The sequence below is a fragment of the Butyrivibrio hungatei DSM 14810 genome, assembly GCF_900143205.1.
Lineage (GTDB): Bacteria > Bacillota > Clostridia > Lachnospirales > Lachnospiraceae > Butyrivibrio > Butyrivibrio hungatei.
Map to the genome: position 1 here is coordinate 173,015 of NZ_FRDH01000003.1, position 230,686 is coordinate 403,700.

Annotated in this window: 205 protein-coding genes, 2 tRNA genes and 1 pseudogene (2 of these 208 cut by a window edge); 33 read left to right on the forward strand and 175 right to left on the reverse strand. The window is 39.5% G+C overall.

Going from position 1 to position 230,686, the window contains the following annotated elements; all coding sequences use genetic code 11:
• From BUA02_RS00845 to lepA, 8 genes are all read right to left on the reverse strand, one after another.
• Nucleotides 1-215, reverse strand: the 5' end (the start) of a protein-coding gene (locus tag BUA02_RS00845; RefSeq protein ID WP_072700215.1) for an extracellular solute-binding protein. Its footprint begins 1,117 nt before the window's first position; 215 of the gene's 1,332 nt are visible here — the first part of the coding sequence; its start codon is at nucleotides 213-215; its stop codon lies beyond the left edge, outside the window.
• A gap of 259 nt (nucleotides 216-474) precedes the next feature.
• On the reverse strand, nucleotides 475-1,632 hold the full coding sequence (dprA, locus tag BUA02_RS00850; RefSeq protein ID WP_072700217.1) for a DNA-processing protein DprA: 1,158 nt from the start codon (nucleotides 1,630-1,632) through the stop codon (nucleotides 475-477).
• Nucleotides 1,622-3,202, reverse strand: a complete 1,581-nt coding sequence (locus BUA02_RS00855; RefSeq protein ID WP_083572590.1) for a YifB family Mg chelatase-like AAA ATPase — start codon at nucleotides 3,200-3,202, stop codon at nucleotides 1,622-1,624. The genes dprA and BUA02_RS00855 overlap by 11 nt, the downstream gene beginning before the upstream one ends.
• A 164-nt stretch (nucleotides 3,203-3,366) precedes the next feature.
• Nucleotides 3,367-4,428: a type IV pilus twitching motility protein PilT gene (locus tag BUA02_RS00860; RefSeq protein ID WP_072700220.1), complete on the reverse strand. Its 1,062-nt coding sequence runs from the start codon at nucleotides 4,426-4,428 to the stop codon at nucleotides 3,367-3,369.
• An 18-nt stretch (nucleotides 4,429-4,446) separates the two neighbouring features.
• Nucleotides 4,447-5,568 carry an HD-GYP domain-containing protein gene (locus BUA02_RS00865; RefSeq protein WP_072700222.1) on the reverse strand — a complete coding sequence of 374 codons (1,122 nt, stop codon included), beginning with the start codon at nucleotides 5,566-5,568 and terminating at the stop codon, nucleotides 4,447-4,449.
• A 72-nt stretch (nucleotides 5,569-5,640) separates the two neighbouring features.
• Nucleotides 5,641-6,237: a 5'-deoxynucleotidase gene (yfbR, locus tag BUA02_RS00870; RefSeq protein WP_072700224.1), complete on the reverse strand. Its 597-nt coding sequence runs from the start codon at nucleotides 6,235-6,237 to the stop codon at nucleotides 5,641-5,643.
• 30 nt (nucleotides 6,238-6,267) lie between these two features.
• Nucleotides 6,268-7,446 carry a radical SAM family heme chaperone HemW gene (gene hemW, locus BUA02_RS00875; RefSeq protein WP_072700226.1) on the reverse strand — a complete coding sequence of 393 codons (1,179 nt, stop codon included), beginning with the start codon at nucleotides 7,444-7,446 and terminating at the stop codon, nucleotides 6,268-6,270.
• On the reverse strand, nucleotides 7,446-9,260 hold the full coding sequence (gene lepA / locus BUA02_RS00880; protein WP_072700228.1) for a translation elongation factor 4: 1,815 nt from the start codon (nucleotides 9,258-9,260) through the stop codon (nucleotides 7,446-7,448). Before lepA ends, hemW begins: the two co-directional genes overlap by 1 nt.
• 205 nt (nucleotides 9,261-9,465) lie before the next feature.
• Here lepA and rpsT point away from each other — a divergent pair, with 205 nt between their 5' ends.
• A complete protein-coding gene (gene rpsT / locus BUA02_RS00885; RefSeq protein WP_071176522.1) occupies nucleotides 9,466-9,729 on the forward strand; it encodes a 30S ribosomal protein S20 in 264 nt (87 codons plus the stop codon).
• A gap of 72 nt (nucleotides 9,730-9,801) precedes the next feature.
• Here rpsT and BUA02_RS00890 read toward each other — a convergent pair whose 3' ends face one another.
• The 14 genes from BUA02_RS00890 to BUA02_RS00955 all read right to left on the reverse strand — a co-directional run bounded on the left by BUA02_RS00890 (nucleotide 9,802) and on the right by BUA02_RS00955 (nucleotide 23,410).
• The gene (locus BUA02_RS00890) at nucleotides 9,802-10,815 is read right to left on the reverse strand and encodes a putative ABC transporter permease (RefSeq protein ID WP_072700230.1); all 1,014 of its coding nucleotides are present in this window, start codon (nucleotides 10,813-10,815) and stop codon (nucleotides 9,802-9,804) included.
• A gap of 29 nt (nucleotides 10,816-10,844) precedes the next feature.
• Nucleotides 10,845-11,804 carry a TIGR03943 family putative permease subunit gene (locus tag BUA02_RS00895; RefSeq protein ID WP_071176524.1) on the reverse strand — a complete coding sequence of 320 codons (960 nt, stop codon included), beginning with the start codon at nucleotides 11,802-11,804 and terminating at the stop codon, nucleotides 10,845-10,847.
• A gap of 6 nt (nucleotides 11,805-11,810) precedes the next feature.
• Nucleotides 11,811-13,025, reverse strand: a complete 1,215-nt coding sequence (locus BUA02_RS16215) for a GTP-binding protein (protein WP_072700232.1) — start codon at nucleotides 13,023-13,025, stop codon at nucleotides 11,811-11,813.
• An 85-nt stretch (nucleotides 13,026-13,110) separates the two neighbouring features.
• The gene (locus BUA02_RS00905; protein ID WP_072700233.1) at nucleotides 13,111-14,985 is read right to left on the reverse strand and encodes a coiled-coil domain-containing protein; all 1,875 of its coding nucleotides are present in this window, start codon (nucleotides 14,983-14,985) and stop codon (nucleotides 13,111-13,113) included.
• A 186-nt stretch (nucleotides 14,986-15,171) separates the two neighbouring features.
• Nucleotides 15,172-15,720 carry a Gx transporter family protein gene (locus BUA02_RS00910; RefSeq protein WP_072700235.1) on the reverse strand — a complete coding sequence of 183 codons (549 nt, stop codon included), beginning with the start codon at nucleotides 15,718-15,720 and terminating at the stop codon, nucleotides 15,172-15,174.
• Between the two features lie 19 nt (nucleotides 15,721-15,739).
• Nucleotides 15,740-16,132 carry a NusG domain II-containing protein gene (locus tag BUA02_RS00915; protein ID WP_178297586.1) on the reverse strand — a complete coding sequence of 131 codons (393 nt, stop codon included), beginning with the start codon at nucleotides 16,130-16,132 and terminating at the stop codon, nucleotides 15,740-15,742.
• Nucleotides 16,133-16,222: 90 nt separating this feature from the next.
• Nucleotides 16,223-17,008: a CheR family methyltransferase gene (locus tag BUA02_RS00920; protein ID WP_072700237.1), complete on the reverse strand. Its 786-nt coding sequence runs from the start codon at nucleotides 17,006-17,008 to the stop codon at nucleotides 16,223-16,225.
• Between the two features lie 153 nt (nucleotides 17,009-17,161).
• Complete coding sequence (gene rpsA / locus BUA02_RS00925; protein WP_071176528.1) at nucleotides 17,162-18,304, reverse strand: 30S ribosomal protein S1; 1,143 nt, start codon at nucleotides 18,302-18,304, stop codon at nucleotides 17,162-17,164.
• On the reverse strand, nucleotides 18,285-19,139 hold the full coding sequence (gene ispH / locus BUA02_RS00930) for a 4-hydroxy-3-methylbut-2-enyl diphosphate reductase (protein ID WP_072700239.1): 855 nt from the start codon (nucleotides 19,137-19,139) through the stop codon (nucleotides 18,285-18,287). Before ispH ends, rpsA begins: the two co-directional genes overlap by 20 nt.
• 8 nt (nucleotides 19,140-19,147) lie before the next feature.
• Nucleotides 19,148-19,807: a (d)CMP kinase gene (cmk, locus tag BUA02_RS00935; protein WP_072700241.1), complete on the reverse strand. Its 660-nt coding sequence runs from the start codon at nucleotides 19,805-19,807 to the stop codon at nucleotides 19,148-19,150.
• A 19-nt stretch (nucleotides 19,808-19,826) separates the two neighbouring features.
• Complete coding sequence (locus BUA02_RS00940; RefSeq protein WP_072700243.1) at nucleotides 19,827-21,092, reverse strand: BaiN/RdsA family NAD(P)/FAD-dependent oxidoreductase; 1,266 nt, start codon at nucleotides 21,090-21,092, stop codon at nucleotides 19,827-19,829.
• Nucleotides 21,093-21,103: 11 nt separating this feature from the next.
• On the reverse strand, nucleotides 21,104-22,045 hold the full coding sequence (locus tag BUA02_RS00945; RefSeq protein ID WP_071176532.1) for a MurR/RpiR family transcriptional regulator: 942 nt from the start codon (nucleotides 22,043-22,045) through the stop codon (nucleotides 21,104-21,106).
• Entirely contained in the window at nucleotides 22,042-22,593 is a 552-nt protein-coding gene (locus BUA02_RS00950; RefSeq protein ID WP_072700245.1) for a TetR/AcrR family transcriptional regulator, read from the reverse strand. Before BUA02_RS00950 ends, BUA02_RS00945 begins: the two co-directional genes overlap by 4 nt.
• 118 nt (nucleotides 22,594-22,711) lie before the next feature.
• Nucleotides 22,712-23,410 (reverse strand): MgtC/SapB family protein, encoded by a 699-nt coding sequence (locus BUA02_RS00955; RefSeq protein ID WP_072700247.1) that lies wholly within the window; start codon nucleotides 23,408-23,410, stop codon nucleotides 22,712-22,714.
• Nucleotides 23,411-23,726: 316 nt separating this feature from the next.
• Here BUA02_RS00955 and BUA02_RS00960 point away from each other — a divergent pair, with 316 nt between their 5' ends.
• Nucleotides 23,727-26,285, forward strand: coding sequence for a bifunctional diguanylate cyclase/phosphodiesterase (locus tag BUA02_RS00960; protein ID WP_072700249.1), 2,559 nt, complete (start codon nucleotides 23,727-23,729; stop codon nucleotides 26,283-26,285).
• On the opposite strand, the gene BUA02_RS00965 is transcribed toward BUA02_RS00960, so the two are convergent.
• From BUA02_RS00965 to gap, 8 genes are all read right to left on the reverse strand, one after another.
• Nucleotides 26,271-26,801, reverse strand: a complete 531-nt coding sequence (locus tag BUA02_RS00965) for a M48 family metallopeptidase (RefSeq protein ID WP_072700251.1) — start codon at nucleotides 26,799-26,801, stop codon at nucleotides 26,271-26,273. The genes BUA02_RS00960 and BUA02_RS00965 overlap by 15 nt on opposite strands.
• Nucleotide 26,802: 1 nt before the next feature.
• Nucleotides 26,803-29,883, reverse strand: coding sequence for a DEAD/DEAH box helicase (locus BUA02_RS00970; protein WP_072700254.1), 3,081 nt, complete (start codon nucleotides 29,881-29,883; stop codon nucleotides 26,803-26,805).
• Between the two features lie 59 nt (nucleotides 29,884-29,942).
• Complete coding sequence (locus tag BUA02_RS00975; RefSeq protein ID WP_072700256.1) at nucleotides 29,943-30,443, reverse strand: shikimate kinase; 501 nt, start codon at nucleotides 30,441-30,443, stop codon at nucleotides 29,943-29,945.
• 133 nt (nucleotides 30,444-30,576) lie between these two features.
• Nucleotides 30,577-33,117, reverse strand: a complete 2,541-nt coding sequence (locus BUA02_RS00980) for a carbohydrate-binding protein (RefSeq protein WP_072700258.1) — start codon at nucleotides 33,115-33,117, stop codon at nucleotides 30,577-30,579.
• A 461-nt stretch (nucleotides 33,118-33,578) separates the two neighbouring features.
• Complete coding sequence (locus BUA02_RS00985) at nucleotides 33,579-35,909, reverse strand: glycoside hydrolase family 2 TIM barrel-domain containing protein (RefSeq protein WP_072700261.1); 2,331 nt, start codon at nucleotides 35,907-35,909, stop codon at nucleotides 33,579-33,581.
• A gap of 235 nt (nucleotides 35,910-36,144) precedes the next feature.
• Nucleotides 36,145-36,891 carry a triose-phosphate isomerase gene (tpiA, locus tag BUA02_RS00990; protein ID WP_071176541.1) on the reverse strand — a complete coding sequence of 249 codons (747 nt, stop codon included), beginning with the start codon at nucleotides 36,889-36,891 and terminating at the stop codon, nucleotides 36,145-36,147.
• Between the two features lie 103 nt (nucleotides 36,892-36,994).
• Complete coding sequence (locus BUA02_RS00995; protein ID WP_072700263.1) at nucleotides 36,995-38,233, reverse strand: phosphoglycerate kinase; 1,239 nt, start codon at nucleotides 38,231-38,233, stop codon at nucleotides 36,995-36,997.
• A gap of 164 nt (nucleotides 38,234-38,397) precedes the next feature.
• Nucleotides 38,398-39,423, reverse strand: coding sequence for a type I glyceraldehyde-3-phosphate dehydrogenase (gap, locus tag BUA02_RS01000; RefSeq protein ID WP_026652051.1), 1,026 nt, complete (start codon nucleotides 39,421-39,423; stop codon nucleotides 38,398-38,400).
• Between the two features lie 224 nt (nucleotides 39,424-39,647).
• Here gap and BUA02_RS01005 point away from each other — a divergent pair, with 224 nt between their 5' ends.
• From BUA02_RS01005 to BUA02_RS01045, 9 genes are all read left to right on the forward strand, one after another.
• Nucleotides 39,648-40,466, forward strand: a complete 819-nt coding sequence (locus tag BUA02_RS01005; protein WP_072700265.1) for a histidinol-phosphatase HisJ family protein — start codon at nucleotides 39,648-39,650, stop codon at nucleotides 40,464-40,466.
• A gap of 80 nt (nucleotides 40,467-40,546) precedes the next feature.
• A complete protein-coding gene (locus BUA02_RS01010) occupies nucleotides 40,547-41,284 on the forward strand; it encodes a GGDEF domain-containing protein (protein ID WP_072700267.1) in 738 nt (245 codons plus the stop codon).
• A complete protein-coding gene (locus tag BUA02_RS01015; RefSeq protein WP_072700269.1) occupies nucleotides 41,259-42,245 on the forward strand; it encodes a transglutaminase-like domain-containing protein in 987 nt (328 codons plus the stop codon). The genes BUA02_RS01010 and BUA02_RS01015 overlap by 26 nt, the downstream gene beginning before the upstream one ends.
• An 18-nt stretch (nucleotides 42,246-42,263) precedes the next feature.
• Nucleotides 42,264-43,316, forward strand: coding sequence for a type II secretion system F family protein (locus BUA02_RS01020; RefSeq protein WP_072700271.1), 1,053 nt, complete (start codon nucleotides 42,264-42,266; stop codon nucleotides 43,314-43,316).
• 9 nt (nucleotides 43,317-43,325) lie between these two features.
• Nucleotides 43,326-43,670 carry a hypothetical protein gene (locus BUA02_RS01025; RefSeq protein ID WP_071176547.1) on the forward strand — a complete coding sequence of 115 codons (345 nt, stop codon included), beginning with the start codon at nucleotides 43,326-43,328 and terminating at the stop codon, nucleotides 43,668-43,670.
• Nucleotides 43,671-43,679: 9 nt separating this feature from the next.
• Nucleotides 43,680-44,168: a DUF4860 domain-containing protein gene (locus BUA02_RS01030; RefSeq protein WP_072700273.1), complete on the forward strand. Its 489-nt coding sequence runs from the start codon at nucleotides 43,680-43,682 to the stop codon at nucleotides 44,166-44,168.
• A complete protein-coding gene (locus BUA02_RS01035) occupies nucleotides 44,168-44,707 on the forward strand; it encodes a hypothetical protein (protein ID WP_072700275.1) in 540 nt (179 codons plus the stop codon). The genes BUA02_RS01030 and BUA02_RS01035 overlap by 1 nt, the downstream gene beginning before the upstream one ends.
• Complete coding sequence (locus BUA02_RS01040; RefSeq protein ID WP_072700277.1) at nucleotides 44,700-45,083, forward strand: hypothetical protein; 384 nt, start codon at nucleotides 44,700-44,702, stop codon at nucleotides 45,081-45,083. The genes BUA02_RS01035 and BUA02_RS01040 overlap by 8 nt, the downstream gene beginning before the upstream one ends.
• Nucleotides 45,084-45,241: 158 nt before the next feature.
• A complete protein-coding gene (locus tag BUA02_RS01045) occupies nucleotides 45,242-45,604 on the forward strand; it encodes a response regulator (protein WP_022764589.1) in 363 nt (120 codons plus the stop codon).
• Between the two features lie 71 nt (nucleotides 45,605-45,675).
• On the opposite strand, the gene BUA02_RS01050 is transcribed toward BUA02_RS01045, so the two are convergent.
• From BUA02_RS01050 to trpD, 35 genes are all read right to left on the reverse strand, one after another.
• Nucleotides 45,676-46,365: a hypothetical protein gene (locus tag BUA02_RS01050; protein WP_143147356.1), complete on the reverse strand. Its 690-nt coding sequence runs from the start codon at nucleotides 46,363-46,365 to the stop codon at nucleotides 45,676-45,678.
• Between the two features lie 57 nt (nucleotides 46,366-46,422).
• On the reverse strand, nucleotides 46,423-46,770 hold the full coding sequence (locus BUA02_RS01055; RefSeq protein WP_083572592.1) for a hypothetical protein: 348 nt from the start codon (nucleotides 46,768-46,770) through the stop codon (nucleotides 46,423-46,425).
• Nucleotides 46,771-46,788: 18 nt separating this feature from the next.
• Nucleotides 46,789-49,425, reverse strand: coding sequence for an EndoU domain-containing protein (locus tag BUA02_RS15985; protein WP_072700280.1), 2,637 nt, complete (start codon nucleotides 49,423-49,425; stop codon nucleotides 46,789-46,791).
• A gap of 18 nt (nucleotides 49,426-49,443) precedes the next feature.
• Entirely contained in the window at nucleotides 49,444-50,442 is a 999-nt protein-coding gene (locus BUA02_RS01065) for an AAA family ATPase (protein ID WP_072700281.1), read from the reverse strand.
• A gap of 17 nt (nucleotides 50,443-50,459) precedes the next feature.
• Nucleotides 50,460-51,269: an FHA domain-containing protein gene (locus tag BUA02_RS01070; RefSeq protein WP_072700282.1), complete on the reverse strand. Its 810-nt coding sequence runs from the start codon at nucleotides 51,267-51,269 to the stop codon at nucleotides 50,460-50,462.
• A complete protein-coding gene (gene essC / locus BUA02_RS01075; protein WP_072700283.1) occupies nucleotides 51,259-55,809 on the reverse strand; it encodes a type VII secretion protein EssC in 4,551 nt (1,516 codons plus the stop codon). The genes BUA02_RS01070 and essC overlap by 11 nt, the downstream gene beginning before the upstream one ends.
• 13 nt (nucleotides 55,810-55,822) lie before the next feature.
• The gene (locus tag BUA02_RS01080; RefSeq protein WP_072700285.1) at nucleotides 55,823-56,149 is read right to left on the reverse strand and encodes a hypothetical protein; all 327 of its coding nucleotides are present in this window, start codon (nucleotides 56,147-56,149) and stop codon (nucleotides 55,823-55,825) included.
• A 12-nt stretch (nucleotides 56,150-56,161) separates the two neighbouring features.
• Nucleotides 56,162-56,452 carry a hypothetical protein gene (locus tag BUA02_RS01085; RefSeq protein ID WP_072700286.1) on the reverse strand — a complete coding sequence of 97 codons (291 nt, stop codon included), beginning with the start codon at nucleotides 56,450-56,452 and terminating at the stop codon, nucleotides 56,162-56,164.
• 14 nt (nucleotides 56,453-56,466) lie between these two features.
• A complete protein-coding gene (locus tag BUA02_RS01090; protein WP_072700287.1) occupies nucleotides 56,467-56,850 on the reverse strand; it encodes a hypothetical protein in 384 nt (127 codons plus the stop codon).
• Nucleotides 56,851-56,896: 46 nt separating this feature from the next.
• Nucleotides 56,897-57,241, reverse strand: a complete 345-nt coding sequence (locus BUA02_RS01095) for a hypothetical protein (RefSeq protein ID WP_072700288.1) — start codon at nucleotides 57,239-57,241, stop codon at nucleotides 56,897-56,899.
• A gap of 2 nt (nucleotides 57,242-57,243) precedes the next feature.
• Nucleotides 57,244-57,543: a hypothetical protein gene (locus tag BUA02_RS01100; RefSeq protein ID WP_072700290.1), complete on the reverse strand. Its 300-nt coding sequence runs from the start codon at nucleotides 57,541-57,543 to the stop codon at nucleotides 57,244-57,246.
• Nucleotides 57,544-57,606: 63 nt separating this feature from the next.
• Nucleotides 57,607-59,103, reverse strand: coding sequence for a trypsin-like peptidase domain-containing protein (locus BUA02_RS01105; protein WP_072700292.1), 1,497 nt, complete (start codon nucleotides 59,101-59,103; stop codon nucleotides 57,607-57,609).
• A 14-nt stretch (nucleotides 59,104-59,117) separates the two neighbouring features.
• The gene (locus BUA02_RS01110) at nucleotides 59,118-59,369 is read right to left on the reverse strand and encodes an EsaB/YukD family protein (protein WP_242946452.1); all 252 of its coding nucleotides are present in this window, start codon (nucleotides 59,367-59,369) and stop codon (nucleotides 59,118-59,120) included.
• Between the two features lie 307 nt (nucleotides 59,370-59,676).
• The gene (locus BUA02_RS01115; protein ID WP_072700294.1) at nucleotides 59,677-60,174 is read right to left on the reverse strand and encodes a hypothetical protein; all 498 of its coding nucleotides are present in this window, start codon (nucleotides 60,172-60,174) and stop codon (nucleotides 59,677-59,679) included.
• A 57-nt stretch (nucleotides 60,175-60,231) separates the two neighbouring features.
• The gene (locus BUA02_RS01120; protein ID WP_083572593.1) at nucleotides 60,232-60,684 is read right to left on the reverse strand and encodes a DUF4274 domain-containing protein; all 453 of its coding nucleotides are present in this window, start codon (nucleotides 60,682-60,684) and stop codon (nucleotides 60,232-60,234) included.
• 47 nt (nucleotides 60,685-60,731) lie between these two features.
• Nucleotides 60,732-60,986 carry a hypothetical protein gene (locus BUA02_RS01125; RefSeq protein ID WP_072700295.1) on the reverse strand — a complete coding sequence of 85 codons (255 nt, stop codon included), beginning with the start codon at nucleotides 60,984-60,986 and terminating at the stop codon, nucleotides 60,732-60,734.
• A 3-nt stretch (nucleotides 60,987-60,989) separates the two neighbouring features.
• A complete protein-coding gene (locus BUA02_RS01130; RefSeq protein WP_072700297.1) occupies nucleotides 60,990-61,427 on the reverse strand; it encodes an SMI1/KNR4 family protein in 438 nt (145 codons plus the stop codon).
• Nucleotides 61,428-61,489: 62 nt separating this feature from the next.
• A complete protein-coding gene (locus BUA02_RS01135; protein ID WP_072700299.1) occupies nucleotides 61,490-62,056 on the reverse strand; it encodes an imm11 family protein in 567 nt (188 codons plus the stop codon).
• Nucleotides 62,057-62,091: 35 nt separating this feature from the next.
• Complete coding sequence (locus tag BUA02_RS01140; RefSeq protein ID WP_083572594.1) at nucleotides 62,092-62,517, reverse strand: hypothetical protein; 426 nt, start codon at nucleotides 62,515-62,517, stop codon at nucleotides 62,092-62,094.
• On the reverse strand, nucleotides 62,514-62,927 hold the full coding sequence (locus tag BUA02_RS01145; RefSeq protein WP_072700301.1) for a tetratricopeptide repeat protein: 414 nt from the start codon (nucleotides 62,925-62,927) through the stop codon (nucleotides 62,514-62,516). The genes BUA02_RS01140 and BUA02_RS01145 overlap by 4 nt, the downstream gene beginning before the upstream one ends.
• A 108-nt stretch (nucleotides 62,928-63,035) precedes the next feature.
• Complete coding sequence (locus BUA02_RS01150) at nucleotides 63,036-63,506, reverse strand: SMI1/KNR4 family protein (protein ID WP_072700303.1); 471 nt, start codon at nucleotides 63,504-63,506, stop codon at nucleotides 63,036-63,038.
• Between the two features lie 18 nt (nucleotides 63,507-63,524).
• Nucleotides 63,525-64,079 carry an SMI1/KNR4 family protein gene (locus BUA02_RS01155; protein WP_072700305.1) on the reverse strand — a complete coding sequence of 185 codons (555 nt, stop codon included), beginning with the start codon at nucleotides 64,077-64,079 and terminating at the stop codon, nucleotides 63,525-63,527.
• 22 nt (nucleotides 64,080-64,101) lie between these two features.
• A complete protein-coding gene (locus BUA02_RS01160) occupies nucleotides 64,102-64,716 on the reverse strand; it encodes an imm11 family protein (RefSeq protein ID WP_072700307.1) in 615 nt (204 codons plus the stop codon).
• Between the two features lie 136 nt (nucleotides 64,717-64,852).
• The gene (locus BUA02_RS01165) at nucleotides 64,853-65,419 is read right to left on the reverse strand and encodes an imm11 family protein (RefSeq protein WP_072700309.1); all 567 of its coding nucleotides are present in this window, start codon (nucleotides 65,417-65,419) and stop codon (nucleotides 64,853-64,855) included.
• Nucleotides 65,419-69,027 (reverse strand): AHH domain-containing protein, encoded by a 3,609-nt coding sequence (locus BUA02_RS15990; RefSeq protein ID WP_207647699.1) that lies wholly within the window; start codon nucleotides 69,025-69,027, stop codon nucleotides 65,419-65,421. The genes BUA02_RS01165 and BUA02_RS15990 overlap by 1 nt, the downstream gene beginning before the upstream one ends.
• Nucleotides 69,028-69,511: 484 nt before the next feature.
• Complete coding sequence (gene ifs / locus BUA02_RS01175) at nucleotides 69,512-70,513, reverse strand: NAD glycohydrolase toxin immunity factor (protein WP_072700311.1); 1,002 nt, start codon at nucleotides 70,511-70,513, stop codon at nucleotides 69,512-69,514.
• Nucleotides 70,514-70,529: 16 nt separating this feature from the next.
• A complete protein-coding gene (locus BUA02_RS01180) occupies nucleotides 70,530-73,745 on the reverse strand; it encodes a hypothetical protein (RefSeq protein WP_072700313.1) in 3,216 nt (1,071 codons plus the stop codon).
• A gap of 289 nt (nucleotides 73,746-74,034) precedes the next feature.
• Nucleotides 74,035-76,056 carry an ABC transporter ATP-binding protein gene (locus BUA02_RS01185; protein WP_072700315.1) on the reverse strand — a complete coding sequence of 674 codons (2,022 nt, stop codon included), beginning with the start codon at nucleotides 76,054-76,056 and terminating at the stop codon, nucleotides 74,035-74,037.
• A gap of 10 nt (nucleotides 76,057-76,066) precedes the next feature.
• Entirely contained in the window at nucleotides 76,067-77,815 is a 1,749-nt protein-coding gene (locus tag BUA02_RS01190) for an ABC transporter ATP-binding protein (protein ID WP_072700317.1), read from the reverse strand.
• An 18-nt stretch (nucleotides 77,816-77,833) separates the two neighbouring features.
• A complete protein-coding gene (locus BUA02_RS01195) occupies nucleotides 77,834-78,304 on the reverse strand; it encodes a MarR family winged helix-turn-helix transcriptional regulator (RefSeq protein WP_072700319.1) in 471 nt (156 codons plus the stop codon).
• Nucleotides 78,305-78,470: 166 nt separating this feature from the next.
• A complete protein-coding gene (gene trpA / locus BUA02_RS01200; protein WP_071176587.1) occupies nucleotides 78,471-79,238 on the reverse strand; it encodes a tryptophan synthase subunit alpha in 768 nt (255 codons plus the stop codon).
• Nucleotides 79,231-80,421: a tryptophan synthase subunit beta gene (gene trpB / locus BUA02_RS01205; protein ID WP_072700322.1), complete on the reverse strand. Its 1,191-nt coding sequence runs from the start codon at nucleotides 80,419-80,421 to the stop codon at nucleotides 79,231-79,233. Before trpB ends, trpA begins: the two co-directional genes overlap by 8 nt.
• A gap of 40 nt (nucleotides 80,422-80,461) precedes the next feature.
• Nucleotides 80,462-81,094: a phosphoribosylanthranilate isomerase gene (locus tag BUA02_RS01210; RefSeq protein WP_072700324.1), complete on the reverse strand. Its 633-nt coding sequence runs from the start codon at nucleotides 81,092-81,094 to the stop codon at nucleotides 80,462-80,464.
• Between the two features lie 3 nt (nucleotides 81,095-81,097).
• Nucleotides 81,098-81,883, reverse strand: coding sequence for an indole-3-glycerol phosphate synthase TrpC (trpC, locus tag BUA02_RS01215; protein ID WP_072700326.1), 786 nt, complete (start codon nucleotides 81,881-81,883; stop codon nucleotides 81,098-81,100).
• Nucleotides 81,880-82,920 carry an anthranilate phosphoribosyltransferase gene (trpD, locus tag BUA02_RS01220; RefSeq protein ID WP_072700328.1) on the reverse strand — a complete coding sequence of 347 codons (1,041 nt, stop codon included), beginning with the start codon at nucleotides 82,918-82,920 and terminating at the stop codon, nucleotides 81,880-81,882. The genes trpC and trpD overlap by 4 nt, the downstream gene beginning before the upstream one ends.
• 547 nt (nucleotides 82,921-83,467) lie before the next feature.
• Between trpD and BUA02_RS01225 the strand changes: the two genes are divergently transcribed.
• Complete coding sequence (locus tag BUA02_RS01225) at nucleotides 83,468-86,245, forward strand: FAD-dependent oxidoreductase (protein WP_072701181.1); 2,778 nt, start codon at nucleotides 83,468-83,470, stop codon at nucleotides 86,243-86,245.
• Between the two features lie 70 nt (nucleotides 86,246-86,315).
• On the opposite strand, the gene BUA02_RS01230 is transcribed toward BUA02_RS01225, so the two are convergent.
• Nucleotides 86,316-87,452, reverse strand: a complete 1,137-nt coding sequence (locus BUA02_RS01230) for a DUF4317 domain-containing protein (protein WP_072700330.1) — start codon at nucleotides 87,450-87,452, stop codon at nucleotides 86,316-86,318.
• A 9-nt stretch (nucleotides 87,453-87,461) separates the two neighbouring features.
• Complete coding sequence (gene fliY / locus BUA02_RS01235) at nucleotides 87,462-88,067, reverse strand: flagellar motor switch phosphatase FliY (protein ID WP_072700332.1); 606 nt, start codon at nucleotides 88,065-88,067, stop codon at nucleotides 87,462-87,464.
• Between the two features lie 293 nt (nucleotides 88,068-88,360).
• Here fliY and BUA02_RS01240 point away from each other — a divergent pair, with 293 nt between their 5' ends.
• Genes BUA02_RS01240 through ptsP form a run of 5 tightly spaced genes read left to right on the forward strand, consistent with a single transcriptional unit; the run spans nucleotide 88,361 to nucleotide 94,176 of the window.
• Nucleotides 88,361-89,107, forward strand: a complete 747-nt coding sequence (locus BUA02_RS01240; RefSeq protein WP_072700334.1) for a DeoR/GlpR family DNA-binding transcription regulator — start codon at nucleotides 88,361-88,363, stop codon at nucleotides 89,105-89,107.
• A 14-nt stretch (nucleotides 89,108-89,121) separates the two neighbouring features.
• On the forward strand, nucleotides 89,122-90,027 hold the full coding sequence (pfkB, locus tag BUA02_RS01245) for a 1-phosphofructokinase (RefSeq protein ID WP_072700336.1): 906 nt from the start codon (nucleotides 89,122-89,124) through the stop codon (nucleotides 90,025-90,027).
• A gap of 15 nt (nucleotides 90,028-90,042) precedes the next feature.
• A complete protein-coding gene (locus BUA02_RS01250) occupies nucleotides 90,043-92,133 on the forward strand; it encodes a PTS fructose transporter subunit IIABC (RefSeq protein WP_072700338.1) in 2,091 nt (696 codons plus the stop codon).
• 60 nt (nucleotides 92,134-92,193) lie between these two features.
• Nucleotides 92,194-92,457: an HPr family phosphocarrier protein gene (locus BUA02_RS01255; RefSeq protein WP_071176598.1), complete on the forward strand. Its 264-nt coding sequence runs from the start codon at nucleotides 92,194-92,196 to the stop codon at nucleotides 92,455-92,457.
• Between the two features lie 12 nt (nucleotides 92,458-92,469).
• Nucleotides 92,470-94,176 carry a phosphoenolpyruvate--protein phosphotransferase gene (gene ptsP / locus BUA02_RS01260; protein WP_072700340.1) on the forward strand — a complete coding sequence of 569 codons (1,707 nt, stop codon included), beginning with the start codon at nucleotides 92,470-92,472 and terminating at the stop codon, nucleotides 94,174-94,176.
• Nucleotides 94,177-94,241: 65 nt separating this feature from the next.
• On the opposite strand, the gene BUA02_RS15755 is transcribed toward ptsP, so the two are convergent.
• The 6 genes from BUA02_RS15755 to BUA02_RS01285 all read right to left on the reverse strand — a co-directional run bounded on the left by BUA02_RS15755 (nucleotide 94,242) and on the right by BUA02_RS01285 (nucleotide 100,975).
• On the reverse strand, nucleotides 94,242-94,400 hold the full coding sequence (locus BUA02_RS15755) for a hypothetical protein (RefSeq protein WP_176764367.1): 159 nt from the start codon (nucleotides 94,398-94,400) through the stop codon (nucleotides 94,242-94,244).
• A 150-nt stretch (nucleotides 94,401-94,550) separates the two neighbouring features.
• Entirely contained in the window at nucleotides 94,551-95,462 is a 912-nt protein-coding gene (locus BUA02_RS01265) for a hypothetical protein (RefSeq protein WP_072700342.1), read from the reverse strand.
• 152 nt (nucleotides 95,463-95,614) lie between these two features.
• Nucleotides 95,615-96,949, reverse strand: coding sequence for an NADP-specific glutamate dehydrogenase (gene gdhA / locus BUA02_RS01270; protein WP_071176601.1), 1,335 nt, complete (start codon nucleotides 96,947-96,949; stop codon nucleotides 95,615-95,617).
• Between the two features lie 194 nt (nucleotides 96,950-97,143).
• A complete protein-coding gene (locus tag BUA02_RS01275) occupies nucleotides 97,144-98,562 on the reverse strand; it encodes a cell wall hydrolase (RefSeq protein ID WP_072700344.1) in 1,419 nt (472 codons plus the stop codon).
• Entirely contained in the window at nucleotides 98,547-99,662 is a 1,116-nt protein-coding gene (locus BUA02_RS01280; RefSeq protein ID WP_072700346.1) for a Gfo/Idh/MocA family protein, read from the reverse strand. The genes BUA02_RS01275 and BUA02_RS01280 overlap by 16 nt, the downstream gene beginning before the upstream one ends.
• A gap of 26 nt (nucleotides 99,663-99,688) precedes the next feature.
• Nucleotides 99,689-100,975 carry an SH3 domain-containing protein gene (locus BUA02_RS01285; RefSeq protein WP_072700348.1) on the reverse strand — a complete coding sequence of 429 codons (1,287 nt, stop codon included), beginning with the start codon at nucleotides 100,973-100,975 and terminating at the stop codon, nucleotides 99,689-99,691.
• Between the two features lie 176 nt (nucleotides 100,976-101,151).
• Between BUA02_RS01285 and BUA02_RS01290 the strand changes: the two genes are divergently transcribed.
• Nucleotides 101,152-101,223, forward strand: a tRNA-Arg gene (locus BUA02_RS01290).
• A gap of 135 nt (nucleotides 101,224-101,358) precedes the next feature.
• On the opposite strand, the gene BUA02_RS01295 is transcribed toward BUA02_RS01290, so the two are convergent.
• The 28 genes from BUA02_RS01295 to BUA02_RS01430 all read right to left on the reverse strand — a co-directional run bounded on the left by BUA02_RS01295 (nucleotide 101,359) and on the right by BUA02_RS01430 (nucleotide 141,739).
• Nucleotides 101,359-102,243, reverse strand: coding sequence for a DUF5688 family protein (locus BUA02_RS01295; RefSeq protein WP_072700350.1), 885 nt, complete (start codon nucleotides 102,241-102,243; stop codon nucleotides 101,359-101,361).
• Nucleotides 102,244-102,368: 125 nt separating this feature from the next.
• Entirely contained in the window at nucleotides 102,369-102,926 is a 558-nt protein-coding gene (gene efp, locus BUA02_RS01300) for an elongation factor P (RefSeq protein ID WP_072700352.1), read from the reverse strand.
• Nucleotides 102,927-103,050: 124 nt separating this feature from the next.
• On the reverse strand, nucleotides 103,051-103,293 hold the full coding sequence (locus BUA02_RS01305) for a hypothetical protein (RefSeq protein WP_071176607.1): 243 nt from the start codon (nucleotides 103,291-103,293) through the stop codon (nucleotides 103,051-103,053).
• A 219-nt stretch (nucleotides 103,294-103,512) separates the two neighbouring features.
• Nucleotides 103,513-105,753, reverse strand: coding sequence for a rhamnogalacturonan lyase (locus BUA02_RS01310; RefSeq protein WP_072700354.1), 2,241 nt, complete (start codon nucleotides 105,751-105,753; stop codon nucleotides 103,513-103,515).
• An 18-nt stretch (nucleotides 105,754-105,771) separates the two neighbouring features.
• Nucleotides 105,772-106,500 carry a rhamnogalacturonan acetylesterase gene (locus BUA02_RS01315; RefSeq protein ID WP_072700356.1) on the reverse strand — a complete coding sequence of 243 codons (729 nt, stop codon included), beginning with the start codon at nucleotides 106,498-106,500 and terminating at the stop codon, nucleotides 105,772-105,774.
• A 10-nt stretch (nucleotides 106,501-106,510) separates the two neighbouring features.
• Nucleotides 106,511-109,096, reverse strand: coding sequence for an exo-rhamnogalacturonan lyase family protein (locus BUA02_RS01320; RefSeq protein ID WP_072700358.1), 2,586 nt, complete (start codon nucleotides 109,094-109,096; stop codon nucleotides 106,511-106,513).
• A 72-nt stretch (nucleotides 109,097-109,168) separates the two neighbouring features.
• A complete protein-coding gene (locus BUA02_RS01325) occupies nucleotides 109,169-110,749 on the reverse strand; it encodes an extracellular solute-binding protein (protein WP_071176612.1) in 1,581 nt (526 codons plus the stop codon).
• A 65-nt stretch (nucleotides 110,750-110,814) separates the two neighbouring features.
• On the reverse strand, nucleotides 110,815-111,729 hold the full coding sequence (locus BUA02_RS01330; protein WP_242946453.1) for a carbohydrate ABC transporter permease: 915 nt from the start codon (nucleotides 111,727-111,729) through the stop codon (nucleotides 110,815-110,817).
• Between the two features lie 17 nt (nucleotides 111,730-111,746).
• Nucleotides 111,747-112,667, reverse strand: coding sequence for an ABC transporter permease (locus tag BUA02_RS01335; RefSeq protein WP_072700360.1), 921 nt, complete (start codon nucleotides 112,665-112,667; stop codon nucleotides 111,747-111,749).
• A gap of 165 nt (nucleotides 112,668-112,832) precedes the next feature.
• The gene (locus BUA02_RS01340; protein ID WP_178297588.1) at nucleotides 112,833-115,106 is read right to left on the reverse strand and encodes a helix-turn-helix transcriptional regulator; all 2,274 of its coding nucleotides are present in this window, start codon (nucleotides 115,104-115,106) and stop codon (nucleotides 112,833-112,835) included.
• Nucleotides 115,107-115,282: 176 nt separating this feature from the next.
• Nucleotides 115,283-115,717, reverse strand: a complete 435-nt coding sequence (locus BUA02_RS01345; RefSeq protein WP_072700364.1) for a type II 3-dehydroquinate dehydratase — start codon at nucleotides 115,715-115,717, stop codon at nucleotides 115,283-115,285.
• A gap of 15 nt (nucleotides 115,718-115,732) precedes the next feature.
• Complete coding sequence (locus tag BUA02_RS01350; RefSeq protein WP_072700366.1) at nucleotides 115,733-116,395, reverse strand: DUF1961 family protein; 663 nt, start codon at nucleotides 116,393-116,395, stop codon at nucleotides 115,733-115,735.
• Between the two features lie 22 nt (nucleotides 116,396-116,417).
• Nucleotides 116,418-119,684: a carbamoyl-phosphate synthase large subunit gene (gene carB, locus BUA02_RS01355; protein WP_072700368.1), complete on the reverse strand. Its 3,267-nt coding sequence runs from the start codon at nucleotides 119,682-119,684 to the stop codon at nucleotides 116,418-116,420.
• A 117-nt stretch (nucleotides 119,685-119,801) separates the two neighbouring features.
• Nucleotides 119,802-121,028, reverse strand: coding sequence for a carbamoyl phosphate synthase small subunit (locus BUA02_RS01360; protein WP_072700370.1), 1,227 nt, complete (start codon nucleotides 121,026-121,028; stop codon nucleotides 119,802-119,804).
• 26 nt (nucleotides 121,029-121,054) lie between these two features.
• Nucleotides 121,055-124,861 carry a phosphoribosylformylglycinamidine synthase gene (locus BUA02_RS01365; RefSeq protein WP_072700372.1) on the reverse strand — a complete coding sequence of 1,269 codons (3,807 nt, stop codon included), beginning with the start codon at nucleotides 124,859-124,861 and terminating at the stop codon, nucleotides 121,055-121,057.
• Nucleotides 124,862-124,939: 78 nt separating this feature from the next.
• Nucleotides 124,940-125,536: a TetR/AcrR family transcriptional regulator gene (locus BUA02_RS01370; RefSeq protein ID WP_072700374.1), complete on the reverse strand. Its 597-nt coding sequence runs from the start codon at nucleotides 125,534-125,536 to the stop codon at nucleotides 124,940-124,942.
• Between the two features lie 91 nt (nucleotides 125,537-125,627).
• A complete protein-coding gene (locus BUA02_RS01375; protein WP_083385907.1) occupies nucleotides 125,628-126,095 on the reverse strand; it encodes a hypothetical protein in 468 nt (155 codons plus the stop codon).
• A 919-nt stretch (nucleotides 126,096-127,014) separates the two neighbouring features.
• Complete coding sequence (locus tag BUA02_RS01380) at nucleotides 127,015-129,312, reverse strand: GH1 family beta-glucosidase (protein ID WP_072700376.1); 2,298 nt, start codon at nucleotides 129,310-129,312, stop codon at nucleotides 127,015-127,017.
• Between the two features lie 22 nt (nucleotides 129,313-129,334).
• On the reverse strand, nucleotides 129,335-130,480 hold the full coding sequence (locus BUA02_RS01385; RefSeq protein ID WP_072700379.1) for an SGNH/GDSL hydrolase family protein: 1,146 nt from the start codon (nucleotides 130,478-130,480) through the stop codon (nucleotides 129,335-129,337).
• A 9-nt stretch (nucleotides 130,481-130,489) separates the two neighbouring features.
• Nucleotides 130,490-131,512, reverse strand: a complete 1,023-nt coding sequence (locus BUA02_RS01390; RefSeq protein ID WP_071176623.1) for a glycoside hydrolase family 130 protein — start codon at nucleotides 131,510-131,512, stop codon at nucleotides 130,490-130,492.
• A 16-nt stretch (nucleotides 131,513-131,528) separates the two neighbouring features.
• Nucleotides 131,529-132,698 carry a glycoside hydrolase family 130 protein gene (locus BUA02_RS01395; protein WP_072700381.1) on the reverse strand — a complete coding sequence of 390 codons (1,170 nt, stop codon included), beginning with the start codon at nucleotides 132,696-132,698 and terminating at the stop codon, nucleotides 131,529-131,531.
• Between the two features lie 5 nt (nucleotides 132,699-132,703).
• Nucleotides 132,704-133,903, reverse strand: a complete 1,200-nt coding sequence (locus BUA02_RS01400) for an AGE family epimerase/isomerase (RefSeq protein ID WP_072700384.1) — start codon at nucleotides 133,901-133,903, stop codon at nucleotides 132,704-132,706.
• Nucleotides 133,900-134,748: a carbohydrate ABC transporter permease gene (locus BUA02_RS01405; protein WP_072700386.1), complete on the reverse strand. Its 849-nt coding sequence runs from the start codon at nucleotides 134,746-134,748 to the stop codon at nucleotides 133,900-133,902. The genes BUA02_RS01400 and BUA02_RS01405 overlap by 4 nt, the downstream gene beginning before the upstream one ends.
• Before the next feature lies 1 nt (nucleotide 134,749).
• Nucleotides 134,750-135,748 (reverse strand): carbohydrate ABC transporter permease, encoded by a 999-nt coding sequence (locus BUA02_RS01410; protein ID WP_072700388.1) that lies wholly within the window; start codon nucleotides 135,746-135,748, stop codon nucleotides 134,750-134,752.
• A gap of 99 nt (nucleotides 135,749-135,847) precedes the next feature.
• The gene (locus BUA02_RS01415) at nucleotides 135,848-137,290 is read right to left on the reverse strand and encodes an ABC transporter substrate-binding protein (RefSeq protein ID WP_072700390.1); all 1,443 of its coding nucleotides are present in this window, start codon (nucleotides 137,288-137,290) and stop codon (nucleotides 135,848-135,850) included.
• Between the two features lie 211 nt (nucleotides 137,291-137,501).
• Nucleotides 137,502-138,515 (reverse strand): LacI family DNA-binding transcriptional regulator, encoded by a 1,014-nt coding sequence (locus tag BUA02_RS01420; protein WP_072700393.1) that lies wholly within the window; start codon nucleotides 138,513-138,515, stop codon nucleotides 137,502-137,504.
• 31 nt (nucleotides 138,516-138,546) lie between these two features.
• Complete coding sequence (locus tag BUA02_RS01425) at nucleotides 138,547-140,739, reverse strand: alpha-galactosidase (RefSeq protein ID WP_072700395.1); 2,193 nt, start codon at nucleotides 140,737-140,739, stop codon at nucleotides 138,547-138,549.
• A 97-nt stretch (nucleotides 140,740-140,836) separates the two neighbouring features.
• On the reverse strand, nucleotides 140,837-141,739 hold the full coding sequence (locus BUA02_RS01430; protein WP_072700397.1) for a hypothetical protein: 903 nt from the start codon (nucleotides 141,737-141,739) through the stop codon (nucleotides 140,837-140,839).
• Nucleotides 141,740-141,853: 114 nt separating this feature from the next.
• Here BUA02_RS01430 and BUA02_RS01435 point away from each other — a divergent pair, with 114 nt between their 5' ends.
• Complete coding sequence (locus tag BUA02_RS01435; protein WP_072700399.1) at nucleotides 141,854-142,747, forward strand: LysR family transcriptional regulator; 894 nt, start codon at nucleotides 141,854-141,856, stop codon at nucleotides 142,745-142,747.
• A 56-nt stretch (nucleotides 142,748-142,803) separates the two neighbouring features.
• On the opposite strand, the gene BUA02_RS01440 is transcribed toward BUA02_RS01435, so the two are convergent.
• Nucleotides 142,804-144,519 carry a methyl-accepting chemotaxis protein gene (locus tag BUA02_RS01440; RefSeq protein ID WP_072700402.1) on the reverse strand — a complete coding sequence of 572 codons (1,716 nt, stop codon included), beginning with the start codon at nucleotides 144,517-144,519 and terminating at the stop codon, nucleotides 142,804-142,806.
• Between the two features lie 241 nt (nucleotides 144,520-144,760).
• Here BUA02_RS01440 and BUA02_RS01445 point away from each other — a divergent pair, with 241 nt between their 5' ends.
• Nucleotides 144,761-146,056 carry an adenylosuccinate synthase gene (locus tag BUA02_RS01445; RefSeq protein WP_072700405.1) on the forward strand — a complete coding sequence of 432 codons (1,296 nt, stop codon included), beginning with the start codon at nucleotides 144,761-144,763 and terminating at the stop codon, nucleotides 146,054-146,056.
• 494 nt (nucleotides 146,057-146,550) lie between these two features.
• On the opposite strand, the gene BUA02_RS01450 is transcribed toward BUA02_RS01445, so the two are convergent.
• The 3 genes from BUA02_RS01450 to BUA02_RS01460 form a co-directional block, all read right to left on the reverse strand.
• A complete protein-coding gene (locus tag BUA02_RS01450) occupies nucleotides 146,551-147,480 on the reverse strand; it encodes a DNA/RNA non-specific endonuclease (protein WP_072700407.1) in 930 nt (309 codons plus the stop codon).
• Nucleotides 147,481-147,607: 127 nt separating this feature from the next.
• Nucleotides 147,608-149,203: a glycoside hydrolase family 28 protein gene (locus BUA02_RS01455; protein WP_072700410.1), complete on the reverse strand. Its 1,596-nt coding sequence runs from the start codon at nucleotides 149,201-149,203 to the stop codon at nucleotides 147,608-147,610.
• A gap of 31 nt (nucleotides 149,204-149,234) precedes the next feature.
• Nucleotides 149,235-150,125 (reverse strand): HAD-IA family hydrolase, encoded by an 891-nt coding sequence (locus BUA02_RS01460; protein WP_083572597.1) that lies wholly within the window; start codon nucleotides 150,123-150,125, stop codon nucleotides 149,235-149,237.
• Nucleotides 150,126-150,337: 212 nt separating this feature from the next.
• On the opposite strand from BUA02_RS01460, the gene BUA02_RS01465 reads away from it, so the two are divergent.
• The 3 genes from BUA02_RS01465 (at nucleotide 150,338) to BUA02_RS01475 (ending at nucleotide 155,909) form a co-directional block, all read left to right on the forward strand.
• Nucleotides 150,338-151,255, forward strand: a complete 918-nt coding sequence (locus tag BUA02_RS01465; protein ID WP_072700412.1) for an ArsR/SmtB family transcription factor — start codon at nucleotides 150,338-150,340, stop codon at nucleotides 151,253-151,255.
• 90 nt (nucleotides 151,256-151,345) lie between these two features.
• Nucleotides 151,346-154,045, forward strand: a complete 2,700-nt coding sequence (locus tag BUA02_RS01470) for a translation factor GTPase family protein (protein WP_072700414.1) — start codon at nucleotides 151,346-151,348, stop codon at nucleotides 154,043-154,045.
• Nucleotides 154,046-154,136: 91 nt separating this feature from the next.
• A complete protein-coding gene (locus BUA02_RS01475) occupies nucleotides 154,137-155,909 on the forward strand; it encodes a methyl-accepting chemotaxis protein (protein WP_072700416.1) in 1,773 nt (590 codons plus the stop codon).
• Here BUA02_RS01475 and BUA02_RS01480 read toward each other — a convergent pair.
• From BUA02_RS01480 to BUA02_RS01500, 5 genes are all read right to left on the reverse strand, one after another.
• Nucleotides 155,904-157,148 (reverse strand): 6-phosphofructokinase, encoded by a 1,245-nt coding sequence (locus BUA02_RS01480; RefSeq protein WP_072700418.1) that lies wholly within the window; start codon nucleotides 157,146-157,148, stop codon nucleotides 155,904-155,906. The two genes, BUA02_RS01475 and BUA02_RS01480, sit on opposite strands and share 6 nt — an antisense overlap.
• Before the next feature lie 110 nt (nucleotides 157,149-157,258).
• A complete protein-coding gene (locus BUA02_RS01485; RefSeq protein ID WP_083385912.1) occupies nucleotides 157,259-158,185 on the reverse strand; it encodes an SGNH/GDSL hydrolase family protein in 927 nt (308 codons plus the stop codon).
• A 37-nt stretch (nucleotides 158,186-158,222) separates the two neighbouring features.
• A complete protein-coding gene (locus BUA02_RS01490) occupies nucleotides 158,223-159,548 on the reverse strand; it encodes a sensor histidine kinase (RefSeq protein WP_072700420.1) in 1,326 nt (441 codons plus the stop codon).
• 158 nt (nucleotides 159,549-159,706) lie between these two features.
• Nucleotides 159,707-161,494, reverse strand: coding sequence for an ABC transporter ATP-binding protein (locus tag BUA02_RS01495; protein WP_072700422.1), 1,788 nt, complete (start codon nucleotides 161,492-161,494; stop codon nucleotides 159,707-159,709).
• Between the two features lie 16 nt (nucleotides 161,495-161,510).
• Entirely contained in the window at nucleotides 161,511-163,292 is a 1,782-nt protein-coding gene (locus BUA02_RS01500) for an ABC transporter ATP-binding protein (RefSeq protein WP_072700424.1), read from the reverse strand.
• A gap of 200 nt (nucleotides 163,293-163,492) precedes the next feature.
• Here BUA02_RS01500 and BUA02_RS01505 point away from each other — a divergent pair, with 200 nt between their 5' ends.
• From BUA02_RS01505 to BUA02_RS01515, 3 genes are all read left to right on the forward strand, one after another.
• A complete protein-coding gene (locus BUA02_RS01505; protein ID WP_072700426.1) occupies nucleotides 163,493-165,175 on the forward strand; it encodes a GGDEF domain-containing protein in 1,683 nt (560 codons plus the stop codon).
• Nucleotides 165,176-165,242: 67 nt separating this feature from the next.
• Nucleotides 165,243-165,315 (forward strand) — tRNA-Thr (locus tag BUA02_RS01510).
• 214 nt (nucleotides 165,316-165,529) lie between these two features.
• On the forward strand, nucleotides 165,530-165,799 hold the full coding sequence (locus tag BUA02_RS01515; RefSeq protein WP_072700428.1) for a hypothetical protein: 270 nt from the start codon (nucleotides 165,530-165,532) through the stop codon (nucleotides 165,797-165,799).
• A gap of 94 nt (nucleotides 165,800-165,893) precedes the next feature.
• On the opposite strand, the gene BUA02_RS01520 is transcribed toward BUA02_RS01515, so the two are convergent.
• The 14 genes from BUA02_RS01520 to sfsA all read right to left on the reverse strand — a co-directional run bounded on the left by BUA02_RS01520 (nucleotide 165,894) and on the right by sfsA (nucleotide 180,286).
• A complete protein-coding gene (locus BUA02_RS01520) occupies nucleotides 165,894-166,835 on the reverse strand; it encodes a hypothetical protein (protein ID WP_072700430.1) in 942 nt (313 codons plus the stop codon).
• 581 nt (nucleotides 166,836-167,416) lie between these two features.
• Nucleotides 167,417-167,833 carry a hypothetical protein gene (locus BUA02_RS01530; protein ID WP_072700434.1) on the reverse strand — a complete coding sequence of 139 codons (417 nt, stop codon included), beginning with the start codon at nucleotides 167,831-167,833 and terminating at the stop codon, nucleotides 167,417-167,419.
• Between the two features lie 4 nt (nucleotides 167,834-167,837).
• Nucleotides 167,838-168,167, reverse strand: coding sequence for a hypothetical protein (locus tag BUA02_RS01535; RefSeq protein WP_072700436.1), 330 nt, complete (start codon nucleotides 168,165-168,167; stop codon nucleotides 167,838-167,840).
• Nucleotides 168,164-169,285, reverse strand: coding sequence for an ankyrin repeat domain-containing protein (locus tag BUA02_RS01540; protein WP_083572600.1), 1,122 nt, complete (start codon nucleotides 169,283-169,285; stop codon nucleotides 168,164-168,166). Before BUA02_RS01540 ends, BUA02_RS01535 begins: the two co-directional genes overlap by 4 nt.
• Nucleotides 169,286-169,359: 74 nt before the next feature.
• Nucleotides 169,360-169,995: a hypothetical protein gene (locus BUA02_RS01545; RefSeq protein ID WP_072700438.1), complete on the reverse strand. Its 636-nt coding sequence runs from the start codon at nucleotides 169,993-169,995 to the stop codon at nucleotides 169,360-169,362.
• Between the two features lie 17 nt (nucleotides 169,996-170,012).
• On the reverse strand, nucleotides 170,013-170,534 hold the full coding sequence (locus BUA02_RS01550; protein WP_071176649.1) for a DUF4364 family protein: 522 nt from the start codon (nucleotides 170,532-170,534) through the stop codon (nucleotides 170,013-170,015).
• Between the two features lie 25 nt (nucleotides 170,535-170,559).
• Nucleotides 170,560-171,708: an NAD(P)-dependent malic enzyme gene (locus tag BUA02_RS01555; RefSeq protein WP_072700440.1), complete on the reverse strand. Its 1,149-nt coding sequence runs from the start codon at nucleotides 171,706-171,708 to the stop codon at nucleotides 170,560-170,562.
• A gap of 33 nt (nucleotides 171,709-171,741) precedes the next feature.
• Nucleotides 171,742-173,541, reverse strand: coding sequence for a DUF5722 domain-containing protein (locus tag BUA02_RS01560; RefSeq protein ID WP_072700442.1), 1,800 nt, complete (start codon nucleotides 173,539-173,541; stop codon nucleotides 171,742-171,744).
• 19 nt (nucleotides 173,542-173,560) lie between these two features.
• A complete protein-coding gene (locus tag BUA02_RS01565; protein ID WP_071176652.1) occupies nucleotides 173,561-174,892 on the reverse strand; it encodes a replication-associated recombination protein A in 1,332 nt (443 codons plus the stop codon).
• A gap of 81 nt (nucleotides 174,893-174,973) precedes the next feature.
• Nucleotides 174,974-175,939, reverse strand: coding sequence for a tRNA modification radical SAM protein MnmL/YtqA (mnmL, locus tag BUA02_RS01570; RefSeq protein WP_072701189.1), 966 nt, complete (start codon nucleotides 175,937-175,939; stop codon nucleotides 174,974-174,976).
• 23 nt (nucleotides 175,940-175,962) lie between these two features.
• On the reverse strand, nucleotides 175,963-177,405 hold the full coding sequence (locus BUA02_RS01575; RefSeq protein ID WP_072700444.1) for an MATE family efflux transporter: 1,443 nt from the start codon (nucleotides 177,403-177,405) through the stop codon (nucleotides 175,963-175,965).
• Nucleotides 177,402-178,352 (reverse strand): DMT family transporter, encoded by a 951-nt coding sequence (locus BUA02_RS01580; RefSeq protein ID WP_071176654.1) that lies wholly within the window; start codon nucleotides 178,350-178,352, stop codon nucleotides 177,402-177,404. The genes BUA02_RS01575 and BUA02_RS01580 overlap by 4 nt, the downstream gene beginning before the upstream one ends.
• Before the next feature lie 24 nt (nucleotides 178,353-178,376).
• Nucleotides 178,377-179,495 (reverse strand): tocopherol cyclase family protein, encoded by a 1,119-nt coding sequence (locus BUA02_RS01585; protein ID WP_072700446.1) that lies wholly within the window; start codon nucleotides 179,493-179,495, stop codon nucleotides 178,377-178,379.
• A gap of 86 nt (nucleotides 179,496-179,581) precedes the next feature.
• Nucleotides 179,582-180,286 (reverse strand): DNA/RNA nuclease SfsA, encoded by a 705-nt coding sequence (gene sfsA / locus BUA02_RS01590; protein WP_072700448.1) that lies wholly within the window; start codon nucleotides 180,284-180,286, stop codon nucleotides 179,582-179,584.
• A gap of 583 nt (nucleotides 180,287-180,869) precedes the next feature.
• On the opposite strand from sfsA, the gene BUA02_RS01595 reads away from it, so the two are divergent.
• Both BUA02_RS01595 and BUA02_RS01600 read left to right on the forward strand, forming a co-directional pair.
• Nucleotides 180,870-181,679, forward strand: a complete 810-nt coding sequence (locus BUA02_RS01595; RefSeq protein ID WP_072700450.1) for a hypothetical protein — start codon at nucleotides 180,870-180,872, stop codon at nucleotides 181,677-181,679.
• Nucleotides 181,666-182,463, forward strand: coding sequence for a hypothetical protein (locus BUA02_RS01600; RefSeq protein WP_072700452.1), 798 nt, complete (start codon nucleotides 181,666-181,668; stop codon nucleotides 182,461-182,463). Before BUA02_RS01595 ends, BUA02_RS01600 begins: the two co-directional genes overlap by 14 nt.
• 37 nt (nucleotides 182,464-182,500) lie before the next feature.
• Here the strand turns inward: BUA02_RS01600 and BUA02_RS01605 are convergent, their stop codons facing one another.
• From BUA02_RS01605 to BUA02_RS01650, 10 genes are all read right to left on the reverse strand, one after another.
• On the reverse strand, nucleotides 182,501-182,836 hold the full coding sequence (locus BUA02_RS01605) for a rhodanese-like domain-containing protein (protein ID WP_072700454.1): 336 nt from the start codon (nucleotides 182,834-182,836) through the stop codon (nucleotides 182,501-182,503).
• Entirely contained in the window at nucleotides 182,829-184,280 is a 1,452-nt protein-coding gene (locus tag BUA02_RS01610) for a flippase (protein WP_083572601.1), read from the reverse strand. Before BUA02_RS01610 ends, BUA02_RS01605 begins: the two co-directional genes overlap by 8 nt.
• Entirely contained in the window at nucleotides 184,256-185,143 is an 888-nt protein-coding gene (locus BUA02_RS01615; protein ID WP_083572602.1) for an ATP-grasp fold amidoligase family protein, read from the reverse strand. Before BUA02_RS01615 ends, BUA02_RS01610 begins: the two co-directional genes overlap by 25 nt.
• Nucleotides 185,144-185,263: 120 nt before the next feature.
• On the reverse strand, nucleotides 185,264-186,448 hold the full coding sequence (locus BUA02_RS01620; RefSeq protein WP_072700456.1) for a hypothetical protein: 1,185 nt from the start codon (nucleotides 186,446-186,448) through the stop codon (nucleotides 185,264-185,266).
• Nucleotides 186,438-187,592 (reverse strand): glycosyltransferase family 4 protein, encoded by a 1,155-nt coding sequence (locus tag BUA02_RS01625; RefSeq protein ID WP_072700458.1) that lies wholly within the window; start codon nucleotides 187,590-187,592, stop codon nucleotides 186,438-186,440. The genes BUA02_RS01620 and BUA02_RS01625 overlap by 11 nt, the downstream gene beginning before the upstream one ends.
• Nucleotides 187,593-187,619: 27 nt before the next feature.
• Nucleotides 187,620-188,537 (reverse strand): glycosyltransferase family 2 protein, encoded by a 918-nt coding sequence (locus BUA02_RS01630; RefSeq protein WP_072700460.1) that lies wholly within the window; start codon nucleotides 188,535-188,537, stop codon nucleotides 187,620-187,622.
• A gap of 4 nt (nucleotides 188,538-188,541) precedes the next feature.
• Nucleotides 188,542-189,720, reverse strand: coding sequence for a glycosyltransferase WbsX family protein (locus BUA02_RS01635; RefSeq protein WP_072701195.1), 1,179 nt, complete (start codon nucleotides 189,718-189,720; stop codon nucleotides 188,542-188,544).
• A gap of 14 nt (nucleotides 189,721-189,734) precedes the next feature.
• Nucleotides 189,735-190,577 (reverse strand): LicD family protein, encoded by an 843-nt coding sequence (locus BUA02_RS01640; RefSeq protein ID WP_072700462.1) that lies wholly within the window; start codon nucleotides 190,575-190,577, stop codon nucleotides 189,735-189,737.
• Between the two features lie 18 nt (nucleotides 190,578-190,595).
• A complete protein-coding gene (locus BUA02_RS01645) occupies nucleotides 190,596-191,495 on the reverse strand; it encodes a radical SAM protein (protein ID WP_072700465.1) in 900 nt (299 codons plus the stop codon).
• A gap of 967 nt (nucleotides 191,496-192,462) precedes the next feature.
• On the reverse strand, nucleotides 192,463-193,251 hold the full coding sequence (locus tag BUA02_RS01650; protein ID WP_072700467.1) for an HD domain-containing protein: 789 nt from the start codon (nucleotides 193,249-193,251) through the stop codon (nucleotides 192,463-192,465).
• Nucleotides 193,252-193,619: 368 nt separating this feature from the next.
• Between BUA02_RS01650 and BUA02_RS01655 the strand changes: the two genes are divergently transcribed.
• Entirely contained in the window at nucleotides 193,620-193,964 is a 345-nt protein-coding gene (locus BUA02_RS01655) for a hypothetical protein (protein ID WP_071176669.1), read from the forward strand.
• 36 nt (nucleotides 193,965-194,000) lie between these two features.
• Here BUA02_RS01655 and BUA02_RS01660 read toward each other — a convergent pair whose 3' ends face one another.
• The 4 genes from BUA02_RS01660 to uxuA form a co-directional block, all read right to left on the reverse strand.
• Entirely contained in the window at nucleotides 194,001-194,654 is a 654-nt protein-coding gene (locus BUA02_RS01660; RefSeq protein ID WP_242946454.1) for a 3'-5' exonuclease family protein, read from the reverse strand.
• A 7-nt stretch (nucleotides 194,655-194,661) separates the two neighbouring features.
• Entirely contained in the window at nucleotides 194,662-195,195 is a 534-nt protein-coding gene (locus tag BUA02_RS01665; RefSeq protein WP_072700469.1) for a DUF4870 domain-containing protein, read from the reverse strand.
• An 80-nt stretch (nucleotides 195,196-195,275) separates the two neighbouring features.
• Entirely contained in the window at nucleotides 195,276-196,895 is a 1,620-nt protein-coding gene (locus BUA02_RS01670) for a mannitol dehydrogenase family protein (RefSeq protein ID WP_072700471.1), read from the reverse strand.
• Between the two features lie 39 nt (nucleotides 196,896-196,934).
• Nucleotides 196,935-198,011: a mannonate dehydratase gene (uxuA, locus tag BUA02_RS01675; RefSeq protein ID WP_072700473.1), complete on the reverse strand. Its 1,077-nt coding sequence runs from the start codon at nucleotides 198,009-198,011 to the stop codon at nucleotides 196,935-196,937.
• Between the two features lie 146 nt (nucleotides 198,012-198,157).
• Between uxuA and BUA02_RS01680 the strand changes: the two genes are divergently transcribed.
• Entirely contained in the window at nucleotides 198,158-199,084 is a 927-nt protein-coding gene (locus BUA02_RS01680) for a helix-turn-helix domain-containing protein (RefSeq protein WP_072700475.1), read from the forward strand.
• 35 nt (nucleotides 199,085-199,119) lie between these two features.
• Complete coding sequence (locus tag BUA02_RS01685; protein WP_071176674.1) at nucleotides 199,120-199,596, forward strand: methylglyoxal synthase; 477 nt, start codon at nucleotides 199,120-199,122, stop codon at nucleotides 199,594-199,596.
• A 59-nt stretch (nucleotides 199,597-199,655) separates the two neighbouring features.
• On the opposite strand, the gene BUA02_RS01690 is transcribed toward BUA02_RS01685, so the two are convergent.
• The 12 genes from BUA02_RS01690 to BUA02_RS01745 form a co-directional block, all read right to left on the reverse strand.
• The gene (locus BUA02_RS01690) at nucleotides 199,656-200,375 is read right to left on the reverse strand and encodes a DUF4097 family beta strand repeat-containing protein (protein WP_072700477.1); all 720 of its coding nucleotides are present in this window, start codon (nucleotides 200,373-200,375) and stop codon (nucleotides 199,656-199,658) included.
• A 12-nt stretch (nucleotides 200,376-200,387) separates the two neighbouring features.
• The gene (locus BUA02_RS01695) at nucleotides 200,388-201,386 is read right to left on the reverse strand and encodes a permease prefix domain 1-containing protein (RefSeq protein WP_072700479.1); all 999 of its coding nucleotides are present in this window, start codon (nucleotides 201,384-201,386) and stop codon (nucleotides 200,388-200,390) included.
• Nucleotides 201,387-201,388: 2 nt separating this feature from the next.
• Nucleotides 201,389-201,724 (reverse strand): PadR family transcriptional regulator, encoded by a 336-nt coding sequence (locus BUA02_RS01700; protein ID WP_071176677.1) that lies wholly within the window; start codon nucleotides 201,722-201,724, stop codon nucleotides 201,389-201,391.
• A 264-nt stretch (nucleotides 201,725-201,988) separates the two neighbouring features.
• Nucleotides 201,989-202,618 (reverse strand): lactate utilization protein, encoded by a 630-nt coding sequence (locus tag BUA02_RS01705; protein WP_072700481.1) that lies wholly within the window; start codon nucleotides 202,616-202,618, stop codon nucleotides 201,989-201,991.
• Nucleotides 202,619-202,691: 73 nt separating this feature from the next.
• Complete coding sequence (locus BUA02_RS01710; protein ID WP_072700483.1) at nucleotides 202,692-203,561, reverse strand: DUF6688 domain-containing protein; 870 nt, start codon at nucleotides 203,559-203,561, stop codon at nucleotides 202,692-202,694.
• A 123-nt stretch (nucleotides 203,562-203,684) separates the two neighbouring features.
• Nucleotides 203,685-204,974: an erythromycin esterase family protein gene (locus tag BUA02_RS01715; RefSeq protein WP_072700484.1), complete on the reverse strand. Its 1,290-nt coding sequence runs from the start codon at nucleotides 204,972-204,974 to the stop codon at nucleotides 203,685-203,687.
• Entirely contained in the window at nucleotides 204,971-206,974 is a 2,004-nt protein-coding gene (locus BUA02_RS01720; RefSeq protein ID WP_072700485.1) for an FtsX-like permease family protein, read from the reverse strand. The genes BUA02_RS01715 and BUA02_RS01720 overlap by 4 nt, the downstream gene beginning before the upstream one ends.
• A complete protein-coding gene (locus tag BUA02_RS01725; RefSeq protein WP_072700487.1) occupies nucleotides 206,964-207,734 on the reverse strand; it encodes an ABC transporter ATP-binding protein in 771 nt (256 codons plus the stop codon). Before BUA02_RS01725 ends, BUA02_RS01720 begins: the two co-directional genes overlap by 11 nt.
• A 134-nt stretch (nucleotides 207,735-207,868) precedes the next feature.
• Nucleotides 207,869-208,738, reverse strand: coding sequence for a sensor histidine kinase (locus BUA02_RS01730; protein ID WP_083572635.1), 870 nt, complete (start codon nucleotides 208,736-208,738; stop codon nucleotides 207,869-207,871).
• A 49-nt stretch (nucleotides 208,739-208,787) separates the two neighbouring features.
• The gene (locus BUA02_RS01735) at nucleotides 208,788-209,462 is read right to left on the reverse strand and encodes a response regulator transcription factor (RefSeq protein WP_072700492.1); all 675 of its coding nucleotides are present in this window, start codon (nucleotides 209,460-209,462) and stop codon (nucleotides 208,788-208,790) included.
• A gap of 68 nt (nucleotides 209,463-209,530) precedes the next feature.
• Nucleotides 209,531-210,322, reverse strand: a complete 792-nt coding sequence (locus BUA02_RS01740) for a GNAT family N-acetyltransferase (protein ID WP_072700494.1) — start codon at nucleotides 210,320-210,322, stop codon at nucleotides 209,531-209,533.
• A 13-nt stretch (nucleotides 210,323-210,335) separates the two neighbouring features.
• Nucleotides 210,336-210,830 (reverse strand): GNAT family N-acetyltransferase, encoded by a 495-nt coding sequence (locus BUA02_RS01745; protein ID WP_072700496.1) that lies wholly within the window; start codon nucleotides 210,828-210,830, stop codon nucleotides 210,336-210,338.
• 375 nt (nucleotides 210,831-211,205) lie between these two features.
• Here BUA02_RS01745 and BUA02_RS01750 point away from each other — a divergent pair, with 375 nt between their 5' ends.
• On the forward strand, nucleotides 211,206-212,144 hold the full coding sequence (locus BUA02_RS01750; RefSeq protein WP_072700498.1) for an AEC family transporter: 939 nt from the start codon (nucleotides 211,206-211,208) through the stop codon (nucleotides 212,142-212,144).
• Between the two features lie 53 nt (nucleotides 212,145-212,197).
• Here BUA02_RS01750 and BUA02_RS01755 read toward each other — a convergent pair whose 3' ends face one another.
• From BUA02_RS01755 to BUA02_RS01870, 24 genes and pseudogenes are all read right to left on the reverse strand, one after another.
• Nucleotides 212,198-213,520 (reverse strand): MATE family efflux transporter, encoded by a 1,323-nt coding sequence (locus BUA02_RS01755; RefSeq protein ID WP_072701197.1) that lies wholly within the window; start codon nucleotides 213,518-213,520, stop codon nucleotides 212,198-212,200.
• 146 nt (nucleotides 213,521-213,666) lie between these two features.
• The gene (locus BUA02_RS15760) at nucleotides 213,667-215,118 is read right to left on the reverse strand and encodes a Type 1 glutamine amidotransferase-like domain-containing protein (protein ID WP_178297589.1); all 1,452 of its coding nucleotides are present in this window, start codon (nucleotides 215,116-215,118) and stop codon (nucleotides 213,667-213,669) included.
• Between the two features lie 127 nt (nucleotides 215,119-215,245).
• Nucleotides 215,246-216,052, reverse strand: coding sequence for a Cof-type HAD-IIB family hydrolase (locus tag BUA02_RS01770; RefSeq protein WP_072700500.1), 807 nt, complete (start codon nucleotides 216,050-216,052; stop codon nucleotides 215,246-215,248).
• A gap of 9 nt (nucleotides 216,053-216,061) precedes the next feature.
• Complete coding sequence (locus BUA02_RS01775; RefSeq protein WP_083572604.1) at nucleotides 216,062-216,442, reverse strand: alpha-galactosidase; 381 nt, start codon at nucleotides 216,440-216,442, stop codon at nucleotides 216,062-216,064.
• 108 nt (nucleotides 216,443-216,550) lie between these two features.
• Nucleotides 216,551-217,324 (reverse strand): N-acetyltransferase, encoded by a 774-nt coding sequence (locus BUA02_RS01780; protein WP_072700504.1) that lies wholly within the window; start codon nucleotides 217,322-217,324, stop codon nucleotides 216,551-216,553.
• A 32-nt stretch (nucleotides 217,325-217,356) separates the two neighbouring features.
• Nucleotides 217,357-217,428, reverse strand: a pseudogene (locus tag BUA02_RS16220) (GyrI-like domain-containing protein); the annotation flags it as partial.
• Nucleotides 217,429-217,432: 4 nt separating this feature from the next.
• Nucleotides 217,433-218,344 carry a helix-turn-helix transcriptional regulator gene (locus BUA02_RS01785; RefSeq protein WP_072700506.1) on the reverse strand — a complete coding sequence of 304 codons (912 nt, stop codon included), beginning with the start codon at nucleotides 218,342-218,344 and terminating at the stop codon, nucleotides 217,433-217,435.
• A 266-nt stretch (nucleotides 218,345-218,610) separates the two neighbouring features.
• On the reverse strand, nucleotides 218,611-219,168 hold the full coding sequence (locus tag BUA02_RS01790) for an ATPase (protein WP_072700508.1): 558 nt from the start codon (nucleotides 219,166-219,168) through the stop codon (nucleotides 218,611-218,613).
• Between the two features lie 4 nt (nucleotides 219,169-219,172).
• Nucleotides 219,173-219,352 carry a hypothetical protein gene (locus tag BUA02_RS01795; RefSeq protein WP_022754341.1) on the reverse strand — a complete coding sequence of 60 codons (180 nt, stop codon included), beginning with the start codon at nucleotides 219,350-219,352 and terminating at the stop codon, nucleotides 219,173-219,175.
• A 593-nt stretch (nucleotides 219,353-219,945) separates the two neighbouring features.
• Nucleotides 219,946-220,368 carry a C-GCAxxG-C-C family protein gene (locus BUA02_RS01800; protein ID WP_072700510.1) on the reverse strand — a complete coding sequence of 141 codons (423 nt, stop codon included), beginning with the start codon at nucleotides 220,366-220,368 and terminating at the stop codon, nucleotides 219,946-219,948.
• 18 nt (nucleotides 220,369-220,386) lie between these two features.
• Entirely contained in the window at nucleotides 220,387-220,905 is a 519-nt protein-coding gene (locus BUA02_RS01805) for a GNAT family N-acetyltransferase (protein WP_083572605.1), read from the reverse strand.
• Nucleotides 220,906-220,929: 24 nt separating this feature from the next.
• Nucleotides 220,930-221,406, reverse strand: a complete 477-nt coding sequence (locus tag BUA02_RS01810) for a GNAT family N-acetyltransferase (protein WP_083572606.1) — start codon at nucleotides 221,404-221,406, stop codon at nucleotides 220,930-220,932.
• Nucleotides 221,407-221,420: 14 nt separating this feature from the next.
• A complete protein-coding gene (locus BUA02_RS01815) occupies nucleotides 221,421-221,648 on the reverse strand; it encodes a thioredoxin family protein (RefSeq protein ID WP_072700514.1) in 228 nt (75 codons plus the stop codon).
• A gap of 14 nt (nucleotides 221,649-221,662) precedes the next feature.
• On the reverse strand, nucleotides 221,663-222,661 hold the full coding sequence (locus tag BUA02_RS01820; RefSeq protein WP_072700516.1) for a permease: 999 nt from the start codon (nucleotides 222,659-222,661) through the stop codon (nucleotides 221,663-221,665).
• Entirely contained in the window at nucleotides 222,661-222,963 is a 303-nt protein-coding gene (locus tag BUA02_RS01825) for an ArsR/SmtB family transcription factor (RefSeq protein WP_072700518.1), read from the reverse strand. Before BUA02_RS01825 ends, BUA02_RS01820 begins: the two co-directional genes overlap by 1 nt.
• Nucleotides 222,964-223,095: 132 nt before the next feature.
• The gene (locus tag BUA02_RS01830) at nucleotides 223,096-223,416 is read right to left on the reverse strand and encodes a DUF5714 domain-containing protein (protein WP_278299854.1); all 321 of its coding nucleotides are present in this window, start codon (nucleotides 223,414-223,416) and stop codon (nucleotides 223,096-223,098) included.
• Between the two features lie 7 nt (nucleotides 223,417-223,423).
• Nucleotides 223,424-223,900 (reverse strand): GNAT family N-acetyltransferase, encoded by a 477-nt coding sequence (locus BUA02_RS01835; protein ID WP_242872216.1) that lies wholly within the window; start codon nucleotides 223,898-223,900, stop codon nucleotides 223,424-223,426.
• Nucleotides 223,893-224,336: a MarR family winged helix-turn-helix transcriptional regulator gene (locus BUA02_RS01840; RefSeq protein WP_072700521.1), complete on the reverse strand. Its 444-nt coding sequence runs from the start codon at nucleotides 224,334-224,336 to the stop codon at nucleotides 223,893-223,895. Before BUA02_RS01840 ends, BUA02_RS01835 begins: the two co-directional genes overlap by 8 nt.
• Nucleotides 224,337-224,559: 223 nt before the next feature.
• Complete coding sequence (gene rpsI / locus BUA02_RS01845; protein WP_072700523.1) at nucleotides 224,560-224,958, reverse strand: 30S ribosomal protein S9; 399 nt, start codon at nucleotides 224,956-224,958, stop codon at nucleotides 224,560-224,562.
• A 26-nt stretch (nucleotides 224,959-224,984) separates the two neighbouring features.
• Nucleotides 224,985-225,413, reverse strand: a complete 429-nt coding sequence (rplM, locus tag BUA02_RS01850; RefSeq protein WP_022772976.1) for a 50S ribosomal protein L13 — start codon at nucleotides 225,411-225,413, stop codon at nucleotides 224,985-224,987.
• A gap of 243 nt (nucleotides 225,414-225,656) precedes the next feature.
• Nucleotides 225,657-226,412: a tRNA pseudouridine(38-40) synthase TruA gene (gene truA, locus BUA02_RS01855; protein ID WP_072700525.1), complete on the reverse strand. Its 756-nt coding sequence runs from the start codon at nucleotides 226,410-226,412 to the stop codon at nucleotides 225,657-225,659.
• Between the two features lie 42 nt (nucleotides 226,413-226,454).
• The gene (locus tag BUA02_RS01860) at nucleotides 226,455-227,258 is read right to left on the reverse strand and encodes an energy-coupling factor transporter transmembrane component T family protein (RefSeq protein WP_072700527.1); all 804 of its coding nucleotides are present in this window, start codon (nucleotides 227,256-227,258) and stop codon (nucleotides 226,455-226,457) included.
• Nucleotides 227,259-227,274: 16 nt separating this feature from the next.
• Nucleotides 227,275-228,123: an energy-coupling factor transporter ATPase gene (locus BUA02_RS01865; RefSeq protein WP_071176697.1), complete on the reverse strand. Its 849-nt coding sequence runs from the start codon at nucleotides 228,121-228,123 to the stop codon at nucleotides 227,275-227,277.
• Between the two features lie 17 nt (nucleotides 228,124-228,140).
• On the reverse strand, nucleotides 228,141-228,989 hold the full coding sequence (locus BUA02_RS01870) for an energy-coupling factor transporter ATPase (RefSeq protein ID WP_071176698.1): 849 nt from the start codon (nucleotides 228,987-228,989) through the stop codon (nucleotides 228,141-228,143).
• A gap of 122 nt (nucleotides 228,990-229,111) precedes the next feature.
• On the opposite strand from BUA02_RS01870, the gene BUA02_RS01875 reads away from it, so the two are divergent.
• On the forward strand, nucleotides 229,112-230,026 hold the full coding sequence (locus BUA02_RS01875; RefSeq protein WP_072700529.1) for a M15 family metallopeptidase: 915 nt from the start codon (nucleotides 229,112-229,114) through the stop codon (nucleotides 230,024-230,026).
• A gap of 552 nt (nucleotides 230,027-230,578) precedes the next feature.
• Here the strand turns inward: BUA02_RS01875 and BUA02_RS01880 are convergent.
• Nucleotides 230,579-230,686, reverse strand: partial view of a bL17 family ribosomal protein gene (locus BUA02_RS01880; RefSeq protein WP_071177509.1) — the end only. The gene runs 429 nt beyond the window's last position; 108 of the gene's 537 nt are visible here — the last part of the coding sequence; the start codon falls outside the window, past its right edge; the stop codon is at nucleotides 230,579-230,581.

A 230,686-nucleotide genomic window follows, 5' to 3' on the forward strand; every position in this document is an offset into this window, starting at 1 on the left:
ACTTTAACTTCTTTTCCATCGTAAGCAGCTGGATCAACTGCCTCTTCCTCTTCCTTTTCCTCTTCAGCTTCTGCCTGATCAGCAGTTGTGTCAGCAGCTTCTGTCTGCTCATTTGTGTCAGTTGTTGTTTCCTGTGCAGCCTTCTCACCACAACCAGCAAGAAGAGTTGCTCCACAAGCAACAGTTAATAAAACAGATACTAATTTCTTTTTCATTTTTTTCCCTCCGTTTTCACGTATCCTTTGATTGCGTAGACTACGCGCAATCGGTTGCTCTATAAAAAAGTGTATTTCTTGTGCACTTTTTTGTCAATAAAGCACTTTACATGATAAACCATTGATAGTTTTATACAAAATGCATATTGACTTTTTGAATCGGAAACGTTTTCGGTATCGTTGCCGGTAACGTTTTGCGCAATCGGTGGCGCTTCCGTATCAGTAAAAATTACCAAAAGCGCCAATTTGAGTTAGAATCTTATAGAAAACGTTTCCGGTAATACACTCCATCCTGAATGATCTCTCCCTTAAAAGTAAGTTCCATAAGATTACTCATTAGCATCGGGATAGATATATCTATTTCTTTTTGATGGAGTTTTTCCATTATCTGAGAAGTTGAGATAGGGATAATATCGATCATATCTGCAATTTCTTCCTCAAGGCTCCTCTTTGGTTCCTCTTCAAAATCATCAGGATACTCCTCCTTAGTATCTTGATATTCTTCGTTATTTTTTCTTTCCTCTCCTTTTTCTTTGGTCAATGTTCCATGGTGTCCCCACAATCTGTCTAAGACATCCTGAGTGCTAAGAGCAACACCAGCTCCCTGACTAATTAAATAGTTACAGCCATCACTTAACCTGTCTGTTGTTCTTCCTGGAATCGCAAGGACTTCTTTTCCCTGCTCAAGAGCCTGATCTACAGTTATCTGAGTTCCTGACTTCTGTCTTGCCTCTACCACCAGCACTATGTCAGCCAGACCGCTGATTATCCTGTTTCTCTGCGGGAAAAGACCTGACATAGGAAGCATATCAGGATAATACTCAGAAATAAGGCCGCCTTCATTGCAGATAACATCAAACACATCCCTGTTTTCGTCCGGATAACAGATATTTACGCCGCATCCAAGGATTCCAAAAGAGCTTCCTCCTGCATCTATGGCTGCTTTCTGACTAATACCGTCTATTCCTCTTGCCATTCCGCTTATGATCTGAACTCCAGCAAGAGATAAGTTTCTTCCAAATTCTCTTGCCATGAACCTGCCATAATCAGAGCACATCCTTGCTCCAATTATTGCAACAGATGGTTTATTCTCATCTGGAAGCTTCCCCTTTACGTACAATCCAAATGGCGGATCAGGGATATCTTTTAATTTCTTTGGATAGTCCGGGTCAAAGAAAGATACAAATCTTATTTTCTTTTCTTCAAGCTTTTTTCTCTCAAGTTCGAAATTCCAATTCTGCCTATGCCTTATAAGGGCATTCGCCTTCTTAGCAGTAAGAAGCGTTCTAAGCTCTTTATCAGGGCATTTGTAAATTTCTTCACAGCTATAGCCTTTATCAAGAAGCCCAAATACTCCTTTACTTCCAAGTCCCGGTGTGTTAAAAAGCCATTTAGCATAATCATTTTCAGTTAGCATAGGTTTCCTCCTTCTGATGCCAGTACTTGCCATCGGTCATGCGATAGCTTACAGCTTCCATGATATGGAGCTGATCTATATTCTGCTCACCCTCAATATCTGCTATAGTTCTGGCAATCCTTAATATCTTGTGATAGGCTCTGGCACTTAGCTCCATCTTGCAAAAGACATTTTCTAAATATGCCTGTTCCTTAAGTCCAAGCGGGCAGTATTTCTCAATATCTGATGGAGACATCTCTGAATTAAACCTAAGTTTTGTGCCTTTAAATCTTTCTTCCTGCATTTTTCTGGCTGCAAGAACTCTTTTCCTAATGATCTCAGATGACTCGTTCTTGCTCCGGATCTTACTGGAGAGGTCGGAAATATCTACTCTTGGAGCTTCTACGCATATGTCGATCCTATCTAGAATAGGACCTGAAATATGGCCGAGATATCTTCTGATCTCATTACTGGTACATTTACACTTATTTCTATCGGGATAGTAGCCGCATGGACAAGGATTCAAAGCGCCTACAAGCTGGAAATCAGCTGGATATGAGAATGTTCCTCTGCTTCTGGCAATGTGGATATACTTATCTTCCATTGGTTGCCTTAGCATATCAAGTTTGGCCCTTGGAAATTCAGGCATCTCATCAAGGAAAAGAACTCCTCTGTGAGCAAGGGATATAACTCCCGGTCTTGGAATTGTGCCTCCACCTGTAAGAGCCGTCTCTGTGATCAGATGATGCGGACTCATAAAAGGTCTTTTGGTAATAAGGGCCTGATCTTCTTTTAGCATTCCTGCTACAGAATAGATTGTTGATACCTCAAGACTCTCATCCAGAGAAAGCTCCGGAAGTATTGATGGAATGCGCTTGGCCACCATGCTCTTTCCTGAACCTGGCGGGCCCACAAGAAGTATATGATGAAAACCTGCTGCCGCTATCTCCACAGCTCTTTTGACTGCTGCCTGACCGTTTATATCCGCAAAGTCTAACGTTTCCTCATATTGTGCGGCGTTCCTGAATATAGCTTCGATGTCCACTTTAGTAGGTTTTATCAGCATGTCTCTTTCATGCAAAGGAGCTGTAAGATAACAAACAGCCTCTTGAAGTGATCCAACTCCAACTACCTTGACGCCTTCTACTACTGCCCCTTCACAGGCATTAGCCTTTGGAAGGATAACTGTCTTTATTCCCATCTCCTTTGCCTTATTGACTATTGGCAGGATTCCTTTGACGGCCTTTATCTCGCCATCAAGCCCAAGCTCCCCAAGGACTACTGTATCTTTTACGTTTTCCTCAGAAATCTCGCCCATGGCTATCATTATTCCTAGGGCAACTGGCAAGTCCACAACTATGCCTTCTTTCTTGATATCTGCCGGAGAAAGATTCACTGTTATCTTGGATGCAGGGATCTTTACTCCAATATTTTTAAGGGCGACCTTTACTCTTGCGCCGGCTTCTTTGACATCTCCGCTCATAAAGCCCACCATATTAAAACCAGGAAGCCCACTGGAAACATCAACCTCTACATCAATAAGATAAGAGATTATGCCCCTGACAGCTCCTGAAGTAACTGAACTGAACATAATAATTCCTTTCTTGTTCTAAGTTTCTTATGTAATTTTTCTTGGAAAAAAACTGTAGAAGAATTCCACAGCTATTATTTGAGCATTAACAATTTGAGATTATACATCAAAAGACAAAAAAAATCATCCTATTTCAAAAAGAATTTGAAGTAGGATGAAAGTTATTATCTAAGCATCTTATTTTGCATAGTTTCTGGATCCTGAGCAAACTGAAGTGCAGCCTCTCTAGTGATCTTTTGCTGCCTGTAGAGCTCAAGGATCGCATCATCCATAGTGATCATACCCTGTTTCCTATAAGTCTGCATATAAGTAATGAGCTGATGTGACTTGCCTTCTCTGATAAGATTTCTGACCGCGCTGTTAACGTGGAGAACCTCGAAGGCTGCGATCCTGGATACGCCATCACTTGCAGGGATCAGCTGCTGAGAAATAACAGCCTCTAATACTCCAGCCAGCTGAATCCTTATCTGTTGCTGCTGATGAGATGGGAATACATCGATAAGTCTATCTACAGTATTTGATGCTCCAATAGTGTGAACAGTTGAAAGAACCAGATGTCCTGTCTCAGCGGCTGTAATAGCTGTACTGATAGTCTCAAGGTCTCTCATTTCTCCTACAAGTATAACATCAGGATCCTCACGAAGTGCCGCTCTTAAGGCGTTGGCATAGGAGTTTGAGTCTGTCCCGATCTCTCTTTGGTTAACAATAGACATTCTGTGCTGATATGTGAACTCAATAGGATCCTCAAGGGTTATAACATGAGCTTCTCTATTGTTGTTGATCATATCGATAATAGAAGCCAGTGTAGTTGACTTACCACTTCCCGTTGGTCCAGTAACCAAAACAAGGCCGCGTTTCTTTTGATAAAGATCTATTACAGTCTCAGGTATTCCAAGACTCTCCGCTGTCGGGATCTCTGTTGCTACAACTCTAAAGGCCATAGCGATAGAGCCTCTTTGCTTGAATACATTAAGTCTGTATCTGCCTATTCCTGGAATAGAAAAAGACATATCATGCTGACCATTTTCATCAAGTTTCTCGCGCTGCTTGTCATTCATGACCTCATTTGCAATAGTCTCCGTATCAGCAGGCATCATCTTGTCATAATGATCCATAGCGATGAGATTACCATTAAGCCTCATCTTTGGTGGAAGTCCGACAGTAATATGTACGTCTGAGGCTCCCCTATCTTTTGCTTCTTTGAGAATATCTTCGATCTTTGACATAATCACCAATCCTTGTTTTTAAACATATTCTGGTTCCTCGACAGATATGCCAAGTGCTTTAACTTTGGCCGTATCCATCACATAACGATTATCCATGGTCTTCATGATATCCATGATCTCCAGTTCACCATAAGCTGATCTGTTAGAAAGGTCTATTATAGAATTATCCCTGAAGCTTAACACTGTAGGCCTTAGGAAATCTTCCTCATTGGTTCTGATAACAAGTGCCTTCTCTCCAGTATTAAGTTCAACGCTGGATCCTGGCGACAAAATGTTGATAGAATCAACAAGTCCCTTAACTACTCTTTGATCAAACACATCGCTTCGCTGCATCATTCTGCGGATTACCAGCACTTCAGATACTGGTGCATCCTCTGACCTTACCGCTGTCTCTTTATCAAAGATTCCTGCAACTACAAGTATCCTTGCAGTTAAAAGAGACTTTTGAATCTGTACATCTTCATTCTGCCAGTAATCAAGCAGGATCTTTCTGGCCTGATTACAAGCTCTTTTTATATTTGGTAAAAAAGAAAAAGCTTCATCAATGATAGGATATCCCGCCATCTCATGAGCATCTATCATAAGCAGTTCCTCATTGGTACACCTTGGCTTTGCCTGAAGGCCCGGATCAAGTGAAAGCTTGCCGATATCGTGGATAACTGCTGCCATTACCGCTTCATTTTGATCAGCAAGTGAAAGGTTCATGCTGTGAGCTATCATAGCTGCAAGTATTGCCACATTAAGGCTGTGCTTGTAAATATAATCCTCGTTACTTCTAAGTCCCTGCTGGAAATTTATCTTTTTCCTGAGATTACCGTAATTCTTGATGATCTGAGCACAGATATTAGGAAATCTGTCCTGCTTATGCGTCTTTTGTATATATGCGAGCTCATCCATGATCTCGTTATACATAACAGTCTGAAATCTCTCAAACTCTATATCTTCCTTGGTCATTGGCGGAACAGGCTCTGCTGGTTCTAGAATAAATACTCCTATAAGTCCAAAGCTCTTAATATTTTCGATGCTTTGCCTATCTTTGAGCACAGTTGCCCTGTCATACAAAAGGACACCCTTTTTATTGTAAATAGGCTTAGCAAGTCTCATCCCCGGCCTTAGCTCATCACACTTTATAAATAACATTTATAGTCTCCCGTCAACTAGTTTTCCACATTCCCCTGAATATATTATGGACGTAATGGGGGTAAAAATCAATTAAGTAAGCTCATCCAAAGTGCTTCCATAAGAAGAAAGAAATTCATTTACAAAATCTAAGACCTCAGGATAATCCTGGTACATAGTCCTTACAGTTTTCTCTGTACTCTCCTTGGCTGTTCTAAACTCATTATTTCCAGCATTTAATTCGCTTATGCACTTAATAAGAGCTGAGAGCTTATCTGCTGCCTTAACAAGCTTTCTCATGTATTTCTCGTTTTCGTCATCTGCCTTTGGATTAAAAACATCTTCATAAACAGGCCTAAGATCATCAGGAAGCTTTTCGAGGAGTTTTTCATCTGCAACCTTCTCAACCTCTTTGTAAGCGCTCTTAAGCTCAGCGTTAAAGTATTTAACAGGAGTTGGCATATCTCCAGTAATGATCTCAGATGCATCATGATAAAGACCGATCAGTGCTGCTTTGTTTGCATCAAGATTCTTGCCATACCTCACATTTCCTATAGTGCAAAGCGCATGTGCGATCATGGCTACTTCCATTGAGTGCTCGCAGAGATTCTCCGCTCTGGTATTTCTCATAAGAGCCCAACGGTCTATGTACTTCATTCTGGAAATAAGTGCAAAAAAATTATAATTCATACTATGATCCCCCAATTCCCTAGATAAATATTATTCTATCAAAAAATCAGCCATAACAGTATTGCTTACATCAAGACCTTTTTCCGTAAGGCAAAGATATTCGTGGCCAGACTTTTTTTCCACATATCTATGCAAAAGCCCCATCTCTACATACTTATATATTACTTCTGCGTAAACTTCTTCGGCAGTTCTTTTAAAAAGAGTCTCGAATTCATTAAGGTCTACGCCTCGCACAAGACGAAGCCCCAGGAACATGAACTCTTCCATCCTGCCCTCTATTGATAGATTTTCAACATTTTCTCTTATTTTGTCAAAAGAGCTATCATCTGCCATAAAGGCTATATAATCCTTTATGTCTTTTATGTTACTCCACCTTACATCCTCGATCATTGAAGCTGCTCCAAGCCCGAGTCCAAGGTAGTTACTCCTTATCCAGTAGGCCTTATTATGAAAACACTCATAGGTGTCATCAGACTGCCCTCCAAGGGCATAATTAGAGATTTCATACCTGTGGTAGCCATTTTGGGCCAGATACTTCTTGGTTTCATGGTACATGAGCCTGTCTTCTTCCTCATCAGGAAGCTCCAGGTCCATATCATAAAATGGTGTACCCTCTTCAATAATCAGACTATAGGCTGAAATATGCTCAGGCCTTAACTCTATTACTTTCCTGACCGTATCCATATAGGATTCAAGGCTCTGTCCTGGAAGGGCGCTCATAACATCTATATTGATATTGTCAAAGCCGGCTTTTCTGGCATTTTCGTAGGTTTCAAAAAACTGTCTGGAATCATGAATTCTTCCAAGTCTTTTTAATTCCTCGTCATTTAATGACTGGGCTCCTATGCTAAGTCTGTTAAATCCGGCATTTCTGTATGCCTGAAGTTTATCATATATGGCTGATGCAGGATTTGCTTCTATGCTGATCTCACAATCATCATCCATGGTAAAAGACTCTTTTATCTGATCCAAAGTGTCGCAGATCTTCCCATGATCTGGAAAAGAAGGTGTTCCTCCTCCAAAGAAAACAGATCTGACAATGTAGTCTTTATAGACCTTTCCGCTTAGCTGTATCTCTTTTGACAAAGTCTTAAAGTAGCTGCCCATGAGTTCTTTTTCGGCATTAAAAGAAAGGAAGTCGCAATATAAGCACTTCCTTTCGCAAAACGGTATATGAATATACAGTGATAGCTCTTTTCCCATATTCATCAATCAGCGCTGTCAAGCTTAAGAACACTAAGGAATGCTGCCTGTGGAACTTCAACATTTCCAATCTGGCGCATCTTCTTTTTACCTTCCTTCTGCTTCTCAAGAAGTTTCTTTTTACGTGATATGTCACCACCGTAGCACTTGGCCAATACGTCTTTTCTATAGGCCTTAACAGTTTCTCTGGCAATTATCTTGCCGCCAACTGCCGCCTGAATAGGAATTTCAAAAAGATGTCTTGGTATCTCATCCTTGAGCTTCTCGCACATCTTACGGCCTCTCTCATATGCTCCATCCTTGTGGACGATAAATGAAAGGGCATCAACCTCTTCTCTGTTAATGAGAATATCAAGTTTAACAAGCTCTGACCTCTCATAACCCTTAAGTTCATAATCAAAGGAAGCATAGCCTCTTGACCTTGACTTAAGTGCATCAAAGAAATCGTAGATGATCTCATTAAGTGGAAGCTCATATTTGAGGATTGCTCTGGTCTGCTCAATATAGTCAGTACTGATATACTTGCCGCGTCTTTCCTGGCAAAGCTGCATGATAGCCCCAACATAATCAGTGGTAACCATAATCTCACCGTTAACTACAGGCTCTTCCATGTATTCGATCTCAGAAGGATCTGGAAGGTTTGAAGGATTAGTAAGGTCAAATACTGTGCCATCTGTCTTGTGCACCTTGTAAACAACGCCAGGCGCTGTAGTTACAAGATTAAGGTCATATTCTCTCTCAAGTCTCTCCTGGATAACTTCAAGGTGAAGAAGTCCAAGGAAACCTGCTCTAAATCCAAAGCCAAGGGCCTGTGATGTCTCTGGCTCATAGAAAAGTGAAGCATCGTTAAGCTGGAGCTTTTCAAGGGCATCTCTAAGGTCTGAATAATGAGCTGAATCTGCTGGATATAATCCGCAGTAAACCATTGGCATAACCTTCTTGTATCCAGGGAGTGCCTCTGCACATGGTCTTGCAGAATCTGTAACTGTATCACCAACTCGTGTATCCTGAATATTCTTGATAGAAGCTGTAAAATATCCAACATCTCCTGCTGAAAGCTCATCACTGGCTATAAATCTGCCAGGTCCAAAGTATCCAACCTCTACAACATCAGCCTCAGCACCAGTTGCCATGAACTTAACCTTCATATTCTTTTTGATGACACCGTCTCTGACTCTTACAAATACGATAACGCCTCTGTAGGAATCATAGATACTATCAAAGATAAGTGCTGTTAAAGGCTTATCTGAATCTCCAGTTGGAGCTGGAATCTTGTGAACTACAGCCTCAAGAACATCCTCGATTCCTATGCCGTTCTTGGCTGAGATCAAAGGAGCGTCCTGAGCTTCTAATCCAATAACATCCTCGATCTCATCCTTAACTTCCTGTGGCTGCGCACTTGGAAGGTCGATCTTGTTGATAACCGGGAATACATCAAGGTCATGATCAAGCGCCATATATACATTAGCAAGCGTCTGTGCCTCTACACCCTGTGTTGCATCTACAACAAGAATTGCTCCATCACATGCAGCAAGGCTTCGTGATACCTCATATCCAAAGTCTACATGACCAGGGGTATCTATCATGTTAAAGGTATACTCCTCTCCGTCCTTAGCCTTATAGATCATTCTAACGGCCTGTGACTTGATGGTAATACCTCTTTCACGCTCTATATCCATGTTGTCCAAAACCTGGTTCTGCATCTCTCTGCTTGTAAGAACACCAGTCTTTTCGATCATTCTGTCAGCAAGAGTTGACTTGCCATGGTCGATATGAGCAACAATACAAAAATTTCTAATCTTACTCTGATCCACGTTTATTTCCTCAATCCATTAATAATGTATCAGAGCCTAGTATAACATATTTTTACTGTGTGTTGAAAGTAGAGAAAATCAAAAAACTATTGACAGTTTGCGGAATTTCATCTAAGATATTTAACGTATGTGACATTGACTGTCCGTGTCCGGCTCGATGATCACACTAACATGATAAATACTAATAAGTTTAATTATTTCGGAGGTAATTATGGCAAATATTAAATCCGCCAAGAAGAGAATTTTAGTTAATAAGAAAAAGGCTGAGAGAAATCAGATTATCAAGTCAGCTGTAAAGACAGAGATCAAGAAGGTTAGAGCTGCTATCGAGGCAGGCAACAAGGAAGAGGCTGCAAAGGCACTCCTTAGCGCAACATCTGTAATCGATAAGGCTGAGTCAAAGGGCGTATTCAAGAAGAACACAGCTTCTAGAAAAGTTTCTCGTCTTGCTCAGGCTGTTAACAAGATGGCTTAATCGTTTTTATAAATTTATAAAAAAAAAAACCTCATGTCTTCTCACCGACATGAGGTATTTTTTTACTCTTTTTTATTTCTTATTGCGAAGGCTGGCTGCCTTCTCTTTTACTTCTTCCATACTGGTCTTGAACTTATTTGATACCATATTAGGGTTGCCCAAGATGGTACGGTTTCTATACCAATCAAAGAAGCTCTTTACTGGTGATGGTGTAAGTCTGTCCATCATGATCCTGTACTTAGCGTAGAGCTCTCCTACCTCATCTTTGACACTTTGCATGTAAGAAGATGGATCGATAGTGATCTTTTCCTTGATGCTTGCAAAGGACTTTTCAAGAGAATCACTAAGATTATCTACACGATTTCCAAGTCCGTTACTGATGCTATCTACTCTGCTACCAATTCCATTACTGATACTATCAACTCTATTGCCGATACCAGTACTTATATCATCAACCTTCTGACCGATCGTTTCGCGAACTTCCTCACCCTTAAAGGCAACGATGACATCTAGACGCTTTTGCATCTTGCTCATTTCTTCCTTAGCCTTTTCCATGTATACAAGGACATCTCTAAGATCAAGGGCTGTCTTGAAAGCCACCATAAAGTCGCAGCTAATATAAACAGTAAGGATAATTGTAACAATAGATAAGATGTTATAAGGAATTGAAAGCAGCATCTTCTCTATAGGAATCTGCAAAAAGTGAGTAAAGATAACTGTCAGAAGTCCCCAGACGAGGGTTGATTCCAAACAGATCTGGCCCTGAAAGTTCAAGAACTTATCAGAATAATCCCAGTATCTGACTTTGAACAAAGCCTCCATAACAACGCCAGTTACATACTCAAGAAGCGTAGCTCCTATGCATCCAGCAATATATACCAGAATGATATTGTCATAAAACGGGCTTGATACCAGCAGCATCATTATTCCGCCACTACCATATAACGGTAAAAAGGGGCCTCTCATAAAGCCCCTATTTACTGGTTTCTTTTGTAAAAAAGATACATAAGTTGATTCAAAGCACCAACCAAAAAAGCTATAAAAATAAAACAAGAACAGCCACTGAAGCGGCAAATAATTAAACATAATAAATCCCCCTATTAGTATCCAATCATTTACTGTTCTGGATTAGAAAAATCAATTACAGGGTTATTTGGTTCAGTAGTCTTCTCAACTGAGATTGCCTGAAGAACAGGGCCTTCGCCCTGATATTCTTCTACGTACTGCTTGGTAACCTTAGCAGTTACTAATACCCATTCTTTTTCTTCTAGCTCCGATGTCTTGTCATATTCACATGCAAAGCCAAGGAACTGCATATCCTCTGCGCAGCATGTCATAGCAAGTCTACCTGGAACAAATCTGTTGTCAGGAAATTCTGTTGGCTTAAGAACCATTCCCTTAAAGCGAACTGTCTTTCCTTCATACCTGTCAGCATGATCAAGTGCATCCAGATAAAACATTCCATAGCCATAGTTATTAAGATCAATAGGATTCGCATTAAGATCAAATGGAAGATCCTCATCAAGAGTTACATCCACTTCACCATTTTGATCTTCAAAGATAATGTCAGCCTTCTGATTAATGGCTTTAACATTTCTCTTAAATGATGCAAGATCCTCGATTCCGTCACATCTGTTAAAGAGAATAAGATCAGAATTTCGGATCTGCTCAGCAAGAAGTGACTTCATATTGCTGAAATAAAGCTCAAAATTAGAAGCATCAATAACTGTGATCTGCTGTTCAAGCTTCCACATCACTGGAAGGCGCATATTTCTATAATTCCACATGCCATTGTACTCAACAAGAATTCTCTCAGGATTGTACTTGGCATCAAGAGCGATGAGATTATCAGGATTAAAATCCTCCTCATCCTCAATCTTTTCGAGGATTGTGTTAGTAGATTTAAGGAGCTTCTCCTCGTAATCATTCTCACCCTCTTCGCAAACTATAAGAAGAGTTTTTCCTTTTGTTCTAAAGTATGGCTGACCTATAGTATATCTAAAAAAGTCAGTCTTACCACTATCAAGGAATCCATTGATAATATATACCGGTTTCAATTTAGTTCTCCTTATCATAACAACTTACGCAAGCCTTCTGAAAAGCTTCTCGAGATTTTCTTCAACAAGTCCTGAACCAATTACACAGAACTTACCTGTAACATCTGCGCTTCCAGTTCTGACATCAGCTTCTCCTGGAACATAGTCAAATTCGATCCATGAACCATCAGTAGAAGGAACAACACCCTTTGTACGAAGAACGATACCATACTTTTCTTCATCTTCAAGCTTAGAAAGCATGCTCTCGATCTCTTCCTTAGTGTACTTGAGAGGTGTTTCCATACCCCAGCTAACAAATACATCAGCTGCGTCGTGGTGATGGTGATGATGCTCATGTTCATGTTCATGTTCATGCTCATCCTCATCATCGTCATGGTGATGATGGTGCTCGTGCTCATGCTCATCCTCATCATCGTGGTGGTGATGATGGTGCTCGTGCTCATGCTCATCCTCATCATCGTCATGGTGATGATGGTGGCAGCTGCACTCTTCATCGTCGCACTCTTCATCATCGTGATGTGCACTATATACTACAGAACCATCTTCTGCTACAGTCTTGTGGCTGCCATGGTGATGATGATGGTGATGATGTTCACTCTTCTCTTCCATGATCATCTTAAGAAGCTCTGCTTCAATATCGTTATTTCCTTCGAAGGTATCAAGGATCTCTTTTCCAGAGATCTCATCAAGAGGTGTTGTGATGATAGTAGCCTTTGCATTGTGCTCACGAATAAGAGCTACTGCCTCTTCGATCTTCTTCTGATCAGCTTTATCAGTTCTTGTAAGAATGATAGTTCCGGCATTCTCGATCTGGTTAAGGAAGAACTCACCAAAGTTCTTGATATAAACCTTAGCCTTAGATACATCTACAACAGTAACTGCACTGTTAAGCTCCATGTTCTCAGAACCTTCTGCAATGTTCTGGATGGCCTTCATAACATCTGAAAGCTTTCCAACACCTGATGGCTCAATAAGAATGCGCTCTGGTGCATACTGATCCATAACCTGCTTGAGAGATGTCTCGAAGTCACCTACAAGTGAACAGCAGATGCAACCTGAGTTCATCTCTGTGATCTCAATGCCTGATTCCTTAAGGAATCCACCATCGATACCAATCTCACCAAATTCGTTCTCGATAAGAACAACTTTTGTACCATTTAATGCTTCTTTTAAAAGCTTTTTAATAAGAGTTGTTTTACCAGCTCCTAAGAAACCTGAAATAATATCTATCTTTGTCATTATGTCTCCAATCTGCATAGTTACCTATGCTATAACCACTACAACAAACTATATTCTATGCAGACATAAATAAAAAGTCAAGAAATCACATAGAGGCTGAATTTGCGGCGCCCTGCGGATTTTCAGCGCCATTTTCTTCCATAGACTCGCTGTTTTCTTCTTCACAAGCACCAGCTTCTTCTTTAGAATTTTCACTTGCCGAAGATTCATTTGTCACAGCTTCATTTGTAGGGGCTGTTTCTTCATTTTTATCCTCGTCGATCTGGTCTTTATCTATCTGATCTGTTTTTTCTGTTTCAGAGGTTATACCTCCTTCTTCAGTTATATCGCTTGAATCTGCCTCTTTTTCCATATCAAAGTCTCCAAGAAGGGCACCAATATCGATCTGTCCGGGATTTTCTACAGCCATATGAGATGTCTCTACATTAGTAACTGGAAGGTTATGATCATATGATGAATAGTCAGGGCCAAAGGTAATATGCGCTGTAACAACCTGTCCATGAACATATCCACATGAAGCTCTATAGCCCATTAGCTGTCCTTCTCTTTTTCCGCACCTAAGATCTCTTTTGGTCTCAACATCCAAAAGATGTCCATTTCTCTGGCGCACAACATCTGCGCTACCTGCATATTCAAAATGGTCCGGACTATGTCCTATCTTGTCATATCCGCAGTAATCACAATGCCACCTAAAGAAAGCTTCCCCATCTACATCATAGAGGTAACCTGCATTATTTGTACTCTCAGAGGTCCAGTATTTGTAAACAAATCTTGTACTATAGCAATCGCTTGTATGCTTGTGATAGTAGCTTTCTGTGTAGCATCCACCTTTCCTATCCTCACTCACATACTGATCATTGCATTCGTTTCCAGTGCCATCAGTGTGAAAGTGGTATTCATACTCAACCTTTCCAGCAATATCTCCATTATCAAGCACTATCTGCTGTGGAATATTTCTGATAGCTTCGCTAAACTGCGCGAATGTGGCATCCTCATTTATAGTCACGCCTTTTGTGAGCAATGCGGATGCCAATAGCTTTTTGCCATCACTCACACGCTGAAAAACCTGATCAAGCTTTCCATTGATACCGTTTATCTCACCGGTTAGGTAATCCATGATCCCCGAAAAACTATCGTTTGATACGTCCGATATTTTCTCAAAGTTCTCAGCAATACTGATATTTAGCTCATTGAACTTATTATTTGTATTGTTGTTGACCTCGGTAAATCCTTTATCCGTAATACTAAGCATCTCTTCCAGCTTACTATTGGTCTCATTTATAAGCTGATCGATATTTGTAGAAAAGGCATTATCAAGCTCTGTAAGTTTTTTATCAAGGCTATCAAACTTATCAGAAAGAGTTTTATTCATGTCAGTATTATTCTTATCAATAAGCTCTTTTATCTCCCCAAGAAGAGCCTTATTATCGCCTTGTGCCTTGTCAAAGCTTGTTTGGATATCCTTGATGCTTTGAGTTACGCTGTTAAACTCCTTTGTGATCTTCTCGCTGTTTTCACCATTGTTTGACTCTATCAGCTCTTTTAACTCCTGAAGCTGAGTCTGGGTACTTGTTACCGAAGTCTGTATCTCTTTTAAGTTCCCACCGATAGTTGCTACTTTTTCAGTTATGGTCTCGTTTGACTTATCCTCTTTTGTCAGCTCATAAAAAGAGTCAAGACCTTCCTGGCTGTCTGAAATCGACTTGTCGAGCTGAGATAGATACTCGTGAAGCTCGTCTAATTTGTCGTTTGTCTGCTGCTTACTTTCTTTTTCACTTTCTGCAAACTCCTCCTTTGCACTTGCCGCAACTACAGGAGTGCTAAGATAAATTAGCCCTCCGCACAGGACAAGAGCAATGACTACAGCCACTGCCACGACCATAGTGTCATGTCTTTTAAGCTTTTTCAAAAGAAGCTTAACCGAATTGTTTTGTTTTTCCCATTTTTCCCTTAATTTCATATAGGATCCTTTCTGTTTTTACCCGCAGAAAAGCCCAAAACACTCTTACTGCGAGCGTATTATAAAATAAAAGTGGAAAATCATCGGAAGAACATCCGTGATTATCTGTCAGCTGAATGCCGACAAATGAAAATTATACAGAAAAGAAACTAAAAATCAATACAAGTCAAAAAAAATAAATAAAATTCATTCTTTGATCACAATTCGACTGCACACTAGTGCCCCCACTATTCCTATAACAGCACCACTGATAATTCCAGAAATCCACAAAACTGGCAGGTACCAAATTATTGCCCTTGTGTTTAATAAGATCATAGCTACGATTATCTGACCAACATTATGAGTAATACCGCCAGCAACGCTAACTCCAGTCACACTAAAGCATGAAGTCTTCTTTAACAGGATCATTACTAATGTACTGAGCATTCCTCCAGCTATGGAAAAAGCAAAGCCCATGATATTCCCAAAAAGTATTGAGACAACTACTATCCTGACTACATTTATGAAAAACGCATTCTTTTCCCCAAGAACATAGAGAGCAACCAGAACAACAATGTTAGTAAGTCCAAGCTTAACTCCAGGAACATAGAGAGCAACCAGAACAACAATGTTAGTAAGTCCAAGCTTAACTCCAGGAACAGCAAAAAAAGCCGGGATCTGCATCTCGACATAGCTTAAGATCATGGCAAGAGCTGCCAATGCACCATTTAATGCCACCTTCTGTGTATTACTCATTTTTGTCTCCAATTATTATTCAGCCAACTACAGTATCGTAGTCATGTTCACTCTTTATCTTGCCAGCGCTTCTTATTTCCACCACCACTCTATTTGGCAGGCATATTATGGACTGTCCATCTTTGTTTATCTTTCCCATGTGAACACACAGTTTGTCAGGACATGAAGCCTCTTTTAAATAGGCATATCTATCCTGAATGACGAGAATATTAGTTCCTCCGTTGTAGCCTGATATCTCAAACTCAAGATCTTCATCAATAGGAAAAGAGTATGCTTCTACACCATCAATACTGACCACAACCTCTGTGCCACCTTTTTGAGTGAGTTTTACTCCACCTAGAATAAACAAAAAAATAATAAGGAGTATTCCTATCAGGTATATGTCATTTTTCCTCAAAAGTGTTTTTTTCAAAGCAATGCTCCCTAAAAAAATCCTTGTACTGTTTAGATTATACTCTAATCAGCACAAGGATTGATATTTTTATTTACTTATTTTCTCAGATCATGCCTTTGGTTTCTCGTAATAGAATGAATTCTTACGGATAAATCCAATATCTTTGTAGTTTACGATCTGCTCAGTACTTCCAATAAAGAGGATTCCGCCAGGAGCAAGGTGCTCATAATATTTTCTAAATACTTCATCCTTAGCTTCTTCTGTGAAGTAAATGAGAACATTTCTACATACGATAAGATGGCAATCCTTTGGATATGGGTCTCTTAAAAGATCTGCCTGCTTAAAGGTAACTCTCGATGTGATCTCGCTAGAAACCTTCATTCTGCCATCTTCTGTCTCTGTAAAGTATTTCTTTTTAAACTCATCAGGAACATTAGATATCTCTTTCTTGTCATAAATAGCAGCTTTAGCCTTAGCAAGAACCACTGCGTCAAGATCTGTTGCATAAACGTTTATCTGATTAAGTGGAATGTGCTTGGAAAGAAGCATAACAATAGTATATGGCTCATCACCTGTTGAGCAGGCAGCACTCCATATCTTAAGGTTCTTACCAAACTTGCCCATAAGCTCAGGAACCATTTCCTTATCCATTAAATTCCACTGGTCCATATTTCTAAAGAACTCAGAAACATTGATAGTAAGATATGTAACAAAAGAATCAAGAGCTTCTCTGTCTTTCTTGATAAGACCAAGGAATCCATCATATCCCTTAACTTCATACTTACCAATAAGAGTATCGATTCTTCTCTTCATCTGTTTTTCTTTATATGCATTGAGATCAATCTTAGTTAAATCATATACGCCTTTTTTAAACCACTCGTAATCGTATTCCATAAGTGTTCCTTCCTCCTGGTAAATGATTATTTGTTACGTTCTTATTTAATTTTATAGTGGATAGAATATTCTGACAAATTAAATTATTATAAAGCATTGAGAAACAAAAAAGAGCGGTGGTCCATAGACCACCGCTCTAAGTAATAGTCTTTATCAATTCTCTTCGTTCTGCTCTGCGATAACCTTATCGATATCTACTGAAACAACATCTGAATCATCAGCAGCTGCCTCTTCGCTAGGCTCTGGAGCAAACATAGCCTTGATTGAAAGGCTGATCTTCTTCTCATCCTCGTTGAAGTCTACGATCTTAGCTTCAACTTCCTGACCTACCTTAAGTACGTCTGCTGGCTTCTCAACATGCTCTTTAGCGATCTGAGAAACATGAAGTAAAGCGTCAATACCTGGCTCAAGCTCTACAAATGCACCGAAATCTGTCATTCTAGCAACTTTACCCTTTACTACATTTCCTACAGCATACTTGTCTGTAGCATCCTTCCAAGGATTCTCGTTGTCAAACTTTCTTGAAAGAGCAATCTTGCTACCATCAATTGACTTAACAAGAACCTTAACTGTATCTCCAACCTTGAAGACTTTCTTAGGGCTCTCAACACGTCCCCAGCTCATCTCTGAAATATGGAGAAGTCCGTCTGCACCACCAAGATCGATGAATGCACCGAAATCTGTAACATTCTTAACAACACCGTCAACTACATCGCCAGCTTTGATTGTATCAAAGAGCTTCTTAGCCTGCTCAGCCTTCTCAGCTGTAACAAGCATTCTTCTGTTTCCGATGTATCTTCTTCTCTTAGGATTGTACTCAGTTACTACGAACTGGATCTCCTGATCCTGATACTTTGAAAGATCTTTTTCATAGCTGTCTGATACAAGGCTAGCTGGAATAAAGATTCTAACCTCATCAACTACTACTGTGAGTCCACCCTCAAGTACCTGAACAACCTTAGCTGTAAGTACTTCTTTGTTGTTGAAGGCTTCTTCGATTCTCTTGTTGCCTCTGTCGATGGCAAGTCTCTTGTATGAAAGAATAACCTGTCCGTCAGCATCGTTGGTCTTAAGGACCTTAACGTCCATTGTGTCACCAACTTTAACGGCGGTTGTAAGGTCAATGCTGTTGTCGTTGCTATATTCGTTCTTGGTTAAAATACCGTCGGACTTGTAACCAATGTTAAGGATTATCTCGTCAGGCTTAACGTCAATAACAGTTCCCTCAACAACCTCCCCTGTGTGAATTGTTTTGAACGATTCGTTAAGCATCTGTTCAAAAGTTTGTTCTGACATAATTCTGAACCTCCTCGATAATGTTCTTTGGGGTTGATGCCCCGGCGGTAATACCCACTAATGATACATCCTCTCCTAATTTAAGATGCAGATCATCAAGGGTTTGAATAAAATATGTTCTGGCACATTTCTGACTGCATATTTCATACAGTTTTCTTGAATTAGAACTGTGCGCTCCTCCAATCACAATCATGACATCAGCTTCAGATGCAATCTTCTCTGCTTCTGACTGACGTTCATCCGTTGCATTGCATATAGTATTCACAATATTAATATTGTAACCGTTATTTTTAAAGATTTCAACGGTTTCTTGAAATTTCTTCTTGTTGAATGTAGTCTGTGACACAACTGTGTATTCCAGTTCCCTGTTTTCGCTGAATTTTGCTGCATTTTCAGGACTGTCTACAACATACACTCTATCTCCGGCATAACTGACAATTCCTTCAACTTCAGGATGGTTAGCACTGCCTACCACTATAATGCCCTTACCGTTTCCACTCTCTTCCTGAACGATCTTGTGAATTCTTTTTACAAAAGGACATGTGGCATCGATCACCTCAAGGCCAGTCCTCGAAAGCTTCTCATGTACCTCTTTGGTAACGCCATGAGATCTGATGACAATGATCCCATTTTCAAGACCTTCGATCTCTTCCGGGCTCTCTATGACCTTCACGCCTTTTTTCTCAAGATCTCCAACAACGATCTCATTGTGGATTATGGGACCATATGTATAAATATTCAAGTCGGTCTTTTTTTCGATCTGTTCATAAACAGTATCAACTGCTTTTGTTACACCAAAGCAAAAACCTGCATGTTCAGCTACTACTACATTCATATAATAACTCACTTTCTGAATAACTGAATTATCTTTTCTGCCACTTCATTTATTGACATATCTGATGAATCTACAAGAACAGCATCGTCTGCCTGCTTTAAAGGAGATATATCTCTGTGCATATCTCTGTAGTCACGATCTATAATATCCTTCTCGATAGTATCGATGTCACATTCAACGCCCTTTGCAGTTAGCTCCTTATATCTTCTGTCAGCTCTTACCTTAGAGCTTGCTGTAAGGTAAACCTTAAGCTCAGCATTAGGAAGTACCACTGTTCCAATGTCTCTTCCATCCATAACAACATCTGTTTCGCTGGCAAGCTTTTGCTGAAGTTCAACAAGCTTCTTTCTAACATCACCATTTACGCTACTAGCAGATGCCATATTTCCAACTTCCTCAGTTCTGATGAGGCCGTTTACATTTTCTCCATTTAGATAAACTACCTGTTCACCATTTTCATGTTTGATGGTGATATCAGCTTCTACGCAGGTCTTACTGATCTTGTCTGATTCTTCCGCTTTGATACCCTTTTTTATCATGAAAAGAGCCATTGCTCTATACATTGCACCTGTGTCAACGTATATAAATCCAAGTTCCTTAGCTACCATCTTAGCTATTGTGCTCTTTCCTGCTCCTGCAGGTCCATCAATTGCGATTGCTTTTCCCATATCATATCTCCTAAAAAAATTAAATAACAGCAGATTTACCTGCCAAATGTCCAGTAGACCAGGCTACCTGAAGGTTATAACCTCCAGTCTCAGTATCCACATCAATAACTTCTCCAGCAAAGAAAAGTCCGGAAACAAGCTTTGATTCCATAGTGGATGGATTTATTTCCTTGACGTTTACTCCGCCTTTTGTGATGATGGCTTCATTAAAGCTTCTGGTTCCAGTAATGGTCATAGGAAGGTTCTTGATAAGCTTCACAAATCCAAGCCTTTCTTCCTTGGTGATCTCATTTACTTTTTTGTCTGGATCGATTCCTGATAATCTTATCATTACAGGAATTAGTTTGGAAGGGAACAATCCTCCCACAACATTTTTAAAACTCTTATTGAGGTTATCTTCAAAATCTCTTAAAACTCTTTTATCAAGCTGTTCATCTGTAAGAGCTGGCTTAAGATCAAGAACAAGCTTGTAGTTCTTCGTCTTTTGATAATAACAACTGCTTGTGAGAACTAAAGGTCCGCTTACTCCAAAATGAGTAAAAAGCATCTCTCCAAAGCCGTCGTAAACTGGTTTTACTTTCTTCTTTTTTGCTTCGCTGTTCTGATCGTCAAGAAGCATCTTAAGTCCAACATTTTTCAGCGACAATCCCTGAAGCTCTCTGCACCATGGCTCTTTTATCTCAAATGGAACAAGGGATGGCTCAGGATCAACAATGGTGTGCCCCATGCTCTTTGCGAATTTGTATCCATCACCGGTTGATCCTGTTGAAGGATAGGACATTCCGCCAGTGCAAACGATAACACTGTCAAACTCTTCCCTTGTAATAGGCTCATCATCTCTGCCATAGGTGACAGCACTTACAGCCCCTGCACTGCTCTCTATCGAAAGGATTTCTGTTCCAAACTCAACTTTTACACCTGCTTTTTTAACAGCATCAAACAAAGTTCTGATGATATCGGATGAGTGATCGCTGACAGGAAATACCCTCTCTCCACGCTCTGTTTTAAGGTGACATCCGTTATTTTCAAAAAAATCCATAACTGCATTATTGTCAAAATCATATACCGCGCTGTACAAAAATCTTGGATTTCTCCTGACATAATTAAAATAGTCAGCTACATCGCAGGCGTTTGTTACATTACATCTTCCTTTTCCTGTGATATAGATCTTTTTGCCAGGTTTTTCATTTTTCTCAAAAATAGTGACGCTTCCGCTGCCCTGTGCAGCAGCAAGCGCCGCCATCATACCAGCTGCTCCGCAGCCAATAACTGCAATTTTTTTCATTAAAAATCCTCTTACGCTTCCTCTTTATCTTTATTTTTACCAAGAGGATAGCCGATCATTGGTGCATCTGATGCAAAATCTATCTCATCATTTAGATACACCTGATAATTATTCCATGTCTCTTCCAGCATCTTAAGGTCAGCCGCAACTTCATTTGGTCTCTTCATACAAAGAGCTACAACGAGCGCATTTATAACACTAAGCGGCGCAACTAATGAATCAACAATAGACGCCATCTCGCTCTTAGCCAAAAGATTGCAGGATGAATACAGGTTCATAGGTGAATGAACAGAATCTGTTATGGTAATAACCTTGGCATTTCTGTCATTTGCAAATTCCATGCACTTAAGTGTCCTCATAGAATAGCGTGGAAAGCTAATTCCTATGATACAGTCTCTGTCATTTATCCTGATCATCTGCTCAAACATCTCAGAAACACTAGTTGTCCTGATAAGAATGTTATTGCCTCTGATGATATTAAGATAAAAATGTAAAAAGTCAGCTAATGGTTCACAGCTGCGAAGGCCCACAATGTATACTGTTCTAGCCTTAAGTATTATATCAACTGCTGTTTTAAAAGCTGCCACATCAATATTATTGATGGTATGCTCTATATTCGCCATATCTGACTGCAGGATAGTTGAAAGTATCTCGCCTTCATTACTCTTTCCAAATTTTCTTCCGACCTTCTCAACAGAACCAAATTTGTCACTTACCCATACAGAAAGAGATTTCTGAAACTCAGGGTATCCTTCATAACCAAGACTCATTGCAAATCTTACAACTGTTGATTCGCTCATTCCAACCATCTTGCCCACTTCTGCAGCAGTCATAAATACAGCCTGCTCATAGTGGTCACATATATATTGAGCAATAGATTTCTTTCCTTTGCTCATTCTGGAGTAGCACTCGTTAATTCTGGTGATTACATCAACATCTTTTTCGAACTTCATAGACTAAATGCCTTATATGCTGACTCAAGCATAGCTACTGATGTCTCTTTGTCGAGATCATAATCTCCTGTTGCAGCCATACATCCAGCACCATGAATGAATATCCACATCTGCATAAAAAGCTGCTGCGCATTGGTAACCCCCTTAGCAGCTGCCTTATTTATCTCTTTAACAACATTCTCACTAGAACCATTTACAAGATCGTACATGCTCTTGCTCTCAGGTCCCTGCTCTGAAATAAAAAGAAGTCTGAAAAGATGAGGATATTTCTGAGCAAAGCCAATATAAGCAAGTCCAAGGTCAACAAATGGAACTTCATGAGACTTTTCATAATCGTTATAATAACTCTCGTAATATTCTGCCGCTTTATCATAAACGTCCTTTTTGAGCGCATCCATATTCTCGTAAATACGGAATATAGGCTGAGTCGAACAACCTGCTGCAGCTGCGAGCTTTCTAGAAGTAATCTGCTCAAAGCCTTCTTTTCTTGTGATCTTAAATGCCGCATTTACAATTTCTTTCTGCGTAATCGTAGCTTTTCTGGACATTGGTATCCCTCCCAAACAAAATTTGCGCATGCCTCAAAAATAAAAAGCACGCGTTATTATTTTACAAAAATAGCGGGACTGTGTCAACACAGACCCGCCACAAAAAGCTCAAGTTTTCTTAGATTTCTTCTACATAGCTGACATATTCAAGTTCATTTAACATAGCCATTATTTCCTGGTGTGAACGCTTTTTATCAAAATCAATATCAATGATTATTGCCGCGTCTGATGACTGAAGAGTTTTCTCTTTACTCTTTGTCATACTATTTACAGAAAAGCCCTGAGTAGTTATCCACTTTGTAAGCTTTCTGACTCCGCCATCTTTATTAACCTCAATATACAAGCTGATATATTTGCTATACTCTTCAACCTTCTTACTAAGCTGCATAAGTACAATGTTAGCAAGCATGATCAATAAGAAGCAGATGATACCAACCACAAGATATCCACCACCTATCGCCATTCCCATGCAGGATGTAACCCAAAGTGAAGCAGCTGTTGTAAGTCCTTTGATCTGTTTCTTTCCTGTTACAAGAATTGTACCTGCACCAAGAAAACCTATACCACTTACAACACCAGCAGGTATTCTGCTGACATCAGCAGAAAGGCCAGGAAGCATTGCCAGATAGACATTAAGTGAAGTTGCTACTGCTGATCCAAGGCTCACAAGTGCAAAGGTCTTGATTCCAGCGCTGTGTCTTTTGACAACTCTTTCCCATCCAATAAGACTTCCAAAGAATGTAGCCAACAATAATCTGATCCCTACAGCAATATCATTAGCACTTTCCAAGTAGTCTAGTATCATTCCAATACTCATCCCTTATCTCCAATCACATATATATTTCCCTATGCTAGGATTATACTCCACTACCAGCAAAAATGAATCATCCATTTACTTGCAAATCTTGTATTATCTACGAAAAAAACGCGTTTTTATTCATAAACTTTTGATTATAAAGGATAAATATTTAATAAATAATACATTAACAAATTAGCAAATGCATACTGTGTCTGCATTTGATTGATATCACTTGATTTTCTTAAGTTTTCATAAACACGGTTATTTTTATGTTTTTATGTTAAAATATTTACAATAAATTAAATTTTCTGACTTTTCCGACGGAGGACACAACTTGTTAAGCGCAGCTGAAGACAAAAAAAGACTTGAACAATACTTCATCGATAATATCGACAAAGCAATTGCTAATGAATGGATAAAGGCTTATCACCAGCCTTTAATTCGTGCTGCCAGCGGTCTTGTTTCCGACGAAGAAGCCTTTGCAAGATGGGAAGACCCTGACGGCAACTATTATACTGCTTCTGAATTTGTTCCTGCATTAGAAAAAGAAAAGATCACTTACAAACTCGACCTTTATATGGTAGAGCGCGTGCTCAAAAAGATGAAAGGCCAGTCAAAGCATGGCCTATTCATAGTGCCTGAATCAGTGAATCTTTCCAGCTCAAGTTTTCATAACTGCGACATGGTAAAAGAGATCTTAAAAAGGATTGACGCTTCTGGTATTCCAAGATCAAAGCTGTCAGTTGAGTTGTCAGAAAAAGCCATCGCATCTGATCCTGATTTCATGAAAGAGCAAGTAGACAATTTAAGGCAAGAAGGAGTAAAAGTATGGCTTGATGCCTATGGTAATGGATATTCTTCGTTATTGTTGCTCCTAAAAATACAATTTGATCTTCTAAAAATTGATAAAAAATTTGTTGACCAAATAGGCAAAAACGAAAATGGACAGATCATCCTTACTGAGCTTATCAGAACTGCAATGGCAATTGGACTTGATACTGTGGCTGAGGGTGTCGAAACTAAGATGCAGGCTGATTTTCTCATGGAAATAGGCTGTACCAAGCTCCAGGGATACTATTTCATAGAGCCTATTTCACTGGCCCAGATCATCGAGAGAAATAAAAACGGTATACAAATCGGATTTGAGAATCCTAATGAGGTTGAATATTTTGATATTGTTGGAAAAGTAAATCTCTATGATCTCTCTTTCCCTAAAGACAAAGATTCTACTTTGAATAAATACTTTGACACTATGCCTATGGCTATTTTTGAAATGGATAGCACTAAGGCAACTTTAGTCAGAAGTAATAAGAGCTATAGAGAATTTATGGCAACAAATTTCCCAGCATTTAAACCAGTCAAGGAATATATGTATGATGCTTTCAAGTCAAGACCAGGCCTGTATTCTTTTAACGCAGTAAGACAATGTGCTTTGGATGGTAAAAGAGTCATATTAGACGACAGATTAAAGGACGGAAGAATACTTCATCTTTTGATCAACCGAATAGCTGTAAATCCAGTAACTGGCGCAGCCGCAGTTTCTATAGTTGTACTTTCGATCGACGATTCAGTTGTAAAAGCAGGCCTAAACTATAACTATATTGCACGCGCCCTTTCTGAAGACTACATCAATCTGTATATGGTCAACATGGATGACGACACCTTTACTGAATATAAAGCAGATGGAATTAACCGCGATATTTCCTTTAACAAATATGGCGATAATTTCTTCGACATTTATAGAGATGAATTTGAATATGAGATGACGCCTGAAGATAAGGAACAGCTAAATAAAGTCTTCACAAAAGAAAACGTCATAGATAATCTGAAAAAAGAAGGCGTATACTCCATATTCACGAAGGTCGTGATCGATAAAGTTCCGACATATGTAAATATTAAGATTGTACAGATACGAGGCGATGGAAACTTCATCCTTGTGGGAATAAATAACGTAGATAAGCAGATAAAGACCAGAGAAGCTCTTGAGAAAGCCAAAGAAGAAAAGATCATATATTCAAGACTTGGCGCTCTTTCTGAAGACTACATCTACATTTTTACTGTAGATCCATTAACATCAAGTTACAAGAAGTATAATCCTTCAGACACAGTTTCGGACCTCGGTCTTCCTGAAGAAGGCGATGATTTCTTTGGCGAAGTAATCAAACGAGCAAGTAAAGGAATCTACGAAGATGATGTGGATTTTTTCCTTACTTCTTTTACAAAAGAAAATGTCTTCAAGCAAATTGAGACCAAGGGACTATACGAAAATCATCATAGGCTAAAAATATCAGGTGTTCCGATTTATGTAGTAATGCGTGCTAATCTAGTCAATGAAGATGGACATGATAAGCTTATCGTTGGTATCTTCAATATTGATAACAAAGTCAAAAAAGACAGAGAATATGCTGAAAATCTCTATGCTGCCGAAAGCAAAGCCAACATTGACGAGCTTACAGGAGTCAAGAACAAGAACGCTTATTCCGAAACTGTGGCGACACTTAATGAGCTTATCGAAAGAGGCAGCATGACTCCATTTGCTATTGCCGTCTTTGATATCAACGGCCTTAAAGAAGTTAATGATACACAAGGACACCAGGCTGGTGATGAATTCATCAAAAAAGGCCGTGACATGATCTGTAGATTTTTTAAACACAGTCCGGTTTATAGAATTGGTGGCGATGAGTTTGTAGTCATCGTGCAAGGATATGATTTCCTGAACATCGATTCTATCATGACAAAAATACATAAGCACAATGTCAAAAACAGACTCAAAGGAGATATTGTCGTTGCTGCCGGTTGTTCCAAATACGCAGGCGATCCAAGCGTAGCAACTGTTTTTGAAAGAGCAGATAAAGAGATGTATGATAATAAGAGAGAATTAAAAAAGATGTGAGTTGGTTTTAAGCCAGCTCCTTCTTTTTTTGTAATCAGGAATGATTTTTTCAACCTCCGCCCAGAATCTTGGTGAGTGATTCATCTCTTTTCTATGGCAAAGTTCATGTACGACCACATAATCAATAACTTCATCAGGAGTCTTCATAAGAAGGCAGTTAAAATTAAGATTGCCCTTTGCACTACAGCTCCCCCATCTGCTTTTTTGCATGCGAATAGTTATAGTGCCATAATCTACACCTATTAGCTTGGCATAGTATTCCACCTTAGGCGGAATCACTCTCTTTGCCTTAGTCACAAGATACTTTACTTCCTGCTTAGAAATTGGCTCTGCTTTTTCTAAATGCTTAACCGCTTCTAAGTGTTTATCTATCCAATCAGCCTTTTCACCAATAAACCGGTTGATCTCTGATACAGGGTACCTGATAGGTGCTCTGACAACCACTCTTCCATCACTTGTCACCTGTATTGCAAGAGTTCTTCTTTTGCTTCGTATAAGTTCTATCTTTCTATCCATGTTATCCCAATAATTCCAGCAATTCTTCCTTTGATAGTTTTGGAGTACTAAGAGAATCAGAATTAAGAAGCTGATCTGCCAGTTCCTTTTTCTTATTCTGAAGAAGTATTATCCTCTCCTCTATGGTATCTTTCATAATAAGTCTGTATACAGTCACAACATTCTTTTGCCCGATTCTATGAGCTCTGTCCGTTGCCTGATTCTGTACAGCTATATTCCACCAATGGTCATAGTGGATCACTATATCAGCAGCAGTAAGGTTAAGTCCTGTTCCTCCAGCCTTTAAGGAAATGCAAAATACCGGGGTATCATCCTCCTGAAATGCGTCCACCATCTTGATCCTATCTTCTTTTTTGGTAGCTCCCGTCAGCAGATAATGGCTAATACCCTCTTTAGCTAAGAGTTTTGATATCCTGTCAAGCATGGATGTGAACTGTGAGAACAGCAACACCTTGTGGCCACTTTCCGCAGCACTTTTGACCATTTCCAGCAAAAGATCCGCTTTGGCACTGCCCCCATTATAGTTTTCATATATAAGTCCAGGATCACAGCATAGTTGGCGAAGCCTTGTGAGCTCAGAAAGTATCGCGATCCTATCCCTTTTTATTTCCTCATCGTCTTTGGAATGAACCAGCATCTTTACTCTCTGAAGATGGGCTTTATACAGCTGTTCCTGTTCCTTGGTCATCTGAGAAACAATGTTTTCCTCTAGTTTATCAGGAAGATCCTTAAGAACATCCTTTTTGAGTCTTCTAAGCACGAAAGGAGCTATCATTCTCCTTAAGTGCTGCATCTCATCGCCGTCTCCATCAGACACAACCGGAATCTCTATCTTTTCCTTGAAATTCTTGTAATTAAAAAGGTATCCCGGCATGCAAAAGTCAAAAATACTCCAAAGTTCACTCAGTCTATTCTCAATAGGAGTTCCTGTAAGAGCAGCTTTAAATCCAGCTTTAACTGACTTAACAGCTTTAGCAACCTGTGTTGAAGGATTCTTGATGAACTGAGCCTCATCTATTATCACGCACTCAAAGGAAAGATATCTGTACAGATCGATATCTCTTCTAAGAAGATCATAAGATGTTATGATAACATCTGTTTTCTCTTCATCAATCTCTGATGTAACCCTTTCTCTATCTGGCTTGATACCCACCGCCAGTTCACAATTAAGTTCAGGTGTAAAGCGTTGTATCTCATGTTGCCAGTTGTATACCAAAGATGCAGGACAAACAATAAGAGAACACCTATTATTTATCCCCTGCCTTTTAGCTTCCTCTTTCATTGATAAAAGAAGTGATAACACCTGCAACGTTTTACCAAGTCCCATATCATCAGCAAGAATTCCACCAAAGCCATTTGCCTTAAGTGTTCTAAGCCAGTAATAACCCGCTTTTTGATAATCTCTAAGAACATCCTGCAAAGAATCAGGAATATCATATTCTTTCTCATAACTTCCCGCAAAGGTATTTACAAGCTTTTTAAATTCTCTACTTAGACTTATATGTGAGAATTCATAGTCTTTGCTCTTATCTGCAAGCTCATCCAGGAAAAGAGCTCTGAACTTAGGTATAGAAACGTGGCCTTCAGCAAGATCGTTTTTGGACAGTAAAAGTCCATCTCTAAGAGAGTAGAGAATATCCATCTCCTTACTTGAAAGGTCTAATACTTCCCCACTCTTTAGTCTGTAGTACTTTTTCCTTCTGTCATATCTGTTCAAAATATCATCAAGCTCTTTTACTGAAATATCTTCTGGAACAATAGACAGTTCCAAAAGGTCGGAAACCACTGATACTCCAAGATTTATCCTTGGAGCAGCTTTGATATTTATGGAATGGATAGCCTCCGAAAGATACACATCTCCCAGACCATACAAGATCTTAATATCCTGCGTTAAGAATGAATATATCTTATCTTCGCTACTTTCATCTGCTTCAATATATAAAACGCCTTTTTTATTATCCATGTTATCAAAGAAAGGACTTATGGTCTTAGCAATCTTACTTTCTTTAAACAAATCTCTTTTTATGAATCCTCTGGCATCATTTCCGCCACTATTTATTCCATCATCGAAGTTTCTTCCAAAAATGTGGAATATCTGCTCATCATATCTGTCTGCATTGTAAACAGCCTGAACATCACAAGTGATAGTATATGTATCAGGCATATCAAGGTATATTCTAAATTTTGGTACATCCGGTGAGTATTTTGCGACATCAAATCCATCAATGCTCACATTCATATACTCATTTAATACAGGCAAAAGACCTGACGAAAACAGTGGAAGATCCTTTTCCGCAATAAAAAGTTCATTTTCTGTTCTTCTAGAAGAAAGAAAAGTCAAAAATGGAAGTATCGATGCACAGTCTTTTCTAGGTATAACATGGATCTTTCTCTTTTTTTCAAAATAAATATTTGAATAACCCTCAAACATGGTAAAAGGAGCCGCTTCAAAGGTAACTCCATTTGCAGTTTTTTCTATTGAAAGATCTATCGGCGGAAAAGTTTCGTCTTTTTCAAGAAGTCTCTCGTCAATGTGCCTTGCCCTGAAATCTTTGTTCACAAAATAGAGACTGTTAACAGAAGCAAAAAACTCATCAATCTCATGACCTTTTAGTTCTATTTCCTTGTTATGTCCCTTTCCATAAGGGTAAGAGACTGTTCTTTTTTCTCTGAAATAATCATTTAAAAAACTTATGATATTAAGAGTCTCTTCTGTGAATGCTTTTTTATCATGGGTAAAAGAAAGATGTTTGCCGTAGCTTACTGTTTCGCATTCCTCTACAGCAGTCAAGAAATCAGAGATGTCTTTTAGCACGTAGCAAGCACCAGACATTCTGTCACAGATATTAAAGCTAAGCGTCATCTTATCTCTATAGTAAGCCACATGGGGCTCAAGCTCTATAAGAGAAGCTTTTTTATACAATAAAGGGGCATTACTCTCTGGAGAGTATGCCCTTAATAATTTTTTGGTCTCAAAAGAAGTATAATGGAAGTCACTTCGAGCATCAGAAACAAACCTCCTACCTGAGGCCGTAATGAACTCACTTTTTGCGCTTTCATTCTGATTATGATCTGATATCATGGTACCCCTTTAACAATACAAAATCTTCATCAATGTATCATTAAATTATACCATATTCCTTATTTGAGTACACTCAGAAGCTCCGCTACAACCTCTTCCATAGTACTATTTTTCTCATCTACAGTGATATCTGCATATTTTTCATATAAACCGCTTCGTTCATTGTACAAGGAAATAAGAGATTGTCCTTCTTTCATGACTACTCCGCGCTGCTTGACATCCTTAAGACGCTTTGTAAGTTCATCCATTGAAACCTTAAGATAAACAACGGTTCCAAGATTCTTGTAATGCTCCATGGCTTCGCTTCCATAGACCACACTTCCACCTGTAGCAATTACGCTCTTTTCAACTTCAATTCCTGTATTTATCTTATTTTCAATATCAATAAAGCCATCTATTCCTTCTTGTGCGATTATCTCAGAAAGCTTGCGGCCATCTTTTTCCTGAATAACAATATCGGCGTCCACAAAATTATAACCAAGTATCTTGGCTAAAATTACGCCTACTGTACTTTTCCCCGAAGCAGGCATTCCAATCAGGATTATGTTGTTTTTTTTCATAATGTACCTCCCAAAAGAGCTAAGCCCTTTTGCAACTGTCTAAGTATAACAGAAAAAGGATATAACTGCCATATGACAGTTATATCCTTTTGTTTACTCATCCATCTAGAGATCAGACAAATTTAGCATATCATCACTCAAGGATGTACTCGATTGAATCACCGATTGAACCTGAACCAATGATACCAAACTGAGCTGAGCTGTTTGGATAGATTCTGTAGTTCCAATCAAGAGGAGTAATTACATAGTAATCGCCTTCTTCTGCTACGTTTACGCACCAGCTTGAATCGATCTTAACATCCTTCTTGCTGATCTTAACCTTCCATCCATCGACGTTCTCGCCCGTCTTGTTAACTACTGCAAAGTTTACAACATAACCTGTTCCCCAGCTGTTGATTGCATACTCGAAAGTAGCACCTGAAGCTGATGGCTGCTCTGGCTGCTCTGGCTGTTCTGGCTGCTCCGGCTGCTCTGGCTGCTCTGGCTGTTCTGGCTGTTCTGGCTGTTCTGGCTGTTCTGGCTTAGTTACCTTCCAAGAATCAAGATCAACTTCACCAACTCTACCTGTGATAGTGATATCCTTAGCGCCCTTAAGGTCAGCTACAGTAAACTCCTTAGTTACAAACTGTCCGTTTGTGCCTGTAAGCCTAAGTGTTGCAACAGTATTACCGTCTACTCCACCTTCTTTAACCTCAAGCCATGCAGCAGCACTTGATCTGTATGTGATAACGAATTTATCTGCACCGTCAAACTGTACATTGCTGAAGGTTACGTGATTGCCTGACTTAATACCTGCAACATATGTTACATTGCCTTCTGTCTTAGTCTCTACATTTGAAAGTGCACCTGTCTCAGCCTCTACTGCATCATATGGATTATATGATGAAGGAATTTCTGGCTGTGTTGGCTGTTCTGGTTGCTCTGGCTGTTCTGGCTGCTCTGGAGTTGTAGCCTTGTTAACCTTCCAAGAATCAAGATCTACTTCACCAACCTGAGCCTGGAATGTGATATCCTTAGCGCCTGTGATCTCAGTAGTTACCTTGAAGTCTTTTGTTACGAACTGACCATTTGTGTTTGAAAGTCTAAGTGTTGTAAGTGTCTTACCAGCTACTCCACCTTCCTTAACATCAAGCCATGCAGGACCATTAGTTCTGTATGTTACTGTGATTGTATCAACACCATCGAACTGAACATTCTTGAATCCAACAAGGTTGCCCTTCTTGATACCTGCAACGTATGTTACATTGCCTTCTGTCTTAGCTTCTACATTTGCAAGTGTACCTGTCTCAGCCTCTACTGTCTCATATGGATTGTATGAAGCAGGTGTTTCTGGCTGTGTTGGCTGTTCTGGCTGCTCTGGCTGCTCTGAAGCCTTGTTTGCCTTCCAGGAATCGATATCTACTTCGCCCTTCTCGCCAAAGAATACGATTGTCTTTGCACCAGAAACGCTCTCTTTTACCTTGAAGTCCTTAGTTACAAACTGGCCCTTTGTATCTGCAAGTTTGAAGGATGCGATAACCTTACCAGCTACGCCATTCTCCTTAACTTCTACAACTGACATACCATTTGCTTTGTATGTAAGTGTGAATGTATCAACACCATCAAACTCAACGTTCTTGTATGTTATTGAGCTTCCCTTCTTGATACCTGCAACGTATGTTACATCGCCTTCTGTCTTAGCTTCTGCATTTGCAACAGCTCCGTTCTCAGCCTGTACTGTCTCATATGGATTATATGATGAAGGAAGTTCTGGCTGTGTTGGCTGTTCTGGCTGCTCTCCCTGTTTCTTGCTAAAGCTAAAGGAATCAAGATCGAATGTACCCTTCTTAGAGAAGATGTAAAGGTTCTTAGTACCTTTAACTTCATTCTTAACTGTAAATTCCTTTGTTACAAACTGTCCATCTGTACCATTAAGCATAACAGTTGCAACAGTTGGACCATTCAATTTGCCATCTCTGATTTCTAATGCAGCTGGTCCATTTGATCTATATGTTACTGTGATTTTATCTACACCATCAAATTCAACATTATTGAACTGAACGACCTTGCCAGGAGCGATGCCTGCAACATATGTTGTATCACCTTCCTTAGCTGTCTCAGCATTTGTTAGAATACCATTCTCAGCCTGTAATGTCTCATATGGATTATATGAAGCTGGCTGTTCAGGCTGTACTGGCTGTTCAGGAGTCTCTGTTGACTCTAAAGGAGTTGCTCTCCAATAATCAAAATCAATGTTACCAAGCTTACCAACAAAGTAAAGGTCATGTTTTCCTGAAACTTCCTTAATATTTCCTGAATTAAACTCCTTGAAAGCCCCCTTTGTGTTTCCTAATCTAACAAGACCAAGTGACTCACCGTCAACTGAATCAATTCGTACATCAACAAGGGCTGCTCCACCTGTTCTTCCGTTAATATAGAACTTATCTACTCCCTTTGAAAAATCAACATCTTTAATTAAAATATAATCATCCTGCTCGAAGCTTGAAAGATACTGCACGTCTCCTTCTGTTTTAGCTTCTACTCCGGACATTCCAAAGTTTATTTCAGCCTGTGCAATTCCGTAAGGATTCTTCTTTGGAGCTGCAAAAGTAGTTACAGCCGTTGAATCAAACCCAATGATGACAGCACTAGAAAGCAGAACTCCGCTTAACAAAGCAGCTAATCTTCTTTTCATACAAACCTCCTTGTGAATTTAGTGTTTAGTTTCTTTTCTGATACTTAAACGTTTAAGATTACTCAAGCAAGTACATACTAGCATTACCTCCCAAAACGTACTTCTCAAAAAATGCTCCATATTTATCAAAAAGTGCTATTATCAGAAAATTTGGTGATATTCTGTATTTTAACCAATTTTTTCTGAATATATTTGTAAACTTTTACTTAACATTTTAAGCATCCTATTTTTATTTGCGGCTATGTTCTAAATCCTCAGTATTCATGCGCTCTTTTAGCTTTGCAAGTATTGTAAAATACTTTATATCATTAATTTTATCATCTTCAAAACTAATTTATAACATTATTTTGAACTTATATATTTTTAATTAATTTCCTTTTTGTAACATCCAATGTAACATATTATGGTATTCTCATAACAAAAACCCTTGAATTGTCTGACAATTCAAGGGCTTGATTTTTTTATTTTCTCGTTATCACCTGAGCTAATCCATGGAAGGTATTAACATATCCCGCTTTGCCAGGCGTATGATCAGAAGGGTTACCATTCGACGCTCCAAGAAGTTCTCCCCATTCCTTAGGAATATCGAATCTAACATCTGCATTTGGCACTGGATTTCTATTTTTATCTAAAAGAGCTATCTTACGGATCACAATATTTCCTTCTCTGTAATCCTCTGTTACTTCAAGCCTTGCAGACTTTTTATCCGCCGTTTCATTAACCTCTCTAGATACCTCTTTTCCATTCCTATAGCCAACCACTTCCATCTTCCCATGCTCAGAAAGGATATTTTCCCAAATAAGATAATCTCCATCTTTCATAGCTTTTTTTCCGTAGCTCTTTCCATTTAGGATAAGCTCAACTTCTTCCGCATTGGAAAAAACATAATAGTCAGTAGGAACTCCGGTCTCCCCATTCATATCAGGATAAGCATGGATCACTTCATCTTTACTCCACCATGACTTATAGAAATAATAAAAGTCCTTTGGATTTCCACAAAGATCCATAGCCCCAAACTGGCTACTGATAGCTGGCCAGGCAAATGGAGTCGGTTCTCCATAATAATCAAATCCTGTCCATATAAAGAGTCCACTTATCCATTCAGGTTTGCAATGGCGCCACCTTTCTGCTCCAAACATGTACCAGTCTCTTTTCTCGTTGATAGCAAGATGACACTTTTGTGCATCAGTTTTATAGCAACCTCTTGTCGACTTAAATGTGCCCTGCTCTGTACATATAAATGGTATATCCGGATATTCCCTATGAAATTTCTCATAGAGGTCACTGTGATAATTAAAACCTGCCACATCAAGTTCTTTAAATATTCCTTCAAGCAGCTTATAATCCTCTATCTGAGTATTAGTCTTCATGTCCAGCATCAAAAGAGCCATGGTAACAGGTGTATATGGATCAAGATGTTTTATGAATTTCTTCATTATCCTGGCAATCCTTGCTCCCTGACTTGTTGTCTGGGTCTGAGCTTCTTCGTTTCCGATAGAATACATGATAACGCTTGGGTGATTACGGGCTATCTTCACCATTCTTTCAAGCTCCGAGAGGTCTTTTGATGCGCTTGATAAAACTCTTGTCTCAAGCATTACAACCATCCCCTCTTCATCGCATATAGAAAGAAAATCCTCTGTCAAAGGATAATGTGCTCCTCTATAACCATTGGCTCCCATTTCTTTGAGTTTCTTGATGCGATAACGCATAACCTCTTTTGGAACAGCACTTCCAAGTCCGCCATGATTCTGATGACAGCAAACTCCCTTTATCTTGACCTGCTCACCATTTAAAAGAAATCCTTTATTATTATCAAATTCAATATTCCTGATACCAAAGGTCTTCTTATCAACATTGCAGATCTCGTCTCCGTCAATAAGAGTAATGATAAGCTCATATAGATTAGTATCATCAAGCGACCACATTTTTACTTCATCTTCTTCAAATTCAAAAGACGTTACTAATCTCAAGTCACCATCTCCAAGCTCAAAGATCAGCTTTTCATCAGTCTCTTCATACTTATCTATTGGTTCTGATATTATTTCCTCAAGATCATAATCGATCTTCTTAACAACCTTACCAGTTCTCTTTTCGCAAATCTCAAGATTAAGATATTTCTGATCATATCCCTCAAGGTTACATAATCTGCAAGAAAAATTCATGTGTACTCCGTCATTTTCCACCGGAGTTCCATGAATAAACGCATCCTCTATATGTTTTTCTTCTACAACCTTTAGATACGCATCTCTATAGATTCCGCCACCTTCATAAAACCATCCTTCAGCCTCTCTTGCATCGCACTTAATAGATATAACATTCTCCTCACCATAGGCAGCTACATCAGTAATATCAAGAGTAATCCTTGAATAACCGCTTGGCTCATGCTCAACAAAAAATTCATTTAAATATATCCAGGAATCTCTATAGATGCCATCAAAGATAAGGTATATCTTCTTTCCCTCATATTCCTCAGGGATAAAGAAATGCTTTCTATACCATCCAACATTTTTATCAAAAGATCCCGCTGTAGTATGGGCATTATTTACATCCTCCATAGCAGGTATCGTATTATCTTTTCCAAATTCTTTTTCAGAATAATCATAGACCTTTGTTTCAAACACAAAGTCGTGAGGAAGTGTAACATCCTTCCAGCCTGAATCATCATATGCTTTACTCTCAGGTCCCTGGTTAAAAGATCCTGATTTAGCCCATCCCCATCTATTTCTGATAGTATCTATATCTCCAAAGTGAAACTTCCAACCATCGTTAAAACTCTTAAGTTCCTGCATGCCTTCTCTCCTAGTCTTTTAAAATAGCTGATAACTCACTTTGATTCTAGCAAAATGCCCAATTCAATTCCTTTTACTTTCTTCACTTTTTCTTGCATTTTCAACTTTATTTTCATATGTGATAGGAAATTCAGGTTAACATCCAATGTTTCAGATCATGAACATAAAAAACCCGGAAAGTTTTAGGATTGAACTTAAAACTTCCCGGGTCAAAAAATATCAATAATTGAAAATATTATGCATTAACAATCTTACCGAAGTCAGGCTTAAGGCTTGCTCCACCAATAAGTCCACCATCGATGTTAGGCTTTGAAAGAAGCTCTGCAGCATTACCAGCGTTCATTGATCCGCCGTACTGGATACGAACTTCATCAGCTGTTGCCTGATCATAAAGCTTAGCGATAAGTGCACGGATAAGTCCGCAAACTTCCTCAGCCTGATCAGCTGTAGCTGTCTCACCTGTTCCGATAGCCCAGATTGGCTCGTAAGCGATAACAAGCTTCTTAACCTGATCTGCTGTTACGCCATCAAGATCCCAAGTGATCTGTCTCTCAATCCACTCCTTGTATGTGTCAGCCTTACGAAGCGCAAGTGACTCACCACAGCAAAGGATTGGTGTAAGACCTGAAGCGAATGCCTTCTTAACCTTCTGGTTGATAAGGATATCGTTCTCGCCGAAGATATCTCTTCTCTCAGAATGTCCAATGATAACATACTCTACTCCAGCATCCTTGAGCATAGGAGCTGAAATCTCACCTGTGAATGCACCATTGTCTACGATGTAGAAGTTCTCAGCACCAACATGTACGTTTGTGCCCTTAACAGCCTCTACTACAGGTACGATATCGATTGCTGGTACGCAGTAAACTACGTCTACAGCATCATTCTTTACTAAATCTTTAAGCTCTGCGCATAATGCAACTGCCTCGCTAGGAGTCTTGTTCATTTTCCAGTTGCCCGCAATAATACGTCTTCTAGACATATATAAAGTTCCTCCAAATTGTAATAATGAGGTTCTGCTCTCGCACCTTCGGTGCTCGCCAGAACAAGTTTCACACTAAGCTCGATAAAACCTCGCTAAGTGTTCAGTCTTTATTGTCTGCAGCATATACACCAGGAAGCTTCTTGCCCTCAAGGAACTCAAGAGATGCTCCACCACCTGTTGAGATGTGGCTCATCTTGTCAGCATAGCCAAGCTGGTTAACAGCTGCAGCACTATCACCACCACCGATAATTGTTGTAGCAGATGTCTCTGAAAGTGCCTTAGCAACTTCCTTTGTACCTGTTGCAAGAACTGGGTTCTCGAATACGCCCATAGGTCCGTTCCATACTACTGTCTTAGCAGACTTAACTGCCTCTGAGTAAAGAGCGATTGTCTTAGGTCCGATATCAGCACCCTCTTTGTCAGCAGGAATCTTATCAGCATCAACAACTGTTGTGTTGATTGAAGGATTGTCGATAGGGTTAGGGAACTCATCGATACATACAGCATCAACAGGAAGAAGAAGCTTCTTGCCGAGCTTGTCAGCCTTCTCCATCATTTCCTTACAATAATCAACCTTTGTCTCATCAAGGAGTGACTTACCAACTTCGTATCCCTTAGCCTTAAGGAATGTGTAAGCCATACCACCACCGATGATAAGAGTATCGCACTTCTCAAGAAGAGTATTGATAACGTTGAGCTTATCAGCAACCTTAGCACCACCAAGGATAGCTACGAAAGGTCTAACTGGATTCTCAACAGCGTTTCCAAGGAAGTCGATCTCCTTCTGCATAAGGTAACCAACTACATTGCTTCCGCCCTTTTCTGTGATGAACTTTGTAACACCAGCTACAGAAGCGTGTGCTCTGTGAGCTGAACCAAAAGCGTCGCATACATAATCATCAGCAAGATCAGCAAGCTCCTTTGCAAAAGCCTCACCAGCCTCTTCAGGCTTAGTCTCTTCCTTGCCTCTGAAACGTGTATTCTGAAGAAGAACTACATCTCCCTCTTTCATAGCTGCAACAGCAGCTGTAGCATCAGCACCAGTTACGTTGTAGTCAGCTACGAACTTAACTTCCTTGCCAAGCTTCTCTGAAAGTCTCTTTGCTACTGGAGCAAGTGACTCGCCCTCGTTAGGGCCATTCTTTACCTTACCAAGGTGTGAGCAAAGGATAACCTTTCCACCATCTTTGATAAGCTTATTGATTGTAGGAAGAGCTGCAACAATTCTAGTCTCGTCTGTGATCTCACCATTCTTAAGAGGTACATTGAAATCGCAACGAACAAGAACACGACGGCCCTTTACGTTAATATCATCTACTGATTTTTTGTTTAATGACATAATTTTTCTCCTTATCTGTTTAAAAAAGGTCCGGCCCACTTGGACCGGACCTCTTAAATAAGATCTCTTTAAGTTGGATTCACAAGGTAGTTCTGCTCTCGCATCTTACGATGCTCGACAGAACCAAGTTCGAATCATCGCTTCGAAAGAACCTCAGCGGATTCTTACTTAACGAACTTCTCGAAGTACTTGATTGTACGAACCATCTGTGATGTGTATGAGTTCTCGTTGTCATACCATGAAACAACCTGAACTTCGTAAAGGTCATCACCGATCTTTGTAACCATTGTCTGTGTAGCATCGAAGAGTGAACCATATGTCATTCCAACGATATCTGAAGATACGATCTCATCCTCGTTGTAACCGAATGTCTCAGGATCTGAAGCCTTCTTCATAGCTGCGTTGATAGAATCCTTTGTTACTTCTGTAGCTGACTTAACAACTGCGAAGAGAAGTGTTGTTGAACCTGTAGGTACAGGAACTCTCTGAGCAGCTCCGATGAGCTTGCCGTTAAGTTCTGGGATAACAAGACCGATAGCCTTTGCAGCACCTGTTGAGTTAGGAACGATGTTAACAGCGCCTGCACGTGCTCTTCTAAGGTCGCCCTTTCTCTGTGGTCCGTCAAGGATCATCTGATCACCTGTGTAAGCATGGATTGTTGCCATGATACCAGACTGGATTGGAGCGTAGTCGTTAAGAGCCTTTGCCATAGGTGCAAGGCAGTTTGTTGTGCAAGATGCAGCTGAGATGATGTTGTCATCTGCTGTAAGTGTCTCGTGGTTAACGTTATATACGATAGTAGGAAGATCATTTCCTGCAGGAGCAGAAATAACAACCTTCTTTGCACCAGCGTTGATGTGTGCCTGAGCCTTATCCTTTGATGTGTAGAAACCTGTACACTCAAGAACTACGTCTACACCGATCTTACCCCAAGGAAGGTTATTAGCATCAGCCTCCTTGTAGATCTCGATCTCTTTACCATTTACTGTGATTGAGTGATCGCTGAATGAAACCTTATCAGCGTACTTGTACTTGCCCTGTGATGAATCATACTTAAGAAGGTGAGCAAGCATCTTAGGATCTGTAAGATCGTTGATTGCTACGATCTCTGTTCCCTCGTGCTCAAACATCTGTCTGAATGCAAGACGACCAATACGGCCAAAACCATTGATTGCTACTTTTACTGCCATTTTAAGTTCCTCCTAAAATGAATTATATATATTTTTTGTTGCTGTTACTTATCATTTCAAATTGATAATTTTTTATCAGCACTTACAATTCTAATAAACTTTACAGCATAAATCAAGTAAGATTGTGAAAAATCTTTTTAACTATCCAAGTTCATTAATATAAATAAAAAAGCTATAATATTAAATGTTACTTGCTGACTGCTTTATAAAGAAAGGCTTAGACTATGTTACCAGCAGATTATCACATGCACACACACAATTCAGGAGACTCTGATGCTCCTATGAAAGATATGATAGAAAGCTCAATTCAAAGAGGATTAAAAGAAATATGTTTCACAGAGCATCTCGACTACGATTACCCAGAATTCGAAGATCTTCCACTTGGAACCTTCGACCTTGATTACAAAGCTTATCACGATGAATACCTTTTATATAAAGAAAAATATAAGGATCAGATAAAGATAAACTTTGGAGTTGAAGTTGGAATGCAGCCACATATTGCCCAAAAGAACTTGGATTTTGTCAAAGATGGAGACTTTGATTTTGTAATAGCCTCTGTTCACCTAATAGACAAAAGAGATCCATTTTACGGCGGTTTCTGGGATACTGACTCTGTAGAAAATAATTTCAAAAGATATTTTGAACTCACATTAGAAAATATAAAGTTCTTCAATGATTTTGATGTTCTTGGTCACCTTGATTATCTATCAAGATATGTTCCAGAAGGCGACACCACATACAGTTATCAAAGGTTCAAAGAACAGATCGACGAGATACTCCTTTATCTTATCGAACATGATAAAGGCCTAGATTTTAATTCCAAAGCCCTTAGCTACGGAGATAACTTCAGTACCAACCCATGTCCTGATGCACTCAAGCGCTACCATGAGCTGGGCGGCCGCATCATTACTTTTGGCGCAGATGCTCACAATCCAGAAAAGGTTGGCGTCAAATTCGAAGAAGCAGTAGAGATTGCAAAGGCCTGCGGATTCACTGAGTATTACACTTTCGATAAAAGAAAACCTATTGCTCACAAACTCTGATACCATTTTTATTTGGTCAAACTTTATACAAAATAAAAATTATAGTAGAATATTGATATATATGTATTGGAGGATATCGGATGAAGTCTGAATTCTATGATAAAAAGAAAAGAGCTCATATATATAAAGCCATCTTCACTTACAAAATATTAACTTTATTCCTTATACTTTTTCTGAATTTTGTTTTGGCATTTTTTTTCTTTAAAAACATAGATACCTATAACGCCAATCGTGAATTCCTGGCGCCTTACTATACAGTCGTAGGACTTCGCATTCTTATTGTCATCGCCAGCATTTTTCTTGATATCTATATTCTCAAAAGAACTGCATCAATAGAAAAAAGGCTCTCAACCCTGGCATTTTTGGACAAGCTCACAGGTCTTCCAAACAGATATAGCTGTGACCTTCTGATCCAGGAATATTCTGAATCAGACAAACTTCCAAGCCTAGGTTTTATTCTGATGCAGCTCAATAATTTAAAAGATATAAATTCTGGCAGTAGTCACAAAGAAGGCAATAATCTGATAGCTGAATTTAGCAGCATACTAGAAGATGTCGGTAACGAATATGGTTATATCGGCCGAAATGGCGGAAATGAGTTCATAGTTCTTTTGGAAGACTGCGACAATACAAAGATAGATATGTTTCTTATGGATCTGACCAAGAGAATCCATGGTTACAATGAACTAAATGTAGGAGCTCCTATAGAAGTCTCCTATTCAAAAGTCCTTAATAGTCTTGAGCACATGGACAAGATCACAGACGTCATATCTCTTGGCTACAGGAGAATACATGAAATTCCACAGATTCTTTCTTAATAAAAAAATCTTAATACCTGTCATTGGAAGCCTTATCATATCTTCCATACTAGCGGGATGTTCCGAAGAAGCTGAAACTCCAAGGTCATCTTCCACTGCAAGCACTCTTCCATCAGAAGAAGCAGAGCCTGTCAAAGGAACAAGAGACAATACGCCAGTATGTCTTGTTCCAAAGGCTTCAGGAACTGTCATTTATGAAAACGAATTTGCAGTACTTGACGCATCCAATTCAGCTGAAGGTTATGTAATGGTAAGATATATCGGATCCAGCCCTAAGGTTAAGCTCCAGATCACAGGTCCAAATGAAACCACCTATACCTATAATCTTTCGACATCAGAGCCAAAAGACGAAGTTTTTCCGCTTCAGTCAGGTGACGGCGAATATATCATAAATGTTTTTGAAAACATAAGTGGCACACAGTATTCCATGGTGTTTACAAAGCCCCTAGATGTTACATTAAGAGATGCCAACCTTCCGTTCCTTTACCCAAATCAGTATGTTGATTTTAGTAAAGATGATCAGGCCATCGCTAAAGGTGCTGAACTAAGCTACAGCTGTAACAACGATCTTGAGGTGGTGTCTTCGATATATAATTACCTCATTGAAAATATCAACTATGACTACGAAGAAGCTGAAACAGTTCAAAGTGGCTATATTCCTGACATAGATGAAGTTCTATCCACCAAAAAAGGCATCTGCCTTGATTACGCTGTACTTATGAGCAGTATGCTAAGAAGCCAGCAGATTCCTACCAGAATGGAGGTCGGTTATGCAGGAACCGCGTATCACGCGTGGATCAGTACTTATATCAAGGATATTGGCTGGGTCAATGGTATGATAGAATTTGATGGTGCCAAATGGTCACTTATGGATCCAACTTTTGCATCCAATACAGGAGAAAAAGAGCTTCGTTCCTTCATTGGCGACGGCTCAAATTACTCCGTAAAATATATCTATTAATTTTCTTAGAGGGACGATATGAAGAAAGAAATTGCAAAAAAACTAAACAACTATGAGATTGCAAGTTTTTGCAGACAGATGGCTCTTTTGATGAAAGCAGGAATAACTCCAAGTGATGGCATAGACATCCTTATGGAAGAGCAAAATGACCCTGCAGCCCGCAAAATACTTTCTTCTATCAGTCAGGTTCTCACAAGCGGTGAAAAATTCCATGTTGCTCTCAACATGAGCGGCGTATTCCCTGATTATGTCATTCACATGGTGACTATAGGTGAAGAGTCCGGAAACATAGATGTAGTCATGGATTCTCTTGCCGACTACTACGAGCGAGAAGACAGCATACAGGCCAACATCAAAAACGCCGTAAGCTACCCGCTTATCATGGTATTCATGATGCTCATCGTCATTCTGGTACTTGTTATCAAGGTACTTCCCATATTTGAACAGGTATTTGCTCAGCTTGGCACCAACATGAGCGGTTTTTCACAGTCTCTTTTAAATGCCGGCAATATCCTGAGCAAGTACTCCATCGTATTCGTTGGCATTTTGGTTCTTCTAGCCCTTCTATTCTTCTATTATTCATACACAACAGGTGGTAAAAAAGCCTTTGGCAGGCTTATGGATAAATTCCGACCAACAAAAAAACTCTTGGAAGAGCTTGAAAGTGAACGTTTTGCAAGTGGCATGGTCCTTACTCTTTCAAGTGGCATGGATACTTACGAGAGCTTATCGCTGGTAAAACGACTTGTTGAGACAGATGCTATGAAAAAAAAGATTGAGACCTGTTCTACTCTCCTTTTAGATGGAGACAGTTTTCCAGAAGCTCTTGAAAAATCAAAGATCTTCACTTCCTTCTATTCACAGATGGTAGCTGTAGGCTTTAAATCAGGTTCTATGGATAAAGCAATGAAACAGATTGCTGAAAGATTTGAACATGAGACAGAACGCAAGATTTTTTCTCTGATATCAGTTCTTGAGCCAACTCTCGTGATCATCATGTCCATAATCGTTGGTATGATCCTATTATCGGTTATCCTGCCTCTCATGGGCATAATGTCAACTATCGGATAAGGAAAAGCTATGACTAACAGATTCGAGTCAAAAGAAAATAGAATACTTGGCATTTCAGATCAGGTCTACAGAATCTTTTCAGTTGTGATCTTTATAGCTATCGCCGTGCTTTTTTATCTGGCAGTTGATGCCTCTGGCAGAAGCACCATAGAAAAGCAAAAAGAGTCACTGGAAAATGCCCTTTCAAGGGATATTGTCCAGTGCTATTCCATTGAAGGCCAGTACCCTCCTGATCTTCAGTATCTCGAAGATCATTACGGTCTTACTTATGACAAGACTACATTTTTTGTGGATTACCAGCCTATAGCATCCAATCTGTATCCGGATGTAACAGTGATCCAGATTTCCAAATAAGAGGATAGTATGAAGCTTAGCAAAAAAAGTCATGTGATAGACGCAGTATTTATCCTGTGTCTCATGTTCCTGTTTGTGCTGTCAGCTCTTGCTGTCATCACTATAGGAGCCAATATTTATAAAAAGAATGTATCTGCCATGTCAGATAACTACTCTCGTCGTATCGCCTGTGCCTATGTAACAGAAAAGGTAAGACAGGCTGATGATCAGGGAAGGATCTATGTGGAAGACATCTTTGATCAGCACGCGTTAGTGTTGCAAGACGAGATAGATGGTGCTCTCTATAACACCTATATCTACAGCTACGACGGATATCTGATGGAATTGTACGCAAGAGCAGATCTTAAAGATATTTATCCACAATCAGGTCAAAAAATCCTTGAGATAACCTCCTTTAATGTGGATTACGTGTCAGATTCTCTTTTATCTGTAAATCTGATCCTAAAAGACGGCGTGGATGAATCAATGTTCATCGCCAGAAAAAGTGAAGGCATTTAATGTTAAACAAGCAGACTAATTCGAAAACGAGCTTATTTCTCATGGAGCTCATCATAGCGATATTCTTCTTTTCCCTTGCATCTGCAGTATGTGTAAGGCTCTTCTTTTCTGCTCATATCCTGGCTGAAAAGACCGTTAACCTAAACAGCGCTGTTACCTGGTCTCAAAATATGTCCGAGGCCTTTTACGGCCAAAATGGAGACATCAAAAAGATCGCAGAGCTCTATCCTACAGCATTTGTTTCTAACAACACTCTCATGCTGTTCTTTGACAAGAACTGGGAAATAGTATCCGATGATGTTACACAGGCTTCTTATGAAGTTCTTTTGACCACTCAAAAAAATAGTGCTAGGCTTGTCTACGCTGATGTTTCTGAGTACAAAGGAAAAATCTCAGGAAATGCAATGACTGGACATATTGCAGTAATAGATATCAGAAACACTGAAGAAGTGATCTCAGAAATACCTGATGATCCAGATATCATCATCATCGATAACAAAGTGGATGTATATCTTAGAAAGGAGGCAGCAAATGAGTAAGAAAAGAAGTACAGGCGCTCATGTTGGTAGTGCCTCAATCATGCTGATATTTGCCGTTCTCAGCCTCATATCATTTGCAACCCTTACTCTGGTCAATTCTAAAGCAGATTACAATTTAAGTAATAATCTTGCAGAAAGACAAAAAATATACTACAATGCCTGTCATGAGGGCAACGCTTTTGTTGCCTCTGTTTATTCCGGCTATGACAATGAAGAAGAACATGGTATAATAAAGAAAAGTATACCAATTAGCGACAATCAATCACTCAATATTACGTTAACAAAAAAAGACTCAGATTATATTATTACTCAGTGGCAAATTGTCAACGACGGGGACTTCGAGTACGATTACTCACTTCCTGTTCAACAAAAGTAATCAAAACTTTATCAAATTTTTATGATTTGCATAACGTTTTAACGCCCACAGCATAAATGTTGTGGTACAATAGATTATGTACTGAACTATATATATAATTTTGAAAACAAAGAAAACTTCATTTTCTTAGCAACTAAAATACTTATTGGAGGTTCAATATGGGAAAAAGAATACTCATTACTGATGACGCCGCTTTCATGCGCATGATGCTTAAGGACATTCTTTCAAAGAATGGCTATGAAATTGCAGGCGAAGCAGAGAACGGCAAAGTTGCAATCGAGAAATATAATGAGTTGAAACCCGACCTTGTAACTCTTGATATCACAATGCCTGAGCTTGATGGTATCGGCGCACTGAAAGGAATCAAAGCAGCAGATCCTAACGCTGTTTGCATCATGTGTTCTGCTATGGGTCAGCAGGCCATGGTTATTGAGTCTATTCAGGCTGGCGCAAAGGATTTCATCGTTAAGCCATTCCAGGCTGATCGTGTTCTCGAAGCTGTTAAGAAAGCTATTGGCTAATCTTCTCTTCGCAGAGCTTTAATGAGATTACAAACCCCGTTTCCTATTGGAAACGGGGTATTTTTCGTGTATTAGCTTACTGTGGATTTATCATCTATTGCTTCCATTTTCTTCACATTCAAAGTCGATACAATTGTATATCTATATAAGAAATACAGTATCATGATCAAGTAAAACATCATTAAGCTTGCAGTAGTTTTCTTAACGTCACCTTGGAAAGCTATCACAACTGTTACCACTGAATAAACGGCCTGTAATAATATCAAGAGAATCCAAATGATTCCTACCCTGAAATAAAAAGATTCATTTTCATTCACAAACATTGCTATCATAGTCATTCCAATAATATCCAAAGCCTGTTGCAAAACCATAACTCCAAAACTCACCTGCAATACCGCATCTGGATTAGCAAGAGCACAAATCACCGATGACACAGCATCAGCTGTGCAAAGCCAAGCCAGATATCTAAAAGCTCTGTGTGCCTTAGGCAGGTATGCTTCTGCATCAATTCTGGACACGATCAGCTCAGAGTTTTCCTTTATTCCCACATATTTGTCATTAACATAATCAGCACTTTTCTTTGCAAATATAGCTCTAACTACTGCCAAAAACGCAAATAACAAAGTAAGATTAGCAGGCACAAACAAATTGATAATTCTAAGAATCAATACAGTCGCTGCAACTAACATATAAGCAAGTAATGGTCTATCTTTTTCCTTGTTCATTATTAAAACAAAAGTCCCTTCTTTTCTTTCTGCCAAAAATCTAACTTCCCGTAACGCTGCATTTACACTCCCAATGTAATTCATTGCAACGTCTTATGGATTTTCATCTAAAAATTCTTTTACTTTTTCACACCATTCAACAATTATTTCATACAATTCTTTTGTATCAACAATGCACGACGCCCCTTCCCCATCATATGCTAAATTGTCGCTAATCTTTGTTGTTTGAGAATTAATTTCGGCTCCACATACATTTCCATTCACTTCTTCATATTGGCTCTCCCCACTTAAAACCTTAGAAAACCTTTCTTTTACCCACTCCTCAAAAGGTATAACATCTGATTCCAAAAAAATAGAAAGAATTTCATATTTCTCATCTTCAAAATCTATGAGCAGTCTTTTTTTACTACCCACACTTATTATTCTATATTTTCTTAACATTTTTCCTCCATCTCTCATCTAATATACCGGAAACGCAGATATAATTTTACCATTTTTATCTAAATACATTTCAATTTCTAAACCGCTACCAGTTAATCCAGAATAGGTATTCCCCCTAATCTGTACACGATTACTATATGCTTCATTAATCGCATCTACCACATCCTGTGGACTCCACCTTTGTGAAAACAAGGAAGAATATCCTCCATTAGCAGATTTCCTCATTCCATTAATCTCCACTTGTGCCTTGTACACCCCATATTGATTAGCAGCTGATTCTGTACCCTCAATAATTTTACCAGCTGTTCCTTCAATGTTGTCATAGTGATATCCTACCGCTTTCCCTTTTGGATTGGTCTGTCCTTCAAATATGTGTTCAATCGATGATTCCGTAAAATTGTCTACTCTATCTAACATTTTTAAAGATGATTTGTCATATTTTTTAAAATCATCCTCTACAACATGCGCCACAGTATCATCAACTACATCTTTTGCAACCTTAGCTCCCTTATAGAGCTTACACAGATCACCTAGGCCGAAAACTCCGTTCATAACTCCGTTTATTCCAACATTCCACTTTAGCACTGTCTTGTCGGCATCGGATAGTTCTCCATCTGCAATAAGATCATTGTATACATTTCTTGTGTCAAGAACCAAGTCCTGCACATTCTGGGCTGCCTGGTTTGCAAAGAATAATCCAAGACCGCTTTTTACACCAATAGCAGTTGCCATCCCCTTAAATATTGGAGACGTTGCTGTGTAAAGGAGCATATTTCCTACGAATTTGCCTCTATTATAAGCCTTTGGATTCTGAGTTTCGGCATTCATCTCAACACTTTTCACAGAGGCTTTGAACTTATCGCTTAGCTCAGCATAGCCTTTCCTCACCTTGAGAACTTCAGACAAAGTATCAGTTCCAGCTATCTTGTCAAAAGTTCCTGCCACCGTCTCAGCTTTAGAACCAACGATTTCTTCCGTAACGTCAGCTGTAAAATCAGAAATGCTTGCAAATGGCTTCAAGATACCTGTTGCATTACATGCGAACTTAGAGCACTTGTTCATGAGGCTTAGATACTTGGCATATCTCTCTTGTTCTTCACTAGTTTCCAGACTTGGATTATGGGCTGTTCCATACTCGAAATTATCAAGCTCGTCCCTTGCTATTATTTTAGCTCTTTCAAGTTCAGCCTCAGTCATCTTGTATCCAGGCGTCACCCAGAGATCTACCAGTTCTTCCTGAGTCATATGCGCTTTAACCAGATCAAAATACCTGCTAAAGTAGCCTTGTGAGTAGATGTTATCAGAATCGCCATAAAAAGAATCTATGGCTGACATCTCTCTTTCATAGGCAAAAGAGCCTGTTTCTCTGTATCCATTCTGAATCGCAATAACATAATCCAAGATCTTATCATTTGCTGAGTCAGATAAATAGTCTGCATTCTTATTGAAAACAGAGTAATAGTCACCGGTATTTCTTGAGAGTTTCTCAAGAATTTCCATATCTGTCTGATTCTCAGCAGCAGTCAGTATATCTGCCACTCCATAAAGGCTCAATCCAAGCTCTTTTTGATGAGCATATAGCCCGGGATCTTTCTCTGCTTCATGGAATACATACGCTATACTTCTCACATTACTTACGCAATAAGAAAGGGTATCATCAAGGCTAAGGCAAAATGCATAGGATGTTCCGTAAGTGTTCACTGCTTTTCCATCCCCAGTCATTCTAAATACAGTAGCCGCACCCTCATGAGAAACTTCTATATTAAAGTCTCCTGTTATGAGCTTCTTTGAATTAAGATCATCTATAAACTTCTTACCTCTGCTATTCTCTCTTAGGTAACTGCTCATACCTTTTCCTGCAGCAGAAACTTCCACGTACTTATCACTAGCATATGGCGAATATGGTCCATAATCCTTATGCTCAATGAACTTATTAGCCATCCTCTGGACTATGTCATGCTTTTCCTTGGCTCCATAGGAGTTCTCATCCACGACCATCTCATACTGTCTGTATGAATACTCATAGCAGTGAGCAAGAATCCCCTGTCTATACGGATTCAAATTGTCCCAGTTTTCAAGAGCTCCTTCAAATCCATAAGTTCCAGTTCTCATGTCGTAAGTCATGTACTCACGGATGATTGCATCTTTTTTCTCATCGCCTGTATAGAGGATGTCATCAATATCTGTATTTGTGACTGATGACATCATCCAGGTAAATATGTTCTCTGGAGTTGAATATTCAAAAGGGATCTCTATTGTATTGCCCATATATGTTACAGGCATTGTCCTATGTTCCTGCGTGGATCTCATAAGCTCATATATCCTTACGTGGAACGGATCTTCTATGAGCTCATCAGCGTCATCATAAACTCCACCAGAAAAGTCACTTAAGTTCTCTCTTTTTTCTTCTAGGGCTTTCGTATCCGAGTAATCAAAAGCAAGATTTATCTTGCTGATTCCTTCTATTCCGGAACTTTCAATGGCTTCGTTTGCTTCTTCCATGGCTGATACAACATTTGCAAAGTATGTAGATACTTTCTGCATTTCATCAGAGTTGTATGCGTTAAACCTATCAAGCCAGTTGGTCTTGTTTGTCTTAAATGTCTGCGGGGCATACCCGCCACCTGATGCTTCTAAAATATTTTCCTGTGACACGTCTCTTACACGCTGTTTTTATAAAACAGCTTCTGCGGCCTTTCTGTAATGTCCTTTTTCAAGTATTTCACCCATATCGCAATCAAGGTCTAATGAAATCCTTTCGGCAAGCGGCATGGTAATGTACTGCAAATCATCATCTAAAACAGCTTCTGTCTGCACTATTACGGTATATCCACCATATCCTTCAAACAGATCCAAATACTTTTTTAGTCTGCTATCGTTTAATGGCCTGTTTGTTACAACTACATGACGAGTATCATCCATGATATCCTGCAAAAGTTCTGGAGTAACAACGCACTCCTGCTCGACTATCACATAGTCATACTCTCCCTTTGCTGCAAAAGTGTGGGCAAGGCTATTGAGCATTGCCGGAGTAAGATGATAATGAAAAAGATATTTCTCAAAGGCTGGAAGGTAGTCAAATTCACCATGAACTATGTTCTTCTTGATCTTCTCATAGGAATCACTGGTCAGGTTAATGACTGCTGCCGCAAGATCCTTACTTGCGTAATCTAGCATAAACTTACCCGCATCAAGCTTCTCGTAATAGTTCTGCATATTTTCTGCATCAATATAGAGTACTTTTCTGTTCATCTGAGAAAGTCTGGCGGCAATAGAAAGTGCTGTTATAGTTTTGCCAGCTCCACCATATGGTGAAGACACAGCAACAATCTGACACTTTCTTTTATTATCAGCATCCTTAAGAACTTCGTTTCCCAAAATCCTGAGTATCGCTTCAGAGCCTTCCATCTTGTTGACAGTAAGCCCGGTATTTATATGCTCTCCAATCATAAAGGTGACGTCAGCCACATTTTTTCCAGAAGTTTTATTTATGAAAGCTTCATCAACGAACTCTACATTTACCCTGTGCAAAGCTTTTCTTGAAGCTTCAAACGCCTTTTCATCTGTTATGAATTCCAAAGCTATATCACGTCTCATTTTAGAAACGAGTTTTCCAACTATCTTGTCGATATATTCTTTATCCGGACTGGAGATCCTAACCTTCATTCCCATTTCTTTTCCTCTGCTTATTACCTTATCTCTACTGCAAACTCCATATCGGAGAGCTTTATAGTGTCACCATTTTTCAGACGGATCTTTTCCCCATTCTGAAGGCGTTTCCCATACATATAAGTCCCATTGCGGCTGTGATCGTCCTCAATAAAATACTCTCCATTTTCTCTCACGATCACACAATGAAGCCTGCTGATAGATGGGTTGATGGTTATTGTGCCTTCCACGTCAACAGAATTTCCGATCCTGAAAATATCAGTGCTGTCATAAAGTGCAAAATGTCCATAATCACCCTGATATCTAAGAACAAGCTCTGAGGAATCCAGGTGAATGGGGGCTCTTTGCATGTCACAGCTTTTTTCAGCTTGCATCGCGCCAAAAAAGTCATCTATGCTTTCAAAAGCATCCTTTCCCGTCATCTTATCAACTATCTCTTTACACTGATTTTCCCAGGCAGCATTTTCAAGCTCCTTGTCTTTTGCATCATCTCTTACCACAGGAACCACCATAAACCTTGTTGAGTTTTCTTTCGCGTCACTGAATAGGTACTCCCCACTGATCTGTAAATAGCTTCTTTCCAGGAATTCACTTTCATCAATGGCAGCCACAACTTCTGCCATATCTTTGGCAAAAGAGCTGCTTACATTTAGCCCAGTAAGTCCATCGATAGGATAAATGATCTGCGATTCTCCATTCATATAGATCTTGGCTGGTAAAATAACCTTATCCGTATTTAGAGACGTAACCGCCTTTAGGCCAAGCCCGGACCATCTCTCATTTTCCTCTAAAAGAGCTAAAATATAGGATTCGTGTTTTTCAAATTTCATCTTCTCTCCATACAGGTGTCTTTGCTTTGAACAGATCACCTTCCTTAAGCATAAACATTTCTCCAGGTTTTAAGCGCTTGCTATTAGCTGTCTTGAAGCTGTTAGTTGGCTCGATAACCTTAAGATTTCCAACATTTTCATACATGAGAACCTGCTTAAATCCTGTAACAATACGAATAAGTTCATTGGCGCCATAAGAAATTGATGCATTAGGCACATCCGTCAAAATGATAGCCACCTTCATACTCTTATATTTGTTAACGATATCTCTGTACCTTCCCATACTCATAGCCGATGATGAAGCTAATGTATAGTATTCTGATGAGCCCAGAACGATCACAATAAGTGGCTCTTTATCAAGAGCATCCATATTTCCGGCAATAATGCTCTCTTTTCTCTTTGAAAGAACTTTGACTACACCATCAATCTGCTTATCAATATCTTCAGGATTAAGAGTATATGTCTTTACTGACTCAAGCTCTGCACAATCTTTCATCAGGCGGTCATATGAATCCAGAATATGGAATTCAACTGGAGCCTGCTCCCTTCTGGCATCAAGAGATCTGATGATATAGTTGATATAGCTCTTTCTACCTGTATGTCTCTGCTGTCCAGCAATAGCCAGCATGTTTTTGACAGCCAGATTAATGAGTACCGGAGCTGTATCTGAATAATTGATACCAAGAAGCAGCTGATAAGGCTCCCACTTTACTGCTCCATAATTCTTGTAAACAAATTCTTCAGTGTAAACTGCAGGCACAACAGGAATAGCGTTTTTGACATAACCGCTATATCTGGCATTGACACTAGCGATGTACTCTCTTATCTGGTCAATCTTGTCAATCTCTCGTTCTGCATCAAATGCCTGATAAATCTGTATCTCATAAATATTTCGATCGATCTGCGTAATTCCACGTCCCGGCACATCATCAGGCCTTAGCTTACATTTTCTAAAGAGCAGGTCATAATCCATCTTGTCATTACTATTAAGCACCAATCTCTTAGGGCTTGATGTAATGATCTTGTTACTGATCCCATTTACCTGAGGTGCTGTTACTATAGTCGTAATTCCCATTGAATTACCTTCTCTGCACACTTCGACCAGAGAATCTATGAGACCAGGATAAGCTTCTTTAAAAGCAAGATAGTTTTCAAGCATGAACACTATCTGAGGAAGGTCCTTTTTACCGGATTGTCTGTAAGCGCTGTATGAACTGATACCATACTCAGATAAAAGAGTTTTTCTCCTATTGATCTCTTTGCCCAGCATCTTTAGCAGGTTTTTGACCTTTTCAGTTTCATCCTCAGTCGCCACATCGGCAACGTGGGCAAGCGGAGCAAAATTGCACATAATAGTAGAGGCAAAGTCCATTATGTAAAAAGATACTTCCTGAGGTGAATAATTATCTGCAACTCTTTTGATGATGGTCTGCAAGGTATTGGTCTTACCAGATTGAGATGTACCGATTATCAGCATATTCTCCTGTGTAAGATCAAGGTAGTCTGCTCCTTGATACTGCTTGGCAGGATCATCATAAATTCCCATGTCTATCACCACATCATCAGTCTTTGTAAGCGCCTTACTGGGGATGATAACCTTATTAGGAAGTGGTGGAAGACATATTGGAGGAAGCTTTTCTATCTTCATCAGCTCACAGTATTCACCTATCCTGTCTATGATGGCATCAAGCTGAGTTTCGTCACCCTCTTCTTTTTCACTTCCCTGTTCATAGATCTTATGCCTTGAGCCATCGAGCTCAACTACATTGATCTCATACTTACTCTTTTCATCAAGACCCTCAACATGGGTTGTCGCTCCACTATATCCTGACTGGAACAGTTCAAAGAGCTCGTTATTGCCCACCTGGAGATAAGCTCTACCTGGTTCTTTTATCTCAGCAGCAAGAGGAGACTTTAAAACCTCATTACTATCCCTGCTATCCTGAACCTTCAGACAGAGTTTGAATCTTGAATTACTCCAGATCTGATCATTTACGACACCTGCAGGCTTCTGCGTTGCAAGGATCAGATGAACGCCCAGGCTTCGTCCGATACGCGCAGTACTTATGAGTTCTTTCATGAACTCCGGATGCTCATTTTTGAGCTCTGCAAACTCATCAACGATCAGAACCAAATGCGGAAGTGGTGTCGGTGTAACCTTATCCTTGAATAACTTTATATAGTCATCAATGTGGTTAACTTCATACTTTGCAAAAAGCTCCTGTCTTTTTAAGAGCTCTGCTTTGATAGAACTAAGTGACCTGTCAATCTGCTTGCCATCTATATTGGTTATGGAACCATTCATGTGAGGAAGGTCCTTAAACTGGTTTGCCATTCCACCACCCTTAAAGTCGATGATGATAAAGCCAACTTCGTAAGGATGGAACAAACTTGCAAGAGATAAGACAAAGGACTGGATTATCTCTGACTTACCAGAGCCTGTAGTTCCTGCCACAAGCCCATGAGGGCCATGCGCTTTCTCATGTATATCAAGTGAAATGGTGGCTCCATCTGCTCTAACTCCAAGAGGAGCAGCCATACTCTCGTAGATCCTGGATTCTTTCCACCTTTTACCAAGGTCAAGATCATAGGCATTTAAGATTCCTAGAATGTCATAGAGACTTACATTTTTAGGAAGACCATTTTCAATGCTCATCTCATCAATAAAGATTCCTGCCATCTTCTCTGCTGCTCTTGACACCCTCTCATCAGATAGCTCTTTATAATCAAATTCGTGCCTGATGGTTCCATCAGCCACATTCTGCACATAACCCTTGTTCTGATTTACATCCAAAAATACTCTCTCATCGCAGTCATGATTTATCAGTTCCTCATGCTCTTCAAAGAACACAAATGTAAATCCAAGCTTTCTTGCATCCTCAACGAACCTGTTGATAGGATGTCCGCTTATCATCTCCGATCTGTAAACCAGAACAACATAGTCTTTAAAATTCTCTTTCTTACCTGCATTTTCTCTCTGAGACAGCAGATTAAACAAATACTCTTTTCCCGTCTTAGCGCTTTCTTCATCATAGATAAAGAGTCTTTTTCCGTTATCATCAGTTGTGTGTTTGATCCAGCGCACCCAGGAGAGCTCTTTTAGATCGCACTCATCCATGATCAGAAAGATCTTGAGATCATTATAAAAATGCTGTGCAGAAAGAGATATGATCACATTCTTAAGGAAAGTCAAAAGCTTGTCTCTCCTGCCGATAACACCTACAGCGTTATTGTCATGGAGATTCAACATAACAGGCACATCGTCTATATACTCATAGCAGTCATGTATCTGCTCTGGATAATTGACATACTCATCTTCAACTTCCAGTATTTCCCTTGCTCCATATTCAATCTGATTGTTTGACAATTCCGTGCCCTGGCCTACACTTATGCACATATAATCGGAATGGTCCTTTTCTTTTTCAAAAAGATGAGCATCAAAATTTTCTATTTCATCAAGAGAAGTATCTGCAGAAATTTCCATCTTATTCAGAACAAGCTTCTCTTCTGCTCTTGCCTCCTCTATAGCCTTTACCTTGCCATCTATATAGCTTTGATACTTCTCAACTCTTTCTACCAGTTTCTTTTTATAGTTCTTGCGAACCTGAACCATTCGCATAATGGATACAATAATGCTGGATACCATAAAAAAAGCAAAATAAAAAACATAGATTCCGCTTCTGCCCATGGCTATCCTAAGAGCCATCATTCCGCCCATGGTAATGATCATAGGAAGAAGAGATAGTAAATAACTCTTAGTCGGCTCTGCCGGCTTATTTGGCGGTGCTATGACCTTGAGCTTTTTATCCGGAACTGTATATCTTTGTCTTACGCTTCTGATAAATCTTGGATACTTAAGAGCGTTATTGGATTCCTCCATTTTTTTGCAGGACAGTTTTGTTGAAATGCTGGCAATGCTTGATGTCCTAAGCTGATCGCCTTCTATGAAGAATATATGCCCGCTTAGAGAAAAGAACTGCTTATTGCTAAGGGTCACTTTCTTTTCATTAAAAAATACCCCATTAACAGTTATTCCAAACTTGGAATTGGACAGATCGATCTCGTACATTCCTTGTCCCAAATGTGAATAGACGATGTAATCATTCCCAAGCCTGTCATCATCCACGAATATGTCTGCATTATCAACTCGTCCTATGACATAATTGCCGCCAACCGGCGTGTCTATGACAAACAGGTAGTTGTCCTGAATATTTCCAAAATCAAAAGAAAAATCCAAATATAAAAAAGTAGTATTAGATTCCTGATATCTGATCTCAACTCTTTCACCAGGAATTAATACTGTCAGCTCTTCTTTAATATTTGGATTTTGTCTTGATACAAAATAAACATCACCATCACAAGTAGCTGTGAACCTGTCATCCTGCCGTGATATCTCTATTTTGTAATCGCAAAAGAAATTATTTTTTTTAAAATTTATCTGACATTCCTTGTACGTTCCCAAGGATAAACCTTCCATATCCTCAGTTATAACGACGTCTTTGTTTATCTTATTTCCATATACCGATAATTTGTAATCCATCTTAATATCCTACTCAGTATGCACTCTGTTGTGCAGTGGCAACGTTATTTTCAATGTCGTCACCGCCGTCTTTATCAACCGTTTTAAAATCCTCCAAGGTTGCTTCTACATATAGTCTCAAACTTTCATACACACAGAAAAGCTCAACAGCCTGATCATACATGTTTTCCAACGAGCATCTAAGGCATGTAGTCGTAAGTCCTGAATACACCTCATCTACCAGATTTGTCTTTATGTTTGATAGACTGATAGCCATTTCACGGGCTTTTTCCCTGCATGTAGTAAATTCTTCAGACAATGTATTCATATCTGATTCAGATAGTTTTACACTCTTTCCCATATTAAGCCTTCTTTATACCAATTTTTGAACTGATGGCGAGTCAGATACAAAACTGTCCACATGTGAACACAGCTCTGATACTGCCGAAGCAAGTTCTGTATAGTCATTGTTAAAATTATCAAGGTAATCACTAACAGCAGTTAATACAGACTGACACATTTCATAAGATGCGCCTTCCCAGTTGCCGTTATTTACAATGTTTCTGATAGTCTCCCTGTGTTCGTCAAGGGCTGAAAATGCATCAAGCATAGTCTGATGTTCATCTTCATAAGTCCCGATCTTTAATTCATCGACTTGGATCATGTCCCTTATCTCCTCTAGTCATCGTATATCCAGTGAACAACTTCTACTTCCTCATAAAGGTCTTTTTCCAACTCGGATATCATATTTTCAAGAAATTCTATTATCTCATCGATTTCGCCGAACATAGTGCTGCAGCCTTCATCCAGCGTTCCAATATCCTCAAAAAAGCCGTCTCTGTAAGGAATATAAATATCATCGTGGTATATGCCTGAAAGATATTCGCACTCTTCATAAACAACTGTATTGCAGCTTTCAGCCGCACTATCTGCAGAAGATTGATACCCTTCAGCAGATTCCTTGCACTCGGTAAGTGTATCTATGAGAGACTGACAGTTATCAATCTTTGCCCTTATTTCAGGTCTTTCACGTGTTTCCTTGGTTACTATCTGATGTCCCATACTTTTCCTTAGTCAATTGCCCCGATCACTCGGGGCAATTTGTTAATTATCCATTATTTTCTACCTGAATAACCTCATCAAGCTCTTCTGCCTTGCCATTATCAACAGCTTTCAAGTTAGCGAGATAATCATAGATCTTGAGCGAAGAATTTCTAAGCTCTGTTACGTAAGTCTTCATTGCTCCTTCGAGTCCTTCGTCATAACCACTTACATTTGTTGTCCAAAGCTCTAAAAGCTTGGTAACAGACTCATCTCCCTCAATTCCTTTGTTAGCAACTCCTTCAATGGCGCTTCCAAAGTTTACGATCTCTGTGTCAAGGTTGTTTGCAAGAGTATCATACTCATCTGCTATAGCTTTAAGTCCAACTTCATCTACATTTACGCCTGCCATACTCAATAACCTCCATTTCCCTGCCATTTTTCTGATTCAAGCTGATCTACCCCATCATAGCCAGCCTTGAGACCTTCAGTCCAATTTCTAACTGCGTTTACACAATTTGACAGTGCTGATGCATTATTAGCATAATTATCAAGATTTGCTCTGAAATCCACGTATGAATCTGCTTCCCATACACCAACTGCCTGTGATGTAGTATCACCGATCTGTGTCACAAGTGACATGAAGTTGCTTGCTGTGGTTTCAAAATCACCGATTGCAGACATCAATTCACCATCGTTGTATCCATATGCCATTTTCTCTTTTCTCCTTTTTAAGTTTATTTACTAAAAGTGCTGTGCACTAATTAGCCGCTGTCATTAAATTCTGTATTCAAATTCCTCATCAGCCAGTTTTATTATTGCGCCATCTGACAGTTTAACTGGCTGGCCTGCTATAGCTCTTTTATCATCTACAAAAGTTCCATTTGTTGAGCCGCAGTCTTCTATGTAAACTCCATCCTGCATCACTCTTATTACTGCATGAGTTCTGCTGATAGCTGAGTTGTCATTTATGCAAAAGTCCGTATGAAGAGAATCCTTGCCTATAGTGAAGTTTTCTTTATCAATAAGCTCCTGCTTCTTGTCCCTCTTCCTTATAAGAGTTCCAGATACAACCTTCTTTGGCAGTGGAGCTGCTCCAAGGACTGTCGTACCACTATCCTTATTGCTATCTAATAGACTTGTTCCTTGATCCTGTGCCTTACCCATATTTCCAGTGGTCTTTTGAATATTTTCCGGGTTAAAAGGTTTTATCTCAGGCTCAAGCCCTTTCTTTTTGCGTTCCTTTTTCTTGGGCTCATCCTTTTTCATTGATACGAAAAGATATATGACAACCCCAAGTAATAGAACGCAGATCACAGTTACTACTATGATGAGCGGCATTGGAGATTTTTCTTTTACAGGAACCACGACTTCCTCTCCTGTGCTGGAAGCCTCTGTTGAAGCAAGTGCCACAACCTCTTCTTCATAAAAAGACTTGGTATATTCAACTCCAATGGCATCCAGAACATCTATGATCTCTGTAGAATCAAGAGCACAGAAATAATCTCCATCTTTTCTGATGACATTCATTCCTATGACTTTGCCGTCTTCATTGATAAGAGGTCCGCCACAGTTATTTTTACCAACTGTTGCATCATGCTGGATCAAAAGAACATCATCTATTGTTGCGATATTGGCAATGCTGCCAGTTGTCATAGCTATCCGGTCATTTGAGTAATACTTCTCATTTGTTTCAAATATGACTTCATCCGGAAAACCTAAAGCATATACCTTATCTGCTATCTCATATGGGAGGTCTTTTACCGAACCATCTTCAGATGTATAGATAGAAAGAGGTGCTCTTGTATGGATGGGCTGTGACAGTTCTAGCACTGCCAGATCAAGCTCACTACTGGTTGCTATCACTCTAGCTTCTACTGTGACGTCACTTGCTGCAACGACCTGAACTTCAAGCTTCACATCCTTATAGTCACCATTCTTTTCCTTGGGAATGCCAAGATATTTGAATGCTTCCTTTTTGGTGTCACCATCGACTGTTATATTGCTCTCACATGTAAGGACGTATTCGGTCTTTTCAGCATCTCCAATGATGAAACCCGTGCCGCCTTTTACTATATGTGTCTTGTCGTCATCATCGATATAAACGTAATTGACCTGCACCACACCATTTCTGGCACTATTTATATCCTCAATAACTACCGAATCCAGTGATGTTTCTTCTGTTGCAGGTTCCTGTGCATATGCCACGTTAGAAAACATGATTGACATGCATACTGCGAATAAGGCAGCCAACCTCTTTACTACTTTATTCATCCTCTTTTCCTTCTTTATCTGCCTGTATATATTGATGTACCATTTCTGATACCATGCTCCTTGAGAGTCTTTTCCCCCTTTAAAAGAGTTATTGGATTAGAGGCTCTCAAAAAGCATTCTCTAGGATCATCCATGTTTATCCCCAATTTAAAACTCATGTTTAATCCATAAATCAGCTCATTTGCTGAAATATTAAGCGGTATTTCTATATCCACTCCAGGATCATTTTCATCTTTTTTGAGCATTACTATTACTTTTTCATCCATGGTTCACCTGATTATTCTTGTTTCAATACTTTCAAAAACTTTTTCTTCTTGATTTCCCAATAATTCTTCTTTGTAGAAAAGTCCCAGTTTTTGTCAAAATATTGCAAATTTATTTATAAAATCGTCTATCACATATCGCGTAAACACGTATATCATATCGTATTGTTACATTAAATGCAATATTTAATAACATTATTTTAATTTTTTATTTCACAATTATGACTATGTAATTAAAAACTGGCGTGATTTCGTTTTGAAATCACGCCAGTTGTAGAATCCACGCTATTTTATTTTTTACAGTACTATTTCAAACTCTATGTTCTACAATTTTTCTAACAAGTTCTTCTTTTGAAACTTCCTGTTTGTCTACCTGTTCCGGACTACACATTACACCATCTTTCTTGGTGTATTTGTATTCAACAAAATACTTACTACAGTCTGATAATCTAATGATCTTGCTGCTTTCATCTCTTCCGTTTGTAGTCCATCCATTGCCGCTTACTGCTCCAAATCCGGAAATGCAAACCTCTCCCTCTTCAATTCGATATGGTCTGTCAGAAGAAACGCCATCCCCAATAGCCCAAGTATCCTGCTCCGGATAAGCCTCATCTTTGTACATTACATAAAAGTGCACGTTATAAATATCGCTGATATCTGATGAATTAGTATCAACTTCCTTCTTAAATATTCCTTCTCCAGAAGATACAAAGCTATCATCTACAGGTTGTCCATTTCTGGCTATTATTATGTTTTTTCCTCTAAATCTTTGATACCAATATAATTTTTCATTTATTACTGCGTACATATTTTTGCCTTTCTTATAATCCGATATTCCTAACAATTTGCTTGGTTATGCCGCAAATTAAATACAAATATCCATTTCTTCACCATCTATATCAGTTATAAACACAGTTTCTTTAGGAGATACTACCTTATCTAGCTTATATTTTTGCACTTTTGTCAGTGGAACTGTAAATGCTATGCCATTGGACAAGAACTTACCATTAACAATGTCATTATACAATCCAGTCACAAATTCATTCCATTTTGACATATTTGCATTCTCTTCTCTTCCACTTAGATATGTATATCCATCTGCCCCATAAAATATCATAAGCGCCGTTGATAAGCCACATTTAGGATTATCGATAATAGCCTTAGGAATATCAAATCCATCACCCCAATTATAGTTCGAAGCATACACATGCAACATTTCTGGATTGTCCAATTCAGACACATATTTGATTACAGTGTCTTTGTCCAACTCATAAACAGCCCGTCTTACTTCTTTGATTTCTTCAGCATTAATGCTCATTACTCAGCCCTTTGCTTATTTTTGATTTATAGAACAATATCAGCGCATTATATAACCACTTCTTCTTGAACTAGTTTTGAATATTTATCAATTTCCTCCTGCCAACCCCTTAACATATTTTCCGATAATTTATCGCCATGACCATTTGCTATCAATCTAGCTTTTCTCTCCTCTATAGTACTAATATGTCCGATTTTTTTACTCTTACACCCGTTAATAAATTTTTCAAAATCATCAGCTATAGCAACCATTTTTGATGAATCATGGTAAGCAATCCATACTGTTTCATCCTCAAGTTTCATAATTCACATTTCCAGCAAATCCACATAGTACATGTCATTTGCTTTTATCTTTTCAAAAAAATCATCTAAATTTGCTGCTACTTGCGTATCATAATAATATATTTTGCCGCTATTCTCTTCAGATATCCCAATTGATATATAAGCACTTTCATTGCTTTCAAAAAAAATCAATTTATCATTTTGAAATTCTTTATATATTTCTATATCAGGAAGGTACTCAAAATCCCCTTGCCCAAATCGGAAATCTATTACTGACAGAGGATCCATTATTCTATTTACATTATTATTCTCTGATATCAAGAAGCCGTAGCCAATTTTGTTCCATAATTCAACTAAATCTGCTGGTATCTCGCTTTTTATTTTTTCTCTTAATAAAGCTATCTCGTTTTCATCAACTTTATAAAACCCACTTGATGAATTATTAAGTAACCTTATATTCATTTTGTCACCTTTAATTAAACAATTTGCTGGCAGGAGAATTTACTGCATCGGGATTGCACAAACTATTCTACTGCAATTTCTCGAAATGACATTCCAGTACACTCATTTTGCTCAATTGCATCCTTAAAATTTTCGGATACAAAAATCGGAACCTGTTGCCAATTACCAAGTTTAAATATATCTGCACCTTCTGTTTTATTCTCATATATTCCATATTTACTTACAGTATATATAGTTCCTTTACCTTCAATATATGTTTCGAAGTAATTTGATTTATTAAGGCATAAGGCATCTACTACTTTAATTATATTTGCAATGTAGTATTTTTCTTCAAGAGCAACCCCTTCACTATCAGATATCATAATATTTATAAATTGTATTTCAGAGTTTAAGCTCTGTAAGATTAGTCTTAGTTTCTCAGAAACTATAAACCAACCTTTATCATTTGCCAGATAGTCTGTCCAGACATCACCTTCTTTTTCATCAAAAAATAATTTGATTCTTTCATTTTCGTTATGATAATATTCTCCATCTTTGAAACTATATGATTCAAACCTTTCACGGTTTTTGCAATGAAGAATTATATCCTTTTCTCTTTCCATATCCATAGATAATTTGTAGTATCTCATAAGTATTCTGAGCTCTTTCCACCAAATCTACATCATCATTTTAACTTGAGATAAAAATTCCTATATTCTTTGTCTGAAGGCCAAAAACATCTTCCTCTGGATTTTTTATCAGCTTTTTCAAAGTACTGATATGCTTCTTCCTTTTTCCCTAATTCATAAAACACTCTTCCAGCCCACATTTCACGCTCTCCACTGTCAACTCTTTCAGGATCTGCAAGAAAAGCCTTATCAACCCAGCTCATCAATGTACTGCTGTCATTTAATAATATTGCTACATCTAATACTCCTTCAACAATTGTGTAGCTCTCGTCCCACTTATACTTAGGCTCAGGAAGCAATTCCCATGCCTCAAATAATAATGATAACGCCTCATTATAAGCACTTGAATTGTACGCATTGTTAATATCATCAAATAACTGATTTTCTTTTTCAGATAATGCAGCCTCTAGTTTTGCCATCATTGCTCTACCTCTAAAGAATTAAAATATTTATCATCTTCCTCTTCAAAAACGTCTTTTCCATCCAGTAAATAAGCTCGCATTAGATACTCTTTGGCCTTTTCGATGTCTGACAGTTCGTAATAACATTCTCCCAGTCTCAGCCATATGAATGCATTCGATATCGCATCAGGACATGACATTGCATTACTCAATGCATTTATCGCCATTTCGTATTTTTCCAAAAAGAAATATGCATCTCCAATAGATGTATAAATCCATGTACTCGCCTCCCAATCAGTTTTAGGAGTAGGCACTAACTCAAGTGCCTTTTCATAATACTCAATTGCTTGGTCCAAATCCTCTTCAAAAACGTCATTTCCCATATCAGTTAATTGGGTTATCTTATCGTATAATCCCTCATTGATTTCCATGTTTCTTCTTTCTTTTAATAACACAATCATATTTGCTTAACTAATTTAGAACATCTATGAATTTACAAAAGTCTTTCTCTCTTATCTCCATTTTATATTCCCCCAAAATTACTGAAGCATCATGGCAAATTCATCAAATGATCCTGCAACCTGATAAGTCACTGGGTTCAATTCGCCTGATTCTTCATGACTCCACACACATACCGAAGGAGTATTTTTGTCTGCTCTATAATCCAAGCATAAATAGTCCCCAGCAAATAGCTCTGCTATCGGAAGTAACTCACATCCCACCAAGTCTTCATTATCTGTCAATCTATCTTCGATTTGTGTAAGGACTACGTCAATATCATAACAACCATTTGTACTATACTCTGTATCCTCCAAAACACACAAAAAGGTTGTTATCATACGCATTCTCCCTTTTACGATAAACTCCTTCTTTACAGGGCTTCCACCATTGGTTTTTATCAACATATCTTTATATGGTGCTGGCAGATTGATCCCCCACATTTTTTCTTCTTTTTCTATTAGCTCTCTGCTTGGTGTTGGTATTATTTCTTTCTCAATCTGTACTTCCATTTTCTAACCTTAGCAACTTCAAAAAGCTACTTCTTCCTGAGTCATATTTGAATATCTATCAATTTCTTTTTGCCAATCCTCGACCATATCCTCAGAAAACAAATGCCATACTCCAGCGTCGATCATTCCCTGTTTTCTTTCCTCTATTGTTCTTATATGGCCTATGCTCCCACTTTTACATTTAGCTATAAATTCAGCAAATCCATCAGCAATTTTAATCCTCTTATCATTATCGTGGTAAGCAAACCAAATCTCTCCATCATCAACATTGATGCAAAATAAATCACCAAATGAATTCTTAGCTATAGGCAGAAAGCTATTTCTAAATAAATCATTGCTCTTTTCATGTTTTATTTCTTCTTCAAGATTCCAATAATCATCGCTGATTCCTATTCCCAAAAAGCCTCTTATGTCACTTTTATTCTTTCCGGTCCACTTTGTTTTTGGAGTAAATCCTCCATTATATTTTTCTAAAAATCTAGCATATTCCGATGGGAGCGCGCATCCAATCTTGTTTTCAAGTTCACCTAAACTGACATTAAAATTCTCTTTACAAAATTTTGAAATAAGCATATTCTCTGTCCGTCGTCATGATTCACTGTTGAGGATAAAAGTAAAATCCTCGCCAATTATTACTTTGTACCATACTCTTAATCTTGTCAGAAACATATAAAGCCGCTAAACTTTTGTCGCATCTAAATATGTCATATTTTCTGCAAACGTCCACATTTAAATATGTTTCCTCTGGAATGAAAGTATAGAAATCATATTTAGCATTATACTTAAATTTACTTTTCTCCATATCAAAAGCATCTATAACATTCATGATTTGCATAACAAAATAGTCATTGTTCTCTTTTTGAGTTTCAATATCTATCAGCTTGATAGGGTACCAGCGTATTCCGTTAATTTCAGCTTTTTTAAACGCGGTCATAACCTTACTGTGTACAATGGGCCATCTTTTCACATTTAGTAAATATTCGCTCTCGTTATCCGAAATATGGGAACTATAATAAAAACATATCTCTGGCCATCTTTTAATTTCTTTTTTAGAAAAAATAGTGTTTTCAAAAAAACCTTTTTTCACTTCCTCGTCTTCATATTCATCCATATTTGTAGTCTCTGCATATATAGTTTGCTCTCCAGTTTTATTAGTTTCATCAATCCTATCCATATCAAATGACATTTTGTAGAATTCAATTTTTTTCATCACTTTATTTCTTTCCAATACTTTGAATACAACATATCTGGATTTTCACGAATAACCTTCTATATATTGCTTTCAAATAGTTCTAAAGGCACTTCCTTATTACCACATCCTGCCTACATGTTCGGGATTGCACAAACTATTCTGCTGCAATTTCTCGAAATGACATTCCAGTACACTCATTTTGCTCAATTGCATCCTTAAAGTTTTCGGATACAAAAATCGGAACCTGTTGCCAATTACCAAGTTTAAATATATCTGCACCTTCTGTTTTATTCTCATATATTCCATATTTACTTACAGTATATATAGTTCCTTTACCTTCAATATATGTTTCGAAATAATTTGATTTATTAAGGCATAAGGCATCTACTACTTTAATTATATTCGCAATATAGTATTTTTCTTCAAAAGTAATCCCTTCACTATCAGATATTATAATATCTATAAATTGTATTTCAGAGTTTAAGCTCTGTAAGATTAGTCTTAGCTTCTCAGAAACTATAAACCAACCTTTATCATTTGCCAGATAGTCTGTCCAGACATCACCTTCTTTTTCATCAAAAAATAATTCGATTCTTTCATTTTCGTTATGATAATATTCTCCATCTTTGAAACTATATGATTCAAACCTTTCACGGTTTTTGCAATGAAGAATTATATCCTTTTCTCTTTCCATATCCATAGATAATTTGTAGTATCTCATCAGTGTTCTCCATTTTTCCAATAATCCTTATACAGCATATCCGGATTATCTGTTATATGCATTTTCATTTTTTCATATAGATTTATAAATATGTTTTTGTCTCCTTGGGCTATTTTGTCAAACTCAATCATATTATCCAAAACATATTCGTGATATTCATTAGGATGACGTCCCTGATGCGGCATGTACTCCTTATTCCAAGCATCATCTAAATCCAATCCATATTTATTTGCTATATCTTCAAACTGTGGTGTATATGTCTTATTCTTATTTGTTGCAAAATGATGCATCTGATAAGGCTTACCATTTTCGGCGCTAAGCATTCTCTGCTTTCCAATATCCCAATAACAAACCAACTGCTCTGATCCATCAGGATTAAGCTTATATATCGCGCCATCAGTAATCTTAGCTGGATTAATGTGGGTATATTCTGGAATAAGAACTTCAGGACTTCCAAGGAATCCACTCTCTGTACAAGGTGGTCCATAATTTGGATCAAGCTTTGGATAATCCAAATTCGTAGGAACATCATCTGTAGTATATCGCAAAATATATACTTCATCACCATTCTCTACTATAGCTTTATATGGATTTCCTGCATAGTCCATACGAAGATTTTTGTAAATCTGCCCTGGAGTACCTGTAAATGGAGCCGCATCTGATGCCTTAGCTGTACATCCTCTAACTGTATTCCATTCACCACTAAGAAGCTTTTCCACTGTGTCTTTAGGAATAACCTTCTGAAGTACAGTATCCCCAGTAACTTCTGGAACAGTACTTCTAAGATCCTCCAGTTCTTTTACCGCAGAAGGTTCAACTATATCAGGATTGGATTTCAGCGCTCCATCAAGGTTACCATCCACAGGGCATGTTAGCTTAGTATTATTGTCAACCAGTTCTGCTCTCTTAGCAGCATCTATAGAGTTATTAAAACTGTCCGCTGCTTTGAAATTATCTCCCCTAAATACATTGTTTGCTTCAAGGGCATCACCAGTAAGCTTAGCACCATTTGCACTGGTTTCAGTGTTCTTGATCACATCTGCGACTACTTCTGAAGCTTGAGTCTTCATGGCAGCTGCTGCCGCGTCTCCAGATTTCGTTCCTTTCATGATATCTTTCACTGCTTTACCAGCATCATCAGGTAAGGTTTTGAGCACAGAATCGACTGTTTCTCCACTAAATCTTGAAAGAACCTTTGCCGCTTCTTCTGGCTCCAAATTTCGAACCAGTATACTTAACTGACTATTATCCAAACCTTTTAAGAAATCTGCCGAATTCTCAGTTAATTTATATGTTGTCAGTAATTCATCTGCCACCTTTATAGATTTGCTATCACTAAAAGCTTTTACTGCAGCATCTGCTGAACCAAAAAACAGGTTGACTCCAGCATTTAAAGCCATATTTTGTTCTAGTTCTTTAACATCGTCTGCAGATAACTCTCCATCTGCTGTTAATCTAGCATATAAATTACTTGTATCCAGGACCAGATCCTGAACGTTCTGGCACGCCTGATTGGCCACAAACAGGCCAAGTCCACTCTCTACCCCCACTGCACCTGCCATTCCTTCAAATATAGGACCTGTTGCATAATAGAGAAGTGCATTTCCAAAGAAATAACCTGCTCCACTGGCTATAGGATGTTGTACCATAGAATTAGTGAAAGTATGATTTAATGCATCTCTTCTTTTATCAAATTCATCAAATTTCTCATACTCCCAGTTACGTACTTGAATGCCATAATCTGTACCAAATATATCATCTATAGCATCTCCACCTATTTCTCCAAGCGTTCCCCTTATCTCCACATCAAGATCATCACCAAGTATTTTTAGATGTTCATAAGGCATACAAAATGATGATGCAAATGATTGCACTGCAGATGCCTTTATTTCTAATTCTTTAAGCTTAGACGCATATTCGCTCACTTCACCAGTAGCAATGTCTACATATCCATTCTTCGACGCGTCGTACATATATTTCTTTAACTCTTTAGAAGCATAATCATACGCCTCTTTCGCCTCTTCTTCTGACATCACATAGTCAGTTGATATGTACAGATCAACTTTTTCTTCTTGAGTCATATTGGCTTTCACAAGATCAAAATATCTATCCCAATATCCCTGAGCAATTCCATTCTCTGTGTCGCCATAGAAGGAATTGATCGCAGTTAGCTCTCTTTCATATGTGTAAGACTTTGTCTGATTATACATAGACTGCATTGTCACAACATATTCCAGGATCTTATCATTTGCAGAATCAGAAAGCACCCCAGCACTCTTCGTAAATACATCATAATAATTTCCTGTATTTCTGGAGAGATTTTCAAGCACCTCCATATCTGTTGGATTTTCTGCAGCTGTTAAGATAGAAGCAACACCATAGAGATTAATCCCCAGTTCTTTTTGATGTGCATACATACCAGGGTTTTTCTCAGCCTGATAAAAAACATATGCCTGGCTTCTTTGATCACTTGTGCAATAAGAGATTGTAATATCCGTTCCAGTCAAAAGTGAAGCAGGAGACATATTGTAATTCACTGATGACACGCCGTCTTTTGGAGACATTTTAAATACAGTTGCCGCACCTTCATGACTGACGGTTATGGTTTGATTCCCCATCATAGTGCCTTTAGAATTTAAATCTTCTACAAACTTTCTACCTCTGCTATCTTCTCCAAGGTAATCAAGCATTCCCTTTCCTGCAGCAGAAACTGTCATGTATCCATTGTATACAGATGACGTATTCGAACCAGAAACTGGACTAGTATAGCCTGTAGAAGGTACAGATGTCTGAATAAGATCGGCTGGTGAAGACATCTTTATTGGATTTTTGGCAGGTGTTAAATAATCAGTTCCAAAAGTAGGTTCTTGATGCTCAACGAAGCTATTTGCCATACGCTGAACAATCTCATGTTTTTCTTTGGCACCATAAGAATTCTCATCTACTACCATCTCATACTGCCTGTATGAGTATTCGTAGCAGTGAGCAAGAGTTGCCTGCTCCTTTTCACTTAGATTATCCCAATCAGCAAGGGCAGCTTCAAAACCATATGTGCCTGTTCGAACATCATAGGACATGTAAGTTTTGATAAGCTCATTTGTCTCTTCATCATCAGTATAAAGAACATCGTCAGCGCTCATGTTATCAACTGACGTCATCATCCATGTAAGGATATTTTCCGGTGTGGAATAGTCATATGGAATCTCGATAGAATTTCCATTGTAAGTTACAGAAAACGTCCTATGCTCTTCTGTAGCTCTCATGAGATTATAGATTCTTTGATAAAAAGGATCTTCTATCTTTTCATCTGCATCGTCATAGGCTCCAGCAGTAAAATCAACGAGATTTCCTCTTTTATCTTCCAGATTTGATGTATCTGTATAACCAAAAGCAAGATTTACTTTGCTGATGCCTTCTATACCAGAATTATCAATAGCTTCATTGGCTTCTTCCATCTTCTCAAGGACATCATCAAAGTATTGCTGAAGTTTTTGCATCTCTTCCGAATCATAAGCGTCATGTCGATATGACAACATTGTTCCATTAATTTTAAAAGTTTGTGGAGTACATTCTCCGTTTGTACCATCTAGCTTTTCATCGTATGCCATATTGTTACCCCAATCAAAATATTAAGTCGCTGTTTCTAGTAGTGCAATATTTTGTAACAAGTCCTTAATATCTTATCATGTGCCTACTCTATAATCAATATTCTATTAATTCTCACCCCCCTCAAAGGTCAAGTCTCCTCTAGTTCCTCAACTAGACTATGTATGGGCTGTATAAAAAAGACCTCTGCCTTTTCAGACAGAGATCTTTACTGATTCTTTTTCATGCTGGAGCCCATGTACCCCCATGCAGTTGCTCCATTAGTTTTCTGAGTTCATCCTTCATAGAATTGCAAGCTGAAGCCTCATCAACAAAATTCATTACCCCATTTTTCCTTTTTGCCCTGGAAGAAAACAGATCAGCCATTTCCAGTTTTGGCAAGACATATTCTTATGGGCGCCCCAAATCTTGTAAAGTTTAGATGGTACAAGATATTCTTTGAAGTATTTCTGAAGTTCCTTTGCGTTCCATCGCCTATATAATATGTTATTGTTCCATATACTCCTTGAAAAATGCGTCTGTATCGCTGAAAACTCGCATTTTTTCACGTTGTTCTGCCCTCTCCCACACTGTCTTATTATCTACAACTGTATATTTTAATATTTCCCCCATATCAATTCTTTTCCTCTTTATTCTACTTATCAATTCTTTATCCAGAATTGAAAACGGATAATTGCAACAATTTTCAATAACAAATACTTCTTTGGAAATGTAATCGTATACTTGAAACAAAGCAATTGGATTTCCTGAATCTACCATCGTTTCGATTGCATTCCTTGTCATTTTTTTTATTTCATGCATTCCACTCAGATATAATGGATATAACCCATTATTAATTAAATCATACATGTCGGTATAAGAAGTCTGTGAATCACTTGAACGAACCCTATATTCTTCTTTTTCTCCAATCATAAGATCTACAAAATGTCCATTATTTATTGCTTCCATAATCCTATTCATAACATCTTTTTCGTCATCGTATGGTACATGGACATAACCGTGTCTTCCTCCATTAAGGTATTCCTCAGAAAAATAAGCGTCAGGGTCTACTAATGGATTCCAATCTTTTCCCATATCGCTATTATCTTTCTTTAACCTGTCCTTTAGCTTGTACATAAGTTCCTTATCAACTATAGAAAACGGAAGATTGCTATAGTCTTCTCTATTACTGAGTTCCGACATTATATAATCAAAAGCTTGTGAAACCTCCCTTTCACTCCCATTTTCTATCATTTCCTCAATAGCTTTTCTTGTTAGCTCATCAATATTCAGACCATATTTAAGATATACAGGATACAATCCGTAACGTATCAAATCCTCTGTATCTGTAAGATCTTGATAATAAGAATACCTATTATTGATTCTGTAATCAGGAACTGCTCCATAAATAACCAATTTGAGGCATCCACACTTAACTGCATTAAGAACTCTCTGCTCTGCCCATTCTTGTGACTCAAAATTGTTTATATCGTAGGTTTTCTTTTTCATATTATCCAAACTCCATTCATCTCATTTTTCTTATAGTAAATGTTCCCTTTACTACAGTCGTACTCCCATCTGGAAGATATATTGTCGGATTCATTATACTAAAACAATGATTTTCTTCATTTAAAGCTGTAATTACCTTATCATATTTTATTCCACTTAAATCAATAGCAGGACATATCATCTCCGTTTGAGACAAACTAATATCACTTCCAGCATATGTCCTTGCTCCCGCAATGTTAAGCACATTCGCTCCTCCATTCGTTCCTTGTGGAGGGTTAAAAAGCCCCAACTCATCACAGCTCTTAATAAATTCAGGATCATACTCATACCTGTACAGTCCATCCTTCAACGCATCAGAACTAATCCCCTTCATTGTGGCTATTTCTCCGCTTTCACGTAATGCATTGGTTGAATCAAATAGCAGAGCATTATCTTCGGTCATAGAGGTTACAAAATTTCCATCTACTGGCTTTCTTCCAATACTTTTAAATTTACTTAACGCTGCTTCAACAGGAACTTTACCAACAATTGCAGATGCCCCAGAATTCTTGTATTCCACTTTTAATTGCTCAATAAACTCTGACGGATATTTATATTCTCTACGAATATACATCATATAAAAATCCTGCTCAGTCTCTACTGCTCCTGATTCCACTGCTTTCTTGGCATATATATCTACATTTTCCAAAAATCCTTTATTTCCTGCCCAAAAATCCCATGACAACCTTTTTCTATACTCAGACTCAAACCATTTCTTTACAATTGTATCACTTTCTTCTTTTGTTAAGTTTTCTAAAGTAGAATCTACAACTTCGTCACTAAATCTGGATAGTAAATGTACAGCTTCTTCTGGCTCAAGACTTCTAGCCAAAAGACTCAACTGTCCATTATCAAGACCCTTTAAATAATCTGCAGAATTCTCAGCTGCTCTGTATGTAGAAACCAATTCATCTGACAGCTTTGCCACGTTGGAGTCACCAACTAACTTTAATGCCTCTGGAGTTCCAAAGAAAAGATTCACACCGGCATTCAAAGCCATGTTCTTTTCTAGTTCTTTTTTATCAGCGTCAGAGATTTCACCGTCAGCAGCAAGATCATTATATAGATTACGTGTATCAAGAACCAGATCCTGCACATTTTGGCATGCTTGATTGGTAACAAATAATCCCAATCCGCTCTTTACGCCTGCCATTCCAGCCATTCCCTCAAAAAATGGCGAGGTGGCAGTATATAGGAGCATATTTCCGACAAATTCTCCTCCTATATAGTATCCAGGATTTTGTACAGCTGCATTCTGTTCTTCCTTTTTCATAGTAGTCATGAGTTCATCGCTGATTTGCGCATAGTCTTCTCTCATGTCAAGCACACTAGATAAGGTGTCTGTTCCAAACATCGTATCTATAGATGTTGCTCCAATTTCAGCTGCAGTACCTAAAATATCTTCTGTGCCATCGCATACAAAATCCGTAAGGCTATAAATTGGCTTCATTACACCAGCACAGAAACTAGCACCTTTTGAGCACTTATTGCTAAGACTCACATACTTGGCATATCTTTCACGGTCTTCCTGAGTTTTTAGTACTGGCACATGTCCAGGTCTATAATCGAACTTATCAAGTTCTTCATTAGCTATTTTCCTTGCTCTTCCAACCTCTTCTTCAGTCATCTGGTAGTTTGTAGATGTCCAGAGATCAACCAATTCGTCCTGAGTCATATTAGCTTTCACAAGATCAAAATACCTGTTCCAATATGAATCAGAATATGCATTATCAGCATCGTCATAAAAAGAATTGATTGCAGTAAGTTCTCTCTCATATGTATAAGAGCTCGTTGCACTATATTTATACTGGAGAGTGACTACATACTGCAAGATCATATCGTTAGCTGAGTCTGAAAGAGAATCTGCACTCTTCGTAAATACATCATAGTAATTTCCTGTATTTCTGGAGAGATTTTCAAGCACCTCCATATCTGTTGGATTTTCTGCAGCTGTTAAAATATTAGCAACTCCATATAAGCTGATTCCCAACTCTTTTTGATGAGCATATGCACCAGGATTGATTTCTGCTTCATGAAAAACGTAAGCCAGACTCCTTTGTTCACTTGTACAATATGAGATAGTATTATCAAGTCCCCCCAATGTGTAAGGCGTAATCATTTGGCTAGATGCATAAGTTGGAGTTCCTCCAAGTCTAAATACTGTCGCTGCTCCTTCATGAGTTACTGTAATCGTTGAATTGCCGGGCATTAGAGTCTTGGTATTTAAATCTTCTACAAATTTTCTCCCCCTACTATCTTCTCCGAGATAATCCAACATGCCTTTACCTGCAGCAGAAACAACCATAAAACCTTCTGCATTACTTGAGTTGGACGTAGTAGATGGCATCACAGGAGAACCATCAATAGAAATTGATGGCTGATATTTGTAACTATTTTGATTAGAGGTAATAGGCGTCTGTGACACCACTTGATAAGAAGATGCTATGCTATCCTGATGTTCAACGAATTTATTTGCCATACGCTGAACTATGTCATGTTTTTCTTTTGCACCATAAGAATTCTCATCTACTACCATCTCATACTGTCTGTATGAGTATTCGTAGCAGTGAGCAAGAGTTGCCTGCTCCTTTTCACTTAGATTATCCCAGTCATCAAGAGCAGCTTCAAAACCATATGTCCCTGTTTGAAGGTCATATGTCATATATTCCTTTATGAGCTCATTTGTCTCTTCATCATCGGTATATAAAATATCGTCAGCGTCCATATTCTCTACTGAATTCATCATCCATGCGAGAATATTTTCTGGCGTAGAATAGTCAAACGGAATCTCAATTGTGCTTTCATTGTAAGTCACAGACATTGTCTTATGCTCTTCTGTTGCTCTCATGAGATTATAGATTCTTTGATAAAATGGGTCTTCTATCTTTTCATCTGCATCATCATAGGCCCCAGCAGTAAAATCAACGAGATTCCCACGTTTTTCTTCAACATTTGATACATCAACTCGGCTGAAGGCAAGGCCAATCTTGTTGATGCCCTCTATACCTGAATTCTCAATAGCCTCATTGGCCTCATCCATTTTATCAAGAACACTATCAAAGTATTCTTGAATCTTCTGCATTTCTTCCGAATCATAAGCGTCATGTCTATATGACAACATTGTTCCATTAATTTTAAAAGTCTGCGGAGTGTAGCCGCCACCTGGCGCATCAAAATATTGGTCGTGAGACATTTTGTTTCCTTTGAATGTAATATTTGTAATAGCCCTTAATAATTTATTACTTAAAATGTCTTTAATCAATTTGTTTTTGGAGATTTAGCTGCCATTCTGAAGGCAATATGTTATTATTCTCGAACATTCTTTACCCTTATAGTGCATTTTCAGCTCTTTTTTCAAGCTCAATTTTCAATATTGAAAGCAAAATAAAAAATCTTTACCCATAATTCAAAATCTATGGGTAAAGATTCTTTAGAAAAGTGCTATATTGCCTTCAAATCGCAAAACACATTCCATTATTTTTTCAAGCTGTCTCAGCCTTCATTCCTGTATAAAGCTGATAATATCTCTGTTTCTTGGCAATAAGCTCGTCGTGAGTGCCCTGCTCTACGATGCGGCCCTGCTCAAGAACAATGATGCAGTCACTGTTACGAACAGTTGAAAGTCTGTGAGCAATTACGAAGGTTGTTCTGCCCTTCATAAGTTTATCCATACCATCCTGAACAATCTTCTCAGTACGTGTATCAATTGAGGATGTAGCCTCATCAAGGATCAGTACTGGTGGATCAGCGATGGCTGCTCTTGCAATAGCAAGGAGCTGTCTCTGTCCCTGTGAAAGGTTTGCTCCATCTCCTGTGAGCATTGTGTCGTATCCATCAGGAAGACGCTTGATAAAACTGTGTGCATTTGCAAGCTTTGCTGCTGCAATTACTTCTTCATCTGTGGCATCAAGCTTACCGTATCTGATATTCTCTTTTACCGTACCAGTAAAGAGATGTGTATCCTGAAGTACTATACCAAGTGAGCGACGAAGATCTGCCTTCTTGATCTTATTGATATTGATGTTATCGTATCTGATCTTACCATCCTGAATATCATAGAATCTGTTGATAAGATTAGTAATGGTAGTCTTGCCTGCACCTGTAGAACCTACAAAAGCGATTTTCTGACCAGGCTTTGCATGAAGCACGATATCATGAAGTACCATCTTTTCATCTGTATAACCAAAGTCTACGCCGTTAAATGTAACATCACCTTCCATTGGCTGGTATGTTGTGGTGCCTGTAGCCTTGTGATAATGCTTCCAAGCCCAGTGTCCTGTATGATGATCTGCTTCTACTATCTGGCCATCTTTTTCCTCTGCATCTACTAAGAGCACATAGCCTTCATCTGTCTCAGGCTTTTCATCAAGGAGTCTAAAGATTCTCTCTGCACCAGCAAGAGCCATGATGATAGAGTTAAACTGCATGCTGACCTGGTTGATAGGCATACTGAAGTTCTTGTTAAAAGTAAGGAAACTTGCAAGAGCTCCGACTGTTAAGCCTTTTTCTATATCATGAACCTGGTTTACTTCCCTATTAAGCTCATGATTAAGTATCAGGAAGGTCGCAAGTGCACCTACGGATACGCCAAGTGCTGAACTGTCAAAGATAGCAATGGCGCCGCCAATCATAGCGCAAAGTACGTAGCTTGTATTACCGAGCTGAGCATTGATAGGTCCAAGGGCTCCTGAAAATCCATTAGCTTTAAATGCGCTCTCGTAGAGCTGCTGATTAAGTTCATCGAACCTTTCGATAGCCTCCTGCTCGTGGTTAAATACTTTGATGACCTTCTGTCCAGACATCATCTCTTCGATATAACCATTGAGGGATCCAAGGTTCTTTTGCTGTGCTACGAAGTTCTTACCAGAAGCTGATGTAGCCTTGGCTGAGCAAAAGAGCATAACAGCTACCATGATAAGAGTTACGATAGTAAGCGGAATACTAAGGACAAACATTGAGATCAGCACGCTGACTATGGTAATTGCACTACTTAAAAGCTGAGGAATACTCTGGCTGATCATCTGCCTCAAGGTATCGATATCATTGGTATAAACTGACATAATGTCGCCGTGGGCGTTTGTATCAAAATACTTGATAGGAAGGCTCTCCATGTGTTCAAAGAGCTCTTCACGAAGTCTTCTCAAGGTACCCTGGTTAATATACACCATGACCTTAGCCTGTACATATGCGGCAATTACGCCAAGCGCATAGAAACACGCAACTCTTTTGATTGCTCCAAAGAGTGGTCCAAAATCTTTGCTGCCGCTATCGATCATTGGCTGAATGTATGAATCAATAAGCTCTCTTGTAAAAAGAGTTCCCTGCACACTTGAAAATACTGAAACAATAATGCATACAAGAATAGTTATCATATGAACAGGATAAAACTTAAACACATATCCCATTATTCTTTTGAAAAGCGCACCAGGATTATTGATCTTTGGTCTTGGCATGCCTCGACCTGGCCTTGCACCTGGTCCTTTGATCTGTTTATTATCTGCCATATTCTTCACCTCATCCTACTGAATCAAAGTCTGCGTCGCCACTTACACCTGTCTGTGACTCATAAACTTCTCTGTAAATATCATTAGTCTTAAGGAGTTCATCATGAGATCCAAATCCATTGACCTGACCATCATCCATGACGATTATCCTGTCACAGCCCTGAACTGAACTGATTCTCTGAGCAATGATAAGCTTTGTGGTTCCAGGAATTTCCTCTGCAAAGGCCTTTCTGATCTTGGCATCTGTTGCTGTATCTACAGCACTTGTAGAATCATCAAGGATCAGGATCTTTGGCTTTTTCAAAAGAGCTCTGGCAATACAAAGTCTCTGTCTCTGTCCACCAGATACATTTGCTCCGCCCTGCTCTATTTCTGTGTTATATCCAAGAGGCATCCTATCAATGAATTCATCAGCACATGCCATCTGGCAGGCTTTCTTGCACTCTTCCTCAGTAGCATCCTTGTTGCCCCATCTGAGATTATCAAGGATAGTTCCGGAGAAAAGAACATTCTTTTGAAGAACAACTGAAACCTGATCTCTCAAAGTCTCAAGATCATAATCTCGTACATCTATTCCGCCAACCTTTACGCTTCCTTCTGTGACATCATAAAGTCTGCTGATGAGGTTCACCAGAGATGACTTGGCAGAACCAGTACCACCAATGATACCTATGGTCTCGCCAGCATGTATATCAAGATTTATGTCTTTTAACACAGGTTCCTCAGAAGTCTTGTTATAAGCGAAGCTTACATGATCAAAAGAAATGCTTCCGTCTGGAACCTTTGTGATAGCATCTTCCTTATTGGTAATATCTGCCTTTTCCTCAATGACTTCTGCAATACGCTTAGCACTGGCAGATGCCATCGTGATCATTACAAAGATCATACCAAGCATCATAAGATTCATAAGGATCGTCATGCAATAAGTAAGAAGTCCCATGAGATTACCGGTTGTAAGTGTATTCTGAACTATCATCTTGGCACCAAGATAACTGATAAGAAGAATACAGATATAAATTGTTCCTGACATTACAGGACTTATATATACAAGGTTCATTTCTGCCTTCACAAACATGTTGTAAATATTTAAAGCAGCTTTTTTGAACTTGTCATTCTCATAATCTTCACGAACATAGGCCTTAACTACTCTGATGGCTGATACGTTCTCCTGAACGCTCTCATTAAGAGCATCATATTTCTCAAATACCTGCTTAAAGAACTTGGTAGCCTTGTTCATGATATACATCATAAACATAAAAAGAATAATAACTGCCACAAGGTATATAGAAGCAAGCCTTGCATTGATGATAAACGCTGCGATCATGGCAATTATAAGTGAAGATGGTGCTCTCATAGCCATTCTCAGGATCATCATGTATGCATTCTGAATATTCGTAACATCAGTTGTAAGTCTTGTTACAAGACCTGATGTTGAAAATTTATCTATATTTGAAAATGAGAAAGTCTGAATGTTATCAAACATAGCCTTTCTTAAATTTCTTGCTAATCCCGTAGAAGCCTTGGAACCAAAATATGCTCCACCAAGTCCTGCTAAAAGACCTAAGATAGCAATTCCAAGCATCAAAAGACCGTTCTGTACAATAACAGCCATATTTCCTTTATTGATACCAAGATCCACTATTCTGGCCATAAGGATAGGAATTATCATTTCGCAGATAACCTCTCCTACCATGCACAGTGGAGTCAATATCGAAGGAAGCTTAAATTCCTTTAATTCTTTTAGTATTGTTTTAACCATAAAACACTCAACTCCTGTTTATTTATTTAAAGCATCCATATTATCAATGACTTTATCTAGTAGCTCGCGAAGCTTTTTTACCTCTTCTTCTGTCATACCGTTTACCAGGTAGGAATCCGTATTTTTCCTTCTTTCCTTACTCATTGCGATATAGTCAGCCCCCTTCTTGGTAAGGGTGATATTGCGGTATTTCCTGTTGTCAGGATCCACCACGACTTTGATCATTTCCTTTTCTTCAAGTCTTTTTATAAGACCAATTGTCGTAGGATGCTTGATATGAAGAGCCTCAGAAATATCCTTCTGAGTTACCCTTTTTTCTGTATTTTCTTCAAGATAGGTCACAACCATAAGCTGTGAGAATGTCATGTCATCTTCTTTTAGCTGCCTGTTAAAAAGAGCTACGAAAGATTCATGAATAAGCTTGAATTTAAAGCCAACAGGCTCATGATCTCTATCTCTGAAAAAATGCTTGTTATCTTCTGTACACATTTGCCAGCCTCACCTTCTTTCTCTGCCTTAGCAATCAAAAGATATAAAAAACATGTAGCAAGCTACCTATAAATGATAAGTAGCTTGCTACATGTTGTCAATAAGAAAATTAAATTTTTTACAATCTTTTTACAAAATGCTGGTCAAAATCCTAAAAGCCCTGATTTCACATGGCTTTCTTCATGGAACTTACATATTCTCCAATGTATTTTGGAGCGTCTTTGCCATGCTTTTCAAGTATCTTGATGATGGCTGATCCCACAATAGCTCCGTCTGAAATTGAAGACATTTTGGCAGCCTGCTCTGGAGTTGATATACCAAATCCAATAGCGCATGGAACATCTGTATTCTCACGGATTACTTTTACAATACTGGAAAGATCAGTCGTGATCTCTGATCTTGTTCCTGTTACACCAAGACTAGAAACGAGGTAAATAAAGCCCTTTGCCTCTTTTGCTATCATTGCGATCCTACCTGCTGATGTAGGTGCAATGAGAGAAATGAGGTCTACTCCGTACTCATCACAGATTCCGTCAAACTCTTCTTTTTCCTCAAAAGGAAGGTCCGGTAAGATTATGCCATCAATACCTGCTTCTTTGCAGTTTGTCATAAAACGCTCGGCGCCATATGAAAACACCACGTTTGCATATGTCATAAATACTAACGGAATAGTAACTTCTTTTCTCAGTTCTTTTACCATATCAAAGACCTTGTCAGTGGTAACACCGCCCTTGAGGGCACGTAGATTTGCTCCCTGAATGACAGGACCCTCTGCAGTTGGATCAGAAAAAGGAATACCAAGCTCCACAAGGTCTGCACCATTATCAGCTGCTGCCTTGACTGCCTTTACTGTAGTCTCAAGGTCAGGATCTCCACAAGTTATAAAAGCAACAAATGCCTTACCGTTTTCAAAAGCCTTAGAAATATTACTCATTGATATCCTCCCCTCTGTAACGCGCTATTGCAGCGCAGTCCTTATCTCCTCTTCCGGAAACAGTCACTACTATTATCTTGTCTTTGCCCATGGTCTTAGCCATCTTCATAGCGTATGCAATTGCATGGGATGATTCGATTGCAGGGATGATTCCCTCTGTTCTTGATAAGTATTCAAAAGCATCTACTGCTTCATCATCAGTTACAGGCACGTACTCTGCTCTTCCGATATCATGAAGAAAAGCATGTTCCGGTCCTACTCCCGGATAATCAAGGCCTGCAGAAATTGAATAAACAGGTGCTATCTGTCCATATTCATCCTGACAGAAATATGACTTCATACCGTGGAAGATACCGATCTTACCAGTGTTAACTGTAGCTGCTGTCTCAAAGGTATCGATTCCTCTTCCTGCTGCCTCGCATCCAATAAGCTTAACATCTTTGTCATCAATGAAATGATAGAAGGTCCCGATAGCATTTGAACCACCTCCAACACAGGCAAGTACTGCATCTGGAAGTCTTCCTTCCTTTTCAAGTATCTGCTCTTTGATCTCCTTGGAGATAACAGCCTGAAAATCTCTAACAATTGTAGGGAAAGGATGTGGTCCCATTACTGAACCAAGGCAGTAATGAGTATCATCAATCCTTGAAGTCCACTCTCTCATAGCCTCAGAAACGGCATCCTTAAGTGTTGCTGTTCCGCTTGTTACAGGAACTACCTCTGCTCCAAGGAGTTTCATCTTGTAAACGTTAAGCGCCTGTCTCTTGGTGTCCTCTTCTCCCATAAAGACTACGCACTCCATACCCATAAGAGCTGCTGCCGTGGCTGTTGCAACGCCGTGCTGTCCTGCTCCTGTCTCGGCAATGAGTCTAGTCTTGCCCATTTTCTTTGCAAGAAGCGCCTGTCCAAGTACGTTATTTATCTTATGAGCTCCTGTGTGATTAAGGTCTTCTCTTTTAAGATAGATCTTGGCGCCACCAAGGTCCTTTGTCATCTTCTCCGCATAGTAAAGGCGTGAAGGTCTTCCTGCATACTCATTAAGCAAAAACTCAAGTTCCATGTTGAAGTCTGGATCATTTTTGTAATGATCATAAGCTTTCTCAAGTTCAATAACTGCATTCATCAGTGTCTCAGGTATATACTGTCCACCATGAACACCAAATCTTCCTTTAGCATTAGTCATAATCTTCACTCCTCATTATTTCATTGTCTCATTACAAATCTCAGTATTCCGGTCCCTGGCTTGCGATCTGCGCATCTATAAGTCTTACGTTTGCCACAAAGCTCCCCATCTTGGAAGCATCCTTGTGACCATCTGTCTCGATTCCTGAGCTTACATCTACTGCAAAGGGCTTTACTCCTGCAATGGCGTCTTTTACATTCTCTGGCGTCAGACCTCCTGCCAAAAAGAATGGTCTTGTCATACCTTCTAAAAGATCCCAGTTAAAGCCTTCTCCCTCACCCATTCCTGCATCAAGTAAGATATGATCTGCAGGACTTAAGTTTGCTTCGTCGATATCCTCCTGATCTTTGACTATAAAAGCCTTCATAATAGGCTTATCTGTCATTTCTCTAAGATGAGAGATATATTTATCATTTTCACTTCCGTGGAGCTGAGCTATATCGATAATGCCTTCATTCAAAAGCTCAGCCACGAAATCAATATCTGCATCTACAAACACTCCCACTGTCTGAATATCCGTTGATAGTTCTGACCGGAGCCTCATGGCAGTGTCCTTTCCTACGTAGCGACTGCTTTTTTTCCAAAAAACAAATCCCACATAGTCTGGCTTAAAAATGTTTGCTGCGGCCACATCTCCTGATGTAGACAAGCCGCAAAGTTTAATCTTTGTCATAACTTAAATCTTAATTCCTTTTAATTCCTTTAATTTTTGCTCCTTGTCCCTGGCTCTCATAAGGGTCTCTCCAACCAGCACTGCGTTTACTCCAGCTTCTCTAAGACTCTGAACATCAGATGCATCTTTGATACCACTCTCCGAAACATAGATCACATTCTCAGGGATAAGGCTTCTTAATTTTTTGCTATTGTCAGTATCCACAGAAAAGTCCTTGAGGTTTCTGTTATTGACACCTATTATCCTTGCTCCGCTCTCTAAGGCCATTTGAACCTCTTTTTCATCATGAGCTTCTACAAGGGCTGATAAGCCAAGTCCATCGCAGATACTTATATATCTTTTTATCTCCTCTTTTGTCAATATGGAACAGATCAAAAGAACTGCCGATGCCCCGAGAATACTGGCTTCGTAGATCATGTACTCATCCACCACGAAATCTTTTCTAAGGCAGGGGATATTAACAAGAGAAGCTATCTCAGAGAGGTACTCGTCTTTTCCAAGAAACCACTTTGGTTCTGTAAGAACCGAGATAGCATCCGCACCAGCCTTCTCATAATCAAGGGCTATATCAAGCCACGGGAAGTCTTCTGCGATGATGCCCTTTGAGGGAGAGGCCTTCTTGCATTCGCAGATAAAAGAGATATCTTCTCCCTTAAGTGCTTCTTCAAAAGGAAAGCCTTCTTTTTGAAACATTGCAGCTTCGAATCTAAGGGCGTCGATGCTCTTTATCTCTTTGTTCCTTTGTACTCTTATTCTTGCGTAATCTGCTATTTCATCAAGAATCGTCATACTGCCATCTCCCCTTGTATGCCGCGGTTACTTACTTCGATGACTTTATTTAAAGTCTCAAGAGCCTTGCCTGAATCAATGAGCTCAGCTGCAAGCTTAACACCATCTGAAAAAGTATCAGCCTTGCCGCCGATATAAAGAGATGCACCTGCATTAAGAAGAACTGCCTCTCTCTTTGGTCCTTTTTCACCCTTAAGGATTGAAAGAGTAATCTGAGCGTTCTCCTCTGGAGTTCCACCCTTGAGCTCGTCTTTTGAACATGTCTTAAAGCCGAAGTCCTCAGGAGTGATCTCGTAGGTTTTGTACCATCCGTCTCTGATCTCACAAATAGTAGTCGGGCAACTCATAGAGATCTCATCAAGCTTGTCCTGACCATATACAACCATGCCTCTCTGGACCCCAAGGTTTACGAGAACCTGCGCAAGAGGTTCAACAAGATAACCGTCATATACTCCCAGAAGTTGCATCTTTGGCGAACCAGGATTTGTAAGTGGTCCCAGGATATTGAACACTGTTCTAAATCCAAGCTCTCTTCTGATAGCTCCAACATACTTCATTGAAGTGTGGTACTTCTGAGCAAAGAAGAAGCACATTCCAGCCTCTTTTAACAGTTCAATACACTTTTCAGGCTCCTGGTCAATGTTAACCCCAAGAGCTTCAAGACAGTCGGCTGTTCCGCATTTGGATGAAGCTGCTCTGTTTCCGTGCTTGGCAACCTTCATACCACCTGCTGCGGCAACAAGAGCAGATGTTGTTGAGATATTGAAGCTTCCTGCGTTATCTCCGCCTGTTCCTACAATCTCAAAAATATCCATCCCTGTATCTACCTTAGTTGCATGATCTCTCATAGCTGCAGCACAGCCGGCAATTTCTTCAGTAGTCTCTGCTCTCGCGCTCTTAGTAGAAAGAGCTGACAAAAACGCAGCGTTCTGAGTAGGAGTTGTCTCCCCGCTCATGATCTCATTCATTACTGTGTAGGCCTCATCATATGTAAGGTCTTCTTTGTTTACGATTTTTACGATTGCTTCTTTGATCATTGTTCCATTCTCCTTTTCCCAAAATTAAGTTGGTAAAAAAATAAAGCATCTCGACAATTCTCTGTCTGGATGCTTCACATAAAAAGTCCTCGACAGATATTGTCTCTGTCAAGGACGAATGAGTTTTAAACTTAATCCGCGGTGCCACCTTGAATTCACGTAGTACGTGCGCTTTACAGGATACCAACATATCCCTGACTACTAACGAGAGCCCATCGTCGTGAAATACTAAGCTTGTGATAATGTGCTGTTCCTCACGCCCTCCGCGGTCCATTTGATAGTTTGTTTCACATCTGGTTCTCAGCATCCCAGACTCTCTGTGGTGGCATTGCTACCGTTATCTCCGCTTCATCGGTTTAAACTATTAACTTGTTAGGTTGAATTCTACGCCTCCACTAAAATATTGTCAATAAAAAAATATTTTTTCACTTCAAGTTTCCATAGGCCATATGATAAAATTTAGATAGTAAAAAAACTATATCTTATTGGGAAAAAAGGGGATTTTTTTATGGCAACAAATGTCAAAGAGTGGAAACTCGGTGATCCTATGATCAACGAGAACGACTACTGGCAGGATCCTGATTATGTGGCAGAGGATCCTGAAAAAGAAAAGCTGGTCCTTAAGTTGGCAACTATGATAACGGACCGCTACGTCAAAAAACTTACTGGTAAGATCAACAACAGAGATCCTGAATATTGGATGCTTGATATGATCCTTACCAAAGAGCAGGTCAAATTCTTGATAAACTTCAAGAAGACCCGTGTTCCTTATTCTATTCCAGAACTTGCACAAATGAATAACATGTCCGAAGAAGAGACCACCAAGATGGTTGAGCGTCTTCGCTGGATCGGTATTATCGAGCAGAACAGAGCAAAGACCTCCGATAAGCACCTTCAATATGAGCTTCCTATCTTCGTTCCAGGTTCAGCAGAGTTTATGATGATGCAGGAAAAACTAACTGATGAATTTCCTCAGCTTGCTACTTTCTTTAACCTCATGACTCAGCTGCCACTTGCAGGTATCACTCAGATGGTTCCTCCCGGAGGTGCTGGTATCGGAATGCACGTTATTCCAGTAGAAAAAGCTATCGAACTGGAAAATCAATCTGTTCCTGTGGAGCATCTCTCCAGATGGATCGACATGTATGATAAATTCGGTATCTCAGAATGTTCTTGCCGTAAACAGCAGGCAATGCGCGGTGAAGGAAGCGGTGAGATCCGCGGTGAGTACTGTATCGGTATGGGTGATATGGCTGAATACATGGATGATCGTGGAATCGGTCACTATGTATCCAAAGAAGAAGTCTATGAGATATTAAAAAGAGCTGAACGTCACGGCTACGTTCACCAGATCACAAATATTGACGGCGAAGGCAAGATCGTTGCCATCTGTAACTGTGCTCCTGGCGTATGTAATGCCCTCCGCACATCACAGCTTTATAACACTCCTAATCTCTCTGCATCAGCATATCGCGCTCATGTAGAAAAAGATAAGTGCGTTGCCTGTGGTAAATGTGTTGAGGTCTGTCCTGTTGGCGCAGCTAAGCTTGGTCAGAAGCTCTGTAAAAAAGATGGAAGCGAAGTTAAATATCCTAAGACTCAGCTTCCTGACAACAAAAAGTGGGGACCTGATAAATGGAACTACAACTACAGAGATGACGCCAAGATCAACTGCTATGAGACAGGTACTGCCCCATGTAAGACAGCCTGCCCGGTACATCTTTCAGTTCAGGGTTACATCAAGATGGCTGCAGAAGGCAGATATGAAGATGCATTAAAGCTCATAAAGCAGGATAATCCGTTCCCAATGATCTGCGGCGCAGTATGTAACAGGCGTTGTGAAGATGCCTGCACAAGAGGAACTATCGACGAGCCTCTTGCTATCGATGAGATCAAGAAATTCATCGCATCTTTGGACCTTAAGAAGGATGAAAGGTATATTCCTCTTTGTGAAAAGCACGACGGCGGTTTTTGGAGCGATGACTACAAGGTAGCTGTCATTGGCGGAGGTCCAGCAGGTCTTTCTGCTGCTTTCTTCCTTAGAGAGAACGGCTATCCTGTAACTGTTTTTGAAAAAGAAAGAAGACCTGGCGGAATGCTGATGAATGGAATTCCAAGCTATCGTCTTGAAAAAGATATAATCGAAGCTGAGATTGAAGTCATCAGGCAGATGGGTGTAGAGATCAAATGCGGCGTGGAAGTTGGAAAAGACCTTACTATCGAGCAGCTCAGAAGTGAAGGCTACAAGGCTTTCTTCGTAGCTATCGGTATGCAGGGTGGACGCCTTGCTGGTGTCCCTGGCGAAGATGCTGCCGGCGTTCAGACAGGTGTAGACTTCCTTCGTACAATCAATCAGGATCACTCAGTAAAACTGCATGGCGGCACTGTTGTAGTAGGCGGCGGTAACGTTGCTATCGACGTAGCTAGAACTGCAGTTAGAGCCGGCGCTTCCAAGGTCACAATGCTGTGTCTTGAAAGTGAAAAAGAAATGCCTGCTGCCAAAGATGAAGTCGAAGAAGCCCTTGAAGAAGGCATTGAAGTAAAGAATGGCTGGGGACCAAAGGAAGTCGTTACAGAAAATGGTCACGTAAAGAGCGTTATCTTTAAGAGATGCACAAACGTATTTGACAGTGAGCACAGATTTGCTCCAGTTTATGACGAAAACGATACTATAGAGATCCCTTGTGAGAATCTCCTTCTCTCAATCGGTCAGTCAGTTCAGTGGGGAGACCTGTTAAAAGGAACAAAAGTTGAGCTTAATAGAAACGGCACTGCCAAAGCTGATCCTCTAACAAGACAGACCGCAGAGCCTGATATCTTTGTAGGCGGCGATGTATTTACCGGTGCAAAATTTGCAATCGACGCCATCGCTGGTGGCCGAGAAGGCTTCGTTTCTATCAACCGCTTCGTGCACAAAGGAAACAGACTAGATCTCGCCAGAGACAGACGTGAATTTATTGAGCTTGATAAGGATGACATCCAGGTTGAGAGCTTTGATAATGCCAAGAGACAGATTCCTGGCAAAAAAGCCGGTATTGCCAAAGATACCTTTGAAGACCTTAGACTTACCCTTACAGAAGAACAGGTTAAAGCAGAAGCTTCAAGATGTCTTGGATGCGGCGCTACAACTGTTGATGAAAACAGATGTATCGGATGTGGTCTTTGCACCACCAAGTGCGAATTTGACGCCATCCACTTATCTCGTGACATTCCAAAAGCAAGCACCATGTACAGATCTGAAGATAAGCTAAAAGCAGTTGGTCCTTATGCTGCAAAACGTGCCGGAAAGATACTTATCAACAAGATTACTGGCGACAAAAAATAATATTTTTTAAGATACTAAAAAGGCTTGATCCCTTAATAATCAGGATCAAGCCTTTATCTTTTAAAATTGATCACTTATTCATAAATGTTCTTACATTGATTCCATTAACTTCGATGTGATCATCAACTTCAATCACAAGGCACTGTCTACCATCGATGATCTTGGATTCAACAAGGTCTGTTCTGTCAGGCTTAACCTTGATCACAACGTCAGGAGTCTCGATGTCGAACTTCTTGGTATTGGCAATGTTACTGGCAAGAAGAGGGAAATCCTCATCTCCTGCGCATTTTGTATAGTTCTCATCAAAGTAGCCAAGTCTTTCTTCTGATACACCACTATCCTGAAGGAGCTGCTTAACGTCATTTTTGTTAAGCTCAAGTGGCTCTGAATCACCCTCGTGATTTTCGATCATCTCATTAAGATTGTCATGAATATTTCTCATGATATCGTAGTCAGCATCCTCACCAATAGTATTCTGAACTACAGCATCAAAGAGATCTCTTTGCTCTGGAGCAGAGATAGGTGCTCTTCCACCAAACATAGCCTCCACAAACTCAGGCTGAAGATCATCAGGCTTCTTGGTAAAGTAGAGCATGTTGTGGATATCTGTATCTCTTTCTATAAATGCTGGGAAAAGAAATCCCTTAGTAGGTCCATCTACTACCCAGTCACGATATCTGTCTTCAATGACATTCTTGCTTTCATTGTAACCAAGACCTGCCTTGGAGAGCTTAACAGGACATATGCTGCAAAGGATATAGTCGTATATCTTATCTGAAGCATCTTCCATCTCAATACCATCACTGGTAACGCCAGGGATATCATAAACAGCGTGAACCAGGATAATATAGTAGTTCTCGCCATTTACATAATTGGCTATGATCTTGTCATAGCACTCATCCACAAGCTCATCATCTTCAAGCTTGGAATTACGCAATGTCAAAAGAAAGTCCTGAGTTCCTCCTGGCTGTTCCTGTTCAAGAGGAAACTCAAGACTGATCAGATTCTTGCCAAATGTTCCGGCTAAAGTATGCTGGAATATATCCAGATATTTGTACATCTCCTCATCAGGGAGCTGTCCGAAAGCCTTTCTGAATGTTAGTTTCTTGTTCTTTTCATGATCCACATAGCAACCACATATGTGATCGATAGTGCATCTGTCTGGTGTAAACTGTTTCTTGATCTCTAATGTTTCTGCCTTATTCATAATCTAGTATTATTTTCCTTTTTCAATAAATTTTTGGCACATGTCCTCAGCAAACTGCACTGGATAGAGCTGTACCATTACGGAATCAATAAGATCTCCTATTGTCATCCTAAATGCTATTTTAACAAATTTATCGTAAGTAGTATCAAACATTTTTTCAAAAACTTTAATACTCTCAACATCAATCTGATTAACTATAGGCGTACTGATATCTGTAGCTATTCCAAGCATTGAAGAAAGAGATGTGGCACTTGTTCCCATCATCTGATTCATGGCTTCAGAAGCAGCAGAAAGATGAAGATCTGTAATCTCTCCTGCAGTGTTTGTTCCATCTCCGCCCATCATCAGATCTGTCATAACCTTTACATCATGTTCCTTGAGCACAAGCACGTTATTGCCCTCAAGTCCTTTTACATAATGTATCTGTACGAAAATGCATGTCTTTTCATAATCATCGAGAGCTTCACTTCTCTTGATTATCTTGACATTAGGAGTTGTTATATCAACCTTACGATTAACCATCATGCTAAGGGTGGTCGCGGAATTACCCATACTGATGTTAGCTATTTCACCAAGGATATCAATCTGATCATTTGTTAAGATAATCTCTTCCAAGTTACGCACCTCCACCAAATTTAATGATAAACCATACATATATTTTAAATTATTATAGTTTACATTGTAAAGATGATTTACGTTATTACCGCAAGGTTTATTCTTTTTTAAGAATATTATGATGTCATTTATCGTCATACCTAGTATAATAAAAGAGAGCATTTTTGAACGCTTATGAATTTCTATGATTATTATTCTTTTTGCATTTTGATTATTTTTGATTTTTTGTGATTGCCTTTGATTGAGTTTGATGTTATTATCAAATTATCTAAATTATTATATAAGAGGCAAGTATGCTTACAAAAGAACGACGTGATCTGATAGTTTCATATATTAATGAAAATAATGCAGTTACTGTTGCGCAGCTTATGGAGCAATTTGATGCTTCCGCTGCCACTATCCGCAGGGATCTTTCAGTCCTCCACGATGAAAAGCGAATTCTTAAGGTTTTTGGCGGCGCAACTTCATTAAGTTCTACTGATGTCAACACTATTGAGCCCACAGTATCAGCCAAGGCTTCACTTAATATTGCTGAGAAAGAAGCAATCAGCAAATATGCTGCTTCTCTCATAAACGATGACGACTTTGTATATATTGACTCTGGTACAACAACTTTGGAGATGATCAAATTCATTGACAATACCAAGGCTAAATACATTACTAACGGTATCGTTCATGCCAAGAAGCTTCTTGAAAAGAACTTAAGCACAATGATAATTGGTGGCAGATGTAAGTTTGCTACAGAGGCCATAATTGGTCCTGATTGTATTGAGGGAATCAGCAAGTATCATTTCACCAAAGCTTTTATGGGAACTAACGGCATCTCTTTAACCGCAGGCTTTACTACTCCTGATGTAGACGAGGCCCTTGTTAAAGCGGAAGCCGTTAAGCATGCTTACATCTCTTATATTCTTGCAGACCACAGCAAATTCGGACTGGTAAGTTCCGTTACTTTTGCTGATATTACCAAATGTTGCATCATAACTGACAAGGAACCCAAGGCTAGTTATGGCAGCAAGACAATAATAAAGGTCGTATAAAAAGGAGGAAAGCAATGATTTACACCGTTACCTTTAATCCTGCAATTGATTATGTGGTACGAATGAGCGATGAGCTGCTCCCAGGAATGACCAACCGCTCCGATTCCGAAGAATGCTACTTTGGTGGCAAAGGAATAAATGTTTCTACTATCTTAAAAAATCTTGGACTTGATAATACAGCCCTTGGATTTGTTGCAGGCTTTACAGGCGATGCCATTGAGAAAAGCGTAAATGAAAGAGGCATCAAAGCTGATTTCATCAAGTTAAAAGATGGCATTTCAAGAATCAATGTCAAGATCAAAGGCCAGGCAGAAACTGAGATAAACGCTCAGGGTCCTATGATTCCAGAAGAGGATCAGAAAAAGCTCTTTGACAAGTTAAACACATTAAAAGATGGCGACATCCTTATCCTCGCTGGAAGTATTCCTAATTCTCTTCCAAGCGATGTATATGAAAAGATCATCGCCCTTGTAAATGACAGAAAGATCGAGGTTGTTGTGGATGCTACAAAGGATCTTTTGAAAAACGTCCTTAAATATCATCCATTCTTAATAAAACCAAACAATCATGAACTTGGTGAGATGTTTGGAACCGTCTTAAAGACAGACGAAGAGATTGAGGCTCATGCCAAGAAGCTTCAGGAACTTGGTGCCAGAAACGTCCTCATCTCAATGGCTGGAGACGGCGCAATGCTCATTACTGAAGCAGGCGAAAAATACAGAGTAGGTGTACCAAAGGGTAAGGTTAAAAACTCCGTAGGCGCAGGCGATTCAATGGTTGCCGGATTTGTAGCCGGATACCTCAAGACAGGTAGCTACAAAGAGGCACTCAAGATGGGTACTGCCGCAGGAAGCGCAACAGCTTTCTCAGACGACCTGGCAACAGGTGAAGCGATCAACGAACTGTACAATAACCTATAAGGTAAAGGAGGGTCTATGAAAATCACAGATTTACTTAAAAAAGAAGGCATTAGCCTTAACTGCAACGCAAATGATCAGATTTCAGCTATTGATGCTCTCGTAGAGCTTCATTCAAAGGTAGGCAATCTTTCAGACGCAAAAGAATTCAAAAACGCTATCCTTGAACGTGAAGGAAAGGGTTCAACAGCTATAGGAATGGGAATTGCAGTTCCTCATGCCAAGTCAGCTTCAGTTGCTAAGGCTGGTCTTACTGCTATCACTATTCCTGGTGGTATTGATTACAAGTCACTTGATGGCAACCCAAGTAATCTCTTCTTCATGATCGCAGCTCCTGATACAGCAGCTGACACACATCTTGAAGTTTTATCAAAACTCATGACTCTTCTTATGGATGCTACTTTTGCCAAGAAGCTTGTAGAAGCTAAGACAGCAGATGAATTCCTTAAGATCATCGATGACAAAGAAGCCGAAAAAGATAAAGAAAACGAAGCAAAGAATGCTACTTCTGCTCCAGCAAAGACAAGTTCAGCTAAAAAGCTTGTTGGTGTTACTGCCTGCCCTACAGGTATCGCACACACATTTATGGCTGCTGAAGCTCTTGAGCTTAAGGCAAAAGAACTTGGTATAGATATCAAGGTTGAAAAAGATGGATCAGGCGGAGCAAAGGATGTTCTGACAGCTTCTGAAATTGCAGAGGCCGATGCAGTTATCGTAGCTTGCGACAAAAATATCGAAATGGGCAGATTTGATGGAAAGCCTGTTATCATAACTTCTACAAAAGAAGCTATACACACTCCAGAAAAGCTCCTTGAAAAAGCTGCATCTGGTAATGTATCAATCTATCATCATACAGGCACAGTAACAAAGCGTGATGAAAGTACCGGAAACGAAAGTTTGGGAAGAAAGTTCTACAAGCACCTTATGAACGGTGTTTCACATATGCTTCCATTCGTAATCGGTGGTGGTATCATGATTGCTCTTGCATTCCTTATTGATACTATCTGCGGATACGGTGCAGATGGTGGTTATGACTTTGGTAACATGCTTCCACTTTCATCCTTCCTTAAATATGTAGGTGGTCTTGCAATGGGCCTTATGGTTCCTGTCCTTGCAGGATATATTGCTGAGTCAATCGCAGACAGACCTGGTCTCGCAGTTGGTTTCACAGGTGGTCTCCTTGCAGCCAATGGTAATGCTGCCCTTTTTGTAAATGACAAGCCAGCCTTCCCATGGGTTACAAGATTCTTTGGTGAGGGTGCTCCTCTCGATGGTTTCAACCATTTCATCGGATCATTTGCTTTCACAAATGAAGGTGCAACTGTTTCCGGATTCCTTGGAGGTATTGCAGCTGGTTTCCTTGCTGGTGCTATCGTACTCCTGCTCAAGAAACTTACAGCTAATTTCCCAAAGAGCTTAGAAGGAATCAAGCCTACACTCATTTATCCATTATGCGGTGTATTTATCATGGGTGTAGCAATGTGCTTTATCCTTAACCCAATTATTGGACTTATCAACACAGGTCTTTCAATCATGCTTACAGCCCTTAGTAATGCTGGTCTTCTTGCTCTTCTTGGTCTTCTCCTTGGAGCTATGATGGCTATCGATATGGGAGGCCCTATCAACAAGGCAGCTTACGTATTTGGTACTGGTATGCTGGATACAGCAGCTACTCTTATGGCTGCAGGTGCTCTGGCAACAGATCCTGAGGTACAGGCATGTTATATAGCAATGGCTTCTATCATGGTTGGTGGTATGGTTCCTCCTGTTGGTATCGCTATTGCATGTAAGTTGTTCCCTAATAAGTTCACAAAGTCAGAACGTGATTCTTGGCTTTCAAATATCGTAATGGGAAGTTCATTCATCACAGAAGGTGCTATTCCATTTGCTGCTGCAGATCCACTTCACGTAATACCATGTACCCTCGTAGGTGCTGGTGTTGCCGGTCTTCTCTCAGCAATCTTCAAATGCACACTTATGGCTCCACACGGTGGAATATTCGTATTCGCAACAGTTGGTCATCCACTTCTTTACATCGTGGCTTGGCTTGTTGGTTCCATCATTACAGCAGTTATGCTCGGCTTGATCAAAAAGCCTGCAAATAAATAATTAACATAATCTACCCGAGGGACTTGTTCCCTCGGGCATTGAAAAGAAAGAGGTATTAAAATGGTTTCACAGGTAGTAAAAGTAACAAATGAACAGGGAATGCACATGCGCCCAGCAAGTCTTTTTTCACAGACAGTAACACCATTCACAAGTGACGTTAAGATTGTATTTAACGGAACTTCTTATGATGCAAAAAGCGTTATGATGCTTATGAGCGCTTGCATCAAGTGTGGTGCTGAGATTGAGATCCAGTGTGATGGTCCTGATGAGCAGGAAGCTCTTAAAAAGGCTGTTGAGCTTGTAGAAAGTGGACTTGGAGATTAATTGGAGGTACACATGTTTAAAGGCATTGCTGCTTCACGCGGAATCGGTATCGGAAGCGTATGTGTCATAAAAGAGCACGATCTCAATTATGAGGCAAAAAAGGTTGAAGATACTGCCGCCGAAAAAGATCGCTTTAATAATGCAATTGAAAAGTTCAAAAAAGAAACTTCAGAAATGGCTGAAGATATCAGAAAGAGAATTGGTCCCAAGGAAGCTGAAATCCTTGAGGGCCACCTTGTTATGATATCAGACCCTTCAATGTCCGGTGAGATGGCAAAAATGATCGACTCAGGTCAATGTGCGGAATCAGCTGTAGAAGCTGTATGCGACATGTTCATCAATATGTTTTCCAAGATGGATGATGACATGATGCGTCAAAGAGCCTCTGACATAAGCGATGTTAAGGTAAGTATCCTTAAGATCCTTCTCGGAATCGAGGACGTTAACATCAGTCAGGTTGCGCCTGGTACTGTGCTTGTTGCCAAGGATCTCACTCCTTCTATGACTTCTCAGATCAACAAAGAAAACGTAGTTGGAATCATCACAGAGGTTGGTGGAAAAACTTCCCACTCTGCTATTCTTGCCAGAGCACTGGAAATACCAGCTGTTCTCTCTGTTCCTGATGCAACAGAGCTCGTAAAAGATAAAGAAACAGCAATCGTGGATGGAACAGAAGGCGTCGTGTTTGTAAATCCAGATGGTGATGTTCTTTCACAGTACATCAGAAAACGCGAAGATTATATACGCAAGCAGTCTGAACTTAAAGGATTCTACGGCAAGGAAACAAAGACCAAGGACGGAACAAGCCTTGAGCTCTTCTGCAATATCGGAACTCCTAAGGATGCCAAGAAAGCCATTGAATGCGATGGTGAAGGTATTGGTCTTTTCCGTTCAGAATTTCTTTTCATGGATAACAATCATATGCCAACTGAGGATGAGCAGTTTGCAGCTTACAAAGAAGTAGCTGAGACAATGGGCGGTAAGCCAGTCATCATCAGAACATTGGATATTGGTGGTGACAAGGATATTCCTTATCTCAACATGAAAAAGGAAGAGAATCCATTCCTTGGATATAGAGCTGTCAGATACTGCCTTGGTAACAAGGACAGTTATATGATACAGCTTCGTGCTATTGTTAGAGCAAGTGCTTTTGGAAAGATCAAGATCATGATCCCTCTTGTGACCTGTGTTGATGAACTTAGGGAAGTCAAAGCTCTTGTAGAAGAGATCAAAAAAGATTTCGATGCTAACAATATCGCCTATGATAAGGACATCGAAGTTGGATGTATGATAGAGACTCCTGCAGCATCTCTTATCGCTGATATTCTGGCGAAAGAGGCCGATTTCTTCTCAATTGGTACAAATGACCTCACACAGTATACAATGAGTGTAGATAGAGGAAATTCTGACGTTGCTTACCTATATTCTACTTTCCAGCCTTCAGTTCTTAGATCAATTAAGAACATAATTGAATGTGGTAATAAAGCAGGAATACCTGTAGGAATGTGCGGAGAGGCAGCTGCGGATCCACTTATGATCCCACTTCTCATCTCCTTTGGTCTTACAGAATTTAGTGTTAACCCTGTTCTTGTTCTTACAGCAAGATGCATAATCTCAAAGTGGAGCAAAGAAGAAGCTGATGAGCTTACAAATAAGATCATGGCTCTTGATAACGAAAAGGACATCGTAAAGGCTTTAAAAGAAGCTTCAAAGGACTGATAAATATAGATATTAAAATGACCCCGGTATGATGATCATACCGGGGTCATTTGTTGTATGTGAAATTAGTGCATATTCTGAAGTAATTCTATTGCTGTCTTGGGACGTTCCTGAGCTGTGTAGCCGTAGCTATTATATTTATCAAGAAGTCTTGCACGCATTTCTTCAGGATGGTTATATAATTGATCCATTATCCTATCAAAGGCTTGTTTCCACTCGCCCATATGGCCACCTCCATACTAACTCAACTACAGTAGCGGGATTAATCTTATCGTTTATTTCCTATTATTTCAACAACAAATTGCACAAAAAACTGTGAAAAAATTGTGTCTTTGAAAGTAAAAATCAAACCTTTGAAGGTATCATGAATTAAATTACTGGATCTTTTTTGCAGTAGCTCTGATAACACCAAATACGCCTACAGCAGTGAAAACATAAAGAAGAACCAGTGATCCGATGAACTGTCCTGTAGCATCACTGTATCTGATAACTTCTGGTGTATAAAGGAATGCTTCAATAAATGAAATGTGTTCATCAGAATATACCTTGAACACTTCTATAGCCCACTCAATTCTCTCTGCAACATATACCATGAGTATCATGATAATAGATGAAATAATAATTCCTTTGTTACTCATATTCTTGGCAAGAAGCTCATATCCCTTAAGTGTTGCAAATCCCATTACAAGTCCTCCTGCAACAGCAACATAGCCAAGCTGACCAATAAGAACGATCACAAGAACACCAACAAGTGAACCAAGAAGTGCACCTACAATACCAAGTCCAACATTCTCGTTTGCCTTACGCTGCTCAATCTGAGTGTTAACTGTTGCTGTAGCTGCCTGAAGACAATCAGGACATGTCTGGTAAATCTTGCCTCCGATATTGTAAGGAGCGATATCCTGTCTTACTGCTCCGCAATACTCACAAACATCTACATAGCCGTACTGCTTGAGCTTCTCTGTAACTGAATTTATAGCATCTACAACGTTCTTGGTCAATGCATTCTTCATAGCGCCCTTAACTGACACTACAAGTCTATTTCCTTCCATTACAGCGTTCTTAACTGCATCTGAACCGTCTTTAAGCTCCTTTAACACTTCTGGTGTAGGAAGCATTCCATTTGCGCGAACAGAAAAACTAAGCTGATATGTAATAGTGTTGATAGCAAGTGTAACGTGATAACCGTTTGCTACTCCTGTAAGTGACTCTGCCTCTTCGCTATAAAATAATCCCGTTACTTCTGAAAGTTCACGGAAATAAGCTATTGTGTTAGCATCCATCATAATAAATCTCTCCTTTTTACTTCTCTTTTGAAAACTCCTATGGAAGAATATCGTAATACAGTTTTTTAGTCAATACTATATTCTTACAAAAAAGCGCAAAAAAAGGTCCGGTAATTTTCCATTACCGAACCTTAGATATTAAAGCCTATGTATTAGACAATACCCTGAGCCTTCATAGCTTCTGCAACCTTAAGGAAGCCTGCGATGTTAGCACCAGCAACATAGTTGCCTTCGCAACCATACTTCTTGGCAGCATCATCAATGTTGTGATAGATATTAACCATGATCTGCTTGAGCTTAGCGTCAACTTCTTCGAATGTCCATGAAAGTCTCTCACTGTTCTGGCTCATCTCAAGAGCTGATGTAGCAACACCACCTGCGTTAGAAGCCTTACCACATACGAAGAGAACACCATTCTTCTGAAGGTATTCTGTAGCTTCAATTGTTGTAGGCATGTTAGCGCCTTCACATACGGCTGTTACGCCGTTTGCAACAAGCTGCTTAGCGTCATCAATAAGAAGCTCATTCTGTGTAGCACAAGGAAGTGCAACATCACACTTGATTGACCAAACGCCTCTTCCTTCGTGGTACTCAGCTGACTTTCTAGCTGCTGCATATTCTGTAAGACGAGCTCTCTTAACTTCCTTTACTTCCTTAAGAAGTGCTACATCGATTCCTTCTGGATCATAGATCCATCCTGTAGAATCTGAACATGTAACAACCTTAGCACCAAGCTGCTGAGCCTTTTCGATAGCATAGATAGCTACGTTACCAGCACCTGATACAACTACTGTCATGCCCTTCATATCCTTGCCATGGCACTTAAGAAGCTCTTCTGTAAGGTATAAAAGTCCATATCCTGTAGCCTGTGTACGAGCAAGTGAACCACCGTATGTAAGACCCTTACCTGTAAGTACGCCTTCATATACGTCTTTGATTCTCTTGTACTGTCCGTACAAATATCCGATCTCACGTCCGCCAACACCGATATCACCAGCAGGAACGTCTGTGTCTGCACCAATGTGTCTGTAAAGCTCTGTCATGAAGCTCTGGCAGAATGCCATTACTTCTCTGTCTGACTTGCCCTTAGGATCGAAGTCAGAACCACCCTTACCACCACCAATAGGAAGGCTTGTAAGTGAGTTCTTGAAGATCTGCTCGAAACCAAGGAACTTAATGATACCAAGGTTTACTGAAGGATGGAAACGAAGTCCTCCCTTGTAAGGTCCGATAGCTGAGTTGAACTGTACACGGAAACCATTGTTAACCTGTACCTGTCCCTTGTCATCTACCCAAGGTACTCTGAAAAGAATCTGTCTTTCAGGAGTTACAAGTCTCTCTAAAAGAGCATCCTTACGATACTCTTCTTCATTTGCCTCAATAACAACACGAAGTGACTCAAGCACCTCTTTTACTGCCTGATGGAACTCAGGCTGAGCTGGGTTTTTCTCTACAACGTAGTTGTAGATCTCATCAACGTATGACATTTTTCATTCTCCTTCCTGTGCATAGCACATAGCAAATATATGTATTTGCATAATAAACATCTTGATATACAAAAAGAGCGTAGAAAACCAAAGGTCTCCACGCCCCATTGCGCAAACACTGTCTGAAAAGCATTATACACTTTACTATTTTAAAGTGCAAGAGTATTTTTAAAAATTGTTACCACCATCATGCATCAATCAGAATTTTCTTCCGACTCATCATTATTTTCTTCATTATCACCATTATCAGTGTTTTCTTCCTGATTATTCTCTTCAGGAGGAGCCTCCTGTGGCTGTTCACTTTCATTGTTTTCCTCAGGTGCAGGCTGCTGTTCCTGTGGTGCTTCCTCCTTTGGCTTAGTAACCCACCTATAGAAAAATGCATGATGACCTATCATGTAATACTCACTGATTCCATAATAATCTGCCCAGTACTGCGTCATAAAGAATAGATAATCACCTACTCTGGCTCCGCCAAGAACTTCCTGAGCGGCCCTTATACAGGTTGAATTAGGACCATTAGAAATGATCAGTTCAACCTTACCTGAACGATAAGAAGCAAACTGCATATTTTGCGTAATAACACCAATAATGGTATTAGGGAAAGCTGAACTCTTCACTCTGTTCATAATAACAGAGCCAACACCAAGTTTACCTGTATATGACTCTCCGTCAGCCTCTGCCTGTATAGTAGCAGCAAGCCATGTAAGTTCATCTGCAGATGCTGAATATGATCCAGAAGTATCTTCCTTGGTAAGAGCAAGTCTGTCAGCAATCTGTTGAGCGAGAGCAGCATTCGCTGCAGCTGTCTGAGATTCCAATGATTTCATCTTGGCATCTAACTGCTGAAGCTGCTGATCATAGTTTGCAAGCTTATTCTTTTCAGAAGAAAGACTACTATTAGTAGTATTAAGCTGTCCCTTGACCTGATCTGTAAGACCCGCAAGCTCATCGTGCTTTTCATCGAGCGCTTCCTGATATTTATCAAGTTCTGCTTCTTTTTCTTCTACAACTGCCTTCTTAGCCTCAATCTCATCTTGAAGAGCCTGATACTCCCCAATCTTCTTTTGATCGTAATCAACAACAGCATTCAAATATTCAAATATGGTTAGGAATTCCTGGATGGATCCTGACTCCAGGAGAATACGGATAAGCCCCTGAGTACCACCCTTTTCATAGGTGGTCTGGATACGCTTTTTTAACGCTTCGTATCTCTCCCTCTCTTGTTTTTGGGCTTCCTGAAGTTCATTATTGAGCTTGACAATCTCTGATGAGACTTCAGCCATAGCAGCTTCTGCTTCTGAAATCTCACCATTGAGTGTATTTAATTTGCTATTATATCCATTGATAGTGCTCTGAAGAGCATTACTTTGACTTTGAAGATTAGTAACATTACTCTGAGTCTGCGCCTTCTCACCTTCTAAGGCCTTTATAGCCTCCTGAGTTTCTTTGGTCTGTTTCTCAAGATTTGATATTGTTTCCTGAGTCTCTTCTTCCTTTTGCCTCATGGAAGCAATGGTCTCATCAAGTTCGTCAGCGTAGCTGTCAAAAGAAAAAATATTCACAAATAAAAGAGAAAATAATAAAATCCCCGCGATTACTTTTCTTCGCATATTTCAGTAGTCTCTGTTCCTTCCGGTGTATCACTGGTATCTGCTTCTTCAATAACAGCTGGCGCTTCGGAAACTACTGTTTCCTCCTGCACAGGAGCTGCAGATACTATCTCAAGATCATTTTCTCCAGGGAAAATGATCTTATTGGTCTGTCTAATGAAATCCATCATATTGAGCATCTTAAGTGACTCAGAATGAGGCATTTCAGGACATTCGATCCATTTTTCAGCAATTGCTCTAACACAGGCCTCGACTTCATACTCGTAACCAGTCTTCTGCTTTGGTCTCTTGTAATATGCAATCTTCTTGTGGTCGGAATCATATACTGTGATTCCTTCAAAATTATTGATATTATCTACAACAATATAACCTTTGCTTCCGTAGATAACTCCGCTTCTATCACTTACTGATAAGGCTGAAGCATTTAAAACAGCCATCTTACCATTTCTATATCTAAGTGTGATGCTGTCATGAAGATCCATCCCAAGGTCATTAAATGAACACATAGATACAATATCTGTTACATCATTTCCAAATACCATGGATGCAAAGTTAAGAACATATACTCCAAGATCAAGTAATGCTCCACCACCAAGCTCTGGCTTGTTGATCCTATCTTTTGCTGAAATATTGTAGCCAAGATTAGCTGTAAGCATTGTAGGTTCGCCGATCACATTGCTGGCTAAAACCTCCATGAGTTTGTTTCTCATTGGCATATATCTGGTCCACATAGCTTCTGTAACCAAAAGATTTTGCTGTTCAGCATAATCAAATACTGCCTTGGCCTGTTTTTCATTTAGCATAAAGGCCTTCTCACACAGAACATGCTTACCAGCAGAAAGAGCCAGCATTACATTCCTGTAATGCTCTGAATGAGGTGTTGCAACATATATAAGATCAATCTTAGGATCACCTACGAGTTCTTCATAAGAGCCGTAAGCTTTCTTGATCCCAAATTTAGAAGCAAATTTGTCAGCACTTTCCTTAGTTCTTGAACCTACTGCATAGCAGGCAACTCCTCGTGTATTCTTGAGGGTAAGGGCCATAACCTCGGCAATCTTACCAGTTCCCATAATTGCTACTCTGAATTTTCCAAACATGAAAGTTACCTCCCTATAAACTAATATCAGTCTCCTAGGAATTCTGACTTAATGTATCCTGTACTTCCATTATACTCTACTTTTGCCCAACCATTTGAGTACTGTTCAATAACATTTACTGTTGAACCTGAGTAGACCATAGCAAGAACATCAGAATCTGTACTCTGTTCCTTACGAAGTCTAACTGAGTCATTGACCTGCATCTTGCCGGTCTTGGCTGATGTATCCTTATTAGCCTTGTTATCTGCTCCTGTCTCATCAGTAGCAGTTTTATCATCCTTATCGTCGGCAGAATCTGTTCCAGCCTCTACCACCTGCTCATCAATAACTTCAAAATACTCTGTCTTAACGTATGCTACTCCGCCCTTGTACTCGATCTTGCTCCAACCATTTGCAAGAGCTTCAAGCTGTTTGAATTCCTGTCCTTTTGTAGTCTTATCAAGAACATCTGCTGTTTCAGAATCTGAGCTTCTGATATTAACTACATCTGTAGCTCTGATAGTATGAACTGTTACAGTCTCTTTCTGCTCCTCTGTTGTAGCCTCTGCAGCAACCTCATCTTCTTCACTTGAAGCTTCTGAGCTAGCTTCTGAACTTGCAAGCGCTTCACCTACAGAAACCTGCAAACCTGTTCTCATCTTAGTAAGGAACTCTGCAAGCTCCTCATCTGCATTTACCATCTCATTGTAGCTGGATGCCACTCTGTTATTTAAATCAATGACATCTTCCTGAACACTGATAGTCTTGATGTACTCAAGCTCATTCTCATCAGCTATATCGCCATTAATATAAAGCCCTTCATCATTAGTACAAATATAAAGAGTCTCAAGTCCAGGTACTGGCTTGCTATAATCATAGAACTTAACTTCATTGTACACATATGCAATGTAGCTTCCTGCTACAGGACCAGGCTTTGTATATACTACGATATTCTCATAATCCTCAATATACTCAGCAGTAGCGACAGCCTTTAACACTTCTGTCTCTTCAAGGCCAACATATATCCTAGCAAGAGTATCTGAATCACCATTAGCCATTGCTGTGTAATATGTCTCTATAAGTGCATTCACATCTGGATATGCATTCTCTTCTAATGCTACATCTGGAATCTCATAGGTTGCTGCCACATCAGCATCACTAGGAGTCTGAGCCATCTCAACAGCTCTGTGATTAGCACTTAGCGCTATCACAACCGTAAGGCCAACAGCAACGATCAGCATTGCCGGCATCAAAAGTCTTTTATTATCACCAAGTATGGCAAATATATCTTTCTTTTCATTTCTCCAAGAATTTGGATTTTTCTTTTTTTTCATTATTCGAACCTCGAAATACAAAGTGTAGTAATCATATAAATATGCACGAGTAAACATAGTGCAACATTTAGATTTTAAGCCATATAGTCCATATAGTCAAATTTGTGAACATCCTATGAAGCCAGTCCCTTATTGAACTGAGCCCATACGTTATGCTATTATAGACAAGGTATTTGGCACCCGTAGTCTAATGGATAGAACGAAGGCCTCCGACGCCTTTAATGCAGGTTCGATTCCTGTCGGGTGCATTTTTCACTATTGACATATCAGATTGCATCTGATATGTTGAAATCAGAAAAAAACATCTTGAGAACGAACAGATGTGGGATCTTAGATTAACTGATCTCCTGTTGAATCCAAGGTGTTTTTTCTATTTTTCAATATTAAAGTATTCTAACAGTGTTATTTTCAGCTTCATACAGATACACACTATCACTTAGCACATCTCCTCCACCTACGACCATTGAGTTTACTTCCTTAACCATAGAATAGAGAAACTCTCTCTTTCCTTCCTCTTCAAAGTAAGGCATGACAATTGCTTCATGTATGGATGCAGGGAGGACAATGAAATCTCCTCCAAGCTTCTCTGAAATTTTCTCTGAAACACCTGGATAAAGAAATACTCCAGCGCCGTTTGTCTTGGCTTCATTGGAGATAACGTACATATCAAGTTGGCTCAGAAATGGAGCTAGTTCTTTACCTTTATCTCCAAGAGTTTCAAGGATGTGTTCGATTGTAAAAGGCTGTGCAGTGGGGGCATTCTCATAGATATTCTCCCAAAGCTCATCTTCTGAGATCTCCCAGTTTTTAAGATGATCTTTTTTGACAACAATGACTCCAGGTCCAAGAAATTCATCATCGACATTAACAAGTGGCACTAACGCAAGGTCCTCAAACATGACAAAAGGTACATCTTCCAAGTATTTTCTATTTTTCTCAAAGTTGATCACTTTAAAAAAGAGTTTTCCACAAATCTTAGAAAAATCCTCATAATAATTCACGTCAACTGAGCCCTCTGGTGCATGCTTACGATAAAACTCCAAGATATTTCTGACTATCTTCATAAGAACTATTCCATTCTTGTAGTCCTTATAATACTGATCAAGATAGATCGTTGGCGCTATATTTTCGCCCTTTTTCTTGATATGAACAGCGTGACAAATAATGCCGTTATTCTTAAGGACCTCCTTATAGCTAACCTCCACACTATCTCCAAGTACATCAGCAATTTCTGCCACGATAATATTTCCAAATTCTTTAATATCCATTTACTAAATAAACCTTTCATTTCCATTTGAATTTCTTATTTTTGAGCAAAAGAAAAGACAATAGAAAAACGCATTTCGCGTTTAACTATTGTCTTACGTTTAGTTTCTATATTCAGTATTACTGATTAAACTCTTGAGAGATACTCACCTGTTCTAGTATCGATCTTGATAACATCACCTTCGTTAACAAAGAGAGGTACTGATACGCTAGCACCTGTCTCAACAGTAGCAGGCTTTGTAGCACCTGTAGCTGTATCGCCCTTGAAACCAGGCTCTGTCTCTGTGATTGTAAGTTCTACGAACATTGGAGGCTCAACTGCGAATACACTTCCGTTGTAAGACATAATCTTACAAACCTCGTTCTCCTTAACGAACTTAAGAGAATCACCGATCTGATCTGATGTAAGTCCGATCTGCTCATAAGTCTCTGAATCCATGAAGTTGTAGATGTCGCCATCCTGATAGAGATACTGCATATCCTTCTTGTCAATTCTAGCTGCAGGGAACTTCTCAGTAGGACGGAAAGTTGTCTCCTTAACACCGCCGTTGATGATATCCTTGAGCTTTGTTCTTACGAAAGCAGCGCCCTTACCAGGCTTAACATGCTGGAATTCAATAATCTGACATACGTTGCCATCAATCTCGATGGTTACACCATTTCTGAAATCACTTGCAGAAATCATAAAAATCCTCCTAAAATAACGGCAACGGCTTTCAGACGTCCGTTCGCCAAATATTATCACATCAAACAACTAACTTAGTTTATACTAAAAGTCTTTTTTTTTCAACCATTTTTTGCATACATTTTTACATCATCGCAGATTCTTTTTTCATTCTATTGTGTCTATTTACTGACTCAAAGAATCCTGTTTTTTCTGTAATGAATTCTAAGATGTCAGATGATAATGCTTCAGGATGTTCAATGATAAAGTTTTTGATCATATCTATCTTCTTTTCATTACCTTCTATTTTCACATATGCGATAACTCCGAGAACAAATCCCTCGTATGTATCCTCTACGTTATTTAATAATTCCAATAATTCATCCATACTTTTTCCCTTTCAAATCCCATAAAATGGATAAAAAGAATCCTCCTTAATTATAAGATAATATCTTTTTTTGTTAAACAATTTCTTTGTTTGAAAAAGCCATATGAATTGCGGGAATCCGCATATAGCTTCTGTTCCGAAAAGGAACTGAATAATAAAAGAAACAGCATGTAATAAATTATCACATGCTGTTTTTCTTGTAAAGAGAACCTTATTAAATCAATAGTCTAGAGGTACTTTTCCAAAATCCATATCAGAAGCATAATAATAGCTGGTGTAACCTGTCTGGTTATAGCAGGTATTCTGCCAAGCAACACTTACGCGGTACATGATATCATCCATTGGTGTGTAAAGCTTGTGCTCTGTGATATCTGTGTTGGTATATATACGAAGAGCTGAGTTATCCTCAAGACGGAGTACTATCTCTTCTCTGAAGTCTCCAAAAAGATCTGCCACTAGGCAAGGATTACCTTTTGTTCCGTTATTGGTGAGGGTATTCTCTGGAGCAAGCATCACGCCATGAGTTATGTCATTGATGACACCTCTGTGCTCGCCATCAATATAGTCATGTCCATCGATCACCTGAGTAGAAAGATCTGCTGCCCAGCGAATAGCCTGGTTGGTAGATGGAGCCTTCAGGTCAAGCTTCTGTCCCTTGCAGGAATAAACATCATTTACCCAGCACTGAAGTCCTCTGACATGAGGATCAATATCTCCTATCATGCATCTTCCAAGGTCTGATTCTGCATAAACTCCAAATTTACCAGTATCTTTTCCAGCCTCATCGATTCCTCTTATAACTACGCCAGTTCTGGCATCTCTCAGAGCATAACCATAAGGAGCTGCCTTGGCGCCTTCAAATACGTTGAATATCTGGAAACCTTCTCTGTCCGGGTCAATATGAGCCACATGCATTGAATCTCCATGCCCCATCTTGGCGTAGGTTCCATCAGGAAGATAGTCATAGCTTGAATATAAAACGCTGCCATCATGATCGATGCAAGCTGCACCATAGATGATCTCCTGCTTGCCATCATCATCAACATCAGCTACAGCAAGAGAATGATTGCCCTGGCCAGCCAAAATGCCGTAAACAGGATCACTTCCTACTCCGCCATGTGGGTTATCATTGAAAGGATTCTTCATTGGCACATGTCCGCTGTCCACAAGCCACAGCGGAACAAATCTTGTGCCATCAAAATTGTATGCTGCTAGAGTAGTTCTGGTATAATAACCTCTGCACATAACAAGGCTAGGATGCTGACCATCAAGATATGCAACACCAGCAAGGAATCTGTCGACTCTGTTGCAGGGCTCTATCCTCTTCATGGCATAATCACCCCACATAAGCCCGTCATCGCCTCTTGGCACAGGATAATCTATTGTGCAGAGCTCTCTTCCGCCACCTGAAAACATTGTAAGATATTCAGGTCCTTCATATATAAAGCCCTCGAACTTATCAAGCTCGTTTCTAGGGCTCTTTTCCCTGGCGAACACATTGATAAAGTAATCTACAAGTTCTTCAGCGTCCTTCCTACTAAGAGGATAGCTGTATTTAACAGGGATTCCAAAGCACTCTTCCAATGTAGCCGGCCAATGTCCAGCCTTAACCTCAGGATGCTCAGTCCAATACATGAAAAGAGCTATCATATGCTTTCTGTAATCCTCAGCTGAGCATACGTATCTATTGGTATGTGCAACGCCCTTTAATACGTCTTTTTTAGGAATTGTGATGAATTTAGTAGATGTCTCTTTTCCTGATTCATCATACCTTGTGATCTTGGTACCGGGAGCTGTCTTGACTGCCATCTCAGCCTTGCCATCTCCATCAAAATCATAGACCATAAACTGAGTGTAGTGAGCACCAGCTCTGATGTTAGGTCCCATATCCAGTCTCCAGAGGATCTGGCCTGAAAGTCTGTAGCAATCAATTATGCATCTGCCGGTATAACCCTTGATAGACACGTCCTGAGAATTTGTAGGGTCCCATTTTACGATATATTCATACTCTCCATCACCGTCTACATCGCCAACACTCATATCATTCAGAGTATATTCAAATTTCTCGCCAGCAGGTGTCACGCCTCCCTCTGGCTTTTTTACAGGAATATCGATATAGTTCTTGCCACTTGTAAAGGCAGTAACTTCAGCGCTCTTTCCCTCGGCATAAAGAGCTTTCATACACTGACAGTTACTTTTGTAATGTTCCCTTAAGACTTCCGGAATCACCAATTCCACGCAATATCTAGAGTCTTCCGTACCATCTTTATCCAGATAATTAGTTGAATCATTTACGTTGGCTATAAGGTCTCCATCCCTGTATATATTAAAAGAAACACCAGTTAAGCCTGTATCATTATGTCCAAAGGCCTCTCGTTTAAATAGTCTCCAGGATAAAAAGATTCCTGTGTTAGTCTTTACTGCTATAAGTCCTCTGCTTAGGTTTTCTCTCTGTTCCATTTGTCTCCCTTTGGTGCCTTACGCACCAATTATTTCCTTTAGTCTCTTTGCAACAAAACCTGCATATACAAAAGCACCTTCAAATTTTAGATGTGCATTATCTTCTTTTCCTAAAGGTGCACTTTCAAACATGTCCTTATCAAGGTTCATGTATATTCCCTTGCAGGCTTCTTCCCCAATCTTCGTGTTGTACTGCGCTGTCTCTTTTCCAAGATCAATGAGTTCAAGCTTCATCTCTTCTGCCAGCTCCATCATCTTGTCTCTATATTCAGGAAAAGAGATCCTGCATACCTTATTGTCATCAAAATCCTTCATGGCTATGGCAGTCACTAGAACCGGCACAGCGCCTTTAGAAAGAATCGCCTCAACATATTCTTTCTTTAGCCTTTCCTTGTACTCAGAAGGAGACAGATATCTCTCTTCCTTTTCCTTGTAGGCATCATTGTGGGCTGACTGGATAAGGACATAATCGCCATTTGAAACGTCTTTTATAAGGTCTTGCCATCTGCCCTCATCCGAAAAGCTCTTTAAACTCCTGCCTGCCATGGCTCTGTTATCAATAATCACACTAGACGTCTCATAAGAAACAGCATTATCGAAGCTTGAGCCTTTCGAATGCCTGATACATACATCTAATGCATCAAAGTATTTGTAAAGCTCCGCTCCCCAGCCGCACTGCGGAGCATCACTTAATTTGTAGGTCTGAACTGTGGAATCCCCAGCCAAGAAAATCTTTGTCTTTTTCATCTGCATCCTCCTAGTTAAAGCTCTCTGGAAGGTCATCTCTTACAAATTCAAGGGCCACAATGGCGTTAAGGCACCACTGGGCAAAGACATTTGTAGATACCCATGGAATCTCTTTTAGCACCTTCTGATTACCAGCAAGAGGCACATCTACTGTCTTGATGGCACCATCTTTAAGTTCAGTCTTAAGACTGTCCTTAAGGATCTCCCAGACTTTTTTGCCAAGTTCTCTGTCCTTATTATAGTAGGCACCATAAGCTATGACACCTGCTGCCATAAATGGATATGCAAAGCTTCTGTTACCTATCCTGCCGCCTGAGAGCTTATTTTGTGTCTCATTATCAAGGGGATAAAACGTTCCATAGTAAGCAAGCATCTCATTCCACTTAGTATCATCCAATAGATCTGTCAGCTCAAGCCATGTCTGCTCAGATCCCTGACAGATGGAAAGATGACTTCCTCCCGTTGCTCTATCTCCAATATACCTCAAATGACTTGTCTTTGGATCATATTCGAAATCTGTTCCTGAAAGAAGTCTTAGAGGTGTCTGCTTCAAGTCTTCAATGCCAGTCTTTATCTTATCAAGATATGCGTTATTTTTGTTTATCTCCCACTGTGTGAGCCAGTTGGAAACATAGCTGCTCCAATCTGGGCCGGTTCTTGCATGTGTAGGATAGACCATTTCCTTTTTATCAAAGAAAAATCTAAGAGGATCAGTCTCAATTGTTGAAAAATCTGCATCCTTTACTTCATCAAAAATGTCTCTTAACCTGAAATCGCCAGTTAAAAAGTACATCATCCTGTTGTGACCAGCCATGGCGATCCTTGGCTCTTTACAAGGACATCCCCAATGGCGTACATTGTGCCTTGAGCCAAGTCCCTGATACTTACCAAAATGGTAGATATCAACCTCAGAGCAATGCCTTGTCATAGCTTCGCATATAGTAAAGACGTCCTCTCTCTGGGTCCTTAGGAAATAAAACCAAAGCCAGAAGGTTGGCACAAGCTCAGTGTTCTGCCAGGCGTATCCACCCATATCATAACGCCAGGAGTGCCTTTCCTTGTCGTAGGTATGCATGAAATCGCCATAGTCAAACATTCCATACCATTTTCTTACTTCTACTTCACTCTTATAGAATTCAAATGCACTTTCAAGCTGGTCTTCAAGCCAGTTCTCGGCTTCACTATCTCTTTTAACAAGGCTCCAATAGCCAAATGCACGCAGATCGTGATAGTACTCTGGTGAAGCTATGTAAAGAGCTTTCTTCTGAATGCTCTCACAGAAATCTGAAAGCTCAGTATCTGATGGGATCACATTCTCGTTAAATCGAACCGCAAACTCAGAGGTATTGGCAATTCCATAGGCACTTGCGCCAAATACATCAAAGCCCTCGTAGTAAGTTTGTGAATAGCCTGTATCTTCATAGTGCCTAAAGTCCATGGCATCTGCATCAGGAGTCACAAGCCAAATGGTTCCTGTAGCCATGTTCTTAGACAGGTCCTTTACTGATAATGTTGAAGGGTATTTCTGCCAGAAGTCCTTGAGTCCCAGCATGACACTTCCTTCATCTGAGCCAAAAGAAATAACGCCAGGGGCTCTGTGTCCATGAAGGCCGTCTATAAGGCATACATTGGCTTTGGCAGTTCTTTTCCTGATAACAAAGTGTTCAGAGCTATCCTGATAGAGTCTGTACTCATCCCACACAGGCATCATTTTGGAAGCATCTATAGCATTTCTGCCCTCTTCGCTCTCTGGATCAAGTATGATCTTCTCGCCCTTTATCTGTTTGTGATAGATCTCATCAGATACTCTTGGATGCCAACAAAGAAGCATTGCACCAACTTCTGAAAAGGCTCCATTATCTGCAAGTGCCTTGAAATGTCTGTTATACTGCTCTCCACTTACAGGCACGTCAAAAGAGATTCCTACACCCTTTATAAACTCTTTTGATTCATCTATATCCAAAAAGAAAGTGTGTGTAAACCTAAATTCAGGGCAATCTCTGTAGATTTCCATGTAGATCGTGAATGGAAGTCTTTTGGACTCCTTGTTTTCAGTACTGATGTGGGTTCCAGAGAACTTAACAACAACGCGCACATCTCCTTCTTCCACTATTTCTGCATTTTTAACGATTCCCTTGTATGAATGAACTTCTTTATTATATTCACCCTTCCGATTCTCAATTAGAGCATCACATCTGGCAGACTCTATGTATTTCTTGCCCTTAAAAAGAGCTTCTTTAAACAGCTTATCTCCGTCCTTACACACGAGCACAGAGACAGATCCCGCTTCTATACGGAATCCGTCCTGTCCCATGTCAGAAACCTCGATCTTACCTTTGCCATAACTGATTTCCTGATTCAAAACCGGATCAATAACAGCTTTTTTGCCCATAGCTTCCGCATCTGCAGTATGAGCGGCCCACTTGATACTTCCATCAGGCCAATAAGCTGTAACCCTTGACTGAACTGGAACCTGTCCATTTTCACCTTTCAGGGTAAAAGAGATATTATCTCCATGAAGTTTTCCTTTTTCCCACATACTTCCAAATGTTGTATAGCCCTTTGAAGATCTGTTTTCTAATCTTTTTACTTCCATCTCTTTTTTCCCTTCATTAAACACCCAAGCCGCCGCAGACTTTGCGACGGCTTGAGATTCAATCTTTACTTATTATTTTACCTGTGCATTTACTTCATCAATGATCTGCTGATATCCACGATCAAGAACATCCTGCCAAGCAGCCTTGAGCTCGTCCTCATTGATCTCGCCGCAGATATACTGTGTACGAGCCTGTGAGATCTTGTCATCAAGGTCCTTACCCTGTGAAGCGTATGTAGCTGAGTTGATAAGGTATGGAAGAGCTGGGTTAAGAACTGCATACTTCTCAGCATCTGCCTTTACATCTGCCTCTTTGATCTGACGCTCTGTCTTTTCCTCTGTAAGTTCTGACTCTGTTCCAGGAATGTAAGCAACGAGCTGGTTAAGTCCGTTGTAGTTAGCCTTAAGAGCATCATCAGAAGCATCAAGACGAACTACATTGCCGTTCTCGTTGATCTCGTATGTAACACCCTCAAGACCATAGTTTGTAAGGATAAGCATCTCCTCATCACACATCTTGTCGAGAAGTGTAAGAGCTGCTTCGATCTTCTCTGGTGTGTCGCAAGTTGAAGCTGAAAGTGTGAAGTATCCGTTGTAACCTGATGTTGCCATTGTCTTGCCATTGATGTTGCTAAGAAGGTTCATTGAAGCAAACTGTGAAGGATCTGTAACTGAAGGAATCTCGTTGTTTACGAAGTAATCCCAGATACGTCTTCCACCATCAAGAACGTCGATATATACACCGTTCTCACCATTCTTACATCCATCTGACCATGTGTCTGTTGTACGTGAAGCCCAGTCTGAAGGCATAAGGCCTTCTTCGTAGCACTTCTTGAACCAGTTAAGAGCCTCAAGGTACTCATCCTGCTGCCATACTGGAATAAGCTTTCCATCTTTCTCAGCCCATCCGTTACCGCAACCAAACCATGTCTGCATGATATCGAAAGGACCTGTGTAAGATGTCATCTCAAGACCGATTGTATCGTTCTTGCCGTTTCCATCTGGATCGCCATATGTGAACTGGTAAAGCATGTTGTAAACATCATCGATTGTCTTAGGCTCAGCAAGTCCAAGTGCATCAGCCCAGTCCTGACGATATGAAAGACCATAACGACCAAGTACACGTGCTCTGTAGATACCGATCTGCTTGCCATCTACTGTAAGAGACTCTGCTACTCCTGGGTTCTGCTGTGAAAGGTTAGGATACTTTGTAGAATCCTTAAGGTACTCTGTAAGGTCAACAAAAGCACCCTGCTTAGCTGCTGTTACAACTGTTCCTGTTACAGCGCCGTTCCATGTCATGATCATTGGCATAGACTTAGGATCCTGCATTGCAAGTGTTGCCTTCTCTTCAAGTACATCACTCTGTACCCACTGGATTTCAACGTCAACGCCTGTATGTTCCTCAAGCTGCTGCATAACCTGCTCAGCATAGTCACCTGTGTTAGATGCACCTGAGTTAAAGTCGATTGCCATAAATGTTACAGGTGGATACTCTACAGGTGCATCAGAAGCTGTATCTGCCCCCGCATTGTCAGCTGTCTGTGTTGATGCTGTAGAATCTGTTCCTGTTGTCTGTGTGTTTGAGCCACACGCTACTACCCCAAGTACCATAGAAGCACTTAGTAATGTTGCTAATAACTTCTTTTTCATAGAAATCCTCCTTCATTGGATGAAAAAATATATGCAAACTTCCTTGAAATAAGGAAGTTCTGCTCTCAACCTTTAACCGCTCCTACCATAACTCCTTTTGTAAAGAACTTCTGAACGAATGGGTATATTACGAGGATAGGTACAGTTGCAATAAGTGTTGTTGCCATTTTAACTGCTTTATCTGGTGGAGCTCCATTCTGGTCATAGTAGTCCATCATGATATCACTGATAGCACTTGCCTTAAGAACAATATTTCTCAGCATGATCTGTACTGTGTATTTGCTAGGTGTCTGAAGATAGATCATAGCGTTGAAATAATCGTTCCAGTAGCCTACTGCGTAGAAAAGAGATATTGAAGCAAGTACTGATTTGGAAAGTGGAAGAATGATAGTAAGGAATGTTCTAAACTCACTTGCTCCATCCATATATGCTGCTTCCTCAAGCTCCATAGGAAGCTCCTGGAAAAAGTTCTTTATGATGATCATATTGAAGGGGCTGATGGCTCCGATAAGGATAAGTGCCCAGTATGAATCATAAAGTCCATAGGCTCTAAGTACCATGAATGTTGGAATCATACCGCCTGAGAAAAGCATCGTTACGATTACCATGTTAAGGAAGAAGTTTCTTCCCTTGAAATGCTTTTTGGAAAGTGGATAAGCGAATGTAGTAGAAAGAACCATGTTCACTACTGTTCCAAAAAGTGTAAGGATAAATGAATTCTTAAGTCCCAGTAAGATGTTTCCATTATTGATAGAATATTTGTATGCGTTAAGAGACCATACTCTTGGAATGATGAAGAATGCTCTCTCCGTCAACTCTCTGTCTGTAGCAAATGAACCTGCTGCAATGTAGAGGAATGGAAGAAGTGTGATAATTCCAACGCATCCCATAAGTGTATAGATGATAACGTCTGTAATTCTATATCCAAGACTCATCTTTACGCCGCGGGCATCTCTTTTAATGATCTTTGTTTTAGCCACGTTTTCTTCCTCCTTCCTTAATAGATTCCTGACTCACCAGCTTTTTTAGCTGTCCAGTTAGCACCAAGTACCATGATCATTCCGACGATGGACTTAAACATACCAGCTGCTGTTGAGAATGAATACTGTGCGTTCTGAATACCTCTTGTATAGATGAAGGTATCAAAAACTTCTGCATAAGCTACGTTAAGATCGTTTCTCATAAGGAATATCTGCTCATAGCCTGTGTTAAGAATTGAACCAACTCTAAGGATCAACATGATGATTACTGTGCTCTTGATCGCAGGAAGTGTGATGTGCCACATCATCTGCCATCTTCCGGCACCATCTACTCTGGCTGCCTCGTACATTTCCTGATCAACGCCAGCAAGAGCTGCCAGATAAATGATTGTTCCATAACCAGTTTCTTTCCAAATGTCCTGACCAACGATCAGTCCCCAGAAATGCTTGGCACTTGAAAGAATAGGGATTGCTGATCCGCCCATCATCTTAATGAGCATATTTATAAGACCGTCATTTGTGTTAAAGAGCTGATATGAAAGTGAAGCTACAATAACCCATGATACAAAGTGAGGGATATAAATAAATGTCTGAACAAGCCTCTTGTACCAGTTGTGTCTGATCTCATTAAGTAAAAGAGATAAGATGATCGGAGCTGGGAAATATAAAACCAACTGGGTTAATGAAATACCAAGTGTATTTCTAAGTAATATCAGGAAGTCCTGATTTGAAAAGAACTGTTTAAAGTTATCAAACCCTACCCATGGACTTCCCCATATTCCCTGGAATGGGGAATAGTTTTTAAAAGCGATTACGAGACCTGCCATTGGCACATATCGGAACAAGATGAAGTACAATAGTCCCGGAAGCAGCATCAGATATAATCCTTTGTGACGCCACACGTATGCCAGTAGCTTTCGATCTTTACTACTATTCATACCTACCTCCTAAAAGCGTTTTAGTAATTGTGTCTTTATTTCAAGCTGTTCGCTTTGTATGTGGAAATTATATGAATGCTCATCTCATAACGTCTATAATCAATTTCTTGCATAATAAAAAACACCCGATTTCTCGGATGTTTTTAGAAGTAATCAACAAAATGATTATACCTGTTCTGCCCTGGATACCTGTCTGAATTTACCAGGAGTAGTTCCTACCATCTTGTTAAAGAATCTTATAAAGTTCTGTGCGTTTGTATAACTAAGTTTCTCTGCTATTGCTCCAACTGTCATATCCGAATTTGTCAAAAGATCTTTTGCAAGCTTTAACTTATACTGCTCCACATACTCTGTGAAGGTCATATTCTTTTCTTCCTTTAAGACTCGCCAGATATAGCTTGTATGATAGCTAAGTATCTCTGAACATTCATTAATAGTAATGTTTCCAGATTTTGATTCAACCAGCTGTTCAATAGCAGCCATTATTGTTCCTGACTGATTCTCAATGAGCTGATTCTGCTTGTAGATCACAGGATCTATCATATTAAACTTAATATACTTTCTAACTCTGTTAAGATCATGGTAATCAATGATTACAGGATAAATATCTTTAACTTCTTCTCTAAATACATCCATTCCCAGGCCAGAGTTCTGAGCTTCCATTACTATGGAATTAACCAGCTGTAATAGTATTGGTATTGTGTTATCACGTGTTATTTTTTGTCCTATGAGATTAGCAAATATCTCATCAATCAACCTATAAGCTGATTCTTTATCACCAAGCCTTAATGCTCTTTGAAGTTCCTGTTCCTTGTCTTCATCGTACTTAACAAGCGCATATCCAGAATCTTCACTGTAGCGGCTTACAAAGCTTCCTGTATCTATCTTTCCATGCTGTATAGCCTGAGCACTTTCTGTGTACGCCTCATTTATCTGGTAGATATTGGTGTATGGTCTGCTGATACCTATTCCAATGTTCATACCGTACTTGTTGTAGATGTACTGCCTGATGTAATTGTAGTTCTTTAACATGATCTCCCTGAACTCCTCAGTATCCTTCGTTTCCACAAAGGCAACAACTGATCTTGAGTAATACACCATAGGAAGAAAGTACTTTCTGGTATCAACATTCCTTTTGAGCTCATCTATGATCTCTGTGCATATTCTCTTCTCTTCATCAGCAGAGATAACAGTGTCTTCATTTATCATCTTAAGAACAAGTGTTATTATCAGGTAATTCTCTGGAATCTTGTCCGATAGAGAAAGTCTGTAGATATATTGATCTATCTCTTCTTTGGTAAGCTCATTTCTGTAAAGCCTCATTGCAAATAGATTTGTGGTGTGTTCAATCAGCGCTTCATTTTTGTTATCGAGCCTTTTTACGCTGTTAGTCAAATATTTCAGTTCGTCCTCTCCAGGAAGGAGCTGTTCAGAATTTTCCTTGGCAATCTCAGATGCAGCGGCGTGAATTGGCTTGTATATGCTATAGAAAACGATTATCGATATCAATAACAAAAGTAATACAACAATCACAAATCCAAACACCTGATATATATTAGTAAATATCTCAAGTCCTTCATTGTAATAAGAAACATAAAGCTGAAGTCCTGCCACTGAATAGGTACTTCTGCTTACATAAACTTTTTTGCCTTTTCCTATATTAAGAATGTGACTGGTCTCATCTGGCTCGTCTAGTTTGTACTGATCTATAAGCTTCACCAGTTCGTCATTTGTTGAAAAGATAACCTCTCCATCAGCAGAGTAAAGAACTGCATCCTGATTCTTTTGAAGCTGTTTTTTCAGATCAGTCGTTATCTGTTTCATATTCATATTTATGACAAATAGTGCATATGGAGTGACCTCTGAATAAGGAACAAACAGTATCAGATCAAGACCGCTGATAGGGACTGTCATCCTGTAGTCCCTTGAATTCTTGTCTGGAGCTTCGCTGTCTATATATATCCAAAGGTTCTTGGTGTAGGTTTCTATGTAGGTATTATAGATATCCATGATCTCATCAAGGTTAAGGACCTCGCTTGTTGGATATCTTCCCCTACTACCCAAGACAGTGCCTGTCTTAAAGTTTACAAGCGTATAAGCAGAAACATAATCAGAAACTATATTATTACCAGAAAGAGTATCCGCTGCATCAGTTATGGCGCTGACCTGATCATAATCAATATCGTTCTCAACGATATACTTGACCTCATCATTTGTCTGAGTTGCAAGATAATATTTATATACGGTAACAAAAGTATTCTCCAAACTTGCCATGATATTATCAGTATCTTTAGATAGTTCTGAAACCCTCAGTTCCGTATTTCTTTCTATATAACTGCGCACAAAAATAGTGCCAAAGGACACCACTGTCACAATAAGAAACAGTGTTATCGCAATTAGCACTCTATACTTGTACCTCATATTCTTAATAATCTTCAACACCATAATCCCCCAAAAATGATATTTGCTAGGATTATAGCATTATTTGTTTTACATTTTTATTAAAATATTGACCTAAATCTGTACATAATTGCACAAATTTTATGTAACCCACTCCGTTTCCATTTTTTATCATAAAAGCATCAAGATAATGCCCTTTAAGAAACCAAAAACGCTTAGTGGGTTTCCTTGATGTAATCCATAGCCTCCAGATATCCATCAAGGCCGTGACCGTAGATCTGCTTGTCACAGGCAGGTGCTGTTACTGAGATCTTGCGGAATTCTTCACGGGACTGGATGTCTGAGATATGGACTTCTACTTTGGTGATGTTCTCGATGCTCTTAAGGGCGTCGTGGATGGCGTAGCTATAGTGTGTATAAGCTCCAGGATTGATGACTATGCCTTCTGTACCATCACTGTAGGCCTCTTGGATCCTGTCGATTATGGCTCCTTCGTGGTTGGACTGGAAAAGAACTACTTCATCGCCATCTTTTTTGGCTTTTTCGCTAATAAGATTGCAAAGGTAGTCATAGTCCTGATTGCCATATACTGCCTTTTCTCTTATTCCAAGAAAGTTTAAGTTTGGTCCGTTAATTACAAGTATCTTCATCTCTTATCCTCTTTATCAGATCCAGGTCACTTTAAGGTTTCTATACTCAGCGATCATAGGTGCAAGCTGACGAAATCCTACGTTTCCACCTGTCAAAAGATCTCCATAAGTCATGCCATCATCGACAAATTCAAATATCTGAAGGTCATTTACAAAGAATACAACTTTGTTCTTGGTCTTAAGAACAGTTATCTTGTACCAGTCAGAATCAACCGATGCATCAGGAATAGGATCTGCTCCCTGACATACCAGGTGAAAACCATAGCTTTTTCTTAAGTTACAGGTATGAAAGGCTCTTTCATCTGGCTCTTTTCTTCTGAAATATGAAACGTGGAAGGCATTGATGTCACCTGAATGGTACTGTCTGTACTCACCAGTTCGTTTTTCAAGTCCCTCGTCAAAGATATTTCCAGCTCCGTTTCTTGCTTTAGCTGCAAAAAACATCATGGCAAGTCCAGGCTCTTTTATTGGCCTGAACTCCCATTCAATCTTAACATCTGATGGAAAAGACACTGGACACCATAAAACAAAGTTGGCTTTCTGACCTTCCTCTGCAGAAAGCTCATTCTCAAGTCTCATGGCTCCGTTATCAAAAGATATCCTGGCTTTTCCTTCCAAAATAAAATCTTTAATATCTTCCTGTGAAGAAAGCTTATTTTCATAGATTATTTTTGACATTGTAATCCCCCGAATAACATTATCAAAGTTTAGCAATATCTACGAGTTCAAGACCTTCTTCTGTTTCTTCTGTCTCCAAGCTTGTTACAAGAGCTCTTGCTGTATCAAGGGCTGTGATAACGTTAACACCTGTCTCAATTGCAGTTCTGCGGATAAGGAATCCATCACGACTCTTATCTCTTCCCTGAGTAGGTGTATCGATAACAAGGTCAATCTTGTGACCAAGAATAAGGTCGATAACTGTAGGTGACTCCTGGCTGATACGGTTGATCTTTCTTGCTTTTACGCCGTTCTCATTGAGTGTATCAGCTGTTGAACGAGTTGCATAAATGATATATCCAAGTTTTTCGTATCTGCGTGCAATATCGATAATCTCGCCCTTATCAGAGTCTTTTACTGTAATGATCATCTGTTTGTATTTAGGAAGCTTGACGCCTGCTCCAACGAAAGCCTTATAAAGAGCTTCATTGAAGTTCTTGCTGATACCAAGACATTCACCTGTACTCTTCATCTCAGGTCCAAGGCTGATCTCAGCTCCTCTGATCTTCTCAAATGAGAATACTGGCATCTTGATAGCCACATATCCAGCCTCTGGCTGAAGTCCAGGCTTGTAACCAAGGTCTTTGAGCTTCTTGCCCATCATAACCTCTGCAGCAAGGTCAACTATAGGAATACCTGTTACCTTACTGATATAAGGAACTGTACGGGATGATCTTGGGTTTGCCTCGATGATGTAAACCTCATCTCCTACAGCGATGAACTGAACATTTATAAGTCCGATTACATGAAGTGCCTTGGCAAGTCTTCTTGTATACTCGGCAATTGTCTCTTTTACCTTATCAGAAAGAGACTGTGCAGGATATACAGAGATTGAATCTCCTGAGTGAATACCTGATCTCTCGATATGCTCCATGATACCTGGGATCACGATGTCCTCGCCATCACATACGGCATCAACTTCAGTCTCAATACCCTGAAGATATTTATCAACAAGGATTGGGTGATCCTGAGCATATCTGTTGATGATATTCATGAACTCTTCGATCTCAGCATCTGAAAGAGCTATCTGCATTCCCTGTCCGCCAAGTACATATGAAGGACGAACAAGTACAGGATAACCAAGTCTGTTAGCAACTTCCTTGGCTTCTTCTGCTGTATAGACTGTAGCACCCTGAGCACGCTTTATCTGTGTTTCTTCAAGGATCTGGTCAAAGATCTCTCTATCTTCAGCAGCATCTACGTCCTTCGCATCTGTACCGTAGATCTTAACTCCCATCTTCATAAGATCCTGGGTGAGCTTGATGGCAGTCTGTCCACCAAACTGAACTACCGCACCGTCTGGTTTTTCAAGACGAACTATATTCTCAACATCCTCTGGAGTAAGTGGCTCAAAGTAGAGCTTATCAGCTATATCAAAGTCAGTTGATACAGTCTCTGGGTTGTTATTAATGATGATAGTCTCAAATCCGGCTTTCTTGAATGCCCATGTTGCATGAACTGAACAGTAGTCGAACTCGATACCCTGTCCGATCCTGATAGGACCTGAACCAAGTACAAGGATCTTTTTCTTGCCACTGTTTGCACTAAGTGCGGCTTCATCCTCAGAGTCTTTTCCGTTATATACTGAGTAATAATATGGTGTTGCAGCCTCAAACTCAGCAGCACAGGTATCTACGATCTTGAAAGTAGCATGAATATTGTATTCATCCCTAAGCTCTTTTAACACATCCTGTGTAAATCTTGTAAGTCTTGAGATAACTGCATCCGGATACTCTAATCTCTTAGCCTCAAGAAGTGTCTCGTAAGAGATGATCTTCTTGGCATCTTCTAATGTACCAGCCTTACCTTCACTGTTCTTTTCACCGATCCTTAGGAGTTTGAGCTCCATCTTAACAAGTGTATGAAGCTTGTCGATGAACCAGTGATCGATCATTGTGATGTCATGGATCTGATCATGGCTGATTCCTCTTCTAAGAGCTTCAGCAATAACCCAAATTCTCTGGTCATCAACAATCTTAAGTCTCTCTAAAAGGTCTTCGTCATCAAGTTCAGAGAAATCATAACTTGTAAGGCAGTCAACGTGCTGCTCCAAAGAGCGGATAGCCTTCATCATAGCACCTTCGAAGTTAGTGCAGATACTCATAACTTCACCGGTTGCCTTCATCTGAGTTGTAAGAGTTCTCTTAGCTGTAATGAACTTATCGAAAGGAAGTCTTGGGAACTTTACTACGCAGTAATCAAGTGTTGGCTCGAAACTTGCATATGTCTTTCCTGTAATTGCATTCTTGATCTCATCAAGTGTATAACCAAGAGCAATCTTGGCTGCAACCTTGGCTATAGGATAACCTGTTGCCTTGGAAGCAAGAGCTGATGAGCGGCTAACTCTAGGATTAACCTCGATTACGCAGTACTCAAAGCTTGTTGGGTGAAGAGCAAACTGTACATTACATCCACCTGTGATCTGAAGCTCATCAATGATATTAAGAGCTGCGCTTCTTAGCATCTGATATTCCTTATCAGAAAGAGTCTGAGAAGGAGCAACTACTATTGAATCACCTGTATGAACACCTACAGGATCAATGTTTTCCATGTTGCAGACTGTGATGCAGTTTCCTGCACTGTCTCGCATTACTTCGTACTCGATTTCCTTCCAACCTGAGATACAACGCTCTACCAGTACCTCGTTGGCACGTGAAAGTCTAAGACCATTTTCAAGGATTTCTTCACATTCAGCCTGGTTATAAGCTATACCACCGCCTGATCCACCAAGTGTGAACGCAGGTCTGAGAACTACTGGGTATCCGATCTTGTTGGCAAAAGCCACACCATCTTCAACGTTATGAACAACTAATGAAGCTGCGCAAGGCTCACCGATCTTTTCCATGGTGTCCTTGAATTCCTGTCTGTCCTCAGCTTTTCTGATTGTTTCAGCTGTTGTTCCAAGGAGCTTGACTCCGTGAGATTTAAGGAAGCCTGATTCATCAAGCTCCATGCCAAGATTAAGTCCTGCCTGTCCTCCAAGAGTAGGAAGGATTGAGTCTGGTTTTTCCTTTTCAATGATCTGTTCAAGGACCTTTACTGTAAGAGGCTCGATATAAACCTCGTCAGCAATATCCTTATCTGTCATGATTGTAGCTGGGTTTGAGTTTACAAGTACTACTTCTATTCCTTCTTCTTTGAGGGAACGGCAGGCCTGTGTTCCAGCATAGTCAAATTCTGCGGCCTGTCCAATTACTATAGGACCGGAACCGATGACCAGTACCTTTTTTACATCTAAATTTTTGGGCATTTATTTTCCTTTCTCGCCATGCCGACAGACTCGAAATTACTTCGTAATTCCTCGTTGTCGCGGCGTCGCCGTATATTCATCGTGATACATAAAAACATATATGCAAGCATATATTTTTTATGTATCGCTCTTCATGCATGGCTCTCTTTTCGCGCACATGTTTATAAATCTATCAAACAGATAGCTTGAATCCTGTGGTCCAGGGCATGCTTCCGGATGGAACTGCACCGTAAAGATGTTCTTGCCTACATATGCAAGGCCTTCGTTTGTTCCATCGTTTACATTTATAAATGCTGGCTCAGCCACATTCTTGTCAATCTTATCCATGTCTACTACGTAGCCGTGGTTCTGGGATGAGATATACACTCTGCCAGTAGCAAGGTCTTTTACCGGATGGTTACCACCTCTGTGTCCATACTTCATCTTGTAGGTATCAGCACCAGTTGCAAGAGCCATGAGCTGATGTCCAAGACAGATTGCAAAAATTGGCTTGTTTGAATCATAAAGTTTCTTGATCTCAACTATGATATCTTTGCATTCCTTTGGATCTCCAGGGCCGTTTGAAAGCATGATTCCATCTGGATTATCCTTAAGGATCTCTTCTGCTGAAGTATTTGAAGGATATACTGTTACATCACATCCTCTTGCAGCAAGAGAATCTGCAATGTTTCTCTTCGCACCGAAGTCTAAAAGAGCTACCTTAAAGCCTTTACCATTAAGTTTCTTAACGATTGCAGGCTTTTTCTCTTTCTTAGAACTGTCGCCCTTTCTTGATGCTTCGTAATCTTCTTTATTGAAGACCGCACTGCCTGAAAGTGGTCCGTTCTCGCTAAGATCTGAAACGCCTTTTACAAGATACTTTTCTTTGCAGGAAACCTTTGAAACCACATCTCCTGTTGTATAGGCTTCAAGCTTAGCCTTGATATCCTCGTATTTGATATTCTCATTAGTTGTAATATATCCGTTCATTGTGCCCTTTTCTCTAAGGATCCTTACAAGGGCTCTTGTATCTATTCCTTCGATTCCTGGAATCTCATACTTTTCAAGGAATTCCTGAATTGACATGTCACATCTGAAGTTAGAAGGAATATGAGACAGTTCACGGACAATAACCGCATCTACCCAGATTCTCTCTGACTCCATATCTTCTACGCATACGCCGTAGTTACCGATCAGCGGATATGTCATGCAGACTGCCTGGCCTGCATAAGACGGGTCTGTAAATACCTCTGTGTATCCAGCCATTGATGTGTTAAAAACGATCTCACTAACAACATCTTTGTCTGCACCTATATGTTTTCCCTCAAAGACGGTTCCGTCTTCTAAGATTAAGAAAGCTTTCATTTATTTCCTCCGTATTATTTCTATGATTAAGAGAAGTATCTTACTCCAGATTCAAAGATCTTGAGATCCTGTTCTCCGTAGATGTTAACTGCTACGCCGTTACCTCTTCTCTCTGAGTGAGCCATCTTACCAAAGCATCTTCCATCAGGTGAAAGGATACCTTCAACAGCTCTGTATGATCCGTTGATGTTCCACTCATCATCCATTGTGATATTGCCATCAAGGTCGCAGTACTGTGTTGCAATCTGTCCATTTGCAAAGAGCTTATCAAGCACATCCTCAGGAGCAACAAATCTTCCTTCACCGTGTGAAGCAGGGTTTGTGTACACTCCGCCAAGCTCAGCCTCTGCAAGCCATGGAGAATTATTTGATACTACCTTGATAGTAGCCATCTTGGAAATGTGTCTACCAATAGTATTGAATGTAAGTGTAGGTGAATCTGGTGTCTGGCCTGTGATCTTGCCGTTTGGAACAAGTCCCAGCTTGATCATAGCCTGGAATCCGTTACAGATACCAAGTGCAAGGCCATCTCTATTCTGTAAGAGGTCTTCTACAGCTTCTTTTATCTCTGCATTCTGGAATGCAGTTGCAAAGAACTTAGCACTTCCATCAGGTTCGTCACCAGCTGAGAATCCACCTGGGAACATGATGATCTGTGCGTTCTTGATTGCTTTCTTAAACTCTGCTACAGATTCTTCGATATCTGATGCATTTCTGTTTCTGAAGATTCTGATCTCAGCATTTGCTCCAGCTCTTTCAAAGGCCTGAGCACTGTCGTATTCGCAGTTTGTTCCTGGGAATACCGGGATGAATACTGTTGGCTTAGCAACCTTATTCTTGCATACGTAGATACTGTCTGCTTTGAAAAGACCTGTGTCTACCTTATCTTTTTCTGCATTAACTGTTGAAGGGAATACCTTCTCGAGCTTGTTCTTCCAGCTATCAAGTGCCTCTTTTTCTGACATTGAAGCGCCTGCAAGTGTAAAGGTTCCATCAGCTGTTACTGTACCAACCTCTCTAGAACCTGCAACCTTAAGGGCATCAGCAAGGCTCTCTGCAGGTACCTCGGCAATGATGTCTGCGATATCGTTCTTGAAGAATTCTTCTGCCTTAAGGCTATCACTAAATGCAACTCCAAGGCCATTACCGAATGCCATCTTACTTGCTGCTGCAGCAAGTCCGTATGCGTCCTCAGCGTATGCAGATACGATCTTTCCATTTCTCATGAGCTCTGTGATCTGGCTATAGAGCTCCATAGCCTTGTCATAATCAGGAAGATCATAGTTATCTCTTGGAAGCTTAAACTGTACAAGCTTGTTGCCTGCAGCCTTGAGTTCAGGTGTGATCACATCTGAAAGCTTAGCAACATCTACTGCAAAAGATACAAGTGTAGGTGGTACGTTTATCTCATTGAAGGATCCTGACATAGAGTCTTTTCCACCGATTGATGCAATTCCGAAGCGAAGCTGTGCTTCAAATGCTCCGAGAAGTGCTGTAAATGGCTGACTCCAACGCTGTGGATCTTCTGTCATTCTCTTGAAGTACTCCTGGAATGTGAAGTGGAGGTTCTTGTAATCACCGCCGCTTGCAACGATTCTTGATACAGACTCTGTTACGGCATAAGCTGCTCCGTGATATGGGCTCCAGCTTGAAAGATATGGGTCAAAGCCATAGCTCATCATAGTTACTGTATCTGTCTTTCCAGAAAGAACTGGTAATTTAGCGATCATTGTCTGTGTCTCAGAGAGCTGATACTTTCCACCGTAAGGCATGAGAACTGAGCCTGCTCCGATTGAGGAGTCGAACATCTCAACAAGGCCTTTCTGTGAGCATACATTAAGATCTGAAAGTGTCTCTTTGAAGGCTGTCTTTACGTCTCCCTTTGAAAGAGCTTCTTTTACCTTATCAGAAGCAATCTGCTCGAGGTAGTTGTCTGACTTAGAAGGTATCTCAACCTTTACTGAAGTCTCCTGATGAGCTCCGTTTGTGTCAAGGAATGCTCTCTTGATATTTACGATCTTCTTGCCTCTCCAGCTCAAAACAAGGCGAGGCTCCTTAGTAACTACTGCAACCTCTACAGCTTCAAGGTTTTCTTCTGCTGCGTATGAAAGGAACTGCTTAACATCCTTAGGAGCAACAACAACTGCCATTCTCTCCTGTGACTCTGAGATTGCAAGCTCTGTTCCATCAAGGCCGGCGTATTTCTTTGGCACAAGGTCAAGGTTGATATCAAGACCTGGTGCAAGCTCACCGATTGCTACTGAAACTCCGCCTGCTCCAAAGTCGTTACACTTCTTTATAAGTTCACTAACTTCAGGTCTTCTAAAGAGTCTCTGAAGCTTTCTCTCTGTAGGGGCATTACCTTTCTGAACCTCTGCGCCGCAGGTTGTAAGTGACTTTGAATCATGAGCTTTTGATGAACCTGTTGCTCCGCCGCAGCCATCTCTACCTGTTCTTCCGCCGAGGAGGATAATGATATCTCCTGGATCAGCGCTTTCTCTGATAACATGCTCCTGTGGAGCTGCACCCATTACTGCACCGATCTCCATTCTCTTAGCTACATAACCTGGGTGGTATACCTCTTTTACATAGCCAGTTGCAAGTCCGATCTGGTTACCATATGAAGAATAACCAGAAGCAGCGCCTCTAACAAGCTTCTTCTGTGAAAGCTTGCCCTTCATTGTCTCTGCTACAGGAACTGTAGGATCAGCTGCGCCAGTTACACGCATAGCCTGATATACATATCCTCTTCCTGAAAGTGGATCTCTGATTGCTCCGCCAAGGCAAGTAGCAGCGCCACCGAATGGCTCGATCTCTGTTGGGTGGTTGTGTGTCTCGTTCTTGAAAAATACAAGCCAATTCTCAGTCTTAACTCCATCGCCGTAGTCTACGTCTACAGGAACTACAACTGTGCAGGCATTGTTTTCTTCAGACTCTTCCATGTCTGTGAGCTTTCCATCTTTCTTGAGCTTCTTCATACCCATAAGGGCAATATCCATAAGAGAAATGAACTTCTCTTTCTTTTTATCCTCTGACTGATAAAGGGTATCTCTGGCTGAGAGGTACTCATTGTATGTATTCTCAATAGGAGCTTTGTAATCGCCTTCGCCGAACTCTACATTCTTGAGCTCTGTTCCGAAAGTTGTATGGCGGCAGTGATCTGACCAGTATGTATCAAGAACTCTGATCTCTGTCATGGAAGGATCTCTCTTCTCATCCCCAGAGAAGTACTCCTGTATCCACTTGAAATCATTGAATGTCATAGCAAGTCCAAGTGACTCATAAAGACTCTTAAGCTCTGCTTCAGACATGTTGATGAAACCATCGAAGATCTTTACATCTTCTGGATCTTCATAGTTTGTTACAAGTGTTTCTGGCTTGCTCTCTGCAGCAATTCTTGAATCAACCGGATTCATTGTATAATCTTTGATCTTGGAAAGGTCCTCATCTGAGACATCTCCCATGATCATATATGTAACAGCAGTTTTGATAACCGGTTCCTCGTCACCTTTAATAAAGCGAACACACTGCTCAGCAGAATCAGCTCTCTGATCGAACTGTCCTGGAAGAGCTTCTATGCTAAAAACATGTGCGCCCTGAGGGATTTCAATGTTTTCTCTGTAGAGAATATCTACAGGAGGCTCTGAAAAAACTGTAGTGCATGCTTTTTCAAAAACATCTTCTGAAACATTTTCTACATCATAGCGAATGAATATTCTGACGTCACTTACGCTTTTTACGCCAAGGTAGCCCGAGATCTCAGACTTTAGTTCTTTTGCCTTGCCTGCAAAAGGGGCTTTCTTTTCAACATAGATTCGTTTTACACTGCTCATAATATCTCCTCATTTCTGATATTTTGTGATTTGTATTTAAAATAAAGAGTGCTCTTAAATAAGCACTCTTTATTAATACTAACTATTTGATTCATCGGGCACTAATCCCTCTAATACGAACATTAATTCTCTATCAATGGCCTCTTCTGTAATACCAATAGTATTAGCAGTGATCTTGAGCCCTTCTACAACATACATAAGATTACGAGCACATCCAATAGGATTCTCGCAATAGAACTCACCACTGTCAATTCCATTTTCAATAAGCTTTTCAACTATTCTAACAGCTGTATCAAATTTTTCTTTAAGGGGATTTTCTTTTGCCGATACTTTATTAACGGAAAAATATTCATATGTAGCGACAGTGAGATTATTCTTCTTCCTGAGTATTTCTTTTTTCTGCTCCTTTAGGAAAAGAGCTAACATATCGCCAGCGGAAGCATTACCGGAAAGTGCTGCTCCAACTGCCTCTTCGTCGTCCTCGTGGACGTCCGCGGATAGAACTTCTAGAAATAATTCTGACGTACTGGAAAAATAGAGATAAAGACCCCCGCGACTAATGTCACAGGCATCTACAATGTCCTTCATGGTAACATCCTTGAAGCCTTTTTCAGAAAAAACTTCCCTGGCTTTGTCAAGGATATACTGTTTCTTTTTCTCTGACTTCTCTCCCATTAAATCTCTTCCCCAAACCTACAGTAATCAAGGAAGTTCTGCCTCATGTTCCCTGGCAGAACACATTCAAATCAGACTCGATATTATCTCGTCAGACTTTCACAGACCACATTTTCAAAAGTTCATCCATTTTGTTAACTACCATGTATAAAACTCCATTATATACACCCTCTGCCCAAACAGTACCTTTGGTCATTCCTGAGAGGATATACTTGGAAAGAATACCAGCAAGGTCGTCCATATCTTTGATCTCTGCGTTCTGGATGAATAAGATCTCATCCTTTGCGTTAGCAAGACGGTTCCTTGTGTATACATAGACATAATTGCGATCTAGCAGATTAGTACTCTGCGCTGCCTTTACAAAGGCAAGAAGATTGGAATCATAAATAGGAAAAGGCATAGATTTAAGGTCACTATTGGAATAGCTCTGAGCAACTTCATGCTTGGCATTTTCCTTGAGCCAATGAAGATGTGGCATCAATTTATCAACTTCTGGACGATACCTGGAAACAATATCTTCTATACTGTTCTCATTGAAAGTACGATCGTTCTCCATCATAAAAGACACTCTCCTTTCCCAATTCCTCACCAATTATAACAAGGCTGTCATAAAAAGTACAGACTAATTTTGTGATAACAAAATTTTCCTATTGAGACTAAAAATATGCAAAATTACCTAGATTTGAATTGTGGGTTAAAGGGGTATATTTGCTCGGCTTGCTACTATGTTGCCAGGGGCTTGCTCGACTTGATACTACTCTATCAGAAGAAAAGTTCTAGTCAACCCTGCGCAGGCGCACTGCTTCGCAGCTTCGGGGTTGACTAGTCTTTTCCTTCTGATAAAGAGTAGTTAAGCCGAGCAAGGGATAAGTGAGCGTCTATGCCGCTACAGAATTGGGTACCATTACCTGCATCACGGCTCATGGTGTCTATGCAGGTAATGTTTTTCTCCGCAAGTTTATCTCAGCCCTGCATTTCTTACCTGCATTTACGCTTTGAGTTAACTTGCAGGTAACTTTTTCCCCTGCAAATCTATCTCAGCCCTGCATTTCTTACCTGCATTTACGCTTTGAATTAACTTGCAGGTAACTTTTCTCTCCGCAAATCTTCCTCACCCCTGCATTTCTTACCTGCATTTACTCTTTTAATTAACTTGCAGGTAACTTTTCTCTCCGCAAATCTTTCTCAACCCTCTATTTCTTACCTGCATTTACTATTTGAGTTAACTTGCAGGTAATTTTTCTCTCCGCAAGTTCTTCTTGCCCCTATAAACCGTGGCGACGGAGACGCTCACTAATGCCTTGCCTTGCTTAGCTACTTTATATAATAAAGAAAAGACTAGTCACACCCCGAAGCTGCGAAGCAGTGCGCCTGCGCAGGGTTGACCAGTCTTTTCTTTATTATAAAGTAGTATTAAGCAAGGCAAGCACACTTACAGGCCTACACAGTGCCCAAAGCAAGTTCAGCCTAGATTCATCTCACGCCTCTGATGATACGATAAGCTTCATCTTGCCGCTAAATACAGCTTTGCCGTATCCTACAGGAAGAATGAAGTGATCACCAAGCTTTATAGGATGGCTTCCAATAAGTCCATCACCTTCAATTACTGATACCAAGATGTAATGTTCATTTACATCAATTTCAAGTTCAGAAGTAACATTTACTCTTGATACATTGTAATATTCACAGCTATTAAGAAGTCTTATGCCCTGCGCCTTATCTGTATCATGCACGATTGCTGCTGATACATCTGTTGCAGGAACTGTAATGACGTCCTTACACTTATCTACGTGAAGTTCACGCTTGGCGCCATTCCAAAGCCTGTCATAATCGTAAAGTCTGTAAGTGATATCACTGTTCTGCTGTGTTTCAAGGACAACAACTCCACCCTTTATAGCATGAACTGTGCCAGGATTGATCTGAATGAAGTCACCCTTAGAGATCTTAACTTCTCTGATAAGGTCATTCCACTTGCCCTGATCCATCATATCGCAGAGTTCCTGTCTTGTAGCTGCGTTATGTCCTACAACAAGACTTGCATCATCGTCGCAATCAAGTACATACCAGCACTCCATCTTGCCAAGAGAACCATTCTCATGCTCTGCAGCATACTTATCATCTGGATGAACCTGAATGCTAAGATCAGACTTTGCATCAATTATCTTGGTAAGAAGTGGGAATCTGTCATGATGAGTTCCAAAGAGCTCATTATGGCTATCATATAATTCATCAAGTCCCATTCCTCTATATGGACCGCTCTTAACTACAGCTGCACCGCCTTTAAGAGCTGAAATTCCCCAGCACTCTCCAATATCGTCGCCTTCAACATCATATCCAAAGACTTCTCTAAGTTTAGTTCCGCCCCAGATATTATGAGTAAAATGAGGTGCAAGGAAAATTGGTTCTTTAAAACTATTATTAATAGAAAGATTTGCTCCGTTTGTCTCCATAACCTTTTTAAACCAAAAGCCAGAATCCTTGATAGTACGCTTAAGACTTGGATAATCAACATAAACAAGTCCAAATCTCTTAGTATATCCATCAGCCCATTCAAAGTTATCGCAGTAGCTCCAATGGAAATATCCCATGATAGAAGCACCTTCATCTGCTGCCCTCTGAAGCTCACTGATATACTGATCAAGGAATGCTATCCTGCTGCCGTCATGAATGCCTCCGTCAGGAGCCACGATATCGCAATCAGCCATACCATTCTCTGTAATAAGAATATCTTTGCCATATCTCTCGTAGAGGAACTTAGGTCCCCAATAAAGTGCACATGGAGTAACAGGCCATGTCATAGCAGTCTGATTGTAGCCTCTGTCTCTGTCAGCATAAACAATCTCACCATTTTCTCCAGCACTTACTGGATATCCGTTATAGATATTTTGTCCAATGAAGTCTATAGGCTGATTGATAAGTTCAAGATCTTCTTTCGTGATTTCGAATAGATCATCCTTAAAGAGTTCAATTCCATCCTCAGGATATTTGCCAAATATAACAGGATCAAGGAACCACGTAACATTCCATGCCCAATTGCCCTTATCCTCATCAAAGCCAAAGTATCTCTTCTTGGCAGCCTCAATATCAGCTGGTGAATCAGTATTTGGATAAGCCACGCCGCATGTTGGAGCATATCCAATCTTGGCATTTGGAGCAAGTCTCCTAAGTGCCTTAACAGCAAGGCCATGAGCCTTCAAGAGATTATGTGCTGCAAAAAGAGTATCCTTAAGCGGAAGCTTCTTGCCAGGAGCGTGATATCCTCTTACATAGCCAAGGCCAATCGTGCACTGAGGTTCATTAAATGTAATGAAATCATCACAAAGATCTGCGAAGTTCTCACCTACTACCTCAGCATATCTCTCAAACCACTTTGAGCTCTCTGGGTTAACCCAGCCCCCCTTTTCTTCAAGTGCAAGTGGATATTCCCAGTGGAAAAGAGTCATAAAAGGTCTGATACCATTTTCTTTCATGCAGATAAGCATATCTCTATACAGATCAACTGCCTTCTGATTAACTTCGCCAATACCATCAGGAATAAGTCTACTCCAGCTGATAGAAAATCTGTAAGCCTTAACTCCCATCATACGCATGATAGCAAAGTCTTCTTTGTATCTATGGATGAAATCACATGCCACATCAGCATCTGAGCCATCGACAATAGTCCCTTTTTTGACAAAGTCGTCCCAGATATTGAGTCCTGCGCCGTCATTTGCATCTCTTCCTTCAATCTGGTAAGAGCTGGTAGCAACTCCCCATATAAAGTCATTTCTGAACATAGCTTTACTTCCAATCTAATAATTATTTGGTAATGATGACTGATACCAGGTTAAATGGCACTGCCTCACCGTTTTTGTCATCTATAACTTCGATCTCGAGTTTATGAGGTCCCTTATCTCCATGCAAAAAGATCTGTTTGATATCAAGTAGGTCTCCCCAAGTTTCATCGAATGCGGAATCTATTATGATCTTCTCTGACTCATTGCCATCAACTATAGCCGAAACAACAGGAGCCGGACGCTTCATAGTCTTGTCATACTGGATGGCTATTCCAGTGCATTCGTTCTCTCCATCAAATTCAAAAACTATCTTATCATTTTGTTTTGAACCAAGCCACCCATTTTTAAAACAATCTGTGACATCCTTCTGAACTGAAGTATCTGTTACAAATCCTTTAAGCTCAGGCTCAAAAACCCTGTTGTCTATTCTCTTTGCTGATTCAAAGGAATTAACAGTAAGTGGCGCAAGTTCCTTTTCATCATCACCATCAGCTAATATCTCATCTCTTTTACCCTTGTATTCTTCATATAAAGAGCCAAAGAGATTAGCTAATACCCTACTAAGTAGGTCATGTCCTGTGTCATTTGGATGAAGTCCATCAGGAGAAAGAGTCTGAACATCCTCGATCTTGCCTGATAAGATATCCTCGTAGATAGCACCATGCATTGATGCTGCAGGAATGCCGTAGTATCTGGCAACCTTGGAATGTATCCTCTCTGCAGTCTTGCCATCCTGATAAAAGAAATTAAATAATGAAGCTACAGCTGGTCTAGCGTCGCTATAAAGAAGCTTTCTGATGAGCCCTTCGTAGCTTTCATAAAAATATTCATTGCACTCGTCATTGACAGAAAACTCAACAAGCACAAGATCGGGATCATGCGCAAGTACGTCTCTGTCACATCTTGCAGCACCAAAGGCTGAAGTTGTTCCGCCGACACCTGCATTTACATAGGTAATGTCTGCCTCCTTAAATGTCTCTTTAAACCACTCATATGTCTTGTAGGCATAGCAAGTTGTGGGCAAAGAAGAAAGGCTTCCCTGGGTGATGGATCCCCCAAGGAAGCATATGGTAGTTTTTTCGCCTTCTTCAAGCTTTCTAAAGAGTTTAGAAAGCCTTGTCATGTCACCATGATTTGCTATAGCCTTTGTTTTATCAAACGCTATCATAGTTTTTCCTTATCTGATTCCGAGCTCTGTATCACTCTCACGCACTACAGAGTGCTCTTTGATGTAGTCAATAATGTCGTCAAGTCTTGTGAAGGCCAGGGCTACGTAGCTATCAGCAGCGCCGTAGTAGATTGCGATCTTGCCAGTCTCACTGTCGTGAAGTGTTGCGCATGGGAATACAACGTTAGGAACAAATCCTCTCTCCTCATACCACTCCTCCGGAGTTAAGATGAATGTCTCGCAGCGATACTTAACCTTTGAAGGATTGTCGATATCAAGGATCGCACCACCGATAGAATAAACAAAACCGTTACATGTGCTGCTTACACCGTGATAGAACATAAGCCAACCTTCGCTTGTCTCAATAGGAGCAGCTCCGCCGCCGATCTTAACTGACTCCCACCACTCTGGTGAACGTTCCATAACATGTCTGTGATGTCCCCAGTACTCCATATCTGGACTCTCAGAAAGGAAGATATCACCAAAAGGTGTATGTCCGCTATCTGAAGGTCTTGAAAGAAGCATGTACTTGCCATTAATCTTTCTAGGGAAAAGAACTGCATTTCTGTTAAATGGAATGAATGGGTTCTCAAGTCTCTCGAAAGTCTTGAAGTCCTGTGTCTTAGCCATTCCGATAGAAGCTCCGTAGAAATCCTGGCACCAAATGATATAGTATGTATCCTCAACCTTTACAAGTCTTGGATCATAAGCATATCTTGGCATGAAAGGATTGCCCTCTTTGTCGATGAAAGGAATCTTCTCAGTCTCAAACTCCCAGTGAATAGCATCTTCACTGTGTCCAAGATAAATGTAAGGAATACCGTTTGTCTGCTCTCCTCTGAATACGCCGATGAATTTTCCTTCATAAGGCATAACAGCGCTGTTGAAGATTCTGGCAACACCAGGAACTGGATTTCTTCCGATAATAGGGTTCTCTTTGTATCTCCAAACAGGTGCTCCCTCGAATTTCTCTGGGCCTTCCTGCCATGGAATGTTCTTTAATGGTTCACTGATCATCTTATACTTAGACATTTTTTCATTCTCCTTTTCATTTACCTAAAAGTTCAAGATTCTTTGAAATAAGCTCACATCTTTGTTTTACGCAGTCAGGGCTCCTGCCAGGATCCTGTGGTGTGTTGAATACATAATCCATGAGCTTATCGATCGTTGTTGTAGCTACATGAAGTCTTGTATCTGATGAAGCATAGTAGATAAATACTTCATTCTTTTCATTAACAATGGCGCCGTTTGTGAATACCACGTTGCTAACGTCTCCGACTCTCTCGCCCTGTCTTGGTCCTATCAAAAGACCTGATGGCTCTGCGATGACCTTAGAAGGATCCTTAAGGTCAGTTGCAAATGCGTAAATAACATATCTGAGACCTGCTGCTGTATTTCTAACACCGTGAGCAATGTGGATCCATCCCTTCTCAGTCTTGATAGGAACAGCACCTGCACCGTTCTTGGCTTCTGTGATCTGATGATATCTGCGAATTGAGGTCATCTTCTCTTCATCGATAACTGCATGTTCAATATCATCACAAAGTCCAAATCCAATACCGCTTCCACTTCCAGTCTCAATAAAGTCATCCATAGGTCTTGTGTAGAAAGCATACTTGCCATCTACAAACTCAGGATGAAGAACTACGTTTCTTTGCTGTGGAGAGCGCTTTGTTATAAGGTTTGGAAGTCTCTCCCATGTCTTAAGGTCTTTTGTTCTAACGATACCAGCCTCAGCTACTGCAGCTGAAAGATCGGCATTCTTTGTATCTTTTGACTCAGAACAGAATACACCGTAAATATAGCCATCTTCATGCTGAGTAAGTCTCATATCATATACATTTGTTTCATTTGCTACTGTATCAGGAAGTACAACGGGATAGTCCCAGAATCTGAAGCCTTCTGTTCCCTTGTCACTTTCTGCAACTGCAAAAAAAGATTTTCTGTCAGCCCCTTCTACTCTGGCCACAAGGTAGTACTTGCCATCTAAATAGATAGCACCTGAATTCATGACCGCATTGATGCCAAGTCTCTCCATAAAGTATGGGTTTGTCTCTTCATTAAGATCATATCTCCAAAAAAGAGGAGCATGCTCTCTTGTCAGAACCGGATTCTCATACCTGTCATAGATTCCGTTGTAAAAGTCACTTTTTTTGTTTGGTCTTGTAATGAGTTCTTCCTGGCTTTTTAAAAGCTCATTGTACTTTGGGTGTATCATCTCTTTTACTCCATTCTTTTTATTATCTCAATGCACATCCTGCCGTTGTGATATGGACATTTCCACGGATCAACAATTGGCAGATCTGCTGCAGGCTTACCATCTTTGCTAACTTCCCAGAACCACTCGGAACCTTTTCTTTTATCTATTACATAGGAAAAAATAAAATTCAAACAACTCTTTGCAGCATCCAAAAACTTATCTTCTGAATTACCTGATTTCTGGTAGGCATTTACAAAGCCAACAACTGTCTCAGCCTGTACCCACCAAACTCTGTTTTCATTTACAACACCCTTTTCACATTCATATGCAAGAGAGTGTCCATCAAAAGCAACGTCATAGACCTGTTGGGCCAGATCTTTAGTGATCGGTGTTATCCTCTTACTAAGACTATGCTCCTCATCGTCAATAACTTCAACAGCTCTATCTATAAGCCACGATGTTTCTATGTCGTGACCATAGCTGTGAAGATCAAGGATCGAATTATACTCATCATCAAAGAACACTTCCTGCCTGTGAAGTTCTTTGTTGTATACCTTTGTGGCAAAAAGATCTAAGATCTTTTCAAGAACTCTTTTGACTTCTCTATCCCTTCCTACTCTGTAGAGCTCGGTATAGGCTTCAAGAACATGCAAAAGAGTATTCATAGTCCTGTCAGCCATTACTCCATTTTCAGAGAGTTTGTCATTGCTGATCCTGTTAAACTTACGATCAGAAGCTTCAAGATAGCCCTTATCATCTTTGCATCTAGTCTCAATAGTGCTGAAGATGTTTCTTGCAAGGTCCAGAGCCTTAACATCCATAGAAGCCTCATAATACGCTGACAGCGCATAGATCGCAAAAGCCTGATTGTATGTGTGTTTGGTGGGGTCATCCACTTTACCATCATAGGTAAGCGACCAGAAAACTCCGCCATTTTCCTTGTCAAAAAAGCTCTTTGCTAAAAATTCATAGGCATGTCTGGCCTCTTCCAATAAAGAGTCATCCTTTAAAAGTGTATATGCACTTGAGAAAAACCACAATATCCTACTATTTAAAATGCATCCTTTAACAGCTTTTTTATCAAGATCAAGGTCGTATCCAAGATACCCGTAATAGCCGCCAAATTCGTCATCTCTTAGACCTTTCCAAAAAGGTATTATACCATTAACAAAATGATTTTTTACTTCTGTAACCACTTCTTTTACCTCTTTTTTACTGATCATCCCTTAACTGCGCCTGCTGTGAGTCCTGAATAGATCTGCTTCTGGCAGAGTATGAACACAATAAGAGCTGGAAGAAGTGAAATGATAACACCTGCACAGATAAGGTTATACTTGCTGCCAAGAGGGCCTACAAAGGTATACAGTGATGTTGCTACTGTTGCGTACTTCTTTTTGTCCTGAAGATAAAGACTTGCACAATAATACTCGTTGTATGTTCCTACCCCCTTCAAAATACAGCTTGTAACAATAGCCGGTTTAAGCAGCGGGAAAAGAACTTTGTAAAAGATCGTAAAGTAATTGGCACCGTCAATGATTGCAGACTCATCAAGGGAATAATCAATATTCTCAAAGAACTGGATATAGATATAGATTGCAATGATATCTGTTCCGCACATCATAATGATGTAACCTGCAAGTGAATTGATAAGACCAAGATTGTACATGATCTCATATACTGCGATCTGCATAGCTACGCCCGGAAGCTGAGACGCAAAAAGAAACAGCGCTCTGATCACGGTATTACCAAAGAATTTGAATCTGTTAAGTACATAAGCAAGCTGTGTTCCGATCATTACTGAAAAAAATAAAACGCAAACCAGGATAATGGTTGAATTCATGAAAGCCCTTGCCATTCCTGCTTTTTTGAAGGCCTGCACGAAGTTATCGAAATATAGCCAGCTCTGTGGCATTGTCATTACGTTTGTGGTCTGATATTCAGTATCTGTCTTGAATGCAGTGATGAAGCAAGATACTACCGGAAGTACAGCCGCAAATGCAAAAAATACGAGAGATAGATATTTAGCTACTGTAAGCAATATTCTACCTATTTTATTTAAGATATTCATGTTACTTACCTCCAAGTGCTGACTTTCTTTCCTGCTTTTTGATACTTCTTGCAATGGCTTTCTGCCTTCTGACTGCTGCTCTTGGATCTTCATCCTCTGCATTTCTAAATACATATTTAAAGAATAACTTCTGCATAATAGTCACAAAGAAGATGATCATGAGAAGGACGATAGCCATAGCAGATGCCAGACCTACCTTTTGCTGTGTATGAGCGATCTCATGCATTACTATGAAATAAGTTCCTGTTCCATTCGCACCATCTGTAATAACATATGGTGGCTCGAAAGCACTAAGTGAACCTGTAATAGAAAGGATCACGTTAAGGGTGATGATTGTCTTTATACTTGGCATAATGATGTATTTAAACTGCTGAAATCTGTTAGCTCCATCAAGCATTGCCGCTTCATACAATTCTGAGTCAACAGACATAATTGCCCCAATGAACAAGACCATGTTCTGGCCAAAATATCTCCACACAGAAGTGCCTACCAGTGAGAAGTTGTTGACTCTCTGGTCCTTGAGCCAGTATGGTAGGTTATCAAGCTGAAATCCACACCACTGAAGAACTGTGTCGAACACAAAACCTCTTGTGTAGAAGAATTTAAAGATAAAACCTATGGCTATACCATTTATAAGAAATGGAAAAAACATAAAGCCCTTGAAAATATTACCGCCCTTTACCTTAAAGCTTAAGACCGTGGCAAGATACAAGGCCAGAGCCAGCTGAACCACTGATCCGAGCATGTAGTAAAGGCTGAGTTTTAATGCTCCAAAGCAGTCATCTCTTTGGAATACTTTTATATAATTCTTGAGTCCTACAAATTTGCGGGCTCCAACATATTTCATATTGTAAAAACTAAATCCAAACATCTTACCAAAGGGTAAATATGTGAATACGAACAAAAGAAGAAGTGGCACTACCATAAATGCGAACATTACAAGAACCTGCTGTCCATCTCTACTTTTTATCCATTGTTTAAAAGATCTTTTCTTTTTCATAGAATCACTCCGTGTGAGTTGCTATCTGCGACGCCAATGCCAGTTATCAAAATTTTAGCCGGAGAGAATACCTTCTCCCCGGCCATGAAGAAAGTTATATTAATATTTCACTTCAATTCCCAGCTCTTCCTGAGCATCCTGCCACTTCTTGTTCCAGTCTGACATGATGTCATCAAAGCTCTCTGAACCTGTAGCACCAGCTTCAACAATGCGCTGTACCTTGTCGTTACCACCAGCATTGATTGAAAGCTCTGACTCAGCGTTCATGTCGTTGAGGAATGTTTCCTCACCTGCAAGTGCTGGCTGATCTGAAAGGACTTCACAACCATCAAATGCTGCGTACATATCTGGGTTCTGGCCGCCCTTAACTACTGTGTAACCACCTTCGTTGAAGCACCAGTTTGACTTCTCGACCATCCACTTAACAAAGATAAGTGAAGCAAGCTTGTTCTCATCTGAAGAGTTAACATTGATACCATAGTTGTAGTCACCACCAGCATTTACATACTGTTTGCCGCCCACTGTAATAGGGAATGGCATGTAACCAACATTCTCTGGAGTATCTCCAGCTTCCTGCATCTGTGCATAAGCCCATGAGCCAAGAACCATTGTTCCGATCTCGCCTCTATTCATCATACCCTTGCAGCCTTCCCAGTCAGTTGTTGTGTAGTCATCTTCGATAAGGCCATTAGCACATGCATCATAGAGAATCTTGTAAACGTTGTATGCACCTGTTCCATCACCTGGATCTGAGAAAGGCTCAGCTGTGTGTACAAGCTTCTGGTTCTGATATGTGTTATCACCATTTGAAACTGTTCCTACATAAGCATCCCATGCGCCCATTGTCCAACCAGCTGCATAGTTTGTGTAAAGAGGAATAGCATCTGTCTTGTCCTTGATGAGCTGGAGATCAGCCACGAACTCATCTGGAGTTTTTGGAAGCTCTGTGATTCCTGCATCAGCAAATACTTTCTTGTTGTAAAGAAGTCCCTGTGCATTTGCCATGTAAGGAATACCGTAGCAGTTTCCACCAAACTCCCACTGATCTACGAAATTAAGCTCTTTTGATAAATTATCAAGTGAATCAAGTGGCATAAAATATGATGCAAGATCTGTCTTGTCTACAGCAGGGATAAACATAATGTCCCCCCAGTCTCCTGTAGAAAGACGAAGAAGTGAATCCTCTGCGTAGTCTGTAACTGCCTCTGTTGTAACTGTGATATTAGGGAAGTCTTTGTTGAACTCTGCGATCATAGCAGCAATTGTTCCATCTTCTTCGCGGTCTGTCTTGTGGTGAAGGAACTTGATCGAAGCTGTAAGATCCTTGTTGTCATCAAGGCTAAGTGTTGTGTAAGAAAGCTCACCAGTTGCTTCACTCTCTCCTGAACCTGTTTCCTGCGTATCCTTTGCTGCTTCAGTATTATCTGTACTTTCCGTGTTGTCAGCAGGTGTCTCTGCTGTGTCAGATGATGCTCCACATCCCATAGCAGAAGCTGCCATAACCGTAGCTGTAACCAAAGCCAAAACTTTTTTCTTATTCATATTACCCTCCTTTAATACAATTAGTTTTTAGCTAATTTCCATTTTATTAGTTAATTTTTATTAGTCAATATTTTAGCTAACTTTTTACTTAACATTCTACTTAATAAACAAAAAGAGCATCTTGACTTTGGTAAATTTACCTATTGCAAGATGCTCTCTATATACCTATTTTAGCTAAATTATTTTTTAGCTTAGCAGTGATTAATTTTAATTAAATTTCTTTTACACTTTCCCTTTCGATAAGATAACCTTCCACAATACTAAGGCCTTTTCTATATCTTTCTCCATGAAGCGTATGAAGGATCCTCTTAAGTGTCCTTCGAACCATTTCCTCCATATCTACCTTATAAGTAGTGATGCCGATCTCAGCGCCGTTTGTATAAACAAAATCATCGTAACCCACTACTGAGATATCCTCCGGAACCCTAAGCCCCTTATCTTTTAGATACTGGATAAACTTGCTTGCAGTAAGGTCGCAGTTACAAACAAAGGCTGTAGGAAGCTTTCCTTTTGGCCACTTAACATTTTTCTCAATATCCATGACCTTATTGTCTGAATCACGGTCATCAAGCACCCAAGCCGGATTCACCTTGATTCCGTGTTCCATTAGTGCTCTCTCGTAGCCAAGGTATCTGTCTGTGATAGATGGTGTGGTCAGCAGTGTTCCCACATATCCTATATCCTTATGGCCTTTGTCAAAAAGATAATTTGTCAAAATATAAGCTCCATAAAAGCTTCCAGATATTACTGAATCTTTTTTGTGCTGCCTGTCTGTAAAATCCATGTAGAAAGTAGGAGTTTCAAGCTTATCATCAAGCATTTCCAGATAATCTTCCCGTAAAGTTCCCATTATTACTACGGCATCTACATTGCCATCTCCAATGAGCTTTGGATAAACGAGATTTTCCTCTTCCTCAAGGCTTAGGACCTCTAGCATTGTAAAAGAGCCAATCTTTCCGGCTTTGGCTGAAAAGATCTGATACATGTGTCCATAGAAGGAATCTATGTTTCCAAGGTACCTGGCACCAATAAGAACCCCAATCTTGAAGCTGTCAGAAGACCTGTTTGTAAAAGATTTCTGGTAGCCCCTCTCTTCCGCCAGATCAATGATCTTCTGACGCATTTCCTCACTTACACCTTTTTGACCAGACAATGCTTTGGATACTGTTACAGTACTGATCCCCAGGGCAGCAGCAATGTCCGACATCGTAATTTTCTTTGGCATTGTATATCTCCTCTAACAATTATTATCTAGATCAATCTTTTGCTACAAGATAGATCAGTTCAGACCTAAAATCTCCGTTAAGTGATGGCATTACAAGTCCAACCTTCCTGATGGTAGCCCCCAAAGCTTCCACATCAGTTCCTTCTATCCTATATATTTTTTTATCATCAAGCCCCTTAACCTTAAGGATTCTATTAGTCGTGTTCGGTTTCGCCATAACCTGAACATAGGTTATAAGAGCTTTTTTCTTGTTCTTACTGATAACTCCATAGGCGTCAAATTCGTGGTTTCTCTGATATGACGCATAGCGGTAGTAATCTCCAGTTCTCACAAGCTCATTATACTTGTGATATTCTGCAACCTGCCTTGGAATATCATCCCTATCTTCCTGAGGAATCTTGGTGATATCAAGTTCATATCCAAAGGTTCCTGCAAGAGCCACATCCCCTCTTGTCTTAAATGGCGTTGTTCTTCCAACTGTATGATTAGGACAATCAGATACGTGAGCTCCCATAGTACTGAGAGGGAAAATAAGGCTTGTTCCTTCCTGAATCTTTAATCTTTCAATTGCATCTGTATCATCTGAGCACCAGATCTGTGGGCTATAGTAGAGCATACCCGCATCAAATCTTGCTCCGCCCCCAGAACAGTTCTCCAGCAAAAGATCTGGAAAATCCTTAACTAATCTCTCCATGAGATCATATACTGCAAGAACATATCTGTGGGAAAGCTCTCCCTGACTATCCGCTGAAAGCCCCAAAGATCCAAGGTCACATAATTGCCTATTCATATCCCACTTGAGATATTCTATATTTGCTGAACTCAATATATCCTTTATCCTGCTATAAACGTAGTCAGATACTTCTTTTCTTGTAATATCAAGAACGTACTGATTTCTACTCCTGCAAGGCTCTCTGTCTGCTGTCTTGATTGCCCAGTCCGGATGCTCATCATAGAGCTTGGATACAGGAGATATCATCTCTGGCTCCATCCAGATACCAAACTTAAGACCTATGGCATTTACGTCATCTACCAGTTTCTTAAGTCCGCCCTTAAGCTTTTTCTCGTTGACATACCAGTCTCCAAGGCTTGAGTTGTCGTCATTTCTTTCTCCAAACCAGCCATCGTCCATGACTAGCATCTCTATGCCGCTTTTCTTTGCCTCTTTTGCAATTGAAAGGAGCTTTTCATTATCAAAATCAAAGTAAGTCGCTTCCCAGTTGTTTATAAGGATTGGTCTTTCTTTGTCCTTGTACTTACTTCTGATGAGATGGTCTCTGTATAGGTCATGGAAGGTTCTGGACATTTTTCCAAGGCCTTGTGATGAATAAACCATTACTACTTCCGGAGCCTGGAACTCTTCTCCTGCCCCAAGCTTCCATCTAAAGTTCTTTTGACAGATGCCCATGTAGAGTCTCAAGCTGTCAAACTGTGATCTGCACACCCCAGCTTCAAAATTACCTGAGTAGATAAAAGAAAAACCGTAGACCTTACCTGTATCCTCTGAATCACCATTTTCCACAAGGGCCATAAATGGCTGGAACTGGTGTGAGGACTCGCCTCTAAAGGACTCAATAGAGGTATCGCCATAACCAATCTCTCTAAAGTCCATAGCTCTTTCTCTAGCCCATGATCCGTGAAGTGTAAGAAGCTCATAGCCTTCATTGTCCATATCCATTGTCATAGACATAACTTTATCTAGCATGATTGGCGCATCAGAAGTATTTACAAACCTAATAGACCTTGTAATGGCATCAATTCCTTCAAATACACTGTATGAAAGAACTGCCTTTAAGCCTGTCGCCTTGTCTATTGCTGTGATGTCCAATGTCATGGAATCAGCTTCCGATCCAAATGTAGCTGGAAGGCCTTCTAATTTCTTTTTACCTTTATAAATATTGTGAGATTCATAGCTAAAAGATACACTGCTGTGTCCGTTTACGTCAGTTATCTCTATGCTACTTTTCCTGTAATCTCCAACATTGTTTGTAGAATATTCAAATGGGAATCTGTCGAGAAAAGAACTTCTATCACGCATGACACTTGAAGGTGTGCCATACTGATCAACTAATTTCAAAAGATATGATGCATCCGATATTTCTAACTTGTCTCCATAATAGAGATGAGTAAGGACCCCCTCGTCGTAAAGTGCACCTATGCAGTAGCTGGTATTCTGCGTCTCAATGACAAAAATCTTGCTCTGCTCAATATACCTGATATCCATAAGAAAACCCCTGCTTTTTAGTTTAGTTAATTATAATTAACTTAATTTTAACTTTTATTAGCTAAAAAGCAAGGGGAATGTTTATTTTTACGTCTTTTTAAAAAAATAAGATTCGAAGGGCCCCAAGACCGATGATGGCTATTATGAATAGGATTGCCACCAGTATGTATGCGATTTTTACTGCGATGTTTACAACTTTGTAGGCTCCATAGCCTTCATCTTTTTTGATCAAAAGATAAATGATATATGGAATGGTTCCGAAGAAGCTTATGAGCGAAAATACCGTTATGGTCAGCGGAAAAAGAACTATGGAAGTAATTCTTACTGATTCCTTCTGATTCTCAAACCACATAATAAAGAATACATATAAAAAGCCTAACATAAATCCGGCTATTCCACTTAAGGGAATACCTATAAGGCTGTCCAAAGTTATGATATTTCCCGCCATGTCTCCCATATGATTGAATGGGTCTAGGATCTCAATGGTTGAAAGTAGCATTGCCATCATGCCTACCATCAGAGGAATTCTGAATCTCTGAGCAAGTGGAACCTTTCTTTTAATGGCGTTATCTTTGTTTATTTTATTCCAGTAATTTTGTTGTGCTTTTCTATCGAATTTAACTACTGTGTCCTGCTTCTTTTCTTTAGCTTTGTTCTTGGCCGCGCCTTTATTTCCATTCTTTATAAGCCTAAATAGCTCTTCTTCTGATCCTTCGGTAAAAGAATTTCTTTTAACACTATAGACATAATCTCCGGCCTGGAGAAAAATGAAGTCATTTGTCTTATGGATCTTGCCTATTTCAGTGATCTTATTTGAAACATCTTTAAAGACGCCTTCCTCGCCCTTTATCACTTCTCTTATCTGGTCATTATCTATGGTCACTTCGCTTGTAGCACCGTTTCTTGCGTACATTGATGCATCAAGATTATTCTTGCCTTTGGCCTTACTGTTTATCTCTTTGGCGATTTCATTATTAAACGCAAAAACAATTTTATTCATGATCGTCTCCCTGAATTTTTCCAATAAGATACTTTACCTTTATAGACATATGAATTCAAGGATATGTTGCAAAAACATGCTATAATATAAGCAGAACTTATGGAGGTGTTTTTCATGATAAGTAATCTGGAATATTACAAGGTCTTTTACTATGTAGGTAAGCTCAGCAGTATTACTGAAGCAGCAAAAGAGCTGAATATATCTCAGCCTGCTGTGAGTCAGTCAATACACCAGCTTGAAAAGAGTCTTGACTGCACTCTCTTTCAGAGAACCGCTAGAGGTATGAAGCTTACAAGCGAGGGAAATCTCCTTTATAGATATGTCAAAAGAGGCTACGAACAGATAGACCTTGGGCAGCAGCGCCTTGGACAGCTCCTCCACCTTGATGCAGGCGAAGTTAGGATTGGAGCCAGCGACATGACGCTTAGATTCTTTCTTTTACCATATCTTGAAAAGTTCCATGAACTCTATCCAGGAATAAAGGTTTCTGTCACTAATGGTCCTACGCCTGAGACGTTGCAGTACTTATCAGATGACAGGATTGATTTTGGCGTAGTTTCAACTCCTTTTGAAAATCTTCAGGGATTTAAGACGACTCCTGTTTCAGAGATTGAAGATACCTTTGTGGCAGGAAGAAAATTCATTCAATACAAGAACAGAATGCTTGATTTTGCTGATCTAAAAAAGGTACCTATGATAACTCTTGAAGGAAGGACCAGTACCAGAGATTATATAGAAGCTTTTTTAGCAAAAGAAAATGTCGAGATACATCCTGAGTTTGAGCTCGCAACCAGCGACATGATCGTTCAGTTTGCACTGCGTAATCTGGGGGTTGGCTGCGTTGTAAAGGACTTTGCAAAAGAGTATCTCGACAGCGGTATATTATTTGAACTTAGATTCAACAAGATGATTCCTAAGCGTCAGATGTGCGTAGTTACTGATGAGTCTAGACCACTTCCAATTGCTGCAGCAAATCTGCTTGAGCTCATAAATAAGAACAATTTTTAAGCCCCTCACGCAGGGACTTTGCCTACGCAGGGGGCTTAAGGGGCTTATCAACTAACTTATTCGTTAATTGTAAACTGGCTTATTAGACTATTTAGACTAGCTGACTGCTCTGAGAGTTCCTGAGATACAGCACTTGATTCTTCAGCAGTTGCTGAGTTATTCTGTACAACATTAGATATCATCTCAATACCCTTATCGATCTCATCCATGCTTTGTGCCTGCTCTTCTGCCAGATCTCCAGTCTTAACGATCATATCTGTGATCTCTTCTACGCTATGCTGCATTGCATCAAGAGCTTCAGTTGTCTCAGCTACGACTGAGTTACCATTCTTAATTTCTTCCATTGTATCTGCAATGAGCTGATGTGTATTCTGAGCTGCTTCACTTGACTGATCTGCAAGCTTACCAATCTGATCAGCAACAACTGCAAAACCTTTTCCAGTTTCACCTGCTCTTGCTGCCTCGATAGAAGCATTAAGGGCAAGAAGTGAAGTCTGGCTGGCAATCTCTTCGATAGTATTTGTAACCTGTTCGATCTCTGCCGATGCTTCAGTGATCCTTGTCATGGCGTCTGTAACAAGATGCATCTTTCTGGCACTTACTTCTGCATTATCTCTTACTTCATTAGCCATGCTCCTGCTCTTTTCAGCGACTTCAGCAAGCTGCTTGGTCTGCTCTGTTACAGAATTAACTGAAGCTGTAAGTTCTTCAACTGCAGCTGCCTGATCTGTTGTGCCTTCAGCAAGATCAGAAGATCCCTGTGACATATTTGCTGCACCTTGTGATACCTGTGAAGAAGAATTCTTAACTTCAAGGAGTGTACTACTTAAGTTATCAGAAATATCTGAAAGCGCCTTTCTGATAGCTTCATAATCACCAATATAAAGATCTTCATTTTTTGAACCTGAAGAGAAGTCACCGCCTGACATACGCTTCAAGGTAACATCAATATCTTTTACAATTTCAGCAATGGCATTGGTTGAGCCCTTGATATCCTGTGCAAGTTTTCCAAGCTCATCTTCAGAATCTGTTTCAATCTCGATCTCAAGCTTACCTTTGGACATGTCATCAGCAGCTGTTGAGATTGCTTCGATAGGTCCAAGGATACTCTTTGTAAGCGCTGCTCTTGCCTTATTAGAATAAAGGATAGCGTAGATTACAACTACAAGAGAAATGATCGTCATGAAGATAACACTTCCAAGAGCCATTCCATAAGCTTTCTTAGCCTGAGCTTTTGCTTCAAGGCCTATAGCTTTGAAGTCTTTTACTACTACCTTAATGGCTTCATTCACCGTTCCTACATAGTAGGTATATATCTCTTCATGGGATGCCCCGCTGTTCATCATTTGTATCAGCGTATCATCCGCCGAATCTATATCTTTCAAGTGCTGACGAGCTGTACTCAAGTCTCCGTTATAAACTTTACTTAGTTCATCAAGACCATCATTCATTTCCTGTATCTTTTCAGCAGCACCATCAATCTGTTCCTGTCTGTCAGCATCTTCAGTTGCAGACATAGCCCAGAGATAATACTTTGCAAGAGCCTGAATTGTGATTCTTATCTCTCCTTGCTGAGAGTTCTGCTCATAATAAATAGCATAGATATTTCTCAGATTGAAAAGAGCTACTATATCGATCAGGATAATGACAATAAAGATAAGTATCAGATTCAATCTGAACTTTCCAAATACCTTCTTGAATTTTTCAGATACAGGTAAGCTCTTGAAACCTCCCTTATCAAATTCGTTGTTTTTCTCAACTATGTTTGCCATATAGACCTCCTAATTCACCATACGCCTATCATGCATGTATTATCGACAAGTTATATATTTAATTTTATTGCTTTTATATAAAAAAATACACAGAAATGCGCAAATTTATATAACTTTTCGGTAAATAAGTAAAACTTATGGCTCATATAATAAATATCGATTTTACTTATGGCATTTTTGAGAGTAATATTATCATGCAATAGAGATTGCTAAATGTTTTAAAAAAGAGAGGAACAAAAATATGGTTAAAGCAGTAGTCGGCGCCAATTGGGGCGACGAAGGAAAAGGAAAGATTACCGATACTCTTGCTGATCAGGCTGACGTAGTTATCCGTTTTCAGGGAGGCGCCAATGCTGGTCACACAATTGTAAATGATTATGGTAAATTTGCACTTCACACAATGCCATCTGGTGTCTTCCATCAGAACATCATGAACATCATTGGTAATGGAGTTGCATTTGATATTACAAAATTTATGAAGGAACTCAATGAGGTTACATCTAAGGGTGTTCCAATGCCTCAGATCATGATCTCAGACAGAGTTCAGGTTATGATGCCTTATCACGTTCTCTTCGATACTCTTGAAGAAGCCAGACTTGCTGGTAAGTCATTTGGTTCAACAAAGTCAGGAATTGCTCCTTTCTATTCAGATAAGTTTGCTAAGATTGGTTGGCAGATTAATGAGTTCTTCCAGGACGATGAAGTTATCAAAGAAAAGATTGCAAGAATCGCTGAGATCAAGGACGTTATCCTTGTTAATCTTTATCACGCAGATCCTATCGATCAGGAAGCTCTGTTCAACCAGATTGAAGATTGGCGTGAGCAGGTAAAACCATACGTTGGAAACGTATCTCTTTATCTTGATAATGCTATTAAGGAAGGCAAGACTATCCTCCTCGAGGGTCAGCTTGGAACAATGAAGGATCCAGATCATGGTATCTATCCTATGGTTACTTCATCATCTCCTCTTGCAGCTTATGGTGCAATCGGCGCTGGTATTCCTCCTTATGAGATCAAGCAGATCGTAACTGTATCTAAGGCTTACTCATCAGCAGTAGGTGCTGGTGCATTCGTATCAGAGCTCTTTGGAGATGAAGCTGAGGAACTTAGAAGACGCGGTGGTGACGGCGGTGAGTACGGCGCTACAACAGGAAGACCTAGACGTGTAGGCTGGTATGACTGCGTAGCAAGTAAGTATGGTTGCAGACTTCAGGGCACAACTGATGTTGCATTCACAGTACTTGACGTACTTGGTTACCTTGATGAGATTCCAGTTTGCGTAGGATACGACATCGACGGCGAAGTTACTACAGAGTTCCCTGTAACTCACCTTCTTGAGAAGGCTAAGCCTGTATTCAAGACTCTTCCAGGTTGGAAGTGCGACATCCGTGGTATCAAGAACTACGAAGATCTCCCAGAGAAGTGTCGCAACTATATTGAATTCATTGAGGAGCAGATTGGTTACCCTATCACAATGGTAAGTAACGGTCCTGCAAGAACAGATATAATCTACAGAAAGAGCAAGTTTAGTAAGTAATACTTACTATTCAGTTGCTAGCTGATATTCAGTCAGCAACAGCGTGAAATTAGTCATTCGGCATGCCTTTTAGCTTGATTAAGCTTTTAGGCATGCCTTTTTTCTTGCCTTATTCCTGTTTTTTCTTGTCTTCTTCCTGCCCCGGCATGTATTTCTTCTATTTTTGAGCAAAAGACATGCCATTTCTCAGCTTTTCCTATATTTCCGGCATGTCTTTTTTATATTTCTGTAAGTTTTTACATGCCGTATTCTTACGTTCTCTTAATATTTGGCATGTCTTTCTTGTAATTTGCTACCTTTGACATGCTCAGCCATCCGCTTAACTTCTATTTTCCCGATGCCCATTCCCCGTTCGCCAAAGGCACCCTAATCCTTAAACTGCTTAACTACAAAATAACTGCCATATAATATTAGTCAACCCCGGAGCCGCTTTGCGGTGCGCCTGCGCAGGGTTTACTAATATTATATGGCAGTTATCGTAGTTAATTAGCAGTTTATGGATTACACTTCTTGCAAGGTACATACCCCTGCTCTATCAAATCTTCTCTTGCCCCTTCGTAATATAACTTATTTTTTTCTTTCATATCCTTAACACTACTACAGGATGGATAATGAAACTTCTTGGTATTCTTGTTTGCGATATATGCTGTAGTCTCTGAAGATACCGGTGCTGTACGATCTACCTGCGTGTTACTATTTGGAGCAGTTACTTGAAAATCATCTGTAGACACTGACTTTGAATAACTCTCATCCAGCTTGTTACTTCCATCCTTATAGTCAATGACTACACCAGGCTGCACATTATAGCAATATACATTAAAAGAAATACCTTTTCCCTTATCTTCTACTGAATATGCCTCTATCTGCACTCCAGAGCATAGAAGATTATTTCCTTCAAAGACAGGCGTCACACGGTACATTACATGATTACCAGTACTTTTAATGTACTCTGCCACCTTATTTTCATATGGAAGCATTCCTTCCACATTCATATATCTGGTACCGGTGATAAGATTCTTTTCATTAGCATTCTCGCCGGTAAGCTGATAGCCTATCATGTGACATCTGTTGTACAAATACGGTGGATCTGAATCCACAAGTCCTGGATACTTATTTTGTTTCCATCCTGTAGGCTTGACCATTCCAATAGAGTCACGTTCCTCAGTTGGCATCAGGTCTTTTCCTATACAAGCTGTCGCAGTAGTGCATCTTCCAAGCTTGTCCAGAGCTCCATAACTTTCAAAAGAACTAGTCGTAATCTCATCGCTAGAAAACTGCGGTTTATTATCATTTATAGCTACTGACGGTGCTCCACTGTACTCAGGAATCCCGCTTTCAGCTCTACTATCCACTCTGTACGTACATACTAGAATTATAGTAGAAATGATCATAAACAATATAAATGCAATCCTTGTTTTCTTCATATCTCCTGCCTTTCTAGTATTGTCATCGTTACAATATGAATAATACCCCCAAATGACTAATCTTTAAACAAAATCCATATTAAAAAAACATAAAAATACCTGCTCCATCATTGAAGCAGGTATATACTCACTCTTCCACTATACACTCTCTTGTATTCATGCTCCTTGGTACCACATGAACATTTGAATACTCGCAATCTGCGTGTCTAATATAGATTCCATAGGCAGGTACATCACCCATGGCACTGTTCTCTGGATAGTCCGTTACATTCTCATGAACTTCTGGTAAAAGATTTATCTCTTCCTTGTCATCTCTATAAGTAACATCAAATCCATTTATCTTGATGCTACCAAGATCTTTTCCTAAGCACTCCAAAGCTCCTATTTTCTCAGCCACATCCTTAGGCAATGACTCTTTTGCCAAAAGAGCTTTCTTCTGCTCTTTATTCATCCTGTACCCGGTGATGATTGATGGAACCTCAGCGTTAACAGCTTTGATATTCTCGATCACGACGCCATCAATTGATCCGCCATAAAACTTATCTTCTTCGCATCCATCTTCATATCCAAACTTATTTCTTTTGCAAAGGCAGATAAATAGCGGGCACGCAACATTATCCATTGTAATATTGCGGACAGTTACGTTTCTAACATTACTTCCATCGGCGGACTCAATAGCAATTCCAGAACAAGAGCCTGGATAGATATCCAGGAAAAAGTGACAATTCTCGCAAGTTATATCTTCTATATCATAGAAGGTCTCTGTTCCAATCTTAAATGCATTGGCGACGCTGAGCACTGTGCAGTCAGAAAAGTACACTCTCTTAGTGCCGCGAAGCTTGCCTTCGCAAGCAACGTTAAGGCCATCATGTTCATGACCGCGCGGTGACTTAACTACAAGCCCATCATCAGCTGTCGAAATAAAACAGTGAGTTACGTCAACATCCTCACTTCCCATAACATCGATACCATCAGTGTTGGCAACATGTCTGTTTCCATTGATGACGATGTTTGAAACCTTGACGTTGTCACAACCATCAATGCAAAGATTCCAGTCCATAGATGCTTCAAGAATGATATTTTCTATGACAACATTCTTACATCCATTTGCCCAGAGCATGTACATAGGCCTTTTAATCTTTGGCTGACCATTTCCATACTTGTCCTCGGCATATCTAATGCGGCTTCTGATAGCATATCTCATAGTATCAACAGGATATCCCATTGGATCATAAAGAAATGGTGGCTGCTTTATCTTTTCTAGAGGAGTTAAAAGAGGTTTCTTAAGCGGCAAATGTACAAAGTACTCGCCATTTCCAAAAATTCTACCCCCGCCTGTAACTCTTACATTCTTGGCATTTTCTAATATTACAAATGCATCTACAAAGTTGTCATGATTCTTGGATGCTACCAATGCACTGTCCCCTGTAATCCACAACGTTGTATTATCATGGATTCTAACAGTACCAGATATGTACCATCCGCCATCAACTAGAACCACTCCACCACCAGCTTCTCTAGCTGCTTCTGCTGCCTTATTGACTGCCTCTGTACATACGGTCATACCATCTGCAACAGCACCGTAATCTCTAATATCAAATACCTTGGAAGTGCGTTTATCAGGTAATCCCTGCTGCCTTATATATTGTCCGTATGGTATTCCCTTATAGTAATCCCCATCGTAGATTATTCCATTATCCGGTAATGTAGCTACATCAACCATAGATATCCACCTCATCAAGTTAAATTAGATATCAATACCTAACCCCAAGTCCCTCAAGTTCTTCTTTAACCTGGTCATAGTCCTTGTAAACTATGCCCTTCCAGCCAAGGTTAATGGCAGCCTCGATGTTTACTGCTGTGTCGTCGATGAATACTGTCTTTGATGGAGTTAAGTCATAACGTTCTTCAAGAAGATGATAGATTTCAGGACCTGGCTTAACTACATGATCTCTAAAGCTTAAGATACCACCGTCTGTCTCTTCAAGAAATGCCATAGCTTCTGGGCATCCCTCAAGGGCCTGTCTGGAAAAATTTGAAAGGTAAAGTACTTTGTAGCCTGCTGTCTTAAGTGCCTTTATCCAAGGAATAGTTCTATCTCTCTTAGTGATGATACCGTCGATATTCTTGAAAGCATCTTCAAGTATGTCTTTTATCTCAGGATCATTTTCTACGAATCTAGCAATGATCTCATCATTTGTTAAGTTGCCTTTGTCGTACTCAACCCAGTCATCGCTCTCTACTGTTGCTTTGGCAATCCTGCCTATCATGGCATCGTCGTGACCTTTTTTTCTAAGGAAATCCTTCCATGCAAAATCTGTAAGAACATTTCCTATGTCAAATACGACTGTATCAATCTCGCCATCAGGAATAACGTTTCCAAATTTGTCGTGCTGCTTGTTGCTACTCATGGCGTCAAGAGATGCAACGGTGTGTCTACCTGTGATAGCACCAATAGCCCAGATAAGGAGCCATAACAAAATTGGTACTGCAACAGTTGCGGCCACGCAGCCAAAGAAAAGATCCTTGGTAGCAGGTGAGCCGATAAGTGCCAGCACTAAAAGAGCTACGTACATTCCTACAAGTATAACTATCCCAAGGATAGCAAGAATTCTCTTATATAATGGTGTCTTATTCTGATTCATGATCTCATCCTTTTTTAATGATTCTTTGTTAACTCGTAAATCATACAATAAAGGCTATCTTTATGCAATTCCAATTCATGAGCGGAATTTTGTAAAATATTTAAAATTTGCTATACAATTAAATCAATTCCGCTTGCGGTATTAAGCCGAATATGAAATAATCTATATTGCGTAAATATAAAAGCTAATCAGTAACCTAGAAAGGAAAAACTATGCTACACATTAAATCATTAGACGAAGGTTTGGAAGTTTTCAAGGCACTTGGATCAGACATTAGAGTAGAAATCATCAAGATTCTTCTAAATGAGAGTGGCATGAATATGAATGAGCTTGCTAGTCGCCTCAATATCACCAATGGCGCTCTGACAAGTCATATCAAAAAGCTTGAAGAAAGCGGAATAGTTAAGGTTTCTTCGGAATCAGCTGGTCACGGTAATCAAAAAGTCTGCTCCGTAAATCTGGATAAGATCCTCATTGATATTCAGAACAAACCAAAGGAAGACAACGTTTATACCACAGATATCAAAGTAGGACTATTTTCAGATTATTCAGTATTCCCTACATGCGGACTTGCTTCTACCAAAAAGCTTATAGGAGAGCTCGATGATACCAGATACTTTGCTCATCCTGACCGCTATGAAGCTGATATCCTCTGGTTCACAAAAGGATATGTAGAATACGCTGTTCCTAATTTTGTTCCATTTAATCAAAAGATTGATGAGATCAGTATCTCAGCTGAGCTCAGTTCAGAAGCACCTGGAATCAACAACATTTGGCCATCTGATATATATTTTTACTTAAATGATATTCTTCTTGGAACATGGACTTCACCTGGAGATTTCGGAGACGTCAAAGGCTTCTTTACTCCTGATTGGTGGTTCCACAACTGGAATCAGTACGGACTGCTTAAGACTCTTGTAGTTAACCACGATGGCTCTTTTATCGATGGGATCAAGATTTCAGACGTGACTATCGACAGATTCAATCTCACTTCCAAGAGCCCAATAAAGTTAAAGCTCGAAGTTCCTGAAACTGCAGATCACGTCGGAGGCCTTACGATCTTTGGTAAAGGCTTTGGTAATTACAATCAGGACATCAACGTCAAAATGAAATACAGTCAGCTTGACTAAAACAAATATCAAAACAATCCATCCCTTGCGAGCATTCGCAGGGGATTTTGTGTATAATGAGTTAAAGTAAAAGCACAAAGGATAATCACAATGCAAAAGCGACTAACTATCGGTATCCTTGCACATGTAGATGCAGGTAAGACAACTCTTTCCGAGGGTCTGTTATATCTTTCCGGAGCCCTCAGAAAGCTGGGACGAGTTGATCACAGAGATACATTTTTAGATACATATGAACTTGAAAGAACCCGCGGAATTACTATCTTTTCCAAGCAGGCTCTTTTTGAATACGAGGATACTCACTTTACACTACTTGATACTCCCGGGCATTCCGACTTCTCTCCAGAGATGGAGCGAACTCTTCAGGTCCTTGACGCTGCAATTTTACTTATCAGCGCTTCTGACAAAGTAACCGCTCAGGCCAAGATCTTGTGGAAGCTTCTATCTCACTATCATGTTCCAACCTTCATATTTGTTAATAAGATGGATCAGGACGGAGCTGACAAGGCTCTTTTGTTAAAAGACATCAGAGAAAACCTCAGCTCTCACTGTATTGCTTTTGAAGATGGCTTTGATTCTGATGAGCTCCAGGAAGAGCTTGCTGTCTGCGACGACAGACTTCTTACAGCTTTTCTTGACGGTCAGAAGGTAACTGAAGGTGATGTAAAGTCCCTCATAGCAGATTGCAAGTGCTATCCTGTTCTCTTTGGCTCTGCCCTTAAGATGGACGGGGTAAAAGAACTGCTCTCTTTCATCAAGGATTTCGCTCCTGATAACAAATATGATGAGAATGCTCCTTTTGCTGCAAGAGTATTTAAGATAAGCAGGGACGTAAATGGAAACAGATTGACCCACATCAAGATAACATCAGGAAAATTAAAAGTCAGAGACCTTATTGATGATGAAAAGATCGATCAGATAAGGCTTTATTCTGGTGAGAAATTCGAGATGGTTCAGGAAGCCGCTGCTGGAACTGTTTGCGCTATAGCAGGGCTATCTGATTCTAAGGCAGGCGACGGACTTGGTAAGCTCAAAAATGACACCACAGCTGAGATCCTGCAACCAATCCTATCTTCTACTTTGATACTGCCTGAGGATGCTGACCCCGTAGTTGTTTACAGAAAACTCAAAGCTCTTGAAGAGGAAGAGCCTATGCTTCAGGTATCCCTCAAGGAAGGAAGCGGGATCATTGAAGTTAAGATAATGGGCGAAGTGCAAAAAGAGATCCTTAAGCACCTTATAAAGACTCGCTTTGATCTGGACGTAGACTTTGGTCCGGGTCATATTGTCTACAAAGAGACCATCGCAGGCCCTGTAGAAGGTGTTGGACATTTCGAGCCTCTAAGACACTACGCAGAAGTACATATCCTTCTTGAGCCAGCAGAGCCCGGAAGTGGAATGTCTTTTGCCTGCGACGTAAGTACAGATGACCTGTCACTTAACTGGCAGAGGCTCATACTAACTCACCTTCAGGAAAAGAAGCATCTGGGAGTCCTGACTGGTTCTGAGCTTACAGATGTTAAGATAACACTCATCGGCGGACGTTCCCACGAAAAGCATACTGAAGGCGGCGATTTCAGACAAGCAACTTATAGAGCCGTAAGGCAAGGTCTCATGGAAGCAGATTCCATCCTCCTTGAGCCAGTATACGAATATAGAATTGAGCTGCCAAAAGAATCTGTCGGAAGAGCTCTTACTGACATACAGAGAATGCACGGAACTGTCGGTCTTCCAGATATTGTCGGAGATAAAAATGTCCTTACTGGCACGATCCCTGCGGCAAGCCTTGGTTCCTATGCGCAGGAACTCTCATCTTTTACCCATGGAGAAGGCCATATCACCACTACTCTAAAAGGCTACCAGCCATGCCACAACACAGAAGAAGTACTGGCAGAAACAGGCTATGATCCTGACCTTGACACCGGCAATCCATCCTCATCCGTCTTCTGCTCCCATGGAGTCGGAACTATCATTCCTTGGAATGAAGTCAGAAGCCACATGCATGTTGATACAGGCTGGAGCCCGGAAACTGCTGACACCTACAAGACTGACCTGACTGATAACATAGATATGGAAGCTCTAAAAAAGATCCAGGCCAGACAAAAGAGCAAAGCTCCAGAAAACAGGTCTTTTGATGAAATAGAAAGAGACCTTCAGGCCACAGAAAAAGAGCTGAAGAACATATTTGAAAAGACCTATGGTGAGATAAAGCCAAGATACGTTGAAAAAAACACCACCTACACCTCTTCCAATGAGGCAGACAAGCCAGAGATAGATAATAGAGATTACGCTTTAGAAGAAGCTAAAAAGGAAAAGCACCAAAATACTGGCTCAGTAGATGACTCAGTTCATAAAGAATATCTCCTTGTTGACGGCTATAATGTGATTTACGCATCAGATGATCTAAAGTCCCTTGCCCAGAGAGATTTAAAAGCAGCAAGAGACTCTCTCATCGACACCCTGATCAACTTCCAGGGATTTAGAAGGGAACAGGTAATCCTGGTTTTTGATGCCTACAAGGTTCCCGGCGGCACAGAACACATGGAAGATTACTCAGGACTTATCGTTATCTATACAAAAGAGGCTGAAACTGCAGACCAATACATAGAAAAAGCCGCCCATGAAATAGGAAAAAAGTATAAAGTCACCGTTGCCACTTCAGATGCCATAGAGCAGATAATAGTGCTCAGTAGCGGTGCATTCAGACTTTCTGCCAGAGATTTCTGGGATGAGATCAAAAGAACCAGTGAGATGATCTCGGACAAAATTCGAAATCACAATACAAAATTGTGAAAATTTTATAAAATTTCATATACACTTTCTGTTCATTACAGAGTATCATATAGGTACATAATTCTTTTTTCACGGAGGAGAAAACTAAATAATGAACAGAAAGTCAGGCTCTAAATTCAACGCTCGTATGTCAGTCATTCTTCTGGTAGTGACTATTCCACTCATCCTCGCCTTAATTGGTGGCATGTTCTACAGTAGCTATCATTTAAAGGCTCTAGAAAAAAATGATGAGGAGCTCTACTTCAACATGTTGTACAAGATCAGTAATGAACTTGTGAAAGCCGACAGAGACTTTTATCAGGCTATGCTTGGGGGTACAGAGTATATTGCCTATAAACCTTATGCTGACGAGACACTTCTCAAAGAGTATCTTGAAACTTACACCACAAACTCTCAGCAGACTCTAGATGGTGTAACGGCTGCCGCTGAACTTGCATCCAAGAACAACTATCTCTACAACGAGATGAAGTCAGAATCAGGTAACACTTTCTCTTCTCTTTATTCAGATTTCCAAACAATATTTGCAAAATGGCAATCAGATTACGACTTTTCTACAAACTCAGGCAATTCAAAGGCTTTTTCTCTTGACTTTGAAGAAGCAAGAAACTGTCTCGATGAAATGGGTCAGATTGTGGAAGCTTGGGCTATTCAGGAAAAGACAGCCAATCAAAAGTCTGTTTCAACCAGCATTGCTATAGGAATGGTCATGTTTGCATTAGTATCAGTATTACTCCTTGTAATTACTATCATTATGATCTTCAACATCGTAAAGAGTCTAAAGGCCATCAATGAATCCGTAGACAGGATCGCAACAGGCGACTTTGTAACCAAGATCAAAGCGGGAAGCATGGTAACGGACTTTAACGAAATATGCACAAAACTTGAATCCATGAGACACGACCTTAGAAATGCCCTTGTTAAAGTAATAAATCATGCAGATTCAGTTAATTCAAAGGCTGAGCTTGCCAAGAACAGCATCTCTAATTCACAGACTACAACAGCTGATATCACTTCTGTTGTCAACGACCTTGCTACTGGCGCAACATCAATGGCTGAAGACGTTCAGAGCACATCAAGCGTTACTGTCAACATGGGAACAGCTGTTGATAACGTTCGTGATTCCGCAAATGCCAACCTTCAGCGTGGTTCTATGGTCTACACTGAATCAGAAAAAGTTAAAGAGCAGCTTGAACAGATAAAGCTCCAGGATCAGACCAATGACGAAATGGCAACTCAGGTTGCTGATTCAGTAAATGAGACAGCAAACGTAGTAGCTCAGATCTCATCTGCTGCCGAGTCTATCATCTCAATTGCAAACCAGACCAACCTCCTTGCCCTCAATGCTTCTATCGAGGCTGCGAGAGCTGGCGAAGCAGGAAGAGGTTTTGCAGTAGTTGCTGATAACATCAAGAACCTGGCAGGTAACACAAACTCACTTGCTGGTGAGATCACTAACATGCTTTCAACTATCACAGATTATTCAAATACTAACAAGGAACTTACTGAGAATATCAAGACTGCTATCTCCAACCAGACATTTGCTCTTGAAGAGATGAGCGAATCCTTCGATCAGATGCTTGCTCTTTTAAAAGAGACAGAAACTGGAAATAAGCAGATCGTAGAACTTGTAGAGACTATGAACACTGATAAGGACAATATCCTTAATTCTGTTGAATCTCTTTCAAGTATTTCGGAAGAAAATGCAGCATCAACGCAGCAGACAAGCGCTTCTCTCATGCAGCTTGACAGCAACATGGAATCTGTTGTTCAGCAGGCCGTAGACCTTCAGAAGATTGCAGAAGAGCTTACTGCTAACGTTAAATACTTTAAAGTTGAACTCCCTCAGGAGGAAAACGCCTTATAATGCCTCAGGTATTATGAGATGCCTTGGTAGTCCTCCAGACATGATAGGCATCACTTCACCACATATAAGGGGTCTTGCATAGTGCTCAAAGCTCTGTGTGAGGCCTCTTTTATTGTCTGTTATCCACTCAACTGGAACTTTCTTTTCAAAATTAGCAATAGCGTGGATATCATACGTATCATAAACGCAGATATATGGATAATCTGCAGTATTTTCCATCATTCTTTTCATGATGACCATCTTTCCGGTCTTCTTTTCATTTGCAGCTATTACAGCCTGAACGCCGCACTGATAAGCCTCTCTTACATCAGTAAGTGAAGAAGTATGGGCTGCCGATCTCTGCAAAGTACTAAGTTCAACTGTTCTGGTACGAAGTCCCAGCTCATTTGTAAGCTTATCTGCTAAAACTCTTGATGCAGCACTCATCTGCTTATGTCCAAATGTATCTGTCTCTACATTTCCATTTAGCTCACATACATATCTTCCATCTGCAAGCTTAATTCCCTCTGAAATAACGATTAAAGCCGGTTTATGGCCCTTAGAAAGTTCTTTTGCATAATTCATAAAATCGTCCATGTCAAACGGGATTTCGGGCAAATAAATGGCATCAGGTCCTGAGCAGTCATCTGAAGTACAAAGAGAAGCTGCTGCAGCAAGCCAGCCTGCATTTCTACCCATTATCTCAACGATCACTATTGCTGGATTTCTTGGATCAGAAGCCTGATTGTCTCTTATAAGCTCTTTTACACTTGTTGCTATATACTTAGCAGATGAGCCAAATCCAGGGCAATGGTCCGTGATAGGAAGGTCGTTATCAATTGTTTTGGGAATGCCTATAAATTGCTTGTCATATCCATGACTGGAAGAATAATCTGATAGTTTCATAATGGTGTCCATTGAATCGTTGCCACCAATATAGAAAAAAGAATCGATATTATTTTTGTCTAATATCTCAAAGATCTGTTCGTATACTGAATTATCTACTGAAGCTTCTGGAAGCTTGTATCTGCAGGTACCAAGAACTGAAGCTGGAGTTCTCTTAAGCAGTTCCACATTGGTGGGATCACTTAAATACTTATCCAGATCAATAAACTCTCCTTGTAAAAGTCCCTCAATACCATGAATCATACCAAAGACCTTGTTTGCACCAAGCTCTTTAGCTTTGACATAAGCTCCTGCTACTGAAGCATTAATTGCCGCTGTTGGTCCTCCCGACTGACCAATAATGACATTATTCATTAGATTCCTCCAAAAGTTGTATTTGTAGCCCGCCCAAAAACATACAAATACTCCATGCATAATAATAGCCCATGTCAGATGATTCTGTACATGGGCTATATTACCAAATATTAAGCTTCAGTTGTCATGACAGACATATAATATGAATAAAGATTCTTGTAAGTAGTCTTATCATAGTGAAGTCCATCTGACGCATTAAATCCGTTTTGCTGCAAGAATGTGTATCCGTCGATCCACTGAATTCTAGGATCAAGCTCATTCTTGAGTCTAGTGTTAAAACTTTCAATCTGATCATTTGTTACTCTTGCTGAAGCACCAACAGGTGTAACTGCAGCATAGTAAACTGTAATTCCGGCTTCTGTCCAGGCATCAATATTGCTATTAACAAGCTTGATATACTTGGAAGCATTGCCTAGATCATTAACACCAAAATTAATGACCATCACTGTTCCACTTCCAGCTGTCTCTGAAATCTCAGAAAGAGCTGTATTCTTGAACCAGTTATATCCCTCTCCAACCTTGGCTACATAAGCCTTGTCTGTAGAACCTACAGCCATCTTGAGCTGAACTGTTCTGGAATCTCCTACAAAAAGATAAGGAACACTTGGCACTCCCTCTGTTAAGTAGTCTCCCATAACAAATCCAAGGTTTTCATTATAAGAAATTTCATACCATCCGTTGTCTGTTGCTCCAATGACCTGTACTGCGCTTCCCCAGCTAATCTTGCCGATCTTGTCGTATTCTGTACCTGCGCCTGCTCTAACATTTACTGTATCGCTGGCATACATAGTAACGGGTGTCTCGTAATCTGTAATTGAATAAGGTGCTGTTTCTACTTCCTTTCCTGCGTTAGCAACCTCAAGGTCTAAATTGTTATCTACGAGTACCTGTTCATTAGATACAGTTTCAGTTACTTCTGAGATATTCTCTGAAGCAATTACCTTCTGATCTGCTGTTACTCCTGCGCAAACAACTGCAGCAAACATTCCTGCAAAGGCCAATAAAGCGATAAAATTTTTTCTTTTAATCTTACGCATGAATGAGATTTTACAATAACAGTAAAAACTTGTCAAACTAGCGATTTGTTTTCTTAGGAATAATGATCTCAACTGTAGTACCTACCCCAGGCGTAGACGATATTCTCATCTCCGCATTCTCGACAATCTTAAGTCTGTTCCTGACATTTCTGATTCCAATTCGTTTATTATCGTTCACAATTTCTTTTTCATACTCATTAACATCAAAACCAACACCATCATCATAGATCTTGATCCTGATGTATCCATAACCCTCTTCAGTACTGATCCTGATATTTCCAAGCTCATCCGTTCCTTTGGCACATACACCATGATTAACTGCATTTTCTACAATTGGCTGTATGGTGAGCGCTGGAATATCAAAGTCTGTAGCCTTAATATCATACTCAACCTTAAATCTGTCAGGGAACCTAGCCTCTTCAATTACAAGGTAATCTCTTGTATGCTGCAATTCCTCAGTAAAAGGAATTGGATCTTCTGTTTCAATGGAGCTGACATTTTCTTTAAGGTAATCAGCCAAACTTTCTAATATCTCCTTTGCCTTATTTATGTCTTTGTCACAAAGAATGCTGATAGCGCTTAAGGTATTGTACAAAAAGAGAGGTTTGATCTGAGAAATAGCAATCCTCATTCTCATGTCCTCAAGTTCCTGGTTTTGTTTTTCAATGTATCCCCTCTGTTCCATCATTGTCTTGGTGTTATCTTCAAGAGCCTGACCAAACATGATAAGAGATACGATTATTATGGCAATATTTGAAAGTGAAAAACCATAGATAAAGAGCTGTATGATCGATGCCAGGATTGGAAGCGTTATGAACATAAATATTGCATTACATCTCTTTTTATTGATCTGATTTCTTTTGACCCAAACATAAGCCCCAACGCCTATTGATTCAACTAGAACAATGATCGTCCAGATAATAAATCCAGGTCCGCGCTGATATAGGTTAGTTTCTGGATTGATGGTATAAACAAAGCCATACATCTGAGCTATTGCTAGGTAAAGTTCCGCTACAGAGCCAAGGCCTCCCATGTAGAACATAACTCTTATACTTCTTTTTTCAGGCTGAATGGACAATATAACGTAAGACGTCAAAAAGACTGGCAAAATAGCATTACATACAAATGACATGTAATTGGAAAAATTTAAGATAGCATAGGCAAGCGATCCTGGATTACCTCTAAAAAACCAGGCGGCGGAATCAAAAAACAACATTACACCAACAGTAAGTTCTAGCTCTGCAAGAGCTCTATACTGCTCCTTGATCACAGTTCTGCCTATAAAAAGATATATTGCTGATATCACAGCAAAGATACTTCCCCAAAGTTCTAAACAAGTGTATACGTACTTTAGTTCCAACACTGTAGCACCTCCGATATAGTCTCCTATAGTTGCCTGGCGTTACATTCCTACCCCATTAAAAATATTCTATCTCTATTATAACTCATTTTTAACGGAATATCATTCAACTAAAAAAGCATGCCACTTGCGACATGCTTTCTGTATCTAATAGTATAATCTCAGCCCACTTCCATACCATCGATCTGAGCAGTGTAAAGGTGATAATAATCTCCCTTTTTAGCCATGAGTTCTTCATGACTTCCACATTCAGTAATACCGCCCTTATCAATGTACATGATCTTGTCACACTTTGTGATAGTCGAAAGCCTGTGAGCTATGATAAAGCTTGTTCTGCCTTCAAGCATAGCATCAAGGCCTTTCTGGAGGGCTTTTTCAGTCTGAACATCGATACTTGATGTAGCTTCATCAAGGACCAGGATCGCAGGATCTGATAAAAGAGTTCTTGCAAAGGATATAAGCTGCTTTTGTCCCTGAGAAAGAAGTGCTCCTCTTTCCTTAACCTCTGTGTTATATCTCTTTGGCATATACTTGATGAAATCATCGGCACATACAGCCTTGCTGGCTCTTCTGACCTCTGCCTCTGTGGCATCAAGCTTACCATATCTGATATTGTCTCCAATAGTTCCTGAAAAAATGAAGCTATCCTGCAGCATTATTCCCATCTGAGATCTAAGGGAATTAAGTGTAACCTTGGAGATGTCCTGACCATCTATAAGGATTCTTCCACTCTGCACATCATAAAATCTTGAGATAAGACTTACAATGGTACTCTTTCCTGCTCCTGTTGGTCCAACAAGAGCTACGCTCTCACCAGGCTTTACACTAAAGGATACGTCATGAAGTACCTCTTTTCCCTTCTCATAGGAAAAAGATACGTTCTCAAAGGTTACCTCTCCAACAAGCTTACCAATTGGCTTGGCATCAGGAGCATCATCAATAGTTACAGGCTCATCCATGGTCTCAAAGATTCTCTCTAGATAAGCCATGTTATTGATGAAGTTGTTAAAGATATTTCCAAGGTTCATGATAGGCTGCCAGAATCTTGAAGCATAGCTTGATATAGCTACTATAACGCCAAGAGATTCATTCCCCCGTGAGAACACAAGGAGTGCAAACATGAAGATTGCCGCTCTTACAAGGACTGATATAGTGTCGATACCAGGCCATACCATGGTACTGTAGCTTACAGCCTTCATCCAGGTCTTTTTGCAATTACTTGAAAGAGTCTTGAAGATATCAGCATTTTCATCTTCTCTTGCAAAGATCTGAGTAATTCTTGCTCCAACAATGTTCTCCTGAAGGTAGGCATTGAGGTTAGAGTTCTTGTTTGAAACCGCCTGCCAGGCCTTTCTCTGCTTGTTCTTGATCCAGAACATGAACACCATAAGAACCGGAACTCCAGCCAAAACCACAAGACTGAGCTTTACATCTACTGCAAACATGAACACGATGATAAATACAAGGTTAATGATCTCAAGGATTACATTTATAAGACCGTTACTAAGCATATCTGATACAGAGTTAACATAGTTGACTACCCTTACCAGAATCTTGCCGTGAGGTCTATCATCGTAGTACTGAAATGGCAGTTTCTGGAGATGTTCAAAGAGATCTCCTCTTATCTGATAAATGATATCCTGGCTGACATTTACCATGATGCGTGAGCGAATAGTTGTCATGATGACGCTGATGATATAAAAGACTGTCGCTGCAATTACCAACCTAAACAGCATATCTTTATCCTGATTTGGAACTGCGATATCAAGCGCTCTCTGAACGATCATAGGGCTCACAAGAGCTGCCGCACCACCAAGAGCAGAAAAGAAAAGAGCTGCTCCCATCTTTCCTGCATGTTTCTTAATATAAGCAGAAGCCCTAAGTAAATGTTTTATGTCAAAAGGCTCTTCTAGTATTTCATCTTCTTTATATGTATTCCTACGTGGCATTTTAGTGTCCTTTCTATCAACCTACCTGAAGCTTAACAAGTTCTGCGTAGTAGCCGCCTTTTTTGATCAGTTCCTCATGTGTTCCACTTTCTGTGATCTCGCCGTGCTGCATGATAAGGATCTGATCAGCATCCTTTGTTGTTGAGATACGCTGCGCAATGATTATCTTAGTACACTCGAAATCAAGGTGTCTTAGGCTGTCCTGAATCTCTTTTTCCGTTTCAAGATCCACAGCTGATGTTGTATCATCAAGGATCAGGATTGAAGGTCTGACCGCAAGGGCTCTTGCAAGAGATATTCTCTGCTTCTGTCCACCAGAAAGGCCAACACCTCTTTCTCCGACAATGGTTTCATATCCCTCAGGCATCTTGGCGATAAAGTCAGATGCTGCAGAGTACTTGGCAAACCTCACTACCTCTTCCCTGCTGATCTCACTGTCACCATAGGCGATGTTGCCGTCGATAGTATCTGAATAAAGAAGTACGTCCTGAGTTGCAAGACCTATATTCTTTCTGAGTTGATGTAGTTTTAGCTTATTAACGTTAACTCCATCTATGAGTATTTCGCCGCTTGTTGGCTCGTAGAATCTAGGAATCAGGTGGATAAGTGAAGTCTTACCACATCCAGTCTCCCCCATGATAGCGATAGTCTGCCCCTTCTTGGCAGTAAAGGAGATATGCTCAAGAACGGGAAGGTCACTGTCTGCGTACTGGAACGATACATCCTTAAACTCGATATTTCCTTCAAATCTGTCGGGCTTGTCTATTGCATCCTTAGCATCTACGATCTCAGGCTCAGAGTAATATATTTCCATAACTTTGGCAGATGCTGCAGAGAATCTCTGGAATTCATTCATTACGTTACCAAGCTGTCTCATAGGGTTTGCGATAGCCCAGATAAGACCTGAGAACGCCACATATTCTCCAAGTGAGATCTTATCTTCTATGAGGAAAAGACCTCCCACAAGAATGAGGATAACTGACAGACAGTTAGCAAGTGTTTCAACGTAAGGATAGAATTTAAGCCAGGTAAAAGCTGTCTTTTTATTAGTATCTCTGTAGTCTTTGTTGCATTCATCGAATTTTTCTATCTCATAGTCTTCTCTCGCAAATGCTTTAACTACTCTATTACCAGCGATGTTTTCCTGGGCTACTGTGTTCATATATGCAAGCTTCTCACGAAGAAGAGCGTGCATAGGAGCTACAAGTAGCTTGAACACATAGATGATAAAGAAGATAAGAGGAGCAACTATCAAAAGGCTCACTGCAAGCTTCCAATCCATGATCATAAAATAGATTGCTGTTGCAGACACCAAAGAAATGGCCTCTATCACCATTCTGATAACCCAAGCAACCATATGTCTTACAGCATCAAGGTCACCAGTAACTCTAGTCATAAGGTCACCTGTCCTATAAGTGCTGTAAAACTTCATATCCTGTCTCTGAATCTTGTCATATAGGAAATTTCTAACTTTGAAAAGAACTGCCTGTGATACATACTCATATCCCATGCAATCAAAATAGACGATGATACATCTAAGGATCGTCAGACCTACCATCAAACAAAGGAGTCTAATAAATTCATCTGGGTGGTTAGCCAGATTTTCTTTTGCCCCATCTCCTGAAAGGAATCTGTTAACAATCTGCCCAGAAAAAAAAGGCACAGTAAGCTGTAAGATGTTATAAACAACCGTGCCAAACATAGCAAGGACATACAGCGCCCTGTAGCCCTTCATGTTGTCCCAAAGCCACTGGATCCTGGTCCTTGGATACTTCCACTTCTCATTATTCTTTTTCATAATAGTTTTCACCCCTATAGCCGTGATGTCGTTTTTAGCTATATCTCGATTCTATTATTCCAATTTTTATTCTTCAAGCACGTTTATTGCACTTTTATGCCCATTTTTTGTCATTTATAAATTATCAGGCTTCTTTCTTAATATTTTTATTATAATTTCGTCAATAGACGCCATGCTATAATTGTTGTGAGGTGATGTTTATGGATTTTAATTTCGTTAGACGTCTTATAGCATTTGCATATACACTATTGCTTCTTTTGTTTATTGGTCTAGGCTTTTGCTATACCAACGAAACCAATGACTATTTTCGCGAAAATTCCATGATCTTCAATGATTACTGGAAGGTTGATGGAAAGATCATCACATTCCCATATAGCAATAACAATGAATTTACTATAAGCAACACCCTGCCTCTTGTATATGGTGACCAGCTACTGATAATAAGGTGTTATTATGAAGACTTTACTGCAATAATAAATGGTGAAGAAATCGTTGAATCAAGGCCGACAACACTCTTTGGAATATCTACGAATGTTGGTAAAAAAGAAATCTGGATTCCCCTCCGCAATGATTATACAAATAAAGAGGTGTCTGTCAGGATTAAGATGCAATCTTCTATCTATGGTTCTGAATTAACTGAAGCTTTCATTACTACCAGATCTGCATATGGGATCAGTCAGCTAAAGAAAAACGTTCCTTCTGTTGTTTTGTTTGTTTTGTTTACTGTTACCGGAATTATAGAGCTCTTTATCTCTGCTTACTTCATAGTCAAAAGAGCCAGCCTTATCAGGAAACTTACGTTTGAAGCCTTGTTTTATGCAGGATGTTTTTCTATTATTTCCGCCCAATGGATCATAAATGAAACCAGACTTCCATTTATTATATTTGGCTACATGACTGGATTTTCAGTATTAAATATAATCTCATTCCTGTTGATGCCGCTTCTTTTCTTTGAACTAACCAGGGCACTTTTTTACCGTGTTGGTAAGATTGATAATGCTATAGACGGTATCCTGGCTCTCTCTATTGCTGTCTCTTGCCTGCTGGCTGTAAAAGGAGTCATAGACTGGGGAAATCTTGTTTATATTGCCCATGCAATCGATGCGATTGTAATGATATTAGTAGGCTATTACTCATACGCCAGCATTAGGAAGGAAAAGAAATTCTGTTCAAGAACCGGAATCGCTCTTGCAAATGGCATATTTATGGTAATTGTGGGAATTGCTCTTATTCAATATATTGACAACGTTAATTATAACTATATTCTGCTGATAATAGTTGGTCTTATGATCTATATCATGGTTCAGGTAGGCCTCATATATAGAAGAATAGGTCTAAATGTCAAAGAAGAAAAAGAATTTGCTCAAGCCAAGATATTTGCCTTTACCGATGAGCTTACTAAGCTCTCAAACAGAAGACATTTTTACAAAATCATCGACGATTATGAAAAAAACAAACTTCCTGCCAATCTTACTTTTATAGCGATAGATGTAAACAGGCTAAAGTATTATAACGATACCTATGGTCATGAAGCTGGAGATGAACTTTTGCTTGGAACAGCCGAGTGTCTAAGGAACGCCTTCTCATCATCTTCTACTGCTGTGATCAGCAGAATGGGTGGAGACGAATTTGCTGTGCTACTGATTGCATCTCCTGCCGAATTAAAAAACAGACTTAGCGCACTAAGACTAAGTCTAAAGAAATGGAAGGGAAAATATATTGACGGTATAAGTGTAGCCATCGGATACGCAGTCTCATCTGCCTACCCAGACGAATCTATAGATGAACTTTCAAAAATAGCGGACAAAGAAATGTATAATGACAAGCTTCAATTCTATAAGTCTTCTGGTCTTGAGAGAAGAAACTCTTCAAAATCAGATTAACAGTAATTTGATTGACACTGCCGGATGCCCTTGCTATAATATCATTCGTGACTAATTTAAGTCAGATGCTGTTGTAGCACAGTCGGTAGTGCGTCGCATTGGTAGTGCGGAGGTCACGGGTTCGATTCCCGTCAGCAGCTCTTAACAAAAACAGCAATCATGCGCTTTGCATGATTGCTGTTTTTGTTTTACCTCAATTTAGTAACTACCTGCTTTCTGACTTTTTCTGTTTTATAACATACGCACGAATTGTTTATCGTCATTTAATACTATTTTAATAGCAATAATCATGCAAATGTGTCTATAATACAAAAAACATAAACCTCATGATTGCTTTGCAAAGGAGGGCTGGTTATGAGTATTAATGGAATTGGTGGCGGAATGCAGCAGGCATATCCGGTACAGCAAACTCAGAAGCAACAGGTAGCTGTAGCTCCTAAGATTGAAGATGAAGCTCAGTCTACTCTACTTGATACAGAAGGGCAGAAGGAACGTCTCGAGAAAATGAAGATGGAAGCTCAGAAACATGCTCAAGAGCAAACCAAACAGCAGATGGATCTATCTGAGAGATCTTCAGCAGCTATGGGCTTTGGCAACAAGATCCAGATGGAGCTTATGAGTTAAACAATCTGAAAAAACTGAATAAAAAAAGTACCCGGTTAGAAGGCTGTACATATTACAGTTTTCTAACCGGGATTTTTAATTAATGGCTACTGTATTAGCTATTTTCGCTGGCACTATCGATAAGTTCAGATGCGCTCTTTGCTGCTTTTCTAAGTGCATAATCTGTAGGATTGCTAAATGCATCTCTGATATTAAGAACTCTGTCACCTGTCTCACTCATTGATACAATGTTTGCTCGAAGCTGAGTATCAAGCTCATTGTTCTGTACATAGTTAATGTACTCGCAGAGAGTTTCAAGATCATCATCACCACCAAGTGCAATTATAAATACCATATAAAGAACAAAGAGTCCAATGATGATTGCTGCAAATAAAAGGTTCTTAGTGATTGCTAAAATGATTCCTGAAATACATACTACTGTAAATCCGATATCAAAAAGAACTTTGCTCTTAATCTCAGACTTAACAGTTCTTAAAAGGAATCTCTTACTATCCTGCACGAAGTATGTAATAAGGTCATAAAGCATGTCCTTATCCTCTTCTTCATAGCAACCGATCTGGTAAGTTACGATAAGCTTAGCTGCGTTCTCGTAAGCCTTATTAACAATATTCTTGTAAATAAATGTAAAATTCTTAACAACTGGGATCATCTCTAAGATTGAAGCAGCAGCCATAGCACCGCTAGCCATCTTATAGAGAATAAGTCCACATGTACGGCTCTTTGATCTCATCCCCTTTGAACCATACTTCTTTAATCTCTCTAATCCCTCAGCAACAGGATCAGCAGAAATCTCTTTTCCTACAAGTGCTCTGCATACCATAAGGTCTGATGCGTAATAGTACATGTTCTGTCTTGGTGTGCTAAGCACAAAATACAGGAAAAATCCGATTACTCCAATTGACATAAATGGGAAAATCTGTGCTTTAAGTCCTATGATGTACATGAGCACGAATACAAGCTCTACTGACATCAAAATCAGAGTTTTCTTTCTGAACTGCCCCTTAATATCCTTTGCTAACTTTTTTCTTTCTTCCATTCCTCACTCTCTCCTTGTCAAAAGAATATTTTCTCCCCCGATTAAGAAAATATTACATCGCAATGAAACAAATTGTAACATATTCTTTTGCAAGATATAAGCCCATATTTTATCAATATTTGAGCAATTATTGATCAAGTTCTAAATGAGGCTTGGTCCAAGTGTTATGCGGAAGTCCACCTTTTTTGCAATTTATCAATTATTACAAGATAGTGCAATTCTTTATGTGCTTATGGGCGCGTTCTTGGCCGACTTTTGGGTCCCGGCTTTTATCCGTTTTATGGCCGCCTTTTAGCCGATTATTGGAATTTTTTCTTGTTTAGGCTAAACTTTTCAATTTTTGATGCCCCTGTTTTCGTGAGTACCTTAGCCGAAATGGTTAATCCTTGTAGTTTTCGGCTAAATATAAACTTAAAAAATATTTGTGGCGAAGAAATCTTTTTAGCCTAAAAGCTTGATATTCTACAATATAGGCTAAAGATGCTCCTCTGTCTTGTTTCTTTTCATACTTGCATTCCATAAAATATTTAGCCGATTTTCGGTAGCTATAGACTTTTAGGTAAAAAAAAGCGAGGATTGCTTCATCCTCGTTTTTGATAAACAAATATCCACTCTATTGGAGCTTCTTTTTCATTCCAGTCATAATCGGAATCAGTATCGCCAAGCTCAAATGCTATGCCATCTACGCTAGAAATAAGATAATCATACTTATCCTCATAACATTCAAATCCTAGCTTATTTAATTCATTTATTGTATTTCCTATCCCAATAGCATCATTAAATTTTCCTTCGAAACCAGCTGACACTCCTACCTGTGTCAAAGTATCAGTTTTATCAAAGAAAAACATAGCGTTTTCTATATGATACACCTTTATATCGTTAGCTCGATGCTCAATGGTATATTCACTAATATATTCCTCTAGTTCTTTATTAGTCATACCCAATAGAAATTGCCCTATTCCAACATTTGGGATAATATTTCCATCTCTTATCTTCATTTGATTACCTATACACTGCACAATACATCTTATCAGTTCCAAAGCTACTAACTGCTCTGTCTCCGCCTTTAATCTCAACTTTAACGCATCGATTTCCATTCATGCGTATGAAAGCAACTTTCTTTTCTGGATTCTCGCGTTCAGATACTTCCTGACTTTCATCTGAATCCATGTAAATAGCCCATACTGTTAATCCATTTGTGTAGGGCAAATATTCGGCAACTTTACTTTTCAAAAAAGAAGATAACATCTCGTCTTCCTTATATTCTAGTGATGCCACTCTATCATAGTCATCTCCATTACTTACGCTCTCTCTAGATACATGCATGATCATCTTTTGTATGAAGCCCTCCCAAGCTTAATTGGATTACTGTTAAGGCTTACCCATTTAACAGCCATTTCTTCCAGTAACTCAACTGGCTCTTTGTCACAACAGCCTTTACTATTATCTATTTCAAGCGCGGCATTTCTTACCTTCTCAATATCTGCTTCTTCCAAAGGTGTTCCCATGGATAAATATTTTTCAAGTGCCTTTACCATTTTGCTATATGAACTATCCCAGTTTATACCACCATTTCTAAGTGTTTCGTCGGCTACTCTTCCGGTAACTCTGATCACTTCTCCCTGAACGTTTTTGCATTTTCCTGATCCAGGAACAAGATAATCCCAGAGTGCATCATGAATTTCCTCAACAGGAAGCGACATATCTACAGTTATCGGAGATACGCCATCGTGCTTGATAATAGGTTTTGCAGGCACAACATCAAATATCTCATAGAATTTATCCATTTCCGCATCGCTAGCCTCAAAGGAATAATCAGGATAGTTAGCCTTAGCAAGTTCATGCCTATCCCCTATCTTACGGATATATTCTCTGGCTTTTTCCCATTCTTCTGTAGGAATTCCTTCTTTTCCACCACATGCATCGATCAAGATCTTAGCAATCTCCGACTTATTTTTCTCTCCAGGTTCTAATCTCCTTATCATGTAAAGAAGCGGAGTTAAATTATCATACACAGGAAGGGTATGGTGTTTTGGATCAGCTCCATTATCCAGAAGAAGTTTTACAATATCAATCTTTCCAGAATCTGCAGCATCAAATAACGGTGTCTCCCCTTCATAATCTGTAGCCTGCACATCAGCACCATGTCCGATCAAAAACTTACATATCTCATAGTTTCCCATTCTAGCATGTTTGCAAAGTGGTGTTCCATAAGTATTTGGAGCATTGACATCCGCACCTCGTTCCACCAACCACTCTACAATTTCTAATGGAAGATTCGTCTCATGAAGAGCAGTATACTTATAGCCACCAGCATATGTTGCATCAAGCTCACACTCTGATAAGATTGCTTTACATTTCTCTATATCTTCATTCGTCCATGGTTCATTTGATTTCCCGTAGCATAAATCCGAAAATTCATCAGGTATTATCTTTTTTAGATTTGCCATATTCTTTCCCTCTATAATTTCAAAAAAGACCTCCGTATAAGCGGAGGCCTTCCATACAATTCATTTCCAACCTATTACTCTGTCATGCGAGTGTCCGTTTCATCATGATACATAGGGATATAGATATCAACTTCCTGTATCAGATCATCATCCAAGACATCTTTTTCGTATGGTGACTCTGATGTAACCCACAAATGAACAATTACATTTCCTTTTGAAAAGCATGATATATTTAGATAGCTATTAAAATATTCATCACATTCCCAAATAAAGCCAGCTTTTTCAAGCAATTCCTTAGCATCCTTGTACTTATCTTCACAATGAATGCCTAAAATATGATGACCAGAACTGCCAGACTTTAATCTGATGTATGTCCTAAATACCTTGCCTTCAGTCTGAACATAAGCGCCTTCGCATTCTATTCCATCGTCAAATTCAACGAAAGGGCCTTCCATAGGATCTACTATATCTTGCATTTCTCCCATTAGCTCAAAGGCCATATCGCTATTTTGGTTCACATGATCAATAGTAGCAAGATCTTCCTCAGTAAGCTCTGAATAAGTCACACTCTTGTGATCATAGGCACTTTTTTTCTCTTTTTTATTACCAAATATGCCCTTTCCATCTTCATTTGAAGAGCGTGAACATAATACAAGTGCTACAACTAACAACGTACAAAAATATAATATATTTCTCTTATGTTGTTTCATATAGTTCCTCTTGTCAATCAGTCAGACATCAAGGTCTCCATAAGATACTGATATACTTCCTGGTTGCAATCCTGCCACTTCTTGCAAATGTTACGGGCTATCTCTTCTGTTGGTACAGCAAGCTTGATCTCTACGATGCTCTGACCATTTTCATTGGCAATAAGCTGAGCTGTATATTCGTTCTCACCGGTCTTGGTGTAATCACCAAGGATTGACCCTTCGTCTCTAAGCTTCATGCTGTTTTCTTTAAGATACTCATCTATCTGAGTCTTGATTGCCGGGTTAATTCTATTGCCAAAGAACTTAAGTGTCTCTTCACCTTCAGAAGTCATCTCGAGGTATGTTCTGCTGACCATAGACTTCTCGATGATAAGACCTGAAGTAACCATTTCCGCAAATACTTCCTGAAGTGTAAGGAAGTTAGTGTACTCGTTTTCTAATATAAAATCGTAAATCTGTGACTTGCTAAGAGGAGCATCACAGCGCTTTAGCATGTACAGAACTATCATCTTATACAAAGTAAGATACTTTGAACTCAATTTAACTTATCTCCTAAAACTAAACTTAAATCTTTTCTTTTACTGCTGCAGAGATCACATCTGCTACTCTTGGATCAAAAGCTGCTGGAAGAATGTTCTCATCATTTAGCTCATCATCTGGAACAAGTCCTGCAAGAGCAACAGCTGCTGCAAGCTTCATCTCCTCTGTGATCTGCTTGGCACCGCCTTCAAGAGCTCCTCTAAAGATACCAGGGAATACAAGAACGTTGTTGACCTGGTTAGGGAAGTCTGATCTGCCAGTACCGATAACTCTGATTCCAGCCTCTCTTGCCACATCTGGCATGATCTCTGGAACCGGGTTGGCCATAGCAAACATTATAGCATCTTTGTTCATCTGCTGCGCCATCTCTTTTGTTACGATATTAGGAGCTGAAACTCCTACGAAGATATCTGCACCTTTGAGCGCATCTGCAAGTGTACCTGTCTTCTGATCTGGATTTGTAACATCCATCATCTTTTCCTGCATCCAGTTAAGGTCTTTTGAAGCCTTTGAAAGGATACCTGACTTGTCGCACATTGTTACGTTCTTGAATCCATAGCTTAAAAGAAGCTTTGTGATAGCAATACCAGCACTTCCTGCGCCGTTTACTACTACCTTACATGTCTCTTTATCCTTGCCTACTACCTTAAGTCCATTGATAACACCAGCAAGAACTACGATAGCTGTACCGTGCTGGTCATCGTGGAATACTGGGATATCCAGCATCTCTTTTAACCTCTCTTCAATCTCAAAGCATCTAGGAGCTGAGATATCCTCAAGGTTGATGCCACCAAAACCAGGTGCAAGATATTTAACTGCCTTGATGATCTCTTCTGTATCCTGAGTATCAAGACAGATAGGAACTGCATTAACTCCGCCAAACTCTTTAAAAAGCACTGCTTTACCTTCCATAACAGGCATTGCTGCGTATGGTCCAATATTTCCAAGTCCAAGAACTGCGCTACCATCTGAAACAACTGCAATAGTGTTTGATTTGATAGTATATTTATAAGCAAGGCTCTTATCCTCAGCTATGAGCTTACAAGGCTCGGCTACACCTGGTGTGTAAGCAATAGCAAGGTCTTCTTTTGACTTTACTTCTGCTTTGGATCTGATCTCCAGCTTACCATTCCATTCTTCATGCATCTTAAGTGCTTTTTCTGCGTTTGTCATAATAATGCTCCTCCTAATTATGTTATGGGTCACTTAAAAGGTTTTCCCGACTATATCATATGCAAAAGATACAACTTCATCTCTTTTGTTTGTATCTATGTACTTAAAGACGTTATATATCTGCTTGTGATTGCCACCAACAGTCTCAAGTCCAAGAGCAAGTCCAAGGGCTGCCACTTCTTCCGGCGCATCAACCTGTCTTGAAAGCATAAGAGCATCAATATGACCATTTTTGACCATCTTAGTGTATGCATAAGCAAAAGCCGCTGCCTGAACAGCTTCACCTGATGAGGAAGAATAGCCAATCTCACTAAGGATTATGGATCTGACATTACCACTTGTATCAAGCATAGATTCTTTTTGCATGTAATTGGTCAAAACTTCAATGTTCTCCATTGTGATACATGGAGTTGATTCTGTGTGATTAACGTACTTAGAAGCCTTCCAGAATGCTGTGTTCTCATTTGGAAATGAGTATGGATGTGCTGCAAGTCCCCAGTCAATATTGCCGTATTCTGAAATAGATGATGAAAAGATATCTATAACATCCTTGGCATCATAGTCGCCAGTTTTTTCTGTGTTGTAGGTCCATCTCTGATCTATAGGAATATATACCTTGGCACCTGCATTCTGGCTCTTAATTGCATTGTAAAAGACTCTGAAGGCTCTTGTGAAAGCTGTTGTATAGGTACCAACATCTGTCTTAGCCATGTAGTTGTACTCTCTACGGGCATTTACCTCATTGGCAATGATCCACATGCTGACGTTACCATGGCCTGAGCCTGAGTACCTGTTTGCGAGGAAGCTTCCGATAGCTGCAAGAGCCTTGACACCGCTCTCATTGGTTGCATTGAACATGTAATAAGGAGCAGTAGATCCGCTTCTGGCATCTGGATGTGTGATCTCTGGAAAAGCAGATGTGCTGGCGTTATTGAGGATAATAGCAGCAACATCGATTCCCATCGCATTAAGTCTCTTAAAGAGATTGTCGTAATCATTTATTATCTGAGCATTGAAGTGATAGGTCACTCCGCCGTAAGAATACTCGATTCCACCTGAAGTCACCAAAATATGTGACAGAGGAATATTGTATGCTGCGTATTCACAGCCAAGATCCTGAAGTTCATTTAATCTAAGCGGATATGGTAAAAGTCCCTTTATAGAATCATGACTCATGCCAGCGTAGTTGTAGCCTGCACATGCTCCAGGATTAGTAATATATTTCGGATGAGAGATGGTTACGTACTGATCATCCTTTTTAACTGCTACTGTAAATTTGGAAAAGAGCTTGGAATTTGCGCTGCCCTTATTAAGACTTACGGTAAAAGATGTATCATCGCCCTTGTAGATCTTGTCGATTGGCTCTTTATCTGTTATTCCATCCTCATAGGTTGCCATTTCGAAAAGATAATAATACTTGTCATCACTGGCAGGAATTCCTTCAGAAGTAACGCTGACCTTAACGTTAGTAGAATCAACGATATCGCAGCTGGTGATATTAGCAAACTCTGCTGTGTTCTCAGGAGTCATCTCGACTGTGGCTGGCCTGTCAGATAATGCCTTGGAAACTCTCTGTCCATCCGATGTGATCTTCTGGATAATGCTCTCATCAACATAAACCACTTCGCTTATATTCTCGCTCTCTACAGACGCTTCATCAACTGATTCCTCAGCCAGCTCAGCATCTCCGTTGTTGGAGCCTATAAAGAGCCAAATGATCATCGCTACTACAAAAAGAGACGCTATCGCAGCTACTATACCTGTCAGTATCACTATTCTTTTGTTCTGGCGGGCTTTCCTACCTGTGTGCACTTTGCGTCTTCTCTTTTTCATGTAACTCCTGTTCTATCAGTTAACTTTCTTTATTTCTTTCTTTTAACTTCTTCATGTGATCACGGATCTTAACTTCGTATCCGTTTCCTGAAGGTCTATAGAACTCTTTGCCATTAAGTTCATAAGGCAAATACTGCTGCTCAACATAATTGTCCGGATAATCGTGAGCATATTTATATCCAATTCCATGTCCCAGCTTACTGGCTGACTTGTAATGTGCATCCTGAAGATGCGCTGGAATTGGAAGGTTTCCTGTTTCTCTAACCATTTCCATAGCCTCATCTATTGCTACAATTGCGGCGTTACTCTTAGGGGCAGAAGCAATATAGCTTGCAGCCTGCGAAAGAGTGATCCTTGCTTCGGGCATTCCAAGTCTCTCAACTGCGAGAGAAGCTGCAACCGCAACCTGAAGTGCCTGCGGATCAGCATTGCCTACGTCTTCTGAAGCACAGACCATCATACGCCTTACTATAAACTTGGGATCTTCTCCGGCGTTTAACATTCTTGCAAGATAGTATACTGCTGCGTCAGGGTCTGATCCTCTCATACTCTTGATAAAAGCTGATATTGTGTCGTAGTGATTGTCACCATCTTTGTCATATCTGGCAACCTTCTTTTGGATACACTCCTCCGCCACCTCTTTGGTGATGTGAATAAGTCCGTCTGCACTACGTTCTGTTGTTAAAATGCCAAGTTCAAGGGCATTAAGCGCATGTCTCGCATCGCCATCAGCAAGGTCTGCAAGAAAATCTGATGCATCATCCTCAATGACTGCGTTGTAAGCGCCCATACCACGTTCCTTGTCTGTGACCGCTCTGTGCAAAAGAGTCTTGATGTCATCAGCAGTCAGTGGCTTAAGTTCGAAAATTACTGACCTGGAAATAAGAGCCCCATTTACTTCAAAATACGGATTCTCCGTTGTGGCTCCGATCAGAATAACTGTACCATCTTCAACGAACGGTAACAGATAGTCCTGCTGTCCCTTGTTGAATCTATGTATCTCATCGATGAAAAGAATTGTCTTTTTGCCATACATTCCGAGGTTATCCTTAGCTTTAGCAACAACCTCTTCCATGTCTTTTTTGCCTGCGATAGTGGCATTTATCTGAGTAAACTCTGCCTTGGTAGTTCCTGCTATGACCTTGGCAAGAGTGGTCTTACCTGTTCCAGGTGGTCCATACAAAATGATGGAACTTAGCTTGTCTGCTGAAATTGCACGATAAAGAAGCTTGTCTTTAGCAATGATGTGCTGCTGTCCAACAACCTCATCAAGTGTCCTTGGACGCATCCTTGCGGCAAGCGGTGATTCCTTTTCCATTGTGTTATTTCTCATATATTCAAACAAGTCCATAACTACTTAATCTTACTATTTTTGCCCCTAAAAATAAAGCAAAAATCTTTAATATTTATTACCATTTACAGGGGAACTAATTCACTCAAGAAGGTCTCTACATTTACGGGTGAGAGTATTTAACACTCTCTTTTTATCAAGGGTCCAAAGTGGCTCTACAAGGAGCTTTCTAGGGCCATCTCCTGTCATACGATGAATAACAGTTGTTTCTGGTAAAAGAGCTATGCACTCAGCTATAAGATCTGTGTACTCTTCCATGTCCATGAAGTAAAACTCTTCGGAAGTTTTCCCTGCTACAACGGTGTCTTGTTTTGATCGTGCCCTCTCCTTCCAGTTCAGGTAATCCTGATACATAGCAGTTCCTTTTAGGATCTGCAGGTTCTGAAGCTTGATGCCGTCAAGGGCAGGATCAAGAACTGCCAGATATTTTACTGTTTTAAGCATGTCCTCTTTTGTTTCGTAAGGAAGCCCCAGGATCACATGAACAACAACTGTTATTCCCGCATCTTTAAGCGCTTTATATGCTTTTTCAAATACTTTAAGTTCATAGCCTCTATGGAATCTCCTGGCACTTTCCTCATTGATCGTCTGAAGACCAAGCTCTATCCACACAGGTTTTATCTGGTTCAGCTCTTTTAACATAGCTAATACACTATCGTCTATACAGTCTGGACGTGTACCAAGAGATAGGATCACTATGTCTTCTCGATTTATAACCTTGGTATATAGCTCTTTTAACCTGCTGATGTCACCATATGTGTTGGAAAAGGACTGAAAATATGCAATAAAATGCCTTGCATCAGTTTTTTGGGAAATAAGCTCCTTGGCATCCTGTATCTGCTGATCTATGCTGCCTGCAGTTACCTGTGCTGCAAAATCTCCGGATCCTCCTTCAGAACAGAAGGTACAGCCACCTGTAAGTGGTGTTCCGTCTGGCATAAGAATAGAGCCATCTCTGTTAGGGCAGGTACAGCCCGATGACAGAGACAGCCTATATATTTTTTCACCATATTTGTTTTTGAGATATGTTGATAATTTCTGGTGCATATTAGATCCACTTCTTTTACTGATCATGCTGTTTTTACTATGTTACGAACCCAGACCCCGCTTCGGATGAATAGGAATCCGATGATGCATTTTAATATCTCAGTTAAAGAAACCAGCATAAACACTGTAACAACAGGAAGCGTTGTACATCTTGCAAGGATAAATGCTGTTGGAACAGAAACTGCCCATGCAAAACAGCTGTCAAATACAAATGTAACAGCAGTCTTGCCACCTGATCTCATAATAAAATAACTTACGTTAGCAAAAGAGTTGATAGGCATGCATAGAGCAACGATCCAGATACATCTGGTAGCAAGCTGTCTGATCTCTGGCTCAGTGTTATATATCTGAGGAATGATAGGTGCAAACATTGCAAGAAGTGACCCCATGACCAGTGTGCTTGCGCAGCTAAGAGCAGCCATTCTCCAAGCTGTTCTGCGGGCTGATACAAGCTTATCAGCGCCAAGCTCCTGTCCTACTATGATTCCCGATGAGTTACCAATTGATAAAAAGACCTCATTAAAGATCTGTGATACTGTTCCACTGATGTTCATTGCTGCAATAACTGCAATTCCACGAACTGAGTACTGCTGAAGAAGTGTTGCCTGGGCAAGACTCCATAAAAACTCATTGCAAAGAAGCGGAAGCGACTTAAACATTATGGTCTTTGCAAGGCTCCAAGGAACATACAAAGTTGTAAATACACCTTTAAAGAAGGGATATTTAGAGTCTTTCTTGTGTGCTCCTACCATTACGATCATGAGCTCTGTGAATCTTGAAATAACAGTAGCTATGGCTGCTCCCAAAACTCCCATTTTAGGAAGTCCAAAAAGACCAAAAATGAGAAGTCCGTTAAATATAAAGTTAACTACCATTGCGATCATTCCTGCTGCCATTGGAAGTGTGGTCTTACCTGATTCACGCATGGCACTTGAATAAACCTGGGTCAAGCTAAATGGAATAAGACCGATGAGCATGATATCAAGGTATGACATACCATAACCAAGTGTGGCTATCCTGTCTGCATCCAGAGTTTCCTTTGAAATGTAAAGGGATATCAGATTTTCTTTTGCAAGGAACAAGAAAATGACCGCACCAGTGCAGATAGTGGCCGCTGTCATAAGCTTGAATCTTATGGAATAGCGGACTCCATCCATATCTCCTTTACCAAAAAACTGTGTACTGAAGATTCCAGCACCAGCCAGCGATCCCCATATACATAGATAAAAGATAAAAAGTATCTGATTAACAATGGCAACAGCGGACATAGGAAGCGTTCCCACCTGTCCCACCATAACATTATCAAGAAGTCCAACGATATTGGACAAAGTGTTCTGTATGATCATAGGAAGCACTATAGTGGCGGCGCGCCTGTAAAAATCAGCATCACCAATAAGACACTCCTTTAGAGTGAACTTATACCTGATTGCTTCCTCTCTATTACTTGTTTCAAATGTAGATATCATTTTTCCAACTTTCTATAATTAACAATTACAATTCCAAGTGATACTAATAGCAGAGAAATGAGGCTAAGAACTGAAAATGCCTCCTGTCCTTCTCCAAGGAAGAGAGCCGATAACACAACTCCCATGATAGGATTTACAAATCCAAGAACTGAAACCTTGCTAACTGGATTGTACTTAAGAAGCACTCCCCAAAGCGTGTAGGCACCTGCAGAAATAAAGCCCATATAAATAAGATTAAGGTAACAGCCACTACTATAAAACACAAGGTTTCCACCAGATAATAATCCTATAAAAAATAACACTGCTCCGCCAAGTGCAAACTGATAACCACTGAGTATTACAGGGTTCTCATATTTTGAAAAGATCTTGATACAACAACCAGATACTGCGTAAAAGAATGCCGCGCAAAGCATTGCTCCCTCGCCCTTAAATGTGATAGGTGCTCCGCTCGTGATAGCTCCCATTCCGCCAAAGAACATGATTATTCCTGCAAATCCAAGAGCACAGCCGATCAGTTTTTTGACAGAAGGCTTCTCTAATCTGAACAGAAAAATTGCAAACATTGGCGCAAAGAAGTTTCCTGAAGCATTTATTATAGAGCCTTTTACACCGGATGTATTAGCAAGTGACATGAAAAAGAAATAGTACTGTCCGATAGTCTGGAATAAAGAAAGGATTGCGATATACTTCCATGAACTCTTCTGTGGAATCAGCGCTTTTTTGGAAATAAAGCTTCCAAATACAACTGTCATAACGCCAGCAAGCATGAATCTTGCTCCGGCAAGCATAAGTCTTGATGCCGTATCAGAAGCATCTATCTTAAATACTTCGTAAGCTATCTTGATTGCTGGAGAAGCGCTTCCCCAGAGAATGCAGCAAAAGATTGCTGTGATCACCATAATAGGTGTTATTGTCCAAATACTTTTTGAATTCTGTGTGTTTGTCATGTTGTCCTCATTCTCATTTTTTATTTAGCAATACTCTCCAAACTCACAGCCTACGTTCTCACAAGTTATCTCATCGATAAGCTTTCCTCTGTGATACAGTTTAACAGTTCCTTTACCATTCCCACCGTTCCACAGCCTGTTATGGAGTTTTTTGCCATTTGGTGCTTCATAGTTAACCAGAAGCATGTCTTTCTTCTGACAAGTTATATCAGTTACCATGCGATTTGTCCATGTTTTTTGCTCAACATGCCAAATAATTGCTACATCTGTTTCAGAACATTCAAATTTAGTTCTGGTAAAGGTCCAGAACTTGGAGAAGTTAAACTCATAGGGCTTTCCTTCGTACCAAAATGCCGAAAGGAGCTTTCTGTTTAAGGCAATTGGTCCAACCTTTGGTCTGCCACCACCTATGTCAAAGACGCTATCATGGAGCTGTCTTCCCAAAACTCTACTAGTGAGATTACAGGATGAAAGCCAAACCCATGGAGATGTAAAATCCTTGCCCCAGTTCTTATCAGCATAGCCATAGCTTGTCTCTGGCTTTACCAGGTATTTTTGTCCATCAAGGAATATCTCGCCTTCATACTCAGTCTTCATGCCCTCTGCGTGCCAGAACATTTCGAAAGCCTGTAGCTTCCTAAAGAGTTTTCCTGCGCCATAGCCCACGTTAAATGCTGTCTTTTTACTTATCTTAAGATCCCATGAAATCTCACCAGCACCGCTCATGTATTCAGGATGCTTTTGTGCGTCCTCTTCTGAAAGCATGACTTTTCCACAAGTCTTGGTTTCTGTAATGAAGTTATCCCCCGCTTTTATAGAATAAGGCACACCCATATTGGCTTCTATCTCATTCCATCCATAGAAGTTGTGGATCTGTTTGGCTCCTTCGCCCCAGCATCCAGCCTTTATCATAAGATAGGATGGCTTTATTTTCTTTTCTTTATTTTCAGGAAGTTGTCCGAAAACTGGCTTATCACCGCCAAGCTTTGGATTACACAAAAAGAACTCAATAAAAAATGGCTTCTCCTCACCTGTTTCAGCATTATGTGCTGTAAAAGAATGCCACCACCAGTCGTAGCCCTGCCTTGCCTGTCCTCCAAAAAGCTGGCACTGATTACGTGTGATATCTGATTTATTGAACATTATTTTTCCCTCTCATAAAAAGCAGTTGTATTCATTCAAGTAATTTTATGCTTATTTGTTGCCTTATTACAGATCATTGTCTACTTCTATGACCTTATCTCCTGGGTTATATAGAGGCTGTCGTCTGTAACCTTGCACAGATAGAATACTATCTCTACACCTGCTGCCTTTGCTTCATAAAAAGCTTTTGCAAAATCAGGATCAGTAACTTCATTAGGTCTGACTTCTGTGATTCCTTCGCCTTGTATAACAAAGGCAACGCTAGTGTTATATCCTTTTTTTACAGCATCAGTAAGTTCTCTAAGGTGCTTGGCTCCGCGCTCGGTGGGTGCATCTGGAAAATATCCAATGCCATCAATGAAGAGCGTACAACCCTTTACCTCCATGAGATAGCAGTCAACCTCTTCATCAGCCTTTTTGCTCTGTTTCACAGATGCCCTTCTCTTTTCCATATAGAAATCAATTCTTGAATTGCCAAACTTATACTCTGGCTGGACTTTGTCATACTCTCCCTGGCATAAAAGCCACTCTTTTACCACCTTGTTAGGAGCCTGGGAATCTATATTGATGATCCTGCCATCTTTCTCAACTGCCACCAGATCATAAGGAGTCTTTCTCTCAGAATTCTCCGCCTTCTCAAGATACACTGTGCATCCAGGAATCAATAGTTCCTTACATCTTCCAGTATTCTTTACATGAACAACAAGCTCATTACCATCAACTTCTACATTGGCAATGAATCTGTTGGGTCTTGATATGAACTTAGCTTTAACAATGTTTTTGTACTTCATAAAGATAGTTTAAAGTATGTGGAAGGTTTATTCAAACCGTTCGGTTGGTGCTATTGTTTTATGGATTGTATTTTTTTACCAATATGTTATTATGTTCTTACAAAGGTGCTACCGATAGACGGTTGGCTCCAACATTAGTTACAAATCAAAAAAGACCGGTAACTTTGCTAGAGTTGTGGCGGTCTTTTTTGATGCTTAAAATTACTTCTTTAGACTTATGTAAATACTGTAGATCGTAACACCTATACTTATAAGCGTTACTACAATACTCACACAAGTGATAGTTTCTTCTAGCAACAATTCTGCTCCCGTCATTATTTCTCATCAGCATCCCTCCAAAATGAATAAGAGAGTTCTCAGATAAAAATCTGGCAAAGAGCCAACCGCCTACCGTAAATGATAGCACATTGGTATTTTAGCAAACATCTGTTCGAATATCAATGATTCTTTTTACATGTTTTCTTGCTTTGCATAATGTTAAAAGATATGTATTTTCATTTGACGCGCGTCAAATATATTCATATAATTGTTATAGAGATATTTGACGCACGTCAAATAGTTTTGCATGGTGAGGTTTTATATTATGGCAAAGATAATCAAAGAAAAGCAAGACCTATCATACCTTCAGTGGTCACATGTCAGAAGTTCCAGCGGAACAGCTGGCACCTTTTTGAAAGCCACTTCTTCTTTGGATGGAGAAAAGAAATATTATAAGCTCTCAAATTTTGATCCGGTAAAAGGGGTTATTGGCCACGAATGCATCAATGAAATAATAGTTGATAGACTACTTGATCTTTTTGAAATTGAACATCTCTCATATGAGCTAATAAATGCTGAAATAGAGATTGAAGGAAAGACCTATAACACATATCTATGTGCTTCAACAGACTTCAAAAAATCCGGCGAGAGCAAGATAGCTCTTGATGACTATTACCGAACAAACGCCGAGCCTTCAGAATCTCACTATGATTTCTGCAAACGCATGGGATGGCAGAAATACATTGACACCATGATTGCTATTGATTTCATCATACTTAATAGAGACAGGCACGGTGCTAATATCGAAGTTCTTAGAAACGCAAGATCACGCACTCTTCGAATTGCCCCTCTCTTCGACCATGGCGTATCTCTTCTTTATTCATGCTATACAGAAAAAGATGCCTTGAACTTCGACGTACTTGCAGATAAGCCATGCAACAATTTCATCGGAAGTTACTCATGTACAGAGAATCTCTCTCTTCTAGACGTAAATAATAAGCCTTTAAATGTCAAACTTAAAAAAAATGATAAAAGCAGAATCTTTGAAGGATTAAATGATATCTTATCAGATATTTATATTGAAAAGATTTGGAAAATGATCTACGAAAGGTACAAAATATATGAAAAGCTATGAAATACTAGATGAAGCTAATTTCATAAACATTGGTGTCCTTTTATACTATGAAAAGGCCAAAGAATTCATCATAGAACTCAACGAGAACCTTGATGAATGGACAGCTCCTCTTCTATTTACCAGTTTTGTAAAAAAGGGAATCTTCACCATTCCTAGAGATATAAGTCTTTTGTGGGTAAAAGAAAGAGTTATTCCAAGCGGAAGACAGAACATCGGATCAATACTATCAAATCATAAATTAAAAGCCTATGACGAGATGAAGCTTTTAGAACTAGCTGAGGGTCGTTGTTCTCAGGATAGCATGTTTATCAGAAAAATTGACGATCTGCCTGAGTTTGTTCTTGATAGGCAAAAGAAAAATCTTATTGATTGTACGCCTCTGGATAGCGGAAACATTCTTTGCTTTTTTGCAGATACTAGTGTAAAAAAAGTCGAATTAAAAGCCTTTTCCAATGACTCAAAAATAGAAAAGGTAATAAAAAACAAAGCACTATTTAATTCCTGCAAAATTGGAACAGGTGGATACTGCGCCACTTTCAATGATTCCATTGATATTCCATCATGGGAACTCTATGACAAAGGAATCACTATTCCTCTTTCATATCAGGATTTCCTTACCTTTGCAGACAGGAACCTCTTTGACACCAGTGAAAGTTGCCAAGAGCTTGAATGCTCAAGACAAAACATCACATATCTAAACAAACAAGGATTGCTAAATCCCGTGAAAGAAAATGTAAAAGGGAATCTATATTTAAAGGGAGACGTAATAAAAACCAGGTGGTGACACAGTCACTACCTGGTTTCTTATTTCATCCCAAAACTCAAAGCACTTTCAAGCCTTTATAATCAACTATTCCGCCTATATTCTTGGCCTTCTTATATCCAAGCATTTTCATCTTATCTACTGCTCTTCTAGCCCTATTTCCGCTATGGCAATAAACAAAGATCATTGTGTCATGGTCTGGAATCTTGTCCTCAATTTCCAGAATGTCATCAACAGGGATATTGATGCTTCCTGAAATATGACCAGATTTATATTCTTCTTTCGTTCTAACATCCAGAAGGATTGCATCAGGTGTAGCTTCAAATTCCTTAAGATTCTCATTTATGTCTGTATGTTTGAATAAACTTGTTAAGCCCTTTAATATGTTACCCATTTGTCTTCCTCCTGATTAAATTCTTTATAGAAAGAAGAATGCCAAGTACAGCAAGATAAAATACTCCACTGATCAGAATCTTTACAAATAGAGCTATCAGCTGGCTAGAAATCGTTGGGGTATACCCCTGAAAAGTCACATACATTGCTATTCCAGATAGGATAAATGGAATAGAATTTATAATATTTCTACCAATGTTCGCTTCTTTGAAAACGCTTATAGACTGAACCACACATACTACAATCTCTGCTACTAGTGTTCCAATGGCAGCACCTATAGAAGCATATTTCGGAATCAATAACACGTTTAGCACTAAATTAACTGCCGCTCCAGAAAAAAGAGATGCAACAAACAACTTATCCTTTTTTCTTGGCAAAAGATATTGTGTCCTAATAACATTGGCAAATGCCAAAAAGATACAACTTGGAAGAACAACATTAAACAGTATGATACATTTTTCAAACCCCTCTCCATAAAACAAAGGTACAAAAATGTCTGACACTGTCATAATCCCAACACAAATTGAAGTAGAAATGAACATAGCAAATATGATGGATTTCTCAAATATCAACTCTGCTTCTTGGGCTTTTTCATTCTTAGAAATTATATTAGACATCCTAGGAAGCATCACTGTTCCCAATGCTGTAATAAGCGCCAATGGGACATTTATTATTTTTTCGCAACTATGGTAATAGCCAACTTCAATCTCAGATGCTAATGAACCAAGCATAATCTTATCCATGGTTTTATATATGCTCACTGCTATTGTTGGTAAAAACAATACAAGATTAGGTTTTATATGCTTTTTTATTCCATCAAGCGTTGGCCTTATGTATTTTATTCTTTTAAAGACAACCGGAAGCGCAACTAAATTACTAAAAAAGAAACCAATACAATAGATAAGTGCGTACTTCCACGTATCTTCTGCATTTTTAACGACAATAAAAATAGCCAGAGTAGTGAAAATTTTCGTGATCAAATCCCTAACTGTAGTAACCTTAAACTCTTCTAGTCCGTATAATGCCCAAGTCAGATCAATGCAGCCAGTAAAGACCATTATGATAAAGATACATGCTATCCCCTTATTTGATGCAATAGTCATGACATAGATTACATATATAAACGTAATTATTATGCCCATAAATATTTGGAATCCATATATTTCGCAGAAAGCCCGTGACAGTTTTTCTTTATCATCTTTAACATAGGCTACAGTCCTATTTCCATAATTCTGTAGTCCAAGTTTTATGAACATATAGAAGTAAAATGCTATTGAATAGTTATATGAATACTTTCCAAGCCCTTCTGCATGTAATATGCGAGATAGGTATGGCAATGTAATAAGCGGAATAATTATTCCGCTTAACTGATATATCGCATTAAATATAAAGTTTCTTTTTACACTCACTTTTTGCGCCATTATATACCAGATTCCAAATCCCACTGATTTCCTAATATCTCATCAAATTCCTCTGGAACATGTTTAAATAATCCACTTCCAGTTGAAAAGGTCATTTCACCAAAATATATCTTTCCATTGACATTATATAGATCCACCCTTACGTGTGAAAAACCTTCAGAAAGCTTCTCTGCTATTTCAATCATTTTTGAATAATTAGCAGGTTTTTCAATCTGCTTAGTAATAGGTGTAAAATCCGCTCTGTAATATGGCAACAGATTAAAATTCTTATCAAATATGCCCAATTTCGCATTTGTATGAATAGGATAGGTGTCTATCATTACATATAAACAATAAACCTTTCCTCCAAAGCAAAAAAATTTATAATCAGGCAAATCACCTTCGCAATCCTCTAAAAGGTTTTTCTCGATGTATATCTGTGGTCTAATGTCTTTGTATTGCATTTCAAATGAATTATATGCAAAGTTCTGCTTCAGCCAACTATTAGCTTTATCTTTAATATCATCAAAGCTAATTTCTTTTTTATCATCAACTACAACATTCAACCCGCTACCATGATTTGCTTTGATAACAAAACTGTCTGGCAAAGAATCATAGTCTATATCATCGGCAGAACTATATGCTTTACCAATGGTAGGAATAAGATATTCTCCTCCTATTTTTTCTTCCACCCAGCTTCTAACTGCCACCTTATCCGACAATCTTGATATCATCGGATCGTTCCTATTAATCTTACTCCACTGAATCTTCTCTGTATAAGTTCTTGGATTTTTCAGGTTGCATTTTTTTCCCATTATTTTTTTGTACTTATAACTAACATACATACCCCAACACTTCTTGGGCATGTGCTTTTTTATTTTGATAAACACTTCTCTTTTTATAGCCATTTTTCCAAGTTCCCTTTGTTCTGAAGAAAATTCCTTCTCACCTTTTCCTCTCAAAACGTATATATAACGGAAATGATATATCCAAAAGAAAAATATTCTGAACCATTGTACTGGTAAAAATCATCTCCATACCAACTTTAGCCTGTATTTTTCTGCTGACTCGTATTCATAATTTACTTTTTTATTGTATAGTGCGTTTGATAAAAGAATCAAAAACAAATTCTGTGATAGGAAAAAGAAGTTATTCTCCATAATTCCATAAATTGAATACATACACAGAATCATCACAAGGAAATTGTGTCCACTGTTTTTTAAAATAAACATAGTTTTAATGAAAACTACAGAAAAAAGAATAAATACCAATATTCCATATCTTATAAGTATAGAAGCATAGGCATTATCAAGCCAAAAATGAAGAACTCTGCCAGTTCCTGGTTTTTTTACTATCATCTTAACTTCCTGCCCAAGCATTTTTATTCCATAATAATTTATTACTTTATGGCACAACGAAAACCTATGAGAAAGAAAATCGTCAAATTTAGCAAGTATATGAATTCTCTTAACATTAGTAATTGATAAGAGGACACTCATAATATTTGCTATAATCGCTATGCTTATATAAATGTCACTCAAAAAACTTAGCTTCACACCTAAAATTGCCAAGAAATAGTAAATTGTTATCAACACAGCAAAAATAATCAAAGCATAACAAGCCGTCTTTGAATTTGCCGTATTATAGATAAAATAAGATGCCCAAATAACCACTAAAAAATCTAATATATTAAATTTTTTTCTCCTTAGATAACATCTACACACGACCAAAAGGAAAATTCTAATTCCTAACTGATTTGGATGTGTGAAACCATATGAATGTCTTAAAATATTGCCTCTGTAAAATGTGTATTCTTCAATGAATCCAAAATAGAAAAGATAAAAAATCCAAAACACCATCAACAGCTGGACATAATATGCTACTTTGACAGCCTTTTCAAAATCTATATCGCGTGTAGCTACTATAAAGAGCCATGTAGACATCATAATATTATGATGTGACTGCAATGTTACTATAGCAATTAATCCGGTAGTAATAACAACAATAGCAAGTTCTTTTAGCTCATACTTTTGAAAAAACACTATCTGTATTAAAAGCATAGCCAAAACAACATAAGCAAAAGTATCATTAAGCTGACTTGTTTCCATGCCGAAGATTTTTTCAATTTTCGAATTAAAAATAACCTCTGACCCAAACCAAAACGCCAGTATCAGATATATGAAATTATGACCAATCCTACTTTTATTCTCCATATCTACCACTTAAAGTTAATTCGTAAAGATCACTAATATCACTAAAGTACTTCTCCTCAGTGAAATAACTCATAGCCTTTTTCTTAGCATTATCCCCCAATTTTGTCATTACTTTTACATTATCGATAAGATATTGCATCTTCTCACAAAGATCTTTGCTATCACCGTTTTTGTATAATAAACCATTTTGCAAGTTATCAACTAATTCGGGATTTGCTCCACTATCACTTGCAATCACACACACACCCGCAGCCATATATTCTGCCGTAGTTCTTCCAAATCCTTCGTCACTTGAGCACATCAGTCCACAATGATAATTATGAAGCTCCTCTATTACATTTTTCCTATATCCCATAAACCTTATAGTTTTTTCTAATTTGTACTCTTTGACAAGCACCTTTAGATCACGAATAAGCTGAGCATCTCCATCCCCATAAAAATCCACTATCACTTTATCTTTATTATTCAAATTCTTAACAGCATCAATGACTTCTTCATGACCTTTCCTAGGGATAAATCCACTTGTCATAACAAACTTCACTACTTCATCTTCAGATTCTGCTTTAGTATTAACGGATGGAAATGAGACTCCATTATATATCCTAACAATTTTATTTTGGTCTAATCCCCATTCTATCCATTTTTTTCTAACATACTCTGAAACTGCAATAAACTTTGTCGCATGACTATTCATATAATGAATATGGTTTTTCCTCAATATAACTCTATCTCTTCCTGGCTCTCTTAAATGCCAGATCAAAGGAATTCCATATTTTTTAGACAATTCAGCACCAATGTCAATTCTTGATGAATTACAATGAATCAAATCAAAAGAATGTGAACTCATGATCTTGCGGATTTTTATGCATGTAATCAAATTTCCTGCATCATGCTGAAATTTCTTAAATACACATCGCAATATATTTCTTATTCCAGTCTTCTTTCCCTGATACTCCATGAAGTAGTAATACGGTAATTTGACCACTTCACATCCTATTTCACTATAGAAAGAAATATCCACCATGCTTGAAGGCACCATTATTACGACATTATGTCCTTTTTGAATCAATCCTCTAACAAGCGTCTTCCCAGAAAAAGCAGCTCCATATTTAGTATCTCTCTCTACAATAAATAATATGTTCATCCACAAACTCTCTCAAATACCATAAAATCATAAAGTCAAATACATCCAGATATTTCTCTTAGAACGTTTTATTCCATACTTCAAAAAAACAGAGATTCTTTTTATTTTTCCATAATCATAAAAAGCCTTTAATGAATTTATCATTTCTCTGTCACGTTCATGTAAAAAGTCAACACAAGATAATTCAATCGCCTGTCTAACAAATCTTTCTGTCCTATCCTTTGATTTCTTCACTTGTTGTCCCATAAATAGATTTTTAACATAGTCTAAGTAATTATCTTTTTTTGCGCCAACTTCGTTATTTGAATGTTGTCTGTACTTAATAAGCGCTTTATCAACATATACGATTTTTCCAGTAGCAGAAGCAACGCAGACCAACCACCAATCATGATGAAACAAACTGCTAGTATTCTCAAGCCTTAACGTTTGTTTTGCAAGACTGTTATTAAATAAGCATGTGCAACCAGCGGCAATATTTTCAGAAATAACCTGATTAAGTTTTGTTCTCCTTGGATTTATGTTGCAATAACTCATGAAAGAATCTGAAATTACGTGCAAGTCAGAGCCAACGACTATCATATCTGAAAACAGCAATACTGGTGCATGATTCTCATTCTCTTTTTTAGCAATCTGCATCATTATTTCTATTTTGTCTGAGTTCCAGACATCGTCTTGATCTGCAAACATGTACCAATCAGCTTGTACCATGCTTAGCATATACATAAAGTTATTATTAGCAGAGTGTTGAAAAGTTTTCCCTTCAATAACCTTTATTTTGTCAGGAAATTCTCTTTCATATTCTCCAATAATTTCCTCTGTTGAATCGCTCGAACCATCATCATGAATATATAAGCAATAGTCATCATAGTTTTGGTGCATGATTGACTCTATAGCTTGACATATATATTTTTCTCCATTGTATGTAGCCATCAAAACAGCAAGCATATATTTACGCTCCACTCTTACCAAAAGCTTTTTTTAAAGCTTCCAGATAACCATACTTATTCTTTTCATCTGGCTCTATATAGCATCCTTCTGCCCATTCATTCCACGCATTCAAAAAGATATATTCTTTTTTGTATTCATTTTTCACTTTGTCTATTAAACATGTCATATTCTTTTCAAATTTTTGTGGCGTACTTCCATAGATTATGCGAGCTTCATATTTTGTTCTAGCTGTATTATCCCAATTAACAAATGCTCCTGGATAATAAGAAGGACTTACTTTTCGATTAAGTATTTTTTCCCATATTAGATCATATTTGATTCTGTTTAATAAAAGCCCCCCCATCCTTTTGGGCCATTTCTTTTTAAAAAATAAACGAAGTATCCTTTTAGCGCCATTACAGTAACAAATAACATTTAAAGGAAAAAGATTTACAAATTCTTTTATCGCACCATGTATCGGATAATATTTCGTGCTCCTTATCGTAAAACCAGGCTCATACATTATATTTCCATCCAGGTTATCATCTATCCTCTTAAACCTGTTGGCTGCACAATAATCCGTTCCCTGTGCCATAATGAAAAGATCCTTGAAGCCTGCTTCTTTCGCCATTTTTCTCCAACATTTTATCATCTCGCTAAATTGAGGCACCAGTTCAGGTCTATACACTATAATCAATGGTTTTTCAGCTATCCTTATATACCTTTCATCTTTAAAAAATTCTAAAAGATACAAAAAATGCTTTTTCCACTCAGTTTCACCACCATATTTTTGCTCAATGAGGATATCTGTATTTCCTTTTGCACCATTCCACTTTCTTGTCCAAGACTCATTTGCCCACGATAAACAAAAATGAATATTTAGAGATTTATCATCAAGAAATTGTTCCAATGGCTTTTCCATTAACAGTTTTCCATTAAACCAATAGTGATAGAAGCAAAAACCATAAACCCCATACTTTTTAGCCAGTTCTATTTGCCAAAGCCAAGTATCTTTATTTAACAAATTATAGTAGTTTTCATTCAACGGAATATGCGGCTGATAATGGCCTTCATACAAAGGTCTAGCTTTTCTTGTATTGGTCCATTCTGTGAAGCCTTCTCCCCACCAATTATCATTTTCCTTAAATCTATGAAATTGTGGTAAATAAAAGGCTATTACCTTAGGATTATTAGTATCCATCAACGTTTTTCCATTCATCTGATTATTTCAACATCACCATGTTTTTCTCTATCACTTATAGGAGGTAATTCCATATAATTCTGGCCATAAATTTGTTTTACATACTCTTCAGCTTTTTCATATATAGGTATTTCACAACCAGAAAACTGATGCATTTTCCCTTTACCTATCATTTCCTTTGAAATCATCTCTCTTTTTCTATATCGTCCACTGTATACACACACAACTTTTGAATTATCATAATCGTATTTACAGCAAAGCTTATTATACTTTTTGACAAGTTTATCCTCATCTAATCTATCTATGATTGGAGATATCAAATGCCCGTATTTAATAACAACTCTCTCGATAAAAGGCCTATGTCTCCTATTTTTCATATATTCAATCTTCTGAAGGTATTTTATCCTCTTAAGTTTTAAAACAGTGAAAATGAACATGATACGATAGAAATGAATCATCCTCAATAAGCCATTATTAGGAGTACCATCAATCGGAAAAACATCTATATACAAATATGGAAATAGCTCATTCCACTCACTATCTCCTCTGCTACATCTAACCGTAGTATCCATAAATCTGGAAAAAAGTAACTCTTTATCAAATTTTGCCGAAATTCCTTTATCAAACAACTTATTTGACTCTTCACTAATTAGTATTTCATAGTCTTTCCTTGGAATAGCAATATCCATATCATCATCCCAAGGAATAAAGCCATCGTGCCTAATCGCACCCAAAGCAGTTCCGCCGCAACCATAATAACGTATCTTTTTCTTGTCACAAAAATCTGCCAAAATTCCATATAACCTTAATAATTCATTTTGGAGGTCATCTAATTTATTTTCATTTGTATTATCCATAACCAATTAACCACTCAATCACTTCGTTTTTAACTGCTCTGCCACAGGAATTGGAACATAATCTTCTGTTCCTTCGTCACAATAGTTACAAGCTAAAAGATATTTCCTTTGATTGAGATCATAAATATCTTTTCTTATTTCTTCACGGGATCTTTCTTTTGTAAAATCAACATAGTCACTCTCAACATCCGGAATACCTAATTTTGTGCCAAAAGCTGCACGTGGGCAAAAATATAATTTTCCATCATGTAAATTGCGGCAGATCTCTCCACAATGTTTGAACTGTTTCTTAAGCTCTTTTTTGCTCCTGCCTCTAAAATGCAAGTCACCTGGATCAAACCAGTTCTTTTCATCTGATCCTCGTACTATACAATTTATACCATTCTGATTGCAAAGTTCTTTAATACTGTCTCTATTTCTAGATAATTCACCATAATCACTTATCTGTATTTTCAATTTTGGATTCTGCAAAGTTTCCAATATATCCTGTTTTGGAATAATAGTTCCATTAGTCACTATTTCTACTGTTCTTACTTTAGGACAATCAATTGCGTGTTGAACAACCTCTTTTAAATTTGAGTATAGAAAAGGCTCCCCTCCCAAGATTCTGAAAATCTGTATGGCATCTACTGAATCAAATAATCTGTCCATATATTTCAAAGTTTTTTCAAGTTCAAAATCCACTGGAGCTTCAAAATACGGCATCATGAATACACAATGCTTGCATCTCAAATTACATTTCTGCGTAACCGGAAGTTCAACATGATACAGATAAAGATAATCAAAGATCTTATACATGATCTTACAAGCAAAACGATATGCAGGAAAAAGCCGTGCCCTTAAAGCCACTCTCTTTACGCCAATATGCTTTCCCTTTTCAGCAAAATAATATATTATTTTCAACAATCTTTCTTGCACTATTATCCCCTTTATATCAATACTTGCTTTTATGCTAATTATAATCTATATATAGTTGTTTGTCATAGAAAAAGCGCAGATTTGGTGTAATCTGCGCTTATTTTTCTAATTTCAAATATTTCAATTTACATTATGCCTTTCAAGGCGATCATTATAGACATTACCGCAAAAGATACAGTGAGAAAGGGACTTGCCACGCAAAAATGGCATAGAAAGACGCGCACAGATATTCAGAATCACAAAGTGATCCTGTCAGTGCAATAGGAGTTTGGGGACTCTACTGTATCTTTTACGTATGGAAGAAATGAAAGGTGCAAGATGTAGTTCCTACTTCAGCAAATTAGACATGCTGTTTGCACCGTCATTGCGCTCAAAATGAGCAGATAAATGAGGTCAATGTTTACTAGTCGAAAAGAGATTAGCACAGGTAAAAATGTAAGTAAATACTTCTTAAGCAATCTTAAGAATATCTACTGCAAATCTTAAGAAAGTCATAAGAAATATGCATAATCTCGTATTTTCTTGTACGTCAATTGGGTTTGGGTTTGAACATCAGATTACCAAAGATATAAGATCTTTCAAGGAAATTTAAATAAGACATTTTTGCAAAAAGATACAGTGAGAATCAGACTCTACTCCAAAAAGAGCGAGGAAAGATAAGCACAGCTATTGAACACCCCAATGTCCAAATAGGTGCAAATAGGAGTTCTTAAGGCTCTCCTGTATCTTTTGCATATGGTAGATATGAATGATGCACGAAGTATTACTTACTCCAACAAATTAGACATGCTGGAAGCATCACTCATGCGCTCAAAGCGAGCAGACAAACATTGATAAAAGACTCTTGTTCCATCATGGAAACAAGACACCAAAGACAAAAAATGAAATAAACATTTTTTGTAGAAGTCTTAAGATAATCTAACGATGATCCTAAGAGAATAAATATAAACTTCGAGTTGATTTTGCTTTAAGCTTCCCATTCTTTTGCAAGTTCACATCTTGCAATCTCAAGGGCTTCCCTTGTTTGGGGATTTCGAGTTTGAAAAGCAAACAGCTTCTCAAGATATCCCTGACGTTTTGCTATTTCACGACTCTTTGGGTAAACCAGTTCAAACATAAGTGCAATATGTCCCATCAGATGGTCGACTGGTGTTTTTCTAACTTCACGCGTAACAGTCTGATGATTTCTGATCTGTGCCAGAACCTCAGGCGATACTGATGAGGTATATAAAATCTCTTCAGTAGTGTTATATATATCCGTAAAAGGAGTTTCTACGTTCACGCGAAGTATATCCACTTTGTCCGCATCACGGAGGATATTACAGATAGAAAGTGTTTTTTCGTCTAAGCCATCCTGCACACGAAATTTGTTGTGATTTCTGATGGCAATTTCAAGAATATTGTCCCACTCTCTTGTATCCAGAAATTCTTTGATCATTTTGTTATCTTTAAAAAGAATATCAGCTCCAAACTCTGCATGGTCTACAGATTCTATATCCATAAAGGTATTATAGAGCCGGACCTGCTCAAATCTCCCGATATCGTGCAGCATTCCGGATAGCCACGCAAGCTCTATGAAGTCGACAGCTTCAGGATTGGCAATATCTCCCACAATTGAAGTAGCGATCTCTCTACATATCTCGCTTACTCTGTAGGTATGATCAATCTTGAGTGCTATCTTAGGATCTTCTGGATTATATTTTTTGGTATACCCAGCAAAAACTTCCTTAACACGAAGTTCATCAAAGTTGATCATTTCTCTGCTATTCCCTTCAGTTATAACAAATTTAAGCCAATGAACTAAATCGTACAGAGATGGCCATTCTCTATACTATTCAGATTATAATGCAAAGACAGTAGGAAACGAAATCCTTTTCATAACCAACCGTTAAAAATTTATCATACCGATAATTTTTTGTAAAGTATAGATATAAAATTTTTATAAACTTTTTGCAATCTAATTTCGTAATTATGAATTTTTACTTGCAACTATTTTTCTTTCCCACATAAATACAGTTTTTATTTCACACAATTCACACAACTTCATACTAAAATAAAAATGTAGCTTAATTAATTACTAATCCATCCGATATACATATTGAAGTGGTTATAAGGGAGATAGATATGGATTTTAATTTTCTAGCTGCAGCCAACGGAATAACAAGTAAATATCTAAATCAGCTCCAGCCATCTAATGCCTCTGATTCTTTGGAACTAAGTGATGACTTAAAGGGCAGATTTGGTGAGAAATTCGATCAGGCTTATGACGAAATGCAGGCCGCAAGATTATTAAATGCCAGCATGAGACAAAGCTATGAGGCTGCACACAAAGACGATTTATATGCCCATGCCAGCAGGCTTGGATATTCAATAGATAACAGAGTAATAGATATGCTTCACTTAGAGATATCAGACAAGATGAACGCCCAGATAAATGAAGCAATGAATAGCGCAATACAGAGCATTTAAAAACTGCCATCGCCGCAAGGACAATGGCAGTCTTTTTTATAATTTAGCACATCCATAGGTTTCAAGCGAATGTCCCAATAATTCAACTATCTTAAGCTCATCCACAGCGTCGTAAACTGCGTTGTGGATCTCTTTATATCTGGAATCGCCAGTCAGCATTCTCATGATAGGCTCAACTCCATAATTGCTCTTAAGTCTTCCAGTCTTGCAACAAAGCGCCGTTTCAGGAATAGCCCTGTTATACTGCTTGTAAGCTGCAAGTCTCATGATATCAAACCACTCAAAGTGTTGAAGTTCAGGAAGATGACCATAGTCAAACTTGGCATTGTAAGCCATGATTTTTTTTACATTATTATGTAAAAGATATTTCTCAAGATCAGCAATTGCTGCATCCCTATTACAAGAAATCCCCTTAACACCTCTGTAATTCATAACATTTGAATAGATACCTCCCACATAGCACTCAGGCTCAAAAATGTAGTATCTCTTATCTACACATTTAAAACTTTCAGCGTCGGCTATGGCAACTCCCAAAGACATAACAGCGTCATGCCAGTTGGTCTCTGTATCTATTACTGCTATCCTGTCTGAAGCACATGGTGTAAAAAAAACACTTTCTTTTGCTACTGTCTTCTTTTCCTGGACAGACTGGTTCTTTATCATGTTCAAAAAATCTAGAGAACTGTTCATACTAACCTTATTTCAAAAATCCGATATCACCGATGATAGGAAGCTCTTTTGCCTTGCCCTGAAGTGCCCATACGATAGCGATGATCTTGACGATAAAAAGCACAAGACATGCAATACCAGTAACAAGCCAACCAAGTATAGGAATGATACTTGGGATCAAGCACAAGATAATAGCAATATCAAATCTTATTGCATTCTTGGCATGGAATCTTGTATATGGTGTGTTAACGAGAAGAGCTATGATGATACCAAAAATCTCAAAGAGATAGCAAGCTGCACCAAAGAGCTTGTTATCAGCGATATCGTTAGCATCAAACTCGTTTGTGTGGTCCTTAGGATCATTATAAACTATAGGCTGCTGATATGGAGCCTGCTGAGCGTTCACAAATACTGGTGTCCCCTGCTGAACGTTCTGCTGTGATGCCTGCTGCATAGTAGGCTGAGCCGCCTGCTGCTCTGCTGGCTTGATCTCAACTCCGCAATTAGTGCAAAAGATTACACTGTCATCAACCTGATTTCCGCAATTCTGACATACTTTCATTTCATTACCCTCCTAAAAAAAACTAGTACTTTGAACATCGATAAATCCAAAGTACTAGTAAATTTTACATTTTATAACATTTAATTGCAATACTTATGAAGAGTATTTCTAACTGCATCTGTACCTGAAATAAGCTCCATGAAATAGCCAAGGATCTTGTCTGTAAGGCCAGCTGTTTCAAGATCTGTTCCAAAGATGCTTGCATCCTTTAAAAGTGGCATAACAAGCTCTTTTACCTTGTCTGCATCACTCTCACCAAGCTTAATATCCTTAACAAATCCCTGTGCCTTCTCAAGCATCGGATCTGGGCTTGGCTCAAATTTATTACCCTTGTCATCAAGTCCCATGAGATAACGAAGCCATCCAGCATGTACAAGTGGAATAAGCTTAAGGTCGCTGACATTGAGCTTATCAGAAGCAAGATAAGCCTTGATAGTCTCACCAAATCTGATTCCAAGCTTCTGAGATGTGTCACAGGCAATTCTCTGTGGTGTATCAGGCATGAACTTATTAGGAATTCTAACGTTAACTACTGTGTCGATGAACTCCTTAGGGCTGATAACTCCAGGATCTGTAACAACAGGAAGTCCCTCAACATAGCCGATTGTCTTAACAAGGCTCACAAGGTCCTCATCCTTCATCTCTTCTGAGATCTTGTCATAACCAAGGAGGCATCCATATACAGCAAGTGCTGTGTGAAGAGGATTAAGGCATGTGCAAACCTTCATTCTCTCTACCTTGTCTACTGTCTCTTTATCTGTGAAGATTACGCCAACCTTCTCAAGAGCTGGTCTTCCGTTAGGAAATTTGTCCTCGATAACGAGATATTCGCTTTCTTCAGCATTTACGAAAGGTGCAACCCAAGTCTTCTTGGATGTTACAACTGCTTCAAGCTCTTCAACGCCATCACCAGCAAGGATTGCGTTTACTGAGTCGTCTGGTCTAGGTGTGATCTTGTCGATCATTGACCATGGGAATGAAACCTTGTTCTCATCCTCAATGTAGCTTACAAAACCAGCATCTGCCTTACCGTTTTCAACCCACTTCTTAGCAAAAGAGCTAACGGCATCATGAAGCTTATCGCCGTTGTGTGAGCAATTGTCTGTGCTGACCATAGCGATTGCCTTAGCACCTGCTACATATCTCTCATGCAAAAGAGCTACAACCTTACCGATATAGCTCTGTGGTCTTTCTGGTCCATTTACAAAATCATCTGCAACTGCTGGAAGGATCTCACCTGCAGGATTAACAAGACTATAGCCCTTCTCAGTAATTGTAAATGTACACATCTTAAGAGAATCTGCTCTAAAGATCTCTTTTAATCTCTCAAATTCTTTGTCATCGTTAGAATCAAGGATGCATGACTCTGCAATACTTCCGATAACATTCTTTTCAACAGAACCATCTGCCTTAAGAGTTACCAGAATAGAAAGATTATCATGAGGACGATACATCTTTTCAATAATCTCATAATCAAATCCCTCAACTACAGTAATGCCCTTATCATTAAGTCCCTCTGCAAGCATTCTCTGAGACAGATTTGCCTGGAATGCTCTAAAAATGTTACCTGCGCCAAAATGTACCCACTCAGGATTAGCAACTGTCTCCTTGATCATCTTTTCTCTATCAAATGCTGGAAGAGCATATCCCTTCTCTTTCCAGGAATTGTCTGTCTTTATGCTATTATCACACAGCTTCATACTTATTCTCCTTTTCTCGGTATAACCTTAGTTTCTATATTAGATTCCTCTCTCGTGGCTTTTCTTGATAGCTTCCCAAAGTCCGCTGATGTATGTTGCACCAAGTGCTCTATCATAGAGGCCATAACCTGGCATTGCAACTTCGCCCCAGATCATTCTGCCGTGGTCAGGACGGATTGGTCCGTTAAAGCCTGTCTCGTAGAGAGCCTTAACGATCTCGTACATATCAAATGTTCCATCCTCTGAAAGATGAGCAGCCTCCTCAAAGTTTGTAGGAGAAATAAACTTAAGGTTACGAACATGTGCAAAGTGAATTCTGCCCTCAAGTGCTCTGATCATGTGTGGAAGATCATTCTCAAGACTTGTTCCATAAGAACCTGAGCAGAATGTAACACCATTGTGTACATCATCTACAGCTTTCATGAGCTTTAAGATGTTCTTTTCATTGTTGATGATCCTTGGAAGGCCAAATACTGACCAAGCTGGATCATCAGGATGAATAGCCATCTTGATATCATATTTGTTACAAACAGGCATGATAGCCTTAAGGAAATAAACAATGTTCTCAAAGAGCTTGTCCTCATCAACATCCTTGTAAATCTCGAAGAGCTCTTTTACGTGAGCCATTCTCTCTGGCTCCCAGCCTGGCATTACAGTACCGTTCATCTCACCAGAAATAGACTCGAACATCTTCTCAGGATTGATGGCATCGATTGCTTCCTGTGTATAAGCAAGAACTGTTGAACCATCTTCTCTCTTTCTTGCAAGCTCAGATCTTGTCCAGTCAAATACAGGCATGAAATTGTAGCATACCATGTGGATATCTTCTTTACCAAGGTTCTCGAGTGTCTTGATATAGTTGTCGATATGAAGATCTCTGTCTGCTGTAGCAGCCTTTATCGCATCTGATACGTTAACTGACTCGATGCCAGCAATATGCATGCCCTCAGCTTCTACTTCTCTCTTAAGAGCCTTGATCTCATCCTGCTCCCAAAGTTCACCAGCCTGCTTGTTATAAAGAGTTGTGATAACTCCCTTCACGCCAGGAATCTGTCTGATCTGCCAAAGCTTAACAGTATCATAATCTGTGCCATACCAGCGAAGTGTCATTTCCATAATTTTGTACTCTCCTTATTAAAAATATCCTATTGTTCGATAATTCTTTTTTTGTTATACCTACAATAGTTTTTTTCGAATAAAAAGAGAATGGAATAAGTTGTTTCCAATATTGCAAAAATTGTTACTGATGGTAAGATAGACTTATGAAAAACAAATTAAGATCATCCTTCAACACAAGACAATACATGGTTTCATCGGACTTTGAAGTGTTCTTTTATCAGGACAAAAACTTCAAGACCTTAAGTCCACATGCCCACGATTATTACGAGTGCTATCTCTTCATCGAGGGCGATGTTACTATGGAAATCTTTAATCAAAATGGAGATTCTTCTCATTATGAGATGTCCCCTGGAGATCTGATGCTAGTGCCCCCAGGAATCTACCACCACGCCCTGATGCATGACTCAGACAAAGACTACAAGCGCTTTGTCTTTTGGATCAGCAAGGACTGCTGTGAGAAACTTACCCAGGAATCAGTAGACTACATGTATCTTATCCAGAAAGCTGAAGCCTTTAAAAGATATATCTATCATCTGACACCAGCTTCTTTCCACCTTGTAGAATCGAAGTTCCTAAGATTATTAGAAGAAATAGCAGGAGACAGGTACGGAAGCGGTGCCATAAGGCATCTTTGCCTCTGCGACCTCATTCTTACCATTAACAGGATAATTTACGAGGATGACCACCAAAAGTCTGGAAGTGAGGAGCTTACTCTTTTCCAGAATATCCTCTCCTACGTTGAGACCAATCTTGAAGACACCCTTTCTCTTGACGACATTGCAAGGCAGTTTTTTGTGAGCAAATACTACATTGCCCACCTGTTCAAGGATACTCTCGGAGTTTCTCTTCATCAGTACATAATCAAAAAGCGTCTCGAGGAATGTCGAAACGCCATAACAGCAGGGTCCAGTATCACAACAACCTATGAAAAGTTTGGATTTAGGGATTACTCCAGCTTTTTTAAAGCCTTTAAAAAGGAATATGGCATGTCACCAAAAGAATTCCAGAACCTGTCAGCATTAAAGGTTATTTCATCGAGCCAAAATATTGCAATTACGGATACAAAATAAGATAATAGAGTAATCATATCCAATAGGAGGCTCTTATGTCAGACACAATCACACTTACAATTCCAAGACAAAAGAATATCGCGCTTATTGCCCATGATGGCAAAAAGGCTGAGCTTATAAAATGGTGCCAGGACAATGCAGAGACACTTAAAAAGCACTTCCTCTGCGGCACAGGCACAACAGCCAGAATGATCACAGATGCAACAGATCTTCCTGTTCGCGGCTACAACTCAGGCCCACTAGGTGGTGACCAGCAGATTGGAGCCAAGATCGTAGAAGGCAAGATCGATCTTGTAGTATTCTTCTCTGATCCGCTTACTGCTGCTCCTCATGATCCTGACGTTAAGGCTCTTATGAGAATTGCTCAGGTTTATGACATTCCATTTGCAAATAATAAAGCAACTGCTGATTTTCTTCTTCACTCCAGCTACATGGATGAAGAGTATGATCACGAGATCATCAACTTCAAGCAGAACATAGCTCAGAGAGCAGAAACACTTCCAAACAAATAACTTAACCAAAAAAGACTTGGGAATACTCTTCCCAAGTCTTTTAATCTATATTAAAAAGATCACTTGATCTCAACATCTCCAAGGCTGCAGTTTACCATGATAGTTCCCTCGGTACCTGTTTGAACATAGGAACTGCTACTAGTATTTTTGCCTATCTTCACGGCCCCAAGGGATGCATTAGCTGAAATTGAATAGTTCTCAAGGTCTTTTACCATATCGATCTCAACATCCCCAAGAGAGGCATCAATATCAATACTCTTGGCATCACAGCTATAGATCTTAACATTTCCAAGTGCTGCATCTATATCAATATCTTCAGAAACAAGGCTCTGGGCCTCAAAGCTTCCAAGGTTATCATTTATGTGAACCTTCTTGGAATCAAGCTTTTGAAGAGTTACTTCACCGCAGGCAAGATTCAAACTAAAATCATCAAGCTTTATATCCTTTGGTAAAACGATAGTCATCTCATTACTCTGACTGTCGAACTTGGTGTTTTTGATCTTTGTATCAGGCTGCTTGATAGTAAGTGTCTTGCTGCCTTTGTCGTAAGTAACTGTAGGTTTAAGTCTCTCTGCGCCATAATAGGTTATTGATGGAGCGCTGCCCTCTTCAATCTCTACATCCATAAGGGCTGCTTCAATGCTGATCTTTTGAACATCAGCGCCAAATTCATAATCTGCATTCACTTTCTTGTCATTTACACCCCCATGAACATAACAACCATAGATGATTGCACAAAGTGTGAGAGCCACAAGAACAAAAGAATAGATATGTCTCATAATATTTCCTCCTTACTTCTTAAGAAAAATTTCAGTAAGTGGCTTACGTAAAATGCCTGCTATAGGCCAGATAAGCCATGTTGAGCCCCAGTTAAATGATGTAAAGCTAAGGATAAGGTAGATAGCAAGTACTGTCTTCCAATAGTCCTTCATAAGGATTTCTGCTGCACGGCTTACATATTCTTTCTTTACTTTCTTGACTGGCTCATAGTTGCCTGCAACTGTAGTTGTATCATTAAGAGAAAGGAGCTTGTCAAAAGCTGCATCCTTGGCTCCTGAGAACATGATAAAGAATACACCGATACCAGCTCCGATGAAGATAAGTGCTGGAGCAAATCCTTCAGTAATGATGCTAAATGATGAACCAAGAATTGTATCTAAAATGATCACTGGAAGGAAGCTGATACTACAAAGCACGATTCCAAGTGTTCTAAGAACAAGCTTATAAGACTGACTGTCTTCCTTTTCCCTTGCAAGATACTCAGCTGTTGAATAGCTGATCGTGCAAAGCTCTTTGTCCAAAAACTTCCAATCACGCATAAGGAATGATGCGATCATGAAGAGGCTGATACCTGCTGCTATGCAGATAAAGAGTAAAATTACACCGATAAGTTCAATTGCATCAATTCCTACTGCATTGCCAATTGATCCGAAAATGATAGGTCCAATAGGTGAAAAGATGCAGAGCAGGATTCCAAGGGAATTGAAAAATCTGCGACGTGCTGAATCAGCAATATAATTGTCACATTCATTCTGGCTGATAAGTCTTCTATCAGTTGTCTCCATCTCAGAAACCACGTTGTTGATTCCAAGGCTCTCAGAGATCTCATCAAGATTTCCAAACTCTGAAATTACAATGGCGATTGCCTCATTCTCAGGCTTTCCCTCACCAATAAGCTCTGTAAACTTATCTTCCATCATTGAATAAAGCTCATCTTTTGCTTTTTTAACTTCAAGAGTATTTGGAAGATTAGCAAACATTGTCTCAAGATAATTCTTAATCGTTTCCATAATCACTGTTCTCCTCTAATAAAATGTTCGACGACTTCTTTCGTCAAGTGCCATTCCTGGCATTTTTCCTCATAATACTTTTTGCCGAGTTCTGTAATCTTGTAGTAGGTTCTCTTCTTGCCATTCTCTGCACTTTGTGAATAGGATTCAACGTATCCGTTCTTTTCCATTCTGGTGAATGCAGAATAAAGAGTTGTCTCTTTGATAATATATTTATCCTCCGAAAGTGCCCTTATCTTCTTGGATATATCGTATCCATATGAGGGCTCATCAAGGAGTATAAATAATATGATCGTGTCATTGTATCCGCGAATTACATCGCTACTGATTTCAATCATCCATGAATCACTCCCTTTCTCTATATTCAATTGATCAATTTCAATATAATATACTTCGTCTGTAGTACTACGTTTATCATACTACGTCAGTCGTACTATATCTGATGAAGTAAATATACTACGGCTGTCATAGTATGTCAATAACTTTTTCAAAAATTTTTTTACTATTTTTTGATAATAGCAAAAAGCCGCAGAAAATAAGGGCTTACAGCCATCTATCTGGTTGTAAGCCCTGCTTATTATCAATTATTTAGTAAAAGAAATTTAGAATCCGAGGTTGTCATTAACTAAGATCACATGGATACGATCTACGTGACGTGAGAATCTTGTAATAAGGAACTGGCAGCAGATCGTGTCTGGAGATTTGCAGTTCATACAAGAACCAGTCTTGGTACATGGAGTGTTAAGTCCAAATCTCTGAGCATTTATAGGTGCTGCTACGTTTCTGGCACGCTTCATTGCTGCATCAACGTCTGGACAAACCTTATTCATGCCAACTATTGCTACAACATGCTTTGGTCCCTGGGCAATTGCTGATACTCTGTTAGCGTTGCCATCAATGTTGACCATTACGCCATCTTCTGTGATCGCATTGGCACTTGTAAGGAAGTAATCAGCATCATAGGCTGCAAGCATAGCTGCTCTCTTATCCTCTGCCTTATCTCTATCGATAAAGTTATAGTTCCCATTCTTAAGAGCATCTACAAGTCCAATCTCATGAGCTGACATTGCACCGCCCATAGTTACTGATGAAGACTCAGGAATGATCTCAAGAGCAATCTTTAAAGCCTCTTCTTTAGTAGCTGCGTAGTAGCCCTTCATGTTTCTTGACTCAATTCCCTTGATAACCTGCTGTGCCAGCAGCTGGTTACGTTTAACAATATTTTCGTTCATAGAAACCTCCTCTAAGCATGCACATTTCAAATGTTTTTATAATTATACATTCAAATTAGATAGTGCACAATCTTTATTTAGAAAAGGTCCATCCGATAGTCTCTGTGAATGCTCTTGTTATTGCATCTGATGGCTGACCAAATGCTCCAAGTATCAGAGCTACAGCCGCAAATAAAGGAATCATCATAAGTATTGCAATGATAGGCCATGCAAGCGGAGTATTAAGTGCTTCCTCAAGAGCTGTTCCGATACCTTCCTGATCAAGTACAGGTCTTTGTGCCATAACTATCTTCCATTCGTGTATCTTTTCGATGATGGCTCTCGCAGTTATCATGATCCAGCACGCAGGAAGAATGTAAATATATTGAAAAAAGACTGTGGGAGCAACTTCATATGATGGCTGGATCTGTATTGTTAACATCATAAGAACTATATCGCCTATGTACATAGCTGACATGGCTAAGATAGCGACCATTGGTGCCATTTTTGTCATTGGAATATATTCAAGAATGATGTACCCTAAAATACTCAAGCAAAGAAATGTCACCACAGTAGGGAGAGTATCAATATTCACAGGATAATAAGGTATTACACCAGCTCTTTCACCGGTAAAATACCAAGTCACTCCGTCAGTCAAAAACAGAATTCCCGATAATTCCAATGCCGTTCCCAAAACAAATACCAGAAGATCTATTCTTTTTTCTCCCCTTAATCCTTTGTTAAATGACTCTGTGATAAGAAAAGTCATCTCAAAGATCACGAAACAAAGTGGTATTCCTATGAGAAATACGCTAAACAAAAAAAGCTCCGTTTGTCTTGTCATGATCCTATACATATCTTCAAATGAAGCATAAAAGACCACATTTCCAAGGGTAAAAGCAAGCATCAAAAATGTAATAATAGGTAATCTAAAGATTTTTATCTGTTCTCGTTCTTTATTCAAAGTTCTTTCTCCTTGAAAATTCTAAGTGTTCACATAAATCAACACACACTTAAAAAAGTATATGTTGCAGGCCAGAAAAAAGCAAAAAGGAACGCCTTTTTGGGGCGTCCCTTGATTTATTTATTAGTACTGAGGTACTGTGGCATGTACCTGATAGTAAAAGATCATTCCATCATAGAGATCCACAGGTGCCATCTCTGTTCTGTAGGCTGAGTGGTAGATATAATAGATGCCTGTAAAGCCCTCTCCTACAGTTCCCATTGAGACTGGTGAATGGACAAGATCATAAACTTTTTTGTCCGTTTCAGGCGAAATAGTTTCAAAATCAAGATAGAATTTCTTATCCTTCATGTACTTTGCCTGATAAGCTATTGGATCAGCTGTTGTAACATAATAGTCTTTTCTCTGATACTCCTCAGTTGTGATGCTAAGTACACTGATATTGGCCTTACCCTTAAAGAAATCTGTTCCAAGGCTGTAGTATTCATCTCCATACTTTTCCTTGAGAATATGTCCCATAGTAGTAGGCATCATGGAACTATGTGGCGCTTTTGAAATATGACCATCATGGGCAGCAAGCATCACTTTGCCGCTTCCAACCTTCTTTTCGCGTTCAAGGATCCATGTAACGTTGTCAGCCATAGCCTTATCTCTGTATCCATACATATCCATTCCTTCAGCAAAGACATAATCTACAGTAGATTCAATGTTTTCAGTTACTTTAGCTGCAATAACATCTTTTGTCTCAACTGCTTTTCTGATCTCAGAAAGCTCCGCCTTGATCTTCTCAGCATCTTCTTTGGTTATCTGCTCTGTTCTTTCTTCATCCACAAAGTAGTCAAGGCTTGTTGTATCTATTCCTGTAATGCCATTTTCTTCCATGTAGTTTTTCAGAAAATCTACACCCTTTTCTGGATTCTGCATATCAAAACCATAGAATCTAAGGCTCTTTTCCTTTGGAACTGACAAATTGTACTCTCTCATCCAGTCAAGGATCCTGGCCATTTCTGCTGTATGATAGATTTTAAAGCTCATATTGTTTACGATATCTCTTGCATTTCCTTCGCCGCCCTGGATGAATTCGTTAGCTTCAAGGCAGTCAGCAAAGTCCGCTTCAAGTGCAAAGGCTGTAAAGCCATTTTCTTCTACAAGCTTTTTTAACATCTCAAGCTTAAGTGTCTGAAACTCTGAGCTTCCGTGAGTTGCCTCGCCAACGCCTACGATCTTAACGCTATCAGAAATCTCTATATCATCAAAAGTCTTTGCACTATTCACAACATCTTTTATCTTGTGACTAGCAAGAACTGTCTTGTAATTAAGGGCTATAACTGCTGCCAAAGAGCCTACTAAAACTATCGTAAGTATGATTGCAAGAATAACCTTGCAGATTTTTTTGAACACTTTCATTTTCATGCTTCCTTCCCATAAACTATGTTGTAATACTGTTTGGATGTAATGTTATAAACAAGTGTGTATACCCCAAGGAATATAAGGCTCACAACTATGATTGCGAGATTAAAGGTAAGTGTATCCACATAGAGGATCATTCCCAAAAAGAGTCTTATTATCTTACTTGCGACTATCATATGGATGATTGCTGTTGCCACAGGTAAAAAGAACATGAGCATTACCTGACTCTTTATTACGCCCTTAGCTTCCCTCTCGGAAAGACCTGCATTTGACAGGATCTCAAATCTCTTTTTATCTTCAAAGCCTTCTGACATCTGCTTGTAGAAGATGATCATTACTGTTGCAATGAGGAAAAGAGCTGCAAGGAAGATTCCAACAAAGAAGATCCCGCCATAGATACTGTAAAAAGTGCTTCTTTCATCTTCCTTATAAGTTACACTGGCTTCAAATGGGGCCTTTATGATAGTATCTTTCAATATGCCGATCTGCTCATAGCTTGTTTCTTTTGACACATTGAATCCTACGTAAACCTGGTCAAATCCTACAAAGCTCTCTGGATTCTGAGAAAGAAGCTTTTCCTTTTCTGCATTATCTGCAATAACTATTATCTCTTCATCAAAAAGAGACATTGATGGGTCGAATACTTCTTCAAGACATTTAGATGAGATCTTCTTTTTGATCTTATAATCTGAACCGTATATATTTAAATTCTCACCGGCCTTTACCTTGGCACCCGCACTGTATCTAAGGATCTCTCCGGCGTCCAAAGTCTCTTTTTGTCCGGTGTAAAGATTATACTCATCAAGTGTCAGGACATATAAAACTCTCATAGAAGTAAAGTCGTAGCTTCCCTTTGTATAGCACTCAATACTTCCATCTGCTGAAACATTGCAGATATCCATATAGTACTTTCTGACAATTCTGTCAGAGTCGCTTATTCCTGCCTCTTTTACTGCTTTTGTGACAACTGCGTCATATTCATCAAGGGTAACACCTTCATCATTCATAGCATGTAATACAACATCTCTTCTAAACATAGAGTTGATATTCTGCTCACCTAGCATAAAAAGAGCAGTTGAACAAACCAAAAGAAGAATAACTCCGGTAGATAAGATGCAGATAGATGCAAGACCTGCTGCGTTGTGCTTCATTCTGTACATCAGATTTGAAACACTGATAAAATGCTTTGTCTGGTAATAGTACTTTTTGTTTCTCTTAAGCAGCTTTAAAACAAAGATACTGCCTGCAATGAAAAGAGCATAGGTTGCGATAGTTACAAGGATCATTGCCTTAAAGAGATTTCCAAGAGCAACAAATGTGTTGTCTGTAGAAAGAGCTATCATGTAGCCAAGTAAAAGTGTGATAGTTCCAATGATCAAAAGTATGTATTTTACCTTTGGCTCTTTTTCACCGATATTGTCACTTTTTAAAAGCTCTATTGGGTTGCCAAGTCTTATTGTAAGAAGGTTGTGGATAAGGCAAATTCCAAAAACAATCGCAAAAAAGATCACTGTAAACATTGTCCCTCTAAGTGAAAAATCCATTCCACTTACAAATGGCTGTTTGATGATCCTGTAGAGCCAAAGGACCATGAGCTTATTCATGAATGCTCCAGCTACTACGCCTAGAACTATTGATGAAGTGCTTATGATAAGACTCTCAAGAGCCATTACTGTTGAGACGTTTTTTCTGCTAAGTCCCAAAACTCCATATAGTCCTATTTCTTTTTTGTATCCCTTCATTACAAACTGATTGCCGTAAAATAGGAAGATCACTGCAAAAATTCCAACTACAATAGAACCGATAGAAACAAACATAACGATATTATTGGCTCCCTTAAATACGGCTACTCCGTCCCTCATGATGTACTTACTATCAATAAGGGATAACAAGATGTGCATAACCATTACTGTAAAGGCACTTGCAAGTATGTAAGGAAGCACTGCCTTTTTGTTATTTTTGAGTCCCGTAAGAGCAAGGTTTCCCAGAAGATTATGATTCACTGTCCTCTCCTCCTCTCATGAGTACTGTGACTGACTCGCAGATCTTATCAAGCATCTCGCTTCTGCTCATCTGTCCCCTGTAGATCTGGTGGAACACTTCGCCGTCTCTGATGAACATAACTCTGTCTGCGTAGCTTGCAGCTACATTACTATGAGTAACCATAAGGATTGTCTGACCACTCTTGTGAATGTCTCTGAGTTGATGCATAAGGTTTGTTGCAGCCTTGGAATCAAGTGCTCCTGTTGGCTCATCAGCAAGAAGTATCTGAGGATTTGTGATAAGCGCTCTAGCAACTGCTGTTCTTTGCTTCTGTCCGCCTGATACCTCATATGGGTACTTGTGTAGAAGCTGCTCAATTCCAAGCTCTTTTACCAGAGGAGCAACCTTGGCATCCATTGTCTTATAATCTTCACCTGCAAGAACCAGTGGAAGCTTGATGTTATCTTCGATAGTGAAATTATCAAGAAGGTTGAAATCCTGGAAGATGAATCCCAGGTTGTTACGTCTCATGATAGCTCTCTCTCCATCCTTAAGAGCTGAGAAATCTTTACCATCTACAAGAACCTTACCTGCTGTTGGCACATCAAGACTTGCAAGGATATTTAAAAGAGTTGTCTTACCACTTCCTGACTCTCCCATGATCGCTACAAATTCGCCCTTCTCAACGCTAAAGTGAACATCCTTAAGAGCTGTAACTGAGTTTGTTCCCATTTTTGTCTTATATATCTTTTTTACGTGATTAACTTCTAAGACTGGCATTTTAATTCCTCCCTGTCGGTTTTCTATTTGATTTCACGGGCTCTCGCCCTTGTTTTCATCTCTTGACAATAACAAGGATAACAAAAAAGGAAATGCCCCGCCTTTTAATTGGCTTACATTTCCTCTTAGTAATCTTACATTTTTGTAAGGTTTTCCATGTTAACTTTTTCTTGATACACGGTGATAATGACATCTGTTCCCTTGGAAACTTTAGATTCTATGCGGATCTTGTGGCCAAGCTTGTCGCAAACTCCCTTACACAGGTAAAGTCCTAAGCCGCTTGCCTTCTTGTCCATCCTTCCATTGTAGCCTGTGTATCCTTTATCAAATACTCTGGGAAGGTCTTCGCTACTGATTCCAATGCCGGTGTCTCTTATGACTATCTCAGTGTCATCTGAAGTGTTTTCTGCATCCTGAGGTTTTCTTGTAAATATCCTGATGCCGCCTTCTTTGGTGTACTTTAGAGCATTGGAAAGGGCCTGCTCAAGCACAAAAGACAGCCACTTCTCATCTGTAAGGATATCTATATCAAGACCTTCAAGCTCTACTCTTAGATGCTTGTGAATGAATATGGTGGAATACTTTTTAACGACCTGCTTAACTACTGGCTCTAAGTTAGTCTTACCAAGGACTATATCTCCAGACATCCCTTCAAACCTAAGGTAGTTAAGGGCCATTTCTACATAGTTCTCGATCTTGAAAAGTTCCCTTTTGCTCTCACCTATATCTGGCTCTTCATCCTCCAATAGCAGTTTGAGTGCTGCAATAGGAGTCTTTATCTGATGGGCCCACAGGGCAAAAAAATCTTCTTTTTCCCTGATAGCTTCCCACTTTGCCATGTTATCATCTGTCTCTTTTTCTGGTTCACTTATGGAAGATGACTTTATGACATGTTGATTAAATATACATGCAACTGCTGTGATCAGCAGGATAAAAGAGATCCCATAAAAGATAAAGTCTGACGCAGCGCGGTACAACACACATACAACAACAAATACAAGCATAAGAAAGGTATTGCTCAATATGTATATTCGATTATTTCCCCAAAAGCCTTTATTCACCAACGATGTAGCCCATTCCTCTCTTTGTGGCTATGAAGTTCTCTGCTCCTGCAGCTTCAAGCTTTTTGCGGATCCTGGTGACGTTGACTGTAAGAGTATTGTCATCTACAAATTCATCAGCTCCCCAGAGTTTTTCCATGATGCTCTCTCTTGAAACTACTTTTCCAGCCTGCTCCATCAAGGTCTTTAAGATAAGGTACTCGTTTTTGGTCAGTTCTAGCTTCTCATCCCCTACAGATGCTGATGTGTCATCAAGATTTAGTTTTACATTCTTTACTTCTAGCTCATGAGCTGAAAGACTCTCTCCGTAGCTCCTTCTAAGTATAGCCTGGAGTTTAGCTGTCAAAACCTGAAGATCAAAGGGCTTAGAGATAAAATCATCTGCTCCCATGTTCATGGCCATTACGATATTCATGTTATCATCCGCTGACGATACGAATACTATAGGTACCTGTGACACCTTTCTGATCTCACTGCACCAGTAAAAGCCGTTATAGGCGGGGAGCTTTAAATCCATCATCACAATATCAGGCTTAAACTCATTAAACTCTTCAATTATATTTTGAAAGTTTTGAGCTACTTTTGCCTTCATCTGCCAGGTCTCAAGGTGCTTTGAAACCTTAGCAGCTATTACTTCATCATCCTCAACAATGTATACTTTTCGCATTTTTTCTCTCTGTTATTTTATGTAGTCTATATCTATGGACTTCATCCACCCATACAGATTAACATTTTTTAACCAATAGTACAAAGCTCTCCTCTTCTGATATAGCCAATCTTTTCATAACAGGCATTAGAAGCAACGTAGTCTGCATCTGTGTAGAGCATTGGTGTAAGGCCTTCTGCTGCCGCAATCTGTGAAACCTTACTTACAAGGTTCTCAGCGTAGTGACCACGCCTATGCTCAGGTCTGGTATACACAAGGCTGATGCATCCAAGACCATCATCTACCCTATATTTGCAGCTTGCTACATTTTCTCCTTTTTCATTTTTCCAGAAAAAAATCTTGCCGCTTTCAATATCAGCCTTGGCTGACTCCCTATAGAACTTCCTGTCTCTTTGATCAAGCTTAAGCTCGTTGTGGAAAGCCTCTGTGAAATCCACAAGCTCATCCTCATCAGCTTCTGTAAGCTTGTAGATATCACCCTTTGCTACTGTAGAAGGCTCTTTTACCTGAGGACAGTCATAGGCAAACATATTGGTCTTGATTCTAATATTTAAAAGAGTATCTTTTGTTTTACTAATGAAGTACTCAGCAAGCTTGTACTTGACGTTAAAGCTGTGCTTACCATCTAAAAGTCCATTTTCTGCAACTACCTTGTAGGCATTCTCAAGGTCTTTTTCTGTGGCATCATCTGGGGTCCAGATCCATACAGGAAATGGAGTGCATGAAAAGCAGATGATAAGCCTCTCATGATCTGAAAGAATCAGATCGCACTTACCCTTAAGGATCCTTCCTAATACAAAGAAGGTGTATTTATCTGACTCTAATAATCTATAATCTCTATCATCTACGAAATTATCCATAACTGTCCTCCTTTTACTCTTTTATCCTAGTAAAGTACTGCTTATCATCCTCATGATGGATATAGGCACCGTTCTTTTGCTGAACTCGTAGGCTAGCTGGATTGTCTTTGTTTACTGACATGTATACTTCATGAATGCTCATCTGTCTTGCCTTGGTAAGGGCCATAGCTAAGCCTTTTGTAGCATATCCTTTATTTCTGTACTTTGGAGACATGCAGTAGCCAATGTGTCCTGGGCCTTCACGTAAGAAATCATTTAGGTAGTGGCGGAGGTTAAATACACCAACATAGTTTCCTTCATCTGATAAAACATAGGTGGTATCTGGAACAAAGCCCTCTGGTAAGTCTTTTCCCATAGACCAGTTGCGCTTTTTTTCAATCCAGCCTAAAAACTGGTCATAATCATAGCCATATACGCTGTTGATATAGCCATTCTCATTCTCAGGAAAAGTCATATAAAGCTCGTATGTCTTCCTGTAATCTGAATCCTGCACTCTAATTAGTTCCATTGTTACTCCTCCTACTTGTTATATGTATTTATTAAATGAAAAAGCCTCATCAAACCTTTTAAGTCTGATGAGGCCTTATAACCACTTATATGTAAATACCCTATCTCAACCTGTGCATTTACTCATATCCTCATCAACCATAACACTATTAAGCCCCTGATAATTATTATTCACGGGCATGGTAGTTTCTGGCATGGAGTTGAGAATATAAGAATATGTCATGTGATTCTCACTTTCTGAAAAATTATTAGTTGTTAGTATAATTGACAGACAATAATGTGTCAACACCAAAAAAAGTTATATTTACAAATCAGGGGAGAACAACTAGAATTATGGTTTAAAAGGAAATTTTTAAGTATATATTTGGAGAAAGAAATGAGTTTATCTATTATTGTCCAGCAGATGGGAGTCATCTGTCTTTTAGTTTCTATTGGTATTTTGCTGCAGAAAAATGGCACAGTTGACGGGATCACTTCCAAGAAGGTGTCAGCAATCGTGGTTGATATCTGCAATCCAGCACTTATCATGGCTTCTATCCTTGGAGGAAATATAACAGCTACGCATAAGGATCTTTTATATGCCGCTGGTCTCGGCGTTGCATTCTATACGGTACTTGTAGTTATTGGCTTCGTGTTACCAGTTCTTTTACATGTACAGACTGACAAGCGTAAGTTCTACAACCTTATGTGCGTCTATACTAACACTGGTTTCCTTGGGATCCCTGTTGCCAAGGCAATCCTTCCACCAAATGCTATCCTGTACGTCATAGTTATCAACATATTCTACAGCTTACTGTTCTACACCCACGGCGTAACAGTACTTGGAAGCGACTCTGATAGTGCTGAAGAAAAGAGCAGTTCTCTTAAAAACATCATCACTCCAGGAACTATCATGGCAGTACTTAGCCTTGTGGTCTTTTGGTTTAATGTAACACTTCCACCAATTCTGGCAAACACCATTGAGTATGTAGGAAATTCAACCGTATTTCTTTCTATGCTTCTTCTCGGAGTATCAATCGCCAGATCAAGCTTTGTGAGTTCATTAAAAGAATGGAGGATATGGGTATTTATAGTACTTAGAATGATCATCCTTCCTATAATCGTTGTGATAATTATGAAAGGTATGTCTTTTGACAAAACAGCCATTCTTGGTATGTGCCTTATGGCAGCGGTTCCTGTTGGAAATCTTCCTATGATCCAGGCCGAAAAAAAGGGCATGGATACGAGCGTCCTTGCATCTGCAATTGCTGTCACCACAGTAGTTTCTGTTGTGACTATCACAGTGCTCATTGCTGCTGCAACCACTGTGCTCTGATACGTTTTTCTGCATTATAAAACCCGGTACACATCAAAATGTATCGGGCTTTTTTAATTTGTTCCGATATTAAGCCATTTTCCTTTGAAATAATAAATGATAAATACTATGGAGCTAACTGACCATGTCAGTGGATAAGCCCAGAATATCACGTTTACTACGGGGATAAGTCTCACGATCATAGTAATGTAAGTTATTCTCAGAAGACACCAGCTAGATAGCATTACGATCATCGGTACTGTTGTCTTACCTGCTCCTCTGTATATTCCTGCAAGACAATGGCTAAGAGCAAGAAGGCAGTAAAAAAGGCTCTCTGTCCGTGCCTGGGTTGTTCCTATTGCAATGACCTCTGCTTCACTTGAAAACATACGAAGAAGAATAGGTGCGAAGGCAAATACTATAAAACCTATGGCTTCTGCGCAGGATACACCTATGGCACTTCCAATGACAGCGCCTTTCTTAACTCTTTTCACCTCACCTGCGCCCAGATTCTGACTCACGAAGGTTGTAAGAGCCATGCACATGCATGTGATAGGTAAAAAGACAAATCCTTCAAGCTTAAAATAACTTCCGCAGCCTGCCATTGCCACAGAACCAAAAGCATTGATGTTTGACTGCACAACTACGTTTCCGATAGCAATAACGCTATTTTGTATTCCAGTTGGAAAGCCTATCCTCAGCTCTTTTGCCAAGGTAGCTCTATCCATCCTAAGTTGCCTTAAATAAATCCTGTGAGGACCATCCACCATGGTGAGCTTAACAAATGCTAGAACAGCGCTAATAAACTGAGCTATTACTGTTGCAAGGGCTGCTCCGCCGATGCCCAATCCCATGAATTTGACAAAGGTTATATCTAATACAGTATTAAGGACTGTGCTGACGATCAGGTAGTACAGAGGTCTTTTGGAATCTCCCATTGCCTGAAATACGCCGCAGCATGCACTGTACAGGATGTTACCAAGACCGCCTAAAAAGTATATCTTGAAATACAGAACTGAACTTGGCATTACGTCTGCTGGCGTCCCCATCCACTTTAGAAGCGTTGGCGTAAAGAAATATCCCCAAACTGTCATTACTAATCCCATGACAACTGCAAAAGCGATACCTGTGTGAGCCGCTATCTTCACGCCATCATTGTCTCCGGCTCCATATCTTTTACCGATGATAACGCTATTGCCCATGAACAGGCCATTTATAAAGCCTACCATCAAAAATATAAGGCTACCGGTAGTACTAACGGCAGCCAGTGCTTCTTTTCCCAGAACATTTCCTACAACAACCGAGTCCACAACGTTGTAAAGCTGCTGCAGGAGCTGTCCAAAGAAAAGTGGAATTGCAAATAAAATTAAGTTTTTAGTGATCGAACCTTTAGTCATAACATCATCATAGTAGCAAAATAAAGTAAAAATCACAATTCCATCTTCATTGAGACTACTCCGTCATTACATCCAATCTCCTCAAATTCCATACGTTTATACAAGTCGTAAGCAGTTTTCATTTATTCTTTTACCCTTCGTCTGCCTTACTCATTAATTCGTACACTCTTCCCATCGGGGCTTTTAGTTAAATACAGTACATATGTATCGTTAAAAACAATTCGATTTCCAGCCTCTAGCACCGAATTTCTAAGTTTCTCAAAGAACTCAGTTCGTAGAGGTTCTGAAAGTACTATATGATCGCAATGGGTTCCACAAAATGACACATACTCATCAGCAGTAAATACGCGCTGGCCTTTAAAATCGTGACGTGTAACCTCAGTATAGCCATACTCAGAAGCAGCTGTATATCGGAACTTTCCGTGCATATAAGGAATATCTGGCTTGTAGTAACGATCGTACAAGGCCTGTATCTTCGCATACAGCAGCTCATTGCTTGATTTATACTCTGAGCTGGTAATCATCATTGCAAGCGTTCCACCTGGTTTTAGAAGATCGAATGTTTTTGTATATGCCACTGTCTCAGGTATCCACTGAATTGTAGCAGCCGAATAGATCATATCAAACTTCATATCACCAAAATCATGTGTAATAAAATCATCATTCACAATGCTAAAATTTGATAGCTTCCCGTACTTCTCTTTCATCTTACGATAAAGATGTTCTCCAAGTTCGATTGCATGGTATTCGCACCCAGTTCTAAGCACAGGATCCGTAGCCTGTCCTGTTCCGGGACCAATTTCCAAAACGCGCTTTCCTGGTCCAATTTGGGCTTCGTCGATCAAATATGAAAACAATTCCTTGCTATACCTTGGACGAAATTTATCAAACTGCTCAGGGATAGTATCGAATACTCGTCTAAACTCGTCCTGTTCAAGTTCTTTGATATCTTCCTCAGTTAACCTATTGAGCTTTCTGTCCTCAACTTTGTAGATTGTTCCTACAGTATCTACCTTGCCTCCTTTGATAAAAAAGGCACTCATATCCTCCATGGCATAAACAGTGCGGTCCTCTGACATCCTAAGTGTCTGCTCATAGCGCCATTTATCTTCTAGGTCATGGTGACAGCTAACTGTGATGTTAGTGAATCCTAGTCCATCAAACGCTTCCATTGATTCAAAGAAATCCACCGTCTTACGGGCCATATTCATAGAGCCAGCACTAACGCCAAATATAGCGGCATGACAATCAATCAAGGCATCATAACAGCTTTTTTCACGAATAAGATCAAGCTGCTCCTCACAGGCTCCGCCACCCATCAGAAAAATACAATCCGCATTTTCCACAAGCTCTTTTGCATTACCCGGTTCTGTGCGCTTATCGATCACGCAGTGCTTTTCAAACGGTAATCCCTGCTCTACAAACATCTCATACATGCCATCACAGTCATCATCATTTTGCTCATAATCTAGCGGACACGCTGTGATAAACACTATGCTTTTCCTATTCTTAAGTTCTGTTCTAAGACGCTCAGCAATCTCCTTTGAGAAATGATGCTCTGGAAAACCGCTAAATACCGCCAACAATTCTTTTCTCATACTAGTCCTTCCCCTTGTGGTTATGACGTCTTTTATATTCTGTACTTTTCCAGATTCACCTTTCCATCGATGATCTCAACGCCTTCACTTTCAAGTATCTGAGCCTGTTTCCACACTGTCATCTCCCTCACTCCAATAATAGGCCAATACTCCTAAAGGCTTCTGAAATGCTCTCGTCATCATTACTTCCGATCACACACGAGAATTCCTTCTTCAATTCCTCCGGAGCATTTCCCATCAGAAAAGGAAATCCTACAGATCGTAGCATTTCTGCATCATTAAAATGATCACCAAAAGCAACCGCTTTCTCCGGCGGGATGTTCATATACGAGCATACTCGCCTGACTCCGTCGGCCTTTGTAATTCCCTTTCCCATGATTTCAAGAAGAACATCTGAGGATTTAACTATCGACAGCTTTGGAAATCTCTTTTTCAATTCATTTTCTATACCACATATTGCTTCAGGCTCACATATGCAAAGGAGCTTTCCTATGATTGCATCTTTTGGAAGAAGCTCTATGCCGCCCTCTGTTGCACAGACCTCAACGATTTCCTCTTCTGCGCGGACCAGTCGGTCATTCCTGTCATTTACAATCCACAATTCTTCTGAATAGATATTCCATGTACAGTCAATCTTCTCCGCCTCTATATAAGAAATAATATCCCTTGCGTCATCGGCATCAAATCCCTCCGAGTACATTATCTTATCGTTTTCATCAATGATAAGCGCCCCACTATAACAGATCATCGGGCAGGTAAACCCGTATCTTTTAAAAATCGGCCGTACTCCTGATGGTCCTCTTGCTGTCGCAATGACAAAAGGGATATTGGCTTTCTTTAGAGCAAATATTGCCTCAAGTGTGCCCTTAAGCATTCTATGTTCACTGTTTAGAATTGTTCCGTCTATATCTGAAAAAACTATTTTGAAATCCATTGATGTCTCTTAACATTTCTTTCTAAAATGAAGTTGTATTGCCGGGTATGAACCGAACACGGGATCAAACCTTCCGCCGCCACCCGAGCATCCCTCAATCATCACATCAGGGAAACTGTCCCTCAATCTCTCCATCAGTCTGTATGAGCCAAGGACAAACCTGTGGGCCACTTCTCCCTGCCTGTCTGCGGGGAGCCCTCCGGAAAAGACATTTGACAGTGATCTGTTGAAGTCCCACTTGATGTAGGATATCTTAGCACTCCTAAGCACCGCTGAAATACTCTCGTACAAATAGTCTATAACATCAGACCTGGACATATCAAGCACCAACTGATCAAAAGCACACAGGTTGCACTCCCAGTAGCTACAGAGAAAATGGTTCCGCTGCATTAGCCAACTAGTCTGTAAGTTGTGAATCTATGCTATTGCCGCATCAATGTCTTCCTTTAATGTCCCCTCATCCATCTGATGATGAAATGCTCGTTTTAGCCTTTTCAGCTATCTCAGACTTCTTAGTCTTGTCCCATCATTCCTTGAATGTTTTAAAAACTTCTTATCATTCATTTGCTCATTAGTTACATAATCCCCATCACAGAACAGTGCATATGTGGTAATTGGTGTTGGAGCATTCTGAGCCTGATCTCTGGTCTCTATTCTGATCGCTCTAAACGGTATTCCATTGTTCTTAGCAGTCTCTTCCAAAATAGGCACATACTTGGCATTAAATGGGCACTGATTCGTGTAATAAAGCACGTATCCTTTTTCATCGATACGAGGATGCTTTGCGCATTCCTTGAAGCATGGTGTTTCAACACTTTTTTCAAAGGACAGATACCACAGCTGGATTCCATTATCGGCTTCATCACAAACTTGGAAGCCTTTGAATGCTAGAAACTTTGGATCAGAAAGGAATGGCTTTTTCTTAGCAGCAGATAATATGCAAATTCCCTTCTTCCCCTTTTCCTTACTGTCCTTTATGCACTCATTAAGAAGATCACTTGAATATCCATGTCCCTTTAAGGAACCTGAAACCCACAGACAATCGATATACATATATTCCGGTGCATTTATCGGATTCCACGCATACTCTGCCGGGATATATTCAATAAAGCATTTACCGCGTTCGACACTCTTTAAGAAAATAAGCCCTTCATCAAATCTGTCAGCAAGCCAGGCTTTCTTGGATGATACCTGTATATCTTTATTGTTTGATATAGCACAACAGATGTGTTCTTCTTCAAGATTATCCTTGGATACTCTTATATACTCCATCTTCAGCTCTCCCTTCTAATAGGATGTCTTATAACCGTCACTATGGAAGGCGTATCATTAGGCATGTAGAATTCTTTGTACTCCTTCTTATAATCGAATGCCATGTCTTTAGTCCTCCTTGTAAATCGTCGCCATTTTCTGTACCATCTTTGAAATCTGCCTCCTGGCTTCTACCGGCTCAAGCACTTCTGCTTTATTTCCAAAGGTCATTATCCATGTGATCAAATTATCTGAGTCCGTGTAATCCGCAGTAAACATAAGTCTACCATCCTCTGTTTCCGTAAAACAGTTTGGTCCGAATTCCTCCACTAGGCGCCACTTTACATCCTTTGAAAACAGCGCTTTTACCTTGATTCCACCAGGAAATATCTTTTCTGTAGACAGATCAGGTAATGGAGCGTTTCTGCAGACAAATCCTTTATCCGTTTCAACCACTTTAACCATGCGGTTTAATTTAAATAGACGATAATCTTTGCGCTTTTGACACCATCCATAGACATACCAGCTGCTCCACTTAAACACTACATAATATGGCTCAATAGTTCGTTTTCCTTCTCCCGCCTGAGCATAATAGTGGAAGGTCAAAAGATGCCTGTTTTCTATCGCATCCTGAATAGTAGATATCTTTGGAGCCAGCGATGTCTTGTACCAAGAAGACAGGTCGATAAGGACAGAATCCCTACCGCTGATAAACTCCGAAGAACCTGCCTGGAGCTTCTCCATAAGCTGCCCATAATATCCGCTTCCACTAACACTATCAAGGCTTCGTAGTCCCGCCAGGATCATCTGCATGTCACGGGATGTCAAAAGAGTCCTATCCATCTTATAGCCATCCATGATGCTTATACCGCCTCCAACTCCCTGGGTCGTTTTGATTGGTATTCCTGCCTGACAAAGAGTCTCAATATCTCTGTTTATGGTTCTTCTAGACACCTCGAAATGCTCAGCCAGCTCCGGAGCTGTCGTCACCTCTTTTTGCAAAAGAATTGATAGTATGCCGATCAGTCTGCCTATCTTCATTTGATTACCTTCTATAATTATCATACAAGCACAAACACGTCATCTATATGTCATGTTTATATTCTACACTATTTTAGACAACAAAAAAACCACAACCAGATGGTTGTGGTTTTCTGAAATCTGCAAGTGCAGATATTCTCATCTCTTTGAGAATTTTTTCAATGTCCTAAGTGCTGTGTTTGTGGCATTTCTAGGACGAGTTGCTGTTTACCTGCTGCGTACGGTAGAAAGCTCAGGGCTACTGTGTGCGGTTGGTGGCAACTTTGTTATTCTTTATTGTCAAACCATTTAGGAACTTTGTGGGATAATCTCACAAGACTACCATCTTTGTAAATTGCAAATCTTCTAAAATCTTCTGTGTTATCATATACCGCAACAAGATTACAAAGAGGAAGAACTCGCCAGAAAGCTTCTAATGAAGCGATATATCTTCTTTCGATATCAGCTTCAGCTACTCCATGTCCGCCTTGTGATACTCTTTTTGCAACACGCTCTTTTGCAATTTCAACACTATCTAATCCAATATAATGCATTTCAATTAAATAGCCATTCTCTTTTGCCATTGTAATATTTCTGATCACCGAATTGCCACACAATGTAGTTTCTTGGTTAAAGCTTGCTCCCTTTTCAATATATGAGTTAAGAAGCGAAACTGCTCTTTTCCCAGCTTTAAAAATATCAGCCAGACTCTTCCAATCTCCTCCAGATTCCTTAAGTATCTCATCCGCATTTACTCTGTTTTCACATTTAAGATCCGGATCAAGCTGATATAACGTAGATTTACCTGCGCCATTAACTCCCGCAACTATAGTAAACTTTTTCATCTACTCAAAAAAGATTCCTTTCAACAACTTCTTTTTGCCTTCTTTGTAGTAAAAAATCTCCTACCATCTCATAGAAATCTTTTTCTTCTTCAGTCTCACTCTCAAGAACAAGCTGTAAAGTATCCTTAGGATTTAATTTAGCTATTTCTTTATAGATATCACTATATTTTTTTACATCACACATAGACGTACCTCGTAAATCAATACAATAATTTTAAAAAAGAGAGTTCACGCATGAACTCTCCGGGCTATGGGCATCTCAAGATTCCATAGCGCATCCACTACATAAATCGCTTACTTATTAGGCTGTGCATCACCTTTAATAAAATAGCCAAGCTCCACGCTCGGCTAGGTCCCAAGTGTTATTCGCACCTGGCAACTCTGTTATTGATATAATAGCATATTTATAGTTTTTTTCAAGTTTGATCCATCATTTTCTCAATCAACAAAGTTGTAGAATTCTACACTTTTAGCGATTACCATAATTCAATAAAAAACACCCCAGGACATTGCCCTGAGGTGTAATAAGTCGTATATGATTGTCCAAAGACGTAATACGTTGTAAAACGATTATCTCTTTTAGAACTTTTCACCACCTTAAGTGCTGTGTTTGCGGCATTTACAGGATAAGTTGCTGTTTACCTGCTGCGTACGTTAGAAAGCTCAGGGCTACTGTATGCGGTTGGTTGAAACTTTAATAACCGCGATCAAAAATAATACTCTGATTTTACTTTCTACTCATTAAATCTTTGTCTGTCTTTTGTAAGATTAAATTGCTTATATTTCCATATCTTCCAGAATATCAACCGCAGATTCTACCGTTCTCGGACAAATATCCTTAAAAAGTCCATTCTCCCGGGCATAGAGCATCCCCGCTTCGGAGGATATGTCACAGCCAAGTATATCCTTGCAGATATATGAAGCATTCTTTTCTTTGAATCTTTCCATAAACTCAGCAGCCTTGGGGTAAGCCGTTGCTTTATAGTCTGGGCCGTCTCCGTATTTCAACCCGATCACCATGATTGCCCCGGATACAGCACCACACACTTCACCTTTTCTCACGCCCCCGCTAAAACATGCTGCCACTTTCATAGCCTGATCTACCGTCAGCCCATAATCATCCGCGTATGCTCCAAGAACTGCCTGCGAGCAATTGAATTTTTCATAAAATATCTTCATTGCTTTTTCTTTGTGTGTCATAGATCTTGACTCCGCTTACTATAGTTTTTTCTGCATCCATAACAGATCATACCATCTGTCAAATTTCTTACCTATAGTCTGCATGTGAGCTACTTTTTTATATCCCGATCGTATATGAAACTTATAGCTGTCATGTGTGAGATATTCATCCTCTTCATCACTATAGGCGGCTCCTGCAAGCAGGTTGACTATGTCCTGTTCTTTAAGCCTTTTTTCCAGCTCTTTGTACAACAACGAACCGATACCCTGTCTGCGATAATCCTTATCAACATAGATAGATGTTGTTGCTGTCCAGCTATAAGCTTCTCTAGAACTATATGGTCCCGCATACGCATAGCCGACGATCCTGTCTTTTAATAAGCACACCATATATGGATATTTTTCTTTTGTTGTCTTAATCCTGTTTTTAAATTCTTCAACTGACGGAGCTTCATATTCAAAAGAAACAGCGGTATTCAGAACATAATATGAATATATCTCCACCAGTTTTTTAGCATCTTCGGGATCAGCGTCCCTTATAAACAGTTCTCTTTCCATATTACCTCCAAAGACAATTAGTAATCACCCATACAGATATTCCTTGCTAAGATCTATCCTCATTGATACAATACCATTTTCCTCTGATAATTCTTCGTATCCCAAACGTTTATATAGGCTATATCCAATTCTCATAACTTCCGGTTTCGTTGTGAAAATCAATTCCTTAAAACCAAGTTCAAAAGCCTTATCCGTCATTGCTTTGAGCATTATCCTTGCATATCCTTTTCCTCTGTATTCCGGTCTGATAAACAGACGCTTTCCTTCACAGGTTTCGTCGCTTATTTTCTTTATGGCAACACAGGCAATGGGTTTATCTTCTTCATATCCTACTATTATCGCTCCACCAGAATAAAACCCAGGCAGATCATTCAATTCCTTATCAAAGGAAACAAAACAGCTTTCTGCCCCTTTGATATGCGAATACTCAACGAAAAGCTCTTTCACAATATCAGGACTAGTACACTCTTTCGTTTCAAAAAGCATAATATTCTCCTCCATATCCCTGACATCTCCTATAAGAATTTTTCAACTTCCTTAGCCTTAAGAACCTTTCCGGCTGAAACAACTTTTCCGTCGATCATAAGAGCCGGCATACTCATCACTCCAAAACCCATGATCTTTTCCATATCCGTGATATACTCTATCTCCGCATCGATCCCTTTTTTCGCTACTGCTTCTTTTGCAGATGCAAGGAGAGCTTCACAGCTTTTGCATCCTCCGCCTAATATCTTGATATTCATGACCATATCCTCCTTCAGATGAATAAATATTGAAATAAGTTGAAACCATACCCAACAATGATGATACCCACTGTACAGATGGCTATAAATGTTCCTAACAGTTTTGGCTTGATAGCTTTCTTCAGCATAATGAGCGACGGAAGACTGAGTGTAGTCACTGCCATCATAAAGCTTAAGATTGTACCAAGCAAAGCGCCCTTGGACAGGAGTGCCTCGGCTATAGGGATCACACCAAAGATATCAGCATACATCGGAATACCCAGGATTGTTGCAAGTATCACTCCAAAGGGATTTCTTCCCCCAAGCACTGCCCTGATCCAGCTTTCCGGAATCCAGTTATGTATCACAGCCCCAATCCCGACTCCTATCAGAATGTATGGAAACACTTTCTTAAATGTAGATACTACTTGGTCCTTTGCGTATATTAAACGCTCTTTAACAGGGAGGCTCGGAGTTTCTATTTCAACGCTGCTGTTTGCATTCCTGATAAAATCCGCGACCTGATCTTCCATATGAAGTCTCTCAATCAATGTACCACCTGCAACAGCGATCATAAGTCCCATCACAACATAAACGATGGCTATCCTTGCCCCAAAGATGCTCATAAGCAGTACGAGGCTCCCCAGATCTACCATCGGAGATGAGATCAGAAAAGAGAACGTTACTCCAAGCGGCAATCCGGCACTCGTAAATCCCATAAATATCGGGATGGATGAGCACGAGCAGAATGGTGTCACGGTTCCAAGCAAGGCCCCTACGATATTTGCTCCGATTCCGTGAAATCTGCCCATTATCTTCCTGCTACGCTCCGGCGGAAAGAAACTCTGGATATATGAGATCACAAAGATCAGCAAACAAAGAAGTATCGTGATCTTTATAACATCATAGATAAAAAAATGTATACCGGAGCCGATCCTGCTATCTATATCCAATCCTAATGCAGACAGGAGTTCTCCGATCAAAATGTTCAGCCACTTCATCCCCAGGATCTGTGTTTGAATAAAGTCCCACATCATACTTTCTCCTTACAGCATTTGCCGGTGGTTTCATTACAGAGAGTTTTAATAAATCTACAGAATTCTTTCATGATGTCCGTGTTTATTGAATAGTAGTGCCACTTGCCTTCTTTTCTGTCTTTAACCAGTCCCGAATCTACCAGTATCTTCATGTGATGAGAAAGAGTCGGCTGTGTAATATCGAACTTTTCAAGAAGCTTGCATCCGCACTTCTCCTGATCAGAAAGCATCTTAACTATTTCCATTCTGTTGGAATCTCCAAGAGCCTTACATACCAATACTTCGTCTAATTTAGCCATAATCTCCTCCTTACATTGATATTCGTCTATGTGTTGATGGTAACATATACATAGATGTCTGTCAATGTATTATTTCAAAAAGAGACAGAGTATGTAAAACTCTGTCTTATCCATCGTCCGTTATCCTGAAATTCAAAGTTCCATAATTTCTAAATCGTCCGAAACCAAAAGCTTTCCATTATCCAAATAACGGGCATCTTCTTTGATACACTGCTGGTTCTGCGATGAGAACTCACAGTGTTGTTTCTCATATTCAATCTGCACACCGAAGTGCTGTCTTACGTACTCTATTCCATGTTTGAACGCAATCATAGCATCTCTTTTACAACATCTTGGGCCATTTATCTTTCCAAGTTCTCCTATGGTGCTTGATGTAAGTGCCATGTGATCTCCACATGTGCGATCCTCAGAAAGTGGTCCTGTACCATCAATAATAGAAAGAGCTACTCCTATAAACTAATTATGAAGCTCTGTACTCCATAAGAGTTGTGTTCTGCCATTTTCCAAATCGATCTTTAGCTATTCTTTCCCTATAGCCAATTTCCCTGAAACCACATTTTTTGTGTAAGGCTATACTTGCTTTATTAATTGAAAATATTGCAGAATATATGCTCCAATATCCATCTTTCTCAGCTTCTCGGATAATCGTATTTACCAAAGCTGTGCCTATACCATGACCTCTATAGTTTCTATCAACATATACACTCATTTCAACGCAGCCTTTATATGCGCATCTACTTGAAGTAGGACTAAGCGCAATCCAGCCTACTACCTTCCCTTCTTCCTCAAAAACAAACCTGCAATTCCTTAAATGTCCTTCATTCCACTCAGCAAAACTAGGACACTCTGTATTAAAAGTAGATGTTCCCTCTTCTAATCCCTGCTTGTAAATCTCTGCTACTGTCCCCCAGTCTTCATCTCTCATTTCTCTAATCACAGCATTCCACCTCCGATTTTTTTATCGCATCATTATAAATATTTAACGCCTCTAAAACCTGACTCTGTTTTTCCTTTGGAATCATAGAAAAAACTCTCTTAAACTTCATATTCATATCTTTTTCTATTGTATTGAATCTTGCCATTCCTTCATCAGTCAGATTAAGCACTACGCACCTGCGATCCCTTGTTGAAGGTTCTCGCAAAACATATCCTTTTTGAACAAGCTCTTCTACAGATCTGCTTACAGCACTTTTATCCATCTTAAGAAGTTCAGCAAGTTCCTTTACACATATTCCAGGTTTTCTGCCTATCTCAACAACCAGAAAGCATTGAGATGTATTAACGTTACATTGACAGCAATCAGAACTGTTTAGCTTCTCAAGATTACGTTCTAATTCTCTGGTACTTTCTCGAAATAGCTTTACCTTATCCATCGAATGCCCTCCTATAAATTTAAATGATAAAATCATTAGTTGTATTTGTCAACCAATTTATAATATAAAAAAGCCACATAGCCGTTATAAACAACTACATGGCAATTACGTGGGCATATACTTTTCCATAAAAATCTCTCTTTCTTCTTTCGTCATTAAAACTGTAATATAAAAAAGACCCGGTACATTGTACCGAGTCTTCTGTAATCTGCCGAAGCAGTAATCATCTCTTTGAGAACTGTGGAGCACGACGAGCTTTCTTTAAGCCGTACTTCTTTCTTTCCTTCATACGAGGATCTCTTGTAAGGTATCCAGCCTTCTTAAGTGTTGGTCTGTATTCATCTGAATCAGCCTGAAGAAGAGCTCTTGAAATACCATGTCTGATTGCACCAGCCTGACCTGTTGTGCCGCCACCTCTTACAGTAACAACAACATCAAACTTGTCTGATGTCTCTGTAGCTACGAGAGGCTGTCTAACGATAACCTTGAGTGTCTCAAGTCCGAAATACTCATCGATAGGTCTCTTGTTGATTGTAATATTACCATTTCCGGATTTAAGGTATACTCTTGCAACTGACTTCTTTCTTCTACCTGTTCCGTAATAATTAGCTGACTTTGCCATTTTATTATTCTCCTTCACTTACCAGATTAAAATGTTAATACTTCAGGCTTCTGAGCTGCATGTGGATGCTCTGAACCAGCATATACGTGAAGCTTTGTGTACATCTCTCTACCAAGAGATCCCTTTGGAAGCATTCCCTTTACAGCATGCTCGATAACTCTCTCAGGCTTATCATTAAGCATCTGACGAAGTGAGAACTCTTTGTGATGTCCAACATAATCTGTGTGGTGCCAATACATCTTCTGATCAAGCTTCTTACCAGAAACCTTAATCTTCTCTGCATTGATAACGATTACATAATCACCTGTGTCGATGTTAGGTGTGTAAATAGGCTTGTTCTTTCCTCTAAGTACGTTTGCAACGTTAGAAGCAAGACGTCCAAGTGTCATATCTGTAGCATCAACTACATACCACTTCTTCTCAACTGTAGTTGCACTAGGCATATAAGTTTTCATTATGTTTCCTCCAAATAATTCGGCACATAGCAAAACTAGGTGCATTTTAAATATTTGTTACCTCTGAATGAACCCTTCACCTGATCCAATCAGTAAATATATGAACATATTGAAGCTTACCGGGACATCAACATGTCATGTACTAATAATTCATGTGGGCATAGTTATAGAATAAACTTTGTCACACAGTAAGATATTATATGACTTTTTTACCGAATTTGTCAATAAAAAATCCTCAAAAAATTACGTATCTGATGGGCCTGGAATTCCATCAAGAAACTCATATTTGATGAGGAACAGGCCTTGAGCCGGAGCAGTTGGTCCTGCTGCGCTTCTATCCTTTTTTTCAAGCATCGAAGTAATGTCAGAAGGCTCGCCTTTTCCCCTCCCTATCTGCAAAAGAGTTCCTGCAATGATCCTGACCATATTATAAAGAAATCCGTTACCAGTAACACTTATGATAACTTCATCACCATGGCGCTTCACACTTACTTCTTTGATAGTTCTGACATGACTAAGAGCCTGAGATTCTACATTGCAAAAGCTTGTAAAGTCACGCTCTCCCTCAAGAAGCTTAGCTGCCTCATTCATCTTTTCGATATCTAAAGGCATACTAAAATGGTATGTATAAAAACGCCTTGTAGGAACTGGCATTTTGGTATTAAGCACCCTGTATTCATAGGTTTTAAGCGTATCGCAATGTCTTGGATGAAAATCCTTGTGAACTTCTCTGGATTCTACAACACAGATATCTTCTGGCAATATATGATTCAAAGCATAGGAGAACCTGTCTCCAGGAATTGTGGAACAAGTGTCAAAAACTGCTATATTGCCATAAGCGTGAACCCCAGCATCTGTACGGCTTGCGCCGATGATTTCCACATCTTCGCCAGTTAGTCCATGAACAGCTCTGGCAAGCATCTCTTCAATTGTATTGTGGGTGCTCTTTTGGAACGCCCATCCATTATAGGCTGTTCCATCATAAGAGACTACCAGCATTACTCGTTTCTTTTCAGCCAACGCTGCGCTCCTTATAAATGATCAAAAAATAATTCTTCCAACAACTATCGCAAGGACAAAGTATCCGAAAACTAATGCATACGCTATCCTATCTCTGTTCTGGTAAATAAGCGGCTTCATCTTGGTTCTGCCTTCGCCGCCTCTGTAACATCTGGCTTCCATAGCCATCGCAAGCTCCAAGGCCCTTCTAAATGCAGATATGAAAAGAGGTACTAAAAGCGGAACAAGGCTCTTTGCCCTCTTAATCAAAGACCCGCTTTCAAAATCAGCACATCTTGCCATCTGTGCCTTCATGATCTTATCAGTTTCTTCAAGCAAAATTGGTATAAATCTAAGTGCAATGGACATCATCATTGATATCTCATGAACTGGCACGTGGAATAACTTAAGTGGTTTCAAAAGGCTCTCAAGACCATCAGTAAGGTTATTTGGCGTTGTAGTAAGCGTCATGATGGACGAACCTGAAATAAGCAGTATCAACCTAAATGCCATCTTAATTGCAAGGAAAAGACCTTCGTAAGTGATCGATATTTTCCAAAGAGTAAAAATTGCCCTTCCTGGTGTCAAAAAGAGGTTGAAGACCATAGTAATAAGTAGCAAAAAGAAAATAGTCTTCATGCCCCTAAAAATGAACTTAGGAGGCACATTGGAAAGCTTGATACACATTACTAAAAACAGAGTCGCCAGCAAATATCCTACAAAATTGTTAACTACAAAAAGAGAGATGATAAAAATGAAGGTTGTTGCCAGCTTAACTCTTGGATCAAGCCTGTGTATAACTGAATCAGTCCTATAATATTGTCCTAATGTAATGTCTCTTAGCATATCTATTTATCCTTCGTCAGATCCCAAAGCATTTGAGGATCTCGTTCTTGGCTTCCTCCAAAGTAGTAGCTCCAGGATCAACATTAAATCCTGCAGCAGATAATTCCTGCATAACGTATGTAACCTGAGGTGCAGCAAGTCCAATCTCCTCAAGCTCTTTGTAGTGCTTGAACACCTCTTTTGGCTCATTATCAAAGGCAACTCTGCCCTTGTTCATAACAATGATCCTCTGAACATAATCGGCTACATCATCCATACTATGGCTTACCAATATGATGGTTATACCCATTTCTCTGTGGAGAGATGAGATAAGATTAAGAATATCTTCTCGTCCTTTGGGATCAAGGCCTGCTGTAGGCTCATCAAGGATCAGAACTTCTGGCTTCATAGCTAAAACGCCCGCTATAGCCACACGTCTTTTCTGACCACCTGAAAGATCAAATGGAGACTGGTAAAAATAGTCATCATCAAAGCCAACCTGTTTTAAAGCTTCGTAGGCTCTGAGCTCAACTTCTTTTTGTGGAAGTCCAAGATTCTTTGGTCCAAAACAAACATCTTTAAAGCAGTCTGTTTCAAAGAGCTGATGCTCAGGATACTGGAAAACAAGTCCCACCTTGGCTCTTAGGTCTTTTTTATTAAAATCAGGATCATTTATATCCTTGCCATCAAAATAAACATTTCCGCTTGTTGGCTTAACAAGGCCGTTCATATGCTGGATAAGTGTAGACTTTCCAGATCCTGTATGTCCAATAAGGCCTATAAACTGCCCCTTTGGTATCTCAAGATTGACATCGATAAGTGCAGCATGGGCCATTGCTGTATCTTCATCATATATGTAATTGACATGATCAAGTATGATTGACATTTCTATTCTCCAAAGCTTTATTTCTTAAGCTTTTTAAGTTCTTCTACAAATTCTTCTCTTGTGAGGATTCCATCTGGAAGTGGAAGTCCGCTCTTTTTGAGCTCATGCGCCAGGAGTGTCACCTGTGGAACGCCAAGTCTTAGCTCTTTTAACCTATCAACCTGCGAAAAGATCTCTCTAGGTGTGCCCTGCATCTCGATATGGCCCTTGTCCATAACAAAGACCTTATCTGCATGGATAACCTCTTCCATATAATGAGTGATCAGGATAACTGTGATGCCCTCAACATCATTCAGCGCTCTAGCAGCTCTGATGACGTCTTTTCTACCATTAGGATCAAGCATGGCTGTAGGTTCATCCATGATGATGCACTTAGGATGCATAGCAATAACTCCTGCAATAGAGACTCTCTGCTTCTGACCACCTGATAAATGATTAGGCGAAGACTTTCTGAAGCTGAGCATATTGACTGCCTTGAGGCTCTCTTCTACTCTATCCCATATTTCCTTGGTTGGAACGCCCATATTCTCTGGGCCAAATCCAACATCCTCCTCAACAACCTGACCGATTATCTGGTTGTCAGGGTTCTGGAAGATCATACCTGCTTCCTGTCTGATATCCCAAAGATGCGAATCATCTTCAGTATCCATGCCATCTACAAAAACATGTCCTTCTGTAGGGTATAAAAGGGCATTGAAATGCTTGGCAAGAGTAGACTTGCCTGAACCGTTATGGCCCAGAATAGCAATGAACTGGCCAGGCTTCACATCAAGATTGACATCATCAACCGCTCTTGTGATTCCTTCAACATTACCTTCTTCATCTCTTCTGATATATTCAAATACAAGTTTATCTGTACGAATCATATGTTTTACCTCTAATCATTCCGATTCAGTATACCACATATGAGCGCCCTAGGTATAATATCTTCTGCACTTATGCTAAATTTATGTTATCGTTAATGTATCAATATTTTCGGGGAACTATCATGAATAAAAAGTATTTTAAAGATTTCGCTCTATTGGGGGCAGTTATCATAATATGTGCCGTTGCGGCAAGGCTACTAGCAGGTGGTGAAACGCTTGAGCAGTACGCATCAAATAATCCTGACGCAGCTGGTGTTACAGCTTCTGCTACATCTGAATCTTCAACTTCTGAAGCATCAGTAGTAGCTTCTGAAACCAGTTCATCAGCTACAAGCTCTTCAGAATCATCCTTATCCGCTAATTCAGATTCCTCTGGAAAAAGCGCTTCTGATTCATCCAGTGCTGATAGCAGCTTACTTGTAGAAGTCTCAACTGAGCGAGTGACCTATGTAGATGGCTTCTATTATGAACCGATTTCAAATGATGTATTTAAACGCATCTCAGGGGTATCCTACCCAGTAGACTGCACCATTTCTCTTGACGATCTAAGATATGTAGGTCTCTTATATGTTGATTTTGATGGAAACACTCAAAATGGTGAGATGATCTGCAATAAAGCTATTGCGCAGGACATCCTAGAGATATTCTCAGAGCTTTACAATAACGGATATCAGATTGAAAGCATTAAATTGATAGATGAATTTGATGGAGATGATAATGCATCAATGCTCGCTAATAACACTTCCTGTTTTAACTACAGAGTGGTGGAAGGAACCAATAGACTATCAAATCACGCTAAGGGACTTGCAATTGACCTTAACCCCTTCTACAATCCTTATATCACCTACAACAAAGATGGTAGCACTAACATCTCTCCTGAAGGCAGTGAAGCCTATGCTGACAGAAGTGCTTCCTTCCCCTATAAGATTGATGAAAATGATCTCGCCTACAAGCTCTTTAAAGAGCATGGCTTTACCTGGGGCGGCAACTGGAACTCAGTTAAAGACTATCAGCACTTTGAAAAGAAAATAGGATGATGTTTTAACTTGGGCATGTCTTTTTTAGTTTTTTCTATTTTAGGCATGCCATTTTTTACTTGTTTATTCAAATCCGGCATGTCTTTTTCTAGTTTTCTTCTATTTAGTCATGCCAGTATTTCTAGACATATCCAAAATTAGCATGTCTTTTTTCAATTTATGCCAATTAGACATGCTCACCTCAAAAGTTCTCATCATCTAAAATATCCTAGAAACAAACTATTAGCATATAATTTAGTGCGTTAATATTTGCTTCTACTATATAGATATATCATGCAACAAATCCATGTTTATTGACTCCACAGCCAGCTATAGTGAGGAAATGAAAGTATTCTGAACGATTTATTTTTTGAAGATGATACATGGCAATATAAAAGCCTGAACTGATAAGTGCTTTGAACAAGGTGAAACTTATCAGTTCAGGCTTTTATATTGTCTTATGTATCACTGATAAAAATACCAAGTGAAGAATACTTTCATTTCCCACTATAGCGTCCGTGAATCCAACAAAAAAGGGATGAGCATTTGCTCATCCCTTTAATAAAGTCAGAATTAAACTAACTCAAGTACAACCATCATAGCTGCATCGCCTTTTCTCTGGCCGATCTTGATCATACGAGTGTAACCACCCTTACGATCTGCATACTTAGGACCGTACTC

What these genes read in the sequence shown, in the direction of transcription:
- BUA02_RS01540 (WP_083572600.1), bottom strand. Translation starts at nt 169,285, where the DNA reads ATGGCAAATCTAAAAAAGATAATACCTGATGAATTTTCGGATTTATGC.
- BUA02_RS01435 (WP_072700399.1), top strand. Translation starts at nt 141,854, where the DNA reads ATGATAAGTAATCTGGAATATTACAAGGTCTTTTACTATGTAGGTAAG.
- BUA02_RS01480 (WP_072700418.1), bottom strand. Translation starts at nt 157,148, where the DNA reads ATGAATAATGTCATTATTGGTCAGTCGGGAGGACCAACAGCGGCAATT.
- BUA02_RS01790 (WP_072700508.1), bottom strand. Translation starts at nt 219,168, where the DNA reads ATGAAAAAGTTTACTATAGTTGCGGGAGTTAATGGCGCAGGTAAATCT.
- BUA02_RS01545 (WP_072700438.1), bottom strand. Translation starts at nt 169,995, where the DNA reads ATGAAACAACATAAGAGAAATATATTATATTTTTGTACGTTGTTAGTT.
- gap (WP_026652051.1), bottom strand. Translation starts at nt 39,423, where the DNA reads ATGGCAGTAAAAGTAGCAATCAATGGTTTTGGCCGTATTGGTCGTCTT.
- BUA02_RS01515 (WP_072700428.1), top strand. Translation starts at nt 165,530, where the DNA reads ATGAGTATTAATGGAATTGGTGGCGGAATGCAGCAGGCATATCCGGTA.
- BUA02_RS00980 (WP_072700258.1), bottom strand. Translation starts at nt 33,117, where the DNA reads ATGAAAAGAAGATTAGCTGCTTTGTTAAGCGGAGTTCTGCTTTCTAGT.
- BUA02_RS01380 (WP_072700376.1), bottom strand. Translation starts at nt 129,312, where the DNA reads ATGTTCAGAAATGACTTTATATGGGGAGTTGCTACCAGCTCTTACCAG.
- BUA02_RS01700 (WP_071176677.1), bottom strand. Translation starts at nt 201,724, where the DNA reads ATGATTGAAATCAGTAGCGATGTAATTCGCGGATACAATGACACGATC.
- BUA02_RS00995 (WP_072700263.1), bottom strand. Translation starts at nt 38,233, where the DNA reads ATGTCATTAAACAAAAAATCAGTAGATGATATTAACGTAAAGGGCCGT.
- sfsA (WP_072700448.1), bottom strand. Translation starts at nt 180,286, where the DNA reads ATGAAGTACAAAAACATTGTTAAAGCTAAGTTCATATCAAGACCCAAC.
- BUA02_RS01145 (WP_072700301.1), bottom strand. Translation starts at nt 62,927, where the DNA reads ATGGAAATCAATGAGGGATTATACGATAAGATAACCCAATTAACTGAT.
- carB (WP_072700368.1), bottom strand. Translation starts at nt 119,684, where the DNA reads ATGCCCAAAAATTTAGATGTAAAAAAGGTACTGGTCATCGGTTCCGGT.
- efp (WP_072700352.1), bottom strand. Translation starts at nt 102,926, where the DNA reads ATGATTTCTGCAAGTGATTTCAGAAATGGTGTAACCATCGAGATTGAT.
- BUA02_RS01505 (WP_072700426.1), top strand. Translation starts at nt 163,493, where the DNA reads ATGGATTTTAATTTCGTTAGACGTCTTATAGCATTTGCATATACACTA.
- BUA02_RS00950 (WP_072700245.1), bottom strand. Translation starts at nt 22,593, where the DNA reads ATGTCCAGAAAAGCTACGATTACGCAGAAAGAAATTGTAAATGCGGCA.
- BUA02_RS01565 (WP_071176652.1), bottom strand. Translation starts at nt 174,892, where the DNA reads ATGGACTTGTTTGAATATATGAGAAATAACACAATGGAAAAGGAATCA.
- rpsT (WP_071176522.1), top strand. Translation starts at nt 9,466, where the DNA reads ATGGCAAATATTAAATCCGCCAAGAAGAGAATTTTAGTTAATAAGAAA.
- BUA02_RS01750 (WP_072700498.1), top strand. Translation starts at nt 211,206, where the DNA reads ATGAGTTTATCTATTATTGTCCAGCAGATGGGAGTCATCTGTCTTTTA.
- yfbR (WP_072700224.1), bottom strand. Translation starts at nt 6,237, where the DNA reads ATGAATTATAATTTTTTTGCACTTATTTCCAGAATGAAGTACATAGAC.
- BUA02_RS01460 (WP_083572597.1), bottom strand. Translation starts at nt 150,125, where the DNA reads ATGAATCAGAATAAGACACCATTATATAAGAGAATTCTTGCTATCCTT.
- BUA02_RS01665 (WP_072700469.1), bottom strand. Translation starts at nt 195,195, where the DNA reads ATGAAAGTATGTCAGAATTGCGGAAATCAGGTTGATGACAGTGTAATC.
- BUA02_RS01110 (WP_242946452.1), bottom strand. Translation starts at nt 59,369, where the DNA reads ATGGATGAAAAAGTAATAGTAATGCTCAAAAAAGATGAAAATGATCCT.
- BUA02_RS01775 (WP_083572604.1), bottom strand. Translation starts at nt 216,442, where the DNA reads ATGCAGCGGAACCATTTTCTCTGTAGCTACTGGGAGTGCAACCTGTGT.
- BUA02_RS01795 (WP_022754341.1), bottom strand. Translation starts at nt 219,352, where the DNA reads ATGTGTGATGTAAAAAAATATAGTGATATCTATAAAGAAATAGCTAAA.
- truA (WP_072700525.1), bottom strand. Translation starts at nt 226,412, where the DNA reads ATGCTGGTAGTCTCTTATGATGGAACAGCCTATAATGGATGGGCGTTC.
- BUA02_RS01495 (WP_072700422.1), bottom strand. Translation starts at nt 161,494, where the DNA reads ATGCCACGTAGGAATACATATAAAGAAGATGAAATACTAGAAGAGCCT.
- BUA02_RS01810 (WP_083572606.1), bottom strand. Translation starts at nt 221,406, where the DNA reads ATGGAGGAGAATATTATGCTTTTTGAAACGAAAGAGTGTACTAGTCCT.
- BUA02_RS01815 (WP_072700514.1), bottom strand. Translation starts at nt 221,648, where the DNA reads ATGAATATCAAGATATTAGGCGGAGGATGCAAAAGCTGTGAAGCTCTC.
- BUA02_RS01100 (WP_072700290.1), bottom strand. Translation starts at nt 57,543, where the DNA reads ATGGCATATGGATACAACGATGGTGAATTGATGTCTGCAATCGGTGAT.
- BUA02_RS01870 (WP_071176698.1), bottom strand. Translation starts at nt 228,989, where the DNA reads ATGATTCGTACAGATAAACTTGTATTTGAATATATCAGAAGAGATGAA.
- BUA02_RS01640 (WP_072700462.1), bottom strand. Translation starts at nt 190,577, where the DNA reads ATGGATAATACAAATGAAAATAAATTAGATGACCTCCAAAATGAATTA.
- BUA02_RS01335 (WP_072700360.1), bottom strand. Translation starts at nt 112,667, where the DNA reads ATGAATAGTAGTAAAGATCGAAAGCTACTGGCATACGTGTGGCGTCAC.
- BUA02_RS01140 (WP_083572594.1), bottom strand. Translation starts at nt 62,517, where the DNA reads ATGATGGCAAAACTAGAGGCTGCATTATCTGAAAAAGAAAATCAGTTA.
- BUA02_RS01530 (WP_072700434.1), bottom strand. Translation starts at nt 167,833, where the DNA reads ATGAAGATAAGAGATGGAAATATTATCCCAAATGTTGGAATAGGGCAA.
- BUA02_RS01190 (WP_072700317.1), bottom strand. Translation starts at nt 77,815, where the DNA reads ATGGTTAAAACAATACTAAAAGAATTAAAGGAATTTAAGCTTCCTTCG.
- BUA02_RS00955 (WP_072700247.1), bottom strand. Translation starts at nt 23,410, where the DNA reads ATGAGTATTGGAATGATACTAGACTACTTGGAAAGTGCTAATGATATT.
- BUA02_RS01705 (WP_072700481.1), bottom strand. Translation starts at nt 202,618, where the DNA reads ATGAACGAAAATATTGTTAAACGTAACCAGCTGCTGGCACAGCAGGTT.
- mnmL (WP_072701189.1), bottom strand. Translation starts at nt 175,939, where the DNA reads ATGCACCAGAAATTATCAACATATCTCAAAAACAAATATGGTGAAAAA.
- tpiA (WP_071176541.1), bottom strand. Translation starts at nt 36,891, where the DNA reads ATGTCTAGAAGACGTATTATTGCGGGCAACTGGAAAATGAACAAGACT.
- BUA02_RS01025 (WP_071176547.1), top strand. Translation starts at nt 43,326, where the DNA reads ATGACTAACAGATTCGAGTCAAAAGAAAATAGAATACTTGGCATTTCA.
- BUA02_RS01415 (WP_072700390.1), bottom strand. Translation starts at nt 137,290, where the DNA reads ATGAATAAGAAAAAAGTTTTGGCTTTGGTTACAGCTACGGTTATGGCA.
- BUA02_RS01595 (WP_072700450.1), top strand. Translation starts at nt 180,870, where the DNA reads ATGGCAAAGATAATCAAAGAAAAGCAAGACCTATCATACCTTCAGTGG.
- BUA02_RS01455 (WP_072700410.1), bottom strand. Translation starts at nt 149,203, where the DNA reads ATGGTTGATGTAGCTACATTACCGGATAATGGAATAATCTACGATGGG.
- BUA02_RS01065 (WP_072700281.1), bottom strand. Translation starts at nt 50,442, where the DNA reads ATGGGAATGAAGGTTAGGATCTCCAGTCCGGATAAAGAATATATCGAC.
- BUA02_RS01115 (WP_072700294.1), bottom strand. Translation starts at nt 60,174, where the DNA reads ATGTACGCAGTAATAAATGAAAAATTATATTGGTATCAAAGATTTAGA.
- BUA02_RS00940 (WP_072700243.1), bottom strand. Translation starts at nt 21,092, where the DNA reads ATGAAAAAAATTGCAGTTATTGGCTGCGGAGCAGCTGGTATGATGGCG.
- BUA02_RS01185 (WP_072700315.1), bottom strand. Translation starts at nt 76,056, where the DNA reads ATGGCAGATAATAAACAGATCAAAGGACCAGGTGCAAGGCCAGGTCGA.
- BUA02_RS01105 (WP_072700292.1), bottom strand. Translation starts at nt 59,103, where the DNA reads ATGAATAAAGTAGTAAAGAGGTTGGCTGCCTTATTCGCAGTATGCATG.
- BUA02_RS01020 (WP_072700271.1), top strand. Translation starts at nt 42,264, where the DNA reads ATGAAGAAAGAAATTGCAAAAAAACTAAACAACTATGAGATTGCAAGT.
- rpsA (WP_071176528.1), bottom strand. Translation starts at nt 18,304, where the DNA reads ATGTCAGAACAAACTTTTGAACAGATGCTTAACGAATCGTTCAAAACA.
- BUA02_RS00945 (WP_071176532.1), bottom strand. Translation starts at nt 22,045, where the DNA reads ATGAAGTTCGAAAAAGATGTTGATGTAATCACCAGAATTAACGAGTGC.
- BUA02_RS01395 (WP_072700381.1), bottom strand. Translation starts at nt 132,698, where the DNA reads ATGATACACCCAAAGTACAATGAGCTTTTAAAAAGCCAGGAAGAACTC.
- BUA02_RS00855 (WP_083572590.1), bottom strand. Translation starts at nt 3,202, where the DNA reads ATGTTCAGTTCAGTTACTTCAGGAGCTGTCAGGGGCATAATCTCTTAT.
- BUA02_RS01385 (WP_072700379.1), bottom strand. Translation starts at nt 130,480, where the DNA reads ATGATAGCGTTTGATAAAACAAAGGCTATAGCAAATCATGGTGACATG.
- BUA02_RS01225 (WP_072701181.1), top strand. Translation starts at nt 83,468, where the DNA reads ATGATCAACGAGAACGACTACTGGCAGGATCCTGATTATGTGGCAGAG.
- BUA02_RS01575 (WP_072700444.1), bottom strand. Translation starts at nt 177,405, where the DNA reads ATGATATCTACATTTGAAACAAGTAATAGAGAGGAAGCAATCAGGTAT.
- BUA02_RS01825 (WP_072700518.1), bottom strand. Translation starts at nt 222,963, where the DNA reads ATGGCTAAATTAGACGAAGTATTGGTATGTAAGGCTCTTGGAGATTCC.
- BUA02_RS01400 (WP_072700384.1), bottom strand. Translation starts at nt 133,903, where the DNA reads ATGATCAGTAAAAAAGAGGTAAAAGAAGTGGTTACAGAAGTAAAAAAT.
- dprA (WP_072700217.1), bottom strand. Translation starts at nt 1,632, where the DNA reads ATGCTAACTGAAAATGATTATGCTAAATGGCTTTTTAACACACCGGGA.
- BUA02_RS01740 (WP_072700494.1), bottom strand. Translation starts at nt 210,322, where the DNA reads ATGGATAATTTCGTAGATGATAGAGATTATAGATTATTAGAGTCAGAT.
- BUA02_RS15755 (WP_176764367.1), bottom strand. Translation starts at nt 94,400, where the DNA reads ATGGGCGAGTGGAAACAAGCCTTTGATAGGATAATGGATCAATTATAT.
- BUA02_RS00975 (WP_072700256.1), bottom strand. Translation starts at nt 30,443, where the DNA reads ATGAAAAAAAACAACATAATCCTGATTGGAATGCCTGCTTCGGGGAAA.
- BUA02_RS01600 (WP_072700452.1), top strand. Translation starts at nt 181,666, where the DNA reads ATGAAAAGCTATGAAATACTAGATGAAGCTAATTTCATAAACATTGGT.
- BUA02_RS01425 (WP_072700395.1), bottom strand. Translation starts at nt 140,739, where the DNA reads ATGGATATCAGGTATATTGAGCAGAGCAAGATTTTTGTCATTGAGACG.
- BUA02_RS01230 (WP_072700330.1), bottom strand. Translation starts at nt 87,452, where the DNA reads ATGAATAAGGCAGAAACATTAGAGATCAAGAAACAGTTTACACCAGAC.
- BUA02_RS01420 (WP_072700393.1), bottom strand. Translation starts at nt 138,515, where the DNA reads ATGCCAAAGAAAATTACGATGTCGGACATTGCTGCTGCCCTGGGGATC.
- BUA02_RS01475 (WP_072700416.1), top strand. Translation starts at nt 154,137, where the DNA reads ATGAACAGAAAGTCAGGCTCTAAATTCAACGCTCGTATGTCAGTCATT.
- BUA02_RS01820 (WP_072700516.1), bottom strand. Translation starts at nt 222,661, where the DNA reads ATGTGGGACTTTATTCAAACACAGATCCTGGGGATGAAGTGGCTGAAC.
- BUA02_RS01375 (WP_083385907.1), bottom strand. Translation starts at nt 126,095, where the DNA reads ATGATGGAGAACGATCGTACTTTCAATGAGAACAGTATAGAAGATATT.
- BUA02_RS01090 (WP_072700287.1), bottom strand. Translation starts at nt 56,850, where the DNA reads ATGGGACATCAGATAGTAACCAAGGAAACACGTGAAAGACCTGAAATA.
- BUA02_RS01310 (WP_072700354.1), bottom strand. Translation starts at nt 105,753, where the DNA reads ATGGAACAGAGAGAAAACCTAAGCAGAGGACTTATAGCAGTAAAGACT.
- BUA02_RS01430 (WP_072700397.1), bottom strand. Translation starts at nt 141,739, where the DNA reads ATGAATAAAATTGTTTTTGCGTTTAATAATGAAATCGCCAAAGAGATA.
- BUA02_RS01305 (WP_071176607.1), bottom strand. Translation starts at nt 103,293, where the DNA reads ATGGATGAATTATTGGAATTATTAAATAACGTAGAGGATACATACGAG.
- BUA02_RS01135 (WP_072700299.1), bottom strand. Translation starts at nt 62,056, where the DNA reads ATGAGATACTACAAATTATCTATGGATATGGAAAGAGAAAAGGATATA.
- BUA02_RS01070 (WP_072700282.1), bottom strand. Translation starts at nt 51,269, where the DNA reads ATGAAATTTGAAAAACACGAATCCTATATTTTAGCTCTTTTAGAGGAA.
- BUA02_RS01500 (WP_072700424.1), bottom strand. Translation starts at nt 163,292, where the DNA reads ATGAAAAAGAATAATGAGAAGTGGAAGTATCCAAGGACCAGGATCCAG.
- BUA02_RS01655 (WP_071176669.1), top strand. Translation starts at nt 193,620, where the DNA reads ATGGATTTTAATTTTCTAGCTGCAGCCAACGGAATAACAAGTAAATAT.
- BUA02_RS16215 (WP_072700232.1), bottom strand. Translation starts at nt 13,025, where the DNA reads ATGACAAAGATAGATATTATTTCAGGTTTCTTAGGAGCTGGTAAAACA.
- BUA02_RS01155 (WP_072700305.1), bottom strand. Translation starts at nt 64,079, where the DNA reads ATGCTTATTTCAAAATTTTGTAAAGAGAATTTTAATGTCAGTTTAGGT.
- BUA02_RS00965 (WP_072700251.1), bottom strand. Translation starts at nt 26,801, where the DNA reads ATGGATAGAAAGATAGAACTTATACGAAGCAAAAGAAGAACTCTTGCA.
- essC (WP_072700283.1), bottom strand. Translation starts at nt 55,809, where the DNA reads ATGGATTACAAATTATCGGTATATGGAAATAAGATAAACAAAGACGTC.
- BUA02_RS01350 (WP_072700366.1), bottom strand. Translation starts at nt 116,395, where the DNA reads ATGTCAAAAATAATCTATGAAAATAAGCTTTCTTCACAGGAAGATATT.
- BUA02_RS01585 (WP_072700446.1), bottom strand. Translation starts at nt 179,495, where the DNA reads ATGTTCAATAAATCAGATATCACACGTAATCAGTGCCAGCTTTTTGGA.
- BUA02_RS00860 (WP_072700220.1), bottom strand. Translation starts at nt 4,428, where the DNA reads ATGTCAAAGATCGAAGATATTCTCAAAGAAGCAAAAGATAGGGGAGCC.
- BUA02_RS00865 (WP_072700222.1), bottom strand. Translation starts at nt 5,568, where the DNA reads ATGTTATTTATAAAGTGTGATGAGCTAAGGCCGGGGATGAGACTTGCT.
- BUA02_RS01670 (WP_072700471.1), bottom strand. Translation starts at nt 196,895, where the DNA reads ATGAAGCTGTGTGATAATAGCATAAAGACAGACAATTCCTGGAAAGAG.
- BUA02_RS01250 (WP_072700338.1), top strand. Translation starts at nt 90,043, where the DNA reads ATGAAAATCACAGATTTACTTAAAAAAGAAGGCATTAGCCTTAACTGC.
- BUA02_RS01095 (WP_072700288.1), bottom strand. Translation starts at nt 57,241, where the DNA reads ATGGCAGGCGTAAATGTAGATGAAGTTGGACTTAAAGCTATAGCAGAT.
- BUA02_RS01015 (WP_072700269.1), top strand. Translation starts at nt 41,259, where the DNA reads ATGAAATTCCACAGATTCTTTCTTAATAAAAAAATCTTAATACCTGTC.
- pfkB (WP_072700336.1), top strand. Translation starts at nt 89,122, where the DNA reads ATGATTTACACCGTTACCTTTAATCCTGCAATTGATTATGTGGTACGA.
- BUA02_RS01780 (WP_072700504.1), bottom strand. Translation starts at nt 217,324, where the DNA reads ATGGAGTATATAAGAGTATCCAAGGATAATCTTGAAGAAGAACACATC.
- BUA02_RS01320 (WP_072700358.1), bottom strand. Translation starts at nt 109,096, where the DNA reads ATGGAAGTAAAAAGATTAGAAAACAGATCTTCAAAGGGCTATACAACA.
- BUA02_RS01650 (WP_072700467.1), bottom strand. Translation starts at nt 193,251, where the DNA reads ATGATCAACTTTGATGAACTTCGTGTTAAGGAAGTTTTTGCTGGGTAT.
- BUA02_RS01280 (WP_072700346.1), bottom strand. Translation starts at nt 99,662, where the DNA reads ATGTTTGGAAAATTCAGAGTAGCAATTATGGGAACTGGTAAGATTGCC.
- ispH (WP_072700239.1), bottom strand. Translation starts at nt 19,139, where the DNA reads ATGAATGTAGTAGTAGCTGAACATGCAGGTTTTTGCTTTGGTGTAACA.
- BUA02_RS01005 (WP_072700265.1), top strand. Translation starts at nt 39,648, where the DNA reads ATGTTACCAGCAGATTATCACATGCACACACACAATTCAGGAGACTCT.
- BUA02_RS01080 (WP_072700285.1), bottom strand. Translation starts at nt 56,149, where the DNA reads ATGGGAAAGAGTGTAAAACTATCTGAATCAGATATGAATACATTGTCT.
- BUA02_RS01725 (WP_072700487.1), bottom strand. Translation starts at nt 207,734, where the DNA reads ATGCCAGTCTTAGAAGTTAATCACGTAAAAAAGATATATAAGACAAAA.
- BUA02_RS01615 (WP_083572602.1), bottom strand. Translation starts at nt 185,143, where the DNA reads ATGGCTATAAAAAGAGAAGTGTTTATCAAAATAAAAAAGCACATGCCC.
- uxuA (WP_072700473.1), bottom strand. Translation starts at nt 198,011, where the DNA reads ATGGAAATGACACTTCGCTGGTATGGCACAGATTATGATACTGTTAAG.
- BUA02_RS01440 (WP_072700402.1), bottom strand. Translation starts at nt 144,519, where the DNA reads ATGGCAAACATAGTTGAGAAAAACAACGAATTTGATAAGGGAGGTTTC.
- BUA02_RS01800 (WP_072700510.1), bottom strand. Translation starts at nt 220,368, where the DNA reads ATGACACACAAAGAAAAAGCAATGAAGATATTTTATGAAAAATTCAAT.
- BUA02_RS01580 (WP_071176654.1), bottom strand. Translation starts at nt 178,352, where the DNA reads ATGACAAACACACAGAATTCAAAAAGTATTTGGACAATAACACCTATT.
- BUA02_RS01315 (WP_072700356.1), bottom strand. Translation starts at nt 106,500, where the DNA reads ATGAAAAAGACAAAGATTTTCTTGGCTGGGGATTCCACAGTTCAGACC.
- BUA02_RS01045 (WP_022764589.1), top strand. Translation starts at nt 45,242, where the DNA reads ATGGGAAAAAGAATACTCATTACTGATGACGCCGCTTTCATGCGCATG.
- BUA02_RS01865 (WP_071176697.1), bottom strand. Translation starts at nt 228,123, where the DNA reads ATGTCAATCATACTTGATCATGTCAATTACATATATGATGAAGATACA.
- trpD (WP_072700328.1), bottom strand. Translation starts at nt 82,920, where the DNA reads ATGATCAAAGAAGCAATCGTAAAAATCGTAAACAAAGAAGACCTTACA.
- BUA02_RS01055 (WP_083572592.1), bottom strand. Translation starts at nt 46,770, where the DNA reads ATGTTAAGAAAATATAGAATAATAAGTGTGGGTAGTAAAAAAAGACTG.
- BUA02_RS01125 (WP_072700295.1), bottom strand. Translation starts at nt 60,986, where the DNA reads ATGAAACTTGAGGATGAAACAGTATGGATTGCTTACCATGATTCATCA.
- BUA02_RS01210 (WP_072700324.1), bottom strand. Translation starts at nt 81,094, where the DNA reads ATGACAAAGATTAAACTTTGCGGCTTGTCTACATCAGGAGATGTGGCC.
- BUA02_RS01695 (WP_072700479.1), bottom strand. Translation starts at nt 201,386, where the DNA reads ATGGAAACGATTAAGAATTATCTTGAGACAATGTTTGCTAATCTTCCA.
- BUA02_RS01370 (WP_072700374.1), bottom strand. Translation starts at nt 125,536, where the DNA reads ATGGGAGAGAAGTCAGAGAAAAAGAAACAGTATATCCTTGACAAAGCC.
- BUA02_RS15990 (WP_207647699.1), bottom strand. Translation starts at nt 69,027, where the DNA reads ATGGCATACGATGAAAAGCTAGATGGTACAAACGGAGAATGTACTCCA.
- ptsP (WP_072700340.1), top strand. Translation starts at nt 92,470, where the DNA reads ATGTTTAAAGGCATTGCTGCTTCACGCGGAATCGGTATCGGAAGCGTA.
- hemW (WP_072700226.1), bottom strand. Translation starts at nt 7,446, where the DNA reads ATGAATATGGGAAAAGAGCTATCACTGTATATTCATATACCGTTTTGC.
- trpC (WP_072700326.1), bottom strand. Translation starts at nt 81,883, where the DNA reads ATGACGATTCTTGATGAAATAGCAGATTACGCAAGAATAAGAGTACAA.
- BUA02_RS01660 (WP_242946454.1), bottom strand. Translation starts at nt 194,654, where the DNA reads ATGAACAGTTCTCTAGATTTTTTGAACATGATAAAGAACCAGTCTGTC.
- BUA02_RS01030 (WP_072700273.1), top strand. Translation starts at nt 43,680, where the DNA reads ATGAAGCTTAGCAAAAAAAGTCATGTGATAGACGCAGTATTTATCCTG.
- BUA02_RS01295 (WP_072700350.1), bottom strand. Translation starts at nt 102,243, where the DNA reads ATGGATATTAAAGAATTTGGAAATATTATCGTGGCAGAAATTGCTGAT.
- BUA02_RS01555 (WP_072700440.1), bottom strand. Translation starts at nt 171,708, where the DNA reads ATGACAAACGCAGAAAAAGCACTTAAGATGCATGAAGAATGGAATGGT.
- BUA02_RS01635 (WP_072701195.1), bottom strand. Translation starts at nt 189,720, where the DNA reads ATGGATACTAATAATCCTAAGGTAATAGCCTTTTATTTACCACAATTT.
- BUA02_RS01410 (WP_072700388.1), bottom strand. Translation starts at nt 135,748, where the DNA reads ATGAAAAAGAAAAGATCTTTTAAACAATGGATAAAAAGTAGAGATGGA.
- BUA02_RS01010 (WP_072700267.1), top strand. Translation starts at nt 40,547, where the DNA reads ATGAAGTCTGAATTCTATGATAAAAAGAAAAGAGCTCATATATATAAA.
- BUA02_RS01405 (WP_072700386.1), bottom strand. Translation starts at nt 134,748, where the DNA reads ATGAATATCTTAAATAAAATAGGTAGAATATTGCTTACAGTAGCTAAA.
- BUA02_RS01085 (WP_072700286.1), bottom strand. Translation starts at nt 56,452, where the DNA reads ATGATCCAAGTCGATGAATTAAAGATCGGGACTTATGAAGATGAACAT.
- BUA02_RS01805 (WP_083572605.1), bottom strand. Translation starts at nt 220,905, where the DNA reads ATGGAAAGAGAACTGTTTATAAGGGACGCTGATCCCGAAGATGCTAAA.
- BUA02_RS01165 (WP_072700309.1), bottom strand. Translation starts at nt 65,419, where the DNA reads ATGAGATACTACAAATTATCTATGGATATGGAAAGAGAAAAGGATATA.
- BUA02_RS01535 (WP_072700436.1), bottom strand. Translation starts at nt 168,167, where the DNA reads ATGATCATGCATGTATCTAGAGAGAGCGTAAGTAATGGAGATGACTAT.
- BUA02_RS01875 (WP_072700529.1), top strand. Translation starts at nt 229,112, where the DNA reads ATGAATAAAAAGTATTTTAAAGATTTCGCTCTATTGGGGGCAGTTATC.
- BUA02_RS15760 (WP_178297589.1), bottom strand. Translation starts at nt 215,118, where the DNA reads ATGAGAAAAGAATTGTTGGCGGTATTTAGCGGTTTTCCAGAGCATCAT.
- BUA02_RS00910 (WP_072700235.1), bottom strand. Translation starts at nt 15,720, where the DNA reads ATGAGTAATACACAGAAGGTGGCATTAAATGGTGCATTGGCAGCTCTT.
- BUA02_RS01730 (WP_083572635.1), bottom strand. Translation starts at nt 208,738, where the DNA reads ATGCTTGTATTTGTTGTTGTATGTGTGTTGTACCGCGCTGCGTCAGAC.
- BUA02_RS01390 (WP_071176623.1), bottom strand. Translation starts at nt 131,512, where the DNA reads ATGTCTAAGTATAAGATGATCAGTGAACCATTAAAGAACATTCCATGG.
- BUA02_RS01605 (WP_072700454.1), bottom strand. Translation starts at nt 182,836, where the DNA reads ATGGGTAACATATTAAAGGGCTTAACAAGTTTATTCAAACATACAGAC.
- BUA02_RS01840 (WP_072700521.1), bottom strand. Translation starts at nt 224,336, where the DNA reads ATGGATAAGGTAAAGCTATTTCGAGAAAGTACCAGAGAATTAGAACGT.
- BUA02_RS01745 (WP_072700496.1), bottom strand. Translation starts at nt 210,830, where the DNA reads ATGGAACTAATTAGAGTGCAGGATTCAGATTACAGGAAGACATACGAG.
- BUA02_RS01485 (WP_083385912.1), bottom strand. Translation starts at nt 158,185, where the DNA reads ATGCGTAAGATTAAAAGAAAAAATTTTATCGCTTTATTGGCCTTTGCA.
- BUA02_RS01735 (WP_072700492.1), bottom strand. Translation starts at nt 209,462, where the DNA reads ATGCGAAAAGTATACATTGTTGAGGATGATGAAGTAATAGCTGCTAAG.
- BUA02_RS01365 (WP_072700372.1), bottom strand. Translation starts at nt 124,861, where the DNA reads ATGAGCAGTGTAAAACGAATCTATGTTGAAAAGAAAGCCCCTTTTGCA.
- BUA02_RS01685 (WP_071176674.1), top strand. Translation starts at nt 199,120, where the DNA reads ATGTCAGACACAATCACACTTACAATTCCAAGACAAAAGAATATCGCG.
- BUA02_RS01620 (WP_072700456.1), bottom strand. Translation starts at nt 186,448, where the DNA reads ATGGAGAATAAAAGTAGGATTGGTCATAATTTCATATATCTGATACTG.
- BUA02_RS00970 (WP_072700254.1), bottom strand. Translation starts at nt 29,883, where the DNA reads ATGATATCAGATCATAATCAGAATGAAAGCGCAAAAAGTGAGTTCATT.
- BUA02_RS01345 (WP_072700364.1), bottom strand. Translation starts at nt 115,717, where the DNA reads ATGAAGATACTTGTAATTAACGGACCAAACTTAAACTTTCTTGGAATA.
- BUA02_RS01680 (WP_072700475.1), top strand. Translation starts at nt 198,158, where the DNA reads ATGAAAAACAAATTAAGATCATCCTTCAACACAAGACAATACATGGTT.
- BUA02_RS00905 (WP_072700233.1), bottom strand. Translation starts at nt 14,985, where the DNA reads ATGAAATTAAGGGAAAAATGGGAAAAACAAAACAATTCGGTTAAGCTT.
- cmk (WP_072700241.1), bottom strand. Translation starts at nt 19,807, where the DNA reads ATGGGAAAAGCAATCGCAATTGATGGACCTGCAGGAGCAGGAAAGAGC.
- BUA02_RS01120 (WP_083572593.1), bottom strand. Translation starts at nt 60,684, where the DNA reads ATGAGCATTAATGCTGAAGAAATCAAAGAAGTAAGACGGGCTGTTTAT.
- BUA02_RS00895 (WP_071176524.1), bottom strand. Translation starts at nt 11,804, where the DNA reads ATGATAAGGAGAACTAAATTGAAACCGGTATATATTATCAATGGATTC.
- BUA02_RS01625 (WP_072700458.1), bottom strand. Translation starts at nt 187,592, where the DNA reads ATGAACATATTATTTATTGTAGAGAGAGATACTAAATATGGAGCTGCT.
- BUA02_RS01715 (WP_072700484.1), bottom strand. Translation starts at nt 204,974, where the DNA reads ATGAAAATGAAAGTGTTCAAAAAAATCTGCAAGGTTATTCTTGCAATC.
- BUA02_RS01150 (WP_072700303.1), bottom strand. Translation starts at nt 63,506, where the DNA reads ATGGAAGTACAGATTGAGAAAGAAATAATACCAACACCAAGCAGAGAG.
- BUA02_RS01690 (WP_072700477.1), bottom strand. Translation starts at nt 200,375, where the DNA reads ATGAGACATATCTATTCTTTTGTTCTTGTGGCTCTCACACTTTGTGCA.
- BUA02_RS00920 (WP_072700237.1), bottom strand. Translation starts at nt 17,008, where the DNA reads ATGGAATACGATTACGAGTGGTTTAAAAAAGGCGTATATGATTTAACT.
- BUA02_RS01180 (WP_072700313.1), bottom strand. Translation starts at nt 73,745, where the DNA reads ATGTCTCACGACCAATATTTTGATGCGCCAGGTGGCGGCTACACTCCG.
- gdhA (WP_071176601.1), bottom strand. Translation starts at nt 96,949, where the DNA reads ATGTCATACGTTGATGAGATCTACAACTACGTTGTAGAGAAAAACCCA.
- BUA02_RS01255 (WP_071176598.1), top strand. Translation starts at nt 92,194, where the DNA reads ATGGTTTCACAGGTAGTAAAAGTAACAAATGAACAGGGAATGCACATG.
- BUA02_RS01755 (WP_072701197.1), bottom strand. Translation starts at nt 213,520, where the DNA reads ATGACTAAAGGTTCGATCACTAAAAACTTAATTTTATTTGCAATTCCA.
- BUA02_RS01325 (WP_071176612.1), bottom strand. Translation starts at nt 110,749, where the DNA reads ATGAAAAAGAAGTTATTAGCAACATTACTAAGTGCTTCTATGGTACTT.
- BUA02_RS01630 (WP_072700460.1), bottom strand. Translation starts at nt 188,537, where the DNA reads ATGCTTGCTGTTTTGATGGCTACATACAATGGAGAAAAATATATATGT.
- BUA02_RS01785 (WP_072700506.1), bottom strand. Translation starts at nt 218,344, where the DNA reads ATGAAGATAGGCAGACTGATCGGCATACTATCAATTCTTTTGCAAAAA.
- BUA02_RS01275 (WP_072700344.1), bottom strand. Translation starts at nt 98,562, where the DNA reads ATGCGAAGAAAAGTAATCGCGGGGATTTTATTATTTTCTCTTTTATTT.
- BUA02_RS01860 (WP_072700527.1), bottom strand. Translation starts at nt 227,258, where the DNA reads ATGCTAAGAGACATTACATTAGGACAATATTATAGGACTGATTCAGTT.
- BUA02_RS01450 (WP_072700407.1), bottom strand. Translation starts at nt 147,480, where the DNA reads ATGAAGAAAACAAGGATTGCATTTATATTGTTTATGATCATTTCTACT.
- BUA02_RS01035 (WP_072700275.1), top strand. Translation starts at nt 44,168, where the DNA reads ATGTTAAACAAGCAGACTAATTCGAAAACGAGCTTATTTCTCATGGAG.
- ifs (WP_072700311.1), bottom strand. Translation starts at nt 70,513, where the DNA reads ATGAAAAAGAAAACCTACGATATAAACAATTTTGAGTCACAAGAATGG.
- BUA02_RS00890 (WP_072700230.1), bottom strand. Translation starts at nt 10,815, where the DNA reads ATGTTTAATTATTTGCCGCTTCAGTGGCTGTTCTTGTTTTATTTTTAT.
- BUA02_RS01520 (WP_072700430.1), bottom strand. Translation starts at nt 166,835, where the DNA reads ATGGAAGAAAGAAAAAAGTTAGCAAAGGATATTAAGGGGCAGTTCAGA.
- BUA02_RS01240 (WP_072700334.1), top strand. Translation starts at nt 88,361, where the DNA reads ATGCTTACAAAAGAACGACGTGATCTGATAGTTTCATATATTAATGAA.
- BUA02_RS01560 (WP_072700442.1), bottom strand. Translation starts at nt 173,541, where the DNA reads ATGAAAAAGAGAAGACGCAAAGTGCACACAGGTAGGAAAGCCCGCCAG.
- BUA02_RS01195 (WP_072700319.1), bottom strand. Translation starts at nt 78,304, where the DNA reads ATGTGTACAGAAGATAACAAGCATTTTTTCAGAGATAGAGATCATGAG.
- rplM (WP_022772976.1), bottom strand. Translation starts at nt 225,413, where the DNA reads ATGAAAACTTATATGCCTAGTGCAACTACAGTTGAGAAGAAGTGGTAT.
- BUA02_RS01465 (WP_072700412.1), top strand. Translation starts at nt 150,338, where the DNA reads ATGCTACACATTAAATCATTAGACGAAGGTTTGGAAGTTTTCAAGGCA.
- trpA (WP_071176587.1), bottom strand. Translation starts at nt 79,238, where the DNA reads ATGAGTAATATTTCTAAGGCTTTTGAAAACGGTAAGGCATTTGTTGCT.
- BUA02_RS01360 (WP_072700370.1), bottom strand. Translation starts at nt 121,028, where the DNA reads ATGAAAGCTTTCTTAATCTTAGAAGACGGAACCGTCTTTGAGGGAAAA.
- BUA02_RS01285 (WP_072700348.1), bottom strand. Translation starts at nt 100,975, where the DNA reads ATGAAAAAAAAGAAAAATCCAAATTCTTGGAGAAATGAAAAGAAAGAT.
- BUA02_RS01265 (WP_072700342.1), bottom strand. Translation starts at nt 95,462, where the DNA reads ATGATGGATGCTAACACAATAGCTTATTTCCGTGAACTTTCAGAAGTA.
- BUA02_RS01040 (WP_072700277.1), top strand. Translation starts at nt 44,700, where the DNA reads ATGAGTAAGAAAAGAAGTACAGGCGCTCATGTTGGTAGTGCCTCAATC.
- rpsI (WP_072700523.1), bottom strand. Translation starts at nt 224,958, where the DNA reads ATGGCAAAGTCAGCTAATTATTACGGAACAGGTAGAAGAAAGAAGTCA.
- BUA02_RS01160 (WP_072700307.1), bottom strand. Translation starts at nt 64,716, where the DNA reads ATGAAAAAAATTGAATTCTACAAAATGTCATTTGATATGGATAGGATT.
- BUA02_RS01470 (WP_072700414.1), top strand. Translation starts at nt 151,346, where the DNA reads ATGCAAAAGCGACTAACTATCGGTATCCTTGCACATGTAGATGCAGGT.
- BUA02_RS01770 (WP_072700500.1), bottom strand. Translation starts at nt 216,052, where the DNA reads ATGGATTTCAAAATAGTTTTTTCAGATATAGACGGAACAATTCTAAAC.
- BUA02_RS00985 (WP_072700261.1), bottom strand. Translation starts at nt 35,909, where the DNA reads ATGCAGGAACTTAAGAGTTTTAACGATGGTTGGAAGTTTCACTTTGGA.
- BUA02_RS01130 (WP_072700297.1), bottom strand. Translation starts at nt 61,427, where the DNA reads ATGAATATAAGGTTACTTAATAATTCATCAAGTGGGTTTTATAAAGTT.
- BUA02_RS01445 (WP_072700405.1), top strand. Translation starts at nt 144,761, where the DNA reads ATGGTTAAAGCAGTAGTCGGCGCCAATTGGGGCGACGAAGGAAAAGGA.
- trpB (WP_072700322.1), bottom strand. Translation starts at nt 80,421, where the DNA reads ATGACTAATGCTAAAGGAAGATTTGGTGTTCATGGTGGACAGTATATA.